A 230686-nucleotide genomic window follows, 5' to 3' on the forward strand; every position below is an offset into this window, starting at 1 on the left:
TATATTTGCTAGCGCGTCAGGCATTTTTGTCACAAGGCAGGCGAGCGATAGAAGCGGGGCAGATGCTAGGTTTGAGTCGTAGCCGTGTGTTCTTTCGGTTGGCATTACCGCAGGCACTGCCTTGGATTATAGGTGGCTTGTTGCTAGCCAGTATGGAAACCTTAGCGGATTTTGGTGCAGTATCGGTATTCAATGTCGATACTTTTACTACCGCCATTTATAAAGCATGGTTTGGTTTTTTTAGTTTGACCACAGCGGCTCAGTTAGCAGCCTTGCTCATTGGTGTGATCTTTATTGTGGTATTGTTTGAGCAGTATTGGCAAGCGAAGCGTGGTAGTTCACTTACCCAAGGTAGCAGCCACCGCTTTGACGCTAGCAAACCTGCCAAACTAGCCATGACGCTGCTGTGTACGCTGATCTTTTTAATTGCCTTTTTAATACCTTTCTTACAGCTCATCTATTGGACAGCACTGAATTTTCGCCAAGATTTTGATGCACGTTACATTGATTTTGTCACCAATAGCCTCATGATTGCTAGTATGACCACGCTGTTTATTGCCTTTTTGGCCATTATTATTGCGTGGATCAAACGGCAGTATCCTGATAAATCGACTAAGCTAATGACCACTTTAGCCAATTTAGGCTATGTCGTACCGGGGACTGTGTTGGCGGTAGGGATATTTATACCTATTGCGTGGCTTGATAATCAAATGATTGCCTTTGGTATCACCTCACAGCAAGTGCTCTCTGGCAGCGTCATTGTTATGCTACTGGCGTTATCGACGCGTTTTATGACAGTGAGTTTTCAGCCAGTTGACAGACAGTTGCAACGATTGACAGTCAATCAAGAAGCTGCTGCAAAATTACTGAGCGACAGTCCTTATCAGCGTTGGCGTCATGTAATGCTGCCTGTGCTTAGCCCTGGTGTATTGACCGCATTATTGATGGGCTTTGTCGAAGTGATGAAAGAGATGCCTATTACGCTCATGACACGGCGTCAAGGCTGGGACACGCTTGCAGTACGCGTGTTTGAAATGACGAGCGAAGGTATGTGGGGACGAGCCGCATTACCGAGTTTGCTAATCGTGTTAGTTGGCTTGCTTCCTGTCTGGATACTACTGCGTCAAAGCGATAAACACAGCTAATAGCAACAAAGTTAATAGCAATAATTTGGTATAAGTTTAACAGCACACTCGTAGTGTCAGCTATATTATAATTTGCTCTGTTTTATCGATGGTTTTACTTACTAATAGCGAACTGGTACCGTCTATGTACACTGATTCAATGAACGACTCTACAAATTCTAAGTCAGAAAAGGCTCGGGCTAACCACATGCCTGTAGCAAAATCACCACTGTCACAAAATAGAATCAATCCAGTTCAGCCGAATAAAACTGTAGAGCAGAGCAGTACCTCACAACAAAATACTGAGAAACATATCGCGACAGATCCTTACTTTAGTGTACAAAACCTAATTGTCGGCTATGACGATACTATTGTGGTTAATGGCATGTCGTTGATGCTCGAGCAAGGAGAGATTGGGTGTTTTTTGGGTTATAGCGGCTGCGGCAAGACCACGGCCTTACGAGCGATTGCAGGACTGGAGCAAAGCCGCGGCGGTACTATCCATTTAAACAATCAACGTCTAACGGAAAAAACAGCTCGGCACTCTTTTGCCGTGGCACCAGCCAAGCGCGGCATGGGGATGGTGTTTCAAGATTATGCGCTTTTTGGTCATTTGAGCGTGGCAAAAAACATTGCCTTTGGCCTCAATAAATGGTCAGCTGCTGACAAAAAAGCACGTGTGGCTGAGATGCTAAGCCTGGTCGAACTGACGGAGCATGCGGATAAACGTCCAAATGAGCTGTCCGGTGGTCAGCAGCAGCGTGTGGCACTTGCAAGAGCGCTAGCACCGAAGCCTAAATTACTACTACTTGATGAGCCATTTTCTAATCTGGACGTGGTATTACGTGAATCCTTGGCAATGAATGTCCGTGACATTCTCAAACGTACCCATACTACTGCAATCTTGGTCACTCATGACCAAAACGAAGCGTTTGCGTTAGCAGATAAAGTCGGGGTAATGGATAAGGGCAGATTGGTACAGTGGGCAACACCAAGCGAGCTGTATCATGAGCCTGTCAGTCCTTTTGTCGCTGAGTTCGTCGGCGAAGGCGCGATGATAGACGGTATCATCAAAGAAGGTCGTGTGGAGACGGCGCTTGGCAATATCTATCGCCGCATGGAAGTCTATGATGAATCAGGACAACCACAGTACTGCGAATATGATTATCCAAATGGTACACCAATCAAAGTGCTCGTGCGTCCTGACGATATCATCCATGATGATGATAGTACGCAGACAGCCTTGGTGATTGGGCGAGTGTTCCGCGGTGCCAACTATTTGTACCGTCTACAGTTAGATGACGGACAGACCATATTATCACTGGTTGCTAGCCATCATAATCATGAAATTGGTTCACATATTGGTATCTTGCCGTTATTGGAGCATGTGGTCGTGTTTGACGAAAAAGAGGTCAATGCCACCACTTGGTCAGAATATGACAGATCATCGAGAGTTGATGAAGACGTTTAGCAGCCTTCACAGCTTTTGAGTGGTTGTCTAAGTTTACCGTTTAGCCAAAATATGCAAATACCGTCCAAGCCATTTGTATGGCTCTAATTGTGAGTAGCGCAGCTCCATCCTTATCACCGCATCTGGATCGTTATGACCGCCACGCTTGAGCGGTGCATAGTCATGAAATACCCGTAGACCACTGCTACGTACCGTCTGATAATCATGCGCTTTTAGCCAAGACTCCACTTCTTCTTTAGCAACGGGATGATTGGGTGTGAGGCTTTTCTTATTGTCCGCCTTGTAGTCTGTATTATCGAGTAAATTAAAATTTCCCATGATGAGGTTGCGATAATCAAAGCTTGCAGGGTTATAAAAGCACAAAGATAGCGCGCCATCATCGGTTAGATATTGATCAAAGAAGTCCATGACGGCAGCAGGCTCTGCCAACCATTCAAGTAGCGCGTGCGATAGGATCAAATCAAACTTATCGTTTTCCTCTTTACCTAGCGTTTCTTCAAGTGTTTGGTATGGACAGACGTACCATGTGATGTCTAGCTTTTTATCAGCTTTTTCTGCGCTCGCTTTTGCCTTCTCAAGCATATTCGCTGATATGTCATTGATGACTACGCTATGACCTTGAGCAGCAAGTTCTATCGCAATTTGCGCAAGCCCTGCACCCACATCCAAGATACGTAAAGGTCGCCCAAGCGCCTCACTCATCTGTGAACTATATTCAAAAATATCACGTCGTAGTACAGCCAATCGAATCTCGCCTTTTAAACCACCATACACTTTCTTTTCGAAATGATCGGCAATGGCATCGAAACTACGATCTGCTCGTTTGTCTTCTGCTCGTTTGTTTTCTGCTGGTATAGAAAGGTTTGAGTCAGGCTGGCTATCTTGATGTTTAATTGTCATAGGTATTTAGATCAATAATTAAGAGGGTCAAATTAATAAAACTATTCAGTATTAACTAGCGTTTCAGGCGTCTGTTAATTACCCATTTAAAAACAACCTTCGCTAATACAATAACGACAAATACCACGATAACAAACACCCACATACCATTGCCTTGTAGGTTTTCTTGGTAGGCTTTTGACAAGTATGCTGATAAAGCCATCGCGACTAAAAGTGCTCCCCAACGGACATAAGGGACAGCGCGATTGTTATGGTTAGGAAAGCTAGCAACATAATCGCTCGAAAAGCTGTATAGCACCATTGCTAAAATCCAAACAATTGCAAGAATGATATCCATAATAAAAGTAGCCTGTTAGGTCGTTATTTAAGTGCTATAAAAGATGAGGTAGTGTAGCGTTTAGAAATTTTTTGTCCAGTATCACTCAAAAAATAGCTGCATCAAAGTGGTTTAAATCATAATGTGCTGATTAAAATAATATGATTTTGAAAACATTATGATGTTGAAATACAGTCTGCTTATGAAGACAGTGTGCTCATAAAAACAATTAGTTTATGTCAGAGACAGTTGTAGATGTTGTTATATTGGCTAAATATTCTAAGCATCCTAGTTGTTTGGCTAATAGAGCTTATATGCAAACCACGTATGAGCCCTATGCTCAAGATTTTAGCGTTAAATTAAATGTCATGTTGAACTGTAGATAGAAATATAAGTATCCACTCAGTTAGTCAAAATAAATCTTGTCGAGCTGTACTGAATGAGTATAGTATTCTTCTATTTAATATCCATCAGATACGGAGAATAAACAATGAAATCAATCAGCACAGCGCTACTCGCCCTAGTATTTGCCTTTACATCTATGAGCCAAGCACAAGCTCGAAATACGCCTTGTTCAGGTAAAATGGGCGGGCTGTCTCATTGCTCAGCAGATGGTAAGTTCGTCTGTAAAAATGGCAAAATCAGCCAATCAAAAAAAACCTGTCATTAGAATTATTTTAGTGTGTGTCAATAATTCAAAATATCACTGCGAATGAACCGTCTAGCTTGATTTTAATGGTACTCAGAACCCCCTAAATCAGCAAATTTGTGCTAAAATAGCTTCTTTTATTAAACATTGTTTTTAACAAAAACCGTATCACAGTTTTCTGGTTGTTTTGCACGTGCAGTAGTGTTTTTTATGGTGTCTATTTTGGTCATGACTGCCCATTTATGTGGCAGTATTTTTATATGATCTATGGGTGCCATAAGCGATGTGTCAACGTTAGAAAAAGAATGTGAGTGAAGGAGTGTATATGAGCGAATCGGTCAGTCCTATTGGCATCGTAGATGAACTAAAGCAGTCGTATTTGGATTATGCGATGAGCGTGATCGTCTCGCGTGCGCTGCCTGATGTGCGTGATGGGTTCAAACCTGTACACCGCCGCGTGATGTATGCCATGCACGTGCTATCAAACGATTATAATAAACCGTATAAAAAATCAGCACGTGTGGTCGGTGATGTTATCGGTAAGTACCATCCACATGGCGATAGTGCGGTATATGATGCCATCGTGCGTATGGCGCAGGATTTCAGCTTGCGCTATCCAATGGTTGATGGTCAAGGTAACTTTGGCTCGATCGATGATGATCCTCCGGCAGCGATGCGTTATACCGAAGTACGTATGACCAAACTGACCCACCAGATGCTCGCTGATCTGGACAAAGATACGGTCGATTGGGAAGACAACTACGACGGCTCTGAGCGCATGCCAAGCGTAATGCCAGCGCGTATTCCTAACCTATTGGTCAATGGCGCGACGGGTATTGCCGTTGGTATGGCGACCAATATGGCCCCGCATAATTTGACCGAAGTGATCAATGCTTGTTTGGCCTATGCTGAAAATCCACAAGTTTCAGCTGAAGAGTTGATGTCGCATATCTCAGGTCCTGATTTTCCTACGGGCGGTATTATCTATGGTCGCGCGGGCATTTTAGATGCTTATCGTACGGGTAAAGGCCGTTTGCATATCCGTGGTCGCTATCATATCGAGCCGATGAGCAATGCTGGCGTTAACCGTGATCGTGAGCGCATCGTATTTACCGAAGTACCTTATCAGGCCAACAAAGCCAAACTGATTGAGCGTATCGCAGAGCTTGTTCGTGATAAAAAAATCGAAGGCATTAGCGAAATTCGTGATGAGTCTGATAAAGACGGTATGCGTATCGCTATTGATTTGCGTCGCGGTGAGACGGCTGAAGTTATCGTTAATAACCTATTTCTACAAACGCCGCTAGAGTCTAGCTTTAGTATCAATATGGTGGCGCTGGATAATGGTCAGCCAAAACTATTGACCTTGCGTCAGCTTATCGCTGCATTTGTCCGTCATCGTCAAGAAGTGGTGACACGTCGTACGATTTATGAATTGAACAAAGCCCGCGTTCGTGGTCATTTGCTAGAAGGTCTAACGGTTGCTCTAGCCAATATCGACGAAATTATCGCGACGATTAAAGCTTCTGCAAACCGTGGCCTAGCACGTGAAAGCTTATTAAATAACACGTGGGGCTCAGGCAGTGTCGTTGCGATGCTTACAGCTGCTGGTAGTCAGTCAGTACGTCCTGAGTTTATCGATGGCGAAGATCCTAAAGCGCCGTTTGGTCTGATCGAAGGCGAAGAGCGTTATCGCTTATCACTTGAGCAGGTCAATGCGATTTTAGATATGCAATTGCATCGTTTGACTGGTCTTGAGCAAGATAAATTGACCGAAGAATACCAAGACTTACTGCGTGAAATCGCGCATTTAGAGTCTATCCTTGGCGATTTTGATAAGCTGATGGCGATTATCTCTAATGAGATGATCGAGATTCGCGATAACTTTGGTGATGAGCGCCGTACCGATATCATCGATTCACGTATGGACTTTAGTCGCGAAGATCTTATCCCTGAGCAAACGGTCGTCATGACGGTATCGCGTACTGGCTATGCCAAAACTCAGCCGATTGATGATTATGTTGCACAAAAACGTGGCGGTAAAGGTAAGTCTGCTACGGCAATGAAAGAAGATGATGTGATTGATCATTTAGTCGTGACATCAACGCATTCTACGGTACTGTGTTTCACTGATAGTGGACGTGTCTTTAGCTTACGTGGTTTTGAAGTGCCGATTGCCAGTCGTGGTGCTCGTGGTCGTCCATTGGTCAATCTAATTGGTCTAAATAGCGACGAAACCGTTACGACGATACTACCAATTCCAAAAATCGTAGAAGATACATCAGTAGTAAGTGAAGTATCAGAAGTAAGCAATGATGACGATTCGGTAGAAGATAGCAACCAAGCAGAGCCACCTTTTGTGTTCTTTGCCACGGCCAACGGTACAGTGAAGCGGGTAGAACTGAAGCAGTTTGCCAACATCCGCTCGAACGGTCTCATTGCAGTTGGTCTAGAAGACGGCGATAAATTGGTCAGCGCTCGTATCACTGATGGTAGCCAAGAAGTCATGTTGTTCGCTTCAAGTGGTAAAGCCATTCGTTTTGATGAAAATGATGCGCGTGCGATGGGCCGTACGGCAAAAGGCGTCCGCGGTATGCGTCTGGCTACTGACGAATTTATCAAATCATTAGTCGTTATCGAAGATGATGTACGTGAAATCTTGATTGCTTGTGAAAATGGCTTTGGTAAACGTACCTTTATTGATGAGTTCAATACACAAAATCGTGGCGGTGGCGGTGTGATCGCTATCAAGACCAGTGAGCGTAATGGCGCACTAGTACGAGCGACCAAGGTTGACTCTACCGATGATATTATCTTAATCTCTGATAAAGGCACGTTGGTTCGTACCCCAGTTGAGCATGTCGCTAGCTCTGGTCGTAATACACAAGGTGTAACATTGATTCGTCTGTCAAAAGATGAAAAACTGGTTGCCATGGCGCGTGTTGAGCACGAAGAGAGCGATGACGAGCTTATCGATGCCATGAGAGAAGACGGTACGTTTGAGGTAGAAGGTCAAGAGCAGATAGATATTGATGCGACAACTGACAATACTGCAACTACCGACGTCGATGATGCGATTGATATTGCAAACGACCATAAACCAAGTGACAATCTATAATAGACTCACTATGCATAAGACGATGACGAGTAATAGTCTTGGTAATTAGCTTTTGAGTCTAGTCTCTTAGTATTTTTCTAGAAAAAAGCCTCTGACGTTATCGTCGGAGGCTTTTGTTTTTTCATTCCCATTTTTTCAATATTGTAAATAAGGTTCTATTTTTTAAGGCTGTTGTTATGCTTACGACCAATCAAACTTTTCAGGGAACGGTTGCTTCGGTATCATCGAGCTTTTTATTCTCGATGATGTTTTTATTTGGACTGTTTATGTTGCCCTTAACAGGGACGCAGGTAGCATCATGGCGTGTGCTCATGATGTTACTCAGTTTGGTGATATTGGTCAGTTTGACTAAGCAGTGGCAACGTGTTTTTGATTATATAAAGACGCTAAAGACAATCAAGGAATGGCTAATATTTATTCTACCTGCGCCAATCCTAGGTGGGCAGATTTGGTTGTTTATGTGGGCTCCGGTCAATGGGTTTGGTCTCGATGTTACGTTGGGTTATTTCTTATTGCCGCTAGTGATGATTGTGCTTGGTCGATTCTTTTACCATGAGTATATGAGCATCTTGCAATGGGCTGCCGCGATATTTGCAGCACTCGGTATCGGCTACGATATTGTTCAGTATGGTTCAGTATCTTGGGTGACACTGTTTGTATGCTTGGGTTATCCACCGTATTATCTGCTACGCCGCACCCTTTCTGTACCGCCCATTACAGGGTTGTTGTTTGATTTGACGCTGTTAACACCAGTCGTGCTCATCGTGCTCTATATGACGGGCGGTTTTGATGTTGCGGCGCAAGACATGAAGTTTTGGTATCTGTTGCCGCTGCTTGGTGCTTTTAGTGCGCTTGCGATGTCGCTGACGATGATTGCCAGTAGCAAGTTGCCAGTATCACTATTTGGAGCATTGAGTTACATCGAGCCGATGCTGTTATTCGTATTGTCTATTACTATTTTGAGTCAAAGCCTTGAAGAAGGTGGTTCGCTCTTTATGTACGGCATGATTACGCTTGCGCTACTGGTCATGATGGCCGATAGCATCAAGGGCTACCTCGTTCGTCAGCGTAATGACCGCTTGCATGGCTATAGAGAGCTTCAGATTGGCGGCTTTCCACCGCGTCGTCACTTTATCAATCAGCGTATCGATGGCGTGCTAAAAGCCCATCGTTTTCGCAAGATTCGTCGTTACCAAAAGAAGATGGATAAGATACAGCAAAAAATCCAACAACTTGATGCAAAATAAGTACTTACCTGCATTAAATTTACTCAATTTAAAAGTTTAGACACTAGATGAATAGTGGCATTGCTTATTCATTCTGACTTTGACATAATGCCGACCATGATGTAAGCCTAATACATCAAAAGCGTTCAACTTAGATTGCGCGACGACCTTATATGCAAAAGCCTCAGACGTTCTCGTCTGAGGCTTTTGTTTTTTTTAAAAATTGCCATGGATGTGCCCCAATCTTTAAAGGCTGTTGTGATGCTAACTACTAACCAAACCTCGCAGGGTACAATCACTGCTGTCGCTGCAAATTTCTTATACTCATTGCTGTTCTTATTTGGTCTACTGCTGCAACCATTATCAGGTACGCAAGTCGCTTCGTGGCGCGTGCTGACAATGTTTTTTAGTCTAGTACTGCTGGTAAGCGTATTAAAGCAGTGGCAGCACATTTTTGATTATTTAAAAACACTAAAAAATGCAAAAGAGTGGTTTTTATTTATATTACCTACACCGATTTTGGGCGCACAAATTTGGATATTTATGTGGGCGCCAGTCAATGGCTTGGGGCTTGAGGTAACGTTGGGTTACTTCCTATATCCGATGATTATGATCGTTGTCGGCAGGTTCTTTTACAACGAAGACATGAGCTTACTTCAGTGGGCTGCTATCGTATGTGCAGGTCTTGGTATCGCTTACGATATTTTTGAGTATGGGGCTATTTCTTGGGCGACTTTATTTGTTTGCTTGGGTTATCCTCCTTATTATCTACTACGCCGCAAGTTGGCTGTGCCGCCTATTACTGGTCTGATTTCAGACCTTGTATTATTGTTACCAGTGGTATTGGTCGCGCTGTATATGAATGGCGGTTTTGAAGTAGCAATCACCAACCACAAGCTTTGGTATCTGTTGCCGTTATTAGGCATCATCAGTACCGCTGCAATGTCACTAACAATGGTAGCGAGTCAGAAGCTGCCTGTCTCACTATTTGGGACTTTGTGCTACCTTGAGCCAATATTCTTGTTTATCTTCTCAATCGCAATTTTAGATCGTAACTTACATGATGGTGGCTCCATGCTGATGTACAGCATGATTTTCATCGCATTGCTGATTATGATTGCTGATAGCGCATTAGGTTATATGGCGCGTAAACGTGAAGACCGTTTACATGGCTACAATGAGCCACAAGTAGGCAGTTTTCCACCACGTCGCCGCCTGAAAAATCGCCGTATTAAAGGCGTGCTAATCGCGCATCGATTCCGCCAGATCAAAAAATATCAGCAAAAGATAGATAAAATGACGCGTAAGATTGAAGCATTACATTTAGATTGATGTCAAAGAGTACGCCGTCTTAGATAGTATCGATTCGGTAGGCATAGTTTTCCAGCATGTCTGCCAACTCACAGTATTAAAGAAGTACAAATTACGCTATTATCGAGAGCAGTAGTGCCGCGATTGAGTGAACATATGGCGCTATATCTGAGATATTATGGCTGATTTACTACAATATATAACTAGGACGGTTTATGTTACATCTTCATCATTTAGCAAACTCGCGCTCGTTTCGTATTATTTGGCTGTTGGAAGAGCTCGACGCCGATTATAAACTGACTTGCTATGAGCGCAATAAAGCATACCGTGCTCCTGATAGCTTAAAGCAAGTGCATCCGATTGGTAATGCACCGATACTAGAAGCGGACGATCGTGTGCTGATTGAGTCAGGGTTTATCATTGAATATTTGATTAGGCACTATGACAAAGAAAAGCAGTTCAAACCTGACGATAATAACGAAGCAGCATGGGAAGCCTATACGTTTTGGCTACACTTTGCAGAGGCTTCATTGATGCCACTGTTGGTCATGCGCTTGGTATTCACAAAAGTGGTGTCTCAGTCGCCAATGCTAATCAAACCTATCAGCAAAAAAATCCAAGGTCAGATTGAAAAAAACATGATCAGTAGCGGTTTGGAGAAAATGCTAGATATGATGGAGCGTCATCTACATGAAAATCACTGGTTTGCAGGTAGTGAATTTAGCGCCGCTGATATTCAAATGCATTTTGCAGTCTTGGGTGCCAATGCTGGTGCAGGTCTAGATCAGAGTAAATATACCAATCTCTTGAATTGGCTCAAACGCTGCGAAGAACGAGATGCCTTTAAGCGAGCAGAAAAAAGGGCGGCCGTCTGAATTTTTAGAGGATACTGGTATAATCCTCTCTCAACGCTTAAGTAGCCATATAGACCAAAGGCTTTGTTTATGAATAAACAAAGCCTTTTTTAGGATAATACTATGACAGATCTAAATACTTCGAATAAAGGTAATCTGAAGCAAGATAGTCTAGACAAAGATGATAATCAGTCAGCAACTCAAACATCACTTAATAAGCAAGATACCAGTATGCAAGAAAATAATAGACAACAGATTAATAGCCAGCAAGTCTCTATCAAATCGTGGTCACAGAAAATTCTAGTGGTAATTCTATGTGCAGCGAGCTTTTATGGTGGCTGGAAATCTTACGAATCAAATATGGTAAACGAGTGCACCGCCAATGGTGGACAAATGGTTGAAGGTCAAAAAACCATGATATGCCAACTGTCGTAGCTAGGGTATATTCTTCGTTTATCTTATTTCTGTCATTGATTTAGGATGAAGAGATGCTCTCGTACTTCTTAGCCAGTATTCCTAATAAATCAAAGGCATCATTATGCTAAAGCTAACCTTTTTGGGAACCTCTGCAGGTGTACCGACCAAACAGCGTAATGTGACTGCATTGGCGATAGAGTGTCTGAATCCGCATACCTCTGGCGTACAGCAAGGAAGTCGTCAACAGAACAATCAGAGTAAGAAATCGCGCCCATGGGTGCTGATTGATTGCGGTGAAGGCACGCAGCAGCAGTTGCTACATACCAAGCTCTCCTTACATCAATTGGCTGCTATCTGTATCACTCATGTTCATGGTGACCATTGCTATGGTCTACCAGGGCTGCTAGCTAGTGCTGCTATGTCAGGGCGCCGTGAACCATTAACTTTGATTGCTCCAAAAGCGATTGCTACTTTGCTTGAAGCCATTGTCGCTACTACAGAGCTGTATCTACCTTTCGCTCTCGACTTTATAGCGATTGAAGAGGTGTTAGCTGAGCAAGGTGATACGAACAAGGTCAGTATTAGCTTAAGCGACCAACATCAGCTTGATATTGATATCACGCCGCTATCACATCGAGTTGCTTCTTATGCCTTTGGTATTACCCAGACTATTAGCCGCCGCATCCTTAATACAGATAAGCTTGTGGCAGATGGTATTCCAGCAAGTGCACTATGGGGCAAGTTACAGCAAGGCGAAGATGTCACGACTGAGGGTAATAGACAATTGCGCTCAGTAGATTATGTTGACAATGAGATACAGCGGACGCGAGTGGTGGTGGCAGGAGACAATGATGCGCCAAATTTGTTAAGCAAAGCCGTTATCAATGCGGATTTATTGGTGCATGAAGCCACTTATACGCATGAGGTCATGATGGCTATTCAAGCCAGAAACCCTGACTATGACCCAATGCATAGCAGTGCGCATGTGGTGGGCACATTCGCGCAAAAGATGAACCTGAAAAACATCATTTTGACCCACTTTAGCGCTCGCTATCAGAACTTTGATAATCCAGATAGCGAAACGCCAAATATGGCATATATTCGTTTAGATGCTGAGAGCGTCTACAAAGGTAATCTATGGCTGGCGGCAGATTTTGACCAATATATGGTTGATGGTGCAGTTGAATCGGTAAGCAATCAAGAGAACAGTCAAGAAGAGAGTCGCGTGCAGTATATAGGCTCTGCACGCAGTGATTAGACATCGTTAAGCTTAGATATGATTTAGCGTTAAATATGACCTAGTACTTACTGTCTTCGATAGCCAATTGTGTTTTACCACTCCAAAAACGGCTAAATTGATAAGCAACTCGTCCTGAGCGACCACCACGTTCTGAGGCCCAGCGTAGCGCATCCTTTCTGATCTTATCAGGCATAGATTGACTTTCCAAAATGCCCTTAGCATCACTATCCACATCAGCTGAGATTTTTTGCTGCTCTAAACTCAGATAGTGCTGAACAATATGCAGATAAGTCTGCTGATCCATAGGATGGAAGGTCAGGGACAAACCGAACCGATCTGATAATGACACGGTCTCATCAATGGCCTCATAGGGATTGACTTCATCCGTCTGCCCATTATAGATATCGACATTGTCTTTCATCATCTGCGGTAGCAAGCGACGACGATTACTGGTGGCGTAGACCAGTAGTTTGTCTTGCTCAGAGTCTAGCGAGCCATCGAGTACGCTCTTTAGCGCACGATAGCTTTCGTCTTGACCATTAAAAGCGAGATCATCACAGTATACGATATAGCGGCAATGACAATCTGCTGGTAGGGCATTAATAGCAGCACGAATCTTGTCCAATACTTGCAGATCATCGCGGGCAACCTCAATAATACGCAAGCCTTCACTATGATGGGCTTGTAGCAAAGCGCGAATCAATGATGACTTACCGGCACCGCGTGTCCCTGACATCAATACATGGTTGGCAGGGTAACCTTTAATAAACTGACGGGTATTCTGTACCAATTTAGACTTTTGCGTATCGATACCATGCAAGTCATCTAAGCTCAAAAACAGGTTGACCGACAAAGGTTGCAGGTGACCAGTGCGTCCACCAACCCAGCGATAAGCAAGCTGGCTCGGATCGATTTCAATAGTTGGTGTGACTCGCTCTTGTAAGTACTGACTGAGTAAATCTAGCAACGGTGCGGGTAGGGCGTAAGTAGGCTGATCAGATGGCGTGGTCGGGATAGTTGGTTGGGACATAGTGGCTCTAGCAATTAAGGTTGTCTTTAATACCATACCCAAAAATACAATTAACGTTGCTGCAATTTTAGTGCCTACAATCTTAGTACCTATTGATCGTAGTACTTGTAACCATTATTCGCGTTATTATTATCTTTGGAAATGATACGAATGGGAAGGCAGTAATCTCACTATATTATGAGAAACAATATCATGGAAAATAGTGCCAGTAATCCGTCTATTACGCAAGCCTTGCAAGCTCAAGCAATGCAGCTATTGCCCATTATTACCCAAGAACTGGACGCACAAGATTTTAGGAAAATAGTGCATCAACGTATTGCTCAGCAAAGCACAGAACAAACGCAAGATGTCAAAATGCAACATATCGACAATACTTACTTCCAAGGACTAACACGTGCCCAGCATCCGCAATTTGGTAGCGTGATGATTAAATGGCAGTTGAGTGATAGCGCTTATCCTATTGCTGCCGATTTAACTCATGAAGCGGATATTTTAGCTGCTGTAAATGCTTCATCGAAAATCAAAGATAATGCTATCGTACCTTCGCTATTGGCTCATCATTGCGTGAACGTTCAAATACTAGAGCAGTTGCAACACCTAGTTATAGTGGTCATGCCTTATTATACTAATGGTAGCTTGGCGAGTCAGCTGACCGCTTCAAAACATCTGTCATTGATAGCGTCAAAAAAGCATCATTTCATCATGAAGTCTGCATACTTGATAGCTAATTTGCATCAGACTGGCTGGCTACATAATGATATCAAGCCCAGCAATATTTTGATTAAAGGTTTTGACGACGAGTGGCCAGCAGATACTATGAGCAATAGTCTGACTCCTAGATTATTACTCACTGATTTTGCTTTATCACAACGTATGACGGTGGCTAATAGCCAACGAAATCCTGCTGGCACACCAGCGTATCTTGCACCTGAGCGTTGGCAAGGACAGAAGGTAACTATACAAAGTGATATCTACGCGTTTGGCGTAATGATGGTTGAGATACTAACAGGAAAACGCCCGTTTCAGATAAATGCCGACAGCCATGATAAATCGAAAGCGTGGGCGATTCAGCATTGCCAACAACCTATTCCAACGTTACCAGCAGAATATAGTCACTATCAATACATGGTCGACAAAGCATTAGCGAAGCGAGTAGAGAGACGGTATCAGGAGATGGATAAGATATTGATAGATTTGAAGTTATTAGAAAATAGCTAAGTTTATGATTTTATTTTAAAAAGTGATTGTTTGTAGTATTCACATATTACCCAGTCTTTGTTTTTTATGCTTGAATGGATATTCAGGCTCATTTAAAGCTAAGTCGCTATAAACTAATTTGGGTTCCCATATTTCATTACAGTGTTTTATTATAATACAGTGAGAATATCATGGCTAAAGTACTTATCATTACCGGTGATTTTGTTGAAGACTATGAAAACATGGTTCCGTTCCAAGCGCTGCTAGCAATGGGGCATGAGGTTGATGCGGTATGCCCAGATAAGGTTGTAGGTGATAGCATTGCTACCTCAATACACGACTTTGAAGGTGATCAAACTTATACCGAAAAACGCGGTCATAATTTTGTCCTTAATGCGTCTTTTGCCGATATCAATGTAGAAGACTACGATGCTTTGTATTTACCAGGTGGACGTGCACCAGAATACTTACGCTTGAATGCTAAGGTCATTGCAATGATTCAGCATTTCGCAAATACTGATAAACCGATTGCCTCGGTTTGCCATGGGCCACAATTATTGACGGCTGCGGGCGTATTAAAGGGTAAAAAAGTATCTGCTTATCCTGCGTGTCAGCCAGAAATAGAAATGGCTGGCGCTGAGTATGTCGAGTTACCTATGGATGGCGCTATTACAGATGGCCAACTGGTAACGGCACCTGCATGGCCTGCCCACCCAGCGATGCTAAAGCAGTTTGTTGCCTTGCTATAAGCATTAATTCGGGTCTGTTGAACGTTCAATAGACCCCAGTATCGAGAGAGGATATATGTGCCAACTTTTTATTAGTGCTGACGATAGCTTGTGGAGCTCTAAAACCAAATCACTTCGCATCCAGGGCGTTGTCACCTCAATTCGTTTAGAAGTGTTTTTTTGGGATATATTAGAAGAGCTGTCATTTCGCGATCAAATGACGGTTAATCAATTGATCACTAAGCTATACCTTGAATCTCTCGATGCTGATCATGATATTGGCAATTTCACCTCTTTTTTAAGAGTTTGTTGTTCTCGTTATTTATCCTTAATAGCAGATGGCGATCTTTCTCGCGAAACAAGATTGCCTTTAGAAAAAGTCGATGCCAAAAATATCATTCAACGTGAAGCTCTTCGTAAAAATCAACGTAGTGCATTATTCAATGATAGTGAGGGAAACCTTTCTATTAATTAATTATGCCTATGGCAGATATATGCAAGTATTGGCAAAGCGGGTAGAGAGGAGCTATCAGAGTATGGATGAGGTGCTGAAGGATCTAGAAAAGAAGATTAATACTTCTCATGAGTTATTTTATAGTTTTAACACCAAATTCCAGACACAAAAAAACCTGCTAAAAAGCAGGTTTTGATATTTGGTCTAAGATGTACTATCCGAAAATGGTGGGGCTGGAGAGACTCGAACTCTCACACCTTGCGGCGCCAGAACCTAAATCTGGTGCGTCTACCAATTCCGCCACAGCCCCATTTTCGTTACTCTATCATCAAAAGCGATTAAACTCAAACGCTATCTAGATAGTTAACTGATTCGGTAGTGCGTCTCAGTGGTTGGCTATTATATAGAGTTTTAATTGTTTGGCAACCCCTATTTGCAATTATTTAGCATTTATTTTCGATATTAATTTTAAGTAATTGATATTAATCATAATTTAATATCATGTTTTATGCGTTTATTTACTCTTTAGTTGGTACTCTCGGGGCAGAGATATCCAACTGCTGCAATTTGCGCGTCAGAGTATTGCGTCCCCAACCAAGTAAGCTCGCGGCTTCTATCTTTTTGCCGCCGCTATGATTGAGTGCTGCTGTTAATAAAACGCGCTCGAACTCAGGAGTTGCTGTTTGCAGAATATCAGTTTCGCCCGTGTTTAGCGACTGCTCAGCCCAATCAGCCAATGCTTGCTGCCAACTTTGGCTTTTAGGCAACTGGTTACTTCGATCATTTTGATGATTATTTAACGCACTGCCTTTTAGTACATCGCTGCTTTGTGTCAAACTCTCTTGAGTTTCTTCCTCTGCTGCGCGGTGCTCTTCATAAAGCGCTGCATCAGGTGAGATGTTTTCAAGTAGCTCTGGCGGCAGATCTGTCGCCATCACAGTGTCACCAGTGGCCATCACGGTTAGCCATAAACAGACGTTTTCTAATTGACGCACGTTACCGCGCCAGTCAAACGTTTGCATAATCTGCAATGCAGCAGGATGTAAATGTTTTGGAGAGGTACTCATTTGTTCTGCAGCAGATTGCATAAAGTAGAGGGCTAATGCAGGAATGTCCTCAGGGCGTGTACGTAGTGGTGGTAGGGGTAACCGAATGACATTGAGACGATAAAACAAATCTTCGCGGAATCGGCTTTGTTTTACCAGCTCTTCTAAGTTTTGATGAGTGGCTGCGATGATACGTACATCGACCTTTATGGGCTGCTGACCACCAACACGATAAAACTCACCATTGGCTAGGACGCGTAACAGCCGTGTCTGAGTGCTAAAAGGCATGTCACCGATTTCATCTAAAAATAGAGTACCGCCGTCTGCCTGCTCAAAACGGCCTTGACGCATCGTTGTTGCACCAGTGAACGCGCCTTTTTCGTGACCGAATAGCTCAGACTCGATCAAGTCATGTGGTATGGCTGCCATATTGAGGGCAATAAATGGTTGCTGTTTACGCGGGGAGTGTTGGTGCAATGCACTGGCCACCAACTCTTTACCCGTTCCAGACTCACCAGTAATTAAGACGGAAATGGGAGATTGCGCCAACCTGCCAATAGCACGAAACACCGTTTGCATGGCTGGTGACTGTCCAATGATGCCGCTAGGGTTCCCATTACTTTTGGTTTCGACGGCACCTTTGCTCTTATTGTCTTTGTTTGTCTTGCTAGCAGGTGCTGCTTTAGGTTTTATCAGGTCTTCAGTGAAAGTATCAGACGTTATATTGGTATTAGGTTCATCTGAAAGGGAAACAGTCGTTGTCTCTAAATTGGGCTGATAATTGATGGCTTTATAAATCGTTGCAACCGCATCATCTAAGTCAAAAGGCTTGGGTAGGTATTCAAAAGCACCAGTCTGATAGCTATTGATAGCAGAGGTCAGGTCTGAGTGTGCCGTCATAATTACGATTGGCATTTTAGGGAAATGCTGATGGACCCAGTCGCTAAAAGACAATCCATCCATCATTGGCATACGAATATCGGTCAATATGACGTCTGGTAATTGCTCGGCTGACTCTTGCTGTTTTAAAACATCATTAAGGCGAGTCCATGCTGCTTGTGCTTGAGTAAAACTGATAACGGTCAATCCAGCATCTTCAAACGTGTCTGCCAACACCATACGTAGGGCTGCATCGTCATCGATTAACCACAATGTTGCAGGGTGGTCGCTGGGTGCATTATTCACAGTTACTATTTGTGATTGTGGTGATTGATCATCGCTTTTAGGTTGGAGGTCGTCGCTATATTCAGTCATGTATTGGGCCTAATCAGCAATTATTGATGGTAAGTTGGGGATTGGGAGTTAGCGTTATGAAACTTAGCAGCCTTTAATTCATAAATTCATAATTTGTTTTATGTCTCAGTGATGGGTTGAGTAAATGGTAGATATAGCGTAAATCGGGTTTGCTTGTCTTCTTGTTCTTTTGTCGAGCTCACATCAATCATACCATGATGATGACTGATAATATCTTGGACGATGGATAATCCAAGACCTGTACCAGCTGCACGGCTAGTAACCATCGGGAAAAATATCTGACCAATCAGAGCTGGATCAATACCTGAGCCATTATCAGTAATAGTAACTTGCATCACTTGCTTGTGCTGCTGTCCGACGATTGTATGCTGAAAAGCAACCCGCGTTTGAATATGCAATGTCGGTTGATAGTCAGAATTGCCCTCAGTTTGTATGGCAGCTTGTGGTGATTCTTGAGACTCTGAGATTTTATTCTGTTGTAGCGTTTGTTCGAACTCAGTCATCGACTCACAAGCATTATTAATAAGGTTTAAAAACACTTGAATCAGCTGATCCTTATCTGCACACAACTCTGGCAATGATAAATCATAATCACGCTGTAACACTACCTGTGGATACTGATTGGTCACTAAGGTTAAGACATGCTCTAAAGGCTCATGGATATTGAGCGTTTGCCAGTTTGGCAGTTGATTGGAACCTAGAAGCTGCCCAATAAGATGAGTCAATCGATCAGTCTCTGAAATAATAATGTCCGTATAGTTGCGCAGCTTTTGATTCATTTTTTGCAAATCATGCTGCGTGTCAGTGTTGGTAGTTGTCAAAGCATTATCAGCGCTAGAGGTGTTAGTAGTAGATGCGTCACTGAATTTAATAAACTGCCGTTGCAACAGCTGGGCTGCCCCGCGAATACCAGCAAGAGGGTTTTTTATTTCGTGCGCCACTGAGCGTAGCATATGACGGGCCACTGTATACTGCTGTTGTTGGCGCTGCTCCTCAGAGATACGACTTTGACGATCTTTACCCCACATCTCGATAATAAAATAAGGCTGCTGTTCATAGATGACCGGTGTGACGCTATAGTCGACTGACAATGATAAATTACCGTTTAGCGGTGTTTTTATGATGTGGTCATGATCGATAAAAGGTTGTTGGTAGTTCTGCGCTTGCACAAAGCGCTCGGTCAAAGAGTAAGCTGGCTCGCTCGAAGGCTCATTTTCATTTGTCTCACTACTATCATTATTGATAAATGCAATATCTTTAGTCTTTAACTCATCAGGTGCGAGCAGTGTCAAGATTGATTGATTGATTAGTCTGCCGCTACTAATGGCAAGTAGCTGCTCGGCTTGAGCATTCAACCGTGTGATTGATAGCTCATCGTTGACCCATAAAATAGCGGTGAATAAGTGCTGAGATATAAATGCGAGGTCAGGGGTTGTTTTGGCGGTTATAAAATCAGCGTTCATCAGTAGTGCCCAAAAAAGTCAGATGCTTGAGATAATATTTAACCACAAATCAAGACTATAGAGCGGCAAAACTGGTGATTTTTGCAAAAAAAACGTACAATGCGCTCAGCCAATTTATCTCTAGCAAGGTCAGCCATGTCCAAAACTTCTACCGAGTCAGTGAATACGACAGCAGCAGCTCCTCTATCTGCCGTAAAAGACACTGCCACTATCTTCAATCCTGCCGCGCCTACCATAGTACAAGCGCAGAGTCAGGCAGATGTCAGTCAAACAGATACTAAACAACCTTACCATCATAAAGCCAACCACAATCAGAACCGTAGTGTAGCCCAAAGCAGCGATGTAACGACTGCCAATGCGACTGCTACGATGCCAGTTAGTGCAGCGCCAAAGATTGGTTTTGTGTCACTAGGTTGTCCAAAAGCATTGGTGGATAGTGAGCGTATTATCACTGAGCTAAGCCGTGATGGCTATCAAGTAGCCAGTGATTATGACGGTGCCGACTTGGTCGTGGTAAATACTTGCGGCTTTATTGAATCAGCAGTACAAGAGTCGCTTGATGCGATCGGCGAGGCCATTAGCAAAAATGGTAAAGTGATTGTTACTGGTTGCTTAGGTAAAGAAGCAGACAAAATCCGTGAGATGCATCCAGCTGTATTAGCAGTGACGGGCGCGCATGCCTATGACGAAGTGATTACGGCAGTAGCGCAGCATGTGCCTAAGCCAAATCGCAGTCAGGACGCCAACTATGATCCAAAAATAGATTTGATTAATGAAGCGGGTATCAAGCTGACCCCAAGCCATTATGCTTATCTAAAAATATCAGAAGGCTGTAATCACCGTTGTACATTCTGCATTATTCCAAGCTTGCGCGGTGATTTGGTATCGCGCCCAATTGATAATGTGATGAATGAAGCACTGGCACTCAAAAAAGCTGCCGTGAAAGAATTACTTATCATCTCGCAAGATACCTCGGCATATGGTCTTGACCTAAAGTACAAGACCAGTTTTTGGAATGGCATGCCGCTCAAGTCTAAGTTTTATGACTTATGCCAAGCATTGAACGATTTGGGCATTTGGGTTCGCTTGCATTATGTCTATCCGTATCCACATGTAGACAAAGTCGTTGAGTTGATGGGTGAGAAGAAACTGCTTCCTTATCTAGATATTCCGTTCCAGCATGCTAGTCATCGTATCCTAAAGGCGATGAAACGTCCTGCACATAGCGAAAACACCTTGGCCCGTATCAAAGCGTGGCGTGATATCTGTCCTGATATCGTGATTCGTTCGACCTTTGTGGTTGGCTTCCCTGGCGAGACAGAAGAAGATTTTCAGTGCTTGCTTGATTGGCTAGTTGAAGCACGTCTTGATCGCGTGGGCGCATTCACTTATTCAGAAGTAGAAGGTGCAGTTGCCAACGACTTGCCTGACCATGTCCCTGAAGACGTCAAGCAGTCTCGCTATGAGCGTTTAATGGCGCTACAGCAAGATATTTCAGCGCAAAAGCTACAAGAAAAAGTCGGCAAGACTTTAACGGTATTGGTCGATGAAATTGATAGCGATGAAAATATTGCTATCTGCCGTAGCTATGCTGATGCACCTGAAATTGATGGCCATGTCTATGTTGATGACATCAACGCTCAAGTTAAAGTAGGGCAGTTCTTAACCGTGACTATCGATGACGCTAGCGAATACGATCTATTCGCTAGTTATCAAGGCTAGGTATCCAATAAGATATGCGAGTGAAAATTGCCCAATGGCGGGCAGTTTTTGCTACAATTAGCGCAATTTAGCCTTTTTAATACGCTTAGCTGTAAGTGTGGCGTTGTGGGCAAACTCGATTTGTATTTTACCGATAATTTTCTTTATAATTTCATGATAACAAGGTGACCTCATGTCTGACAAAAACCCGCGTTACGCTCGTATCTTGCTGAAACTCTCCGGTGAAGCCTTAGCTGGTAGTAAAGACATGGGTATCGATACCGAAGTCCTTGATAAAATGAGCTTGTCTATCGCTCACTTGCGTGGACTTGGTGTCCAAGTTGGTATCGTGGTCGGTGGTGGTAATTTATATCGCGGTGCACAGTTACAAAAAGAAGGTCTCGTTGGCCGCGTTACTGGTGATCAGATGGGCATGCTAGCGACCGTTATGAACGGACTGGCAATGCGTGATGCGCTTGAGCGTCGCAACATCAAAACCCGCTTGATGTCAGCGTTACCGATTGGTGAAGTCACCGAAAGCTATAGCAGTCGTAATGCCATTCGTTATCTTAAAAACGGCGAAGTTTGTATCTTTGTCGCAGGTACGGGTAACCCATTCTTTACCACTGACACCGCTGCATGTTTGCGCGGTATCGAAATCGAAGCTGGTTTGATTTTAAAAGCGACTAAGGTCGATGGCGTTTATGACAAAGACCCAAGTCTACATGATGATGCAGTCAAGTATGACGGTCTTACTTTTGATGAAGTACTAGAGCAAAAGCTAGGCGTCATGGATTTAACGGCTATCGCATTGTGCCGTGAGCATAACGTACCGCTACAAGTGTTTGATATGACTAAACCTAATGCATTGTTGAATGTCATCATGGGTGAAAATGAAGGCACACGAGTTTTTCATTAATTGATGCAATACTGGCAACTAACGTCAGTAAATAGCTAACGATTAGCAACACATAATTAATATCCCAATAGCAAATAAAAAATTTGTCGGTAACGATAAATAAGGATACACAATGATTAAAGAGATTAAACAAGACGGCGAAGCACGCATGCAAAAAACATTGGAAGCGCTTGAAAGCACTTTCAGTAAAGTTCGTACTGGCCGTGCGCATCCAGGTATGTTGTCAGGTGTGATGGTCAGCTACTACGGTTCTGATACACCATTGAACCAAGTGGCAAGCGTGAACGTTGAAGACTCACGTACCTTACTGGTTCAACCGTTTGACCGTACGATGGTGCAAGCAGTAGACAAGGCTATTCGTGAAGCAGATTTGGGTCTAAACCCAATGTCTGCTGATGTGATTCGTGTGCCGATGCCAGCATTGACAGAAGATACTCGTCGCGATATGCAAAAGCTTGCACGTGGGGAAGCTGAGAGCAGCCGCGTTTCTATCCGTAATATTCGCCGTGACATGATGAATGACATCAAAGACTTGGCAAAAGAAAAAGAAATCTCAGAAGACGATGAGCGCCGCGCTAGTGATGACATTCAGAAAATCACTGACAAGTATATCGAAACAATCGATGCTCGCTTGAGTAAGAAAGAAAGCGATTTGATGGAAGTTTAATACTGATATATTTGGTATTGATAGCAAGAATCAGTTCGGTAGATTATCTGTAATTGAGCAGCCAATACTTTATAACTATTGGCTGTTTATTATTGTGTAGACTGATATAGTCAATCCTTTATAAAAGAGTGACAGCGTTAACCCCGCTTGAAGTATCATAGTTACATCTGTACTCGGTTGTCCTGTCTTTCTTTTAAACTGAATCAACTATATCAAGCCATCTCTAAGGCATGTTAAAGATGTGGTCGATTGAACTGGATTCATCGCATTCTGAACACTAAAAACTAACGACGCAATTGTGATAAGTTAGTGAATTATATAAATGGCGCTTTTTAATCGCTGTTGCACACGTTATTATTATTTTACCTCAACAATAAGCAAATTCGCCTATGTCAACTTCAGCCGTTTTGGCGCCCGCTATTCTTCCTCGTCATATCGCCATCATTATGGATGGTAATAATCGCTATGGTAAGGCCAATGATTTGGGCCACGGTCAAGGACATGTGGCTGGCAAAGACGCGCTCGATCCTATCGTTGAGTATTGTGTCAATACAGGCATTGAAGTACTGACTGTATTTGCTTTTTCTAGCGAAAATTGGCAGAGACCGCCTAGTGAAGTGGCACTGTTGATGCAGCTGCTCACATCGACGATTCATGAGCAAATGCCGCGTATGAATGAGTATCGTATTCGCTTGCGTTTCATCGGTGATCGCAGTCAACTTAGTGAGTCATTACAAACGCTAATGGCTGATGCGGAAGAAAAGACGGCGAAGTTTGACGCAATGACGCTAGTGATTGCGATTAGTTACGGTGGGCAGTGGGATATTGCAAATGCAGCAAAACAGCTGGCTCAACAAGTTCAAGCTGGCGAATTAAAAGCTGAAGATGTCAGCGAAGAGTTGTTAGGTAATTACGTACAGTTAGCCGATACGCCAGCAGTAGATATGCTAGTGCGTACGGGCGGCGAGTATCGTATTTCTAATTTCTTATTGTGGCAATCTGCTTATGCTGAGCTATTTTTTACTCCCACATTATGGCCAAATTTTACAGCAGAAGAGCTGGCTTTGATGATCGCAGATTTTGCTAAACGCCAACGCCGCTTTGGCAAAACCAGCGAGCAAGTAGTGATAGAGCAGCAAGGTCACTGAGCAGTGAGTTGATAGATAAGTTTAGTCGGTTCAGTTCAGTTAGTATTGTATAACTGGTCAATAAGGTTGGTTTATGCAATGATAAACGGCTTGGATTAGTATTAAATGCTATCACTAGGCCATCGTTAGTTAGCTGCTATAATGCATTTTTTGACCATCTGTTCTTCATTATTATAAGGCTCGATAAGTATGTGGCAACGAATTAAGACGGCAATTGTTCTCGTTATTATCGTTGGTATTGCAATGTTTGCGAGCCAAACACCTATTTTATTTGCACCACTGTTGGCCATAGGGGTCATTATCGCCGCTCATGAGTGGGCTAAATTGATGCCTAAATGGCGCCAACCTGCGGTATTCGTTCTATTGATTTTAGCGCTCACTATATTATCACTAATGTTCAAAGTGACTTGGTTGTTTTGGTGGGTGGCGTCACTCGTTATATGGCTGATGGCGCTGTCTTGGGTTCGAGTCTTCCCGACACAGACGAGATGGTACGGCAACCAATTGGCAATGATGGGCGCAGTTATTTTAACGGCATCTATTACGGCGATGTTCTATCTCTGGCAACTGTCGGCATGGTGGCTGCTGTATGTGTTCTTATTAGTATGGTGTGCAGATAGTGGCGCATATTTCGTTGGACGCAAGTTTGGTCGCCGAAAAATGGCACCCAATGTTTCGCCCAATAAGAGCATGGAAGGGTTGGCTGGTGGCCTCGTCACAGGGCTGTTAGTTGTGATAGCTATCAGCATCTTTAAATTACAGCTGACCGGTTTACCGTTAATCGCATTTGTAGCGTTATCGGCTATTACTATTCTTGCCTCTGTACTTGGAGACTTGTTTGAGTCAATGCTCAAGCGCCGTGCTGATGTAAAAGATTCAGGCACTATCTTGCCAGGTCACGGTGGTATCCTTGACCGTATCGATTCTCTGTTGTCTGCAACACCGATATTTGCCCTTGGTTTTTGGGTGATACAGCAGCTTGGTTTGATAGTGGTGTAAGATTATATAGCAGCACTTTTCTATTTGAACCTGTTCTGTAGTCAGTTCACCATAATATTGGTATAAGTCAGCCGAGAGCGAGCAATGCATTGGTATGGCAAGCGTGGCTACTAGCATGACAATTTTATAGTTAACAGACGATATTCTATTTTTATTATTTTTAAGTATCATGGGCATTGATGGTTATGACGCAACGCATCGCCGTACTAGGCGCGACAGGCTCGATTGGCGATAGCACTCTAGCAATATTAGCGGCGCAACCGCACACCTATGAAGTCTATGCGTTATCAGGCTATCATCGCTTAGATAAGCTATTTGCACTTTGTCAGCAGTTTTTGCCGAAACGCGTCAGTGTGCCGACGTCAGCCGTAGATGATTTTGCTAACAGGCTTAAAGCAGCGGGAATTGATAGTGATGTCGTAGGGGGCGAGGCAGGATTGGTAGATATTGCCACTGACTCACAAACTGATACGGTTGTAGCGGCGATTGTAGGGGCGGCAGGGTTGCCGTCTACATTGGCAGCAGCCCGTGCAGGTAAGCGTATCTTATTGGCCAACAAAGAAGCCTTAGTCATGGCAGGTAAGGTCATGATTGATGCGGTCAAGAAGCATAAAGCCACTTTGCTACCGCTCGACTCTGAACACAATGCCATTTTTCAATGCTTGCCACTTGCTATTCAACAAGACAATACGCAAATCCATCAGTCAAATCATGGTGTTCGTAAACTATGGTTGACAGCCTCTGGCGGGCCATTTTTGCAGCAGTCGTTTGAGCAAATGCAGCAGGCAAGCGTCGCAGAAGCGGTCAAACACCCGAATTGGTCAATGGGTCAAAAGATATCTGTCGATTCGGCGACGATGATGAATAAGGGGCTTGAGCTGATAGAAGCCTGTCATTTATTTGATTTGCCTGAAGATAAGATAAATGTGGTCATTCATCCACAAAGTATCATTCACTCAATGGTAGAATATAGCGATGGCAGCTTTTTAGCGCAGCTCGGTAGTCCAGACATGAAAACGCCCATTGCGCACGCGCTTAGCTACCCTGATCGGATTGATAGTGGCTCGCAGCCGTTAGATTTATTTGCACTTAGTGGTTTGGAGTTTATTGAGCCTGACTTGCAAAAATTCGCCTGTTTGCGTTTGGCTCGCCAAGCTATGCAAGCCGGAACACAAGCCACGATTGTTCTTAATGCGGCAAATGAAATTGCAGTAGCAGCGTTCCTCGATGGGAAAATTCGTTTGACGGACATTGCTAATATTAACGAACAGGCCTTAAATGGCATACAGCTGCCCCCATTAAACGAAACTGCTGACATAGAAGACATATTGGCAATAGATAAGATTGCACGCCACTTGACTGATAAGTTGGTAGCAAAGCTAACATAATCGTAGCAAGCGTCTCTTAGCTGATATATGACATTGATAAACGAGATTAGCGAAGATGTTGATAAAAATGCTGAGAGACAATACTGAGAAAAAATCATGACGTTTTTACTAACACTTCTTGCCGCCATATTTGTCTTAGGTCCGCTTATTGCCTTACACGAGTGGGGACATTATATTGTGGCGCGGCTTTGCGGTGTCAAAGTGCTAACGTACTCTATCGGTTTTGGTCCTAAAGTTTTTGGTTGGACCAGTAAAAAAAGCGGCATCGACTATCGTATCTCAGCATTGCCACTTGGCGGCTATGTAAAGATGCTAGATGAGCGTGAAGGTAATGTCGCAAAAGATGAGCAGCACCTTGCATTTAATCGGCAACATCCGCTCAAGAAAATTGCTATCGTTGCAGCTGGCCCTATCATGAATTTTGTCATCGCTATCGCGCTATTTTGGGTGCTATTTATGACCCCATCTGAGCAGTTGGCGACTAAGATTGGACAAGTACTACCAGATACGCCTGCTGCGATGGCACAGCTGCCAGTCGGTGATAAGATTGTGGCGATTGATGGACATGATGTGCAGACATGGGAAGGTATTAACTATCGCCTTGCAGGACGTATGGGTGAGACGGATAATGTCAGCATTACCTTGCAGTCAGACGCCCAAACCGATCAGTCGACTAAAACCTATCAAGCACCAGTCACGCAGTTTATGCAAGGCGAGGCTCAAGGCAAAGACGCATTGACCAGCTTTGGTATGTTGCCATGGCAGCCGCAGATTGTACCGATTGTAGGCGGTTTGGCTCCCGATGGTGCCGCTAGCCGCCAAGGTCTAAAGGTTGGCGACCGCATTACTGCTATTAATGATACAGCAATCGAAGATTGGATTACTGCTACACGTATCATTCGTGATAATCCTGAAACGCTATTGAACTTTACGGTGTTGCGTGATGACAAGTCCGTACAGTTGCAGATTATGCCTCAAGGTAAAAAAGACAACTTAGGTAATGATTACGGACAGATTGGTGCAATGGTGGATCAGACTGAGATTGTGATTCCTGACGATTACAAGACCACCGTGGTCTACGGTCCTAGTGAGTCGTTAGTCAAGTCGTTTGGAAAGACTGAGCAGCTAGCAGTAATGACCGTAAGCTCGATGGGGAAAATGCTGTCAGGTATGATTGGCTTAGACAATTTATCAGGGCCAATTACTATTGCTAAAGTCGCCAAACAAAGCTTTGATATCAGTTGGCAGATGGTATTATCGACAGCGGCGCTAATTAGCCTGAGTCTTGCCGTCTTAAACCTTTTGCCGATTCCAGTATTAGATGGTGGTCATATTGTCTATCATTTTATCGAGCTGATTCGTGGTAAGCCACTGTCTGAAGGTGTGCAAATGGTCGGTCTAAATATCGGTTTACTCTTGCTGGCAGGTTTCATGGTGTTAGCAATTGGTAATGACATCAGCCGGCTATTTTAATCGGTTTATGAGCAATACGGCTGATAAAGCACGATATACTAATGGTTTTACGCCTATTATATGCTGATTATTGTTATGATAGGCATGCTACTCTGTGTCGTGACCTCTGTACTAATCGTAATTTTTAGTTTATTTTGTGATGCAATTTATATAAAGTGTTCTGAGTTACCCTTGCATGGGTTTATAACCTTATGCGCACGGGTTAGACAATACGTGCCTTTTAACTTAACTTAAGCAATTTTTTTATTGACGGATAGTGTTTATGCGTACGCCTTTAATTATGAGCGCGGCTGGGTTGCCGTTAGTTGTAGCGATGATGAGTATGCCAGTACAGGCTGCAGAATTTGTAGTAACTGACATCGGTTTTAATGGCCTACAACGCCTAACCCCTGATAGCCTCTATCCGGTCTTACCTGTTACGGTAGGAGATACGGTGAATGATAGTAGCTTAGCTGCCAGTATTAAGGCGCTATATGCAACTGAGAACTTTGCTGATATTCAAAGCCGTGTCGAAGGTGGCAAGCTAAGATTTGACGTCATTGAGCGTCCAACGATCGCTGAAGTTACCTTTGAAGGTAACAAGCTTATTCCAAAAGAAGGGCTTGAGCAGGGACTGAAGAATGCTGGCCTTTCTGCTGGTGACGTGCTCAAGCAGTCTACTTTGCAAGGCGTGGCCAATGAGCTACAACAGCAATATATTAGCCAAGGTTACTACAATAGTAATATCGAAGTAGATCAAACGGTCCTTGATGGTAACCGCGTAAAACTTGACGTACGCTTTGTAGAAGGCAAGCCTGCTAAAGTTGTCGATATCAATATCATTGGTAACAAACACTTTAGTGATGAAGAGATCAAAGACGTTTTCGCAGTAAAAGAATCTTCATGGACGCGTCTACTGTCTAAGTCTGATCGTTACGCTCAAGAAAAACTGGCCGCCAGTTTAGAGAGTTTAAAGGCGCTATATCAGAACGATGGTTATGTGCGTTTTTCAGTCGATAATGCCGTATTGAATATCAGCGAAGACAAGAGTAGTGTGTTTATCGAAGTCAGTCTAAGCGAAGGCGAGCAATACCAGTTTGGTGAAGTTAACTTTTTGGGTAAACCTACCTTTGAGAATAGTGAGCTAGAAGAACTGGTTAGCTTCGCACCTGATGAGAAATACTCGCAAGCAAAACTAGAAGCTACTACCGCTTCTCTTAAAAGACGCTATGGTAATGAAGGCTATTATTTAGCTCAAATTAGACCGGTTCCACGTATCAACGACGATACTAAAATGGTCGATGTTGATTACTATATTGATCCTGCGCGTCCTATCTACGTTCGCCGTATCAACTTTACTGGTAATATTAAGACGCAAGACGAAGTGCTGCGACGTGAAATGCGTCAGTTAGAAGGTACATTGTCTTCTAATGACAAAATTCAGCTGTCCCGCACGCGTTTGATGCGTACTGGCTTTTTTAAAAATGTCACTGTCGACGTTAAGCCCGTACCTAATCAGCCAGATCAAGTTGATGTAAACTATGTGGTTGAAGAGCAGCCTTCTGGTAGCTCAACAATTGCAGCTGGTTACTCACAAAGTGGTGGTGTGACTTTCCAGTTGGATCTGACCCAAAACAACTTCATGGGTACCGGTAACCGTGTAAAGGCTGCGCTTTCTCGTTCGGAAACACGCGACTCTTATAGCCTAGGTTATACCGATCCGTACTTTACAGAAAACGGCGTTTCTCAAGGCATCAGCGGTTATTATCGCAAAACCAAATATGATGACGACAACGTTAGTAACTATGTGACCGATTCATATGGTGCGACGCTGAATTATAGTTATCCTATTGATGAAACCAAACGCCTGAGTGCCGGTCTAAATGTGGACAACACAAAAGTTCGTGGTGGTCGTTACCTAGGTATATCTAATGTTCAGGAAATTCTAGACGAAGGCGGTACAAAAACGCCGGAAGTTGAGACTGATGGTGTTGCTAGCTTCAAGAATGATTATCAGACTTACAACCTATTGTTTGGTTGGGACTACAGCACTTTAGACCGTCCAGTATTCCCTACCAAAGGGATGAGCCATGCGGTTGATGCAACCATCGGTCTTGGCGATGCCAACTACCAAAAGCTAACTTATAGCGGCAATATATATTACCCTATTTATAAAGACGTGATCGCGCGTGGTTATACTAAGCTTGGTTATGGTAATGATTTACCGTTCTATGAGAACTTCTATGCTGGTGGTTATGGCTCAGTACGTGGCTATGAATCATCAACGCTAGGACCTAAATCACAAGTCTATTATGATGCAGTTAATGAATCAGACAGGCAAACCTTCACCGCAGAAGAGGTTGGTGGTAATGCGCTAGCAACGTTTGGTGCTGAATTGATTTTACCAATGCCGTTTAAAGGGGATTGGGCAGATCAGGTACGCCCAGTACTGTTTGCTGAAGGTGGTCAGGTCTTTGACACGTCTGATAAAGAAGATCGCACTTTTAATGATTCAGATGTTCCATTACTGACCCAAGATAATGACTTCCGCTACAGTGCAGGTGCTGGTATCACTTGGTATACGCCAATTGGTCCAATCTCACTTAGCTATGCGGTACCATTTGGTGACAAAGAGGGCGATGAGACTGAAAAAGTCCAGTTCCAGATTGGTAATACATTCTAAATTAATGACATCATTCTCATCTATTTGAGCAGTTTCAAAGATTGTCTCAAATAGACGGAAATATCATTAGAGCTTAGTAGGTCGTCAAAACGCATTGTTATTTTGGCGACCGTTTCATTTATAACCATATTTTATTAATAGTCATTATGATAACGATTGAGCAACTCATTACTCGAATTGAGCAACGTCAGCCTATTATTAATAAGGCCGAGATTGATACTGAGCAATTGTATCAACCATTCAGTAGCGTCGGTAGTTTGACGACGGCCAATCAGCAGCAGTTGAGCTTTTTGGCAGATCCTCACTATATCTCTAGCTTGGCTAGCAGTGACGCCGGTGCTGTGTTGGTGACGGAAGCATATCGTGACCAAGTGCCTACCTCAGCGATAGCGCTAGTCGTCTCAAATCCATATTTGGCTTATGCCAGTGCCAGTCAGCTGTTTGCGCGTCATTCTTTATCTAACGGAATTCATCCTAGTGCTGTGATTGCAGACAGTGCTGTTATTGGCGAGAAAGTTAATATCGGCCCTTTTTGCGTGATTGGTGACAATGTACAAATAGGGGCGCGTAGCTCACTCGATGCTCATGTTGTGGTTGAGGCCAATACTAGTATTGGCACCGATTGTGTGATTAAGTCGCAAGTCGTTGTCGGGCCTGAGTGTGTCATTGGCAATCACGTTAGATTGCATGCAGGGGCAAGCATTGGATCTGAAGGATTTGGTTTTGCGCCTACTAAAGATCCTAGTAACAGAGGTTGGGAGCGCATTGCCCAGTTAGGCCGTGTCATTATTGGTAATTATGTACGAGTTGGTAGCCAGACGTGTATCGATCGTGGCGCTATCGATGATACCGTTATTGGCAATCACGTGATTATTGATAATCTGGTACAAGTTGCCCATAACGTCCGTATCGGTGACGGTACTGCTATTGCTGCTCAAACGGGTATTGCGGGTAGTACTACGATAGGGAAGCGCTGTATAATAGGCGGCGCTGTCGGTATCACAGGGCATATTGAGATTACAGACGATGTCGTTTTATCTGGCATGACCATGGTAACCAAATCCATTAAAACCGCTGGCTCATATTCATCTGGTACTGCTGCAATGCCAACTGCTAATTGGCGACGTGCTGCTGTACGTTTTCGTCAGCTAGGCAATAACTAATGCAAATACAAACAAATAATAGATATTCAAAACACAGCAAGGAAGCGTCATTATGAGCAATAACAATATAGATATCCCAACTGATGAAGACGTTAAAAGCTTGGCTGAGCAAGGTCTTACGCTACCATTGACGTATCATACGATTAAACATTACTTACCGCATCGTTATCCTTTTATGCTGGTAGATCGTATTGTAGCTTGTACGCCAGGTGAATGTATTACTGGTATCAAGAACGTGACTATTAATGAAGAGTTTTTTAACGGTCACTTTCCTGATGAGCCAATTATGCCAGGGGTATTGATGGTAGAGTCGATGGCCCAGGTATCAGGAGTGCTTGGTTTTATCAGTGCAGGACTGACAGCAGAAGACGGTTACCTCTATCTGTTTGCAGGTGTGGATAAAGTCCGTTTTAAACGCCGTGTGATTCCTGGTGATCAGCTTATCATTCGCGCAAAAACTGTGATGCAAAGACATGGTATCTATAAGTTTGATTGTACTGTCCATGTCGAAGATGAATTGGCGGCTAGTGCGCAAATTATGATTGCACGTCAAGAGCAGCAAAAACCTGCTAACGTGAAGGGTGCTTAAGTTTTTAATAAGCCATACTGTACAAAGAGCAATATTGAAACCGCTCACTACCACTGCAATAAATAGCTATATGTAAATTCAACAACATAACTGGTATTAGCTTCGTTAGTAACACTGAAATAGCGATACTTTTTTATTATTTACTCGCATCAAATGATACAAGGGCCCATCTTATGAGTCAGATTCATCCTACAGCACTCATCTCACCGTCCGCGCAGATTGACGAGACTGCTATCATCGGGCCCTATTGTATCGTTGGTGATGAAGTATCAATTGGTGCGCATACGGTTTTGCATAGACATGTGGTTGTGACTAAGCTGACTCGTATTGGTCAACACAATGAGTTTTATCAGTTTGCGAGTATCGGTGAAGATCCTCAAGATTTGAAATATGCAGGTGAGCGTACTTGGCTTGAAATCGGCGATCACAATACGATTCGTGAAGCCTGCAGCTTACATCGCGGTACAGCGCAAGACGGTGAGCTGACTAAAATCGGCAGTCATAATCTACTGATGGTAAACACCCATGTTGCACACGATTGTGTTATTGGCGATCATAACGTACTGGCTAACAATGTCGGTGTGGCGGGACATGTGACTATCGGCGACCATACCATCATCGGTGGTAACTCAGGTATTCATCAGTTTTGTACAGTAGATGACTATAGCTTGATTGGCGGAGCAAGCCTTATTTTAAAAGATGTGGCTGCATTTACGATGGTATCTGGCAATCCAGCAAAGGCTCATGGACTCAATATCGAAGGCATGCGCCGTAAAGGTTGGTCAAAAGAAACCATTAATGTATTACGTCAAGCGTATCGTACGATTTTCAGATCAGGTTTGACTACTGCACAAGCGTTGGAAGTCTTACATAGTGAGCTATTGGCTAAAGAGCCAAAAATTCAGCTACTTATTGATTCCTTACAAAATAGCAGCCGCGGTGTTGTGCGCTAAAGAAAACACAACTCGATCAATGATGAGTTCGATACTTTTAATCAGCTAAATTCTTATGGAATGAAGGCGAATTAGATGAAAGCCATAACTATTTGTTATGGCTTTTTATATTTATGAGCACTTGACTTTTTTGGTCGCTTAGCAGAAACTGAGCGTTTACGATATTGTAATCAATTCTTTCTTAATGTTGCTGGGCGCTTCACATCGAAGCGTTTACTAAATAGCTCAATGGTAAGGCTGACTATTTATGTTGATCAAGGAAGATTATCAGTAACATTAATTGAAGCACGAGGACGGAAAAAATGGCTATCAATAAACAAGAACATGCCCAATGGAGCTCAAGCTTTGGCTTCGTATTGGCAGCAGTAGGCTCAGCAGTTGGTTTAGGAAACATATGGAAATTTCCATACATGGTTGGCGAAAGCGGTGGTTCAGCTTTCGTTATTGCTTATTTGTTCTGTATCGCGCTGGTCGGTTTTCCGATATTAGTTGCTGAATGGTTAATTGGTCGACGTGGTCAAAAAAACCCAGTCAATACTTTTTCAGACGTAGCAGCGACTGAAGGTAAGTCACGTAGTTGGGGTATTATTGGTGCTACTGGTATCTTAGGTGGCTTCTTAATTCTATCGTTCTATAGTGTGATCGGTGGTTGGGCGCTTAACTATATCACTAAAGTTGCAACAGGTAGCTTTGCTGGTCAAGACAGTGATTCTGTTGCTGCAACCTTTGATGCTATGCTTGCATCAGCTGGTACATTGACGATCTGGCATACGGTATTTATGATTTCAACCGCTGTCATCGTTGGTATTGGTGTGACAAGTGGTATCGAAAAAACAGCTAAGATTTTAATGCCATTATTGGGTGTGATTCTGTTCGTTATCGTTGGTTACAACGTAATGAACGGTGGATTCGGTGAAGCAGTTGCTTACTTATTTACGCCAGATCTTAGCAAACTAACGGCTGATGTTATGCTTGCAGCATTAGGTCATGCATTCTTCACCCTATCAATTGGTATGGGTATTATGGTCGCTTATGGTTCGTATTTGGGCCGTGAAGTGAATTTGCTAAAGACAGCACGTACCGTTGTTATTTTGGATACGGTTATTGCGTTGGCTGCTGGTCTTGCCATCTTCCCAATCATCTTTAGCAACGGTCTAGATCCTGCATCTGGTCCTGGTCTTATCTTTGTAAGCTTGCCAATTGCTTTCGGTAGTATGGGTGCGGGTACTATCATTGGCGCATTGTTCTTCTTACTTATTACCTTTGCCGCTATTACCTCATCTATCTCGTTACTTGAGCCAACCGTTGAGTTGTTAGAAGAGCGTACATCGATGAGTCGTACTGTATCGACTATCGTGGCAAGTACAGTAATCTGGTTGCTAGGTATTGCAGCATTGCTATCGTTCAACCTATGGTCTGACTTCACTATTATGGGTAATGGTATCTTTGATGCATTAGATAAGCTTACTAGTAAGTTCCTATTACCTCTAACAGGTCTGGCTGCAATTGTATTTGTTGGTTGGAAAATGGATCAACGCAACATCCAGCAAGAGCTTGGTTTATCTAATGGTACATGGCAGCTGTGGCAAATCGTTGCGAAATTCATCGCGCCAATCGCTGTTATTGTAGTATTTGTGACGTCATTGATGGGATAGTAGTCAAAATAGACTCTATATTAATCATTGAGTGATAAAAGCAGCACAGAAAAAGGGCTTAAGATTATTCTTAAGCCCTTTTTTATTTCAACAGATATCGTTATACGGTCGTGAATATTAAATAGGATTAACGCAAGTTTAACTCAGGAACCGTTTGACCGCGTTTGGCATAAAACTCACTGACAAACTCATCAAATTTATCTTGCTCGATAGCATCTCTGATACCTTGCATCAAACGTTGGTAATAGCGTAAGTTATGAATGGTCGCTAACTGAGCACCTAGCATCTCTTTGCACTTATTAAGATGGTACAGATAAGCACGGCTAAAGTTTTGGCAAGTATAGCAGTCACACTCAGGATCTAATGAGCCTTCATCATTGCGATATTGGCTATTACGAATACGTACCACACCAGCATTGTCTGCATCGCCCGTCACAAAGTAATGGCCATTACGCGCGTTACGAGTTGGCATCACGCAGTCAAACATATCCACACCGCGACGTACGCCCTCAACTAAATCCTCAGGCTTACCAACACCCATAAGATAGCGCGGCTTATCTGCTGGCATATCGTCAGGCAGGTAGTCTAGGACATCTATCATCTCTTCTTTAGGCTCGCCAACTGAAAGACCACCAATAGCATAACCATCAAAACCAATCTCTAACAGGCCTTCAAGTGATTGCTGACGCAAATCAGGATACATACTGCCTTGCACGATACCGAACAATGCGTTAGTGCTGCCCAGTCTGTTGTGCTCATCGATACAGCGCTGTCCCCAACGTAATGATAGCTCTAACGACTTTTTCGCTTCGTCATGAGTGGCTGGATAAGGCGTACATTCATCGAACTGCATGACGATGTCCGAGTTCAAGCTGTACTGAATCTGCATAGATTTTTCTGGAGACAGAAACACCTTTGCGCCATCGATAGGAGATTTAAAATTTACGCCTTCTTCGGTAATTTTACGCATTGCGCCGAGGCTGAATACTTGGAAACCGCCCGAATCGGTCAAGATAGGCTTGTCCCAATGCATAAACTTATGCAGGCCACCAAACTTATCAATGACTTCGGTACCCGGACGTAACCATAAATGGAAGGTATTGCCTAGAATAATATCAGCACCGATGGCTTCGATATCACGTGGCAGCATGCCTTTGACCGTACCATAAGTACCAACAGGCATAAAAGCAGGCGTTTGCACATCGCCATGATTGAGATGAACCGTACCACGGCGTGCACGCGTTGCACCGCTGGCCGTTTTATGTAAGACAAATTGCATATGATAACCGCTATTTAAGCTATGAAAATGGCGCTAATTATAGCATTGTTAGCGGTTTTTTGGACATATAGTCAGAGAATCACTGAACTACTACGGCGTTACTCTCCTCAAATGTACTACTTGTACAATTTTTAGTTGCCAGCCTTGTACCTGTTTTAGCGTTTTTTAACTATAGATATTAGGTATTATCGATATACGCGCAATATACACTTTGGTCAATACCACTTTACCATAACCAAAAAACACAGATAGCACGCCAAAAGACACAGACAGTGCTAAAGGTCTGTTGATACAGTAGAAGTTATACAGGTGAGGTAATAATCATTGCCACATCATGCTTTTAGATGCTGGAGACATAATATGAAAAAGACAGCTTATTTATTATTGAGTGGTTCATTATTGATATCAGGAGGAGCCATGGCTACCGAAGAGCCGAAATACACAGTATTGACCCAAGTAGATGACTTTGAGTTGCGTCGTTATGATGAGCAACTAGTGGCGCAAACGTGGGTGAGTGGTGATCAAGACTCAGCAAGCCGCGAAGGATTTAAGGTTTTAGCGGACTATATTTTTGGTAATAACACCGCACCAAGTGGAGACAGTAGTAAAATTAGTATGACGGCACCTGTCACGATGCAAGCTAATAGTAAAGAAAGTGATAATGAGTCACAAAAAATTGCCATGACAGCACCAGTCAGTATGCAACAAGACGATGGTAAGTGGCGCGTGCAATTTACGATGCCTAGTAAATATACGATGCAAACACTGCCTAAGCCAAACAATCCAAACGTTGAGATTATAGAAGTACCTGCACAGACGTATGGTGTGATTAAGTTCTCTTGGCTCGCAGGAGAAGATAAAGTAGCGGAAAAAACCGAAGCGCTGCAAACATGGATGCAAGACCAGAATTTGACGCCTACAGGCGAGCCTGAATTGGCACGTTATAACCCGCCTTGGACGCTACCATTTTTACGTCGTAATGAGGTGATGATTGCGTATCAATCTAACTAGTAATCGATCCATAAAAAAAGACAGCAATCGCTGTCTTTTTTGTGCTTCATTTAAGGTATCTGAGTTAGACGTTTTGCTCACGGATGATATTAAGCATACGACGTAATGGTTCTGCTGCGCCCCATAACAATTGATCACCAACGGTAAATGCGCCTAGATACTCAGGGCCCATATTAAGCTTACGCAAGCGACCTAGCGCAACGGTTAAGGTACCAGTCACTGCCACTGGAGTTAGGCGATTCATGGTAGTTTCTTTGTCATCTTCGACCAAGTCCAACCACTCGTTGCCGCTGTTTTTGAGTGCAGCTTCAATCTCTTCTAGTGGAATGTCTTTTTTCAGTTTTATCGTTAAACCTTGCGCATGGCAACGCATGGCACCGACGCGTACACACATACCATCGATAGGAATCGTACTGGCTTCATCATTACCCAAGATCTTATTGGTCTCGACGCCGCCTTTCCATTCCTCTTTTGACTGTTTGTTTTCTAGCTGCGCATCGATATAAGGAATCAAGCTACCTGCCAATGGTACACCGAAGTATTGTGTAGGGAAGTCTGCTGAGCGCTGAATCTGAGCGATTTTTTTATCAATCTCAAGAATAGCACTGGCAGGGTCAGCCAATTCGTCTTGGACGGCATCATGTAATACGCCCATGCCATTGATGAGCTCGCGCATGTTGTTTGCGCCAGAGCCACTAGCAGCCTGATACGTCATCGCGCTGACCCATTCGACCCAGCCTTTATTAAATAGCTCACCGATAGCCATTAGCATCAATGATACGGTACAGTTACCACCGATAAAGTCTTTTTTGCCGTTGGCTAGGGCACTATCAATAACGTTACGGTTGACTGGATCAAGAACGATGATGCTGTCATCTTTCATACGTAAGGTACTTGCCGCATCAACCCAATAGCCGTTCCAACCACTATCACGCAATGGTTGATGGACTTTTGACGTATAGTCACCACCTTGGCAAGTAATAACGACATCACAAGCAGCAAGTGCTTCAATATCATGAGCGTCTTTTAGTTGGCCGGTTTCAATACCATCGAATTTTGGTGCATCACCACCAGCATTACTGGTAGAAAAAAACACGGGTGTAATACCGTTGAAGTCATTTTCTTCCTGCATACGTTGTATTAATACTGACCCTACCATACCGCGCCAGCCTACCAAACCTACTGTTAAATCACTCATGAAGTTCAATCCTATTTACAATTATTTGTTGCATCGTCAACCGATAACAATGCCGTGAATGGCGCGAAAAAGCAAGGCGTTTTGGCTATTATTTGGTCGTTTTCTATACACTATTAACTATGTCGACTATAACTTTAAGTTATTACTATTGAATAGATACTTGGCTATCTGACGACCTCAAAAATATAATGTTTAATAAAGCACTCATTATATTGAATGAGCCAATATTGTAACGTTTTATGATAGTTGTCGCATAATTGAGACTCACCAGTAGGCGAGAATCTTCTGAAATGCTAAAGTAAGTCTCAAACGCAATTACTCGACGTTAGTTATTTGATGTCAGGTGAGTTACAACCACGATATTTCTTATCAAACAAAAGCTTAACCAATATACATCATCGGCTCTATCAACACTTTAATCAACGGTTAGTACCTACTTATGGATCTCTCACTATTATATTACGCCTTACAAGGTCTAGCAGGATTCATCGCCTTTGTCACAATCTGGGGCTGGTTGCCGCTGGATAACTGGTGGGTGCGCGGTGTTGAGTTTCCACGTATTCAAATAATGGTGCTTGGTATTATTGCTTGGTTTGGCATGTTAGTGTTTTCCTCAGAGTGGGAATTAGGGCAGTGGATATTGTTTGTTGTGCTGAGTGGTACGTTAGCATTTCAGCTGAGAATGGTACTGCCATATACTAAGCTGTGGAAAAAAGAAGTTCAAAAGGCAAAAGACAAGCCAGAAGGGCAAGCGCATCAAATAAAAATCATGGTATCAAACGTATTGACGCCCAATGACGAAACAAAAAAACTGGTCGATTTGGTTAAGCAAAAGCAGCCTGATATCTTAATTACATTAGAGAGTGACAAGAAATGGGAGCAAGCCTTACAGCAAGTCGAGTCTGATTATCCCTATACCGTGAAAGTGCCACTAGATAATCTATATGGTATGCACTTGTATTCTAAGCTTGAGCTAATTGATCCTGAAGTTAAGTATTTGATGATAGATGATATACCGTCTATTCATACTCAATTGCGTTTGCAAGGAGGCCGCGTCATTTGGTTATATTGCTTGCATCCCATGCCGCCTAGCCCAACTGAAGCTGATAAGTCCACCACGCGTGATGCTGAGCTGCTCATGGTGGGTAAACATATAAAAGAAAACAATCAAACGGCGATACTGGCAGGTGATCTCAATGATGTCGCATGGTCAAAAACCACGCGCCGTTTCCAACGTATCTCTGGCCTGTTAGATCCTCGCATTGGTCGACATTTTATTAATACCTTTCATGTTAAATATCCATTTCTACGTTGGGCTTTAGATCATATCTTTCATAGTGCCTGCTTTACAGTAGTTGATATTCAGCGTATGCCATCCGTAGGATCTGACCATTTTCCTGTGATGACTACCTTACAATACGAGCCAGAAGAAGCAAGCAAGCAAGAAGGCAATGCGCCTACTGCACAAGCAGAAGATATCCAAGAGACTGACAACAAAATCGAAGAAGGCAAGAAAGAAGGCGAAAAAGTGTCAGAAGAGCATAGACAAGAGCAGCGTAGTTTTGGTTGATAAAAGAGGCTTTTTATCAGCTGTAATGCATAAAAGTGATGTAAGCATATGCTTACGCAAAATAGAGTCTTTAGCTTCTATCGGCACCAAATCCATAGGCCTATAATACATCCATCAACACAAGGATACGCATGGATGTAGTGTTGAGACAGTATCAATAAAAGCACAGGTCAGCCCGCTGTCTTATATAATACTGTTAAATGACTTAGGATGAGTCAGCACGGAAGAAAGATAATAACAATAACACGAAGTATTGAAACCCTGAACCAATCGCCCTAGGTTCGGGGTTTTTCTTTGTGTAGATTTTGGTTTATCAAGATTTAAACTATTTAACTTTGGGATTTTCTCATCAAAGCTTCCAGTTAACTATCTAACTGCGCAAAATAAAGAAGGGTATATGCAATGGCATATACCCTTCTTTATTTAAATCGATTCAATATTCTAGCTAACTTAATACTATTAGCTTATTGCAACATATCAGCCAAGTATCTGAATATAAGCGCCAGCACGTAGCTCTTGTAACCAGTCTTCTTGAGCTTGTGGAGCTAGGCGTTGATACAATGCTTGACGTGCCATATTGCGACGATATTGCTCGCTAATATCTTGATCGCGCTTACCATCAACTTTGAGGATATGCCAACCAAACTGTGTCTTAAATGGCGCAGAGTAGTCGCCAACAGCCGTATTCTTCATTGTGGCTTCAAATGGACCAACCATATCTTCTTCGCTAACCCAATCAAGGTCGCCGCCACGTCCTGCAGAACCTGGATCGTCTGAATAAGTTGAGGCCAGGCTAGCAAAGTCAGCGCCGCCACGAAGCTGCTCGTATAGATCATTAATTTTTTGTTCAGCAAGCGCGTCAGTTTGTAGGTCATCAACTTTGATTAAGATATGGCGAGTATGCCACTGTGGTATCAGCATCGTATTGCTGGCTTTTTTATCAGCAAGTTTAATGATATCAATACCTTCAGGAGTCAATAGTGGCTCGCTTACGGTACCAACATCCAACTTGGTAATTTTGCTAGACAGCTCTGTCGGTAAAGAAGCTGCCTTATGAAAGCCCATATCTCCACCTTGTAGTGGAATCGGATAGCTACCTTGGCTAGCGGCAACGGCCTCAGCGACGTTGACATTTGGTGCAAGCAAACGCGTACGTAATGCCTGTGCGACTTTTAATGCTTCTTCACGTTGAGCGGCCGATAGGCGACTATAGTCATCTATATAAGGCACACGTACGTGAATGGTTTGATATTCGCTTTGATTCAGACGTTTGGCTTCAGGTGAGGCCAAAAATGCATCAATGTCTTGCTCGCTAATACGTACTCGGCGAGTAATTTGACGCTGCTGTAGCGCTTGGATAGAAGCCTCTTCGATCAGTTTGGCGCGTAGATTGGCATAACTACCAGGTTGTGCGGCATCTAGACGTTGCTGCAATGCTGCAATGCTATTAAGGCCTTCAGCTTGAGCGATTTGACCAAGACGTTGATTGATTTCTGCTTCATCGGCAGACAGTCCCGCGCGTTTGACCATAGACAGTTGTAGTTCACGTAAAATAAGCGCATTTAACACTTCAGACTGTAGTTGTGCTGAGTTTGCGATAGGCTCACCAGCAGCTTTGGCACGTGCTTGAGTTTGCTCGATAGCATCAACCAGTTCGCTTTTTAAGATAGCATTTTCATTGACTAAAGCAATAATACCGTCTGTGCTATTGGCTGGCGTCAAGCGATCAATTGAGCTTTGCGCAGCAGGAGTAGAAGCTTGAGCTGCTGCAGGTTTGACAGTAGCAGCGTTGGCACTTAACGTAAGCGTAAGGCCTGCCATAGATAGCAATACTGCTCTGCTAGTCTGACGTAAAGAAAAAAATCTCATGATGCTCCTCATCAATGTCATTGCATCGGATGGTAGTCGGTCAACTCTATCCAATACTCTTAATAATAAAATATTCGACAGCGTTTCCCATAATAGGGGTTCAAATAGTGTCTTATAAATATTTACGTAAATAATTCTAATCTAGCAAAAAACTGGTTAGTCTTTCCATGCCGTCTGTACAGGTTCAAAGCCCAAAATCTTATCAGCAAGCAATCGTGTCAAGCGGCTACTACCGCTGCCAAGACCATTTAATCTAACTTCTGCCATAATAGCTTGTGTTGGCTCGTCTTTTACGTTTAGGTCATTGTAATAGCGGCGACCATAAACAGCAAAGCCGAAACAGCAGTCTTCGTAATCAACGCCGATGAGTGAATCAAGCATCTTGTTACGATTATAATCGTACTGACCTTGAGCCAATATACGCCAGCTGTTATTGATAGGGAAAACAGCGGAAGCGGTAAACGCCGATAATGGCAACTGATCGGTATTATCATCACGCTGACGCTTAACATAACCCACATTAAATAAGCTGTTGTCTGATGGCTGATAACGCAGCTCAGTCGTAATGTAGTTCAAATCATAATTACTGGTTAGGGCACCGCTAACATCAACCCAAAAATTATTATAAGGCTGAGTGCTGGTATCCCATACCATACCTGAAGAAGACGAGGTAAAAACAGGCTGATCGTCATCAAGTGTTACACGTCCATCATCTAGATAGAACTGTTCTGCAATGCTACCATCAAAACGTGTCACACCCGTTGCATCGATGTAACGATAATTGACGCCAGGCGTAATAGAGTGCAAATCCTGCAAACGATCATGACCTAAGAACCAACTGTCCGAAAACAGCTGCTCATAGTTAATAGAGGCAATACGCGTATTAAAGTTAGGAATGTCGTTTTGGTTCTTATACGGTGAATACGTATATTTTACGCGTGGGCTAAGTAAACGATAGCCACCCATCGTATCGTCAAACGCACCAAATGGTGAGCCCGCTTGATAGAAGTGTAGTCCTGCATCGATACTGGCTTGCGGAACAAACACCGACTGACTGCCATCTTCTTCACTAAGCTGATTATCTTCTAAGCTATCTTCATCATATGACGTATATAGATGCTGCAAGCTCAGCTTAGGTTTGATATAACCCCAAGAGGTTTCCATCGGATAGGCGGCGCTCAGTTTATTATAAATACGTGCGCCACTTTTTTCGTTTTCAGAACCATCATCGATAGATTTTTTGAAGTATGCAGAATCATGAATACCGGTGATATCGAAGCGCTCAGCCCAAGGCAGGCGATAATTTAATTTGAGCTGTGGCAAACGTGAGTACGGCTTGTCTTTGTCTTCTAACGCCTCACCATTATCAGTGAAAGCATCTAAAGTCTGGAAGGTTTCGACTTTTAGTTCACCATCGACATAATCATTGTAATAATTGACACGGGCACGACGTGGCAAGTTTATAGTGCTATCTGACAAGCCCAACGTATCAAAATCATTCAGGTAATCGGCATCTGATACATAGTTGTATTCGGCATCAGCGCTTAATCGTGGAATGCTTTTCGACGACCAAGTGTGGTCATAAAACAAGCTGGTACGATCTTCGTCGTCATACTCTTTGTCGTTTGGTAAGTATGAACCGTTTAAAATACCTTCCCCATAGCTCTCAGTCAGATAACGGAACTCACCTGATAGCATGGGGTTACGGTCAGTATAAATATGCGTGTTAAGAGTGGCATCATAGTTAGGTGCTAAGTTGAAATAATAAGGAATATCAACTTCAAGACCACTTTCACTACTGACGCTAGCACTTGGTAATAAAAACCCACTACTGCGACGACTGTCTATCGGGAAGTTGAAGTAGGGGAGATAAAATACGGGTATGTCAGCCACACGGAAAGTAGTGTTATACGCTTCGCCGCGCCCTGTATCGGTATTTAGATCGATACTTTTGGCTTCAAACTGCCATTTGCGGTTGGTAGGTGGACAGGTACTAAACATAACCTGATCCAGATCGTATTCACTCTCGTTAGGTTTGTTTAAGCGTTTGGCATAGCCGTGCGCTTGTAGACCAACACTGGCAAACGCCACATCATTGGCTGTTGATTGACCAGTCTCAGTATTGTAATTCAAGCTATCTGCAACGCCAATTAGACCGCCTTGTACCGCTCTATCGTTAAAGCTGGCTTGGCCATTATTTGTAGCGGCATTGTTTGTAGAGACGTTGCTTGTACGCTGTCCAGTCGCATTATCTGTAAACATGACTTTGCCTTGAGCAGCCGCAACGCCATTGCTCAAGTCAATCATGACTTTTTCTGCTTCGATATGCTGAGTGCCTTGGTCAATTTTTACATTGCCAGATAGTTCAGCATAGTTCACGTTATTGTAATAACCGTAATCAGACTCGGTAAATAAAGGAGCTTGATTGTTCGGAACGCTGGCCACATTTGGTGCTGGTTGTCCGTTTGCCGTACTAGCTTCGTTTACAGCGCGTTGATAGTTGGGGTTACTCTGCGGATATACCCATTGACCTTCACAGCGCTGGGCACTGTCCACGGCATTCGGCAACAGACGTAAATCTCTACCGACCTTTGGAATCGTCTGTGCGGCAGGTATGGCGTTATTATGAGCATTGTCCGCTTCAGTGCTGATAGCCTCATTGCTTAATGTTGAAGCATCGGTATCTGGTGTTAGCTCATAAAACTCTGCTAAGCGCATTAAGCTAGCTTGAATACTCTCATCATTAAGATCTAGCTTGCCATTGTCTGTTGTTATCGCTTTAGGGACAAAGGCATTGCTATCTGTTGCATCACTGCTTGCTTGGTTGCTAGTTTCTGTATTTAGATTAGCAGCATTAGAAACTTCGTTGCTAAAAGCTTCAGAGTCAGCAGCTTCATTAATCTCTGTAATATCTAGGTCATTGTTTTCAGAGAATCTACTATCTAACGCAGTATCATTCGATAAAGTAACGTTATTCGTATTAGCAGAATTAGTATTCTCTTGATAGCTGTCATTTAGAATATCTGCTTCTTGATAGCCATCATTACTTTGAGTACGACTAATACTATTGGTGTCAGTCGCCACACTATTAGACGCATAGCTGCCTGTACTATCCGTAGTGAGTGGTTCAGTTTTTTGCGTATTGGCATCACCAATGGCAGCACTGACAGTTAGGCTAGATAAGCCTAAGGCACCAAATAAGATCAAACGGATGCTTTGGTAAAGCGGAGAATATAACAAGGGCACACCTATGATTGCAGAGCTTATTGGATTGCATGACTGAGTTTAGTAGCGGTATCACCGAACGACACAAAGCAGTGAACGAGCAACTAAAATATGACTAATGTATTCTCAAAAATTCGGATGTTTTACATATAATGACGACTAATCATAGTCAAAAAAAACCAAATCAGCTACACTATTTACCAAAATTTATAATATAGCCATGCTGATTGTTAAGTAGCGATAGCGATTCTATCCGACATTAAGTATCGAATGATATAGCAATACGTCTGCGGCAGCTTGTATAGCACCGCCGCATATCGCTATTTTAGCAAGTATTTGTCAGACTTATCACTACTTTAATTATTTATGACTTATATTTAACCAGCGATGCCCAATATGACTGACAAAACGACTTTAGAGACTGATATGATCGATGAAAATAACAACCGCCAACAGCAATTAGAACAATGGTTACAGCAAGTATTTTTAGATCAAACCTTTAGTCTAGACAGCTTACCTGGTGACGCTAGTGCCCGCCGATATCATCGTACTGAACTATCAGAGACAGACAATAGTGCCAATAAGCATTATATCGTCATGGACTCCGCTGACGAGCAAGATGCGATGCTGCAGTTTATCAATGTCGCTAAGCTGATGGCACCTGCTGTCAACGTGCCGACACTGACTGCACAAAACGTAGAAAAAGGATTTTTGGTATTACAAGATTTTGGCACAGTAGAATTTGCTCATTTGCTTGTCGATGCAACCGCAGACCAAATCAATGACTACTATCAACTAGCAATGCAGACATTAGTCGCGCTCCAAACGGTACCAGTAGAAACGGCAAAGTCGCAACACCAATTGCCAGATTATGACACAGCACTATTAGACCGCGAGATGGATTTATTTAGCGAATGGTTTATGCCTTACATTGGTGTCGCGCTAGATGAGCAGGTTTGGGTAAACCTAAAAACAGCGTTAATGAATGAGATTTTGCAACAGCCACAAGTGGTGGTCCATCGTGATTACCACAGCCGTAACCTCATGCAAGACCAAGCAGATAAATCAAAGTTGGGCGTGATTGATTTTCAAGATGCCGTCATTGGTTCGTATGCTTATGATCTAGTGTCGTTAGTACGCGATGCTTATGTTGAGTGGTCAGAGAGCCAAATATCTGCATGGATTAATGACTTTTGGCAGCTACAAAAGCAGAAATCACTGACCACTGCTGATAGCGCGGTGCAGTTTGAAAACGATGTAAATGTCATAGGCGTACAACGTCATCTAAAGGTATTAGGGATTTTTATTCGTTTGTCTGAACGCGATGGCAAAGACCGCTATTTGGCGGATATCCCTAAAGTTATGCGTGATTTGATTATTGAATTAAACTGGCTTGCCAAACATGGCAGCGATGAACTCAAACAATCAGTTATATCGTTTAATCAATGGCTACAAGAGGCAGTGCTACCTGCTTATAAAGAGAAGTTTGCTTCAGCGTAGATGACGCTCAGCTAAATTAATTTAAATAATAAAGATAGGAACGCAGATGTCTACCTCTACGATTACACAAGCCATGATTTTGGCAGCGGGCAAGGGCACACGCCTACGTCCATTAACACTTGAGACGCCCAAGCCTTTGGTTGAAGTCGCAGGTCAACCGCTTATAGTTTGGCATATTAGAGCACTACAAGCAGCAGGCATTACCGATATCACGGTCAATGCATCATGGTTGGCAGATAAGCTAATGGACAGCTTAGGCGACGGTTCACAGTATGGCGTAAAGCTGCATTGGTCAGTAGAAGACGATGAACCGCTTGAGACCGCAGGCGGCATTTTTCAGGCATTACAATCAGGTAAGCTAAAGGATGAGCCATTTATTCTGGTTAATTCTGATGTCTGGACTACCTATGACTTCTCTCAATTAACAGACTATACATTGGGAGCGGATCAGCGCGCGCACTTGTTATTGATAGATAATCCAGAGCACAATAATGGCGGCGATTTTGCGATTAATAATGGCCTAGCGAGTGAACAGCCGGTAGGCGATGCAGATAAGTATACCTTCGCTGGTATTAGCGTAATGTCACCCAAATTGGTAGAAGGTCTGGTATCAGGACAGCCTGCTGCATTGGCACCACTGCTAAAGCAAGCAATGATAAAGTTTCAGATTACCGCTGAAGTGACGACAGATAATTGGATAGATGTGGGGACACCAGAGCGTCTAACACAGGTCAATGAGTTTATAGAACAGCATGATATCAAGCATGCAGGTAAACCAAACTGATAAATTTAAAATAAATAAAAAGCAGCGTCGATTATTCAACGCTGCTTTTTTTTATGCATATAGAATTATTTTTTACGATACATCTACAAGGTATATTGGCAAGATAGAAATGCAAATTTAACATCTAGCAAGCTATTCATTAGCTAACTAACTAGCACTCAATCGTATGAGTAGGCGATTACGCTAAACACCCATGGCCAGTTTAATTAGCTGAGCAATGGTAAACACCACTAAAAACCCTGCTAAATATAGACCCACGAACCATGCCCATTGCGATTGTTTTTTACTGAACTTTTTCATAGAGATCTCCTGATTAGCGTATGAAGTGTGACTATCATCTATAAACGATGATAGCCATCCTTTTTAGCTGATCCGTTGCGCGCCGCGATTAGCGACTAGTACATCGGATTGTGATCAGATTTACCTTTGAAGGTATAGTAAGCAAATGCTGTATAGCTCAAGATAATCGGTAACATGATACAGGCGCCAATCAGCATGAATGATAACGAAGTATCGGCAGCAGCAGCCTCATAAATCGTCATTTGATACGGTACGATATAAGGGAATAGGGCGAAACAAACGCCGATGTAACCCATTAAAAATAGAGCAACCGTTAGTAAAAATGGACGATACTCACGCTCTGTTTTTAAGTCTTTACGCATGATAAAGAATAAGAGCATGACAATGATAGGCATAGGAGCAAGGTATAACAAATCTGGGAAACTAAACCATCCTTCTAATGCGTCGATGTCTGAGAAGTACATAAACGCTGTGACTACAATCATCGCTACTAGTAACGCAGTAAGCATCCATCTAGAAACTTGGCGCGCCCATACTTGTAACGTGTGCTCTGTTTTTATGATAAGCCACGTTGAACCAAGTAAGGCATAGCCGATAATCATGGCAAATCCGCACACAATCGAGAAGGGCGTGAGCCAATCAAATGGCCCGCCCGTGTACAAGCGATTGCTTGCCTCTAACCCTTGCACCAATGCCCCAAGCATAATGCCTTGAGAGAAAGTGGCAACGACTGAGCCGACAAAGAAAAAGGTATCCCACACATGCCGACGTGAAGAGGATTTAAAGCGAAATTCAAACGCCACACCGCGCATGATAAGACCGAACAACATGGCAGTCACGGGTAAATAAAGACCTGTCATGATAATGCCATAAGCAACAGGGAATGCTGCGAATAGACCACCACCGCCTAGCACTAGCCACGTCTCGTTACCGTCCCAAAATGGGGCGATAGAGTTCATCATGCGGCTACGGTTTTTATCTGATCCTGCAAATGGGAACAAGATACCGCAGCCCAAATCAAAGCCATCAAGCAGTACATAGACAAAGACAGACAAAGCAATCAAACCGCCCCAAATGAGAGGTAAATCTAATACATCACCGAAGTTAAACATTAGCGTAATCCTCCATCATCGACATCATTTGCAGGCTCATCTAAGCCTTCTTCAGTACCTTTGGCAGGATTACTATCACCACTTAACGCGCGGCCTTGACTCTCAGTTACTGAGTGCTCGTAGAAGTTATCTTCTGCAGGATCTGTATAAGGTTTCGGCCCTTGAGCAATCAAGCGCAAGATATAAAAACTGCCTGCACCAAAGACAAATATGTACAGCACGATAAAGCCAATCAATGTGGTCGCTACTTGCTGTGCTGCAAGAGGAGACATACTTTCAGCAGTACGAATGACCCCATAAACTGTCCACGGCTGACGCCCTGTTTCGGTTACGAACCAACCTGATAATAAGGCGATAAAACCAAGCGGAGTCATCATCATCCAAGCACGGTGGAACCACACACTGTCAGTATTGAACTGCTGTTTTTTGAAGTATTTGTATAGACTGAATAGGCCGACCAGTACCATAAGCATGCCAATACCAACCATGATACGAAACGCCCAAAACACGATGATAACAGGTGGTTGATCTTCAGGTGCCCAGTTTTTGAGCCCTTTAACTTCACCATCTAACGAGTGGGTCAAGATTAAACCAGTCACATAAGGAATTTTTACTTCGTACTTATTGGTCTGATTTTCTTGGTCAGGAATCGCAAAGAGGCGTAGTGCGGCACCGCGTTCATCCTCCCAGAGTCCTTCCATTGCAGCCACTTTAGCAGGTTGGTGTTCAAGGGTATTTAGACCATGCTCATCACCAATCAATACCTGCGCAGGCGCAACAAAGATGGCCATAATCATCGCCATACCTAGCATCACACGACCATGTGCGCGGTGCTCGACGTGCTTTTTAGATTGAATATAATATGCGCCGATACCACCAATAACAAAAGCAGTGGTCAGAAAGGCTGCGGTCATCATATGAGCATAACGGTAAGGGAATGAGGGATTGAAGATAATTTCAAGCCAGTCGGTAGGATAGAGCAGGCCATCTGCACCCATCATAAAACCTTGAGGGGTCTGCATAAAGCTGTTGGCGGCCAATATCCAAAAACCTGAAATCAAGGTACCGATAGCAACAATGGCGGTTGAGGCAAAATGCATGCGTTTGCTCACGCGGCCCCACCCAAATAGCATAATCCCCAAAAAGGACGCTTCTAAAAAGAACGCCGTCAGTACCTCATAGGCGAGTAATGGGCCTAAAACGTTACCGGCTTTATCAGAGAACACTGCCCAGTTGGTACCGAATTGGTAGGACATCACCACGCCTGATACCACGCCTAGACCAAAGACGACAGCAAATATTTTGACCCAATGCTTGTAGACTTCAGCATAGATAGGTTCACCAGTTCTTAACCAGCGGAATTCAAGCACCGCAAGCCAGCTGGCTAGACCGATAGAAAAGGCGGGAAAGACGATATGGAACGAGATAACAAAAGCGAATTGGATACGCGCAAGCAGCAGCGCATCGAGCTGGTCAATCATAAATGTAGCGAACATAAACGGTTACTCTCATCTGTTAGCTGAATAGCGCTGACTTCCATACAACGCTCAAGTAACTGTCCGTAAACTATCCATCGATCAAAGTGGCAAGCATTACGGGCAATAGCTCAGTGACGTGGACTTAGCTCCATTAGACATAAATTGTGGCTAAGTTTGCGACTCACTGTTTAGCTGAATTGAATAATTTATGTCCTTATAAATTTACATATTACTGTCATGTGCTATAGATATATTATGCGCTCACCTAGATATACACGCAAGCAACCCCATCTGTCAGTTGCAGACCTAAGAGTCATCAAAATAACATAATTCAAACATTGAAAAATAAAATTAATATTATTAAAAACAAAGCAGTATGCGTGAACATACTGCTTATTTGAAACCTATAACTGATGTTTAAAGGTTACGATTTGCACATCAAAAACCTCGTGAAATAACAAAAATCTACATCATTCTTGTAGCTGCTTATGCAAAATTCTTCGCAACGTCAAAATGGTCTGCGGATTGGTCTGAATACTATGGCCGCCATTGATAATTGTCTCAGACGCGGCGCCATCGAGATGTGCACTGTTGTAAGGAACAATACCATCTGATAAACGCTCCGTCAGTGCTTGACTAATATCATCATTGACTGTCACAGCGGCAACAAGCGGCTCGGGTGGTAGCTGTGATGTCTCAGTATTGTCACTCACATCAACGCTCCCCGTTTCATTTCCAGAATTGTCTTCTACCGCTTGAGACAAATCAATTTTGGCACCGTTTGGTTGCGTTTGTGCCAGTCCTTTAGTGATATCGGCATCGTTATTGGCAATGATTGAATGGTAAGTGATACGCTCATTAATAGTGATGTCTTTGGTTAACTCTATAAAAGAGGACTTGTCACTTAACTGGCTGGCACCGTTCTGCAAATATAACGCGCCTAGTGGGTTTTGTGCCAAATCGCCTTGAGTGGCAATGGTCGCTAAGTTATCAGTGAATGTCTTGACCAGACCTACGGGTAAGTAAACGATGCGGCGTAGCGCACGGGTGAACCAACGATCTGCATAATCGGTACCACGGAAAGGTGCAGATAGAAACACAGCAGTGTCTACTTGCGGCAATGCCTGTAGCTCAAATCGTTGCTTTAACTCATCTTCGCCAAAAGACGTTTTGAGCGCGTTACGGATTTGCTGTTTCTCATTGCTAGAGAGGATATCTTTGTCATTGAGCTTATCCAAATCATCGACTAAATTTTCATCAGATAGCATCATACGAGCGATAATGGCACCCATACTATGACTGATAATTACACTGTTTTGACTGGCACGATTTTGTCCATTGGGATCAGTCTGCTGATACGTGCTGTTGATTAACTGCTGAATCTGATAACGATTTTCTAAAATAGGCAGATTGGTTGGATAGAATATTTGCCAAACTTGGTAATTATCACGCAGCTTGTCATCATTAAGAATATCATTGGTCAGATTGACCCAAGTGGCCGGACTAGAGGCTAGCCCATGCAACATAATCAACACGCGTTTATCAGGATCATAAGGCTCGAGCATGAAGAGTTTGGGCAGCTGAGCATCTGGTTGGCGAGTAATCAAGTTTAAATAACCTACGCCATCTAATTGATTCTCTGATAGCCATAAGCCATATCCCGCCGAAAAGTTGGCTGCCAGTGGGTAGTCATCGTTGAGGATATTGACGGACTCGGTTTGGTACGGGTTATATAAATGAATATCAAGCTTACGACTGCTCAGCGCATCTAATACGCTATTGCCATCTGGCTTAATCAATCCAGTTAGTAAAAGATGTCCAGTCGGATAAATACGTGAGCTTGGCTCGCTATCGTCGGTGTTTTTATTTTCATTTGTTAGCCGACCAGATAAGGAGGCGACCAATAATTGACGGATTGTGGTGGTATAGCGATCATCCAACGACGCCACCAAACTGATGCCTAAGCCAGGGCGTTTGCTCACAGAATTGAGACCAGATAGTCGCAGCTCATAAGTGGATGATAAGTCTGCCAAAGCGGAAGTTTGTTTATGAGCGTTTTGCAGATAGTTGTTTTCGTTTGGCAAATAAATATCAAGGTTGTAGTTATCTACTGTCACTTTCATGACTTTGACTTGGTCTGTTGCTTTGCCCTTTAGTGGTGGTCGATTGGCAATCGCTGCTTCATCGGTGTTATCACGCTTGGTAGAGGTTATTGGCAGGTATTCTACTTTCGTATCACCCATCAATTTATTGGCATTTTCAGTCGATTGATAGATTTGAGTAATAACGTCGTTACTGGCAGCGTTATAAATATCTTGGGTTTGGATGTCATTGTCATTCGGAATACGGTTTTGCGCACGATGGCTATTACTATTTTGCTCTGCACCTTCAAAGTCATGGGTCAAACTGTCATAAAATAGATAGGTGTAGCTGTATTTGACGGCATCAAACAATCTTGCTTGATAATCGGTTAAACACAGGTCAGTCTCTTCTTGCTGTGTTTTTGAATCCTCATTACTTAAAGGCGCATTGGCGTAATACGGATCAAGTGGCGGGCGTGCAAGCGCATTACGACAGTTTTTTGAATCAGATAGTTGACGCGCTTTTGCATAGTGCAGTTCTGCAAAAATAGCTAAGGCAGGCCGATAGTGCCTGTTAAGCATACTATCAGAGAGCTGAGTCAAGCATAAGTCAAATTGCTGCATACAGGCTTGCTCATTCAGTCCTGCTGATAGCAAAGCAGATGTTGTGTCGCTACTTAGCGCATTGTCAGTGACGATATTGCCGCGCTGCGCTGAGATGGTCTTGGCCGAGGCTTGTTTATCGACCGTCACCGTACTACACGCTGGTAGCAATACTGCTGCCGCCAAAAGCATAAGTGACGTAATGGGCAGGGTTTTTTTATTAATATGCATTACTGTCTGTTTGCTAAAGCCAGCGAAAGTCATAAGTCAGTCCAATAAACGGTAGTTATGAGAGTATCAATAATGAAAGTAGCAATTGATAATGAGTGTAGCGCAACTTTTGGCATTAGACTATTCATTTGCAGTTCTACAAAAGCATGTTTTAAAACGAAAGTGTTTCTACTAGTCGAAAAAAAGCGCTTTTGTCTTATAGATATAAAACAAAAGCGCTTGGTATGTGCAGCTTAGATTATTTATTAAAGATTTATCTATTGAGGGTCTTATTAAACAAATATCCTTTGAACCAAACCCTCAGATGTTCATCTGCTATGCATTAAGTAATGCAGCGTATCTAAGCACCTGGTTTTACACTGATGTCAGGGGCAGGAATATCCCAAATGTAGAATTTGCCTTCTTCAACGAGTTTGATTTGTTGAGGAATAACAGTATTGTTAGGGTATTGCCCTTCAAGACGACGTAGGCGTTCTAACGCATTAGCACGGCGGTCACTAAGTAGATCTGACTGTGCCAAGCTTTGTTCTGCTTCGGTGTACCCTAGAGCGACAGCGCGATCTAGATACTTTTGACCTTCTTTGAATCCGCCACCCTCTGATAGCATCATACCGTATAGGAAGTTAGCCTCACCACTATCAGGTTGCAGCTTGATAGCGCGATCGACATACTGACCACCACGTACCGTGTAGTCTGAACCCAAGTCTAGGTTACGACCCATACCGTTTAGCTTAGCAGCACGAAGCAACACATCATAAGAAGCATTTGGCGACTTAGCATAAGGTTCGATCCAATCCGCTAATACTTTGATTTTTTCACGAGTGTAATGACGCTGTGTGCGGTTAGGGAAGTTTGGTGGATAGTGACGCGCGTTAGGGGATACGTCAGCGATGAAGTCATCTAATAAACTGACATCAAGCTTATCAGTACCTAGCCCTTTTTGTTGTGGAATTAGTACAGTTTTCACAAAGCTCATATCTGATAATTGTACTTGCGGTGTAGGAATATTCGGAAGTTGTCCGCTACGCAAGTCGATACCGGTAGCTGTCATTGGACCAGGCTCATAAACACGAGTAGTACCGTTCATGACAGGTGCAGCAGCAGGCGACATCATTTGTGGTGTTTGAGGTTGAGCAGTGCTAACAGATGCATTGTTTTGCAGAGTGCCGCTTAGTTGCATGTTAGTGGTTTGCGCATTAGTCGGCTGGCTGTTGCTCGCAGGTGTTGCTGGCAAGCTTGTTTGAGCGGCATTGGCTTGAGCAGGACTGATAGCTGCATTAGGACGAGCAAGACGAATTACACGTTTGCTTGAATCCATCGCACTAGGTACAGCTGTTGCAGTGGCATCAGTTTCTGCTGCATTCACAGGTGCAGATAATAGCATGGCACAGGTTGCAGCCATAACGGTCAACGTTGCAAACTTTGGTGACTTAATAGAGTGGCTACTAGAGAGAATCGCTTTCATAAAAATCGTTACCTTATTTAATTTATTTGGTTGTTATTCATTGATTGGACGGTAATATAAATAGCGCATTGCTGCAAAATCGTACAAATTTTTAATACCGTAGCAAATTAAGCTTTACGCTATCTGTGGTAGGATTGTTAATCGCTAGAATTAAGCAAACCTACGTAAATCTGTGCAGACATTGATGAGTAAGAAAATCGACAACAGCAACTAACAACAGTACCTGTAGCCATAAGTGATAAGCTATAAGTGATAAGCAGTATCTTTCATACGATTTGCCATCCATCGCATGGTCCGACGTACTGCCGGAGAAAGGGCAGCGCCGCCACTTGCAAGTGCTAGCTCGCGATGATGCAGCTCCTCTTTATCCATTTGTGCCAGTATTTCTTTTGAGCGCTGATCATGTTCAGGTAGCTGCTTGATATGATCCTGTAGATGCTCGCTGACCTGCGCTTCTGTTTCTGCTACAAACCCTAGACTAAACTCATTTGAGATCGCACCTGCTACCGCACCGAGTCCAAAAGACATACCGTACCAAAGCGGTGTAAATACGCTGGCATGGCTACCAAGTTCGCTTAGACGAGTCTCGCACCAGACCAAATGATCGACTTCTTCTTCGGCCGATTGTTGCATGGCTTGTTTGACACCACTATCTTTTGCGGCAAAGGCTTGGCCATGGTATAGACCTTGCGCACATACTTCACCGGTATGATTGATACGCATAAGACCTGATACGTGCCGCGCCTCTGTAATAGTCAACTCAGGAATCTCATCGCTGCTGACGGGCAACGGGCGCGTGCTTGGATTGGAATGGGGCACGACAGCTCGTAATGCCTTATCGACCCCAAGTAACAACTGGTCAATTTTAGATAAAGGACGCAGGGTCATAACTCACTCCTGATGGTGTTAAAAACTGTCAATAAAATAAAGTATGTTACCGTCTAAATGCAACGGCATAATGCGTATTACTATAGCAAACAATCCAAATTATCGGCTCGAATATTACTGTCTAGGTAGCCCATAAATAACCTATAAATAGTTCGTAGGTTGCTATAGCAATAAAAGCAACGAAGTCATCAGCCCAACATTAGACTATATCTATAGAGCCAAACTTATTTAAGGCGCTATACCATCGTTGGTTTGGATAACGGTATGCTTAATATGTTTATTGAGTTTAATATATAAGAACGCACCAAACACAATATTTAATAGCCCTGTTACCAAGAATAGCTGCGGTAGCGTAAACCCTAAAACATTTAAAATAACAATCGCAAAAATCGCTGATGTAACCATAAATATCGCATTAAAAATATTATTCGCACCGACAATACGTGCTCGATGGCTCTTAGGTGCGTAGGCTTGCATAGAAGCATATAGCGGTACGATATACAAACCACCGCTGAACCCTAATAAGAACAAATCTGCAAACACCCGCCAGCTACCACTTATATTAAACAAATCACCGATGCCAAGTAATGTGTCATTATTCACATTTATATCTAAACCTGAAAGTGAAAAATACAAATCAATAGCAAAGATACTTAATCCAGCAATACCAAAAGGTAATAAACGCAAGCTAACTTTGTTTTTGGTCAATGTTTTGCACAGCACCGAACCGATCGACACACCAACAGAAAACAATGTGAGTAAGAAAATAACGACTGACTCATCACCAAGCAAAATCACCTTGCTGAACTCTGGCACTTGGGTCAAAAACGTCGCCCCATAAAACCAAAACCAGCTGTTGCCAAGAATGATAAAGAACAAAAAAGGCAAGGAGTATAAGTAACGGATAGTGGCTAAGCTGGTCGTAATAATATTCCAATTAATCTTCAGGTCAGGCTGCATCGCCGGCATATTAGGGATATAGCGTGCAGCTAAATATCCCAAAACAGCGACAACCAATACCGTGGCACTAATCCAATATAATGATTGTGATAGCTGAGTCAAAATACCAGCGACAATCATACCGACCAAAATAGCCAGCGAAGTACCCATCTGAAAAAGGCCGTTGGCGCCGACCAGTTCATCTTCTTTCATCGCTTGTGGCAGATAAGCGTATTTGATCGGTCCAAAGAAAGTCGAATGTGTACCCATCAAAAACAACGCGACAAATAGCAGTGCATACCATTCAAAGACAAAGCCGACTGCGGCAACTGCCATGATGACCAGCTCAAGAAGTTTAATAAACTGCGTGAGCTTTGATTTTTCATATTTATCAGCAATCTGTCCTGCCAAAGCAGAAAACAAAAAGTAGGGCAAGATGAATAACATGGCGGCCAAGTTATTAAGGATACTGACCTCTACGCCCAATTTACTGGCGGCAGTATAAGTGAGCACCAGTATGAGCGCCTGCTTAAAAATATTGTCATTGAATGCGCCCAAAAACTGGGTGAAAAACATAGCGCTAAAACGACGACGCTTGAATAACTGAAACTGGTTGGACATGGACATTCCTACAGATAAATCGCGACTGATAGAGAAAATCGCGGCGCTGAACGATAATTTTTTTATGATAATAATCGTCAATTTTATTAAAAACTATATCAAGATATAGCATAGGTTTTATTAATATTAAGCCGTATAATAGCAAGGCTTCGGTGAAAATACATGCAGTCAATGCTATGATTCGATATTTAACTAAGTTATGATTTATAAATTTTATGTGATTGCGTTTTAGGGTATAAATAGTAGTGAAAACAAAGGTTACTACGGCTACTAACCATTAACACTGACTATAGGCTAGTAGCCTTTTCTAAGCTAGTAGACCTACAAGGCGATAGACACAGAGTGCTAAAGCCGACACTACAGATAACCAGTCATAAAATTAAAGTAGTAAACCATTAATTCCAGATAACTGCTATAAGTTTATTCACCGGTCAGACTTGACGATCGTTATCGTTGATAAGATTGTGCCGCGTGAGCTGATAGGACGTAAAGATGATAAAGCAGCCTTCAACTCGAGCATGCAAGGGTCTCATGATGCAGCGTGACACAGCCATAATCCAAAACGATAGTAATAATCCAAGTACATATCCAGCAGCGCCGCGTAAAAATTTCAGACGCTCTGCACTGTGCACTGCGCTTGCGACCAGTTTGTTCGGTATAGCACCTGCGGCAATGGCAGATACTATTAATAATATAAACAATACCGCTATCACCAACTCATCTGCTGCTGACCAAACTGATAGCAATCAAACGCTTAGTAACCAGACTAACAATAGTCAAGCTGCGAATGATCAGGCATCTATCAAGCAATCAGCTACATTGTCAGATGACGATACTCAGCTAGATATGGCTCTAGATGCGCTACGTCTAAAAAAAGCAGTAGAACAAGGCATCATTGATCAGTCAGTATTGGACGACTATAGCGAACAGAGCTTGGGAATTAAAAAACCTAACTCGACAAAGTCAGGCTCTAAAAACTCGACGACGCAAAATGCCAATGCTCAAAACGCAACTTCTCAAAACGCAACTTCTCAAAACAAAAACACTCAAAATCTAGAAACTTTCACTGATAGTCCAAGTACTTCATATAATCCCAATAACTCTCAATCAATCGCTTCTAATGATGACCTGTTGCAACAAGCAACCGAGATTCAGCAGCAGGGTTATCAAATGATGACCCCTGAGCAGATCGATCGTGAGCTAGCGGCAATGGATGCGCAGAATGCTCAAGATATTAATAGTATTAATATTAGCAATAACGACAGTGACTTTGATGCGCCAATCGCTACGTTAGATGACACAACATCGCCAATTGGTCTCGATGTAGAGCTAGATGCGACAAACTTGCCAGCGCCTAGCAATCTTGATACGTTGGGTAGAAATGAAACAACGCAAGAGCAGGCGAGTACAGCTGAAGGGATGTCACGTCCGATTGAGGTGAGTGGCGCTGTTAGCAATGAAGATGTCGTTAGTAATGAAGCTATTGTTAAGAATGAAAATGGTCTGACGACTGATGATAGTAGTGATGAGGTGATAGCTGGTACGAATGTGCCTGCCAATGTAGAAGGTACGACGACAGATATTATCAATCCGAATGACTATCTACCAGATTATCAGAATGATACTCAGGCCGTCGATCAAAGTATCGAACAAGCCAATAGACCACGGCCACGCGCGCGCAATAGAGGTAATATCGTGACGCGTCTGTACAATCGCTTTTTTAATGACGGTGGCGTGGTAGCTTTGCCAAATGTAGAAACCGCTATTTATCTAGAGCAAGTATCTGCTGAAGACTCTCCTAATGGTAAGGCTCAGCTGATTGAGGCTGATAATGATATTCAGCCAATGAAAAACATCAAAGCAGCACTAGATGATACTTCCGTTCAGTCGGTTATAGACTTTACTGCAGCATTGCCACGTTTGCGCGAAACAGCACAGAATGCTGCTAAAGCCGTTGGTTACTACGAGGTTGAGCTGCGTCTGACCCAACCTGATCGTGACACAGTTAATGTTGTGATTGAAGAGCTGGGCGAGCCGGTACTGGTAGATAGCCGTATTATTGAGATTCGCGGTGAGGGCAGTGAGCAAGAAGAGTTTGCAGCGCTTGAGGCAGACTTGCCGCCGCAAGAAGGTGATATTTTTAATCACCGTGTCTATAAGAGCAGTAAAGCGGCTTTAGAATCTTTGAGTAATACCTACGGGTATTTTGACCAGTATTGGCTGAACAAATCCGTTGATATCATCTTGCCGGACAACAAGGCAGATGTCTCGTTGGTTTACAACACGGGTGATCGTTACGAGTTTGACGATGTGGTGTTCTTTACCTACGACAAAGAAACCAATACGCTGACCCAAGACCCTGACAAGCTACCAGTAGAGCTTTCATTATTACAACAGCTCTATGGCTTTACGCCGGGTGAGCCGTTTTATCGTCCCGCAGTTACTAAGTTTAGTAATGACTTATCGGCAACTCGTTACTTTAATACGGTCAACGTCGAGTCGATACTGCCACCAACTGATAGTAGTGAAGCTGGTACCTTAGCGTTTGACAATGCTGCTACCGAGGGTAACGACACATTAGATGACGATATTAACAATGTAGACAATGATGGCGTCGCAGGTCTGAGTAGTAATGATGGCGCAGCTGCCTCAAATGTCACTGCTAGCAAAGAAGATACGGTCAATGATAATAGCGATATAGGTGCAGAGAGCGATAATGCTCTGAGTGCTAACAGCGGCGAGACGGTCAATGAAGCGGATATCGCTGCGATTGATTTTGAAGCTGATGAAGCCACCCTTGATAAGCTGCAAGCCATCAGACAAAAAGCAGAACGACTAAGCCGCTTGCCGAATGATCGCGTGCTTGATGAAAAAGATCAGGAAGCCGATAATCTATTGGGCAAAATCAGTGACTCAATCAGCAATGTCGCACAAAAGATATTCCCCGACGAAAAAAGTCTGATCGCTGATGAAAACTTTGTACCGCCAACGCTAGCAGGACGTAAAACGCCGCAAGACGTTGCAGAAAGCAAAAAAGTACCTTTATATGTGTTTGTATACGCGGATAAACCACGTGATGCTCAAGTTGGTCTTGGTTATGGAACAGATACAGGCGTTCGCGCCACTGCAAAAATAGACTATAACTTGATTAACCGTCAAGGCTATCAAGCAGGGGCTGAGACGGAAGTATCGAGAATCAGCAAAAACGTGGCTGTCTATGCCAGTCGACCGTGGAAGCACCCGCTCAATGATAAGCTAGATGGGCGTTTGACTTATGAAGAAGAGGTAATTGATCAAGGTGAAGGCAACTTCGACCTGTCAACCACAACGCTGAAGGCAGCTTTGGCACGTAATATCCGTAGTGATACTGGTTGGAATCGTAGCTACTCTGTGCGTTACCGCTTGGATGAGCTTGAGACGGGGGTTGATGGGGCAGCACTAGATGATCTGCCTATCCGCTTTACCTCTTCAAGCCCGAAACAGCGTGCGTTATTATTTGGCTATGGTATGAATAAAACAGATACTGATAACGCTACCAATCCAACGCAGGGCATGCGCCAGTACTACTCAATCGAGGCTGGCACTGATAGCGCATTCAGTGATACTGATATGGCGATTATTCGCGCAGGCGTTAGTGGTATCTATAGCTTTGGCGAAGACAAAAAGCATCAAGTATTAGGTAGTGCCAATGCAGGTTATATCTGGGCAGATGATTTTTACGATGTGCCTTATAAGTTGCGTTTCTTTGCAGGTGGCGATCAGAGTATCCGTGGTTATGACTATGAGAGCTTGTCACCATTAGACAAAGGCTATCTAACGGGCGGACAGGTGCTAGCGGTCGGTAGCGCTGAGTATAACTATGAATTTAAACCAGGTTTCCGGGGTGCATTCTTCACTGATGTCGGTAATGCCTACGACAAAGATTTTGATACTGAGACAAAAGTCGGCGTCGGTGTCGGTATCCGCTGGGCATCGCCTGTAGGAATGGTACGTGTCGATGTGGCTGCTGGCGTGACTGAGGAAAGCATTCCAGTACGACTACACTTCTTTATTGGTTCACCGTTATAATCGCTTAATGTAGTAGCTCTAAATTTTTAGTAGTTCCAAATGTTCCAATCATTACTTATCGTACCGATTGCTGGTCTTCATTTTTTAACGTAGTTGAGTATCATGCTGACAGAAAATACCCCGCCTAATAATGCCCCAGATGAAGATCCAGCACAGCGTGATGCCCGTGCCGTTAGGCGTTGGTATCCGTTGTCATTTCTGCTCAAACTGCTGGTGTTGGTGCTTATCGTACTAGCAATTATGTTTGCCATATTCTTTTATGCAGCAGGGACTGACGCTGGTACGAAGTTTATATTAGAAAAAATCAGTGTTGAAACAGGTATTGATTTCAAATACGGACGCGGTAACTTGCGCGATGGTATTTGGGTCACTGATATCGATATTGAAGCGACTGAAGATCTTGAGATATTAGTAGATAAAGCCTATGTAAAAATAGGCTGGCGTGCAGTATTTGCAAAAGAAGTGCATTTAAGCGATGCAGACATTCAAACCATAGAGATCATCAATAAAAAACCGCCTACTGGTGAACCGTTTGATTATAAAACTTTAAAGTTGCCAGTAAACTTGCGTTTTGATCAAGCAAAAATTAAGAAAATTACTTATAAGCAAGTAACCAAAGACCCTATCATTATTCAAGATATTACGGCACGTGATCTAACGTGGGTAGGTAGTACGGTGACTGTTGGCCGTGGTGATTTGCAGTACGCTGATATCGTGAAAGTCAGTGCCTTACAAGGAGAGATCGACCTACAGGGCGACTATCCACTAGATTTGAGTGCGATTGCGGAAGTCAGTGCCCTTGAAAAAGCCTATATCGACCCGTTAAACATATCTGCAACGGGATCGCTTAAACGTACTGTCGGTAAAGTACGCAGTCGTTATAACGATAGCGATGTGAAAGGTGACTTTGTAGTGCAGGGGCTAGATGCGGGTGCGCCGTTCGATGCAAAACTACAGTGGGATGATATTCTTATCCCTTACGCTGACAGTCAAAACATTCGCCTACAAAGCGGTACGGCTACAGCTTCTGGTGTCATCTCTGAGATACGATTGCGTATCAATACTGAATTGACGGCCAAAGACATTCCCTCAGGTCATTACCAAGGCCGCGCTGTTATTGCCAACAGTCAGCTACGTATAGATCGCCTAGATGCTGACGTGCCAGCGGGACGTTTGGCGTTACAAGGTATTTTAGATTGGAAAGATAGCTTTGAGGCCACGGTGCGTGCGACGGGTAGCAACTTTGATATTCGCCAAGCTATTCCGGATGAATATACTGACTTCAAAGCTTATGCGCCGCAAACTCTAAACGGTAGACTGTCACTGCGTTATCAGCAGCAGAATGCCACTGGTAACACGCAGATTGATGCAGATTTGCGTCAGCGTGATGGTGAGCACATCAATGCGAATATGGTTCGCGGTAAAACCTCTGCCAAATCTAAGCAGGTTGCGCCTTGGTATATTGATGCTAACTGGAAAAACCTAACCCGCCGTAACGTCCCCAATATTGGCAATATCGACAGTCCTAGTGGTCAGGCGGACGTCATCGTTCGTGGTTCGACTCTATCAGTCGATGCCAATGCCGTTATCAATGAGCTAAATGCTGCCCCCAAAGGCAACTATGATCTACGTATACGTAAGGCTGGTGATGTCATAGATATCAATCGTCTTAATTATAATGGCATCGTAGGAGACTTATCCGGCACAGGACAGATTCAGTTGGCGAGCAAGCAGCGTCCACTGACATGGCAGATTGATGCCAGTACCAAAGGTTTACTCCCTAAGAAATATCGTAGCGATTTACCGCTTGAGCGCCTAACAGGTAGTATAAGTGCGCGTGGTCGATTGCTAAACATCACCAAAAACGGCGTCAGCGGTCAACGTCATGTGATTACTTTAAACAATACCGATATGCAAGCGCAGCTCGATGCGACGCAAGCAGATCGTGCTATCGGTATCACAGGTGCTGGTGATGCCAGTGTTGATATCGTAGGTGGTGAGCTGTCAGTATTTGATGCGCGTTTTGATGGTCGGATTGATACAGCAGATGTACCGCAAGGTCGTCTGTCTATCGATGCTGCGGGTACGCCAAAGCTGATTAGTATTCGTAAGCTGAACTATAAGGGTGAAGCGGGCGCAATTGATGCGAAAGGGGTCATCGACTTACGTAAAAATATCGGCTGGAATATAGATGGTCGTTTTGATCAGTTCAATTTGGGTTATTTCTTACCCAATAATCCAGCGATAATCACAGGCGATTTAAAAACCAGTGGCGAATGGCAAAATGCACCAAAGAACAGCAAAAATACTGCAGGTACTTTGCAGCGCTTTGCCGTAAATTTCAACGGCATATTGGATGCCGAGCAATTGCCAGCAGGTAAGCTGAATATAGAAGCCAGTGGTGACAGTCAGCTGATACGTATCAACCGTTTCCGTCATGTGGGTGCGGCAGGTAGTATCGATGCCAGCGGAACCGTTGATGTGCGTCAAGGCGTTGCATGGGATATCAACGCGGTGATGGATCGTTTTAACATTGGCTACTTCCTAAAAGATACCCCAAGCCTTATCACTGGTACGATTGATACAGATGGCCGCTGGAGTGACACGCAGCAAATCATCAATATTAAACAAGTCAATCTGAATGGCATGCTAAAAGGGCAGCAACTGAGTGCCAAAGGCAGCCTATCAGCGAAAATGCGTTTGCCTAAAGATTTAGCAAGTTACTTCAAACAACTTCAGACCCAAGATGCTCAAGCACAATACAAGCAAGTAAATGCTTTGATTGATAGCTTAAATGCTAATAATCTGGTGCTGCGTTGGGGTGATAATTACGTCACGGCTAACGGCAACGCTAAGCAGCTACAAACTAAAATTAATATCACCAGTCTAGATCAGCTGTCTAACCAACTGGCTGGTAAAGTCACGGGCGGTGCCACGCTGTCTCAACCGGCTGGACAAGCACTGCCTACTATTTATATTGATTTGGTCGGTGAGCGACTCGCGCTACCTGGCTTTATATTGCGTCAAGGCCGTGTACGCGGCAAGCTGGTCAACTTAGCCAATAGCCCAAGTCAGCTAATCGTGACGGCTGAAGGCCTAGATGCTGCTGGTCAAAGTTTCGATAGCGTTAAAGCATCTTTTAATGGGACAGAGAAATCTCATGTGGTCGACCTAAATGTGGCCAATAAGCAACTTGATGTCGGTGCTAGGCTAAAAGGTGGTTTTGATCGAGACAGGCTAAGTTGGTCAGGTGTCATTGGAAAAGGCCGCATCAAATCTAAATATGCGACTTTGAATCAGTTGCAACCTGCACAGCTGATTGTGAATTTACCTTACGATCAGGGTGGTGAGAACCGTGATCTAAAAGTACAGCTTGCCGCTCACTGTTGGCAGGCCACGGATCAAACTGGCAAGCTGTGTCTACGAGAAAAACTAGTGGCATCGCCGGACCAAGGCGAAGTCAATGTAGCGTTACAGAATTTAGATACGTCGTTATTCTCAGTATTCTTGCCAGAAGATATTGACTGGAATGGCAAGATTAATGGTAAAGCAATCGTCGGATGGCAACGTGGTCGTCCACCAACCATTAATACCACGCTATACTCCGACAATGGCAAGATTGGCCTCGTTCAAGATGGTGAAAGCACATCAATGACCTTGCCATACAAGCGTGTCTCTCTTATTGCTCTGTCTGTGCCTGAGGGCATCAAGCTGCGTACCGATATCAATACTGGACGCGGGGCGCGTGGCTATGCTGAGGTGGTCGTCGATCCTTATAAAGACCCTAAACCAATCTCTGGAGCATTGGTACTGAACGAGCTTGATCTTGCGATATTTAAGCCTTTCTTCCCTGGTATGCGCGTCCTGAGAGGTAATGTCACAATGGCGGGTGGCCTAGGCGGTACCTTAACCAAACCACAGTTCTATGGCGACGTAAAACTCTCTGATGGCCGTATAGCCATGCTTGATTTGCCCGTGAATCTGTCCAAAGTAAATGCGGCAGCCAAAATCCGCGGCACACAAGCGACCATTGATGGCACATTTAATAGTGGTACAGGTGAAGGCGAATTGTCAGGAACAGTCAACTGGCAACAAAAATTGCAGGCCAAATTGAGTATCGTCGGAGAAGGCCTAGTCATTACTCAGCCCCCATTACTGGTTGCTGAGATTGATCCTGATATCGATATTATCGTGCGCCCAGGCGATCGTTATGTTGATATAAAAGGGGCGATCAGTGTACCGTCTGCGACCATTCGTCCACCTGAAGCCAGCGAAGATATCATCACTCAGACTGAGGATGCAGTGGTACTAGACCGTCGTTTGATTGGTAATATCGATGAAGTACTGGCTATCTCAAAACCTTGGTCAATCAATGCTGATATAGGTGTTGATTTGGGCGATGATATCAACTTCCGTGGTTTTGGCGCCGTCATTCCATTGGCAGGTGCGATTAACGTTACTCAGAATGGCACAGGTATCATGCGTGCCAGAGGTGTTGTACAGGTCTCACGCCGTACCAACATCAATGCCTTTGGACAGAGCCTAGAGCTAAATTATGGTCAAGTTCGTTTCAATGGCGATGTGATGAAGCCGAGCTTAAGTATTGAAGCGGCCAAAACGATTAATGGTAAAACGGTCGGTCTGCGTATCAAAGGAACGACTGAAAGCCCCAATATTATCGTCTTCAACAATGCAGGACTGACACAGCAGCAAGCCATGAACGCGTTGGTGACAGGTCGCATCGATAATAAGAGCGCCACACAAATCAGTGAGCAAGGGTTTAAATCGCAAGTGACCAATAATCTGGCTGCCGCTGGACTGAGCTTTGGTCTGAGTGGTACTCGTAGCCTGACCAATCAAATTGGGCAAGCGTTTGGTTTGCAGAGCCTGACAGTCGATGCCTCAGGTAGTAGCGAGGACACCAATGTCAACGTCACAGGTTACGTTACCCCTGATTTGTACATTCGCTATGGTGTAGGTGTTTTCAATGCGCAAAACAGCCTTTCTGTTCGTTATCAACTGACACGCCGTATCTATGTAGAAGCAAGCTCAGCAGCGGAAAACGCAGTAGATGTGGTCTATAGTTGGCAGTTCTAAATTGTTTATTTAGAGGACAACTGCTTTCTAGTTGATGTCAACTGAGAGCGCTTTTGAAATTATTTTTAAGTTGTATAACCTATAAAAAAACGCCTCATAATGAAGGCGTTTTTTTATAGAATTATTAAAACAGATAGTATTGAAATAGGCGTTACTTGGTTAGAATCAAGCGATTGTTGCGAGTTAGGCGTAGTCGATACTCTTCACCTTCATGCTCGATACGTACCTCTTTAGTCAGTGCAAATAGATGTTGTGATTGCAAAGTAGGTAGACGGTTTTCACGACAGTTTAAATAACGAGAGATGACCATGCTCATAGTAAATTCCTTTTGAGAAGAAGTGGCTTATAAATTGGCTAACCATAGCGTAATTGTTTTTAACGATAATAATTATCATTTAGATTTGATAAATTTGCAAGGCAATTGATAAAATAAAATGCAGTTATTATGTAAACTTATCTAAGTTCACTGACATAAATCATCTCGATTGAATATTTTATTTATATAAATTAATAAGTTAGGTAATAAATTTCAATAAATCATCTAGTCTATAAAAACTATTAAATTATCAGAAATAATCAGAGTAAACACTGAAATAAAGGATATAAGTATGTCGAACGGGTCAAATCAACAATCAGAAACCAAGCCGGACAGTAAAACAAATAGTAATACGAAAACTAAAAAACCTAGCATCGTAAATGTTGCAGTAGCTGTCATTCATTATAAAGATCAGTATTTGCTTGGGTTTCGAGATGCTACTCAGCATCAAGGAAATCGTTACGAGTTCGTCGGCGGAAAGATAGAGGCAAATGAGTCAGCAGCGCAGGCGTTGATAAGAGAAGTGGCTGAAGAGACAGGTATCTTACTTGATGATAATACTATCGTTAAGCTTGGGCGTTTGCATCATGATTATGGCGACAAGCAGGTCAGCTTACAGGTTTATAAGATTGAGCTGACAGCAGAGCAGTACGAGCAGCATAGACACTGTGAACAAGGTTTAGAAGGGCAGGCATTAACTTGGGTAAGCAAATCACAGCTTTTGGCAGGAGAGTATTGTCTGCCTGCTGCTAATAAGACAATCCTTGAATGGTTGAAACTCCCATCGAAGATAGCGATTACTTATCCTCTGGCACATTTCAACACACACACTGATGCAGCGGCAGCATGGCTACAGCATCATCAAGAAAAGTTAGCATCAGAGTCAGGGGTATATATCCGATTGAAGGATGCAAATTCTAAGCATCTTGCTGAGCAACTGATGACGGTACGCCCAGATATTTTAGCGATTTTACCTAATGACGAAGAACAACCTTTGAATGTTGAGGAATCACCAACCGCTAATGAGACAGAAACTGGCCAGCGGATAATTGCTAAGCATTTAACACACTCGACACTGATGCAGTGTTTCAATGAGGTAGGCAGTTCTACAGCTCTTACACAGTCGTTATCTAAAGACTATCCGCTTATCGTCAGCTGTCATGACATTGCAAGCATAACGGCAGCCAACAAACTTGCCAGCATGCGCATACAGAATGCATTACCACCAGTGATTGGTACTTTCGTATCGCCTGTGCTCGCAACCCAAACGCATCCTGATGACACACCGCTTGGCTGGGAAGTATGGTCAGAGTTAGCAGAATTAGCTGATATGCCTGTCATTGGGTTAGGCGGGCTGGAGCCTGCTATGCTCAATCAAGCATTGCAATATGGCGGTATCAGTGTGGCAGGTATCCGTCAGTTTATATAATCCGCATACTTCAAGAAAGCTATAGGAATCCATCGTGCCATTTGCCTGAATGTGACCCGTATTAGACTTGCGTATTAAGCTTAGTAAGTTCAAATAACTGATTTTTAACTTAGTTATCCAGCAAGTAACTATGTGGTTATGATGTGTTCAAACAACACTCAAACCCCATAGTTACTTACAAACCGTTGCGTTTTCCTACATTGCACTACTGTTTTAATAGTCCAGTTGTCCTTAATATATATTGCATATCTACGATACGTTGATCTTATTTCTATAGACGAGTGACTGATCAAAAGTGATGTTCAAAATACAATAATAAAAAAGCTTTTGTAGAGTCAAGTTTTGCACGAATAATTTATACCAAAGCAAATGGCTTTTAGAAAACGAGACCAAATAGATGCCGTACATAAAGCGTTTTTAACAATCACTATTTAAGAATGGTACTCCTATGAAAACCAATAAGTTACCTGAGTCAGCATGGACTGATTCACAGGCAGCTGGTTCTCAACTTCAGCAGCCTAAGCAATCGCTCAATGACAATGAATATGGCGATGATACCCAACAGACAAACCAAGCTAGTAACGATGCTAGCTATAATCGTGACAGCTCGAATGGCGAATATTCGCACCATCTGGCAAAAGACACGTCTTCGCAAGACAGCTATTTTGGATACAAAAGCGCCGACAAAAGCCTTAGGGCAAAAGAGTCAGCTATGAGTAACAATGAAATAAGCAAAGATCTAAAAAATAGCAATGAGGACAATCATGACGTGGCTAGTGGCTACAAATCATCTGGCTATAAGTCAGCGCAAAATAAGCAGCCACGAAAGCTAAATGAAGATGAGCCATTAATGTCGGGACTGTTAGAGGATCAAATAGATAATCTACACAGTGGTTCTGAACAGGCTATCGACGCTGAGCAAATCGGTGATGCATCAACAAATAATTCATCCTACAAAGAAATACCGGAGCGCATATTTATGAATGGACTGATCAAACATACAGGCATTGCCTTAGCGATTATTATACCGTTAGCAGCTTTCTCAGCCTATGCGGCCACGCCGCCAGTGAACACGGCAACTAACAACGTAGCAACTAATGGCATGTCTGATGATGCGATGAGTGAGAAGGTCACGACCGATATGCTATCGGTTAAGCCAAGTGATATTATTCATAAATCTGCAAGCACGCCAACCACCGTAGATAGCGTAGATCTAAATACCTATGCAGGTACTTGGTATGAGATTGGCCGTTTGCCGATGTATTTCCAGCGTAAATGTGCAGGCGATGTTACTGCTAACTATGCACAAAAAGATGACGGCTCAGGAATCACGGTTACTAATAAGTGTGTGAGCGAGGACGGTTCAGGTATCGTGGCAGAAGGTTTGGCTAAGCCAGTTGATGAAAGCGGCAGCAAACTAAAAGTGACGTTTTTACCGAAGTGGATTCGCTGGATTCCAGTGGGCCGTGCTGATTATTGGGTGCTAGCACGTGATTCAGAGTACAAAACTGCGCTAGTAGGGACGCCTGATAAAAAATACTTATGGCTACTAGCACGCTCGCCAAATATTAGTCAAGAAACGTATACCAAATATCGTCAAATTGCTCAGCAGCAAGGTTATGACTTAAAAGAGTTTAAATTGACGTCGCAGAGCAACCAAACGGTGAGTCTAGCACCATAAGTGTTATAACTAAATTTACTGCTTTGGTTAATTAAGCCCTATAGCAATTATTATTTCATTACGTCTCGATAAGGCAGCATATAAAGCTGCCTTTATTTTTATTACTAGCTGTATATGAGAGCTATATATAAGAGCTATATACGAGAGTAAAACCTATTATGCACGCTAGCTAATCGGTTACTACTGGCAAAATGAGGCGTTTTAGGCTAAAATCTAGGCGATTCAAATACTCTAGCGTCAATAACCCATATTGATAGTGGTTGATTATCATATTAGAGTCGCCATTTAGAGCATATACGACCTATCTATTTTACACTTCTTCATATTTTATTGATCATACATTACTGACCATAAGGATGTTTCTCGTGAGCAACGCTGATACCTTACGCCAATTACATCAAGACCACTTGAACAACTACAACAATCAAGAGCAACAAGCGATTGAGCTTATGGGGCTGCTAAACAAGCTCTATAACAAGCAAGACGTACAAGTGACTTTGTTTGGCGAAACGCTAGACTCTACCTCAGTTGGTCAAATACTTGCTTTACATCAAAAAGTAGCGCTACGCGATCACGGCGCCAAAGCTATCGATATCGCTGATACTCTAGCGATGGTAAAAGTTATCTCAGAAAACAATGATATCCAAGCCACTCGTATCGATGTTGGTCAATTGATTGCTAACGATACTGACTTACAAACCGCTCTACAGTCTATCAACAACGCTGGTGCTGTAAATGGCGCGACGGACGTTGTGCTGTATGGTTTTGGCCGTATCGGTCGTATCTTGACTCGTCTGCTATTGTCACAAGCATCAAGTGCGAAAGGTCTACAACTAAAAGCGATCGTTGTACGTCCAGCCGCTGCTGGTGACTTGGCTAAGCGTATCTCATTGCTTGAGCGTGACTCAATCCATGGTAGATTCTTAGGTGGCATCAGTATTGATGATGACAACAACGGCATGATCGTTAATGGTCGTTTTGTACAAGTTATCTATGCCAAAGACCCAAGCGAAATCGACTATACTGCTTATGGTATCGACAATGCTCTTGTTATCGATAACACAGGTATCTGGAAAGACGAAGCAGGCCTTGGTAAGCACTTACAGTCTACTGGCGTGAAAAAAGTACTACTAACAGCACCTGCTGGCGGTGATATCAAGAACGTCGTTTATGGTGTGAACAATGACACCGTTGGTGATGATACGATCGTTAGTGCTGCTAGCTGTACGACCAATGCGATTACACCAACGCTGAATGTATTGAATGATGAGTACGGTATTGTAAATGGTCATGTAGAGACTATTCACTCATTTACCAATGATCAGAACTTGGTTGATAACTATCATAAAGCAGACCGCCGTGGTCGTAGTGCTGTGATGAACATGGTTATCACCAGTACTGGTGCTGCAAAAGCAGTTGGTAAAGCATTGCCAGAACTAAACGGTAAGCTAACGGGTAACGCTATTCGTGTACCAACACCAAACGTCAGCTTAGCAATCTTGAATGTGAATCTGAAAACTGCTCCAGCAAGCGCTGATGCGTTGAATGAGTTCTTGCGTAAAATGGCTAACAGCAGCACTTGGCAGTCGCAGATTGCTTATACAGATTCTACAGAAGCGGTATCAACGGATTTCGTTGGTACGACTCATGTTGGTATTATCGATGCTCAAGCTACTATTTTGACTGACAACCAAGCTATCGTATATGTTTGGTATGACAACGAAGTAGGTTATAGTACTCAGGTATTGCGTTTGGCGACGCAAATGGCCGGAATCAGCTACGCTCAGATTCCAGCATAGATTACTAAATACAGTAGAGCAATAACGTCATACCAAGTATAGTAGCGCTATCGTGTCACAAGAATGGCGCTGTAGCAGATGCTACTTTAAATAGCTTGGTAGGATTTTAACTGTCATACTTAAACACCCGATAGTCCGATTGATTATCGGGTGTTATTGTCATAATGGGCACTAAGTAAAAGTAGACTTTATACAGTGTTCATTTTGACGCAACAACATAGCAAAACCCCAAAATACAACCGTTGGTTGTCACCAGTCATAGACTGGATTGTGAATTAAGGAACGTAAGATGCGATTTATTGATGAAGCCGTCGTAACGGTAAAAGCAGGTGACGGTGGTAACGGAATCGCCAGTTTTCGCCGAGAAAAGTATGTCCCACGTGGTGGACCTGATGGTGGTGATGGCGGCAAGGGCGGAGATGTATATGTCATTGCAGAAGACAACACCAACACCCTAGTTGACTATCGTTATACGCGTCGTCATGACGCCATGCGTGCTGAGAACGGCCATAGTAGAAACTGTTCAGGTAAAGGGTCTGATGATCTTTATTTGCCAGTACCAGTTGGTACGACGGTAGTTGATACCGAAACAGATGAAGTATTGGGCGATTTGATTGAGATCGGCCAGACACTACTGATTGCCAAAGGTGGTGACGGTGGTCTGGGTAATACCCATTTCAAAAGCTCGACCAACCAAGCGCCGCGTAAAGCGACGTCAGGTTTTGAAGGCGAGCTAAAAGTTCTTAAGTTTGAGCTAAAAGTAGTGGCTGATGTTGGTTTGATTGGTTTGCCTAACGCTGGTAAGTCGACCTTTATCCGTCAAGTCTCTGCTGCTAGACCAAAAGTGGCTGATTATCCGTTTACCACCCTAGTACCAAACTTGGGTGTGGTCGATATTGGTCGTCATCGCTCATTTGTGATGGCAGATATTCCTGGTCTTATTGAAGGCGCATCAGAAGGCGCAGGACTTGGTATTCGCTTCTTAAAACATGTTGCGCGTACGCGTCGTCTGCTACACTTAGTTGATGTCAAGCCTGTTGATGGCAGCGACCCAGTCGAGAATGCCCGTGTTATTTTAAACGAGCTTGAGCGTTTTTCTCCTGAATTAGCCAACTTACCGCAGATTTTGGTATTAAACAAAATCGATCAGGTCAATGATGAAGATTTGAACGCGCTTTGTACTCATATCGTCGCCGAGCTTGGTTGGACTGGTATGGTCTTCCGTACGGCAACGCTAACTGGTGAAGGTGTTGATGCGGTCAAATATCATCTAATGAATGACATCGAACTTGAGCGTGAGCGTGAAATAGAAGATCCTATCTTCGCTGAAGCACAAAAAGAACGTTTCGAGCGTTTAGAAGCTGAAGTACGTCTTAACACTGAAGCACAGCGTGAAGCATATCGTGCAGCTCGTAAAGCGGCGCGTGAAGGCTTGGATGCGTCTGATTTTGACGACGATGATGACGATGGCGTTGAGGTAATGTACGTTCCTTAAGCTAGTATGCTTGAGCAGTTATACTTGAATTGTGAATTTAATCCCTACAATCAATTGATATGAAAAAAAGGAGTTTATATGGCAGATGACATAGCAAACACGATGGAAGAAGCAAGATTTGTTAAGCAAACTCGCAACTTTGATATTCAGCGCGTTATTGTCAAAATTGGTTCATCATTATTAACCAATAACGGTCGAGGGCTGGATCGTACTGCCATATATGAGTGGGCAAAGCAAATTGCTAAGCTGCACAAAAAAGGCGTTGAGGTACTGCTGGTATCATCAGGTGCCGTTGCTGAAGGTGTGGTACGTATGAACCTTGAGGAACGTCCCAAGAAACTAGCAGCACTACAAGCCTGTGCTTCTATTGGTCAAATGGGGTTGATTGAAACATGGTGGTCAGCTTTGATTCAGCATGGTATTCAAAGCTCGCAGCTACTGTTAACTCATGATGATTTGTCTAATCGTAGCCGTTATCTTAATACGACGGGTGCGTTGACCCAGTTATTAGAATGGCGCGTACTACCTGTTATCAACGAAAACGATACCATCACGATTGATGAGATTAAATTTGGCGATAACGATACCTTGGGTGCGATGGCAGCCGCGATGGTTAATGCTGATTTGTACATTATCTTAACCGATCAAGAAGGTGTCTTCACTGATAACCCACGTGATAATCCTGATGCCAAGATGATTCGCCAAGAACGTGCAATGGCTGATTATTTATTTGATATTGCAGGAGACGGCGGTAAGCTTGGACGCGGTGGTATGTTGACCAAAATCCGTGCTGGACGCCTTGCGGCAATGGGTGGCTGTCCTACCGTTATCGTCAGCGGTGCTATCGATGACGTTATTACCCGTGTGGTATCAGGCGAAGCAGTTGGTACCTTGCTGACGACTAATGACGAAGACAAGATCATCGCGCGTAAACAGTGGCTAGCTGCGCATCTGCGCATGTCAGGTAGCTTGGTCGTCGATGCAGGTGCTGCAAGAGCATTGACTGAGCACAATAGAAGTTTATTGCCAGTGGGTGTTGTAGAAGTGCAGGGCGGATTTGACGAGGGTGATGTGGTAGAAATCATCCATCAAGATACAGGTGAGCGTATTGCCGTTGGGCAGGTAAACTTTTCATCGAATGATGCGCGCCGCGTCGCTCGTGAGCGTACCGAACAGTTCGATAAGATCTTTGGCAGTAGCGAAGAACGTGTGGTCATGGTACATCGCGACAATCTTGCATTAACTGTATAGCGCTTTCATATAACCTTTTTTATTCAACTTATTTTATCCAGCACAATATCCATTTATAAATATGGATATTGTGCTGTTTTGGAGATTTGTACATGAGTGCTTCAGACGGTAGTAACTCGGTTCAGCAACAGTTTGCACCTTTAAAAAATGATAGATTGCTACGTGCATTACGTTTTGAGCCCATTGATACCACACCGGTATGGATGATGCGCCAAGCTGGTCGTTATTTGCCAGAGTATAAGGCCACTCGCGCTGAAGCGGGTGACTTTATGAGTCTGTGCAAAGATACAGACCGTGCTACTGAAGTGACTCTGCAGCCATTGCGCCGTTATGATTTAGATGCTGCTATTTTGTTTAGTGATATTCTAACTATTCCTGATGCGATGGGACTAGGCTTGTATTTCGAAACGGGTGAAGGCCCTAAGTTCAAACATCCTATCCGCGAACAGGCTGACCTTGATAGATTGCCAGTGCTTGAGCCAAACGACTCTCTAGATTATGTAATGCGTGCCGTAACCAGCATTCGTAAAGCATTGAATGGTCAAGTTCCATTATTCGGTTTTTCTGGTAGTCCGTGGACGTTGGCTACTTATATGATAGAAGGCGGTAGCTCAAAGGATTATCGTTATACCAAAGGCTTCTTATATAGTAACCCTGATTTTTTACATCAGTTATTAGACAAGCTTGCGACGTCAGTTATTGACTATTTAGATGCCCAAATCGTTGCTGGCGCTCAAATCGTTCAGATATTTGATAGTTGGGGCGGGGCATTAGGCCATCGTCAATTTATCGAATTTTCACACATTTATAATAAGCGTATTGTCGCCGAACTAAAGGCACGTCATCCGCAAGTACCTGTAGTGCTATTCACTAAAGGTGGTGGGTTATGGCTTGATATCCAGGCTGACAGCGAAGCGGATGTGTTAGGTCTAGACTGGACGATGCCGATTGATCGTGCACGTCAAGTATTGACTGAAAGTCAGCGTCAATTGACTAAAAAGCATAAAAAACTGCAAAGCAGCAAAGCTATCCAAGGTAACTTAGATCCAGCGACATTATATGGCTCGCCTGCAACTATCCGTTCTGAAGTCAATGCGATGCTTGACCGTGCTTACGCTGATGGCGAAAAGACTGGTTACATAGCAAACTTAGGTCATGGTATCACCCAATGGGTCAATCCTGACAATGCCAAAGTGTTTGTGGATGCAGTACACGATTATAAAATTTAAGAGTCAGAATATTTAGAGACTGATTCTGTCTTTATTCTGTATTTGTAGAATTACAGGCAAACATAGAATCTATCAGTGCATATTTAGTATTTACCAAGAAAAGGGTGTTTTATGATTTCAGCAGCGATCGTCGGTGGTACAGGCTATACGGGTATTGAGCTCATTCGCTTATTATCTGCTCATCCTGAGGTTTCTATTGATTTATTAACTTCTCGTAGCGAAGCTGGCACTCGTGCTGATGAAATCTTCCCAAGCTTACGCGGTGTGTCTGACATCGTTTTTAGCGACTTGGGTGATAATACGCTTGCTGCACTGCAAAAATGTGATGTTGTGTTTTTTGCGACTCCGCATGGTGTTGCAATGAAGCAAGCTGAAGCGCTTACACAAGCTGGCGTCAAGGTCATCGATTTGGCTGCTGATTTTCGTTTGCAGTCACTGACTGACTTTGAGCATTGGTACAAGCAGTCACATGCTTGCCCTGAATTGTTGAAAACAGCAGTCTACGGTCTACCAGAAATCAATCGTGACAAGCTTGCGAATGCGTTACTAGTAGGCAACCCAGGTTGTTATCCAACTACTGCGATTTTGGGTTTGAAGCCGATCATTGAAGCTCAGAATAAGCAAGCAGAGCGTTTGATCGAGTCTCGTATCGTTATCGATGCAAAATCTGGTGTATCTGGCGCAGGTCGTCAAGCATCACTTGCGCTTAACTATGCTGAGACGACGGATAGCTTTAAAGCTTATAGCGTCGAAGGCCATCGTCATTTACCAGAGATTGAGCAGGGTGTGGCACAGTTATTAGACAGTCAATTCGCGCATCGCATTCGCTTTTTACCGCATTTAGTACCGATGATTCGTGGCATGCTCAGCTCTATTCATATGGAGTTGACCGATGCTGGTGCTGCTATCGATTGGCAGCAAGCGTTTGAAAATAGCTATGCGTCAGAGTTGTTTGTTGATGTCATGCCAAAAGGTCTTTATCCCGATACGCGCAGTGTTCGTGCTAGTAACCGTCTACGCATTGCGGTACATCAGGACAATGAGCGCGCTGAGCTAACAGTTATCGTCGTTCAAGATAACTTAGTCAAAGGTGCTGCTGGGCAGGCTGTTCAAAACATGAACGTGATGTTTGGTTTTGATGAGTCAATGGGGCTAAACTTTGCACCGATTGTTCCTTAATATCAACGACTTCATATTCCAATCATTCACATTTGCGGTGCTAGGTATTGATTATAAATTCGGCTATAATGACTTGCCCTTACCCTTAAGAGATACTGTCTAAATGCGTTCTCAGCTCGTACTACGCTTTTGCTCACAGCCAGCACGTCTATCGTGCAAAGACTTGGTTATAGATAGCTTGGAGCGCAAACAGCATTTCTTTAGAAATAATAATGTCCCTATAAGTGGTATTGCTAGCTCACAACGCGGCGCTTCTACATTGGTATTGGCACTGTTTGTAGTGGCTGTATTAGTGACAGCGGTGGTTGGGCTGGTATTCGGTCATAAGCTTGGTTACCAACGTGGCCTTCATTCGATGGAAACAGAAGCCAAGCAAGCAATCATTGATAGCACTGAAGCGACACAAGCACTAGAAGATTTGCGCCTGAGCAATAAGATAGCTACTAATCAAGCGGCAACTGCCAAACAAGAACTGGCCATCAGTTTGGCTAATTTAAAAGAACTGCGTGAGAGCCAGCAAGAATTAACAGTAGAAAATAAGCAAGTATCGCAGCTCAATGAGCTATATTCAGATGTCATCCGTAAGAAAGGTGGTATGCCTTTACAGGTATTAGGTGCCAAAATTTCGCCATTACCTGAAAATGCTTTTGAGTATGGTTTTGATATTGGGATGCTCAGTAGCGACGGTCAAGCCAAACGCTTGAGGCCTGTATTGACGCTACTTAACAATGATGACCTTGTAGAAGTGCCACTTGACCCTGCATATCATATGATCGAAGGTATCGTTCGGATACGTGGTCGCTTTGTAATGCCATCAGGCTTTAGACCGTTGCAAGCTAAACTGACTTTGCAAGCTGGTGGTCAGAAAGTAGAGCAATTGTATGACTGGAAGCTCGGTGATAGTGTGGATAACATGCTACCATCGCTCCTAGATTTACCAGAAGTTGATGAAAGTCCTATCGTACCTTAATTACCTCATGTCTTAATGAAATACTCAGTGACGATGCTGTGGTTGAAATCTAAGCACAATAGCCCTAGTTAGTGGTTGTGCTTTATACCATGCCTTATCGCCTGCCTTAACAATCTCTTCTATCTTAAACTTACCTTATAATTATATTTTGATTATGATGAAAAAAATGATATCACAAGCCACGCCAACGGTTGCTGATTGGCACTTTCCCAATATGCCTGCTCATCGTGCACAAGACGGTGATACCGATGGTGAAACGTCACCGCAAGCAGATATATTGGTCGCAGAGCCTGAAGTAGCCAAACCGCCTATGTATGCGGTCGTTATGTACAATGACAACTACACGCCGATGGAGTTTGTTGTATACATATTGCAGTCAGAATTTCGTCATAGTATGGATTCTGCGGTCGAGATTATGCTGACTATTCATAATAGCAGCAAAGGTATTGCTGGCATTTATCCTAAAGATATCGCCGAGACTAAGGCCAAAAAGGTAAATAGTCTGGCACATCGTGAAGGTTATCCGTTATTAACTCAAATCGAACCGCATCAAGGCGAGTAGAGCAATTTATTAATTTTTTATACTGATATATGGCTCTATTAAAGCTTTACCTACAGTTCTCTCCTTCTAAGCAATCCATATCAAAGCTCACCTTTATAGTGAGCTTTTTCGACTTTTCAGTCACTCCTCTTATAAATGAACTTTGCCTTTTAAAATATTTTTATTATTCATATAGTATTGATTTCTATAGCGAATAACCCTATCTATTAAACAGCCTGTCCAATAATTTTAGACTAAGTATCTCCGTTGAATTTGCTAAAACCACGTCATTTCTAGCTTTTCAAATATCAATCTCTCTTTCTATCTAATCAGTTTTTCAACATCTAATATTCGTTATTAAGGTTGTCGCTACTAGCTTGTAGCACGCTTTGATACATTTTAGTCTGTGTTAATAGATTGACTCTGTCGAAGTATCGTGTTGATATAAAGAAAAGCGGCCATGGATAGTTGTGATTACTGTTGGCTGATAGCGAGATTATAGTATTTAATCAATAGTCTACCGCTCACCTCATTTATTCATGACTTCTAATAATACGAATATAGCCCTTGAACAATTCATCTACCGCCCTGATTTACTTACTAACTCATTCATAAAACTATCAATTATAAAGATAGATATAACCGTAGGAAGTTGTTATGTTAAGTCGTCATCTTGAAGTTTCTCTACGTTTAGCAATGACGCTTGCGCGCCAAAAATCGCATGAGTATCTCACTGTTGAACACCTGCTTTTGGCCTTATTAGAAAACACTCATGCTGCCAATACGTTGACTGCTTGTAATGCTAATGTCTCGGCGTTGCGTACCGAGCTTGAGGTTTATATTAATAAACACACGCCAACTATCGATGCTGATACAGAACAGTCACCGCAGCCCACTCAAAGCTTTGATCGTATCTTGCAGCGTGCTATTTTTCACGTGCAGTCAATTGGTGGTGGTCGATTGGTAGAAGGTTCTGATATTTTGGTCTCTATGTTTTCAGAACATGATACCTATGCTGTCTACCTACTTAAAAAACAAGGCATCAGTCGCCTTGAGCTAACGCAGTATTTATCACACGGCCAAGATAAAGAAGAGCCTTCTGAATCACGCGGTTCTGCAGGTGCTGAGCGTCGTAGTACCTCGGAAAAGACCAGCAAAGATCCATTGGTTGAATTTGCGACCAATCTAAATCAGCGAGCTGCTGAAGGTAAAACAGATCCTTTGATTGGTCGTGCTTCTGAAATTGAACGTGCTGCCCAAGTACTGTGTCGTCGTCGTAAAAATAACCCATTGCTAGTAGGTGAGCCTGGTGTAGGTAAAACCTCTATCGCTGAAGGTTTAGCATGGTTAATTATTAATGACAAAGCACCGAAGCCCCTTAACGGTTGCGTGATTTATAGCCTTGATATTGGCTCACTGATTGCAGGAACTAAGTATCGCGGTGACTTTGAAAAACGCATGAAGTCATTGCTTGATGCGTTAAAGAAAAAACCAAATGCTATTCTTTTTATCGATGAAATTCATATGATTATTGGTGCTGGTTCATCTATGAGCAGCAATATGGATGTATCGAACCTTATTAAGCCAGCGCTTGCTAACGGTGAGCTGCGTTGTATCGGTTCAACAACTTTTACTGAGTATCGCCAAGTATTTGAAAAAGACCATGCATTGTCGCGTCGTTTCCAAAAAATCGATGTTAAAGAACCTAGTGTGGATGACACCATCGATATCCTGCGTGGTCTAAAACCTCGTTATGAAGAATTCCATAATGTTGAGTATACTGATGAAGCGTTGGTCACAGCGGTACAGTTATCAGCCAAACATATTCATGAGCGTTTTTTACCTGATAAAGCCATTGACGTGATTGACGAAGCAGGTGCGTATAAGCGCTTAGGCGTAGTGCCTGATGTCGATGATATCGAAGCGGAAGAAAGTTTCATTGCTGATTTAGAGCAAGATTTTGATGCGCAGATTGATGCTGATATCGAAGGTATCGATGGTGATACAGATAATGAAATGCAGGATGAAGCAGCGACTGCGAAAGCAAGCGATAGTGCTAAATCAGCAGATGGTGTGAAATTGTCAAAAGGTCAAAAGCCACCGATGAAAATCGATGTTGCTGATATCGAGGCTATTATTGCTAAGTTAGCCCGTATTCCACCCAAGTCTGTATCGAGTGATGACAAGAGTATCCTTGAGCACCTAGATCGAGATCTGAAGCACTTGGTATTTGGTCAAGATGAGGCAATTGCCACATTGGCTGATGCTATCAAGCTATCACGTGCAGGATTAAAAGCACCAGATAAGCCAATTGGTTCGTTTATGTTTGCAGGTCCAACTGGTGTGGGTAAAACAGAAGTATCGCGTCAGCTAGCGAACCTGTTAGGTGTAGAGTTAGTACGCTTTGATATGTCAGAGTATATGGAAGCGCACACGGCATCACGCTTGATCGGTGCGCCTCCAGGTTATGTTGGCTATGATCAAGGTGGCTTACTTACTGAAAAAATCAATCAGCATCCACATTGTGTGTTGTTGCTTGATGAGATTGAAAAGGCGCATCCAGATGTCTTCAACTTGTTACTACAAGTAATGGATCATGGTACGTTAACTGATAACAATGGTCGTGTGGCTATCTTTAAGCAAGTCATCGTTATTATGACAACGAACGTTGGTGCTGATAGTATCAGTCGCTCGTCAATGGGCTTCACTCAACAAGACCATAGCCGTGATAATACAGAATCACTGAAACGTGTCTTCACGCCAGAGTTCCGTAATCGTTTAGACGCCATTATTCAGTTCAACCCTCTAGATACGTCAGTTGTTGTATCAGTTGTCGATAAGTTCTTGGTGGAATTGCAAGTGCAACTTGATGATAAGCAAGTGACATTAGAGATTGATGATGATGTACGTGACTACTTGGCGGATAAAGGCTATGACCGTCTAATGGGTGCACGTCCGATGCAGCGTCTGATTCAAGATGAAATCAAAAAACCGTTGGCAAGTATGATTTTATTTGGTGATTTGGTCAATGGCGGTGTCGTGCATCTGACCTTAGAGCCTAAAGTCGATGATTCTCAAGAGAATGATACGATGAAGCCTGATAAGGTGTCAGACAAAGGCTCAGCTGATAGTCGTATTATTCTGACAGTCGTTGAAACTCATGAACCACAACCCGATTCTGAATCTCTTGCTAGCTAAGTTGTTTAATATTGATGTCACAAAAACGGCTACCGTATTACTGCGGTAGCCGTTTTTTTATTGCTATAATTCATCAACAAAGCGTACACCGTTTTTTGTTAGTATGATTATTTACAGTAAGCTAGTTTTAACAAAGCTATGGAACTTATAACAAGATAACAAGTATAAAAAGGACACACTATGGAACTGTTTGATGAACCGACAACCAAGACTCCAGAACAAAAACAAGCGATTTTAGACAATGTCCGTTTACCAGAAGATTGGAAAATGGCATTAGCAGATGAATTAACGTCTGAAAATATGGACAATCTACGCGCATTTTTAAAGGAAGCCTATCAGTCAGACGACAGTATCTATCCGCCTGCACCATTAATGTTCAATGCGCTGAACCTTACGCCGTTATCGCAAGTCAAAGTGGTAATCTTGGGCCAAGATCCTTACCATCGTCCAGGTCAGGCTATGGGGTTATCATTTTCTGTTCCTAAAGCCATTCCAAAGCCACCATCACTAAATAACTTGCTTAAAGAGATGGCAGATGACATTGGTATTCGCCCTTCAGCACATGGTGATCTGACGTACTGGGCGCAGCAAGGCGTTCTACTGCTTAATAGCTCACTAACTGTGCGAGAAGGCGAGCCAAACAGTCATCAGAATAAAGGCTGGGAGCAGTTTACTGACGCTGTTATTGATGCCGTTAATGAACAGACAAAGCATACTGTGTTTATTTTGTGGGGTAGTAAAGCCCAAAAGAAAGGTAAGTATATCGATACGGATAAGCATTTGATTCTAACAGCGGTACATCCATCACCACTGGCGGCAAACCGTGGCGGCTTCTTTGGCACTAAACCTTTTTCTAAAACAAATGACTACTTGGTGCAGTATGGCCAAACTCCAATTGACTGGCAATTACCACAATAAATGCAAAATATACAGAATATAAGCTTAATGCCGTATCAACCCTTAAATATTCAGTCCAGCACCTTTTGGTCAGTCGAAGACGTTAAATGGATGCGAGAGGCAATTGAACTTGCTAAGCAAGGTGCTGAGCGAGGAGAGGTACCGGTAGGTGCGGTATTGGTACATGACCAGCAAGTTATCGGCCAAGGGTTTAATCAACCTATTAGTAGCCATGATGCTACTGCGCATGCAGAGATAGTTGCATTAAGAGACGCTTGTACGCGTTTAGAAAACTATCGATTGCCGCTACAGACTACTTTATATGTCACTCTGGAGCCTTGTACGATGTGTATCGGTGCTTTAATCCATGCGCGTGTAAACAAGCTGGTGTACGCAGCGAGTGAACCGCGTGCTGGGATGGTTGGTAGTCAAATGGACTTATCATTACAACCTTTCTACAACCATAGTATCCAAGCCTATAATGGATTATGCAGCGAGCATAGTAGTCAAATACTAAAGTCATTTTTTCGTGAGCGTAGGCAAGCGGCGAAAAAGAATAAGGTCACTATGTAAACTCAAAATACTAATAAACAAGATATCAGTCTTGGTGCTAGTGGTCACGATGATTTTTTGCTATAATATTGCCCTATTTGATAGCACCCATCTTAATAGGCTATTAAAGACTTAACATACGAATAAATATTGTTTTATTAATGACATACGATAAGCGATATAAGTAACGCATATTATTGAGTAAGTATTATGACTAGTTCTACACCTGATAATGTTTTACTCAATACAGAGAATAGCCACACCTCATCAGTGCGCTATCCTGTTATTTGTATCGATGGTCCTAGTGGCGCTGGTAAAGGCACTGTCACATGGCGTCTGGCACAAGTGTTAGGCTATCAGTTGTTAGACTCTGGTGCACTTTATAGAATTGTTGGGCTAAAAGCCTTTGAAGCGGGTTTAATCAGCGCAGATGCCAGACAACCAATTGACGAAGATGCTGTATTAGCATTGACTGAAAGCTTGGAGATAGCGTTTGTACCGAACAATGACTCAGGGCGTGTAGACATCATTGTTAATGGACAAGCAGTAGGTGAGCAAGTACGCAATGAAACGGTTGGAGGCTATGCATCACAGATAGCTGTCTTTCCACAGGTTCGCCAAGCATTGCTCAAGCTACAACAAGATATGGCCACTCGTTCAGGTTTGGTTGCTGATGGTCGCGATATGGGTACGGTTGTTTTCCCAGATGCTGATGTTAAAGTATTTTTGACGGCCAGTGCTGAAGCCCGTGCAGAGCGCCGTGTGACTCAGTTGTTGAACGCTGGTCAAACAGCAGATTTTGAAGCGATTTTAGCGACGATAAAAGAGCGTGATGACCGTGATGAAAATCGTAGTACAGCGCCATCGAAGCCTGCGGCAGATGCTTTATTGCTTGATAGTTCAGCGCTGAATGCTGATGCAGTATATGAGCAGGTCAAAAAGCATTGCCAAGATAAAGGTGTATTTTTCACTAGTTAGTCATTTAATAGCTAGTAAAAACAACATATTAAGTACTAAAAAGTTTCCTATTAATCATTGTTTTAGTATAAAATAATGCGGTTAAGTTGAATTTTATTAAAGCAGTAAGAAAAACCTATTTTGTTTAGGGTATTGCATTCAATATAAGACAGTTGTTGTTAGTCAGTTTTAATTACGATGAGCTCACTATCAACAAACGTTTTTTTATATGATTGCATGGGATATAAAACCAGTATTTCGTTCTATACAATCATAAATTTGATCCGTACTGTGCTGGACAGGATACGGCTATACAAAGGTAGACATAATGGAATCATTTGCTGAACTATTTGAAGCGAGCATTGAAGAGCAGGGCCTAGATATCGAGCGTGGCTCGGTTATTACAGGTGCTGTTGTGGCCATCGATAGCGATTGGATCACAGTAGATACTGGTCTTAAATCTGAAGGTATCGTCGCTCGTGAAGAGTTTTTAAGCGAAGAAGGCGAACTTGAAGTTGAAGTTGGCGATAGCGTTGATGTCGTAGTTGAAGCGGTTGATAACGGCATGGGTCAAACCTTGCTGTCACGTGAGAAAGCTAAACGTGTTGAAACTTGGAACTTCCTTGAAAAAATCGCTGATAACGATGAAATCGTTAAAGGTATCATTTCAAGCAAAGTTAAAGGCGGTTTCACTGTAGATATCGGTTCAGTACGCGCGTTCTTACCAGGTTCATTGGTAGATGTACGTCCTATCCGTGATACAACGCATCTTGAAGGCAAAGAGCTAGAATTCAAAGTCATCAAACTTGACCAGAAACGCAACAACGTTGTTGTTAGCCGTCGTGCAGTTATGGAAGCTGAAAACTCAGCTGAGCGCGAAGAGCTATTGAACAAGCTTGAAGAAGGCATCGAGATCGAAGGTATCGTTAAGAACCTTACTGATTACGGCGCGTTCGTTGATCTAGGTGGTATCGATGGTCTATTGCACATCACTGACATGGCATGGCGCCGTATCAAGCATCCATCTGAAGTTGTTGAAGTTGGCCAAGACCTAAAAGTTAAAGTATTGAAGTTTGACCGTGAACGCAACCGCGTTAGCCTAGGTCTAAAACAACTTGGTACTGATCCTTGGGATAACGTTGGCGGCACTTACCCAGTAGGTAGTGTTGTAAAAGCTCGCGTAACCAACTTGACTGACTATGGTTGTTTCGCTGAGATTTCTGAAGGTATTGAAGGTCTAGTACACGTATCAGAAATGGATCATACCAACAAAAACATCCACCCATCTAAAGTTGTTCAAGTGGGCGATGAAGTTGAAGTAATGATTCTTGATATCGATGAAGAACGTCGTCGTATCAGCCTAGGTATCAAACAAACTCTAGCTAACCCATGGGATGAGTTTGATAAGAAACATGAGCGCGGTGATAAAATCACTGGTACTATCAAATCAATCACTGACTTCGGTATCTTTATCGGTCTAGACGGTGGTATTGATGGTCTTGTTCATCTATCTGATATCTCTTGGAACGAAACTGGCGAAGATGCTATTCGTAACTACAACAAAGGCGACACCGTTGAAGCAATGGTATTGTCTGTAGATGCAGAAGCTAACCGTATCAGCCTAGGCGTGAAGCAGTTAAGCTCTGATCCATTCAACGAATACCTAGTCAACAATGACCGTGGTGCTATCGTTAATGGTAAAGTAAAAGAAGTAGACGCTAAAGGCGCTACTATCGAACTTGCTGACGAAGTTGAAGCTTATCTACGTGCTTCTGAAATCCAACGTGACCGCGTTGAAGATGCAACTAAGCATCTGACTGTTGGTGATGACGTTGAAGCGAAAATCATCAGTGTTGATCGTAAAACACGCAATATCAACTTGTCTATCAAAGCGAAAGACGAAGCTGAAGAGCGTCAAGCGATTAAAGATCTTGGTAGCACGAACACTACTGCTGCTCCAGGTTCTGATGCACAGCCAAAAACGATTGGTGATTTGATCAAAGAGCAAATGCAGTAAGCTGCAAACTATTGATATAAAAGTAATATAAAAAAAGCGACTTCGGTCGCTTTTTTTTATGATTAGATTTTATTAACACAGTTAGTAATAGAGGTTTTTAGCCAAATGGGCAAACTCTTATTCCCATTTACGCTAATATCCGCTATCATTTGCACCATTGAGTAACGAGATGATAGTTATAAGCTTTTTATAGTCATAATATGATTCTGAATGTTAGTTTTCAAAGATTCAGTATATATAGTTTAATTATCCAAACGCATTTACGTACTATAGAGCGTTGACTTATCATCAGCTTATCCATCAATCAACAAGGCAAGCGTAATAATGCAGCAAGCGATTAACAAATCCGAATTTATTAGTAATTTGAGTGCAAACTGTGACAACATGGCAGACACCGTGGTTGATGACGCAGTGCGTGAAATCTTAAACTTGATGACCCATACTTTAGCCAATGATGGCCGAGTCGAAGTTCGCGGATTCGGTAGTTTTTGTCTACATCACCGCCGTGCCCGTATGGGACGCAATCCTAAGACAGGTGAAAGCGTACCTGTGCCGGCTAAAGCGATCCCACATTTTAAGCCAGGTAAGGCCTTACGCGAAGCAGTAAACGATACGGTAGCAAACGGTTAATTAAACCAGCACTGGCTATCTAACCGTCAAAATTTATCATTCCAAACAGAGGTAACTGTCTCATGCGCTTTCTACTATTTGTATTGCTATTCTTGAGCTTTGCCTATTCACTTGGTTTGGTATTGGCAAATAATACTGAGGTCGGAGTCAACCTACTGTTTTCACAAGCACCTACGATGAATCTAGGGTTGCTACTTATTTTGTGTTTGATGCTAGGTATTGTTATTGGTATTTTACTGGCATTGCTTATCTTTCGTGTGCTGCAAAATAAGTGGGAAATCTCACGTCTGCAAAAAGCAAACGCAAATCTACAAGAGCAATTGACTCAAGCCAATACAGTTATCGATCGTCAAGCAAGCGCGCCAACAGTAGATGAAGCTGTTTATGGTGCTTCTGCTGCCAATGTACAAAATAGTGACGCAACTAGCCTAACTGAAGGCTCTACTCTTTCTAAGCGTAGACGAGATTAAGTTGTTAGGTGATCTGCTAGGTGATAGCTTAACGATCGCAGTACTGACCTCAAATACAATACTTTGATAACTTCAAAATATATGGTAAAACCATGAATAATGTAATTAACTCTCCAGTTGTCGTCGCTCTAGACAATATGACGGTAGAGGCGTCTCTAGCGTTAGCTGACCAGTTAGATCCATCTCAATGCCGATTAAAAGTCGGTAAAGAGCTGTTTACGCGTTGTGGCCCTGATATCATCAAGGCACTGCATCAACGTGATTTTGAAGTGTTCTTAGACTTAAAATTTCATGACATTCCGAATACCACTGCTCAAGCAGTGTTAGCGGCCGCTGAGCTTGGTGTATGGATGGTGAATGTCCATGCTAGCGCAGGGTTAGAGGCCATGTCGTTGGCAAAACAGCGTTTGCTAGATAGAGATCTTGATACCTTGCTCATCGCAGTTACCGTATTGACCTCTATGGATAGTGAAGCGTTGATGCAAACAGGCATCACTGATAGCTTAGATACCCAAGTAAGCCGATTAGCACAATTGACCAAGCAAGCTGGTCTTGATGGGGTAGTTTGCTCGGCTCAAGAAGCAAAGGCACTCAAAGCATTATGTGGTCAAGACTTCAAACTGGTAACGCCTGGTATTCGCTTAGCTGAAGACAATGCAGATGATCAAAAACGTATCTGTACACCAAGTCAGGCGCTAATAGACGGTTCTGATTATTTAGTCATTGGTCGTTCGATCACTCAAGCTTCAGATCCTGCTGCTAAACTACAGACAATACTTCAAAGTATTTAAGTTTGAATAGACGTTAAGAAAAAGAGACAGCCTAAATGGCTGTCTTTTTACTTTTTGATGGCAAAGAAAAAGCTGCTACACTACTTAAATTTAGGGGCTGTAGTAGATAAGGATTAAATATCACACCATTTTCTCAAGGTTTTCAGCTGATTAGATGGTGAGCCATAGTTGAATCTAAACTCGCACTCTTTTAAAAACAAATGGAAGTTCTTCTTATTAATCCCATTATACTTTCTGAGTGTTCGTTTGGACTGATTCCAGAAGTTCTCAATGCCATTGATGTGATTGTTCTTACCGCAAATGAACTCTATAGAGTGATTGACTCTGAAATGTTTAAACTCACTCACATCTAATGCATTGTAACTTCGATAGCTATCCGTATAAACAAAGCTGTCAGGCTTGATTTTACGCTTAATAACAGGCATTAGGGTAGTCTGTTTGGTGTCTGCTACGACAATGGTATAAACCTTACCGTTTCGTTTTAGAATACCAAATACAGCGGTTTTACCAGCAGCCCCGCGACCTCTTTTGCCTTTGCGTACACCGCCAAAGTAACTTTCATCTAATTCGACCTCACCATCAAAAAGCTCATCAGCTTCTAATGAGAGATGGTAATCTATCACAAGTCTTATTTTATGATAAAAAAGTGCAGCAGTATTAGGCTGAATATCAAGCAAATCTGCGGCTGTTCTAGCAGTCACTTCAGCCGTAAAAAACTCTAACAGCCTTCGCTGTGCTTTTTTACTTAGTTTACAACGGGTTATCTTCATAAAAGTAGTCTAGCATAGTGCTTATCTACTACAGCCCCTAAATTTATTCTTACAGTATCTCCAAAATATAATAACTATATTAAAAACGCTCATGTAGCTAAATATTAGTAGTACTGCTATGAGCGTTTATCGCTAATTAGATTTTTAATAATAACGCCACTAAATGATGTTGAATAATATGAAATTACAGATATTGAGTGACTTACATATTGATAGTTATGCACGTCAATCGCACCCCGTTGGACATATTCCTAAAACTGATGCAGATCTAGTATTGGTAGCAGGAGATACTGCTAATAGCGACAAAGGTATGCCGTGGTTGCAAGAACAAGCGGCGCGCTTAGAAGTTCCCCTGATTACTATCGCTGGTAATCATGAATACTTTGATGAAGACGTATTGAGCTTTGACCATAAACTGGCAACTTGGGATAACTATGATACTGTGTCTAAAAAAGGCGTTCGCGTCTTACAATGTCAGCATATCGATATCGGTGATATACGCCTTTTAGGTTGTACGCTTTGGACAGACTATCAGTATCATGCTAATGAAGACACCATGGCCGCTGCTCGTCATTTCATGCGTGATTACAAGCAAATCTATGCAGACAATGGATTGTTTTCACCTGAAGTATCTATTCAAATTCATGCCAAGCATCGTCAGTGGCTACAGCAAGCATTGATCGAATCTCATGAACTAGGTAAAAAAACAGTAGTCATGAGTCATCATAGCGTCAGTGCATTATCGGTGTCTGAAAAATATGCCAATCTACCAAGTAATGCGGCTTTCGTTAGTGACTTGTCAGGATGGATGCACGAAGACTGGGCACCGATGCTATGGGTACACGGACATACTCATGAAGCATTTGATTATAAAATTGGTAATACGCGAGTGATCGTTAATCCACGAGCTTATCCAAATGAGGTTAGTAGTACCGCATTAGAGTTCGCGTGGGACAAAGTCATTGATGTTGGCTAGGACCGTGTGTAAATATCTGGTAAATTTCTACTCGTTGAGGAATTAAACTCTTTTGAATAAAGTGTCTTTTCGAAAGAGTGCAGAGTATTTATAAGATATATTGCAACTAGATTTGTCTGTGGTTCATTCCTAATAAGAAATCTGCTAGGCTTGCTGTCATGAGTAAATATCTAAATAACACCCTGTCCAAAATATCTGCTGACAAGCTTGCGAGTCACACACCAAGCGCGCCTGCACCTTCGCACCTACCAGATAGTATGATTTCCTCCGTTAGCCTATTGCCTGAAAATAAGCGGCTGATACTATTTACCAGGCACTCTTTACGCGAGCGTTCTGATGGTAATGGCTTTGCTAGCTATCAGCTACCGTTGACTCCTAAAGGCCGTATACTGGCAAAGTCTTGGGGTCGTTGGTTATCAGGTCATCTACCATATTCGCTCAACGTCGATAGTATTTCTAGCCCCATTGGGCGTTGTGTTGCTACCGCGCAGTTGATGCAAGAGGGAGCTGGTCTAGAGCGTAATATTGCACATCAGTCGCTGTTGGTTGAGCCTGGTAGTCTCGTCACTGATCCTGAAATAGCCAATCCTGTGTTCAAAGAAATTGGCGTGTTGAACTTTATTAATCGTTTTTTGCAAGGCAATCTCGAAGGGACTAAAAACACCTATCAAGGCGGTTTGGATATCCTATCGCTTTTTTACCAGAATCAGCCGCAGCATGGCCATCTGATGCTCGCTGTGAGTCATGACACGTTGCTATCTGCGTTCTTAGCAGTCATGTTCGATGTGGTAGAGATTGATTGGAATGATTGGCCAAAGATGATGGAAGGCGTGTTCTTATGGTTCGATGATAAGCCCTTTGATCAAGCGAGCGCGCATTTTATTTGGCGGGGTCAGGTATATACTCGGCCGATTAGTTCATTGTTAGACGGTTACCGTGCAGCTGGTTACCATCCTAGCAAATTGCTATTGCCGCCAGAAGTGCAGTGGACTTGATGTTTTGTTCTTAATCGCAAATTGAAATTAGTTGATAGGGAAGCTGTTCATTGAATACGTTTTGAATAGGCATAAAAAAACCTTGCTACGGTATTAGAACCAGTAACAAGGTTTTAGTCATTACGCTATAAAAGCGAAATGCGGTCTAATCAATACAAATCTTAAGCTTGTAGGCCTTTGATTGTTTTGTTTAGGCGGCTCTTACGACGAGCAGCTTTATTCTTATGAATAATACCTTTGTCAGCCATACGATCAAGAACTGGTACCGCTTTTTTGTAAGCTTCGGTAGCCGCGTCATAATCTTTAGCTGCGATAGCCGCATCAACACGTTTTAAGTAAGTACGAACCATAGAGCGTTGTGACGCAGAGTTCTGACGACGTTTGGTGTTTTGACGGGCGCGTTTACGAGCTTGTGCAGTATTAGCCACGCGTATCTCCTTGATAAAGATAGATAAAAATATGAATGTTGATTGCAATAATGGGTTTAACAATCATCGGTGACGAGCAGCCGTCTCGTCAAATATGATGTCGATGTCTGATATTAAAGTATCTAATATGAATAGATCATCGTAAGCGTCAGAGCTGTTTGGAATAATTAAACAGCGTTGACGTGTAAAGCCGATTATCTTAGCAAATTATTGAACTAAGGACAATATATTTGATGATTAATGCTCAAAGAAGTTACGTAATATCATCGAATTTGGGTCATTCTAGTAACTAAATTAATAGTAAGCGCTGACAGACATAGAGCGTTGATAAAATCTCTTACAATATATCCTATATAATAGCGTCAGTTATTGAGGAATTTAGGTATGATATTCTAACGATAGACCTTGATATAGGTATTTTCTCATCAATATAGTTCATCTAATGTTATATAAGTGGATAGGGTATGCAGCGAAAAGCAATTGTGATTGGCGCAACGGGGTTAGTAGGGCAGCATTTGGTAAAGCAACTGAGTGAGCTTTATGACACATTGATTGTGATTGCTCGTCGCCCGCCACGCTACATTAATGCCAGCATGCGTTTTTATCAAATCAATGATTTTGATAATCTCTCTGAAGTGTTTGCAAGTGTTGGTGCCGATCGAACCACGGATGCTTTTAGTTGTTTGGGTACGACAAAAAAGCAGGCTGGTAGTGATGAGGCTTTTCGCAAGGTAGATCGAGACTACAACGTAAACTTTGCTAAGTTGTGTCGTGATAAAGGGGTAGAGAATTTCTTTTTACTCTCTTCAATGAATGCAGATATTGACAGCCGTTTTTTATACAATCGAGTCAAGGCTGAGACAGAGCAGGCTGTTATGGCATTAGATTTTGGACAATTGGTCGTTTTCCGCCCGTCATTATTGCTTGGTAAGCATAAAGGTCGTCCGCTTGAGAGCATTGGTCAAAAAGCCTTTAAGCTCATTTCTCCCTTGGTGTCAGAGTCGCTATCGTTACATCCTATTTCTGCCAAACGCGTTGCTAGTGCCATGGCCATGAGTGCTCATGATATCTACCATCGTAGTAAATATCGTACTGAACCTCAAATTAAGCATATCGACATTATCGAAAATAAGCAGATGCTAGCGATGACCCGTGTTAAAAAATAAAAGGACAGTTTTTCTAGTGACAGATTCAGTCTTAAAACTGGAAAGTTACAGATATCGATTGTTAATTGCATTGGGACAAGATTGCATTAGAACAAAAATATAAGAGTAAAAAACACAATAACTATTAACTATTATCAAAGCATCAATCAGTATTGAAACACCAGTCAGTTGAATCACTAAAACAAGGAGCAGAAGCAATGTCAGAATCGATACAAATGGATAGAGGGAATTTTGTCACTTGTGATCTATTGGATGCCAATCCTGAGTCGCAAGTATGCTTGCCAAATATCGAAGGTAAGTCATTCCGTCAGTTTGGTGCGAAAGACAAATTCTGCGGTGAAATCGTGACGGTTAAGTGTTTTGAAGACAATAGCCGTGTTAAATCACTACTGAATAGCGATGGCAAAGATAAAGAAGGCAATGGCAAAGTATTGGTTGTTGATGGTGGCGGCTCTATGCGTTGTGCATTGTTAGGCGATATGATTGCACAATCGGCTATCGATAATGGCTGGGCTGGAGTTATTGTATATGGTTGTGTCCGCGATGTTGATGACATGGCAGAGATGGCGCTTGGTGTGATGGCGCTTGGTTGTATCCCGCGTAAATCGACCCGCCGAGATGAAGGTCAAACAGATGTCGAAATCAGCTTTGGTGACTTAACGTTGAACTCGGGTATGTTCGTTTATGCTGATAATAATGGCATTATTGCTAGCGATAAACCACTTATCAGCTGAAGTTTTAGGCTTGGCTTGATTAGTAAAAACGAAAACCTCAGCTTATCAGTTGGGGTTTTTTGTTATGTAATGACAGTTAAAGCGCAATAATCGTTGTTAACACTTACTCATTAATGGGTAAACTCTTAAGTGACAAACCGTTACGGCATAAGTTTTGGTAATTGCTCAAATATTCGTATAATAGCTTTCTGACTCCTTAACTTTGATCCTATTCTTTATGCCTATTACTGCTTTGACTGATGCGTTTGACCCTATTAACCAGCAGTTGTTTCCTATCCAAAATGCCGAGCGGCGTTGGCTAGCGCCTGTCCATGGTGCGGTCAGCAGTTTATGGTTGGCAAGCTTGGTGCAAACGCCTATGTGGAATGTTGCCGAGCGCCTAAAAGTCGTGGTGGCACGTGACCAGAACCAACTCAATCAGATAGAGACTGAGCTAGCATTTTGCGGAGTCGATGCTTATGTGTTCCCTGACTGGGAGACACTGACTTATGATGAGCTATCTCCGCATCAAGACATCGTCAGTGAGCGTATCAATCTGTTGACGGATATGCCAAAATCGGGCGTGCTGCTTATTTCGATACAAGCTCTCATGCATCGCGTCGCACCGCCAAGTTGGTTAATTGGACAGCACTTTGATTTGAGTGTCGGTGATCGGTTTGATATCAATACCCAACGTGGGCTGTTGGCAAAAGCAGGTTACCGAGGGGTTGAAAATGTCTTTGAACCAGGTGAGTTTGCAGTACGTGGCAGTATTATTGATATTTTTGCCATGGGTCAGCCTTTTCCGCTACGTTTAGACTTGTTCGATGATGAAATTGAAACGATACGCTTTTTTCATCCTCAAACGCAGCGTACATTGACTGCCGATGATTTGAAGGCGATGTTAACGGGTAACGATACCAGTATGGCGAAAGAGTCGCTGTCACTACTGCACAAAATGCCAGATATCTCTAAACCTATCGAACAATTTCAAATCTTGCCTGCAAAAGAGTTTCCGCTTGATGAAGGGCGTGAGACGTTCCGCACGAACTTTGCTGCGATGTTCCCTAATACCAGTAGCCGCAAGTCTGAGCTGCACAAAGACGTAATGGCAGGAATTGCCAGTAGTGGGCTTGAGTATTATCAGCCGCTATTTTTTGACTTAAAAGATTGGGAGGCGGAGAGTAGTTTATTTTCCTATTTACCAAGCGATGCATTATTTATCACCGATGAATTAATCAATGAAAAACAAGCCGATTACTGGTCACAAATCCAGCGCCGCTACGAAGAGCGTCGCCATGATATTGATAAGCCTATCGTAGAGCCAGCAATGCTGTATCTATTATCTAACGCGCTTAACGAACAGCTAAACCAGTATCCACGAGTAATATTAAGTGCTCGTGATGAACTGGCTACGATGAATGATGTGGCAGCGTCAGAAGGTAAAGACTCCTCTCAGCCGCAACTCTCATTAACGCCTACTAAACAACAAGGACTGGTGACATTAAGTGCTCAAGAGCCGCCACAATTAGCAGTTAATCATCAAAAGTCTGAACCATTATCCGAATTGCTCGACTTCTTGGATACGCAATCAAAGACTTCAACACCTGTACTAATCGTTGCAGAAACCGCAGGCCGTCGCGAGATTCTTATCGAACTGTTCAAAGGCAAGATTGATATCAAGGCGTACGATAGCTTTGAAGCCTTTCTAGCCGCAGATAAAACCAGCGCTATTAATAACAGTCATCTACCGCATGTCGGTCTGACCGTAGCGCCAATTGAGCGCGGTGTCTATGTGCCTGAACGCTTGGTGTTGATTAGTGAGACGCAGCTGTTTGGTCGTCAAGTTTTACAGACACGCCGTCGTCGCCAAAGCGGGGTATCAGAAGAATTCTTGGTTAAGAGCGTCACTGAGATAACAGATGGCAGTCCAGTGGTACATATCGAGCATGGTATCGGTCGTTATAATGGCTTGATTACCTTAGATGTGGGCGATGGTGAGCAAGAGTTTATCCACTTAAAGTATTCTGATGACGCTAGTATCTACGTGCCAGTGGCCAATCTGCAAATGATTAGTCGCTATAGTGGCGGCGATCCTGCCTTAGCACCACTCCATAAGATTGGTAGTGGTAAATGGGACCGAGCCAAGCAAAAAGCATTGGAGCAAATTCATGACGTCGCTGCTGAATTACTCAATATGCAGGCAAGACGTGAGGCTAAAGTTGGCATTCATTTCAAAATAGACCCATCGCAGTATGAGCTATTTGCCAGTCAGTTTGCCTTTGAAGAAACCGCTGACCAAGCTAATGCCATTCATGCGGTTATGGAAGACATGAGACAAAACCAACCGATGGATCGTCTTATTTGCGGCGATGTTGGTTTTGGTAAAACAGAAGTCGCGATGCGAGCGGCGTTTATTGCCGTTAGTGCTGGTTATCAGGTTGCCGTGCTGGTGCCTACCACATTGCTTGCCGGTCAGCATGAAGACAACTTCCGCGATCGTTTTGCCGATTGGCCAGTCCGTATCGAGAGCTTATCGCGCTTTGGCGGCAAAAAACATCAGGAGATGGTATTGGCTGATTTGGCTGCTGGCAAAGTGGACATCGTCATTGGTACCCATAAACTGCTACAACCAGATGTGAAGTTTGCAAATCTTGGACTGATGATTGTTGATGAAGAGCATCGCTTTGGAGTGCGTCATAAGGAGCGTATCAAAGCGATTCAGACAGATGTCGACAGCATGTCTATGACTGCGACTCCGATCCCTAGAACGCTTAATATGGCGCTCTCAGGTATGCGCGATATGTCGATTATCGCCACACCGCCTGCCCGTCGTCTTGCTATCAAAACTTTTGTGATGCAAAAGACAGAAGCCTTGATGAAAGAAGCCATATTGCGTGAGCTTCTGCGCGGTGGGCAGGTATATTTGCTACACAATGATGTTGCTAGTATCGAGCGTATGGCAGAGACCATTCGTGACCTAGTGCCAGAAGCACGAGTAGGAGTAGCCCATGGGCAAATGCAAGAGCGTCAGCTTGAGCAGATCATGCAGCAGTTTTATCATAAAAAGTTCAACGTGTTGGTTTGCTCTACCATTATTGAAACGGGTATTGATGTGCCTAATGCCAATACGATCATCATTGAGCGCGCTGATAAGTTTGGTCTTGCGCAATTACATCAGCTGCGCGGCCGAGTAGGACGTAGTCATCATCAAGCGTATTGCTACTTACTAGTGCCTTCTCTGAAAGGCCTTAAAGGTGATGCCAAGCGCCGTTTGCATGCGATCGAGCGTGCTAATACTTTAGGTGCAGGCTTTATGCTGGCAAGTGAAGATTTAGAGATTCGCGGCGCAGGTGAGATATTGGGTAAGCAGCAAAGTGGTAATATGCAGGCGATTGGTTTTAGCTTATACATGGATATGCTTGAGCGTGCGACTAAAGCCATTAAAGCTGGCAAGGAGCCTGACTTAAATACACCATTGTCGTTGACCAGTGAAATTAATCTACACAGCTCTGCCCTCATTCCAGAGGAGTATCTACATGACGTGCATCAGCGCTTATTGTTCTACAAGCGTATTAGCAATACCGATGATAAAGAAGCATTAACGGATATTCGTACGGAGATGATAGACCGCTTTGGGGCATTGCCAGATCAAACCAAGCAATTATTCGCCATTCATGGATTACGTTTACAAGCAGAGCCGCTTAAAATCAATAAAATTGATGCCAACAGTAGTAGTATGACACTGGAGTTTGCGCCAGACACTCCAGTTGATGCGTTAGCGATTATCAAGTTAATCCAATCAAATGGTCAGCATTATCGTATGAATGGCGCATCTGGTATCCGTTACCAAAATAGCGATAAGTTAGCCACACCGCAACAGCGTGTGACGGTCATACAAGAGCTGCTGCGCTATTTTAGCGAGCACATGGTGACAGAGCCTGCTTAGTACATGGCTAGATATCAGTAGGCTCAGTAGTCATATTAAGCCAATAAATTATGGTGCTATTTTATCAACCCGATAACTGATAAAATAGCCAAACTAACTTTTTAACCCTCTGTATTTTATTTGCATTAAACAACAAGAGAACCGTCATTATGTTCCAACTTCATCATAAACTTGCTGCTGATAGTTTTTTAGTGGGGGATTTTCCATTATCCACTTGTCGTTTAATCAATGACTGCCAATTTCCTTGGCTGATATTGGTGCCACGTGTATCTGGCATCAAAGAGTTATATGAGCTGTCTGAGGCAGATCAAACACAGTTTTTACGAGAGTCGAGCTGGTTGTCGAGCCAGTTAGCCAAAACCTTTCAAGCTGATAAAATGAATGTAGCCGCTCTTGGTAATCAAGTACCACAACTTCATTTTCATCATATTGTCCGTTATCAAAATGACATGCAATGGCCAAACCCAGTATGGGGTGTGCCAGCTGTGCCATATACCAAAGAAGTGTTGGCGCAAATGCAGCAGACATTGATGATGGCGCTACGTGGTCATCACCAAATGCCGTTTGATTGGCAAATGTAATTATCAATCTATTTTGCCTTCAATAAGAATAGATTGAACCTTAATTTTATATGTAAAAAGAGAGGCCAGATACTTAAATATATCTGGCCTCTCTTTTTATTTAAATGTGGATAAAAACTGTAAAACAGTGAATAAACTAGACAAAAGGTCGCCTTATAGTCATCAGTAACCTTGTTTAAACTTATTTCAAAAGTATAATATATTATTAAATATATCTTATGATAAATCGTCATAAGGACAAATAACGTACATATGTTAGTGTAGTATGCCTTTGTCTCTCAGATAGCTCACCTTATTTAAGTGAATCTCATATGACCTTCTCAGAGACATTCAAACCAAAGTCGCCGCTGAAAGATGCTAGAGTTTGTCGTTTCGATTATCCAGAAGTGTTCGTGTTGATACTGACGGTTGTTTTGCGTGCTATATACTACGACTTCCGTTCTATCTCAATGGCACTATTGGTTATTATTACATTGCCAAGCCTCATGATTCTGATATACAACTACCGACGCCAGACCAGCTTTTGGACGTCTAATATCGTTATTATTCTATTATCGGTTGTCATTGGCTCGCTACAATGCTGTACGGTCATATCAATCAGTTTGGCTGCTTTGATTGGTGTACGTATCATTCTTAGCCGACCTGAGAATCACCTCAGACTGTTATCTGTATCTGTTGTGACTATCATTGTGTTTTTCTACGTTAGCACAGTCTTAAATGCAGACAGTATGGACTTTGATGAAGGCTTATTACCATTGATAGTAATGGTGGCAAGTCTAGGCGTTATTTTATACCAGTTCAGGCGTATCTATCAGCAACATATTACTTTTAAAGCACGTGCCCATCAGGCTAGTGGACGCCTGAACACAATGGTATCGGTAATCAATAAGCTTACCCGTTTTGTACCACCACAAATTTGGGAGCCTATTGTCAAATCGGATAGCCCTGTTAGGGTTTCTAATAAACGTGCAAAAATAACTATCATGTTTTCGGATATCGTCGGCTTTACCGAACTGTCTGATAGTCTAAGCTCTGACAACTTGTCAGACATTCTCAATACTTATATGCATTGCATGACGTCAATCGCTGATAAGCATGGTGCAGTGCTTGATAAGTTTATTGGTGATGGCATGGTATGTTTCTTTGGTGAACCGAATAGCCGCGGCTCGCGTCAAGATGCACTAGATTGTGTGGCGATGGCAATTGATATGCGCCGAGAAATGCGCACCTTACGCCAGAAATGGCGGTTGATGGGGTTTGAAGGCTTATATATACGTATTGGTATCACCACTGGCTACTGCCACGTTGGTAATTTTGGTAGTAATAGTCGATTAAGCTATACCATCATTGGCAAAGAAGCCAACCTAGCTTCTAGGCTTGAGTCCTGTGCGGGCAAAGATCAAATATTGGTCAGTGAAAGCACTTACGATTATATTTGCCATAACTATGAATGCGAACACGTTGCCGCATTTTGTTTGAAGGGTATTGATGAAAAGGTCGATGCATGGCAAGTATTTGACCCTAGTGCCAGTACAGGTCATCTGTCTAAATGGGTCGACCACACATTGCCCGGTTTTAATTTGCACTTAAACTTTAAAGATATGAAAGACAATGATTATCAAGATATTAGAGCTCGTTTAAATTTTGCACTGGAACGCATCGAGCAAGAGGAAGAAAAAGTAGTGAAGGACATAGCAGCAGAAAGTAAGCGTGAGGATGCTAATCGCAAATAAGCGTTTCAAGTTTGATATCTCAAAAGCATATATAGAAAAAGGCCAGCTATCAAATAGCTGGCCTTTTTTAATCTTAACTAGAAAGTATCATCAGTGTTTAATGATTTTCTTTAGCATGATTGAGGGTATATTTAGGAACTTCGATGGTCAAGTCTTCATCATCAAGCATGACCTGACAAGATAAACGTGAATCAGGCTCTAGTCCCCAAGCACGATCAAGTAGATCAGCTTCGATATCATCCATCTCATCCAAACTGTTGAAACCCTTACGTACTACAACATGGCATGTAGTACAAGCTTTCGACATCTCACAGGCATGCTCGATTTTAATGCCTTTTTCTAGTAGTGCTTTGCATAAGTTTTCACCAGCTTGCAACTCAACTTCTGCGCCTTCAGGGCAGATTTCGTGATGGGGTAGTACGGTAACTTTTGGCATAAATTATCTGTCCGATGCTAATCAATTTAAAAAATATTAGAAATTAGCTTAACGTGTTAGCTAAGCTATATATGTCGATGTATTTATTACCAGTCTTTGGCACTAGTACCTGCCATACTGGTCTTGACGCTTTGATTCATAATACGTGCAGCAAAGGCATCACTATGCGGCTTAAGCTGAGCTTGTTGTGCTTCAATAAGCGCTAAGTCATCAGTGCTAAGAGAGTTACGTAGCGCTTGTATATGCTCTGCTAGTGACTGTTGCTCTTCAGCAGAAAGCAACGCCGCAAATTCGTTAAGTGCCGACTCTAGGGCAAGTACTTCACGTTCCGCTTCTACTTTGGTCTCAATTAAAGAACGCGCGTTTTTGTCTTCTTCTGCGTGCTTAAACCCTGCAACAAGCAACTGTTCTTTTTGCTCATCTGATAGACCATAAGAAGGTACAATCTCGATTTTGCTTTCTGTTTTGGTCGTAGTTTCTTGCGCACTGACAGTAAGCTGACCATTAGCGTCGATGCTAAAGGTAACTTCGATACGAGCAAATCCAGCTTTCATTGGCGGGATACCATACAGCTCAAAACGTCCCAGAGAACGACAGTTTTCTACCGTTTCACGCTCACCTTGCACCACGTGAATCACCATGCCTGTTTGACCATCTTGATACGTGGTAAACACTTGACGTTTCTTCACAGGGATAGGCGTGTTGCGTGGGATAAGTACTTCAACCAAACCGCCCATGGTCTCAAGACCTAATGATAATGGCGTCACGTCCAATAACAACAAATTATTGTCACTATCACCATTAACCAATTGATGAGCAGTCTGAGCAGCACCTAAAGCAACCACCTCATCTGGATTCAGACGGCAAAGTGGCTGCTTAGCAAAAAATTCAGTCACAACTTGCTGTACTGCAGGCATACGAGTCGAGCCGCCCACTAAGATAACTTCGTCTAGATCTGTAGTAGACAGCTTGGCATCGCGTAGGACTTGTTCGCACACACTTAGCGTACGGCGACTAACAGGCTCTACGATAGTTAGCACATCTGTACGGCTTAATACGCCTTGATAAGACTGACCATTGACAACCACATTGATGTCCACTTGTTCAGCATCAGTCAATGCTTGTTTATAAGCTTTGGCTTGTTGAGCTAGTATTGATTTGTCATGCAGGCTTACGTCTTTTGGATCGATATTTAATAGTTTAATAATCCAATTGGTAATAAGACGATCGATATCATCGCCGCCCAATGCACTATTACCACCAGTTGCCAACACTTCAAAGACACCATCGGTAAGTTTTAAGATAGAGACGTCAAAAGTACCACCGCCCAAATCATAGATTAAGTAATAGCTTTCTTTTTTACTGTCTTCTGATGATTGGTCCAGGCCATAAGCGACTGCCGCCGCTGTTGGTTCATTCAACAAGCGAAGTACGTTGATACCCGCTGCTTGAGCGGCGTCTTTGGTTGCTTGGCGCTGTGCTTCATCAAAATAAGCGGGAACCGTAATTACGGCACCTTCAATACTATCTGCAGGTAAAGCACTCGCTGCACGTTGCTCAAGAGCGGCTAATATACGCGCCGATACTGCAACAGGAGAAACCTCACCTTGAGCAGTTACAAAGGCGGGCATATCGTCTTTGTTACCAGACAACTCATAAGGATGAGAGAATTTGATATCAGCTTGACTACGACCCATAAAACGCTTAGCCGAGACGATCGTATTTTTTGGATCATCCGCTAGATGGGCTAGGGCATCATAGCCAACCAATGGCGTACCAGTAGCTGGATAATAGACAACAGACGGTAATAATGTATCTGTCGCTGCGCCTGCCTCTAAGACTTGTGCCTTACCTGAACGCACCACAGCAACCAACGAGCGTGTAGTACCAAGGTCGATGCCCAAGCCAAATTTATGTTGGTGAGGTTGAGCGCTTTGATTGGGTTCAGCAATTTGCATTAAAGACATAAGGATAACTCAGAGATAAAATGAATAAGTGAAATGGAGCAAATATAGCATATGTAGTACGAGAGCTTAACGTCAGTAATCTCACTCCATGGAATACGGATTCTGACAGTTTGATGCGCTTAGACTCAAAGATTATACGGTAACACGTTCACCATTTTAACCAAATATACAGAATTTAGCGTATTAGTGAGAGCCATAACTACAGATGTTTAAACGTATAAGTCATCGTCATCTGAATGTGATGAATTTGCAACATCATCAAGCCCAGTCGTCACATCAGCATTTAGCTTAACTAAAAATTTTAGCTTCTGTGTCGCATCAATCGCTGTCTGCCAATCTTGATTTTGATAAGCATTATTGAAGCGTTCAGATTGATTTGCTAGGCGCTCTGTAATTTGAGGTTGTAATTGCTGCAAGGCTACAAGATCTTTGTCTTCGATAGCATCATCTAGATCCATACGCATCTGCATCGCATCTTCCAAAAAATCTAAATCTGCGATTGAGTGCTCTATGTTTTGTGCTTGATCTGCCATATCTAGTAAATAACCGGCACGGCTATCAGGAGCGCTTAGCGTTTGATACGCTTGATTGATTAAAGCCGACGCTTTTTCAGACTGCAACTGTGCTTGAACCATATCGGTCTGATTTTTGGCAACATTATCAGGATGATAGCGTTTCTGCAGCAAGCGCAAACGTTGCTCTAGACTGCTTTGATTAATTTCAAATTGTACAGGCTGCTCAAATAGGGCAAAGAAGTTATCAAACTGTGGTTCTGAAGTAATATCTGTCATAATCTGATGCCTTACTTTTTTATTTATTTTTGAGGTCATGACCTAGCTAAGAATACTGAATCGCTTGGGTACTTAATTACATTAACCTTTCTTCATAGCGATAGTAGAGATACTGCACTATTCTTATGAAAGTTTATTGAAGCATAAATATATCGGTTTTCAGCCATTGAACCATTAAACTGTAAACGATTCACCGCAACCACATTCACCTTTTTGGTTAGGGTTGGTAAATTTAAAGCCTTCGTTTAGACCTTCTTTTTCATAATCCATCAACAAGCCGTCTAAATATACTAGGCTTTTAGGATCAATAAAGATGCTAACGCCGCGACTTTCATAACGCGTGTCGTTTTCATCAGGGGTATCTACAAACTCTAAAACGTAAGCCAAGCCTGAGCAACCCGCCGTACGGATACCAACTCGAATGCCTTCGCCTTTGCCGCGATTGTCCAAAAAGTCTCGAACATGCTGAGCGGCGCGTTCTGTCATTTCAATCATGCCAACTCCCATTGACTATTAATCATAAATATCAATAAAAAATCTAGATAAACTGACAACCAGAATTACAAGATTGCCAAAAGTGTAGGCTTACGACTATTAGAAAACAAAAGGTGACAATTACATAAGTGTCATTGTCACCTCTTTAGCGTCAGTAGCGATTACACATTGCTACTTTAGCGTTGCTAGTACAACGTAGCGCATACGCTAGCAGGTTTAGCCTAGCTTAGATCGCAGCTTCTTCTGCTGGAGCGGCTACGCCATGCTTACCTTTATAGTCGCTAATAGCGGCTTTAATAGCGTCTTCTGCAAGTACAGAGCAATGCACTTTTACTGGTGGTAATGCTAGCTCTTGAGCGATATCGTTGTTTTTGATTTCGCCAGCTTGATCCAAGCTTTTGCCTTTTAGCCACTCAGTAACAAGTGAGCTTGAAGCAATCGCTGAACCGCAGCCATAAGTCTTGAAACGTGCATCTTCGATAATACCATTATCGTCGACTTGGATTTGTAGACGCATTACATCGCCACATGCTGGGGCACCGACCATACCGGTACCAACGTTTTTGGCGTTTTTGTCAAGATTACCAACGTTGCGTGGGTTTTCGTAATGATCAATAACTTGGTCACTATAGGCCATGGGGTTTTCTCCTAGTTAGATGATGAGTAGTCGTTTATCAACTTTAAGTGTCTAACTACTCATCGATAATTGGGGTCAAACGCTTAATTTAATTGTCTGATCAATCGTTTAATAAATATATATATTGCTAGCTATACTAAAAAGCTATATTAGAAATTAATGCTCAGCCCATTCGACTGAGTTTAAATCAACACCTTCTTGGTACATATCCCAAAGTGGTGATAGGGCACGTAATTTATCAACGGCTTCATGCATCTGTTTGATAACAGTATCGATGTCTTCGTCAGTAGTATAACGGCCAAAGCTGAAACGGATTGAGCTATGTGCCAATTCATCTGGGCGACCGATTGCACGTAGTACATACGATGGCTCAAGCGTTGCTGACGTACAGGCTGAACCTGATGATACAGCTAAGTCTTTAAGTGACATCATCAATGACTCGCCTTCAACGAAGTTAAAGCTGATGTTTACGATGTTTGGTACGCTATTCTCAAGATCACCATTTAAGTAAATCTCTTCGATATCTTGTAGGCCATCCCAAAGCTTTTGACGCAATTTGGCTGCATGTGCATGGTCGGCTTCATAGCTTTCATTAGCTAAAGCAAATGCTGCACCTAGACCAACGATCTGATGCGTTGGTAGAGTACCTGAACGCATACCGCGCTCATGACCACCGCCATGTTGCTCAGCTTTCAAGCGGATACGTGGCTTACGACGAACAAACAATGCGCCGATACCTTTAGGGCCGTATGCTTTATGACCTGAGAAGCTCATCAAATCAATTTTCATTTCTTCAAGATTGATTTTTACTTTACCAACAGACTGTGCGCCATCAACATGGAAAACTACGCCAGCTTCGCGAGTGATTTCACCAATCGCTGCAACATCAGTAATAGTACCAAGCTCATTATTCACCATCATAAGTGATACTAGAATCGTATCATCACGTAGTGCTTCTTTTACTTGCTCTGGCAGGATAAGACCTGTGCTTGGCTGTGGCTCAAGATACGTAATCTCAAAACCTTCTTGCTCAAGCTCACGGCAGGTATCTAATACAGCTTTGTGCTCAATTTTACTGGTAATGATATGTTTGCCACGAGACTGATAAAAATGTGCCGCACCTTTAATGGCTAGGTTGTCAGACTCAGTCGCACCAGAAGTAAAGACGATTTCGCGTGGATCAGCGTTGATAACTTCAGCAACTTGACCGCGAGCAGTTTCTACTGCTTCTTCCGCTTGCCAGCCGTAACCATGTGAACGTGAAGCTGGGTTACCAAAGACACCATCTACAGTCAAATACTCGCTCATTTTAGCAGCTACTGATTTAGCAACTGGGGTAGTGGCGGCATAATCTAAGTATATAAGGTTGTTATGTTGGCTCATGCTGGGTTTGCCTCGCTGTTCGATAGAGTAATAGTATTAATGTCTTTTATGGAAATATCTTTTGTAGAGATGTGCTGACGCTCTGAGACTGACTGCACGTTTTCCATATCTAATAATTGCGCTAATGTTATATTTTTCAAGTACTGTTCGATATGATTCGACAGTGCACACCACAGATCGTGAGTTAGGCACATTGTACCACCTTGACAGTCACCGCGTCCTTCACACTGCATAGCGTTTACTGACTCATCAACCGCAGATATGATGCTCATCACATCTATCTCATTCAATGGTTTAGCTAGGTGGTAACCACCTGCAGCACCGCGAATACTCGTGACCAGGCCGCGTTTACGAAGTTTAGAAAATAACTGTTCAAGATACGAGATTGAAATCGATTGCCGTTTGGCGATATCGGATAATGATACAGCACTGTCTTGTTGGCTAGTCTGTAATGCCAAATCTAATAATGCGGTAACAGCGTATCTGCCCCGAGTAGTCAAACGCATGTGTTATCTCCAAACTTAATGTCATTTATGTTTAACAACGATCTTAGCCAAAAGTCTTAATAAGTACTCATAAAATAAAAAGAGCAACCAATAATACGTCAGCTAAGTTTTGTCTTATCGTTATTGAACAACAGATGATTAACCCGATGTGTGCAACGATTAAGGTAATTATACTTAATCCCGAGTAATTTAGTCAAGATTAAAGTGTGGTTCAATGGTTAATCAAGCTTATTGCTGTAATTGATAAAAACAATGATGTCTAGAAGAGATATATGAGTGAGATATAAGCAGCTTAATTTGTCTTCTATAGATATTTAACGAAGTAAAAAATAAGCGTTCAATATCTATAGAAGACATTGAACGCTTATTTATAAGTAATTCAGCGAACCAAAACTAATTCATCGATAGTGCGACGATTGAACCGATCATAATGACAAGCGCAACAACAGTGACAATCATCAACGTTTTTTGCTTGCTCTGAAGCTCTCTCACGGTTGTTTCAAGTTCACGGTTTTTAATGGTCAAGGTATTAATCTGTGTTTGCTGCTCTTTAATACGCAGTTTGTAGTTGTTCTTTTTTTCTTCCAAATCAGCTTCTGTAGGTTTGGTTTTGGCTTTACCACCCTTTATCTTTTTGATCAGACCTTGAATCAAGCTGCCAAGCCCAAGTTGCATAATAAACTGTTTGACCAGTTGTACTTGAATCGACTCACCGCGCATCTGTAGCTTTTCGGTGGTTTCGCTATCATGAGTCGTGATGGCGTTGATAACTTGAATGCTATAGGCGTTGATAACCACGTCAGGCTCACTACGACCGATCGGCAGTTGAGCATCTAGTAACACACCTTTGGTACTAAACGTGGCAAATACTTCTACATGCGGTAAATACAGGCGAAGCGCCACCACAGTACCTTGCTTGGCAAGCGGATAAGCGGCCTTGCGCAATTCAGGATCCAAACGTAACAATAATGTCAGCGCCGACTCGATAAATACTAAAATGATATTAAGAAAAGAGTGAGACAACGTAGAACGCTTCATGTAAGTAATCCGTTTTTTATTTAGCAAGTTTTAGATATTGAGCAAACAGAAGTCTGTATTTGCCCAAGACTTGCAGTGATATTTTGCTTATAGTAACGTCTTTATAATAAAAAGTAACGCTAGTTTCTGTAGTGGCTAAACTATTACATTACAATTTAGCCGTCAATAAAGACACTCTTATTTATGACCAGTAATATACAAACTTAATGTATAGCAATGCACAGACGGCAATTGACAAATCTGTCAAAGCGTAGAAAATAGGAAAGTCAATCGTCTCAGTTATGCAGAGCCACTTATATATAAATTCCTAACGCTTTGCGTAACATTAGGTGTCAAATACGTAGTGTAGAGCACAAAAATATGTAAAATCGCTTGCGCTCCTTATGCTGCCTTGATATAAAGACGATAACAAAGAAGAACCTGTTAATGCGCCAGTTAGGTAGTTTTTATTGCGTAAGCACCATGAGAGCGTTACAATACTTGGCGTGAGCATTTATTACCCCCTTAAACTTGAAGGAAATTTTATGAATAAGTCAGAATTAATTGATAGCATCGCAGACAAAAGTGGTCTAAATAAAACCCAAGCTGGTGATGCACTAAACGCTGTTATGGAAAGTGTTGGCGAAGCGCTAGAAGCTGGCGATAGCATTTCATTAGTTGGCTTTGGCACTTTCAGTGTAAAAGATCGCAAAGCACGTACTGGTCGTAACCCTAAGACTGGCGAAGAGCTAAGCATTCCAGCAAGCAAAGTACCAAGCTTCAAAGCTGGTAAAAACTTAAAAGAGCGCTTGAACTAAGCCGCCTTTTTAAGCATAAAATGATAGTCGATGGTCTATAGCTGAAGTAATGAGCTAGCCATCGAAGAGAGCACCTAATATTTAGGTGCTTTTTTTATCGCTATAGTTTGTATCATGCGTCGTGAATATTTTGAGTCTGCATGAAAAATCACGTATCATAGGGCGCGCGATAGGTGTGTCATTTAAGTCAGATTTCTTTAGTAAATTTTGTTTTTTACTATAAAATGCATACGCTCTTACTCTTACCATTGCGAGCTTAGATAGCACTGATATTGGCAGGTTGCACTCAATAGCTCCTAACAGTATTACAATGGTTTTTCATCAATATAGGTTAATAAAGCAGAGATAACTATGGATAAATTGCGCGATTTCTTAAAAAGCTGGCCAGGTCGCATTTTATTGATTTTATGCCTATCGCCGCTCGCTCTCTTGGGTGTCGAAAGCTATTTTGGCGGCAACGTCGATCCCAACCAGATTGCGCAGGTAGGTGAGGCAAGCGTAGGACTGTCCGAGTATCAAACTGCTGTTAATAGCCGTCGTTCTGAAGTACTAGAGCAAGTTGAAGATGCCAGCCTATTGAATGAAGATGTGCTTCATGAGCAAGTGTTAAAGGGTCTAATCGACCGTACGTTGTTAGAGCAGCAAGCAGGCAAGCTTGGTATGACAGTGTCTGACGACACGATCAATCGTCTGCTGCGTCAAGAAGAAATATTCCAAGATGCAGAGGGTAACTTTTCAAACGATCAGTTCTCAAACTTCTTGCGTCAGCGCGGCATGACCAAAAACCAGCTATTTGCAGAATTTCGCAATCAGTTAAGCTTGGATCAACTAAATGCCAGTATCGTTGGTACGGCCGTTTATCCTATGCAAGCGGTCAGTCAATTGATTGACTTGCAACTTGAGTCGCGCAACGTTTGGGTACATCGCTTTAATTGGCAAGACTATGCTGACAAAGTTAAGCTCAGCAAAACAGACATTCAGTCTTACTATGATGCTAACAAAGACACATTGAAAAGTGCAGCGATGGTTGACTTGGCCTATATCCAGCTCAGCCCGCAAACTATCAAGGTTGATGAAGTAACCGCAGAAGAGTTGCAGCAGCAGTATGAAGCATATAAGCAGAACATTTCGGCTACTGATGAGCGTAAAGTTAGTCAGATTCTGTTTACTGGTAAAGATGCTAAGACACGAGCCGATAAAGTGAAAGCCCGTCTGAATAAAGGTGAAGCGTTTGCTGCGCTTGCTAAAGCAGAGTCGGACGATCCATCAGGTGAAACAGGTGGTGATATCGGACGTTTTAATCCGTCAGTGTTTGGCAGTGATGCAGATACTGTGCAAGAGGCACTAGAAGGGTTGAGCGTTGGTGATGTGACTGCGCCTATCAAGACTAGCTTTGGTTATCAGATATTTACGGTCACTGAAGACAATGGCAAAAAAATTCCAAGTCTAGACAGTATGCGTGATGAGCTGACTGCAAAAGCAAAAGAGTATAAACGTCAGGAAATCTATGCTGATAAAGTAACGTCAATCAATGATTTGGCAGCAGATGGTTTCAGTATCGAAGATATTGCACAGCAAGAAAACGTCAGTCTAAAGCGTATCAAAGATTATCGTAAAGTTAATAATAAGTCTGCATTGCCGCAACCAGCTGTGGTTAAGCAGGCCTTTGATGAGTTTACTATTCAAGATCAGGCGGTAACGGCAGGCGTAGAAGTTGGCAACGGTACCGTATGGTTACAGCCAAGCAATTATCGTCCTACTAAGACGCTTGCTCTAGCAAATGCAACTCCAAGAATCACTCAAATACTCCGTCAGCAGAAAGCGACAGCATTAGCTTTAAAAGATGCTAAAGCATTGGCTGCTGGTATCAAGACGCCAGCTGATATAAGTAAGCAGTCGGTTAGTTTCCAAGCACTGGGTGAGATTAACCGTCAAACGACGCAGCTAACGGACAAAGAGCGTGGATTGGCCTTTAGCCAGCAAGCCGCTGATAATGGCGTCGTCGCGATTGCTAGTGAGACTGAGATGGGTGCAACGCTACTGGTTGGAGACCGTATTAAAACTGAGCAGCAGTCACCACTGTCTGATATGCAACGAGCGCAAACAGCCAGTATCATTCGTGACAATTTAGGCCAAGACCAGTTGCAAGACTATTTGGACTATCTACGTATGGTGTATACGGTTGAGATTAATGAAAGCAACATGGCAAACGCACAAGGCCGCTAAGTATTTGCTAGTTTATTATTTTTAGATATTAAAAAAGCCACTGTATCGATTGATGCAGTGGCTTTTTTTGGGTGATGCTTTAACGATAATTATCACAAATACTATATAGACTGGGATTAGTCGCAATAACAAATACAATTGCTGTGACTAATCCCAGTCTTAAATCAATAGATAATTATTTAATGGCGGAAATGGCGCATGCCCGTGAATACCATCGCGATACCATGCTCATTAGCAGCAGCAATGGTCTCGTCATCACGCATAGAGCCACCTGGCTGAATGATAGCAGAGATACCTACTTCAGCAGCATTGTCGATGCCATCACGGAAAGGGAAGAACGCATCTGATGCCATAACAGCACCTTCAGTTGCTAGTCCAGCATGCTCTGCTTTGATAGCAGCAATTCGTGCTGAGTTAACGCGGCTCATTTGGCCTGCGCCAACACCGATAGTACGTTGGCCTTTTGCATAGACAATGGCATTAGATTTAACGTATTTTGCTACGTTCCAGCTGAACAGTAGATCTGCCACTTGCGCTTCAGTTGGTTGTACATCAGTGACGATTTTTAAGTCGTTAGCAGTGATTAAACCAAGGTCTTGCTCTTGTACCAGTAAACCACCGTTAACGCGCTTGTAGTCAAGTTGGATATCACGCTTATCTGGTGCTGGTAGCTCGCCGCATACCAATACGCGTACGTTTTTCTTAGTAGCTGTCGCTTCAAGCACACCGTCTTCGATACTAGGTGCAATGATTACTTCTACGAACTGATTGTCGATAATGGCTTTTGCCGCAGCAAGCGTCAACGGACGGTTGAATGCGATGATACCACCAAAAGACGATTCAGGATCGGTGCTAAAAGCAGTACGATAAGCCGCTACTTGGTCATTATCAACCGCGACACCGCAAGGGTTGGCATGCTTAACGATAACGCAAGCAGGCGCGCTGAAAGCTTTAACGCACTCAAGCGCAGCATCGGTATCAGCGATGTTGTTATAAGACAATGCTTTGCCTTGTAACTGCTTAGCCGTTGCGATTGAAGCTTGTTTGCTTTTTAAAGGCTGGTTTTCAGTATAGAAAACCGCGTTTTGATGCGGGTTTTCGCCATAGCGTAGGTCTTGTGCTTTTTCAAGCTGCACATTAAATGTACGAGGGAAGTTTTCTGGTTCTTGAGTTTCGTTGACACGGCTACCTAAGAAGTTTGCAATCATACCGTCGTACTGTGCCGTATGCTCAAACGCCTTTACTGCCAAATCATAACGTAAAGCAGTCGTCAGTTCAGTGCTACCATCTAAGGCGTTAAGTACACGGTCATAATCAGCTGGATCAGTGACGATACCCACATGAGCGTGGTTTTTCGCCGCTGAACGTACCATGGTAGGGCCACCAATATCGATATTTTCGATAGCATCGTTCATAGTCACGTCAGCACGTGCAATCGTCTCAGCAAACGGATATAAGTTCACGACGACTAAGTCGATACGTTCGATTGCATGATCACTCATAACTGCATCATCTGTACCACGGCGTCCTAGAATGCCACCGTGAATCTTAGGATGCAGCGTTTTAACACGACCATCCATCATTTCAGGAAAGCCTGTGTAATCTGATACTTCAGTCACGTCGACATTGTTTTCTGTGAGCAGACGATAAGTACCGCCAGTAGATAATAAACCAAAACCTGCTTTGAGAAGGCCTTGAGCAAACTCGACGATATTAGACTTATCGGAGACCGATAATAGGGCAAGTGGGGTTGTACTCATAAGAAATTTTCCATAAAAAAAGCCTGACGTAAACGTCTGGCAAGGTGATGATGACAACGGTATGCCGTATCATGATAGATAAAGCGAGAAACATTTGATTGCCATACATAATGATAGTCAATGATGATGGGTAAGCTCATATAACAATGCTACATTAAATCATAGGTCTTCATTTTTTTGCGCAAAGTGCCTCGATTTAGGCCTAATATCTGAGCACATTTGGTTTGGTTGCCTCTTGTTTTTTCTAGGACGACAGATAAGAGAGGCTCTTCGACTTGCTTCAAAATCAATTCATATAAATCAGTGGGCATCTCATCTCCTAGCATCGCAAAGTACTGACGCACCACACGCTCTACATGAACTCGTAGAGGTTGCTGCGCACTACTTGTATAGTTTTGATTAGCAAAATCAAAGCCGTGCGTAGGTGGTTGGTATTCGTCTTTATTATAATCGGCAGGGTGCTCAGAGCTTTTAGCAAAATGATTGGCATTATGCTGTGCATGAGGTGCCATAAAATAATATCCTTGAGATGAAGAAAAATTCTGATTGTGAGGGGTCAGAACTATAGTATATCAAATTAATATCGCCTAGCGCTGATAGATTCATCGTTATCTTGGCTATCACGGTTTAATTGAAAATGAATTTACGGTGTATTTTCTACTCACGCTTATTTATATATGACATCCTAATTTAATAAAGAGCGGTCATAGTAATGTCGCGGATCTGCGCATTAGCCACAGGGATAGTAAACAATAGCTGTCTATCTGTATTGGCAGCTAACTGACTTTGCTTGCCTAATAAATAATCGTTTGGATCCGCAATGGACTCTCCAATAAGCCCGTCTTTACCATAAACACTTATTTTTACATTTGGGTATAATTGTGCCTGCGGGCTGCCATTACTTAGAGTAGCGCCTATATCGCTAAATGTACCAGCAGTTTTAATCTGACTGCTTCTATGAAAGGTATTGCTGATGGTAAGCGCTGATAAATCTGCACTGGGTAAGCTGCAGGCAGCGACAGAGCATATCGATTGGAGACGCTGAGCATAAGCTGGGTTTTTGACTAAATTTTCTAAGTTAAAAATAACATACTGTGCCGCGAGTAGCAGTGCTAGGACCAAACAACCTAGTACCCATAACAATGATGCAATTGAACGTGTCGTTTGGGTTGGTGCAAACGGTAACTGGGTTTTTCTTAAACGATCGTCGGCAGCAGGGTCTTCATCTTTAACGGGTACTCCCATATCAGATAGAAGCTGTGATAAGTCTGTGTCATCTGGCGGTGTTTCTTCGTCTTGATTTTGTTCTTCTAATAGTTTTTGTAGCCATGAATTGTTATCACTACTCTCAACATTGGCATGAATATCATTGGCCGCTGCCGAGCTGAGCATGTTCTGTGTTGATGCTGATATTGTACTAGTAGATGGTTTCTTTGTTGATGGATTAGAGGTTTTGATAGTTTCTTTAGAAGAGGGCGCTTTTGGTTTTTCTGTGGTTGCTGCGCTAGGACTGGTATTACTGGCTTGGGTTAACCATGCATCCATATTATCTAAAGAGTCATACTCTTGAACGTCTTCTTCTGGCTCGTCTATATCCATATCGTCATAAATTAAGTCGTCATGAATCAAAGTATCAGATGATTTTTTCTTACTGATTGAAGATGTAGGGCGATTTGGCACATTTTGAGGTTTATGCTGATTACTATTAGTAGACGTTTTTTGCTCGTTCGAAATTGGTTGAGTTTGAGCTTTTTGTTGAGCAGGAATATTTTTTTGTGGTGTTGGTTTTTGAATGACCTCAGAATTTACCACAAGATGTTTATTGACCAAAAAACTTTGCTGGCACCGATCACAGCTGATGGTAGCATTGACTTGATTTAGTTGAGTTTGTTTAACGCTATAGCAAGCTTGGCAATGGGGGCATTGGGTTTTTATTGGCGTGGTCATAGAGGCGAATCCAAAAAAGTATGGTTATCAATACCGCTTAGCCACTCACCAATAGCTGCCCACAATACGCATTTTACTTATTTAATTTCGATGAATTGTAGGCAAAGACAGAGTGGCGTCAAACACATAACATTTGACTGCCCTCTATCGTAACAGATGTAATTAAATGTTGCTAGCTAGTAAATGTACCTGATAAACGTTGCCAATGCTGGTCTTCTTGCGCAGTAAAAGCATGCTTAGGATCGAGTGCAAAATATGGCTGATAAGCTTCAGTGACTTGCTCGGTTTGCGACTCAATCAAACCTGCCAATACGATACGGCCCTTTGGCGCAATGAGTGTTGCAAAGTAAGGTGCTAAACCAATAAGCGGCTTCGCTAAAATATTAGCAACGATCACTTCTACAGGCAGAACGTCATGCTGCGAGCAATACTCTGTAAATTCTTCTGGCAAAAATGCCTGTAAACGATCGCCTACATTATTGCGTACCGCATTCTGATTGGTAGCAAGTACCGCCTGTGGGTCAATATCGACTGCATATACTTGACGTGCACCCAATAGCAAAGCAGCAATCCCTAGAATGCCTGAACCACAACCATAATCGATAACCACTTTGTCTGTTAGGTCTTGCTCTGTTAGCCAGTCTAGGCACAGGCGAGTCGTAGCATGATAGCCAGTACCAAATGCCAAACCTGGATCCATAATGATATTGGTAGCTTCAGGGTTAGGCGGCGTTAGCCAGTCAGGCACAATCCATAAGTCATTAGCACATTCGATAGGATGATAGTTGCTCATCCACTCGCGCTCCCAATCCTTATCATCAACAGCCGTTAACCAAATACGAGTAGCCTGTACTTGTGCAGCGATTTCATGACTTAATTGCTCAACCGCTTGACGACTACCAGCATCAGTAGTCGCATCAAATAGTCCTGTTAGTATCACCTCATCCCACAGCGGTGATTCACCTGGAAGTGGCTCAAACAGAGGTTGATCGCCAGCATCGTCTAAAGCTATTGATAATGCGCCTGCTTCTAACAAAAGCGCTTCAGCCAAGTCGACGTTTGATTTTTCGCATTGTAAATGCAGTTGTTGCCATGCCATAAAGATAACCTTAAGCGGAAATAAAAATAAGTGTAGGTGTTAGGGGGCTGCCCTAGATAAGTCTACATACAATGAAATGTATGATGTATATAGAGGTTTTAACTAATAAATCTAAGAGGTACAAATACTCGGTTATTAGCGCAATGCTTGTTTTGCTTCATTGACCACGCGTGAGTTACCCTGAGCTTGTCCTGATTGCAATATAACTTGCCATAGTGCTCGTCTACGATTGCTATCTTGAGAGACACTAAGACCACGACGTGCCATCGCTTCTGCCTTACGAGGTTGGTTCTTTTTTAATGCTACTTGTGCCAAATAGAAGTATACCGCCGATGACTTGGGCGCTAGACGCTGCGCACGGGTAAAGCTGTTCTCGGCATTGGTTAGATTGCCCGCTTTCAATTGACTGATGCCTACTTGCATCAAATTGCGAAACGCAGGCAGATTACTATTGTTGCTGGCAGATTGTTGAGTACGTTGCTGCGAGTTTCTTCTAGCGTGCTCAAGTAACTCATTATGCGACGGTACCGATGGCTCAGAGATTATATAGTCGTTACGAGAAGGCGCAATGATAACAGGATCAGGCTGCATCACTTCTGGAGCGGGAGGTGTAAATACAGGTGTCTCTTGCGTTAATGGATTTGGTGTTTCGGACTGTTCAACTGCATTGTAAGGCTCGGTTGGATAGTTGCTTTGATTGTTTGCTTCCGTGACAGGCGCTTGAGCAGTTGTCGTTGATGGCACGGTCGGTTGTGACGCTGGTAATGTTTGAACAGGCGTGGTTTGCACTGTGGGCGATGTGCTAGGGGCCGTCTGACAAGCACTTAGACTTAGCATGCCAACGATCGCGCTGCCTGCAAGTAATGTATTGTTTGACGTGATTTTATTACGCCATAGCAGCATTGTTTGTTTTACTGAAGTAGTTGTCCGTAAAGATGACACCATCATGTTAAAACCTTTTTTAAATATTAAAAGCTAAATATCAAAAACACTATTAAAGCCATTCAACAGCTAGAACCATTCAACAGCGCGGTCATACCAAGTATCAGCACGGTCTTCATCACCTTCACTTTGCTCGCTGCTACCTGCTGCACCCTCAGATTCAACAGCTTCGCCATTTGGAATCTCTAAACCTTCACGGCGACGTTGTTGATTGATATCACCTTGCTGGTTCTGAAACTGTGTCTGTTCACGAGCGCGATCTTGCTGGTACAGGTTTAGCGCACAACTGCTAGCTTCTTCTGGTAAATGAGCTGACATTACTGGTAAGTAGCGAGCGTTGGCACAGCGTTCATTAGACAGTTTGCCTGAGTTGTTTTCTAACCATAACCACTCGATACCTTCTGGCTCTGGTAGAGCAACCGGAGTCAGTTTTAGGCGTTTCATATAATCTACCCAAACTGGTAAGGCGCCAGTACCACCACTCAAACCAATCGGTTTATTATCATCACGACCAACCCAAACGACACTTACATAATTGCCACTATAGCCTGCAAACCAAGCGTCACGGTAGTCATTTGTCGTCCCCGTTTTTCCGGCTAGGTTTAAATTGCTGCCGAGTGATTGCGCACGTCTGGCCGTACCATTTGAGACGACTTGCTGTAATGCATAGTTGGTCAAAAAGTTGGTTTCAGGTGGAATACTGCGCTGAGTGTTAAGCCCAGTACGCTGTAAAATACGGCCGCGATCATCAATGACCGTACGGATACTATGAATAGGCGTACGGAAGCCACCAGTGGCAAAGACTTGGTAAATACCAAGCATATCCATCGGACTCAAATTAACTGAGCCTAACAATGCTGATGGGTAAGGTGGAATTTTTTCTTTGATACCCATGCGCTGTAATTGCTTAGCAAAGGTATTAACGCCGAACTCCATACCTAAGCGTACTGCCGCTTGGTTATAGGATTGAGACAGTGCCGTGGTAAATGGAACATAACCATGATCACGATTGTCGTAGTTTTTAGGGTTCCAGTCAGTACCGTCGTTTAGATTGACCGTAATAGGGGAGTCATCTACTGAACTGGCCAAGTTATAACGACCGCTCTCAAGCGCAGTCATATAAATGATAGGCTTCAGCAACGAGCCAACTTGGCGTTTGGCATCGACCGCGCGGTTAAACCCTGTAAATTCACTACCACTACCTACGACAGATACTAGCTCGCCAGTCTCAGGATTGGCACTCACTAACGCGCCTTGTAAATCCTTAGTTTTGCTACTATTACGGCGCAGTTCACCAAGTTTTCTATCAACGGCTTTATCTGCGGCCAATTGAGCGATAGGGTCTAGAGTACTGATAATAATCAGACCTTCGTTTTTGAGGTCGTCAGAATAGTAAACGGTATTTAGTTCACGTTTGACAATATCTAAGAAATCAGGGAACTGGCTTTTGCCTTCAGCAGGCTTATCCACGATGCCAAGCGGTTGCTTTAAGGCTTTGTCGTAGTCTTCTTGGCTCAGTGTGCCCATTGTCAGCATGTTATTAAGTACCACATCGCGGCGTGCTTTTGAGTCATTTGGATTGCGACGTGGGTTATAAATACTTGGACCTTTTGCCATACCAACCAGCATTGCTTGCTGATCTAAGCGCAGCTCATTAAGTGGTTTGTCAAAATAAAACTGTGAAGCCAAACCAAAACCATTGATAGAGCGGTTGCCATTTTGACCCAGATAAATCTCATTCAAATAGGTCTGTAGAATTTCATCTTTGCTGTAATGCAGCTCAAGCAGCACGGCCATCAATGCTTCGTTGGCTTTGCGTTTGATAGTGCGATCTGAATTGAGATAGAAGTTTTTAATCAACTGTTGGGTGATGGTCGAGCCACCTTGTCTGGCACCACCAGTAAAGTTATTTATTACGGCACGGGCGATACCACGTACTGATACCCCTTTATGCTCATAAAACGCGCGATCTTCGGTAGCGATAAGGGCATCAATTAACGGCTGAGGCACTTCGTCCAAAGACACAACCATCCGATCTTCATTACTGTCGGGATAGATACCACCGATATTGACAGGCTCTAGACGAATGATGCCGCTCTTAGCCGGCAGAGTACTCTGGATAGATTCTACTTTATTACCAGAAATCGTCATTTTGATGACTTGCTCGGCATCTTTATCATTAGCACTATACGTAAAGCCGCGCGTGTGAATAAAGTAAGTATTGCCTGTCCGATGATAGGTACCCGTGCGATCATAAGCTTTGTTGCTTTGATAGTTAAGCAACTCTAGCCATGTCTTCATCGTATCTCTATCGACATTGGCGCCTTGATACAGCTCAAGCGGCTGAGAATACACTTTGGCTGGAATGTCCCAGCGCTTGCCCTCAAACTTATGAGTAATGGTGCGATCAAGTTTGATCAAATATAGCGCCAACAGCACCATGCCTGCGATGATGGTAATTAATAGCAGACTACTAAAGACCAAGCCGCGCTGCTGCGAGGGTAGCGTATGCATAGCAGACTTAGATGACGCTGATAACTTGGTATTTGGTAACTTGTAATTAGGTTTTTGCACGGATGTCGCACCATTTTTGGATAAAAAACTGCCTCATAATGACGCAAATTGACAAATTTTTCAATCTATCATCGTCAACGCAGGCATTTATTGGTCGTAGACCATGAGCGATGGTACTGCTCATAGCGATGGCTTATAGTATAATCCCTATTAAAATACCGATACTTGTAATAAAGCGTCAGTCACTTTCAATCTGGTAGATAACCGCCATATAAGATAACAATTTACGATTGTCCTCACGATGTATTTTGTATGAATTCGCTGTTGCTAATTGTTTGCTATTAGCCGTCCGTTATCAATATTATGCTACTAGCGGTAGTGATATTTATGTGATTAAAAACGGCTCTATTGCATGACGTACAGTACAGTCAATACGAGCAAGTTTGCTTTAAATGAATGCATTTTAAGCAAGCCTGTCAAAGGAAGTAAGCGCGACTATGTCTAGTATCCCATCATCAGTATCATCTGCTACCAATCATTCTTATGAAGACACTTCTATCATCGAAGGATTAGTGCTTCCGCTGGCTGATCACTGTTTTCACTGTGGTGACCCTGTACCTCAGCCACCGTTTTATGCTGAGATATTAGGTCAGTCACGAGAGATGTGTTGTATGGGCTGTCAGTTAGCTGCCCAAAGCATAGTAGAGGCTGGTCTTGAGCAATATTATCTTGACCGTTCAGAGATTAACCGTACGGCAAGTTTGCCAACTCAGCTGACGCGTCTCGAGGTCTACGATCATGACGAGATAAAATCGCAATTCGTTTACGCGCAAGATGGCATGTCAGTAGCAGAGCTGTCTGTTAATAACTTACGCTGTGCTGCCTGTACTTGGCTGATTGAGTCGCGCCTCGATGAGCTAGAGGGTATTGGTAAATGTCAGGTAAATTTGACCAACCAACGTATGCGGGTCATTTGGGATGAAAACAAATTACCCATCAGTCGTATTTTAGCGGTCATCAACGAAATCGGCTACGAAGCCAAGCCTTATCGCCAAGATACACACGAAGCCATGCTGGCACGTCATAACAATCAAATGCTATTGCGTCTCGGCATCGCTGCACTAGGTTCGATGCAAGCGATGATGTATGCCGTTGCGCTTTATTTTGGTGAGTATAGCGACATGTTGATATTCCAGCGTGACTTTTTGCGTTGGGTGTCTTTATTTGTGAGTACGCCTGTATTTTTCTATGCTGGCATTCCTTTCTTCACCTCTGCATGGTCAGCAATTCGTGCGCGCCAAGTCAATATGGATGTGCCCGTCAGTCTTGCATTGATTATCACTTTCTTTGCCAGTCTCTACGCTACCATCACTGGGCAAGGGGAGACGTATTATGACTCGGTCAGCATGTTTATTTTCTTTTTGTTGGCAGGGCGTTATATCGAGCATAACGCACGTCTAAAAGCTGCGACTATGGCTAATGATTTGGTCGTAGTTGAGCCGGTATTAGTACAAAAAGTCGCTGAAGACAAATCAGCAGCTGAGCATATTTTACAGCAGCTGAAAGAAAATACGTCTCAACAAGATGAAGCTATCGAAGATAATGCTCAAAAGGGTTCGAGTGTAGCGGCTGAAGTTATGCCTGACTTTATGCAGCGTATGGACGCCAATGTTCATCAGCTCACATCACGTATCGCTCAAGACTGGCAGCAGGCACGCAACAAACAGAATGCGCAATCACAAGCAGAAGACGATGTAGAGTTAAAGAAAATGGTCACCGCTCATAGTTTACAGGTGGGTGACATCATTTTAGTTGAAGCGGGCTCTGAGATTATCAGTGACGGCATCTTGCTAAGTTCTACTGCAACGGTGTCACAAAGTCTACTGACTGGCGAAGGTGATTTAATCATCAAGTCTCAAGGTGATTATATTGTTGGCGGTGCGCAAAACGATAGCCAGCCGTTTGAGATGCTAGTCACAGCATTGCCAAAAGATAGCCAGATAGGCTTAATTGATCGATTGATGAATCGCGCCATGAGCGAAAAACCCAAATTGGCGCAGCAAGCAGATAAGCTAGCACGTTGGTTTGTCGCGCGCATTTTGGTTTTATCCGTCTTGGTATTTGTCGGCTGGTATATCGTCGATCCAAGCCAAGCGATTTGGGCAACCGTGGCAGTCTTGGTGGCTACTTGTCCTTGTGCTCTGTCGTTAGCGACGCCGATTGCCTTGACCGTCTCAACCAATCGTCTGGCAAGCTATGGTTTTTTGACGACGCGTGGACATACCTTACAAACGCTGGCTGAAATCACGCATGTTGCTTTTGACAAGACGGGCACGCTGACTTATGGTAAGCCAAATTTATTAAATATTGAGTTAATCACACCAAAAAGCCAGACCGAAACTGACGATTTATCATTAACAGCGCAAAAAGATACGCTGTTGGCCATTGCAGCTGCACTAGAAGTAGGAAGTCGTCATCCAATTGCTCACGCGTTACTGACGGCAGCCTATCAGTTACACCTGCCATCGACGCAAGCCGTACAGCATTATCCAGCAGGCGGGGTGAAAGCGATGATTGATGGCACTGTATATCGAATCGGTCATAAAGACTTTGCGTTAGACAGAACAGATAATAGCGCCAATGATATAGATGCAAACGATGATTTAACCATCGATCTAGTAGCTCAGCGAGCCAGCTCAGCAGTAGTATTGTCTTATCAAAATACTGACAGCAAAAAATGGCAGGCGCTGGCATGTTTTTATTTCAATGACAAGGTACGTGATAGTGCGCAGTCGATGCTCGATACGCTCAAAGAACTAGGTATCGAGTCTGTTATGTTGACAGGTGATCCAAGCCCGCAAGCGCTAGTCATGGCTGAGAGTTTAGGTATGCAAGCAGCATACAACGGACTATCACCGACTGATAAGGTCAATCATATTCAGCAGCTGCAAGCCAACGGTGCCGTGGTATTGATGGTAGGTGATGGTATCAACGATGCACCAGTATTAGCAGCGGCAGATGTGTCGACTTCGATTGCAGGTGCGGCAGACTTAGCACAAGTATCTAGTGATAGTATTATCTTAAATGGACAAATCGAAGCTATCACTGCGGCTAAACGTATCTCTGATAAGACGGAACGTATTATCAAGCAAAATTTCCGCTGGGCGCTCGCTTATAATAGTATCGTCCTGATACCAGCGGCTTTAGGCTATGTGCCACCATGGCTCGCTGCGATTGGTATGTCGCTCAGTTCGCTATTTGTCGTGTTAAATGCATTGCGTCTAAAACGTGCTTAGTCTCTTTAAAAAGTACTTAATTTAAGGGGCTGTAGTAGATAAGCACTATGCTAGACTACTTTTATGAAGATAACCCGTTGTAAACTAAGTAAAAAAGCACAGCGAAGGCTGTTAGAGTTTTTTACGGCTGAAGTGACTGCTAGAACAGCCGCAGATTTGCTTGATATTCAGCCTAATACTGCTGCACTTTTTTATCATAAAATAAGACTTGTGATAGATTACCATCTCTCATTAGAAGCTGATGAGCTTTTTGATGGTGAGGTCGAATTAGATGAAAGTTACTTTGGCGGTGTACGCAAAGGCAAAAGAGGTCGCGGGGCTGCTGGTAAAACCGCTGTATTTGGTATTCTAAAACGAAACGGTAAGGTTTATACCATTGTCGTAGCAGACACCAAACAGACTACCCTAATGCCTGTTATTAAGCGTAAAATCAAGCCTGACAGCTTTGTTTATACGGATAGCTATCGAAGTTACAATGCATTAGATGTGAGTGAGTTTAAACATTTCAGAGTCAATCACTCTATAGAGTTCATTTGCGGTAAGAACAATCACATCAATGGCATTGAGAACTTCTGGAATCAGTCCAAACGAACACTCAGAAAGTATAATGGGATTAATAAGAAGAACTTCCATTTGTTTTTAAAAGAGTGCGAGTTTAGATTCAACTATGGCTCACCATCTAATCAGCTGAAAACCTTGAGAAAATGGTGTGATATTTAATCCTTATCTACTACAGCCCCTAATTTAAACAAGCCTGTGAAATTTGCTCACAAAAAAACCGCCTTCCATTTGATGGAAGGCGGTTTTTTCTATACAGAGATACTGTTAGGTCACTCTTACAATTAGTCTTGTAGATAGCTTAGCAGACGCATAAATTCGATATACATCCAGACTAGGGTTGCAAGAATACCAATACTGAACAACCACTCGTAATCTTCAGAAACACCCATCGCAACACCGCGATCAATATTATCGAAATCCAACAACAGTGTGAAAGAAGCGATAACGATGACAAATAAGCTAAAGCCAATAGCGATAGCGCCACCTTCAAATAGGAACGGTAGTGATGAACCAAACGCTAGAGAAAGTACCCACTGTGCTACATAGACAAGCATAATGGCAATAACCGCCGAGGTCACGATAGAACGGAACTTTTCAGTAACCTTAACTAAACCTGAACGATATAGACCAAGCATAACCGCAGCTGTGACGAAAGTTGCGCACATCGCCGTGACTGGTACTGTTGGATACATTCTCATGAAAAATAATGAGATACCGCCCAAAAAGATACCTTCTAGCAAGGCGTAAGGTACAGCCAAAGTCTTGGCTTTTTGCGGCTTAAAGGTAATAAAAAGAGCCAGAACAAACGCAGCAATCATGCTACCAAAGGCTGCCATCGTAATAAAACCTTGCGATAAACCTGCCATAAGCGCATAAAAGAAAAAGCCCACACCAGTAATGGCTGATAAACCAAGTAATAAGCTGGTCTTTTGAATTACGCCCTTGACCGTCATTGGATTACCGCCGATCGCAAGTTCTGCGCGACTGACAATAGGATTGGCCATACATAAGTCCTTAATAATAAAATATAAAAATAGTGATGTTGGTTACTTTAGCAAAACCGCCATTATTGTCAACTGTGTTTGCGTGACAACTGCTGCGGTGCAACCTCAAGCTGCTCATTGGCTAGCGCATTGAGCCACTATATCGCTCAATACATTAATTTGACAACTGAACAGACAGATTCGGCTAAGTAAAACATTCGATAGCTTTTATATGGGGTCAGTTACGACAGTTAACAACGATAATTCATAAACATGCTAGTCTAAGCGCGCATTTATCGCTATCATTGCCTTGTACTTCACCGTTATACCGAGTCGTTTTATGGAAAACTCAGCGCAGTCAGCAAGATTGCCACACTTACATGAATCAGAGCTATTCCACGCTATTAAAAACCCTGCCTTTAGGCGTATTGGTCTAATGGGCCGTGCTGGTAAACGTAGTGTCACTCAAAGCTTGGTACAGATTGCCCAAACCGTCAATGATATGAATTTGACGTTGATAATGGATGTACAAACGGCCAATTTACCAACGCTTGACCTCACAGATATAGAAAGAGTCAAAATCGTCAAACGTGGTTTGATTGGTGAGATTTGTGATTTGGTTATTGTTGTAGGCGGTGATGGTTCGATACTACATGCTGCTGAAGCGCTAGCACGCTACCGTGTACCTGTATTAGGGGTTAACCGTGGTCGTTTAGGGTTCTTAGCAGATGTAAAACCTGATGAAGCTGCGTTTAAGTTACGTCAAGTATTGATGGGAGACTATCAACTGGACCATCGGTTTTTATTGACGATGGAGATACGAGAAGGGCGCAAAATTATCCATGAAGACATGGCACTGAACGACATCGTACTGCACGCTGGTAAATCCGTACATATGATTGATTTTCAGATGAAAATTGATGGACATGACGTTTATAGACAGCATAGTGATGGCTTGATAGCGGCAACACCGACTGGCTCTACTGCTTATGCCTTATCAGGTGGCGGTCCAATTATTCATCCGAGTATGGACGCTATTTGTCTGGTGCCGATGCATCCCCATACATTATCTAGTAGACCGATTGTGGTCAGCGGTAATAGTGAGGTTTGTATTCGTATTCATGAAGACAATCGTACTCAGCCGATGGTGAGTGCGGACGGTAAGCCAAGCGTGCCACTTGAGCAAGAGCAGCGCCTACACATTCGTAAGCATCCTGATAAGCTTACCTTGTTGCACCCACCTGGGTTTGACTTTTATGAGGCCTGCCGTACAAAGCTGCACTGGAACGTACATGCCGAAGAATTCAGTCTTGATGTCGATGATGATATTATAGACGATGAATAAGCGTATCTATTAGACCAAAATATGATATAAAGAATGGTAGTGGAGAGTAGGTAAGATGGATAAACAAACAATACTAGCAAGTCTAACGCCCGAAGTGGTTGATAAATTTCGTATGGCAATTGAGCTAGGTAAATGGCCTGACGGTCGTAAGATTACCGCTGAGCAGCGTGAGACTTGTATGCAAGCAGTGATGGTATGGGAGCATGAGCATCTGCCGCCAGCCGAGCGTACAGGTTATATTCATAAACCGGTAAAAGATGATGGTTCTGTCGTTGGCGCTGAATGTGATGTCGAGCACGAGCATCACTACCCTAATATGCCGAATCCTAAAGGTGCGGTACAGCCTGTTAAGTTTTGTGATAAATAGATTTATAAATAAGTTGTAATAGTTGTGATAAAAACAATTATCATAAAAAGCCACGCTATATAGCGTGGCTTTTTTAATTTATCAATAATTAAATTATCAGAAATAGCTTAATCATCATAGACGATTAAATAGCAGTCGTATCGACACTAGGACGAACCGTTAGCGGGTTCTTTTGCATCAAAAATCCTTGCCAGCCCCAATGTAAAAAATTACGGATATTGGCATGATCGGTACCGTTAGGCGTTGCTTGAACCTTGGCATAATGCTCGCCAAATAGTTTAAGCGTGTCCAATTGGTTCAGACCATGGTGCTTAGCAAAACCAAAGATCTTTGCGCTACCTTCGTTCTCACCGGCTGCATTATGTACCATTCCATTCACAAAAGGGGCAGGTGCATAGCGATAAAAATCATCGATAAAGCTGATGACATCATTGAATCCAATGGCTTTTTTGTTCAAACCATTAAGTAATGCCGATACATCTGATTGGCGGATACTCATAAATAAATGACCTCAGAGCAGATTAAAAAAACAATATAATATTTATGTGTGCTCAATGATGATAGTAGCCGTTGAGCGTTCAGCATTATAATTTAGCTAGCTTAGCGATTAAAGTAATCTTCATCATCAAACGAAGGCGAAAAGTTGCCTTGCTCAAGATGCTGCATTTGCGACTGTACAGAACGCTCATGCTGAATACGTTGATAAATCTCTTCGCGGTGTACTGCAATATCTTTAGGTGCGTTTACACCGATACGTACTTGATTGCCTTTGACGCCTAGAACCGTCACACTTACTTCGTCGCCAATCATTAGCGTTTCGCCCACGCGGCGTGTCAAAATTAACATGCGTCACACTCCTTATGTCGCATCAACAAATTATTACTCATCAGATTACTTCTCAATTGCAGAACATCACCGCAGCACCAAACACGCAATATAACCATTATCACGATGCTCGATATCGTGCCAATAGCGGTAATGATAGGTAGATTCATTTAGCCCAAATGAAAGCCCCATTATAGGCGGCATAACAGATACTGTCACGGTTTTTCACAAAACTATTAGGTAAATGCTCATTTCAACTATGCTAAAAAATAAAAATAGGACCTAAAAAGATCCTATTTTATTTAAGTACTGTTTTTATTTAGATACTATTAATTTAAATGCTGTTTATCTACATACTATATAAAGTCATTAATAGCGATTAATAGATAACCATTAAAGCTAATGCTATATTTTAACAGTTTTTATGTCTTATAGCCCAGCGATTTTGCTTTCACCGTCTTCACGATCTAGGCCAAATGCCGTGTGCAATGACTTAACGGCTTTTTCTAAGTGTTGATCCTGAATTAGGACCGACACTTTGATTTCGCTGGTTGAAATCATTTGGATATTGATGTTGTTTTCAGCCAGTGTTTGGAACATAAGACTAGCGACACCTGCGTGTGAACGCATGCCAACACCAACCAATGACACTTTGACGACTTCACTGTTGCCCAATATTTCTTTGGCGCCAATTTCATCTTTTACTTCTTCGTTAAGCACTTTTAGCGTTTTATCTAAATCAGTGCGGTTAACTGTGAAAGTAAAGTCAGTGGTACCGTTATCCGAAAGGTTTTGTACAATCATATCGATTTCGATATTGGCACGACCAATTGGGCTTAAGATAGCAGAGGCGATACCAGGATGGTCAGGCACGCCGCGTACTAAGATTTTTGCTTCGTCTCTATTGAACGCGATACCTGAGATGATTGCCTGTTCCATATTGTCTCCTTCGTCTATCGTAATTAGGGTACCCACGTTGTCTTGAAATTCTTGGTCAAAGCTACCGTCTGTGTTTTCATCAAAGCTAGAGAGTACACGTAGCGGCACGCCGTATTTACCAGCGAATTCTACTGAGCGAATTTGTAGAATCTTGGAGCCAAGACTTGCCATTTCAAGCATTTCTTCAAACGTAATTTTTTCAAGTTTTTTGGCTTTTGAGGTTACACGAGGGTCAGTGGTATAAACGCCATCGACATCGGTATAAATTTGACACTCGTCAGCGCCTAAGGCCGCGGCAATCGCCACACCTGTGGTATCAGAACCGCCGCGTCCTAATGTGGTCGCGTTGCCTTCTTCGTCGATACCTTGGAAACCTGCCACAATAACGATATTGCCAGCATCTAATTGCTCGCGTATGTTTTTGTCATCGATGCTTTCGATACGGGCTTTGTTATGAGCATTGTCGGTTTTAATCGCGACTTGGCGACCAGTCATTGAACGGGCACCAATACCAAGCTCTTTAATGGCCATAGCGAGTAGTGAGATAGACACCTGCTCACCTGTTGAGACCATCTGATCGTATTCGCGAGGATCAGGCTGCGTGCTAATTTGGCGAGCTAGATCAATCAAACGGTTGGTTTCGCCGCTCATGGCTGAGACCACGACGACCACTTGATGACCATTGTCATGCCAGCGTTTGACTCGTTTGGCGACGTTTTTGATGCGGTCGATACTGCCCATCGAGGTGCCGCCGTATTTCTGTACTATTAACGCCATAAAAATCTACCTATTTATTCAATAATGACTTTTTATTGTCATTGAGGAGAGTCAATGTGATGCTCGTCAATGCTTGTATAGATAAAGCCAGATGATAAGAGTTATGCCTTTAGGTCTTTCATTCTTCTAATGGTATCTATCAACCTTATGGAATGAACAATATGCCCAAACGTTGACCTTTATACCATATCTACCGCATAACTTTAAGTCTCAGGAGCGCTTAGATGTATGGCGATTGGTTATAGTAGTTATAACCAATCACGTATTCTATGCGTAGTAGAGTAAAGCTATGCGATAAATATAAGGGACATTGTGACGCGCTATACCAATATATTCGCGAGTTTAATATTCACTAGCTTAGCTAAGCTGGGTTTCAATCCAAGCAGGTAGAGCGCTGATAACCGCTGCACTGTTACTAGACTTCGGTGCACCGCCTTGCGCGTAGTCAGGCTTACCGCCACCTTTACCACCAAGCTCACCTGCCAAATGACGAATAATATCACCAGCCTTCACTTTGGCAGTGACAGATTTTGCGACGCTTGCTGCGAGTGCTAATTGGTCATCTTTATCACCAATCAATACAATCACGCTATCAGGCAGTTTCGATTTGATATCGTCCATCAGTGTACGGATGGATTTACCATCGATACCACTTAAGGTGCTGATAAGAACTGGCGTACCTGCGATCGTTTGTACATCATCAAGCAAGTTGGCTGCTTGAGCACTGGCGATTTTTTGCTCTAAGCGCTCTAGCTGTTTTTCAAGCTCGCGTTGCTTATCAGCCATGGTGCGGACACGTTGGGCAACTTCAGGACGTTTGACTTTTAGCTGGCTTGCTAATTCGCTCAGTTGTTGCTCGCTTTGCTGAATGTTTTTGACCGCATTCATACCCGTGACGGCTTCAACTCGGCGGATACCAGCCGCAATACCAGATTCACTGGTGATTTTTAGCACACCGATATCGCCCGTACGCTGTACATGCAAGCCACCACATAGCTCGATAGAGAAAGGCTTGCGCTGACCATCAACGATACGGTCTGTACCCATGGTTAGGACTCGAACGTCACTGCCGTACTTTTCGCCAAACAGCGCCATAGCGCCTTGGTTCATCGCTTCATCAATCGACATGTGCTCGATACGGGCAGGGGTGTTGGCTTGAATTTGCTCATTAACGAGACGTTCAACACGCATGATTTCAGCAGCGCTGACAGGTTTGTCATAAGCAAAGTCAAAACGTAGTACTTCGCTTGAGACCAATGAGCCTTTTTGCGTGACCGCGTCGCCTAGCACTTCTCTTAGCGCTGCATGCAATAGGTGAGTGGCCGAGTGGTTTTTGGCACTAGCGGCACGGATGCTTGAGAGTACATGAGCATCAGCCGTCTGCTCAGGGCTAATCTCACCCATAGTCACGACCCCATAATGAATAATCGCCTGACCAGATTTCTTGGTGTCTTGCACTTCAAAGACGCCTGATTCGGTACGGATTTCACCAAGCTCACCTACTTGACCGCCGCCTTCTGCATAGAATGGGGTGCGATCTAATACCACAACGCCTTCCATGCCTTCTGTTAAGCTGTCTGCTGGGTTGCCGTCTTGATAAAGCGCGTCAATAGTCACGCCGTCTTCTTCAAGCTGCTCATAGCCGATAAATGTCGTTGGCGTTTCTACTTGGATGACACTGCTGTAATCGACGTCAAACTTGCCAGCATCACGCGCACGCTCACGTTGTGCCTGCATATGCTCATCAAATTCGGCTTCATCAATAGCAATACCACGCTCACGAGTGATATCTGCGGTCAAATCAAGTGGGAAACCATAGGTATCATAGAGCTTAAATGCAGCTTCACCAGATAGCGCATCGCCATCTTGTAAGCCTTCAAGTTCGCTGGCAAGTAAACGTAAGCCTTGTGCCAATGTTTTAGCAAACTGTGCTTCTTCTTTTTGAATAGCACTTTCGATGACGCTTTGTTTGTCTTGTAGCTCAGGATAGGCACTGCCCATTTCAGCTACAAGCGGCGCAACCATCTTATAGAAGAACTCGCTATCAGCGCCAAGCTTGTTGCCATGACGTACCGCGCGACGAATGACACGGCGCAATACATAGCCGCGACCTTCATTACTTGGCGTAACACCATCAGCAATCAAAAATGCTACAGCACGAATATGGTCGGCGATGACTTTCAATGATGATTGTTGCTCATTATTGATCTCTAAGATGTCAGCTGCTGCATCCATCAAATGAACAAATAAGTCGATTTCATAGTTGCCATGAACGCCTTGCATGATGGCACTAATACGCTCAAGCCCCATGCCTGTATCGACGCTAGGTGCAGGCAGTGGTAATAGTGTGCCGTCCTTTTGACGATTGAACTGCATGAATACACAGTTCCAAATCTCAATATAGCGATCGCCGTCTTCTTCTGGCGTACCTGGCAGGCCGCCTTCGATATCGGCGCCATGGTCATAAAAGACTTCGGTACAAGGGCCACAAGGACCAGTGTCACCCATTGTCCAAAAGTTATCAGAAGCGTAAGGCGCACCTTTGTTATCACCAATACGAATGATGCGCTCACTCGGAATACCGATGTTTTTATTCCAAATCTCAAAGGCTTCGTCGTCAGTCTCATAGATAGTGACATAGAGACGATTTTTATCAATCGCTAACCACTTATCTGAGGTCAAAAACTCCCAGATATATTCGATACCTGCTTGCTTGAAATAATCACCAAATGAGAAGTTGCCAAGCATTTCAAAGAAAGTATGATGACGGGCGGTATAGCCGACATTGTCCAAATCATTGTGTTTGCCGCCAGCACGTACACACTTTTGAGAGGTTACCGCACGTGTATAGTCACGTGGTTCCATACCCAAAAACGTCTCTTTGAACTGATTCATACCGGCATTGGTAAATAGCAATGTCGGATCATTGTGTGGAATCAAGCTAGACGATGAAACTTGGGTGTGCTGCTTGCTTATGAAAAAATCGATAAAGGCTTGGCGAATATCGGCTGAGCGAAATGGCTGGCTCACAGCGGCTCCTTACTGACGGATAGAATTGAGTAAATGACATAAAATAATTTTGCAAGCGATTTTAGCACAAACGCCCAAGCTCTTGGTACAAGAGTTATAACTACTAGGTTATTATACGTGTGCTAGTCACTGCATAATTTGTAAAGTATGCATACTAGTTGGTCAAAATGGCCGCATCCGTTTCATCCAATTTGTCTTGCGTCGTTGGATTAGACTCGATTACTTGCACAGGCAAATAACGTAGTTGAAGCTTGATTGGCAAGTACTCTGGGAAATTCTCTGCCATATCATTAGTAATGAGTGTCTCAATCTGGCGTACGTCATATGAGCTCGGCAAAGTCTCTCCACGTACGATTGCCCGCACCACTTGGTTCTCTTCTGAGGTATCAAACTGTGTATTGGTCAATACATTGCCTTGATCGATAAAGTAGTTGTTAATGGTTTCTTTGACATTACTCTCAAACACTTGCTGCTTGGCATTGGTCTGTAGGTTGATGGTTAAGTAGGCACCTAAGCCACCAAGTAGTAATAAAGTCACGGCGTTACGCTGCAAAAAAGTCAAATAGGTATTGGATTTATAATCGTCATCGACCAAACGACGAAACCCTAAGACCCATAAGACCAGCGCATTGGTAAACTGAATAGCAAGAATGTTGGTCGCTGCCAATAACAGCGCGCCAAGCCCGAGTTGCATCTCGCCATTAGCGAGCAAGATACCACTAGCTGCCAGTGGTGGTACTAAGGCTGTGGCAACCGCAACGCCAACAACCGCAACCGAGAGATGCGGAGATACCATCGCATAAGCACCAGCTGTACCACCTGCTAAGGCAATCATTAAATCCATAGAGGTAGGCTGGGTACGTGATAGGATTTCTGCCGTTAGCGGTTGGTCTTTATGTAGCCAACCAACGATAAAGCCGACCAATACCACCAATGAGACACCGATAATGACGGTAAAGAGCGACTTACGTAGTAATGGCATACGGTGATCGATAATTGCTAGCGCTATACCCGTGATAGGGCCTAGCATCATCGCAACTAACATCGCTCCGATAACCACGGCTGCTGAATTGGTCACTAGCCCATAACTGGCAATGATGGCAGACAAAATATTCATGATGAAGTACATCTTGCTAGGTAGCGCGTTCGCCTCAATCCTAACCCGTACTTCTGGGTAATCTACCTTTTGATTGCTGAATTGCTCGGCGACAAACTGCTTATAAGACTCAAGTTTGGCTTCTTTTTCCTCTTGAACCTCATCTTCGTCACTTTCACCTTGAGACTTTTGAGCGTCGCTGTCTTCTACATCGGTGTCTTTACTTTGACTTTTATCTTCTGAATTATTCTCTTGATTGTCATCATCGCGACTAGATTCATTTTTTGTCTTTTGTTGATTGGCTGTTTTGTTATCTGATGACTGTGCTGCGATGTTTGTGTCATCAGCAGGGTCATCGGCAGTGTCGTCTTCTGCTTCTACCGTTACTTCAGCACCACTATCATCTTGAGCACTTTTTTCTGTTATTTCTGCCGTATCCGACTGGAAGAAATCGGACTTTTCTTTCGCTTCTATAGTTTCTGACTCTGCAACCTCTGATGCTTCAGTATTTGATTGTGACTCAGGTTCTGTCGACTCCAATGTTGCTACGACCACATCGTCACTGATGGTTTCCATGGTTATCTCAGCGTCAGGTGGCTGCGCACATTCAGTGTCTACTTCGGAGTCTGTTTTGCTATCTGTATCAGTCGATTGTTTGTGTTGATTGTCTTCGCTTTCATCATTGTCTACAGCGGCATCATCAACTACTGGGTCAATTGTCGCGTCTTGATTGTGAGAGGCGTCAGTAGCGATTGATGAATCGTTTTGATCCACTGAGTTAGGCGCAGTGTTTTTTTTAGATGAGGACATAGCAGATAGCGTTCTTAGTAGGTAAAGAAAGTCATTATTGTAATGATAAATAGATAAAGATATAGGAGATTCTTGAAAATATAAAAAAGAGTTGAGAGAAGGTGGGAGTAAGAACTGGTATTTCTTATGATTAAGTCTAAAACCTTAATAATAGCATGGTTTTTATTCTAAAGTCATTTAATATAGATGCTACAAGGGTTCACGGTAAATACTTACTTTTTTTGTGGAATTAAGGTTAAATATATTATATCCACAATAAAGATAAGGAATAACTTATGAACTGGCCATTATTTTCTGTCATTTACTCAATGACAGCTACCGTGACTATCGGACTTTTTATGATTGGTGCTCTCATTACAGGGTTCGATGAGATATTTCATATTCAGATAGCGGTTGGATTGGGTGTTTTAGCTTCGATACCTGCAGGATTATTCTTTACCAAAAAAATTGGCAGTATTACTGGCAATGAGGAAGGCTATAAGACATAAAGGCGAACAGTAAGACACAAAGACAAGCAGTGTTATCGATGTGAAGTGGAACCGCCCATCAACAAACAAAAAAAGACCTCAATATTGAGGTCTTTTTTGTCATCATTAAAAATATTTGCTAACTAGCATCGAAGCTAGATTTAATACAGTTCTATTTATTGAAGTTCGACAACCGCGCCATTTTCGATATTGGCATATACTTCTAACACATCCCAGTTGGTCAAACGAACACAACCTGCTGAGCCCTGACGACTGATACCTTCAGGTACTGGTGAGCCATGTAAACCGTAAGAAGGCTTAGATAATCCCATCCAAACGACACCGACTGGGTTGTTTGGTCCTGGTGCTATCATATGAACTTTCTTTTGAGCGCCTTCACCGACGGTTGATTTATACCAAGGCATTTTTACTTTATTGATAATTTTGAACGTGCCTTTTGGAGACGGTGTGGCATCGCTACCAACAGTCGTCGGATAAGTAGCAACCAATTTGTCACCATTATAGGCATACAATGTCTTGTCGGCTTTGTTGGCGACTACGCGATTGATACGTTGGTTCAGCTTGTCACGAGTATTTAGTACTGTGATAGTCTCGCCAACAGCGTACTTTTTATTTTTGTTGAGTTTGTCTAAGTAACGTACATCCATATGGAAACGTTCACCTAGCATCTCTTTAATGTCTTGATAATAAAGACCTTTCATTTTTGACTTCGCTTCTGAACCAGAAGGTGTGGTCGCAAAATTGGTATTGATATCGTCTGCGGTCAACGTATAAGTGACCAGTACAGGTTTATTCGCAGGAATGTTTTTAACCAAGGCATCCCAAGTTTTTTGATCCATTTTACCAGTCGCTGGCAAGCCTTTCATCGTTTGGAAGTTAACAAGGGCTTTTTTGCTGTTCATGCCCCAACCACCATCGATAGGACCAGGAGAAGCATGGTTCCAATCGAGCAGCGCCTGCATTTTGATGGTCATCGCTGAGTTGACTTTCATATTAGGTGACCAGACAGCACCGTTCACTTGCTTAGCATAGTTCGACAAGTTCAGCGTTGTGTGCTTCTTACCATCTTTGTCTTCGATATTTTTGATGGTTGGGTCATCACTGAAGTCTTGACGCTTCTCACTCTCTGGTAACTCAAAAGCGAGTGGATCAGATGAGTCGATAGATGATAGGTCGCTAGGCGCCGCAACGGCTTGACCTTCACTAATGTCATCGTTACGGTCAGCCTGCTCATCTTTGCGCGTCAGTTCTGCTGCGCTCATATTGTCAGCAGCTGGGGCTGGCAGGTTTTGGTTGGCTTCTTGCTTATTATTGATAAGCTGGTTCATGCTGTCGACTGGTTTCGCTTTCTCTGTATTTAACTGTACAGTAGCAGCGCCATCTGAGCGACTACGGTTCTCTTGCACATTAAGGCTGACCTTTTTTGCAAGGCCTGGCATAGCGTCAGCCGTGCGTACTGGCAATGTGCGAGTACTATCGGCAGGTGCAGCAAGTGCGGCTACACTGGCACTTACAGCTGCGATAGATATGGCAGTAATAATTGGCTTTATTTTCATCATATTGAGTCACTTGTGGTTGCTACTAATGCGGCTATTATGCGCATAATTTGATTGCATCGCAAACTTTTGACACATCTTTTTGCATTTAAGACTTGCCAAACGTCAACTGCTGACGTATTCGCTACAGTTGGGTAATAATTTAACCAAGGTGTGTATGGCGTCGTGCTCGATTCTTACGCAAACTATTCATTATTCGCACTATTTTTTGTGCAAGTAAAAATGACAGTTATTGGCGCTACTAGAGGTTTACGTCTATAATGTATGACTGAATTTTATTTAATATAACGATTTTTAGCAAAAAGCAATTTAACCCGCTAGCAGTTAATCCACAAGGTGCGATATGTCAGAAGACCAAACAATGAGTGCAGAAGAGTTTCAAAACCAATACTTCAATGATGAGTCTGAGGGCTTAGACGGTGAGATGGAGTATGATTTAGAGACTGGACTTCTTGGTGAGCACGATGAATTTGCTAACTTACATGCAGAATTAAACGAAGCACGAGAGCAGCTCGTCAGTATTCGCGACTTTATTCGTTTTTCAGTCACACAGCTGCGTAATTATGACGTCGTTGTTGCACAAGGCACGACCGACGAGTTTGCAGAAGCGTCAGCCATTGTCCTGCACTCTTTGTCTCTCGATTGGTCTGCTAATGAGCAGATTTTAGACTGTCGTCTGACCACGTCTGAAAAGCAGTTGGTACTAGGACTATTAGAAGAGCGTATCGCTGAGCGTAAGCCACTAAGTTATTTGATTAACTTATCGTATTTCTGCGATTTGCCTTTTTATGTCGATGAGCGGGTTCTTATCCCTCGTTCACCGATTGCAGAGTTGATTCGTCAGCAGTTCCATCCGTACTTTGAAGTTACCGAATTGGCCAAACCACTGGGCGTCAGTCCGAACGAAAAGTCAGCAGTATTTTATGATCATGGCTTAGATGTGAAGCAATTGTCGCAGCCTGAGCGTATCTTGGACTTGTGTACTGGCTCTGGCTGTATCGCAATCGCGCTTGCTACCCGTTTCGTTGATGCGTTGGTCGATGCTGTTGATATCGATAAAGGCGCGTTAGAAGTGGCAATGGTCAACGTCGATCATCATGACCTTGGTCATCAAGTAAACGTAATCGAGTCTGATTTGTTTGCCAAGATACCTGCTGAGAACCAGTATGAGCTTATCGTCACCAATCCACCGTACGTCGATGCGGCTATCATGGCAGATTTACCGCCTGAGTTTTTGTATGAGCCTGAGCATGCACTAGCAGCTGGCCAAGACGGCTTAGATTTGGTACATCGTATCTTATTTGAAGCGCCAGATTACCTTAGCCCAGATGGTTTGCTGATCTGTGAAGTAGGTGACAGCGAATGGGCACTAAAACAAGCCTATCCTGAAATCCAGTTTGATTGGTTGAAGTTTGCACATGGCGGTCATGGTGTCTTTGCGATTACCTATGATGAGCTAGTCTCAAACCGTCAATTGTTTGCCTCTTATGTTCAGCTATTAGATAGCCTTCAATAGACAGATATTGGGTCGGATAGACATCGGCTGCACGAGCCGAAACTATAAATAACAATACAATTACTCATTATAAGCAGTATAAGCAATAACCATGAGTGATTGGTCACATAGTCATCAGTAGCGTTTACTTGTTTAAGGACAGTTATGGCAGGCAATAGTATTGGGCAGGTTTTTACGGTCACCACTTGCGGTGAGTCACATGGCGCAGGCCTGATGGCCATCGTTGATGGCGTACCACCAGGTTTAGCATTATCTGCAGACGACCTACAAGTAGATTTGGATCGTCGCAAACCGGGTACGTCTAAGTATTCAACCCAGCGCCGTGAGTCTGATGAAGTTGAGATTATCTCTGGCGTATTTGAAGGTAAAACTACAGGTACGTCTATCGGTCTATTGATTCGCAATACCAATCAAAAATCTAAAGACTATAGCGATATCAAAGATACTTTCCGTCCTGGACACGCTGACTATACTTATAGTATGAAATATGGCTTCCGTGACTATCGTGGTGGCGGTCGTTCGTCAGCGCGTGAGACGGCTATGCGTGTAGCAGCTGGTGCTATCGCTAAGAAATACTTGCAAGAACGTCTGGGCGTACAAATTCGTGGTCACGTTACCCAAATCGGCAATGAGCATAGTAACGTCCTAGATCCGAGCCAAATTGATTGGGAGTTTGTAAATAGTAATCCGTTCTTTTGTGCAGACAGAGAAGCGATTGGCCGTTTTGAAACCTTGATTGATAACTTGCGCCGTGAAGGCACTAGCTGTGGCGCGCGCCTTGATATCATTGCGAGCGGTGTACCAGTAGGCTTAGGCGAGCCAGTGTTTGATCGTTTAGATGCAGATATCGCTCATGCGATGATGAGTATCAATGCGGTCAAAGGCGTCGAGATTGGTGATGGGATGGCGGTGGCAGGTCAATTCGGACATAGCGCTCGTGATGAGCTGACCCCAGATGGGTTTGCAGCCAATCATGCTGGTGGTGTCTTGGGCGGTATCTCATCAGGTCAAGATATCCGTGTGAGTGTTGCCCTAAAACCAACCTCTAGCATTACTACTGCTGGCAAGAGTATCAATACTCAAGGTGAAGCAGTCGATATGTTGACTAAGGGTCGTCATGATCCTTGCGTTGGTGTGCGTGCTACGCCCATTGCCGAAGCGATGCTAGCGATTGTAGTGCTTGATCATTATCTGCGTCACCGTGGTCAAAACGCTGATGTGAAGCCGCCAGTACAATCGATTACTTAGTATTTTTGTCGTAGAGTAATCAGCCCTTTGTTGTTTCCAGTAGTTTAATACTAGAAATAATAAAGGGCTTTTCTATGTCCAAATAAAATACAGGTGTTACCTAAATACAATTAATGTGTTGAGCTAGCTAATATCAGGCTGCCAGTTGATACTCATCAATAGCCACACACTGCTGATGTCTAAATACCAATAACAACCGCTGACTAGGAATCGCTAGCCAATGACCAAACTCAATACTATCGACGCCTTGGCTCGTTAATGTCTGTGCACAGTGATGACGGCTAAAGCCGATTAGGTTATTGATAATAGGGTTATCCGTTAATTGATGTGACATAGATTTTTTACTCCTAATTTACTTTACGAATTTGACGGTTCAACAGATCTTAGTGCTATCGTAAAACAATGAAGTAGAAATCCTGTGTAGTCATGATGGAAAGTTGATGAATCCATATATAGTCATTCCACTATAAAAGTATTACAGCGTTAACCTCGCTTGAAGTATCACATATACATCTGCACTCGGTTGCCTTGTACTACTCTTAAATTGAATCGACTAATTGAATCGACTATAAGTTATTATTCTCAAGCTAGTGGTAGGGTGACACTAACCATCACACCAGAACGCTGGTTTTTACCAGTATCAGTTTTATCAGCGCCTATTTTATTATCATTAGCATGGACATTATTGATAGCTACCTGACCACCATGATGTTCAATTACTTGCTTTACTAAGGTGAGTCCAAGGCCCGTGCCTTTTTTAAGTGTATTACTACTATGGTCAGTTTGCCTCAGCTCAGTCGTTGGATATACTGAGTCTATATTTAGGTCATTACTGTCTGTTTGATTCTTTGTTTGAGATGATGGTTGGCTTTGATGAGACAAACTGAAATAACGCTCAAATGCTTTTGCGACAGCATATTCGGGTAGCAGTTTACCATCATTGAATATATCGATAGTGACGGTTCGAGCAGTGCTATGCAATGAAATATCAACAGTACGATTTGCAAAGTGTATCGCGTTATCAAGCACGTTTTGCAGTACCTGTATTAACCAAAATTGGTCAGCATACACGCTGGTCGCTGCCAGTATTTCTGCTGGCAAGTTTGCAATGTTGGTCACATTCTTATTATCAATATGTATATCGATAGGGTATAGATTCTGCTGTTGCTGCTTGGCCGTATTATCTTTGATCAGGCTTTGCAAAAGTGGTAATAGGGGAGTCAGTTGTCGGTTGAGCTTGAAGGTAGGCTGTTCAACCTTCGCAAGCAACAATAGGCGGTCGATGAGCTGTTGCATTTTTACGCTTTGCTCACCAATCGTCTCAATGAGCATCTGCCGATCTTCATTATCCAGTTTATTGCCCTCTAATCCATCATCTTCTAACAGCTCGCTACTGGCACGTATCGCGGTTAAAGGGCTTTTTAGCTCGTGAGTGAGTGTATGGACATAATCGGTGACATAAGCTCGATTTTCCAATCGATGCTTCATGGTCTCGATAGTATCTGTCAGGCTATTTAATTCATGACCCAGATAAAAATAGGGCTTTTTGGTGTCTTCTGCCAATGCACTGGTATATTGAGTCACTAAGGTAATACTTTGCTTAAGCCACCATGCTACTAGACCTGCCAGTATAAGGGCGGCGATACTGATAAGTAGTGCGGTGATAAGCATGCGGTTACGAGTGTCATCTAAATAAGGCAATACGCTAGCGACAGGCTTACCGACACTGACCACGCCGATAATATCGCCAGACATATTCTTTATTGGCTGTGCGACATACATGACCGAACCATCACGCTGCTGGCCATCCCGCAGCGTACTTCTTGCACCGTATTGACCTCTTAATGTGAGATAGACATCATTCCAGCGCCCATAATTTTGCCCTTCATTATTGTCAGGTTTGGGTAGCGAGTCATAAATGACCCTGCCGCTGCTGTCTGTTACATATACCCGAAAGCTACTATAGCTTTTGGTTTGATAGACGGGACCTAAATTATCGTTAATCGCTGGTATGCCCACAAAGGCTGCATCAAGTTGCGCTTGATATTCCTCGTCATATAACTGTCCTGTAGATAACGGCACCTGTAGACTGGCCGCGAGTAATTTACTGGTGTCTAAGAGCGTGTCTTCGATGACTTGTTGCGCGGTTGGCTTGACGTAGCCAAACAATTGAGTAAACACGACCACGCCGCATATGACGAGCACCAACGCAACGGCTAGCCAAATTCTAAAAAATATACTTAAATTGAGCAGTCGTTTGCGTTTAGGGGCTTGCTGAGCAGTACCAATGGGGTGCAATTTGGCATACCAATTACTTTGGTCGTTATGAATATCATTCTCAGCAGGATTGGTTTTATTATTCATAAACTAGCAGCCACTGTTAAGCGGGACATAGTGCATAACCCAGTCCGCGATGCGTATGGATAACATCGATACTCGAATCTACCATAGCAAGCTGTTTACGAATTGATTTGATATGACTGTCTATAGTGCGTGCCAAACGGTGATCAGGATAGTCGCTTACTGCGCTAAGTAATTGCTCACGGCTAAAGACTTGATGCGGTGCTTGCAATAACGTTAGCAAAATTTTGCGTTCTGTATTACTAAGCTCAAGCTTTTGCTCTTGCCACGTTAATGAATAGTTGAGCGGTTGATAATGCCAAACGCCAGATTGATTTTCAAACGTTAGTGCTTGTCCTGATAGATTATTTGAGGAAGTATTATCAGTACTGTTATCTGAATTTGTAGTATGAGAGCTTGACTGCTGAATTAGCTGTTCACGGCGCCAAATGGCTTTTAGGCGTGCGACCAATTCACGTGGACTAAAGGGTTTTGCGCAATAATCATCACCGCCCATCTCCAACCCTAAAATACGATCGACCTCATCGCTACGCGCGGTCAAAAACACGATAGGCAAATCTTTTAAGGCGTCGATATCAGGTGTATGACGTATTTGTTGACATAGGCTCAAGCCGTCACCATCTGGCAGACCGACATCCATAATGATCGCCGACAGATCTTGTGCCTCATGACTATGCAGCATGGGCAGCACGCTACTGGCATTATCCAACCAAGTTATCTGCCAGCCTTCGCGCTTGCAAGTAACTTTAAGCGACATCGCGATCGCAGGATCATCTTCTACCAGTAAAATATGGGTCATAGTCTCTACATCGTCTTATAGGCTTAGTAAATTATCGTAGCACAAAACAGCAGGCTGCTCTTGCTGCCACGAGTTAAATGGTGTGAAAAGTTAATGGAAAAATAAGGTATTAAGTGGACGGTTTGCGATTTGATCATTTTGATACATTTAACAAAAAGGCCAGCTCAATGGATAAGCTGGCCTTGGTAATACAAACTAAGCGTGATTATTTATTAATAGACTAAGTGTAAATCTATTTAAGACCTTTGCAGTTGGCATAGTAGCTCACTGTAGCGGGCCAATCTGAAAAAATGCCTTGGACACCGACGTCCTGCGCTAGTACGTCAATATAATTCATCATATCACCATCATTGTTGATAGCATCACCAAGACCGCTATAGTACCAATCGCCACCATCGGTTAGTGGTCCTGAACGCTCTATCGACCAAGTAATGATTTTTAGACCATTGGCTTTGGCTTGTTTTGCGTATTCTGATGGTTGCATATTTCCTTTACCATCAGTAGTGACTAACAACCAAAGTGCTGGTGCAATGGTGTTGATGCCACGTGCTTTGATATCAGCCAATGAGTGCTTCCATGTGGCTGCGTCATCTTTATCAAATGTTTTATCCTTAGCGGTCTCATTGCTGTCATCAATAAGATAAACGGCATTAGCCCCATAAGCTGGCTCGTTTTTGATCCAGTAATCCAGATCTTCTATATTAAATGACTGGGCAAATACATCGCTTGCAGGTACATCCGCTGCCTTATAAGTATCTATCAGCTGTTGGCGGTAATCGTTCAAACGATAGCCATTAAACGGCATGGTCACTGCAGGCGCTTTTAGCTCAGGCGTGTGCTTCATACCTAGCTTGCGTGCCAACGCGATATGCTCTTTTAACGTCATTACCTGACCATTTTGTGAATACAAATCCGTTCGCCAAGGTGCAGTCGCATTCATATACTCGCTAATGCTGGTTGCTTTTTTATTGGCAGCATCCATCTTACCCGTCAAGGTTTTAAACTGAGCGGCACTGATATCTGAGGTACGGCATTCGATACTATCGGCATTGGTAAGTTTGCCTTTAGCATCCAATATGGGCGGTACAGTGCATTGCTTGGCAAGCGGCGTAGCTAATATATTAGTAGTGGTGTGCAAATCGTTTTGGGCATGACGACAGACAAGCTCACCGTCATTGGTAAAAGCGACATCACATTCCAAGATGCCAGCACCCATTTGTGCTGACGCCACGTAGCTATCATAAGTATGTTCAGGCAGCTGTAACGGCGCACCTCGATGTGCAATAGAGAAGTCTGTCTTACTTGGCAGTTGCCCTCTGCATGCCTGTAGCTCTTGTTTTAGTGGTCCCTCGTCCATATCATTGATCAAATAAAACGGACGCACTCCATAGGTATATGCGACAGGTGAGGGCGATTGTGGCTGTGATTGCGGTTGCGCTGTCGATAAAGGGGCTTTTGATGTGAGCGTTGAGCGGCTATCGGTAGTGCAGCCTACTATCAATAATGAGCTGATCAGCGTTAAAGGTAAGGCGAGATTAATCTTATTAACTTTAGCCAGCGTGTGCTTACTCAGCTCAAGCGCTGATTTATTAGAAATTGTCATGTAAAATGTTCCTGCAAAATTATAAAAAAATCCCATCGGACGTATGGATAGGAATTGAAAAATTAACGTTTGACTATTGATTGCTACTTGCCAAAAGAAGCTAAGGGTCGTGACATTGTTGTAAGAGCCTAGCCTTGTAGGAAATTGGCCTTGTAAAACTTTAGCATTAATGCGGATACAATTGTAGGCACATGTACTAAAGAATAGACAGCTGACAGTATTTAAGCTTGATAGTTTTAAGCTTGATAGTACTGAGCTTATCGGTCGTAAAGTCATACGTGTCTTCTTATACTGTTCACATTTTCGCTACTGTCCGTTTGGTACCTCACTATTGACCATACTCTCAAACTAACAGATGATATTGACCATATAATGACACACACATTATCTTGGCAAAAAATATAGAAATGCTTAAGGCATCTCTCACTACATTATTAAGGATAACTATGAGTAACTATTTAGACGCCGTCGTCGTTGAGCACAATCCCTCTCAAAAAAAGATAGATCGCGCGGTGATTTGGCTACACGGCTTAGGTGCTAGCGGTCATGATTTTGAGCCAGTTGTACCGCAGCTTGGGTTGGCTGATGATATGGCAGTACGTTTTATCTTCCCACATGCACCTAAACGCCCAGTCACAGTAAATGGTGGCATGGTGATGCCAGCATGGTACGACATCATAGAGATGAGTCTGGAGCGTAAAGTAGATGTGGCTCAAATTGAAGAGTCTGCTCAGCAGATACAAGATTTGATCAGTCGTGAGATAGAGCGCGGCGTGTTACCAGAGCATATCGTCATCGCAGGGTTTTCGCAGGGCGGGGCAGTTGCGTATCATGTGGCACTTGGCTATCCAAAACGTTTGGCTGGCTTGATGACGCTCTCTACCTACTTAGCGACCAATGATAATATTGAGTATAGTGCTGCCAATAAAGACATGCCGATTCTGATTGAACATGGTTCTCATGACCCAGTCGTGCCTGTTATCCTAGGTGAGCAAGCCCAGCAGTTATTGTCGGCAAAGGACTATAATGTGTCTTATAATACGTATCCGATGGCACATCAGGTCTGTATGCCGCAGATTCAAAATATCGGTAAATGGTTAAACATTGTTTTGGCGTAAATTATTAAGCTGTAACGTAATGTAATGCAGGCTACTTATAGGTTGAAACCTAACCGATATCTCCTATATAATAGCCAGTCTTATTGGGGATGTTCTGGCTTCGACGCTGGTGATGAAACTCAATGATGCATGTCGAGAGTGTATGTCCTCTCGTTAATCAAACATATATTGTTATAGTCGCAAACGACGAAACTTACGCTCTAGCAGCTTAAACCCTGCTTACTTAGTTGCTGATCACCTACAGTTGGTTAACTAAGTTGAAGCGTCCGCATGTAGGCTCGCCACAAGTGATTGTCTCAATTGCTTGGGTTCAAAAGTAGAGAATCGTCCAATCCATCCTGACTGTCGGATCGGTGCGGATTAAAACTAAAGACAGAAACTAAACATGTAGATTCATGAGCGTAATGCTGGCGGACGCGGGTTCAACTCCCGCCATCTCCACCAAACATTAAAAATCCGATCACTTAGGTGGTCGGATTTTTTTGTCTAAATTTTATGGTTAATTAAAGAAACAATGATACCAATAAACTTTTGATGAGAAAGTAAAAACTATTTATATAGAGTAATCATCAAGTCTTTGAAGTTGAATCACAGTTTTTCGTCGCCTATGGAGAACATAATATTAACTTGTCTTAAAGAATAATTCTGATTATTCTTAGTTGAGGCCTATTCTTCGCATCAGGCAATGCAGTAGCAAGAATAAGCGGACTTTCAAATAACTACAGGGAATGTATTATGTTAGGAAAAATGATGTATCAGCCATTGCTGATCAGTGGTCTAATCGAACACGCTGCCCGTTATCATGGTGATACGGCAGTTTTGTCCAAAGAAGTCGATGGACAGATGACTCATACCAATTGGCGTACTGTCTCAGATAACTCAAAACGATTGGCCAATGCGTTGGCTACACTGGGACTTAAATCATCAGAACGCATAGCAACTTTGGCTTGGAATAATCGTCGGCACTTAGAAGCTTGGTATGCCATTTCAGGTAGTGGCATGGTTTGCCATACTATCAATCCACGTTTGTTCCCTGAGCAGCTTAGCTACATTATCAATGACGCTGATGATCGAGTACTGTTTTTTGATACTACTTTCCTACCGCTAATTATGGCAATCAGAGAGCATATCAAAGGTGTTGAACACTTCATTTGTCTAAGTGATCGAGATGATAGTATCGTCGAAAAACTGCCTAATGTACTGTTCTTTGATGAGCTATTAGCAGAAAACTCGACTGACTTTGACTGGCCTCAATTTGATGAAGCAACAGCCAGCTCTTTATGCTACACCTCAGGAACTACCGGTAACCCTAAAGGGATTTTATATACGCATCGCTCTTCTGTGCTGCATGCGATGGCGTTATGCATGCCTGATGTCTCCGCGCTCTCTGCACAAGATGTTTTGTTACCCGTAGTACCGATGTTCCATGTCAATGCGTGGGGCACACCTTATGCAGCTGCCTTAACTGGTTGCTCTCTCATACTTCCTGGTCCCAATCTTGATGGTGACAGCCTAGTATCTCTCATTGATGATTATCATGTCACGGTTGCTCTAGGGGTTCCAACGATTTGGCAAAGTCTATTGACCGCTGCCAAAGCCAGAAGTAGTAAGCTTGATAGCATGACGCGTACTATTGTCGGAGGAGCAGCATGCCCACCATCAGTCATCAAAACGTTTAGAGAGGATTTTAATTGTGATGCAGTACATGGTTGGGGCATGACAGAAACCAGCCCACTTGGAACGATGAATCAAATAAAAGCCAAGCATAAATCGCTGAGTAAAGATGAGATTAATGAGTTGCGTAACTCTCAAGGTCGTCCACCTTACGGCGTTCAGCTACGTCTCATAGATACTGACGAGCCGCTACAGCGAGTCGAAGAAGATGGTATGTCTCAAGGTCGTTTACAGATTAAAGGTCATTGGATTATCAACGATTATTACACAGAAAATCCTGATGCGATAACTGAAGATGGTTGGTTCGACACAGGCGATATTGCAACCATTGATGCCGATGGCTATATGAATATTCGGGATCGCTCAAAAGATTTGATCAAATCTGGTGGAGAGTGGATATCGTCAGTAGAGCTTGAAAACATCGCAGTCGCCCATCCGCAGATAAGAATGGCGGCCGCTATTGCTGCAAAGCATAAAAAATGGAGCGAGCGCCCAGTATTGATTGTGGTGAAAGAACCAGATTCAGAAATCGATGAGTCGCAAGTGCTGAGCTTTTACGAAGGTAAAATCGCCAGCTGGCAAATACCCGATAAAGTCATATTTGTAGATAATATCGTCCTAAATGGCGCTGGGAAAATGGTCAAAAAAGATCTGCGTGATGACTATGGCAATGTATTATTAGGTAGCTGATTTGGCTGTTAAGAGCATAAATTGATAATGCTACTTGCCAAACCAAGTGTGTAATCTAGATAGGTTTTTTAAGAATAGTGGTATAGGTGAGTAGGGCGTTTGAGATGCTCATCATCTATATCGCTTGTCATGATCATTATTTCAAATGAGCACTGACAGGTTAAGGTACATCAGATGCATGGATTGGGATAGATAGAGCAGAACAGTATAGAACGCCAAATACAACAAAGCCCCTGATATCAGGGGCTTTAGCTGTTCTATAAGATAGTATAGGACTATGTAATGGTACCCGGAGCCGGACTTGAACCGGCACGCTATTGCTAGCGAGGGATTTTAAATCCCTTGTGTCTACCAATTTCACCACCCGGGCAAAACTTGTTTTATCTAAGATGTAAACTAGCTGATAGACCATCTAGTTACTAGATAAGTGGTCGCTATTATAATCGGTTGTGATAATAATGCAAGCCAAAATTAACGTAAAGTTAATAAATAATTGGAGGCTGGAGTCGGAATCGAACCGGCGTTAACGGAGTTGCAGTCCGCTGCATGACCACTCTGCCATCCAGCCAATCAAGGTCGCCTATATTAGCAAAAATATAGTAAATTACAAGTCCTTTTTTCATTAAAAACAGCTTATTTATTATCTTATCTATATTTAGCCCCAATTTAGAAGCGTTTATACTGTTAATAGGCTTTTTCAAACTATTAGTAAACCAGTGTTTGATGATGATGGTTTAAAATATAGTGCGCTAAACTATATCTCTATTGTTACGTTTGGCACTTTTCACATCACGATAAGTGGCCGTGCAAATTAATACGAGTACGCCAAGAGTAATGGCGGGCCAAATTAAGATATATAAGCCGTAGATAAAGACGCTGTCCATGATATCTCCTTATAATATTGCTAAATAAGTAGCGATTAGCCAAATACTGCTGACCAATCACTACTTGGATAAAGCGACTTTGATTTAAGATTTAAGTGACGATGGGATTTCCGACTTTTTATCGTAATTGCCCACGCGCTGCTTAATTAAATCGAAGTCGAAGTGTTCATCTCCCATCAAGCTGATAATCACACAGACGACGGTACTAGCGCCGTAAGCTGTTAGAGAGGCTAGCAGGACCATATATTGACGTAAGAAGCCAGTAGCGAAGATAAGCATCAGCACTAGCGTGATAACTGCGGCGACCATGCCAATCTTACGACCTAAGAATCCAAAGACCATTAGCCCAATAACAACCGCTGCACCGACACTGGCCAGTATTTCAAAGAATAGGGCGGTGACACCAGTGATTGGGAGTAATTCGAAACGGGCAACGCAAAATAAGAGTAGTCCGACGATAACTGCTGAGGTAAAGGCAGTATTGGTGACGCGATTCCAAAACACACTGGCGATAACAGGGAAGACAATAGCCCCCCATAGTGCACCAACAAATACTAGCATGACGAGAATATCAAGCTTAAAGCTCGCAAAAATTAGTCCAGCTGCTGTCGCAACAATCATCGTGCCGCGACCAATTAGCATCATTGTTTTAGGTTTAACATGGCCTTTTTTGGCGATATTTTTACCGTAGACATCAGCCATCATAATGGTTGATAGCGCTGATAAATCTGAGTCAGCGGTCGAGGACAACGACCCAATCACTAAGATAAAGAATAAGGCGATAAAGACAGGATGCAGATAAGTACTGACCATTTGAGGAATGAGGTTATTCATATTGCCATCGAGTGGCTCCACGCCAATCGTCACAGCCATTAGTCCAATCATTCCAAGACCAATAACGATACCAGCATAGCCGACTGTAGCAGTGATAAACGTCGCTTTAATCTTGGTTTTATCGATCGCAAATAGGCGCTGAGTGATGGTTTGATTACCAATAGCATATGCTAATACAGCGACGAAGTAAGGCGCACCTTGTTGAAAGAATGCCTCAGAGGAGAAAAAGTTCTGTTGCTCCAAAGTCAGGTTTGACAGGCCGCTAACCATAACTTCAGGGCCGCCCATAGCAAATAATACCGCTGGGATAATGACAATACCAATGGCCATTAGAGCGACCAACTGGGCGAAATCCGTAAAGACAGATGCTCGAAACCCTGATGTCAATGTATAACTCAGGACACCGATACCTGCGATCATTACCCCTGTTTGGAACGATAATGGCGACAGGACTGACACCAATGCCCCAGCAGCGGTAAAGTTGACCATCAAGCTAATTAAACTGCCCATAATGTTGGATATGGCTAAGATTAATTGGCTTGATGAACCGTGACGGGCGTGAATAAGTTCACCTAGTGTATGACCATCTGGTGCCAGTTCACGAAAGCGCATACCAAAAGGGTAGATGAATAAAATCATCAATGCACCCCAAAAGCCATAATGTATCGGCCCTGATACGCCGTACTTATAGCCAGAGGTGGCCGCAGCGTAAAATGAGGCTGCCCAAATCCAAGTGGCGGTCATGCTGGCTGCACCCATACCAAAGCCAACACCGTGACCTGCGACCATAAATCCAGAAGTTGTCTCTTTATCTTTTTTGATTAATAAGGACAGTAAATAGGTGCCGCCATAAAATGCTAATAATAATAAAATAATCGTTAATGATGAAAATTGGAACAATGACTCAGTTTTCAAACTCAGACCTCGCAATTGTTAGTTGATGAATAAAGTTCAGTAAAAATTAAAGATACCAAACCATTAGGAATACAGCATAGCCTACACAGTCCTCATACCGAACGTATGTGGCTAATATAAATAGCGAAAATACCAACTGCAGTGGTAAGCAAATGCTAAGTGTTACGCCCAAATCTTAATGAGACAGATAGTGTCAAATCAAAAAGACAGGGACTACTTTCAATAGGCGTCAGTTAATGGGTAAACCATCACGCTATTAATAGGCATACACAAAGGTAGCTACATGCTAAAGAAAACTCATGTGATGAGTGTCTATAGCGGAATTACGAATAAGCACTAAGCCATGATAAAATGACCCGAACTCGATTTAGACAGCCTTATCAGCTGTAATAAACAATAGCTGAGAAATCTCTACTCATCTATTGCGATTGATGTGTTACTAAGCGGCATTAATAAATAAAACTACATATTTGTTAAGTGCCTGTAACATATTTGCGGGATAAGAGTAACCTATTATGTCATTAACCTCAAACATTATCCGATATTTACCAAACAATGACCGAAGATGATATATAAGTATTTATTTAAAGAGATTTAATAAGATTTTTAATAAAGCATTGAAAGATAAGGTTTTATTATTAGTAGCATCGAGTGATATATCGCTATGAGCTAAGTTATAACTATGAGTAAGTAACTGAAGTTTTCGTTAGAAAAAAATAGATAATGAGCGATAGACGGGTGTTCTCAATGAACAAGTAGAAGTGAATTTTTATATATTACCTTGTTTGGTATAGTAAGTGACTCGGTTATCACGTAAAAATCCAGCCAATCCAAGGCCATAACGCTCAGCCACGCGCACTGCTGTACTGGTAGGCGCTGACATGCCAACTAGCCACGGGATTTGACTTCGAATAGACTTTTGAACCAGTTCAATAGAGAGACGCGAAGTCATAAGCACACAGCTAACGTCTGCTTTTTGGCGTAATTGCCAACCGATGAGTTTATCAAGTGCATTATGGCGGCCTACATCCTCGAATAAATGTAGCTGCTGATTATGTATCGTCGCTGCGGCATGTACCGCACCTGTCAGTTGATGCGTATGTTGCGCGGCATCCACTTGTTGACGCAGTGCCAATAGGGAGTCAAGACTTGGTGCGCTCGTTTGAATGCCATTTATACCTGTCTGTCGGTTATGTTCATGGTGTAAATGGTCTTGTGAGTAAGTACTTAAATCAGGCAAAGCTTGCGTTAGTCCAGTAATACCGCACATACCGCAGCCTGTACGCCCTGCGAGCTGCCGCTTTTGTGCCTGTATACGTTGATGGCAGCGTTGGCTCAATACCAACTCCACGACATAGATATCGTAATCTTGAAATCGTTCTAAGCTTTGCTCAATTGATACTGAGTCAAGATCTTCGTCACTCGAATCTTGAACGAACTTCTGGTAGCTAGCGATATCTGCAAGGTGAGTCACTTCCCAGTCGAGTAACTCGTGACTGTATTGAATTAATCCTTCGCTAAATAAGAACCCAACCGCTAAATACTCTAGCTGATGTGGACTAGCCATCAACACAGCATAATGAATCCCATTAATGATGATAGAGACCGCAGCTTCGACTGCTAAGCTGGTGGTCTGCGACTCGATTTGAAGGTGAGAGTCATTATTAGGGTCGCTAATAACTGACGGGTAATGATGTTTGTGTGCCAAATGACTACGAGCAAGTGGTGTCTCTGACAACCTATCATCGTTAGACAGCTCAGGTGTAACTATCTTAGTGCTAGTTGAGTTATCTATCATAGCGGGGTCGATAAGAGCCTCACTTTGCTGAGCGTTATTTTCAATGGTTATCACGGTTTATCATGGCCTAGAAATATGAGTGTGTTTATGGTCATTTAGAGGAGTAGCCAATGAAAATGTCATTCTCATCGGCTCTCCGCAGTATGATTTACGCAGGCGTAGCGATCGACGTATTTGCCTCTACGCGCTCTAAAATGACGGTCGTCGATTTATACGCTGGGATATGAGAATCTGGCGCATGTGTCTCCAAATCAAAGAGGTCATTGCACTCAGGGTAATAAGCGGCAACAGCGTTAGAGGCAATATCCATCTCACTTAATACCAATGGGCCTAAGACGCGCGGTTGCTCTAGGCTGTCTTTGGCACGCTGGCGAGTGACCATAACAAGGTCACCTTTTTGCCAACCCAAACGGCTTATTTCATCGGGATGCATAAACAGCACATCACGGCGATCCGTTTGACGATAGCGGTCTTTAAACCCAAAAATCATAGTGTTGAATTGGTCATGGCTACGGACACTGGTCAATTGCCAAACCTTTTGTGCTGAATCTGCATGGTCATCGATATCGTTTGCGGCTGCCATTTGTGCAGCGACAAAAGTAATCGGATATTGTGGGACTTCAAACTGGGCTTTGCCGCTTTCGGTATTCCATACACGATGACGCGCCGCATGATACAAATGAAAGCCACGCTCAGAGGTACGAATACGCTGATTGAAGTCTTCAAATCCATTAATCGCTTGAGCGATATAGTCCCGAATAATATCGAAATCCTCACTCATCGCAAGCCAAGGAATAGACGAGTCGGCGCCGAGTACATGGGTCGCAATATCCGCTACGATTTGAGCTTCAGATTTTAGAGTATCACTAACAGGTTTGAGTTTGCCCTGAGTGGGTACGATCTGACACATGGAGTCTTCGATAGTGGCAAATTGCTCACCCTTTGTTGTGACAATACGTTCGGTACGGCCTAAGCAAGGTAGGATCAAATTGTTAGCACCGGGGTATAGCATGGTCTCATTGAGCTTAGTACCGACAAATATATTAAGCTGAGTAGTGGTTAAGGCTTGCTCAATCGCGCTGGTATCAGGGGCGGCCACTGCATAGTTACCACCCATGCCCATAAAGACTTTCAATTTACCTGCGATAAGAGCCTTGGCACCTGTGACGACATCGTAGCCATGTTCTTGTGGCATAGGGTGCTTAAACACACGCTCTAAACTGTCTAGTAAGCTTTTGCTAGGACGCTCATGGATACCCATAGTGCGATCGCCCTGTACGTTGGAGTGCCCACGTACTGGGGATGCACCAGCGCCGTCGATACCAATCATACCCATCAGCAGGAGCAAGTTGGTAATCATCGCCACATTGTCATCACCCTGTACATGCTGAGTAATGCCCATGCCCCAAGTGCAAATCGTTGCTGGACTATCAGCTACCAGCTCAGCGAGATTGATAATATCTGTCTGAGAAATACCGCAGCCAAGTGTGATATCTGACCATGATTGCTCTGTTAGCCACTGTTTTAGAGGTTCAAAGCCTGAAGTATGAGTGGTAATAAACTCATGATTTATTTTATCGTTTTCGATTAACCACTTGGCAATGCCCGTCAATAAGGCTGCATCACCGCCGATTTGAATTTGAATAACGTCATCGACCATATCAGCACTTTGACCGGCTGCCATGTGAGTTGGTTTTTGTGGATTTCTGAACTTGCTTAAACCTTGTTCATGCATCGGGTTGATTGAGATGATTCGACAGCCTTGCTCATGCGCATGGGCGAGCATCTCTAGCATACGTGGATGGTTGGTCGCTGGGTTTTGCCCAAACATCAATATCAGCTTGGCTTGCTCAAAATCTTCTAGCATGACCGTCGCTTTACCAATACCTAGCTGTCTGCTTAGCATTACTGAGGTTGGCTCGTGACACATATTTGAGCAATCAGGCAAATTATTGGTACCAAAGCAGCGTACGAACAATTGAAATAAGAAGGCAGGCTCGTTAGTCACACGGCCTGATGTATAAAATAGCGCCTCATCAGGTGAATCAAGCTGTCCTAATTGCTCAGCGATCAGGCTATAAGCAGCTTCCCAAGGGATAGGAACATAGCGATCTTGCGCCGCATCGTAATACATCGGCTCTGATAAACGACCACTGTGCTCAAGCTCGTAACCAGTCCAGCCCTGTAGTTCAGTAACGGTATGTCTTGCAAAAAAATCGGTATTTGCTTTATGGGTCATGGTCTCACTGGCAATGACTTTAATGCCGTTTTCACAGACATCGATGGCTTTGTGTGACTTATGGTCAGGCCAAGCACAGCCTGGGCAGTCAAATCCGCCTTGTGGCTGATTGCTTTTAAATACACTTATACCGCCACGCAAAAATGTCTTATAGTCCATTAGCTTTTGAGTAGATGAGATCAGCGCAGGCCAACCAGCAGCAGGGTGGGAATAAATAGGAATTTTGCGCATGAAAGACCTCATATAGTAAGTGACAATAGCGAAGCTTTGATAGACAACAACTATATAATGGTCAGTGAAAAGTTCATATGATCATTAACTATAGATAACAAAAAACCTCCAAGAAAAATCAATTCTCTTGAAGGTTTTTGAGGTTGTCGGAAGTGGTTATATCCGATAGGTACAAATTTATAAATCGTAAGTCATTGGCAGTATTAGCTCAAAAACTTAGCTTAAAATCAAACTGTCATCTTCAACTTTTTCGCCACGTGTTTGCTCAAACATATCAAGTAGATCATGTACGGTCATGCCTTTGCGAATGTCACCAGCCACATCCAACACGACTTGACCCTGATGCAGCATAACGGTGCGTGTACCATGTGCCAATGCTTGTTGCATAGAGTGGGTGACCATCATCGTAGTCAGCTTATTGTCCGTGACAATCTTATCAGTCAATTCTAAGACAAACGCCGCAGTCTTAGGATCGAGAGCTGCAGTATGCTCATCAAGTAGCAAAATCTTAGAAGGCTGCAATGATGCCATTAGCAGACTTACTGCCTGACGTTGACCACCAGAGAGTAGACCCATACGATCGGTTAGACGATTTTCTAGACCTAATTTTAAAACGGATAGTTTTTCTCGAAACAAATCACGGTTGTTCTGGTTCAATGCAAATTTTAGACCGCGATTACCGCCGCGTTTGTAGGCCAAAGCCATATTTTCTTCGATCGTAAGCGCTTCACAAGTACCGGCCATCGGATCCTGAAAGACGCGAGCAACCCAATGCGCGCGTTGATGAGCAGACTTTTTGGTCACATCAATGCCATTTAACAAGATTGAGCCACTATCGACGCGCGTCGTACCGCTTACTGCGTTCAAAAAAGTAGATTTACCTGCGCCATTGGTACCAATGACAGTGACAAATTCACCATCAGCAATATTCAAACTGATACCACGTAGGGCAGGGTTTTCGATAGGCGTGCCTAGGTTAAAGGTCAACCGTAAATCGGTGGCTTGCATCATAATCGTTATTCCTTATTGTCTCTTCAAGCGAAGCAAGTGTTATAAATACCTGCTTTGACTGTCATTAGGCGCGAACCTTGCGTGATAAAAACTTGGTTTTCGCTTTTGGCAATACCAAGGCTAGTACCACGAGCAATGCGGTAATCAAGTTCAAATCCTGTGGACCAAAGCCGATGCTACGTAGCGTATCGCTTGATAATGCGACCTGAATAAACAGTTTGTACAATACCGCGCCGACAACAACGGCAAAGGTGATCAGCCAAATACGCTTGGCAGGAATGATTGTCTCACCGATGATGACCGCTGCTAGACCAATGACGATTGTACCGATACCAATCGAGATGTCCGCGCCGCCCTGAGTCTGGACGAACAGCGCACCTGCTAGGGCAATCAAACCGTTGGAAATCGCCATACCGATGATGGTCATCCACGAAGTATTGATACCTTGCGCCTGTGCCATTCTTAGGTTTGAGCCAGTAGCACGCATCGACAGACCTGTCTCAGTGCTATAGAACCAGTTCAAAAATAACATAGCAGCTGCGACAACGACACCGATAATCAAGCAACGCATCCAATAACCATTACCATCAGTCACCAAGGTGCTAAACACTGTGGTTTCGCCAAGAAGAGGTAGGTTTGGCGCGCCCATGATACGTAGGTTGACAGAATATAAGGCAACCATGACCAAAATACTGGCAAGCAGCTGCAAAATGCCAAGTTTGACATGTAGCCATGCCGTGACGATACCAGCGACTGAACCTGCTAACATCCCAAAAGCACAGGCCAACCATGGGTTGATGCCAGCGATGATAGAAATACCAGCGACTGCGCCACCTAACGGAAAACTACCGTCAGCGGTCAAATCAGGGAAGTCGAGTGTACGAAATGAGATAAGCACACCGAGTGCTACTAGGCCATAAATCAGACCACTTTCAAGCGCACCAAAAAAAGCAATTAAAGACATAAGAGATCAGTAAGTCATAACCAAGTGTTTAGCGTATGGTACCAAGATAAGTAAATGGCAATTGCCAAAATCATCTATCTGCTAAACAGCTAAGCGGTGAATTTAACAGATTAAGCAATCTGCGGTTAGGGTAAACCAAAACATATCACGATTAACAGCGATCATAAGCTACCTTGGTTTGAAGCGATGGTTAAAAGCACTGCAATGCAATCAATAGACTTATCCTCTACTTAACAAGTATCAGATAAATTGGCAGACAAATACAGCACTATTAAACATGCTTGCAAAAAAGACTCTGTTTAGACAAGAAGCCCAGCCTAATGACTCATAGCTGGGTTTCTTATTTAATTATTAGCCGTATCTTTTAAGGTAGACAACACAGTATTGATTCGTATCGCTATCTTATTTATACCTGCTATTTTGAGCCAAATACAAAGGTGCGTTATTCTACCACTTCTTTAGCTTTATCGATAACCGCTTGTGGCAACGTAATGCCTTCTTCTTTAGCGTGTTTTGGACTGACGTATAGATCAAGCGCTTGTGGAGTGTAAACAGGAATAGCACCTGCTTTTTCACCGTTTAAGATACGTACGACAATTTTACCAGTTTCACGGCCAAGCTCATAGTAGTTCACGCCTAGAGCAGCAACAGCACCGCGCTCAACTGAGCTAGTGTCTGAGGCAATTAAAGGAATCTTACTTTGTTTGGCGATTTGATAAAGTGACTCGTATGCTGATACTACGTTGTTGTCAGTTGAAGTATAGATCATATCGACCTTACCTTCGAGACTACGGGCTGCCATCGCAATGTCGTTACTACGCTGTGCAGGCGCTTCTAATACATTGATACCTAGTGGTGTTAGCTTCTCTTTTAGATTTTTTAAGATAATCGTTGAGTTGACTTCACCTGGGCTATAGACATAACCGACGTTCTTTAATGATGGAATGATTTGACGCATCAAATCAATCTGTGGCTCATACGGTAGGGCATCTGATGCGCCTGTAACGTTGGTGCCAGAACCATCTAACTTAGGTACCAGTTTTGCGGCTACTGGATCAGTAACTGCTGAGAATACCAATGGAATGCTGCTAGTAGAAGCGGCAACAGACTGCGCAGATGGCGTTGCGATAGCGACGATAACGTCTGGCGCATCAGCGACAAATTGCTTGGCAATCTGACCAGCAGTAGCAGTGTTTCCTTGTGCGCTTTGGAAGTTAACGGTTAAGTTTTCACCGTCCTTGAAGCCTGCTTCGTTTAGCTCGTCGATGACGCCTTTACGTACATCATCAAGCGCCGGATGTTCGACGATAGCGGTAATAGCAACGGTTTTCATAGCTGTCGCTGCATCACCACTAGCGGCAGCATCAGTAGAGCCATCATCTTGTGCTGATTGATTACAACCAGTCAAGATAGCAGTACATACACCGCCTAATAATAAAGCCTTACCAAAATTAAAACGACCAAAACGATTTTGAGACAACATGGGTCTTACTCCTAAAATAATAGTGTGTCCGTACACTATATAAATAATTGACGAGCTAATAGATAGCTTACTACTTTTTATTTGGTTTCGGCATCAATATCAACATTGATGGCGTTTTTTAGTAACTCTGCTGGCAAGCTGACACCTTGCGTTTTGGCGTGCTTAGGACTGACATATAGGGTCAGATCATTCATGACTTCAGGTTTGATAGTATTGACCGCTTCGCCATTTAACACGCGATATACCATCTTGCCAGTGGTACGACCAAAGTCATAGTCATTAACACCAAGCGCAGCAGTCGCGCCGCGTTTTACACTGAATTCATCAGACGCGATAATCGGTAACTTGAGCTCATTTGCTGCTTGGGTCATGGCCTCAAAGGCAGACGCAACATTATTGTCAAATGAGGTATAGATGATATCTGCGCGTCCTTGCAAACTGCGTGTCGCCATACCGATATCCGTTGGACGATTGGCAGGAATGTCTAATAGTGACAGACCTCGCGCTGGCAGAGCTTGTTTTAGGTTCTCACGCAATGATACTGAGTTTGCCTCACCTGGGCTATAGACATAACCAATGGTCTTTAAGTCGGGTTTTATCTGCTGTAACAAATCCAATTGCGGCTCTAGTGGCAACTGGCTTGAGAGTCCAGTCAAATTGCTTTGAAAGGGCTTGCCATCTGCCGTGATGAGCTTGGCACCTAGCGGATCTGACACAGCAGTGTAGATAATAGGGATAGTGGTGGTCGCGGCTACCACTGACTGCGCAGAAGGCGTTGAGATTGCTACGATCGCATCAGGGTTGTCTCCTGCAAATTGCTTGGCAATCTGTCCTGCAGTCGCTGTGTTTCCTTGAGCACTTTGAAAGTTAACAGTTAGGTTTTGACTTTCGACATAACCATTATCTGCCAATTCATCAATAATACCGCGGCGCATATCATCTAATGATGGATGCTCAACGATTTGAGTAATGGCAATTGATTTGGCAGGTTTGTCTGTAGCCGTGCTATTTTCAGCAGTCGCTGCGGTCTCAGTAGAGGAGTTTGAGCAGCCGATTAGTCCAAGTGTGCTAATGGCACTAAGAGCAACGCCATATAGGCTTAAGCGTAGAGTAGAAGCGATAGTCATTATTAGGTTAACTCATAGGTTATATCAATCGCGAAAACCAAATGGATATCGCCAGACTGACTGAGCCTACTAACTTATATAGTAGTCATTTTGCTCATCTGTTTGGTGTACTTTGGTTTTTTGCCATGATATTGAAGAATGCAGATTAGCCAAGTCAATGCTATGTTGATGCTGAGATAGCAGGCTAACAATTAAATAAAGTAATCGTTCCATCGATTATTATGTTCATATTATGACAGTAATGTAAGTTATCGCAATAAGAAATTAATGTGTAGCGGTCATGGTGATGGATAATAAAAAAATCATCACTTCTTTTTATCTTATCAAGACGCGTGATGCATTGAAGCTCTTGTGTAGATCTGAATATAACAGATGCCGCTAGAGTACTTTTGTTTGCTGAAAACATATGCAAAAGGCTTACATCCTAGCAACGCATCTATTACGTACTCACTTCATAATTAACGTAAGCTAATTTTCATACGAGAAACATGATGGGTCTAAGGATAATCCAGTCATTTTGGTGGCATTGTGCTGAATAGTGGATATGAAATAGTCCTTATAACTTATCTAACTTTTTCGAATGACCATTTTAAGGATAATATTATGAACACTGCTAATCTTAAATTATTAACCATCGCCGGTATCACTGCTACTTCTTTGATTGGATTGCCTGCTATGGCAAAAGATGGTCATGGAAACGGGCACGGTAATAGCAAAGGTAACTCTGCCCATGTTAGTAAAAACTATAAGCATAATGGCAACGCCCACCCAAGTATTAACGCTTACCGCAATGCTAGCCCGAATGCTTCGTTTAAGCGTGATCTTGATAGATACGGTTATAGAGTAGTCGGCAAGATTGATAGAAGGGATTATGACCGCTCTGTCGTTTTAGACCGTTATGATGATCGTTACGTTCGTATTCGCACGCCAGAAAACAACATTGTGACGGTGATTAATGATACGTTGCAGATCATCGATATTTTGAGCAGATAAGTATCAGGCTTGGTTTTTAGCCATTTGCTAAATCAGCCATAAAAAAAGATGCCACTTAGGGCATCTTTTTTTTATTTTTTAATGTTAAAAATAACCGTTATGCCAGCACGTCACCAACAACACAAGCATCTGGCAAGGTAACGACTGTTAAGCCGGTCTTTGGCTCGCCAGTTGACAATACCATGCCTTCTGATATGCCAAATTTCATCTTGCGTGGGGCAAGGTTGGTCACGCAAATGACTTTCTTATTAATCAATTGCTCAGGCTCATAGAACTTACGAATACCACTAAACACGTTACGTGGCTTATCTTCGCCAACATCTAGCGTGAACTGTAGTAGCTTATCAGCACCTTCTACATGGTTACACTCTAAAACGTGTGCGACTTTCATCTCGACTTTGGCAAAGTCTTCGATACCAATGTAGTCAGTTTGCTCGGCATCTGCATTTGTTGCAGGTGCTTTTTCTTTTGCGGCAGGCTTACTACTTTCAGTTGCAGCAGGAGCGTCTGCTTGAGTTAAGGATGCTTTAGAATCTTCTACCATTGCTTCAATATCTTTTTCTTCGATACGCTGCATCAGTGGTTTGAACTTATTGATTTTATGACCTAGTAACCACTCATTACGACTGGCAAAACTTAAATCATCAAGGTTCAAGAACTCTTTAGCATTATTAGTCAATTCAGGTAATACTGGCGCGAGATAAACCATCAATTGACGGAAGATATTGATAGCGACCGAGCAGACGTCTTGAACTTCTTGCTCAGTACCCTCCAATTTCGCGAGTGACCATGGTTTTTTGGCATCGATATATTCGTTGGCCTTGTCCGCACATTGCATGATTAAACGCATAGCACGCGAGAATTCACGATTCTCATAGGCAGCAGCAATCTCATCGCCCGTTTTGGTGATGTCTTCTAATAGCTCTGACTCGACGCAAACTTCTGACAGCATACCGTCGTATTTCTTAACCAAGAACCCTGCACTACGACTGGCGATATTGACGACTTTACCAACCAAGTCAGAGTTGACCTTTTGCATAAAATCTTCTAAGTCTAAGTTAATGTCTTCAACTTTATCAGACAATTTACTAGCAAAATAATAACGCAAGTACTCAGGATGTAAGTGATCAGCATACGTTTCGGCTTTAATGAAAGTACCGCGCGACTTACTCATTTTTTCGCCATTGACCATCAAGAAGCCATGGGCAAAGACGCCGGTCGGCGTACGCAGCTCGCTACCCGCTAGCATCGCTGGCCAAAATAGCGCATGGAAGTAAACGATGTCTTTACCGATGAAATGATAAACCTCGGTCTTATGCTCGTTTTCTTGCATCCAATAACGATCAAAATCTAATTCGTTTTCAGTATCTTTGCGCTTATCACACAAGTTTTGAAAGCTCGCCATGTAACCGACCGGTGCATCGAGCCAAACATAGAAGTACTTGTCTGGCTCATCGCTTGGGGTATCTGGAATTTGGAAACCGAAATAAGGTGCATCACGTGAGATATCCCAGCTGGTCAGGCCGGCGTCAAACCATTCTTGCAGCTTATTGGCGACTGACGTTTGCAAGCGATTGTCACTACGTGTCCAATCTTTTAAGAATTGCTCAAATTCTGGTAAATCAAAGAAATAATGCTTAGAGGTTTTTAGAATGGGTGTGGCATCAGACAACGTCGAGTATGGATCTTTGAGATCTGTCGCGTCATAAGTCGTGCCGCACACTTCACAGTTATCGCCATATTGATCCAGCGCACCGCATTCAGGGCAAGTACCTTTGACAAAACGATCCGCTAAAAACAACTGCTTTTCAGGATCAAATAATTGCTCAACGTCTTTAGTACTGATATGTCCAGCACTACTAAGACGACGATAAATCAGCTCAGAAAAATGCTTGTTTTCTTCTGAATGGGTGGTGTGATAATTGTCGAAGTCAATCAAAAACTTAGCAAAGTCCGCTTCATGCGAAGCTTTAACCGAGGCGATTTGCTCTTCGGGTGTTACACCATTGGCTTCTGCTTTGAGCATGATAGCCGTACCGTGTGCATCATCCGCGCAGACATAAGTGACCTGATGGCCTTGCGCTTTCATCGCACGCGCCCAAATGTCGGTCTGAATATATTCTACAAGATGCCCCAAATGGATATAGCCATTGGCGTAGGGCAGCGCACTGGTTACTAGAATCTCACGCACTTTTGTCACCTATATTTTTATATAAACGGGTTGGTTATCAAACGTCTTGAGCGCTTTATGGCGAGCGGACGCGATATTGTCAATACTAAAGCTTTTAAAATTTCTAAAAAAGGAAAAACCAAAAAAGTGTGCCTATGATACCGTAATTCGGCCAAATTTGTGACATTCCTCAGTAATTAATACGTTAATCAATATAATCATTGGCTCTATTATGCCGATAGATTTCTATTCATTTATCAGGTGTCAATAACCTATTTTATTTAAAGAACATAGTCGTAAAGCGGCGATAAAAAACCCACCAAGCAATCTGCCAAGTGGGTTTTGAGTTTGCACATTAAAACTCATCGATATTCAAAGCTCAAGAAATTGCTTGAAGCTTAAACGGTTTCTAAAATGAGCCAAACATCGTCCCTAGAATAATAACCGCGACTACCGCAATTAATGGAATAATCATCGTGACCATCGCAAGATTCAAGTAGGATTGCTTATGGGTCAAGCCACAAATCGCGAGTAGGGTGATGACCGCACCACTATGAGGGAGCGTATCCAAACCACCCGCTGCCATGACAGCAACACGGTGCATCAGTTCTGGATCAATACCAGCGGCAACCGCCATTCTTAAATAATCTTCACCCAACGTCGATAGGGCAATACTCAAACCACCAGACGATGAGCCTGTGATACCAGCAAGCGTGGTCATCGCGACGGCTTCTGAGATCAGAGGGTTGTCAGGGGTAAGGTTTAAAATGCTATCACGAATGATAAGAAAGCCTGCTAGCGAGGCGATAACCGCACCGTAGCCCACTTCTGATGCCGTGTTAAAAATCGGCAACATAGAGTCGTACGTACCACGGTTAATGGTTTTTTGTAGATTATTCCAATGTCCGATACGTAGCAGAATCAACACCACACAAGCCACAACCAATGAGATGATGATTGACCATAATCCGAGTGAGCCTGCGATATTTAAGTCAGGAAACTGCGTCTGTAGACTACTAAAATCTATCGACGGGAAAACCACATAGGTCAATATAGCGTTCAAGCCAATGACCAATATCAGCGGAATCATGGCAACGGTGAATGAAGTGTGATGAGTGTTTAATACCTCAGCTTCTTTTGCAGCCGCTCCAACGCCGCCTACATCCTCTTCATCATGCTGACCATAGCCTTCGCCCGCTGCATTGGCTTTTCTGGCGCGTGATTGTAACCACATCCAACCACAAATAAACATAATCGTACCACCGATAATACCCAAAATAGGCGCGGCAAATACGTTGGTGTTGTAGTAAGGAATTGGAATAGCGTTTTGAATGGCTGGCGTGCCTGGCAGTGCAGTCATCGTAAACGTAAATGACCCTAGGGCAATCGCTGCTGGAATCAAACGTTTTGGGATATCGGCTGCTCTAAACAAGTCTTTGGCGATTGGATAAATAGCAAAAGCCACAACGAATAACGAGACGCCACCATAAGTCAAAATGGCACAGACCAAAATCACTGCAAGTATGGCTTTGCTGGCACCGAGCTTTTCGACGACGGTATTGGCAATGGCAGTTGCTGCACCAGAGTCGGCCATCAAACGCCCAAACAATGCCCCTAGCAAGAATATAGGGAAGAATTTGAGTAAGAATCCACTTAACGCGCCCATAAAGACATCGGTATAAGCGGGGATGGTGTTTAAAAAATCACCTGATAGTAAGACTGCTAGCGTCGCCATAATCGGTGCTAAGATCAGCACAGAATAACCGCGATAAGCAAAAAACATGAGTAATAATAGGGTAATGACAATAGCTAGCGTACTAAACATGATAGCCCTCCTTGGCAAAATTAAGACAGCGAGTATATCGCGCTTATTAATATAGGTAAGAAATTAATCAAAAAACCTTATTTATTGTATTTTATTAAACATAAATCCAGTTGCGATATTACTGAAGGATAAGGAATACTTTGTTGACTCGCGTCCTCTTGGGGTTATTTTCTAATCACTAAGCAACTAGGCGCTACGAAAATAATATGTTAAGTTAGCATAAGTATTTTATACATGATATATCGATATAATATGTATTATTATAAATAAAAATATAAAGTATAATGTTTGATATGAGCCGCGCTTATCAAATGGAAGGCTATTGACAATAAGCGCTAACCATAAAAACTTGTCATCAATCTCATCACAAACAGCAAATTTACAAGGAATGTGAATATGTTTAGTGCCATCACTAACGTGAGCGTACAGCTGGTCAATCGCTATCTACCATCTCCGTTTGTCTTTTCAATTGTTTTAACCCTCATTGCGTTCGCGGTTGGCTTAGCTATTACTGGTCAAGATATGATTGCGATGGCAGGGCACTGGGGTAATGGACTGTGGTCGTTACATAGCTTTGCCATGCAAATGGCGCTGATTTTGGTCACAGGTTACGCGTTTGCCAGTGCACCCTTTATTCAACGGTTATTGGACAATCTTGCCAGCAGAGTTCATTCTCCTACGACCGCTATTGTCGTATCGACCTTGGTTGGGCTAGTTGGTTCATGGGTAAACTGGGGTTTCGGTCTTATTATTGGGGCAATTTTTGCTAAGTCTTTGGCAAAAAAAGTAGCCAACGTCGACTATCCTTTGTTGGTTGCTGCTGCGTATTCGGGGTTTGTGATTTGGCACGGTGGGTTTTCAGGTTCGATACCACTGACGCTCAGCTCCGGTGGCGAGACACTGTTAACGTTATCAGGCAATACCATGACCGAAGCAGTTCCTTTGTCACAGACCGTATTTGCAGGTTATAACTTGCTGCTAGTGGGTTTACTTATTATTATCTTGCCGCTGCTAAACCGCTTTATGCATCCAAAAAATCCTACGGTTATTGATCCAAAGCTGATCAAAGAAGAGATCTACGTCGCGCCCCAAAGAGACACACCTGCACAAAAGCTAGATGATAGCCGTATTATCGCTGTTATCTTATTGGCCTTAGCACTGATGTATTATATCAGCGAGTTTGGTAGTAACGGTTTTAACCTCGGGCTAAACATCGTCATTGGGCTATTCTTGTTCATAGGTTTGCTATCGCATGGCACGCTAGAGCGTTATTATCGTGCCGTACACTCAGGGATAGGTGGCATCACAGGTATTGTGCTATTGTTCCCGTTCTATGGCGGCATCATGGGTATCATGACCGGTGCCAATGCGGATGGTATCTCTATCAGTACGCAAGTGACCGAGTTTTTTGTCAATTCAGCTTCTGCAGACAGCTTTCCGATTTTTGCATTTTTAAGTGCTGGTTTGGTCAACGTCTTTGTACCATCGGGCGGTGGACAGTTTGCGGTACAGGGTCCTGTTATGATTCCTGCTGGTATTGAACTAGGTGTTAGTCCAGCTATTACTGCGATGGCAATCGCGTGGGGTGATGCATGGACTAATATGATTCAGCCGTTTTGGGCTCTACCATTATTGGGTATCGCAGGTTTGGATGCACGCGCTATCATGGGCTATTGCCTAATAGTACTGGCAGTCTCTGGTGCCATTATCATGAGCGTGTTTTGGCTATTGGTATAGTCATTCCACTATAAAATTATTACTGCGTTAACCTCGCTTGAATTATTAGATATACATATACACTCGGTTGCCTTGTACTATTTTTAAATTGAATCGACTGTACAAGGTTATAACGCTCAAAAGAAAAACAAGCATAATGAGTTTTTGCTGTTGAGTTTTATTAAAAGCAACAATCAAACGGATAATTGAGACACTTAATTCAGCATTAGTTTATGCACGGATTAAAAATATAAATAACAGTCATAGGAGACAAGCATGAGTCAGTCAAAAGTATATAACAGTGCCGAAGAAGCGCTAAAAGGCGTGGTCAGTGATGGGCAAACGCTCGCGATCGGTGGCTTTGGTCTATGCGGTATTCCAGAAGCATTAATCGAAGCGCTGCGCGATAGCAAAGTCAAAGAGCTCACCTGTATCAGTAATAACGCTGGTGTCGATGACTTCGGGCTGGGTCTACTGCTACAAACGCGTCAAATCAAAAAAATGATTTCATCTTATGTGGGCGAAAACAAAGAGTTTGAGCGTCAGTACTTGGCAGGCGAGTTAGAAGTTGAGTTGACGCCACAAGGGACCTTGGCTGAAAAACTGCGCTCGGGCGGTGCTGGTATCCCTGCGTTTTATACTGCAACAGGCGTAGGTACATTAGTCGCTGAAGGCAAAGAAACGCGTGATTTTGATGGTCGTACTTATGTGTTGGAACATTCGTTACGTGCTGATGTCGCCTTGATCAAAGCGCAAAAGGCTGACAAAGCGGGCAACCTAATCTTTAATAAAACCGCTCGTAATTTCAACCCAGACTGTGCGATGGCCGGTAAAATCACGATCGTTGAAGTCGAAGAGATTGTAGAGACGGGTACATTTGATCCAGATGAAATGCATTTACCGGGTATCTTCGTTCAACGTATTGTGCTGAATGCTAGCCCTGAGAAACGTATCGAAAAGACCACGACTAAAGCTGTAGAAGGCGCGTAAATAAAAACGTGGTCGACGCTTAATCGTATGTGACATTAATAGTTAATTTTAGATGGATAATAGTTTAGACAGTCAATTGATTCGATAACTGGCTGTCTAAACGAATAAAAATAGAATATCGCAAAAAATAAGGAAATCAGCATGGCATGGACAAGAGAGCAAATGGCGCAACGCGCTGCAAAAGAGCTACAAGATGGCTACTATGTGAACCTAGGCATCGGTCTCCCAACGTTGGTCGCCAACTATATTCCTGAAGGCGTAGACGTATGGCTACAATCAGAGAATGGCTTGCTAGGTATTGGTGAGTTCCCTACGGCAGAAAACGTAGATGCAGACTTGATTAATGCGGGCAAGCAAACCGTGACTGCAGAAGCAGGGGCCAGTTATTTTAGTAGCTCAGAGTCTTTCTCAATGATTCGTGGTGGTCATGTCAACTTGGCCATATTGGGCGCAATGGAAGTCTCAGAAAAAGGCGATCTTGCCAACTGGATGATTCCCAAAAAGATGGTTAAAGGCATGGGCGGCGCGATGGATTTGGTCGCAGGCGTGCAGCGTGTGATTGTATTGATGGAGCAAGTTAATAAACACGGTGATCCAAAAATCTTGGCAAACTGTGAGCTACCATTGACGGGTAAAGGCGTGGTTGATCGTATCATTACTGAGCTTGCTGTATTAGACGTTACTGATGAAGGCCTAAAACTGGTTGAATTAGCAGATGGTGTGAGCTTTGACGAACTACAAGAAAAAACACCAGTAAGTATTATTCAGTAAACTCTGTACAGTAAAGTGACTGTCGTAAGACTAATATGTTTTATCCCGCAAACAAATACGCCACTATGACTATAGTGGCGTATTTGTTCAGTTCAATTTTATAAAAACTAATAATATTTTAGACCATGATAAGGAATATGTATGGCGACCCAATTAGAACAAGATTTGACAGGCAAAGTAGCATTGGTCACTGGCTCTGCAAGTGGTATCGGACGTGACATCGCTGAGACTTATGCAAAAGCAGGCGCAGCAGTTGGTATCGCTGATATCAATCTCGAAGCGGCACAAAAAACCGTTGATGCTATTGAAGCTGCTGGTGGACGTGCTCTAGCAATTGCCATGGATGTTACCTCAGAAGATGCGGTAAACGATGGTGTACAGCAGCTAGTCGATACTTTTGGCAGTATTGATATTTTGGTTTCTAATGCTGGCATTCAGATCATCGACCCTATCGATAAAATGGCGTTTAGCGATTGGAAAAAAATGCTTAATATCCACTTAGATGGCGCTTTTTTGACCACTAAAGCCGCGATTAAGCACATGTATAAAGGCGATAAGGGCGGCACAGTCATTTATATGGGCTCTGCTCATTCGCATGAGGCCTCATTATATAAAGCCCCGTACGTGACCGCGAAGCATGGACTACTAGGACTGTGCCGTGTACTGGCCAAAGAAGGTGCCGCGCATAAAGTACGCTCGCATGTGATTTGCCCAGGGTTTGTCAAAACGCCATTGGTAGAAAAACAAATCCCAGAGCAAGCAGCTGAAAAAGGCATCAGTGAAGAGTCAGTGATCAACGATATCATGCTGGTCAATACCGTAGATAAAGAGTTTACGACAGTAGAAGACATTGCCCAATTGGCGCTATTTTTAGCGGCTTTCCCAACCAATGTATTCACTGGACAATCTATCGTGGCCAGCCATGGTTGGTTTATGAATTAATATATATGCCATTTGCATATACCACAGCGTCAGACCTACTGGCGTTGTGGTTTTTTTATGCGTCCAATTCAGCTACACTGTCACGATAGAAGGTTTGGCTAATATACTCATTAACGTTATCGGTTGTAATATGCGCAACGAGACGACTTGAGCGATTTGTCAGATCTACCCACTTGTATAGGCCATAATAGTAGCTATGTTTAACTTTATGAAGAAAAAAACCACAAAAACCGAAACGCCTCAGCAGCAGGCAGAGCGTGATAGTGCCGTCGACAAAGTCCTACTTGGATATGAGATAGGTGCCGTCAGTATTGCCACGATGGTCACAGGACTTGAGCGTGATGGTGAAGCACTTACGTTAGACCTGCGTTTGCCAAAAGATAGCAATCCTGAAGTTATCCAGCAGGAGCTTGGGCAGTTGCTACACCCGCATGGTATTACCACGATTCATATGAACGTGCGTCTGCCTGCGCCAGAAAAGGGTTCAGGTTCAAGCTTACCAAAGCAAATGCCAAAGACGACCAATGCGATGGATAGTCAGAGCAAGCCTGCCACTAATCCTGATAGTCATAGCTCTGACAATAGCAATAACGCCGAGCCACCGATTACTAAAGCGGCACCGACACAAGCATCGCTAGCAGCGCATCCGCGTATTCGCCATATTATCGTAGTGGCATCGGGTAAGGGCGGTGTTGGTAAATCGACAACGACGGTCAATATCGCCTTAGCACTACAGAAGCTTGGCAACCGCGTTGGTGTGCTAGATGCCGATATCTATGGTCCTAGTATGCCAACGATGCTAGGCGTTGCTGATGTGAAACCGCAACTAGAAAACGAGCAGTTCGTGCCAGTTGATGCGCATGGTATGGCAATGCTCTCTATCGGTAGTTTGCTTGATGGAGATAATACCCCGGTCGCATGGCGTGGACCGAAGGCAACGGGTGCATTGATGCAGCTATATAATCAAACCAATTGGCCGCAGCTGGACTATCTAGTGATTGATATGCCACCAGGTACGGGTGATATACAGCTGACATTAGCGCAGCGTATTCCAGTCACGGGTGCTGTCATTGTCACGACACCGCAGCATGTTGCCTTGCTCGATGCGCAAAAAGGCGTTGAGATGTTTAACAAGACCAATATTCCTGTGCTTGGCGTGGTTGAAAACATGGCGCTACATACTTGTAGCAACTGCAACCACACCGAAGCAATCTTTGGTACGGGTGGCGGTGAGTTTATCGCTGAGAAATATCAGGTACCACTATTGGGTCAGCTACCACTTGCCAGTGGCATTCGTGCACAAGTGGATAAAGGTGTGCCAAGCGTCTTAGCTGATGATGAGTTTGCGACCTATTATTTGAGCATTGCCAAAAATGTCGAAACCAATATCAATAAATTCGCAAAGCCTGTCGATGATAAGCGGATTTTCTAGTGTCTAATGATTGAATAGGGTGCTGGTTGTTTAGCTAGTCTAAAACCAATGTAGGATAAAACAGCCGCCCCTCTATAAATCTAGCCATCAATTCCGTATAATCATCGCTATTAAAAATTTGCTAAGGAATAACAATGTCTATTAAGTCTGACCGCTGGATTCGTAAAATGGCCGAAGAGCACGGCATGATCGAGCCATACGAGCCAGGTCAAGTGCGCTTCAATGATGCAGGCGAGCGTTTGGTGAGCTACGGTACCTCAAGCTACGGTTACGATGTACGCTGTGCGCCTGAATTCAAAGTCTTTACCAACGTCCATTCAGTCGTTGTTGATCCTAAAAACTTCGATGATAAAAGCTTTATCGATATCGTCGGTGATGAGTGTATCATTCCGCCAAACTCGTTTGCCTTAGCACGTACCATGGAGTATTTCCGTATTCCACGCGACGTACTGACTATTTGCCTAGGCAAGTCGACTTACGCACGTTGCGGTATTATCGTCAATGTCACGCCGCTAGAGCCTGAGTGGGAAGGTCATGTGACACTTGAATTTAGTAACACTACCAATCTACCAGCTCGTATTTATGCAGGTGAAGGCGTGGCACAAATGCTGTTTTTCCAAAGCGATAGCGACGATGTCTGCGAGACCAGCTACAAGGATCGCGGCGGTAAATACCAAGGTCAGCGCGGCGTGACCTTGCCGAGAACCTAGTTAAAGATAAAGTCTCAAGCCTTTGAGCAGCCAATAAAAAAGCCAGTTATATCAAATATGACTGGCTTTTTATTATGTGAAAAATAATCAGTTTGAATGGCTGATTACTTCAGCACTTTTAAGCCCGCTTTGTTATCGCGTTTAGGTCTAGTCGCAGCTTTTGGTTTATTTGCTACCGCGCTAGCCTCTTCTTCAGGCTCATAGTTATCGTACTCGTTAGGATCAAAGAACATCCCTTGCGAGTTTTCTTTAGCATAGATGCCAAGTACCGCTTGCAAGGGTACCCAAATTTCTTGTGAGACGCCGCCGAAGCGCGCGCTGAAATGTATGTACTCATTTTCCATGCTCATATTACCAGTAGCACGACTAGCAATATTAAGTACAATACGACCGTCTTGCACATGCTCTGTCGGTATCTGTACGTTATCGGCATTAGCATCGACCATCAAGTATGGCGTCAGAGCGTTGTCTTCTATCCATTGATATAGTGCGCGTACCATATAAGGACGGGTAGGTGTAATAGAGGTGGTTTCGCTCATCTAATGATTTCCTATACTAATAATTTTTAATAATGAAAAATATTTCGTTCAGCAATTTATCAAATGACAGATGCTAATTAATGTCTATCTTATTTATACTTTATTTTAGGACAGCTTTTGATACTTGTCTAATCAACGCACACTTTTTTGGAAGCTACTGCGCTCAAACACTCTCGTCTGGTATTCAAACAATGGACGGCTAATGGCACGTGGCAGCTCAATACCCATCTCGTCTAATCGCCATAATAGTGGTGCTAATAACACGTCACACCAGCCAAACTCATCAGCCATAAAATAAGGCTTATGAGCAAACAGCGGTGACAGAGTAATTAATGAATCACTGAGCTGTTTTTTGGCAACGGCAGCTTGTGCTTTATTAAAGCTATCTGGATGTGTCAGCAAGCGCTTGCCAAGTACTAACCAATCACGCTGAATGCGCCAAGCCAATTGGCGAAACTGTGCACGTTCTTGCGGTGTCTCAGGGAGCAATTTATTTGTGTGATAACGCTCTTCAAGATACTCAAAAATGACGTTAACCTCATAAAGCGCAATCTCACGCTGCTGTAATACAGGCAAGGTGTGATAAGGGTTTAGCTCAGTCAAATCTTCAGGGCGCTCAGAATGTAAGCGAGACAAATAGTAAGCGAGCTTTTTTTCTTCAAGTAATAGGCGTACCACATGACTGTCGTAGCCGTCATCAGCATACAAAATTAGCTGACTACTTGGAATGTCATTCGCATCAATCATGAAAGCCTAATGTTAATAGTGAAGGTTGTCATCGTAAACAAACTCGCAACGTTTATCAAGGTAGAGTACGTAAACATTAGCGCTGAGCGACTTATTTTCCGGATTATCTAGTATTTACACTCTATATCAAGGCACAAAAAGGCACTACCGAAGTAGTGCCTTTTTTATTTCTAAAAACTAACTGCTGACTATGACTTATTTGACATCTTTCCAGAATTCTTTATTCAATAAGTAAACTGGGATGAGCAGTACTAATAAGAATAGAATTACGAAGAAACCAATGACTTGACGGTCGTGACGAGCAGGTTCACCCATCCACGCCATAAAGTTAACCAAGTCACCAACTTCAGATTCAAACTCTTCTTGGCTCAACTCTTCTTGCATGTTATGCAATACGTGAGGCATCGCTGCATTGGCCAGTACTAAGTTATTCGCGCCCCAAGGACGGCTTGGATCTTCATAGAACGACAGTAGGTAAGTATATACCCAGTCGTCGCCACGCAGACGTGTCTCAAGTGATAGATCAGGAGGCGCTGCGCCAAACCAAGACGCTTGAATCTCAGGATCTATCTCAGCAGTAATGTGGTCACCGATTTGATCGGTAGTAACCATCAAATACTTTTCAACCAACTCAGGCGGTATCTCTAAATCTTTGGCAATGCGCGAATGACGAACGTACTTGGCTGAGTGACACCCAGCACAGTAGTTCATAAAGATCTTCGCGCCGTTTTGTAGTGAGCCCTTATTGGTAAAATCAATAGGAGCTGTACTACAAGCCAGGTGTTCATCAACGCCATCTGCATTGGTGAATGTACCGCAGCCACTGCCTGAAGCCATTGCCGTACCAGCAGTCAAGGTTAATGCCGCGCCTAAGCCTAGACCAGCTAGGGATTTAATTAGCGTGTTCATTAGTGACCTCCGGTAACGCGTTCTGGTGGCTGTTTACACTTCTCAATCGCAGTGTAGAAAGGCATCAGTAAGAAGAACAAGAAATATAGAATCGTGAATACACGAGCCATGATGGTTGCCGTTGGTGTAGCAGGCGTCGCACCCAAGTAGCCCAATACAACAAAGCTAATAGCAAAGACGGTCAGCGCAATCTTAGATAATATACCTTTGTAACGTATAGAGCGCACAGGAGACCTATCAAGCCATGGGATCAAGAACAGTACGGCAATCGCACCACCCATCGCAATCACGCCACCAAGCTTGTCAGGAACCGCACGTAAAATAGCGTAGAACGGCGTGTAGTACCATACTGGTGCAATATGTGCTGGTGTTTTCAGTGAGTTCGCTGTCTCAAAGTTTGGTGGTTCAAGGAAGAAACCGCCGCCTTCTGGGAAGAAGAATACCACTGCAAAGAAACAGATAAAGAACACTACGATACCAACCATGTCATGCACAGTGTAGTACGGATGGAATTCGATACCGTCTAATGGCACACCATTTTTATCTTTTAGCTTCTTAATATCGATGCCATCAGGGTTGTTCGAGCCCACATGATGCAATGCTACAATATGCATGAATACTAAGCCTACCAGTACTAATGGAATAGCAACAACGTGTAGCGCAAAGAAACGGTTTAGAGTAATACCAGAGATGATATAGTCACCACGTACCCATTCAGCAAGGCCATCACCAATAACAGGTAGAGCTGCAGGTAAGTTCAAGATAACCTGAGCACCCCAGAATGACATGTTGCCCCAAGGTAGTAGGTAACCGAAGAAACCTTCTGCCATAAGTGCTAGGTAGATACCCATACCGATGAGCCAGATAAGCTCACGAGGTTTTTGGTATGAACCATATAGCAAGGCTCTAAACATATGCAGGTATACAACGACGAAAAACGCAGATGCGCCGGTTGAGTGCATATAGCGAATGAGCCAACCACCTTTTACGTCACGCATGATGTATTCAACAGACGCAAATGCCCCTTCGGCACTTGGGTTGTACATCATCGTAAGCCATATACCAGTCACCAATTGGTTGACCAGTACAATCATTGATAGCACGCCAAAGAAGTACCAAAAGTTAAAGTTCTTTGGTGCGTAGTACTTTGACATATGGTATTCATAGGTTTCGGTCGCTGGAAAACGCGCGTCCACCCAATGCATTAACTTTTTACCCATACTCATATTAAGCCTCCCCAACCGTCAAGATGGTACCATCCATACCATATTCTGGAACGGGTAAATTAAGTGGTGCAGGGACGCCGCTATATACGCGACCTGCTAAGTCATATTTTGACCCGTGACACGGACAGAAAAATCCGCCGTACCAATCATTACCACCTAAATCTACCGCGCCCACATCAGGACGGTAGTTTGGTGCACAGCCCAAATGTGTGCAAACGCCTTCGACAACCAATACGGTTGGATCTAAAGAGCGAGTAGGATTTTTGCAATATTCAGGTTGTAGAGACGCATCAGACTCAGGATCAGATAATAGAGGTTTGACTGACTCTAGTCCTGCAACCATGTCTTCGGTGCGCTTAACCACATAAATAGGTTTACCACGGTATTTGACGACGATCATTTGTCCATCTTCGATAGAACCAATATCTTGGGTCACTGCAGCCCCTGCAGCCTCAGCTTTAGCGCTTGGGTACCAAGAACGGACAAAAGGTGTCGCCACGGCAGCTACCCCAGCTGCACCAATCGCGGCAGTTGAGGCAATAAGAACTCTACGGCGTTGTACATTAACGCCTTCGGCTTGGCTCATTAATACTTCCTCCAGGTGAATGAAATGGGATTATCCCACACTGGGTTTGTGGCTTAGAAAATATACAATATCAAGCCACTTTAGCTGTGCCTAATTTTGCTAATTGTTGCTATTCTAAGCTATTTCGGTGATAAAATAAATTATTGCGTTAAAAATAAAGCAACCTCAATAGGACATATTAGAAGGTTGAATATGATAATCAAACCAAAACAGTTGGATTATCAACGTTTAACGCTAACTTTGCTTTAACAAGGATTATGATGTGATGACCTTATAAATAATAAGGATTTTCAGCAATAGCGAATGATACTTGAAATTAAGGTAATGTTCACTAACTTTCACCATCTAACTACTTTGTAAGTTGCTGTAAAACAAATATCACCACTCTATATAATAAAGTGGTGATGTCTTTATAATAATTAATAATGTTTTGTCAGACTATCAGAAACTTGTTTATCGAAATACGCAATACATAGTACATGTGCGATATTCCAATAAACTCAGCTAGAGAGTTGCCAATACTAGCCTTCAAGCTCACTCCAACGTTCAAGCTTGTGCATCATCTCATCTTCGATGGTTAAGAGACGCTCACTAGCAGCTGTCGCCGCATCAAAGTCAATATTGAACCAAGAGCCATCGGCCAGCTTTTCTTGCAGTTGAGCCTGTTCGGCTTCGAGTGCAGCGATTTCTTTTGGCAAGTTATCCAGTTCGCGTTGATCATTATAATTTAGCTTTTTGGCTGCCTTATTTGGTTTCGCTGCCGCGCCAGACTTATTTGTCGCTTTATTACTAGCCGCATTGTTGGCAGGTGCTTTGGCAGCACGGGATGCTTCTTCACGGTTCTTTTGTACGAGGTACTCTTGATAACCACCTACATACTCATTGACCACTCCTTTGCCGTCTTCATCTTCGCCAAACACCCACGTAGAGGTAACGACATTGTCCATGAATGAACGATCATGACTGATCAGCAAAATCGTACCACCAAAGCTGGCGACTGATTCTTCTAACAACTCAAGTGTTGCCATGTCCAAATCGTTGGTAGGCTCATCGAGTACCAAAATATTGGCAGGTTTCAATAACTGCTTGGCCAGTAGTACTCGGTTACGCTCACCACCAGACAGTGCTTTGACAGGTGTACGTGCACGCTCTGGGGCAAATAAAAAGTCTTGCAAGTAGCTCATGATGTGCGTCTTACGGCCACCAACTTCGACAAAGTCAGAGCCTTCCGAAACGTTTTGCGCAACGCTCGCCTCAAGATCCAATTGATCACGCAACTGATCGAAGAATGCGATTTTCAGGTTAGTACCTAATTCGACACTACCAGACTTGGTAACTTCATCATCAGACATATCGAGTAGGGCTTTAATAAGCGTAGTTTTACCAGCACCGTTAGGGCCGACAATACCAATCTTATCGCCACGCATAATAGTGGTCGTAAAATCATCTACCAAGACATTGCCATCATACTCAAGATGTAAGTTTTTAACTTTACAGACAAGCTTACCGCTTTTCTCGCCTTGGCCCATGGTGATGTTTACATTGCCCACTTGCTCACGGCGATCGCTGCGCTCTTCACGTAAGGCTTTTAGTTCACGTACACGGCCCTCATTACGGGTGCGACGTGCTTTGATACCTTGGCGAATCCAAACTTCTTCTTGTGCCAGTTTTTTATCAAAGTTGGCATTGTTCTTTTCTTCAGCTTGTAACTGTAGCTCTTTCAGCTCTTGATAGCGCGCGTAGCCACCTTCGCCTTGTGTCACGTCATAGCTGGTCAATTGGCCACGGTCAAGCTCAATAATGCGAGTCGATAGTTTATTGACGAATGCTCTATCATGAGTCACGAACAACAACGTCAGGCCTTGCCAATCCAGCAAAAAGCGCTCTAACCATTCGATACTTTCAACATCCAAATGGTTGGTTGGCTCATCTAGGAGTAGCACATCAGGCTTAGTGACTAGCGCACGAGCGAGTAACACGCGGCGTTTACGACCACCAGATAGGGATGATAAGTCGTCTTCTGGATTAAGGCCCATGGTCGTAATCAGACGCATGGCATCGCGTTCTAAGTCCCAGCCATGTACCGCATCGATATCATGTTGTAGGGTCGCCATGTGCTCACAGGCATCCATATCGCCATTCGCACACATATCGACTTGCTTATTATAGTTAATGAGCAAATCAGCCGTGCGACGACTACCGCCCATAACGATGTCTAATATGCGACCACTGGTCTCGGGAACGTCTTGCTCTAGCATCGCTACACGCATACTACTGTTGGTAATAATCTCGCCACTGTCAGGCTGCAATGAGCCATTGATCAGTTTAAACAAAGTAGATTTACCTTCGCCGTTACGGCCAATCAAGCACACACGCTCGCCTGTATTGATAGAAAAATCAATACCATCAAGAACAGGCGCGACGCCAAAGGCTAAGTGAATGTCTTTTAAATGAATCAGTGCCATAGAGTATCTTAAGCTTATATAATAGTGAGGTAGGGGTTGTTGCAAAATTGCCTGCAGTATAACATGCCACCGCGTCACTGTAGTGCGAGTAAATAGTTTTATCAGTACTATTTATTGCTTTTACTAACGGCTGCTATTCCATGACTATGTTTGTAGATTTATCACTAATCTACAGTACCTCTCAACAATTCATTCTTTCAATTTAATACTTACTATAATTTAGAGAAAAATATGAACCAACCTAAAACTACAGATAATACTTCTGATATTCAAAATGATTTGCAAGCACAAGTAATCGATTTGCAAATGAGCCTAGCGCACCTTGAAGTAACCGTCGAACGACTGGATAAGGTAATCACGCGACAAGACAGAGATATTCATACGCTGCAACGTCAATTACAGCTGATTTATAAGCAAATTGAAGGTCAGGATACAGAAAGTGGTATTGCACCATTTGATGTAATGGCAGACAGACCACCACACTATTAGTAAGTTAGAATTAGAAAGAAAAGCTTTCAATGACAAAAGATATATACGTATTTTTATATATAGATACTGTTTAATGACTATGTGGTCATAACATGGGAATAATGTGTTTTTGTAGTTGTTTTAGTGTTAAAAAATCTTTACTATCTTCCACCTCGGATACTGATTACCTATTAATACTGGGTAAAACAGTAAAACAATGCGGATGTTTGGAGATATAAAATGCGCCACACCTTTCATTTAAAAACTCTTGCAGTAGCTGTTGCTACTCTTTCTGTTGCTAGCGTCGCTAGTGCTGCTGGTCTTGATCGCTCAGGCCAAGATATCACCGCATTCCTACAAGACGGCACTTATGCAGAAGCTGTCTACACTTATATCGATGCTGACGTTACTGGTAAAGATACATCAGGTAATAAAATCGATGACATCGCAGAGTCTTATGACTTTTTCCGTTACGGTGTAAAAACAGATATCAACGATACATTCAGTGTTGGTATCTTATATGACGAGCCTTTCGGTGCAGCAGCCGATTACACTGGAAATAATAACTTTGTAGGCGCACCAACTGATGCTGTTAATAATATTATTGCATCGCGTCTAGGTGGATTAGGCGTTAATAATGTAGAAGAGTTGAAAGGTTTAGTTGAAGGTACTCAAAACCAGTTAACTGCTGCTGAAACTCGTTTAAATGCAGTTAGAGAGCAAGTAAGACAAGCCCAAGCAGCTGTTAATCAAAACCCAGCACTTGAGCCTGCACTGCGTCCACAGATTAATGCTGGTTTAGCAGGTATCGCCGCTGGCGAAACGCAGCTAGCAGAAGGTCAAGCACAGTTAAATCAACTTGAGCAATTAGAAGGCTTTGCGGATGGTCGCCTTGCGAATGATGAAGGCACAAATGTTGAAGTCCGTAGCGAAAGCATCACAGGTATCCTAGGTGCTAAGTTTGGTCAAAACAAAGAATTCCAAGTGTACGGTGGTCCTGTTGTTCAGCGTATCAAAGCTGATGTAAGTCTTCGTGGTAGTGCCTATAGTGCTGCTACAGGCTATACCGCTCATATTAGTCCTGATACCGACTATGGCTATATCGCTGGTATATCTTATAGTAAACCTGAAATTGCTCTAAAGGCGGCTTTGACCTATCGTTCTGAAATTGACCACAGCTCGAATATCGATGAGATATATCCAGTAGTAGCAGCTTTAGGTGGCGAGGCGAATCAAGGTAATACGCTGGATATCACTACCCCCAAATCAGTTAACTTCGATTTCCAAACTGGTATTAACCCTACAACCTTAGCGACTGCAAAAGTACGCTGGGTACCATGGAGTGATTTTGCAATCGTTCCACCACTTTATAATGAAGTAAGCAAGCAAGCAACTAATGATGATAAAGGTTTATCTTTAGTCAGCTATGACGATGACCAATGGCAAGTAGAGTTAGGTCTGGCTAAACGCTTAGCGCCAGCATTGGCAGTAAGTGGTACTGTCGGTTGGGATAGTGGTGCTGGTAACCCTGTAACTTCATTGGGTCCTATCGAAGGCTATTATAGTGCTGGCCTTGGCGCAAAATATAATGTTACCGAGAACTGGGCAATATCTGCTGGCGGTAAATACTTATGGTTCGGTGATGCCAAAGGTCAAATCCCAACTAAGACGATTGTTAGTGATTTCGAAAGTAACGATGGTTTTGTATTGGGTGTAAAAGTCTCTTACCAAGCTCAGTAAATCACAAATAAATTATGTGATGCTGTTTGTTATTAATATTAAAAGCGATCCTTTAAGGGTCGCTTTTTTATTATGTATTTTTAAAAATCACATTAAAGACAAAAAGTAAACCACAGCATTTTATTTATATCTTATATGTACTGTTCAGTCATATTTGAGAAATAAAGCACTTTAAATGTTGTTTTAGTGTCAAAAAGACATTAGTATTCAACTTAGGACGAAACTTTAGTAATACCAGTATTAAGCATAGCAATGCTACATAATGGTTATTAAAGTATTAATACAACAAGGACCGTTGGAGATACACAATGCGCACTACCTTTCATTTGAAAACCCTTGCAGTAGCTATTGCTACTCTCTCTGTTGCTAGCGTAACCAACGCTGCTGGTCTTGATCGTTCAGGTCAAGATGTCACTGCTTTTTTTCAAGATGGCACTTACGCTGAAGCGGTCTATACTTATATTGACGCTGATGTAAGCGGCTACGATAGTTCGAATGTCAACCCTGGCCAAAATGACTATGAGCGCGGCGACAAAACGGGTGATATTGCTGAATCTTATGACTTCTTCCGCTATGGCGTGAAGACTGATATCAACGACACGTTCAGTGTGGGTGTGCTATATGATGAGCCTTTTGGTGCTGCTGCTGAATATACTCAAAGCAATTTTGTGGCAAGCAATAATCCTCAAGCTTCAGGAGGCGAATTGGTAGGTGATGGTGTAGACCCACAGACTGCAGGTGCCATAGCACTAGCCGAAGCAAGTACTGCAGGTGAAAATACCAATGTAGAAGTTCGTAGCCAAAGCCTAACGGGTATCCTTGGTATGAAGTTCGGCGCGAATAAAAACTTCCAAATTTATGGTGGTCCAGTTGCTCAGCGTATCCAATCTGAAACCAAGCTGCGTGGCTTAGCTTATGGGCCTGCTAGTGGTTATACCTCAAACAGCAATCCTGATATGGATTACGGTTATATAGCAGGTATTGCCTATAGCAAGCCTGAAATTGCTCTAAAAGCAGCGTTGACTTATCGTTCTGAGATTGACCATGATATAGATATCTCTGAGAATTATCCTATAGCAGGTATTTTGGCTCAAGGAGCTGCTTTGCAGCAAGGAGCGACTCCAGCACAGGCAGCGGCTATAGGGGCTGCGGCTGCTAACCGGAACAGTAATTATGAGATTACAACCCCTAAATCAGTCAACTTTGATTTCCAAACAGGTATCAATCCGACTACTTTAGCAACGGCAAAAGTCCGTTGGGTACCATGGAGCGATTTTGCCATCACACCACCATTATATAATGACGTTAGTAAACGTAATTACGGCCCTGATGGTTTGGACTTGGTTGAATACGAAGATGACCAATGGCAAGTGGAACTCGGTCTTGCCAAGCGTGTCGCGCCTGCACTTGCTATAAGTGGTACGGTTGGTTGGGATAGTGGTGCCGGTGATCCAACGACATCCCTAGGCCCAGTCGAAGGCTACTATAGCGTCGGTCTAGGTGCTAAGTATAATGTGACTGAAAAGTGGGCAGTATCTGCTGGTGGTAAATACTTGTGGTTCGGTGATGCAAAAGGTCGTCTACCTAGTGGAAAGATCGTTGGTGATTTCCAAGATAATGATGGCTTTATTGCTGGTGTAAAGCTTTCTTATCAGGGTGAATAGCCTCTTTATATAACTGATGAATAATAAAAAAGCGACCTATCATAGGTCGCTTTTTTGTGGGTTTTCTATCTATATTTGACTGTAAGTTCTCAAATATAGATAGAACAGCAAATATAATCTTTATAGTATTAATTCATATAGCACGACTACATTTTATTTGCCTAGTTTAGCTTAGTGTCCATATACAGCAAATACCCTTGCATTTAAGAACCTATACGCACTCGTACCTTACCGAATGAGTTGTTAATAACGTAGCATACTTGAGGTACACAAGGAAAAGATCTAAATAGATAATCAAATGTGATATTAAGAAAAGAAGTATTGTTGATAAAGGCTTACTTCGTAGAAGTGAGCAGTAGTTGGATTGCCAGATAGGCTAGGATAAGCTGGCTTAGTATATCCATCACAGAGCTATTAGATACTACTATCGCTGTCCATACTCTAGTCTTACTTGCCATAAGTTCTCTTGGTTTGATACTGTAGTAGATTGCATATACTAAATCGTTACTCATAAAAAAACCTCGCCACTAGTGACGAGGTTTTTTATAGCAATAATCTTAAGACATTACGTAAACTTATTTGTTTAAGTTTAGCTCCATCTCTTTGTACTTTGCAGAAACTGAAGGTCTTGGGCCACCAGTCATGATACTAACGGCAAAGATAGCGATAGTACTTAAGATAAAGCCTGGAACGATAGCATATAACCAACTATTTAGTGCCATACCATCTACTTGGAAAGGACCATAAATCCATAGGATAACAGTCAATGCACCAACAACCATACCGGCAACAGCACCATTACGGTTCATACCACGCCATGTAAGGCTGAAGATAACCAATGGACCAAACGCTGCACCGAATCCTGCCCATGCATTAGAAACTAGGTTCAATACTGAGCTATCTGGGTTAGACGCTAGCATAATGGCAACAATAGCGACAATGATAACTGAGATACGACCAACCAATACCTGGCGAGCTTCTGGAGCATCTTTATCAAAGAATAGTTTGTATACATCTTTGGTTAAAGAGCTTGATACAACCAATAGCTGTGATGAGATAGTACTCATAATTGCTGCTAAAATAGCTGCCAATAGGAAGCCTGAAACCAATGGATGGAACAAGAACTGAGTGAATACTAAGAAGATAGTCTCAGGATCATCCAGCGTCATCGCAGTTTTTTGTACGTAGGCACGACCAGCAAAACCAGTCATTAGTGAACCAATAAGACTCACAACCATCCAGCTCATACCGATATTACGTGCAGTCGGTACATCTCTCACTGAACGAATCGCCATAAAACGTACGATAATATGCGGTTGGCCAAAGTAACCTAAGCCCCATGCCATGAGTGAGATAATACCGATGACACTCATACCGCTAGTAACGTCTAAAAGGGTTGGATCGATGTTTCTAACCGCTTCTGTCGTAGCTGAAATACCACCAAGATCCGTAAAGGCAACGACAGGTACGATTACCATGGCAAACAGCATGATGACGCCCTGTACGAAATCGGTCATAGATACTGCTAAGAAACCACCGAATAGCGTATAAGCCACAACCACACCAGCAGTAACCCATAGGCCAGTACTATACGATAGGTTAAGTGAGCTTTCGAAGAGTTTACCACCACCTACAAGACTTGCAGCGGTATAGACGGTAAAGAATAGAATGATGACCACTGCTGAGATGACGCGTAGCATGTGCGACTTGTCTTCAAAGCGGTTGGCGAAATAATCTGGTAGGGTGATAGCGTTGTCAGCCACTTCGGTATAAACACGAAGGCGAGGTGCTACGATGAGATAGTTTAATAATGCACCTAATGTCAAACCAAGCGCGATCCAAATACTGACCACACCATCGGCAAACATATAACCAGGTAAGCCAAGTAGTAACCAACCTGACATATCTGATGCACCTGCAGAAAGTGCGGTTACTGCTGGGCCTAAGTTACGACCCCCTAACATATAGCCTTCAGTATCATTGGCTTGCTTAAAATAAGCGTAAACACCAATCCCAATCATCACTAAGAAATAGGCGCCGAGTGATATCAGCACGCCACTAGAAACTCCGTTCATATAAATTGTCCTTAACCAACATGGTTGGCTGTAATTATTTTTTAACTATAAAAGTTCTGTCCTACAAGGCGATGTCCAAAACAATATTTAAAGACAAAAAAAGCCATTAATTGAGACATAATGGCTTTTTTCAGTATCTTCTGTAGTTTTATATGATTGATGTTGTTCTATGGCTAGCACTCATATAGAGATAGAGAACAACGGGAACATCGCATTCCACTTATCTATTGTTATTGCTCGCATCTGCTATTTATATATGAGTATTAGCAACCTACATCATCAATCTAAACCATTAAACCTACTGTTAACCATCATATCTTACTAGAAGTATTCAATATATGACTATCAGTGTCCTTGTGGTAAATTTTTGTTATAAAAACAACGTCAAGCGTATTATAACGCATGAGAGTCACAAATGCGAATAGCTTAATGGTTAGACTGTTATAGCGAGCTCTTTTTATTCAATAGGCGCAAGTAAGTCTAGTAGGGCGGTCACGCTGCTAGATTGAGTTAATTTTGGATTGATGACCACACCTAAATAGCGTTGTAATTCAATATTGTCAGCCATATCGATACGTTCCAAGTCTTGACTGACCATCGTTTGTGGTAGTACTGACCAACCAAGACCAACAGATACCAGCATACGGATAGACTCAAGAGGGTTGGTGCTCATCGTGGCATAAGGCTTCAGATTGTGCTTGGCAAACTCAGCCAAGGTAATTTGACTGGTAAAGGTATTGGCAGAAGGCAAAATGGCAGGATAGCGCGCTAACTGCTCCAACGTCACATTAGATTTAGTAGCCAAAGGTGATAGCGTACCCGTCATAAAATAAAGAGGGTCTGACCAGAGCGTGTGATAGGTTAGCCGCTTATCGTAGACAGGTGGAAGCGTAACAAAGGCTAAAGACAAATCACCATCTAGTACTGCTTTATGAGCTTTTTCAGAATCTACGAAGTGTACTTCTAACTGAACAGCTGGATAAGCTTGAATAAAGTGTTTAAGGACAGGTGCTAAATGATGTAGGCCAATATGATGGCTAGTACCAATGACTAATTTGCCAGAAACGATATGCTGAGAATGCTGCAAGTTGATTTTAAAATTTTCATAGTCTTCTAGCCAACGCTTGGCATGAGGTAGCATTTCACTAGCCGCTTGAGTAGGCACAATTCCACGTCCTACCGTATCAAACAAGGTAATGTTAAACTCGTCTTCTAAGTTTTTGATACGTTTGCTGACAGCAGGCTGCGTGATAAACAGCTTTTCTGCGGCGCCTGAGATACTGCCAGTGTGCATAACGGTAACGAATGTCGTCAAGTTTGTGGTGTTCAAACGAATGTCCTTAGCTACTTTACGAGCTATAAATAAAAGTTGGCTGACCCAATCACAACGTATTAGAAATAAAAGTTTGCGTCTGGTTAAAAATCATCAATTATTATTATAGGATTTGCCTGCTATAATCACAAGACATCGAGGCATATTGTGACATATTTATTCTAAAAAATTGGCTATTTGCCATTTAAAACGTATTTTAAGCGTTAATTTTAGTCATATGTTGCGTCTCATAAAGAAATAGTATTTAAATTTTAGATACGACCGTAATTATTAAACATTATAGATAGACATAGCATTTACATAGAATCTTAGCTTGGCAATTTGCAAGTAAGTAAAAAATTAAGTAATTAGTAACCTATAAAGGATAGCAACATGGCTGGTCAAACGTTATATGACAAACTTTGGAACGCTCACGAAGTCACTAAGCGCGACGATGGTTCGAGCCTGATTTATATCGACCGCCACCTGTTGCATGAAGTGACGAGTCCACAAGCATTTGAAGGGTTGGAATTGGCAAATAGAGCGCCATGGCGTTTATCGGCTAACATTGCCAGTCCAGATCACAATGTGCCGACTGTCACCAAAGAGCGCCTAGAAGGGGTGCCTGGGATTAAAGACAAGGTATCACGCTTGCAGGTTGTCACTTTGGATGATAACTGCACCAAGTTTGATATTGCTGAATTTACTATCAATGATGCCCGTCAAGGTATTTTGCATGTGGTCGGTCCAGAGCAAGGTTTGGTCTTGCCGGGTATGACGGTTGTTTGCGGTGACTCGCATACAGCGACTCACGGAGCACTTGGTTGCTTGGCTCATGGTATCGGAACCTCTGAAGTTGAGCATGTATTGGCCACACAGTGCTTGATTCAAAAGAAATCAAAAAATATGCAAATCCGCGTCACTGGTCAACTTGGCACTGGCGTCACTTCAAAAGATGTGGTGTTAGCTATCATTGCGAAGATTGGTACAGCAGGTGGAACAGGACACGCGATTGAATTTGCAGGTCAAGTGTTCGAAGACATGAGTATGGAAGGTCGTATGACCGTCTGTAACATGGCGATTGAGGCAGGTGCACGTGTCGGTATGGTTGCGGTCGATGACACGACGATTGACTATGTCAAAGGTCGTCCATATGCGCCAAGCGAAGCACAATGGGAACAAGCAGAAGCCTACTGGCGTACACTATATTCAGACGATGACGCGGTATTTGATACTGTGGTAGAAATCGACGGTAGTCAGATCGCACCACAAGTATCTTGGGGTACATCGCCTGAGATGGTGGTAGATATCACGCAATCTGTACCGACACCAGATCAAGCCATTGATGAAGCTCAAGAAGAAGGCTGGTTACGCGCTTATACTTATATGGGGCTAGAAGCTGGTCAGAAAATTACGGATATCCAACTTGATCGTATATTTATCGGTTCATGTACCAATTCACGTATCGAAGATTTACGTGATGCGGCAGCGGTAATCAAAGGTCGCAAAGTTGCTGATAACGTAAAAGAAGCGATCGTTGTTGCAGGCTCTGGACAAGTGAAACTGCAAGCAGAGGCTGAAGGCTTGGATACGTTATTTACTGAAGCTGGTTTTGAATGGCGTGAGCCGGGCTGCTCGATGTGTCTTGCGATGAATGCAGACAAGCTTGAGCCGCAAGAGCACTGTGCCTCAACGTCTAATCGTAATTTTGAAGGTCGTCAGGGTAATGGTGGTCGTACGCATTTGGTAAGCCCAGCAATGGCAGCCGCCGCCGCGTTGGCAGGTCATTTCGTGGATGTTCGTACATTTTAAGACTGATAATAAGTAGCTGACACCATGCTTGTATGAACGATAAATATATGAGCATGCTGTCAAAGATGGTAAAAACTTATTTACTATTTAACATGCTTATCAAGATCATCAGCCAGCAAAAATATAATTGATAGGAAATTTTATGCAAGCTTATAACACCCAAACAGGTATCGTTTGCCCGTTAGATCGCGCAAACGTCGATACCGACCAAATTATCGCAAAACAGTTTTTGAAGTCTATTAAACGTACAGGTTTTGGCGTGAATCTATTTGACGATTGGCGCTATCTTGACGAAGGCTATCCTGGTCAAGACAACAGCACACGAGTCATCAATCCAGACTTTGTATTGAATAAACCGCGTTATCAAGGTGCTACTATCTTGCTAGCACGTAGAAACTTTGGTTGTGGCTCTAGTCGTGAGCATGCACCTTGGGCACTTTCAGAGTATGGTTTCCGTACGGTAATTGCGCCTAGTTTTGCAGATATTTTCTACAATAATTGCTTTAAAAACGGTATGTTACCGATTGTGTTGGATGAAGCGATTGTCGATACGTTAATGAAGGCGACTTTTGATAACGAAGGCTATGAATTGACTGCAGATCTTGAGCGTCAAGTCGTTATCACACCAACTGGTGAAGAGTATGCCTTTGAAGTGGATGCCTTTCGCAAACATTGCTTGTTAAACGGATTGGATGACATTGGTTTAACCTTACAACAAAGTGATGCTATCAAAAATTATGAGCAACAAATGATGCAAAAAACACCGTGGATATTTAACGACGTAAGAGCGTAGAGGGTCATTCTATAGTCTACTGCTTATAAAACTGCGAGTAGTCGCAACGCAGCGTTGAGTTATGGCGGTGAACTGTCTAAAATGAAGAATAGTTTTTCACTACATTTTATTATCTCTCTTGAATAGTAGCCGCCATTATGAATACAAAACGTTATGCTCTATGGACAAGTACAATCGTTGCTGCAAGCTTATTATTGTCAGGCTGTCAGCTATTGACGGGCTATCAAAAAATAGATGAAGCAGAGAGTGCTGAAGCATGGGTGGGTAAAATTAAACCTATTGCTGGTGAAGTAAATATTGCATGTGTGGGTACATATCATTGCGAAATTGTGCAGATAGATAAAACACTCATTATCGCGCCTAATAGTCACGAGCCAATCAATCCTCAGATTATGACAGCCTTACCACGTCAAGAAGGTATGGCAAAAACATCAATGAATATGGATATGACGCCACTCGTCAATAAAAATGCCATAAAAGTTGTGCCGTTAGCGCCTTCGAGTATGCCAGGATTGACCAACTATTATGCACGGGTCATGCCTGCCAAACACGAGGTTCATGTTAATTTTTATCCAGAAAACAATATGGGCTATATTGAGCGTTTCGCGATGATTCATGATTTCACTGAAGCAGGTACTTATCAGTTGCGCGCTTATCAAAAAAAGAACACCGAAAAATCAGGCAGTCTATTAGACACAGCATCACCTGAGCCTTTATGTATTGAGCTATTGCAAGGTACTCAAGTACAGCGCCGATTCTGCAAGCAACTAGACGCTGAGCATCAAGGCGAGTTTGTAGAGACGGGTATGGTCAAAGCAGTAACATCAGCACCCAAAGCCAAAAAAATGGCAGCATAAAATATGAGACTGAAAAGCTCAAAAATATAATCAACCAATAAAAATATTTCCAAAAGGATCAGTATGGCAACGATTTTAACATTAGCGGGTGATGGTATTGGCCCTGAAATTATGACCCAAGCCATTGACGTGCTCAAAGCTATCAATGATAAGTTTTCACTTGATTTAACGCTTGAGTCTGGATTGATTGGCGGTGTGGCTATTGATGCAACTGGTGAGCCTTTACCAGATGAGACATTGGCCCGTGCTCGCGCCGCAGATGCCGTATTGCTAGGTGCGGTCGGTGGTCCTAAATGGGATGCAATCGAGCGTAGTAAACGCCCTGAGCGCGGTCTATTGAAAATCCGCGGTGAGCTTGGTTTATTTGCCAACCTACGTGTAGCCAAGCTATATCCACAGTTGGCTAATGCCTCAAGTATCAAACCTGAAATTATCTCAGGTCTAGATCTATTGATCGTTCGTGAACTGACAGGCGGTATCTATTTCGGTGAGCCTCGTGGTATTCGCACACTAGAAAACGGCGAGCAACAAGGCTATAACACGATGGTGTATAGCACAAGTGAGATTCAGCGCATTGGTAAAGTTGCCTTTGAGTTAGCAAAAACGCGTGCGCAAGCAGCAGGCACAGCAGCTAAGGTATGTTCAGTTGATAAGGCCAATGTATTGGAAGTCACCGAGCTGTGGAAACAGACGATGATCGAAGTGCAACAAGCTGACTATAGCGATGTGGCGTTATCACATATGTATGCTGACAACGCTTGCATGCAGTTGATTAAAGATCCTAAACAGTTCGATGTTATGGTGACAGGTAATATGTTTGGCGATATCCTATCTGATGAAGCTGCGATGTTGACAGGCTCTATCGGTATGTTGCCATCAGCGAGTTTAGATGAGTCAGGTAAGGGTATGTACGAGCCGTGTCATGGTTCAGCGCCTGACATCGCAGGACAAGATAAAGCCAACCCGTTAGCGACTATCTTATCTGTTGCTATGATGCTGCGTTACACCTTCAAGCAAGAAGAAGCGGCACAAGCAATTGAGCAAGCAGTCAGTGATGTGCTTGATGATGGTTTACGTACGCTAGATATTTTAGATAGCAGCGAAGCTGGACTTAAGCAGGTAGGCTGTAAAGAAATGGGTCAAGCGGTCTTGGCCAAACTGATATAAGTTAACTTGCGCTTAAAGGCTATTCTTATATAGCATTTTCCACAGTCTCATTTTGCGTGTTATATACCCATAAGCTACCAAGTGGCTTATGGTTTTTTTATTGTTTATCTGTTAGCAAAGCTTATCTATAAGCATTGTATTAACAGAGACGCTGTACAACAAAGCTCCTTTTAACACAAAGCTGTTATATGCTCACAAGGTAATATGACAATATTAGTAGCTTATAAAGGAGCTAAAATATTTCGCTTTTAGCAAAAGTAAAATATCCAAAAACTAGATGCCAAAGGCAAGTTCTAAAATCTAAAAAACTGTAGTATTTGAAAACTGAAAATGAAAATAGAATTTCTTAAATGAGGAGTGTTACATGTATCAATTAACAAGAATCAGTAAAGCATTAACAGTGGTTAGTCTCTCTAGCTTGCTACTGATGGGACAAAGCATTGCAGCAGAGACAACGGATAGTGTGAACGCAAATAATAGCGTCAAGGCTCCGGCAGAAGTCAGTCCGGTGACTAATGGCGTAAGTCAAAAATTAACAGGAGATAGTAAAGCTGCGACTTCATTGAATAAGCTACTGCCTACTATTAAATACACAACCGAGAACCTATCTGACAATTCAAAAAAAGTAAACAATGTCACTTGGACGGCAGATGCAGAGATCGATCGTAATATAGGAACCAAGCTGCAGGCTCTATTGAACTGGCATCATAACGGAGTAGGGCCTGTTGATGGCTACTGGGGCAAAAATACTCGCAAAGCCATGCAAGCGTTTCAAAAAGCAAATGGTTTAGATATAACCGATACGCTAAATGCTGAAACGTGGCAAGCACTGACCAAAAATGAGAAGCTTACGACTCAACCAGTGCTAGTCAGTTATCAGCTCACTGAAGCAGATGTGAATGTTAAAACTATAACCATACCTGCTGACTCTGTTGCCAAATCCAAGCTTGAAGGGATGTACTACGAAAGTCTTACTGAAGCGTTGGCAGAGAAGTTTCATATTAGTGAGAAATACTTAAAATCGCTTAATCCTGATGCCAGTTTTACTGCTGGTGAAATCATCACGGTATACAACCCTGGTAATCCTAATACCAAGCCGGTGCATCGCGTTGTCGCTGATAAGGCCACTGAAACACTCTACGCATATGATGAGAGCAACAATTTGATTGCTAGCTATCCGACGACAGTGGGCAGTACAGCGACACCATCACCAACAGGTACGCATACTGTCAAGGTAAAGGTGCACGAGCCCAACTATACTTATACGGCCAATGACGGCAGCAAGTCTATCATTCCACCAGGTCCTAACAATCCAGTTGGTTCGGTATGGATTGGACTTAGCAAACCTACTTATGGCATTCATGGATCGCCAGATCCTGCTCGTATTAGTCGTCAGGCATCAGCAGGTTGTGTGCGTTTGACCAACTGGGATGCGCTTAGTTTGCTCGGAGTTATAAAAAACGGCGCGACTGTCGAATTTAGTTAAATACGATAATACTAAGTCATAAAAAACGGACAAAAAAATACCGCTAAAATCTAGCGGTATTTTTTGTGGTAAGTAGAAACAGTCAATACTAAATAACTAAAATATTGATAGGCAATAATGAGCAGATTAGCATTTTCATTATTATTATCAGTTTCACTACCCAAGCGTCATATCAGCTATCAGTGATAACGTAGCTATTCGGCTATTGGCTGTATCTTACCAATGCTAATACTTTCATAACCATATTGGTCAGTCAGTATTTAGTTTTTACCACGGTAGGTGATACGGCCTTTAGATAGGTCATAAGGCGTCATTTCAACTTTAACCTTATCACCTGTCAAGATACGAATATAATGCTTACGCATCTTACCAGAGATATGCGCAATGATTTCGTGCCCGTTTTCTAAACGAACTTTGAACAAAGTATTAGGAAGGGTATCAATGACTTCGCCTTCAAATTCAATAATATCGTCTTTTGCCATAATTTGTATCAATCAATTAAAAAATAAGCCCATATTATACGTAAGTTAGCGGATTAAAGCAATACGAACCTGCTTTTGACTTGACAGCATGTAAGTGATATGTATGCCAAATGATATTGATTTAATCAGGTAGATTTAACCAAACAGGTGTTAGCGGTGCATCTGGCAATAAGCTTTGAAAACGCTCAGGATAATAAGCATTGATAAAATACAATCCATCACCTGAAGCAGTAGGTGGTGCAATCGTTCGATCTTTTTTATGCAAAATATTCAAAAAATCTGCTGGCTCTAGCTCATGTCTACCAATGGCATACAATGTACCCATCAAATTGCGAACCATATGATGTAAAAACCCATCTGCTTGTATATCGAAAACGATAAATTGACCATGAGCAAAGAGGCTTGCATGGCTAATCGTACGCACTGGTTGATTGGATTGACAGGCTGCAGCACGGTAACTGCTAAAATCGTGTGTACCGACGATATCAGCTGCTGCTTGCTGCATGGCTTCTAAATCAAGCGGTTCATAGATATGAGTCACTTGATGATTTAGTATGGCAGGGCGCTGTGCTTGGTTGAGTGTAATATAACGGTAGCGACGAGCAATGGCACCAAAGCGCGCATGAAAGTCAGCTGGCATGGGTTGTATCCAGCGTAGAGCAATATCATCGGGAAGCAGGCTATTTACACCGCGTAACCAGTTATGAGTTGGGCGATACGCATGAGTCGTAAAATGGGCAATCATATTGCTCGCATGAACGCTAGCATCAGTACGCCCAGCCGCGATGACTTCTACAGGCTCATTAGCCACTTTGCCGATAGCTGTCTCTAAAGCTTCTTGTACACCCAAAACCTCTCGTTGCCGTTGCCAGCCATGATAATGAGTTCCTAAGAACTCAATAGCAATCGCTAAAGTGTAGGTTGGTTCAGTTTCAATAATTTCAGTCTCAGACATTAGGGTTTCTAAACTTATAAAATGGGAATTAATTAAAAGTCACTTATCGCTTTTTGATGCTAGTGCCAGTTTGATTGACATTATTCAACCAACGCTGTCTGCGTCTTGCAGGACTGTCATAGCGAAGTAGCAACCAAAGTAATCGGGCATAAATAGCAGGTATGGTCAAACGCCCACCAGCAATGACATGATGCTCGTACTGCCAACTGCCTGCCGCATAGCTATCGCTGACGCCACCAAACGGACATTGACTGGCTGATATCACCATATGTCCACGCTCATACGCAAGGGTCAGTGTCTCTGCTAGTGCAGCTGAGTAAGGGATGTTACCGGCGCCAAATCCTAATAGAATAATGCCACATGGTGGCTGCGACAATAAAGCTTGTAGCTGGTTGTTTATCATTGAGACGTCGTTAGGTAGGCAGTATAGCGCATGAACACTCGCGTTTTCAGCGCGTGTTTTGATACTGGATAGCAAGTCTTGTTGGTCATCGAGCCAATGTTGCCTACGCGTGTCAGGTAGATTTTTTATATAGCTATTGGCTGGATAAGCGGCGCGAGAATGACCAGTGAATGCCATCAGATCATGACTGTGAATTTTCTGTACCGTTTGAGCAGGCCATGATTCGCCGCCAAAACTGACCTTCACGCCTGATTCACCAGCAGCGGCTAGTTTTAATGAGTCGTTGAGATTGCCCCAAGCATCGCTATGTTCGTCGATGTTATAGGAATGCAATATCTCACTGTCTAATAATGGACGCATACTTGCGGTCAGAACAATACAAATATCACTACCTGCAAAAGCTTCTGCTAAAAATGCGCCTAAGTAACTCAACGTATCCGTGCCAGTGATGAGTACAAAGCGTCTATCACCTTTGGTATAAGCATTCAGTAGTAGTTGATAGAAGTGCGCAAAGTCGTTAGGGGTAAGCTGGCTGCTGTCTTTGATCAGGGTGTTTTCTAACCATGAGACTGTCGGTAAATTGTTCGTACTGTCTTGTGCAGACAAAAGCTTTTGTAGAGTAGGCAAAAACACTTCTGCTGATAATGGCGCCAATGGTCTGCCATAGCTACCAAAGGTACCGCCAGCATAAATCAGTTGAATAGGATCGGGTAGATTTTTGAGCATAACAGAAGATGGCATAGTATCAACACAGTAAACAATTATGGAAGAAAAGAGGCGCTGGAGGATTGAGCAACGATGGCTGAAGGGTTTAATAATAGATAGTATTAGAGTTAAATGCAAAAAAAATCAGCAAGCATCCCGTGATTAGGAAATACTTGCTGATAAGCGACTAGACTATTGACTACGCAGTACGCTCAAGTAATAGCTGTGCTTGCTGTTTCTGCTCACTGGTACCTTGAGCTATCACCTCATTGAGTAGACGATTTGCACTGTCATATTCACCCAGCTGTAAATATTGATCTGCCAAATCTAACGTCACTTGATTACTGTCTAATGACTTTACGAAATCAAAATCTGCTGCGAAACGTGATGAAAAATCTTCTGCTGATTCAGTCTCTTGAGGCGTGATAGAAGTGTCACTCTCAACTGGCGCAGCTGTAGTGACTGGAGTATTGGTCGACGGAGCGTCAAATAGAGAATCAGCATCGTCAATATTAAAATCATCGTCTATCAGCGTATTGTCATCAAACCTCAATGATGCAGTAGGTGCGACATTCGATTCTTCAACATCATTAATCTCGATATCATCATTGAGTAATGGTTCCTCGAAATTAATATCTGTAAAGCTCTCTTCTTCAAGGGTCATGCTCTCAGAAGTATTATTTCCAAAATCAGTATTTTCCAGAATAAAATTGTTGAAATCACTGTCGTCTTCAGTCGTAGATAGGTCATCATTGGATGTCGTATCGATGTCATCTGATGTATCTAAGTTGCCTAAAGATAAAACAAAGTCATTCTCAGCGCTTTGAATAGTATCAAAAGAGTGTTGTTCTGAATTCGTAGATATGTCATTAGTGACGACGTTGTCTTTGTCTGCATCGGCTGCTAAATCATCGAAGTCTAATATAAAGTCTTCTTCTAGTACCGTTGCCTCGTTACTATGCGAAGAATTAGCGTCTATAGAAGCTTCTGTCGAAGTATTGTCGTCAAATGAATCAAAGTCAAACTCAAAGTCACTAAGATCGTCATTTTCGTTATTACTAACATTATCGTTAGCAGAGCTCTCTAAAACGTCGTTATCTATATTGTCCAATGGCATGACAGGCGTTTCACTTGTCATATTAGGCGCAGCGAAATCGTTCTCTAAATCGCTGAGAGTCAGATCAAAGCTATCATTCGGATTTTCGGTAATAGAACTAACATTGTCGACTTTGTCTGATAACTCTAAGCTGTCGATAGGTTCATTTATTGCAGTATCGTTATTACTTTCTTCAATTGACTGGTGATCTACTGTATTAGTACTATCATTCTGACTAATAGGTAAATCGAAGTCGATAGCGCCAAAATCATCTTTGGCATTGTCCGTTGCCAGTGTTTGCGCAGCGGCAGGTTCTAATTCATCAAACGATAGATTTCTTATCTCGTCTGCTTGAGCGATAGTCTGACTGTCGTTATGAGTTCTTATAGACTCATAAATATTATTAAAATCTTCTGGCTGATTTATCGTCGCGTATATGCTGAGTAGTTTAAGAGACAATGCACTGTTATGAGGTTTTTCACTTAAACCACGTTTAATGGTTTCAATCGCCTTGTCATAGCGCTGCTGATCCATAAAACGCTGAGCAATAGTGATATGGTCAAATTTGTGGCTATTGCTGACATTAGTGTGGGTAGGAGTACCATAATCTACTTTTTGTGATGGAGTAGGCGTACCTTTTCTTGAATTAATAGGCGATGATGATGACGATTTCTGCGCCTTGTTTTTGCGCAAGAATAAAGCAGCCACTAACAGAATAAGCGCCAATCCAGCGATGATATATAGCATATTGTCCATAGTTATTCCTACGCCTGTGATCACAATCTAATGTATGAGTCAGTTAGGCAATTATTGATTGCGTAATTTTTCGAGACGAGCCTGTAGCTCAGCCAATTTTTGGTTTTGTAATTGAATTTTTTTAGTATAGCTACTAAGAGTGCTACTGGTACTTGATAAACGTTGGGCCTGTGATGCTGCTTGTTGCCGTGATGCTTTGAGTGTCTCTAATATATCTGTACTCAAACCATTCCCTGTGTTTGATGCCGCTTTGGCTTGAGTGCCATCTGCATTACCATCTCGCCCGGGCGCAAGCACAGAAAATTGTGCTTTTGATAAAGTCTGTGTTTTAGTCGTCGTGGCTTTCTCAGGGCGTTTGACCGCTTGTGTACTTATAGAAGGTTTTTTAAAAGGTCTTTGAGCTGTTTTTTGCATCGCTGCTGTATTTGCTCTGCGAATATATTGTCTTTGTGCATCGATAGCTGCTTCTAAGTTTTTTTGCGATGGTATGACATCGTAACTAGGCAAAATAAGCTTAGCATCTGCTTTTAATTGATCTGCGTCTTTATTGACAAAGGCATCAGGGTTTTGTGACTGAATTTGCTTCATCACAATGGAAGTATCTAGATTATTTTCTTGCGCGATCTGCTGAGCAATAATCCATAGGCTATCGTTACGTTGTACTTGGTATTGATTGATTGTCGAGCTATCTGTTGCTCTATCATTTGAAGGTGCATTATTGGTAGCGCTGTTAGGAGTTTTCGACGTTGCATTGCCAATAGAAGCTGCCACGACGCTAGTATCATTTTTCTCAGTATTGCTTGCTATGATGCTAGTAGTCGGAGTAAGTACGGGTGATGTGTCAGCGTCTGTTTTCTTACGACTCGGCTGTATCTGCCGTGTGACTTGAATATTTAGAGTATCGAGTGGTTTATCAATCAATACTTTATCTAAGATTGGAGTGTTTTTAATACTTGCTTTGGCGTTATCATTGGCAACAACTTTCGTAGGTTCAGTGCTGTTATTCGCACTCAAAGCACTGCTATCTAAACGGTTCGCTGAACTAAAGCCGTTATCAGTATTCTTTGCATTACTGATAGTGTTTTTTATATCAGAATCACTATTTAAACGCCCATTATCAAGCCGACTAGGTGCGTAAGTAAGATTGCTAGTCTGCGAAGTAGCTGTCACTATCGGAGCTTGTATGTTAGACACTGATCTAGAAATAGAAGAGTCAACTGTTGCTATGTTTGCTAGAGCTGGTTTATTTGCAGCAGCGTTAGATACTGATATTAGGGGCGGCGGTGCACCTTTTCTTACGGTTAACGGTTTTGCAGCGCTTGCAGAAACACTTGGTAAATTAAGTTTCTGAGTACCTTTGACATTGTTCTTGGAAGCATTATTAATCGGTAGACTATCGTTTAACGGCATTAATAATGTTTTTGGTACAACATTTTGCTGCCCATTATCATTGATCGATAAGACCAAATCAGCGAAAGGCTTGGACACAGGCTGTGATGTGCTGATTAATACTTGACCGCTAGTCGCTGAAGTTGCTTGAAAGCGCACCTGCATTGAATCAGTCGGCGTCAATCCCATCTGTTGATAGATAACTGGATTGGCCAAGCTTGCTGAAAAATCAGACGCTCGTATGTCAGTGACCACGATACTTGCGCTCAACGGTTCATGCTGAGCTGAGCTAACCACGGTCTTACCGATAGTTGCCGCTTGCGCGCTTGGAATAATAGCGGCCAAACCTACAGAATAAAGTAATGCCATCGATACCGCGCGATGCACAGGAGTCAAGCGACGAGATAAATGACAAGACATGAATAGTCCTTTACAAAATAAGTTATCTTTGCTGTTATAACAAAGTACGGTTTAGTTTACCAGTTTATTTCACAACTGTTGCGTCCAATGCATAAATGTTTATTTAATGTTCAGCTTATTTTCTTGTCAAGTAACATAGCATCGCCATAGCTAAAGAATCGATATTCTTTTTCAATAGCATGTTGATATGCCTGTTCAATCGATGCTTTCCCAGAAAAAGCTGATACCAACATTAGCAACGTCGATTTGGGTAAATGAAAGTTTGTTAACAATCGATCAATGACACCGAATTTAAACCCTGGATAAATAAAGATGTCCGTGTCCCCTGACCAGCTAGAGAGTGCTTGCCCATTGACAGCCATTTTTTGATAAGCCGTTTCAAGGACGCGAGTCACCGTGGTACCAATAGCAATAACCTTATTACCATTTGCATGCGTCTGATTAATCAGCTCAGCAGTTGCTTGTGGCAAATGTGCATACTCACTGTGCATAGTATGATTGAGTAGGTTGTCTGTTTTAACTGGCGCAAAGGTACCAGCGCCAACATGCAATGTCACAAAAGCAGTATTGATGCCTTTTTCCACCAGCTTATTGAGCACCAATTCATCGAAATGTAAACTTGCTGTCGGTGCAGCGACACTTGCAAGCTTAGCGGGATCATGAAATACCGTTTGATAACGAGTATTGTCAGTATCGTCAGCATGACGTTCAAAGTAGGGCGGGATAGGTAGCTCGCCGTAAAGTTCTAAATCAGGCAAAATTGGTGCATCAAAGGCTAAAATAAATAAATTATCCTGACGGCCAATCATCGCGCCACTCATATGACCATCAGCCAGTTGAAAACGCTGTCCCATTTTCAATGCTTTGCTGGCTTTTACATGGCAAAGGGCAATATGTTCTTGGTTGACTGATTCATTATTTGAATCTTCTAAATGCAGTGTCGTTATATCTAAGTCTGAGACAGCAATCAATCGTTCAATCAAAACCTCAAGTTTACCGCCAGTATCTTTTTGACCAAATAGGCGTGCCTTCATCACCTTTGTATCATTAAAGACAATAAGGTCTCCAGCGTCTAACAATTCAGGCAATTCAGAAAACAAACAGTCTTTTATAGGCTTAGCATCTGTGTGAGTGTGAGCAGGCAAATACAAAAGTTTTGAAGCAGAACGCTGTGCCAATGGATATCGTGCAATCAAACGATCTGGTAGGTCATAGTCGTAATCTTCCACGCTTAGATAATCTAAGACGTCACTATTGTTATTGGTATCAAGCGGGGCATTAGAATCGGAAGATGCAGTGTGAGCGTTGGTCATAATTAGTCTTTAAATGGATAGAAATTTTGGCATAATTGTAGCAGAAATACTGCTATAAAAGGTTGCTTTACTAAGTTGTCAAAGTGCACAAAACATATTTGAATAGCCTAAGCAAAAGTAATAGTTTTTAACTGTTCTCATGTTTATTACGTTAGTCTTTGTTTATTTTACTCAAATAAATTTAATTGAGGCAATAGTTGGGCTGCAGGTATCAATGACGAAAAAGTGACCCCGACTAATCGGATAGGGAGCTGGCGCGGAATATCTAAGAATAATTTGTCTAACCAGTAATGAGCAGATTCAGCACTACTAAAAGCGGTAGTCAGCGTGTGCGTACGGGTAATCTGAGTAAAGTCGGCATACTTAACCTTGAGCGTTATAGTATGAGCGATGAGATTTTTTTTGTGCAGTTGCGCGAAGGCATCCGCATTTTGTTCATAGATTTGTACACGTAACGCCGTGTCATCGTTTAGGTTCTCCCTAAAAGTAGTCTCTGAACCAACAGACTTATGCAGGCGCTCAGATTTGACAGCGCGTTCATCGCGACCATGAGCGATATCATGATAAAACTGTCCGCGCTTACCAAACTCATTAATCAATACTTCGGCTGACATACGGCGTAGATCAGCACCGTTAGTCACGCTCATCGCATGTAATCGCCTTGCCGTTGCTTTACCTATCCCATGAAATCGTTCAATAGGCAGTGTACTAATAAAAGCATCAGCGTCTTCTGGCGTGATAATAGCGGTGCCGTTAGGCTTATTGATATCAGAGGCAATCTTGGCCAACATCTTGTTGAAGGACACGCCAGCAGAAGCAGTCAATCCTGTATGTTGCAATATCTGTGCTCTTAACCAGTTGGCCATCAATGTTGCTGAGCCTTTATGTACAGTAAGACCAGTCACATCAAGATAAGCTTCATCTAGCGATAATGGCTCAACATGAGGCGTTAAGCTGTACATAATATTGCGAATATCGCTGCTAACAGCTCGATATACTTCAAAACGTGGTCTGACAAATATGACTTCTGGACAACGTTTGCGAGCCTCATAACAAGACATGGCTGAGCGCACTCCAAACTGACGTACCTCATAGCTAGCTGCTGCTACAACACCGCGACCATTTGGATCTCCACCAACCACTAGTGGCTTGCCCCGTAATTCTGGGAAGTCACGTTGTTCTACACTGGCATAAAACGCATCCATATCTATATGAATGATTTTACGTGGACTGGATGCTGTAGGAGTTTTCATGATTAATATTTTACATCACTCAATACTTCTGTTTCAGTATCGATTATTAAACTATAAAGAGATTTTTCGAATATAGAACCATAAAAATATGGCAATATGCGAATAATTTATATATCAATAATTAAATATAGTGTAAGGTTAATAGTCAGAGATATATGGCGTTAAAATACTAATAAATTAAATATGGTTAACATATGTTCACTAATATATATTCTGTATGGCGCATACCTCAAGTTTTTCAGATTTTCTATACCGTCTGTCTGAATATAATAGCCTTCCATCATGAATATTATAGTTATATGTTACAGTTCTAATGCTATCGTTTTACAATATATTAACCACGATAATCAATAGTTATGAAAGTAATAAATAGTTTTTTATAGGAATTTTATTTACCTGATAAGACATTGTTTATAGCTCATACCAAACTTATGAATTGAGTACTGGTAAATTAACTTTCTAAAAAAATAGTAATGAGAAAGTTCAAGATAATTAAGGAGCTGATGATGAGTCATGAATTAAAAGGGAGCGATTTGACACGAGCAATGCTAGCGCGGGGTGATAAAAAAATATGGTGCGCAGTGTGTGATGAAAGCGATGAACAAGCGATGATGGATCAGTGTGGTAATGATTTTACAGCCTATATTGTGTCGTTTAATGATGGATATTTTTATTGTAGTGCTGGCATGCCATGGAGTTATGCGGTACCGATTAAGATAAGCGCTGTCATGCCATTTGAAGTATCGATATAAATAAATTAAGAGTTTGATAGGGCGAATATAATAAGCACAAAAAAACCTCCGATAAAGGAGGCTAGTTTGTACTAAATATTGGTACCAGTGGTCGGACTCGAACCGACACGCTTTTAAAGGCAACGGATTTTGAATCCGTCATGTCTACCAATTCCATCACACTGGCATGTTAGGTGATAATAATTATTAACTAAATATTACCGAATTGGGTTACAGTGTTGACTGTATAGGCTGCGTATTATAGCAGCCTATTTACATGCGTCAAGTATTATTTTATACAATTTTTCATTTGTTCTAACGATGCTAAATAGCATCATTCTAGCCGACAAAGGCACGCTCAACTGCATAATCTGCTTGCACACCCATACGTGGTGAAACAGTCAGGCCGAAGTCATCTAAAATAGCAGAAACCTCAGCGTTAAATGGCATGCTGCCACAAAGCATGACGCGGTCGTCGTCTTTATTCATTGGCGGTAAACCAATATCTTCGAACAATTTGCCTGATTTCATCAAATCAGTGACACGTCCTTGGTTTCTAAACTCTTCACGTGTAACGGTTGGATAATAGATGAATTTTTCGCGATACCATTCACCAAAGATTTCATCATTAGGCAGCTCATTTTCAAACATTTCACGATAAGCCAAATCATGAACATGACGTACGCCATGTACTAAGATGATTTTGTCAAAACGTTCATACACTTCAGGATCACGTGCTAGTGACAAGAATGGAGCAAGACCAGTACCAGTAGAGAGCATGTAAAGGTTCTTACCTGGTAGCAGATCGTCCAATACTAGTGTGCCCGTTGGCTTTTTGCTGACTAACAGCTCATCACCTACTTTGATATGTTGCAAGCGCGAAGTTAATGGACCATCTTGAACTTTGATAGAGAAGAATTCTAAATGATCTTCATAGTTAGGGCTGGCAATTGAATAAGCGCGTAATAGTGGCTTGCCATCAACAACAAGTCCAATCATCGCAAATTCGCCATTACGAAAGCGCAAGCCATCGTCACGAGTGGTTTTGATACTAAATAGAGAGTCATTCCAGTGATGAACCTCTGTGACCGTTTCGGTGCGAAGTTTTGACATAAAGTCCTCGTTAATAAGTTATTATTTGTGTGTTAAGTTTGAATAAGTATTAAATCAGAATTTTCAATGTTAAATTGAACATTATAAAAACGTATCAGTCTTTTAATCGTTGTCGAAACTGCTATTTTTATGAACGAGTAAATGATGAGTAAGCGTAATACAGCTGGTTTATCAGTTTATATATAGCCAGCTATTACGTCATTAGACATAGTAAATTCGCGTCAACGATGACAGCATTACCGGTCATATCGCCCAAATGTAAATGACTCTCATCAAATTTCTTGCTCATAATACCAAACTTTAAAATAAAAATCCGTCTAGCAGTGTTTGTCTAGCATGATAAAATGGAATATCGTTAGTGAGTAATTTTGTATCATTTGGCAAAACTGCTTTATTAGGCCAGTTTTGTATCATTGGAGTTGGTCTATGCTTGATGAGAACCCCTTGTTAGATAACTACCATCAAGCTCCTGTTATTGGCTATCACCGTGCGCCGCTTTCACAAAAATTCGGTGCGCCGCGCCAGCCAAACCTGGTTGCCCTGACTAGTGCCATTGAGATGTTAGCGCCATATGATACGCCAGCTGCATTTGATGGTTTGGATAAGTTTAGCCATATATGGGTGAGTTGGCAGTTTCATCATAATTATCGATATAAAAATAACAATGAAACCAGTAGTGACTTTCGCGCTCAAGTACGCCCACCAAGATTGGGTGGTAATCAAAAAATAGGGGTGTTTGCCAGTCGCAGTATGTATCGGCCTTCAGGGCTAGGCCTATCTGTCGTCAAGCTCGAACAGGTCAACATAATTCAAGGTCGTGTATTATTGATTATCAAAGGTGCTGATATGATAGATAGCACGCCAATCATCGATATAAAGCCATATGTGGCCTATAGTGATGCACTGACACAGACGGAGAATGGATTTGCACCAACTGCTCCAGAGTTATTAACTGTGACTGTGACCGATGCTGCTAACGAACAGTTTATGATGCTAGTAAGCGCAGGCGAGCCTATTAATGCTCATAGTGATACAAGCAACAATGATACAAGTATCAAAGAGGCAAACACTGGATCGAATAGTGCGACAGTTGCGTCTACGACTTATCGTATACAAAATCAATTGATAGCCTCAGATATGAGCATTATTAAAGAATTAATTGCCCAAGACCCGCGTCCAGCTTATCGTCGGACAGAGATAGCCACACCATTCATTATGCGTTATAAATCCGTTGATGTGAGTTTTCAGTTGATGGAATCAGGACAGTTACAGGTAACCGCTGTGGTTGCGGTGTAGCTGGTTTGCATTGATATCATTTTGACAAAACATTTTAAAACAATAGAAGAAGAGAGATATGTCTGCTCAACAGTACTCGATAGTAATTGATTTGCGTTGGTGTCTAGATGAGCTATTGGCAGATAAAGTGATTGACCAACGCGGCTATAACCTAGTCATCACTAGCCGTCGTGACAAAGCGCAGCATCCTCTATTAACGATTAGTGAATTCGGCTTGCCTAATGGCCATGCGACGGACAATAGCACTGAAAACAAGTTAACATTGGCTTGGCTCAACCAGTGGTTGGCGGCTAAAGCAGATATGACTTTCGTTCGTATTGACCCTCTAAAAGTCGATGTCCCTGCAGTGACGCAATTGATGTCATTTGAATATGCACGTTCACAGCATATTTTACCGATTGAGGTCGCTGTAGACGAAGTGGTTATCGGAACAGATCAACCTTTTTATACTGACTGGCACTCAAGTATTGAAAAATTGATCAAGTCAAAAAGCTATCGCACAGTCTATATCAATCCTGAGCAGATCAAACGCTTCCGGCAAGAGTTCTATCAAGTTACCCAAGCGATTGCAGGCGCAAATAGTGTCCATAAGCGTGCAGCTGCCGACGTGACCAATGTCGAAGCATTATTGCAATTGGGCGACAATACTAATCCCGATGCCAATGACCAACATATTGTTAGAGTCGTTGATTGGCTGTTGCAATATGCCTTTGAGCAACGAGCTAGTGATATCCATTTAGAGCCACGCCGTGAAACAGGTAAGGTGCGCTTCCGTATCGATGGTGTGCTCCATACGGTGTATGAGATGCCATTGGCAATCATCGTCGCGGTGACCGCGCGTATCAAAATTCTAGGGCGACTAAACGTTGCAGAAAAGCGTAAGCCGCAAGATGGTCGTTTAAAGACGCGAACGCCGAAGGGACTAGAGACAGAGCTTCGTTTATCGACTATGCCAACCGCTTTTGGTGAAAAGTTGGTCATGCGGGTGTTCGATCCTGAAGTACTGGTACGTTCCTTTGCTCAGCTTGGTCTATCCGGCAAGCAGCTTGAAACGTGGCATGAATTGACTGCTCATCCAAACGGGATTATTTTGGTCACTGGGCCTACAGGGTCGGGTAAAACCACGACCTTGTATAGTACCCTCAAGCAGCTAGCGACTGAACAAGTCAATGTCTGTACCATTGAAGATCCTATTGAAATGATTGAACCTGCATTTAATCAGATGCAAGTGAATCCAGGTGTCGATTTAAACTTTGCTGACGGCATTCGCTCCTTGATGCGTCAAGATCCTGACATCATTATGGTAGGGGAGATTCGTGATGCTGAAACAGCCAATATGGCAGTACAAGCCTCATTGACAGGGCATTTAGTGCTCTCGACACTACATACTAACGATGCGCCAAGTTCAATCACTCGCTTGCATGATTTGGGTATTCAACCGTTTTTGACATCAGCGACTATCTTAGGTGTGATGGCACAGCGTTTATTACGTACGTTATGCCCGCATTGCAAAAAAGCGGTAGACGTTGTGCCAGACAGCGAGGTTGCCATTCAATGGCAGGAGTTGGTACAACCTTGGCGTGCGCCTGCCCCAGCACAAATTTATATGGCTCAAGGCTGCGAGCATTGTCGACACACTGGTTATCAGGGACGAGTCGGCCTATACGAGATCATGCCGTTGTCTAACGAATTAAAAAAACTGGTCGCAGCCGATACAAATTTAGATGTGCTCAAACAACAAGCCTATCGTGAAGGTCTACAGCCATTGCGTTTATCAGGGGCAAAACGTATTAGTGAAGGCGTGACAACCATAGAAGAGGTGATGCGAGTCGTGCCTCTTAATTAACTATTGTATTTGAAGTCGTGTTTAGCGTTCCCAACGTACGTTTTGGCGAATAATTTTTGCTGGTGTGCCTGCTACCATACAGTTTGGTATAGTGACTGGTTTATTGACGAAGGCACCTGCTGCGATGATACATCCATCAGCGATAGAGACGTTTTTTGAAATAGTCACATTAGCCGCAATCCAAATATGATCTCCTAGAATGACATCAGAATGTGCTTTGTTCACTCGTACGTTAGTATCTATATCGTAGACCTTGTGCACATCGGTAGCGCGAATTTCAATACCACGCGATATCATGCAAGACTTACCAATGGTTACACTCTTGTCACGTGCCAAGATATAGCAATCAATGGCAGTGGTATGCTCACCAATATGAATGCGTAAATGATTACCAACGACTAATAATTGACCAGAGAATTTAACATGTTCTGCGATAGTGACTTGATTGTGATTACCATTAATGTCGATTTTTAATTTATTAAGTTTCCCATGACTACCAATGGTAATTCGATTGTTATCACCTTTACGAATGGTAATTGTGGAGTTGCCAATGATACGTACGTCGTTAGCTATTTCAATGTAATTACTATGGCCTTTATCTTGTAGTAAAAACCGTTGTCTATAGAGTTGCTTCGGTAACAATGTTTTGAATATATGCGGTAAAGTGATAGTTTTTTTATGATTCATATTATGGCACTTATGAGAGGTAATAAAGGTTTTAAAGCTTCGGTTTTTAAAAGACTGTTATGACGTATCGACTAAGCTCGTATCATCCATTTATTTAGAATAAATTCTATTTAGAGTATTTTTGATAGCTATTAATGTAGTGTACCGTTAAACGATACTTGAAAACAGATTCCTTCACAGCAACCAATGCAAATAAGATTTAAATTTTAATTCCCATACTTTTAATTAATAAGTTATAACAACGAGATTATTTATGTTTACAGATACTCATTGTCACATTAACCGTTTAGATTTGACGAAATACGATGGTAAATTATCTGGCGCGATTGACGCCATGAAAACTGCTAATGTTACCCGTGCGATGGCGATCATGTGTGATTTTGCAGAATATGATGAGATTGCCAATATTGTGAGCACCTATGGTGACGAGACATTAAATCTAGGGATGAGTGTAGGGATTCATCCTTGTGAGGATATTGATGTACTGAAATCAGCGACGGTTGAGCGTCTAATAGAGACTGCTGATAAAGATCATGTATGGGCAATAGGCGAGACAGGGCTAGATTACTACTGGTCTACAGAAAATAAAAAAGAGCAGCAAGCAAGTCTTGCACGTCATATCCATGCCAGTCAGCAACTAAAAAAACCGCTTGTCATACATATGCGCGATGCAAAAGAAGATACGATTGATATCTTAAAAAGTGAGGGTGCTGAGCATGGTATTATCCATTGCTTTACTGAAGATTGGGAGACCGCAAAACGTGCTTTAGATTTAGGGTTTTATATCTCCTTCTCAGGTATTGTTAGCTTTAAAAGTGCCCAAAATATCCAAGACGCTGCACGACAAATGCCTAAAGACAGAATCTTGATTGAGACCGACAGTCCATATTTGGCGCCTGTGCCTAAGCGTGGTCGTCCCAATGAGCCCGCCTACGTACCCTACGTCGCAAGCTTTATCGCAGATATGTATGGTTGTGATAGTAACGAGGTCGGAGCGTTAACCGCAAAAAACTTTGAAAATTTACTGGCACAGTATCGCTAAAATGGTTATGCTATGACCAGTCAGTCATTTATGTGATAGTCGTATAGTTCAATCCCCTTTAGTATTTGATTTACTAAATGTAACTATATGATTATCAATGACTATTTGTAAATATAAGCATATCCCTTTTATGGTATTTCAGCAGTTCTTGTATAGTTTTATACGCTCATTGCCAAATGTACGCACATAATTGATGGTCATATGCTTAATCTTGTCATGTTTTAGGAGAGATTATGAGTCGTCAGCACCAGTTCAAGGCACGAGAAGAGAACATCTTAGCGATGGCAGAACAATTGCTACTTGAGTCAGGCGATGGTGATATCACTTTAGACAGTTTGGCAGATCAGCTCGATTTGGCTAAAGGCACCCTGTACAAGCATTTCTCCAGTAAAGATGAGCTTTATCTGCGTATTATTATTCGTTACGAAGAGCAATTGTTTGAGATTAACCGTATTGATGACTGCCCTTCGGCAGGCGTTGCCCGTATGATTTTCCAACAGTTATTCAACCCGCAAAAAGCGATGCTATTGAACCAAATTGAAGAGCGTCTGGCAGCATCAGTGACTGGGCTCAATCGTTTGTTTGGTGAATTATATGATATCCGTCGCCAGCGCATGAAGCGTTTGATTGATATCATCAGCGCATACCTAAAAGATGAGCACAGTAATTTGAGTACTCGTGATTATCTATCGTCTATTTGGGCGATTGGTCAGGGCGGTGCAGGGCTATTAAATTCAAGCTTTTACCAACGCTATTTAGGTCGCCGTGATACGCTGCGTTACGCCTTTGTTCAGCAAGTACTAGAGTTGCCAAGTCATTATCCTGCTGACGATGAAGAGGTCATGGATGAAGATATGCAAGAGCTGGTAGAGCAAATCGATACTGAATCAGAAGAGCACCGTAATACCAACTACTAAAGTAGTTATTAATAAAGTAGCAAGTAATTTTTGGGTTGTGAACCTTTTTCGGCTTTAATAAATCGTGTTGTAATGCTTACTATTGCAGCACGAATTGCAGTATGAATTCACGTATCTTCTAATATTCTTCAAAACCCTTTCTTATTCTGCGACAATTAAAATTGGGCTTATAGGTGCAATATGCCGGTCAGTGTTAAGACGCAGTCCAGTTCAGCGGCTACTTGCTCTTTTACTCTAATTAATCAAACGTCTCAGTCAAGCTGCTTAGATACAAGACCTACAGACCATTGTCACAGCTGCGCCTCCATATCAACTAATACCCATCACTTATCATCAGTCTCATCGTTAAACAGTCGGACACAGACTGGTTTTACATTGGTAGAAATCGTGGTGGTAGTGGTTATCTTATCTATATTTGCTGGCATAATGAGTTTGTCTGTCGGTAGCAGTGAATCCCGCAAAAACCGCGCTTTTTATGAGCATTTGACCGATTCGTTGAGCTACGTTCGCCTATTATCGGCTGAACGTATGCAGCCGATGGGTTTGCGTATGCAGGCAGATAAGCAAGGTCAAGTAGAGCCAGTCATTGTTACCCTATCAAATCCATATGTCGCGTACCAGACAACAGAGATGATGTCAGATAGCACCGACAGTCAGCCTAAGAATGCTATGGAGCTGTCGGCAGAGGTGGCTGGTCTATCAGGCTCTACTGATGAGCAAAAACCAACACCAAGTTGGGAAGTCGAGTCGGATATCAATTTGCCTGAACTGCCCACTGGCGTGAGTATTAGAGTTCAAAGTTTGGATTCTAGCGGTTTACAGAATACGGGACGAACCCAAACGTTACAGCCTTGGTTTAGCGATCAAAACGTACCGCAGGTATTGTGGTTTGGTACGGGACAAGCAGCGCCCGTTACCATTGAAGTACTTCACGATTCGCGTTTAGTGGGCGAGGTGATTACGATAATGCCAGATGGCAGCATGCGAATCGGACAGGGAATATAGTGACTAAATTATATAAACCTCCTATGACAAGCCAGCCTATGTCACCAAAATCTATATCACTCAAGTCTGGGCGTGAGAGCGGCTTTACCCTTATCGAAGTGATGGTTGCTCTGGCTATTTTGGCAGTGGTAGCAGTCGCGGCGAGCCGTGCCAGTAGTGCATACCTTGGTTCGGTTGATATATTACGTACTCGTACGCTTGCTCACTTCGTCGCCCAAAATGCCGCCGCTGATTTACGTATTCAAGAGACGTGGCTGACGGCTAATCGTACCCAAACCGTTAACGCACAAGGGCGTGATTGGCAAATAGAAATGACAGTCGGTGACGCCATCACACCTGCCCTAAAAGAAGTAAATATTGCAGTTTCGCCTATTATAGATGGACAGACTCGCACATCGGTCACTGATATCACTGTGATGCTAAGTAATGCTGAGCAAGATACAGGCAGTTTGGATTTGAGTGGTCTAAGCATAGCAGGTAATAGCGAGCAGGCCGGGGGCAGTCTGTGAGGCATCAGCGTGGTTTTACACTGCTTGAGCTAATGGTTGCCATGGCAATATTTGCGATGTTAGCCGTTGCAGGCTGGCAAGTGTTTGATGGGGTCAACCGTGCTCGTGAGCGCGCACAATTCCATGCTGACAATCTGGCTGTCTTGCAGTACGCTTATTTACAGTTACAGCAAGACATGGGTCAAATTATCCCTTATCAAGCGTCGACTACTCAAAGTGTCAGTGCGCCGAATAACAGTCCAAGCGATAGTAGTAATGCGAACAACAAACCTCAATCAAGCGAGCAAATAAACGGACAAATAAATAAAATAGCGCCTGAGCCCTTTATGAGTTTAGATGGTGAGCATATCAGCTTTGTACGCTTTGCCGATCCTGATCCAAGATATCAGAGTAGTAATAGCCTCCAACGTATCGAATATATTTTTGCGGATGAGCGTTTGATACGTCGCCAATATACCAGTATGGAAGGCGGGCGTGACAGCGTCAGCTTGGACAGCGTATTGCTCGAAGGTGTCACAGCAGGGAGTTGGCAAGCCTATCTACCAGAGCTAAGTACCAAGTTTCCGAGCGATGACGCTAACAGTGGCGGTAGTATAAATACAGCGGTGAGACAATCAGCGAATACAGCGAGTCCTAACCCCACATCTGTTTTATTACCGAAAGGAGTCGCGGTTAGCTTTACATACCAAGATATGCCAATCACTTGGCAATGGGCACTTGCCCCGCAACCGATACCGCCTAGCAATAGTCAAAGCATGGCCAATAATACAGATGATAGTAGTAGTGATAATGCTAATAATGACAGCAGCGGTAGTGGTGGTGGTAGTGACAATAATAGCAGTGCGGATAATAGCAATTTAGGAACGAATAATTGAGAAGGTAGTGGTTAGAATGCATCAATTGCTCAATAACAAAAGTTATGTACGTCGATGACTGCGAACTCTCAACGCGGTGTTGCACTGCTGACTATCTTATTATTGGTAGTGAGTATTACTGTGGTTGCAGGATCAATGCTTGCTAGCCAAAAAATTGCAATTAGGCGTAGTGGTCTATTATTCGATCAAAATCAGTTGCTGCAAGATATCGATGCAGGTCAACAGTTAGCAGTGACGATGATTCGCGCTGATAGGAATCTCAATGATACGGATAGTGCGCAAGATATCTGGGCGCAGCCAATACCACCTTATACACTGGCTAGTCACAGTGTCAGCATCGAGCTACGCGATGAGTCTGGTCGTTTTAACATTAATAACTTGTATCAAGATGGGTCAGCCAACACCACTGCTTTAGAAGTATTCCAACGACTCCTCACGCAACTAAATCTAGAGCCTGATATTGCTATTGCTATACTTGATTGGCAAGATGCAGACGGCGAGGTATATCAAGATGGCGGTGATGAAAGTACGGTATATGCGCAGCAGTCAAACGCTGTAGCAACAGATGCTCTGCCAAATCAGCCTTTTGTTAGTATCGATCAGCTACTAGAAGTGACAGGGGTGAACGCTGAAACATTAGCAGTATTACGGCCTTATCTTACCGCAGTGCCTTACTATGTGCCGATTAATATTAATACTGCCAGTCCTGTATTGTTAGCCGCACTAATTGAAGGTGCTAACAGCCAACAGATGCAATCACTGGTAGATATGCGCACACAACAGGCGCTGACGTCTATTGATACAGTATGGCAATTACCGATATTTGGCAGTATAAATGATGAGCAACGAAAAGCCTTAACACCCATGCTCGCAGTTGATAGCCAAGCATTTATGGCGCTTATCATAGCGACTGATAATGCAACTATCGGTCAGGCGAAAGAGCGTTTTGCTACTGTTTTGATTAGTAAAACTGTGGTTGATAATAATCGGGCGAGTAACAGTAGTGAGGTAGACGGTAAAATGCCCAAGGAAGTCAAAGTAGTAACACAGCGACTATGGGCATTTCGTCCGAGCTTTTAGCAGAGGGTATTGAGATCGTATTTAGTCTTTGAGGCGTGTTTCTTCGCTAGACTTCCAGTTATATGCCCCGTAAAAAAGCATCTGTGCTTGACGAGTGCAGTTATGTAGCATTAGCTGTTTGTTCTCTTCGATTTCGTTTAGATCAATCTCATCATCGTGATCTTCCGTGTAAGTCAGCTCCAGCCAGTCAATAATCCAAGAAAAGAACATATTTACGCCAGCCTCAGCCAATAGGCGACGGTCATAAGCATTGATATGGGTAAATGCTGGCTGCAACGCTAAGTCGTCGGCCAAACCTTGAGCATGTATCTTAATCAACTCATTAATGGCTTTGCGTACTGCTTCTGATCCACCATAACGCTCACTGACCAAGAACTGCCAGTAATAAGGCTGATCACTGACCATGTACAAGAATAGCTGAATACTTTTTGCGATTTGACGATCGAAGCTACGTTTGCGGCCAATCTGCAGGCTATCACTTAACGTGGCCAACGTACTGCCCAATTCCTCAATGACCAAAGCGCGCCCGAGTGACTCCATATCATCAAAGTGGCGGTAAAACGCAGTCGGCACAACGCCAACCTCGCGTGTTACTTGTCTGAGACTGATAGAGCTAAAAGATTGCCCTGTCATACATAAATCGAGCACAGCATTAAAAAAGGCGTGCCGAGTTTGAAGTTTTTTTTGTTCGCGACTGCTCATAATATTTCAAAATTGTCTGGTAGGTGTTTATCATACTCATTTCAACGCATAAATACGACTGAAATACGTCATTCGTGTTAATTTACTAAACCTGTACTGGTCTTTTAAACCACTGTGCCCCAATGACCCTGCAGTTCTTGCGCCAGTCGATAAGCTTCATGGTCATTCATACCTGTAATAAAATCCAAAATATTTAAGACATTATGATAGATATCGTCAGACAAGATGCGGCGATGTTCGTCAAGATGCGGCTGTAGTAATCTTAACAGACGTTGCTGCTCAAAAGACATCGGCGGCTGCATAGTAGCAGATTGCGACCCTGTCCAAGCGAGTGGCATAAAGGCATTCAATAGGCTATGCAAGCACTGATTGGCCATCAGCTCCATTCTTACTTTGCTCGGATGATTAAATATTTTTTCGCGTGCCAGTTGCTTAGCTTGATTAATACCATTTTGTACGCTGGTATCGCAATGGGCAAATAGGCTGCCTTGCAACGTGCCAGCTAGCAATGCATCACTGTTGGCTACAAAGGCATCGGTGACGGTATTGACCAAACGCATCATGGCTCGTGCCCGCAGGGAGGCGAGACTTTGTCTGACAGACATATGCGCTGGCAAGTTTACGCTACTCGGACGCTCACCAATCAGCTCATAAAATATCGTAGCCACTTCGCTATAGGTTAGCATATTCAGATTGATGCCATCTTCTAAATCGATTAGCGCATAACAGATATCATCTGCCGCTTCTAGCAGATAAGCCAATGGATGGCGCGCAAAGCCATCATGTTGCTCTGAGCGTGGTAAGTGCAAGCACGCCGCTAACTCTTCTAATTGAGACGCCTCACTATAAAAACAGCCGAATTTTTGCACATTATAATGGTTGTCATTGACATTGTTGCTGTGAGTCGCCAACCATGGATATTTCATAAACGCGCCTAGCGTGGCACAGGTGAGCCGCATACCACCCTTATCAGGATGATGCTCATTACGTGCCAATAGGCGAAACCCTTGAGCATTACCCTCGTATGCCAGTAAGTCCAGTCGCTCGTTGCTGCTTAAATTTTGCAAAACTGCTTGCGGTTCAGGCTGCCGAAACCAATCACGAATCGCATACTCTCCAGCGTGGCCAAAAGGTGGATTGCCAATGTCATGAGCGAGACAAGCCGCTTGTACGATCACACCGACGTCTGCTGGTGAAATTCCTGCTGGTAGGCCGCTACCTAATGCGTCATGAATTTTTTCGGCAGCCATCATTCCCAAAGAGCGACCAATAGAAGACACTTCTAGCGAGTGAGTCAGGCGCGTATGAATACCGAGCTGATTGGTCAATGGATGGACTTGGGTTTTCTGATTTAACTGGCGAAAAGAGTGAGAAAATACCAGTCTGTCATAGTCTTTGTGAAACTGAGAGCGAGTACTGGTATTGGCGTTAAATTTTTTGGAAGCACCAAGACGTTGTGAGTTGAGAAGATGTGACCATTGTGTGGTAGGGGACGATAAGGAAGTTGGTTTATTTAGCATATTGAAACATCCGGAACCAAGGGAGCCTCTAGCATAGCAAAATAGCGCCCTTGGTACAGCTATATAGTCAGGGAACTACTAAACGGCTACGGCGTTACCTTCCTTAGAGCTACTATTTGTACAATCTGCAGTCGGCGGCCTTGTACCCGTTTGACTTCTTTGACTAGAGTTAATGCCCTATAAATTGGATACGGTGCCAGTTTTGCTTAGCCTACTATTTGTAGTGCTTTGACTCGCCTTGCTTGTATTCAAATTATATTGAATCGACTATATTAAGATGTCTGACAGTTAAAAATTACGTCTTCCTTGTCGATAGCTACATCGCTGTCCAGTGTTTTATTAAGCAATGTCGCTTTGTCTCCATTTACTTGCCATATGATGCCATGGGTATCGTCTAATCCAATATCACTGGTATAGATGCCCTTATCAGTTTCACTATTAGCAGTAGCTGTTAAATCGTATTCGATACCATCGATGAGCAAATGCGCTGTCTGCGGTGTACTGTCGCTATGATAAGAAACGCCGATAGTAGCAGTAGGCTCACAAGAGAAAGGAGTGCTGTTGTTGGCATGAGCTGCATGATCGTGTCCTGCGTGCGCATGTTCTTCGTGGCTATGGCTTTTATGATCGTGTCCTTCATGATTAGGCCCTTCATGACCGTGTTTCATATCGCTATGTTCTTCGTGGCCGTACTCTTCATGCTCTTTATCGTCATGCATCTCATGACCTTGTTCATGCTTGGCGTGATTATCTATTGGCGCTTCTTCAGATACCACTGCATCGGTATCGCTGTTTGGCTGACAACCCAGTAAAGAGCCTGCCATCACACTACCTAGTATCGTAATACCTGCAAGTCTAGAAAAAGGAAAAGAAAAATAATTAGTCACAGTATGAACCCTCAAATAAGCAAAAAAAGATATGTTATAATATAACAATATACTGAAAAAATAAAGCCGATGATGGAGAATATCCAACATCGGCTAATTAACTTTAAATAAGCTGTACTATTTAAAGTTACACGTTAAATCTAAAGTGCATAACATCGCCATCTTGTACGATGTAAGTTTTACCTTCTAAACGCGATTTACCAGCAGCAGCAGCGCCTTTTTCACCGTTGTATTCGATAAAGTCATCATACGCAATGACTTCAGCACGAATAAAACCACGCTCAAAATCAGTATGAATCACGCCAGCTGCTTGCGGCGCTGTCGCACCAATAGCGACAGTCCAAGCACGTACTTCTTTTACGCCAGCGGTAAAGTAAGTCTGCATATCAAGTAAGTCATAGCCACCACGGATTACTTGGTCAAGACCGGCTTCTTCCATGTCCATTTCAGCTAGGAAGTCTTTTTTATCATCTTCATCGAGCTGTGCAATTTCAGATTCGATCTGATTGCATAGCGCGATGACGATAGAATCTTCACCAGTGGCATAGTCACGAACAGCGTCAAGATATGGGTTGTTTTCAAAACCATCTTCAGAGACGTTAGCGATATACATGGTCGGCTTTAGCGTAATTAAACCATAGCTTCTGATCAGTTTTTTCTCATCAGCGTCTAGGTTAGCAGCACGAGCCGCTTTACCTTCTGCTAATAATGGTTCAACTTTTTTGAATACATCAAGCAATGCTTGCGCGTCCTTATCACCACCTTTAGCCTTTTTGGTTTGGTTGTGAATTGCGCGCTCAACAGCTTCTAAATCTGCAAGTGCCAGTTCAGTGTTGATGGTTTCGATATCATCAATCGGGCTAACGCGGCCATCAACGTGTACCACATTGTCATCATCAAAACAGCGTACAACGTGAGCAATTGCATCGGTCTCACGGATGTTGGCTAGGAACTGGTTACCCATGCCTTCGCCTTTCGACGCGCCTGCGACCAAACCTGCGATATCAACAAACTCCATGGTCGTTGGTAATACGCGCTCAGGATTGACGATATCAGCCAGTTGTTTTAGGCGTGGGTCTGGTACTGGTACGATACCCGTGTTGGGATCTTTGGTACAAAATGGAAAGTTTTCAGCGGCGATACCCGCTTTGGTCAACGCATTAAACAAGGTGGATTTACCCACGTTTGGTAGGCCGACGATGCCGCAATTAAAACCCATAACATTCTCTCAATGTATTAATAAAATCAGTTGGTATAAAGTTTGGTTAAATGATAAATCAAAATTGGGCACATTGTAGCAAATTTACCTGAATAGGGGTGAGGTTGTTACGGTATATGCTCAGGTTTTTACCCGATGACAATATGCATCTTTACGATAAAAGCAGGTCATATTAGAGGCTTAAAAATGAACAAGGCTAACCAATAGGAGTGACGCATAGCTTATGTGGGTTGGTAATCACTATTCTTTAATATGGTAAACTGTCACGTATGAATAAGGGCTTAAAGTTCACGTAAATTCAGCACATATATTCTGCTAGGTTTAGCAAATAATACTTATTCTAAAGCTATAAACAATCAGACATACGCTGATAATATCGCCAAAATAAAATGTAAGGCAATTTTAGACAATGACAACCTCGATTTTTGACACACGCCACTATAAATACCCGCAAAACTTCCTTGAGATGAAGCCTAAACTGTCTCGACTTGAGCAGGCTATTAAAAAACTAGAGGCAAATTTAATTGATACGGCTGAGCCGACAAACCTTAAGTTATTAAAGCAGAGACTAGATAGCGGGTTGGGGTTAAAGGTCGATTATGCCAGTGAGCTAAATCCCGATCAGCTAATGGCAGCGACTACGATCGATGGCAAAGTATTGGTCATTGCTGGTGCAGGTTCGGGCAAGACCAAAACTTTGACCTATCGCACCAGTTATCTATTAGAAAACGGAGTGTCGCCTAAAGAGATTTTGCTACTGACCTTTACGCGTAAAGCGGCAAATGAAATAAAAGATCGAGCTAAATCCTTGCTAGCTAGCAGTCTTTCAAATCAAGAACTATCAGATGAAGAGTTGGCTGAGGATAAGCTGCCAACTGATAAAGCATTAAATAGCATCACTAGTGGTACTTTTCACTCGTTTTGTAATATGTTACTACGTCAATATTCAGGGCTACTCGGTATCAATCCAAGGTTTACCATTTTGGATACTGGCGATAGTGAGGACGCTATCGACTTGGTGCATAAAGAAAAAAAGTATCCTGCTCAAACCAAGGCACAAGCCTTTCCGCGTAAAAAAACGCTGCAAAATATCATCTCGACGTCTAGAAATAGACGTATACAAATTCGTGACTTAATCGAAAGTAACTACCCAGATATTGCCGTGCATATTCCTATCATCGAGCAGCTGGCAGTTGACTTTCATGAGTATAAGCGCGCCAATCACTTATATGATTTTGATGACATAATTAGCCAAGTAGTGCATCATTTAAAAACCAATGACACCTTTCGACAGCTGCTGCAAAGCCAATATCGTTACATTATGGTTGATGAATACCAAGACACCAATATCCCGCAAAAGCAGCTAATCGACTTAATATGTGAGTCTGAGTCGGTATCGCTGATGGTAGTTGGTGACGACAATCAAAGTATTTACGCGTTTCGCGGTGCCAATTATGAAAACATTCTTCTGTTCGGTGAAACTTATCCTCATGCCAAACTTATTAAGCTTGAGCAAAATTATCGCAGCTCGCCATCCGTTTTAAACTATATCAATGCGTTGTCCGCGCAAATCACGCTAGGCTATCAAAAGCAGCTGTATTCTGATGCGCCAATAGAAGGACACAAGCCAGTATTTCGACGACTCAGTGATGAGCCAAAAGAAGCGGGCTATATCACTGATAAGATTGTCGCGCTAAAGCCAGAGTATGACTACAACGACTTTGCAGTATTATGCCGTACGTCATTTCAGTCCAATTACGTACAGCTAGAGTTTATGGCGCGCAACATTCCCTTTATCGTGGTGGGCGGTATCAAGTTCATTGAAAGACGACATATCAAAGATGTTTTGGCCTTTGTCAAAATACTCTATAACCCAAATGACACGATTGCTTGGCATCGTATTTTAACTTTGTTTAAAGGGGTGGGTGCAGTGACGGCGACGCGCTTAACCCAAGCCATTACTGCTGACAATAATGCATTTGAATCCTTACTGGCCGCACCCTTTGCAAAAAAGAGCGATCAGCTAGAACCTCTATATTATGCGCTTACCAAGGCACAGAAAGCTGAATCGGTCGAGACAGCTATTGAACATATTCTTGAGTTTTATATTCCAGTGCTAAAGCTGATTGAAGACAATTGGCATGAGCGTACCGAAGATTTTCGGGTGCTAAAGAACCTAGCGACAGAGCACACAAGCCTTGATAGCTTTTTAGAAAATCTCGCTTTAGACCCACCCAATGATTCGGTCGCTGTCATGGGCAATTCGGATAATGGACAAGACAGTAGCAATGACAAAGTTACTATCTCGACCATTCATAGCGCTAAAGGCCTTGAGTGGCCCGTAGTATTTGTTAACTCATTGGTAGATGGCATCACGCCGCATCATCGTTCTTTGGATGACTTTGAAGCATTAGAAGAAGAGCGTAAGCTGTTTTATGTGGCCTGTAGTCGTGCAAAGACGCAATTATATCTGACGGCGCCGAATTATTTTTCCAGTTATTCTGGATACTTTGACAAACCGTCACGTTTTATCGCTGAGCTATCTGCGGACGAGGTAACGGTTGAGACGACAAGGCGAACCATGATAGAAGACGATGATCCCATTTGGTGGTAATATTCTATGTTTAGTTGATTATCCAATCAATTAAACATAAGCTAATAAAGCTATTCAGTAATATAGATAAGTGAGCTTTCGAATAGTCGAAGGTTTCACGTGCAAAAATATTGGATAATTTGACACTACTTTCATCAAATTTGTTACTGGATTATTGCTCAATGCCAGTATTATTCCTATCAAAAATACCTTCTCAAAAACCCCATAACCAAAAGTATGTGACGCGAAAATATTTCTCAGATAAGGGTTTCAAATTTATCCTAATGCGTTACTATTACCACCTAATTCTGTTAGACCCTTATATTTGATACTCTGTATTAACACCCTAAGAAAAGGATAGGTTATGCGCTACGAAGTTATCGTTATCGGTGCAGGTATGGTTGGCACGTCAGTCGCGTGGCATCTACAAAAAAATAACTCAAATGTATTATTGTTAGACAAAAAATTGCCAGGGTCAGAGACCTCATACGGCAATGCAGGATTGATTCAGCGCGAAGCCATTCATACACATCCTTTTCCTCGTCAGCTGACAGAAATGATCAGAGTGTTGCCAAACCAAGGTACCGATATTCGCTATCGTATTCCGGCCATTTTGCGTTATCACCAAGCGCTGCTTCAGTACTGGAAATACTCTACACCTGCTTCAGTCAAAAAGATTGAATCAGAATGGCAGACGCTGATTGAGCATTGTACTAGTGAGCACCAAACCATGATTAGCGCTTCTGGTGCTGACGAGCTCATTACTCGTGATGGTTGGTTGCAATTGCATCGCTCAGAAGAGACGTTCAAAGAAGCGCAAGTATCAGCTATCGACGCACGTAACCAAGGTGTTGAGCATAACGTACTAAACCTTGAAGAGCTCAAAGCAATGGAGCCTAGCGCCAATTTTGAAGGTTTCGTTGGCGCGATTCATTGGAAAAATTCTTGGCAAGTATCGAACCCAAGCTCACTCGTGAAAGCTTATGCAAAAAACTTCCAAGATATGCAGGGTACGATCAAAGAAAGCGATGTGAAAGAAATCATAAAAGACGGCGAAGGTTGGAAAATTATCACTGATAACGATACCTACTATAGTGATAAATTGGTTATCGCAGCAGGCCCATGGTCTAATGATTTGATCAGACCACTTGGCTATAACTTGCCATTGTTCCCAATGCGCGGCTATCATCAGCATTTCAAAGTGACAGAAAAGAACACCATCAATCACAGTATGTTTGATATGGACAAAGGTTTTGTGATGGGGCCGATGCAGCAGGGTATCCGTATCACCACTGGTGCTGAGATGACCACGATGAATGCGCCAAAGAACTTTGGTCAGTTAAAAACCGTATTGAAGCTTGCTAAAAAAATCTTGCCATTAGAAGATGCGGTTGAGAGTGAAGCATGGGCAGGATCACGTCCTTGTATGCCTGATATGAAGCCAGTAATCGGTCCTGCTGACAAGCATGACAAACTATGGTTCGCATTTGGTCACAGTCATCAAGGCTTTACCTTAGGTCCAATGACAGGTCGTCTGGTTGAAGAAATGATTCACGATAAGCCTGCATTGGTCGATCTTGCACCATTTAGTGCCCAGCGTTTTTCTAACTAAGTGCGTATCTGATATATAGTTGATCCAATTTAAGAGCAGTACAAGGCAACCGAGTGCAGATGTATATGTCATACTTCAAGCGAGGTTAACGCTGTAACGCTTTTATAGTGGATTGACTATAGTTAGCACAGAATTAAATTAATAAATAAAAGGTATAGACATGATTAAGAAGCTACACAGCAATCAACGTATGAGCAAAACCGTAATCCATAACCAGACGATCTATTTGTGTGGTCAGGTAGGTAATGCAGAAGACGATATCAAAGCGCAAACATTGACTTGTTTAGAAAAAATCCAAACGTTGTTAGAAGAAGTTGGTAGCGACAAATCAAAGCTACTATCAGTCACGGTTTGGATCAAAGACATGGCTGATTTTGCTGCTATGAATGAAGTTTATGACCAGTGGTTTGAAGGTATTCAGCCACCGGCTCGCGCTTGTGGTGAGTCAGCATTGGCACGTCCTGAGCTATTGGTTGAGATGATCGCCATCGCTGCTGAGTAATAAACGGCTCGCAGTATCTATAGTACCTGTATCAAATAGAAATAAAAAAGGCCATGATAATGATATCGTGGCCTTTTTTATGCTTGGCAATAAGCAAATTTAAATATTGAAAAAGGGCGTGCTAGCTTTCTAGATAAAGCCTACGCTATATGACGTCAGCTAAGCAATACAGTGATTATTATTATAGGAATTAGCACACTTTCCATACTGCTTGGCGTTTCTCAATAAATGCATCAATCCCTTCACCCACATCGTCTGCCATCATATTGTCCGTCATTACTTCACTAGCATAGTCATACGCATCTTCAACGCTCATACCCAGCTGCTTATAAAACATATCTTTGCCAGTTCTTACCGCTACCGGAGACTTGGTAGTAATCGCCGTTATCAGTGACTGTAGTGTTTGATCGAGTTGCTCTGCTGGCGCAACTCGATTGATCAATCCATATTGCAAGGCAGTATGCGCATCGATGAACTCACCTGTGATTAGCATCTCAAACGCTTGCTTACGAGGTAGATTACGGCTGACAGCAACGGCAGGCGTGGAGCAGAACAGTCCAACGTTTATCCCAGAGGTGGCAAAATTTGCATTATCAGCGGCAACGGCCAAGTCACAAGCTGCGACTAGCTGACACCCTGCAGCGGTGGCAATGCCTTGCACTTTTGCGATGACGACTTGCGGCATTTGATTAATGGTTAGCATCATATGACTACATTGCTGGAATAGGGCCCGATGAAACGCTTCATCTGTATGCGTGCGCATTTGCTTTAAATTATGACCAGCGCAGAATGCCTTGCCTGTCGCTTGAATAACCACGACTCTGATCGTATCGTCTTGAGCGATATTGTCCAGCTCTGCTTGCATGGCAGATAGTACTTCAACGGACAACGCATTGAATTGTTTGGGTTGGTTTAAGGTCAGCGTGACTATGCCACTTTCTTTATTGTCTTCTCTAATAACCAAAAGGTCATCTATGTCTAAAATAACGTCAGATTGAGTCATTTATCATCCTTGATAATGGGTTGGTTTATAGTTTTATATATAGCTGACTAAATAGTAGCATGGCTCATATTCTATACAATAGATGACTGACATAGAAAGATCACGAAAAAATAGCGCACTCAAATTATGAGTACGCTATTGGTTTTTCAATCAGATTTAAGCTAAACCTATACTAACTTAAATTTAGGGGCTGTAGTAGATAAGGATTAAATATCACACCATTTTCTCAAGGTTTTCAGCTGATTAGATGGTGAGCCATAGTTGAATCTAAACTCGCACTCTTTTAAAAACAAATGGAAGTTCTTCTTATTAATCCCATTATACTTTCTGAGTGTTCGTTTGGACTGATTCCAGAAGTTCTCAATGCCATTGATGTGATTGTTCTTACCGCAAATGAACTCTATAGAGTGATTGACTCTGAAATGTTTAAACTCACTCACATCTAATGCATTGTAACTTCGATAGCTATCCGTATAAACAAAGCTGTCAGGCTTGATTTTACGCTTAATAACAGGCATTAGGGTAGTCTGTTTGGTGTCTGCTACGACAATGGTATAAACCTTACCGTTTCGTTTTAGAATACCAAATACAGCGGTTTTACCAGCAGCCCCGCGACCTCTTTTGCCTTTGCGTACACCGCCAAAGTAACTTTCATCTAATTCGACCTCACCATCAAAAAGCTCATCAGCTTCTAATGAGAGATGGTAATCTATCACAAGTCTTATTTTATGATAAAAAAGTGCAGCAGTATTAGGCTGAATATCAAGCAAATCTGCGGCTGTTCTAGCAGTCACTTCAGCCGTAAAAAACTCTAACAGCCTTCGCTGTGCTTTTTTACTTAGTTTACAACGGGTTATCTTCATAAAAGTAGTCTAGCATAGTGCTTATCTACTACAGCCCCTAAATTTATACTAAGCTGTATGTATCTTGAGATTAGTATGCGCCTTCGCTATAGATAAGCTCGTAGCTGTGGCTATAGATTTCAACGATGTTACCGAACGGGTCTTCCATATAGATCATGCGGTAAGGTTTTTCGCCAGGGTAGTAGTAGCGTGGTTTTTCCATACGCTTTTTACCGCCTGCTGCAACCATACGCTCAGCCAACTCTTCAACATTTGGATCTTGAACGCAGAAGTGAAAGATACCTGTTTTCCAGTATTCAAAGTTGTTTTCAGGGTTTTCTTGGTTTTTGAATTCAAAAATCTCAACACCGATACGGTCACCAGTAGATAGGTGAGCGATACGGAAGCTGCCCCAACCTGCACCGAATACTTCAGTACACATCTCACCAATCGGGCTGTCATCTTCGACAATCTCAGTTGGTTCCATAATGGTGTACCAACCCATCACTTCAGTATAAAATTTTACGGCGGCATCTAAGTCAGGGACTGACAGACCGATGTGCGAAAAGCTTCTTGGATAAACGTTGTTCATAGCTTGTGTTCCTGTTTGCTGTACTCTTGTTTAACGTGAGGCCAGTATACAAATGCACCGTCATTATGTAAAATTATCAAATATTATATAAATAATTATGAAAAGTAATGATAAATATCACATGGTTACGCACCTTTTGCACGCTTGCTGAAGTTGGGCACTTTACGCGCACCGCTGAACGTCTATATATGACGCAGTCCGGTGTGAGCCAACACATAAGTAAGTTAGAGGAGCAACTAGATACAGACTTGTTGATTCGTCAAGGAAAGCAGTTTTCATTGACCAATGCAGGTGAGCAGCTTTATAAAGAAGCAGGCGAGATACTGCAGCGATTATCAAATTTAGAACAGCGCATCGGTGAAGATCCGCCTTATGAAGGATTGGTACGGTTGATGTCACCGGGTAGTGTGGGACTAAAGCTATATCCGCAGCTTTTGTCTTTACAGCAGCAGCATCCAAAACTAGTGATTGATTACCGTTTTGCTCCCAATTCTGATATTGAGCGGGCGCTGGCAAATCACGAGATTGATATCGGCTTTATGACGGATATCTCAGACGATGAAACAGTTAGCTGCAGGCCTATGGCACAAGAAGCATTGATACTAGTAACCCCTGCGGCTACAGTAGAGCCTAGCTGGGAGCAGCTTATCGAGCTTGGATTTATCGATCATCCAGATGGCGCCCATCATGCAGGCATGCTACTGACTGCAAATTACGAGCAATTTCAGCATATCAATAATTTCGAGAAAAAGGGCTTTTCGAATCAGATAGGGTTAATCTTAGAGCCAGTCAGCAGGGGAATAGGCTTTACTGTTTTGCCAGCCCATGCAGTGGCTGCCTATCCAAAGCCTGAGCTGATTAACAGTCATTATCTGCCAGTTGCTGTTAGCGAAACCCTATATCTGGCAGTCAGAAGACAGCAGGTACTCTCTAATAGAATGCATACGGTCATTGATGAAGTAAAAGAATGGCTATAGATATGTTGAGAGTGAATGATACATGCACAGCTAACGAAGGGTTAATCGAAAGTTCAATAGCTGCGCATTTAACAGAAGAGGTTCATTGATAGATTGCGACTATAAAAGATTGCGTCTATCTTAAAGTCTGCCCAAGTTTGATACTTGCGGCAATATTAGCAGCAGTCGTCTCAATATTGTTATAAGCAGAGCCTAACACATTATCGATCGTGTCTACTTTTTGGATACTCGGCATGACCACATCAAACTGACTGGTCTGAGCAGGTTTTAGTCCATCGACACTGCCGCAGATAGCGATAACAGGTGTACGGCTAGCCTTAGCGATTTGGCTGATACCGCCTGCCACTTTACCCATGGCTGTTTGTGCATCGAGCTTACCTTCGCCAGTGATGACGAGATCAGTCTCTGCGATATGCTGTGACAGGTGAGCCACTTCGGCCACCGTATCAAAGCCTGACTTTAGCTGAGCTTGAAAGAAAGTCATCATCGCATAGCCAAGACCACCAGCAGCGCCAGCGCCTTCAACGTATTGATAGTCTTCATAGCCATGCTGTCCACAGATGGTCGCAAAGTGACTGAGTGCCTTATCCAAGGTATTGACTTGTTCTGGGCACGCGCCTTTTTGTGGGCCAAATACTGCGCTAGCCCCTAGCAAACCGCATAATGGATTGGTCACATCACAAGCAACTTCAAATACCGTGTCTGATATCCTTGCATGAAGGCTAGTATTATCGAGCTTATGTAGGCTGGCAAGTGAGCCACCACCATGAGTGAGCAGGCTGTCATTAATGTCATGAAATGTTATGCCTAGCGCCATTAGCATGCCAAGACCTGCATCATTGGTTGCGCTACCACCTAGACCGATAACGATACGCTTAGCACCTTCTTCTAACGCATTTTCGATCAGCTCCCCAACACCATAACTACTCGCAATAACGGGATTACGCTCATCAGCCGTCAGTAGGTGTAATCCGCACGCTTGAGCCACTTCAATAACCGCCGTCGCGTCAGGCAATAATAGATACTTTGCCGTAATCGGTCTCATCAATGGGTCATGTACTCTAACTTCTTTCCAGCGCCCGCCCAATATATAAGACAATACCGCTGAGGTGCCTTCACCGCCATCGGCCATTGGCAACAGCTTATAGTCAGCATCTGGAAACACTTGGCTAAAACCAGATTGAATGGCATGGCACACGTCCAGTGCTTCTAAACTTTCTTTAAACGAGTCAGGGGCGATCAAAATTTTCATACGGCTCTCTTTGAATATCTTAATGACACGATCATTGCGATAGTGTCATGTTTTAAAACGTTTATTTAACGATCATCAAATAAACGTATATAGAAATACACAATTTCATGAACTAGATAAACACTAGAGTCAACAACCAGATAAATACGATGCTAGTCACACCTTGGATACCAGTGGCCATTGAATGAGCCTTGTACGCTTGTGCCACGCTCATACGACTAAACTGGCTAACAATCCAAAAGAAGCTGTCATTGGCATGTGAGATGGTCATGGCACCAGCACCAATTGCCATCACGCAGAACACGCGTCCAAGTTCGCTGTCTAGGCCAATCTGGCTCAATAGTGGGGCAACCATAGCAGAAGTCGTAACCAATGCGACTGTGGTTGAGCCTTGTGCCGTTTTTAGCGCAGCAGAGACGATAAATGGCATGAAGATGCCTAAACCCAAGGCCGATAGAGTCGAACCTAGGTAGTCACCGATTGGCGTCACTTTTAGCATGGCACCAAACGCGCCACCAGCACCAGTGATCAATAGGATAGGGGCTGCTACTACCAAACCTTGTGAGATACTATCGCTGATTTGCTGCGTTTTTTGCTCTGAATTAATTAAGAAAAACGATAAGAACAAACCGATAAGTAACGCAGTCAATGGGTTACCAATGAATATCAGAATTTCCGCTACTATGCTACTGCCAAATGGTGCGCTTGGGAAATTAGCAACCGAAGATAGACAGATTAATATGATAGGCACGATAATCGGTAAAAACGCCATTGTTGCTGAAGGCAAGTGATTATAATCATCACGAGTTTTCATTCCTTCAGGCATTGCTGCTGGAGCATCTGCCGCATTGATATTGTCAGGAGTAGCGTTAAGGAAGCGATTAGACCACCACCAGCCAGCCAATACCGCAACTGCTGTCACGACTACACCGACCATAATGACCAAACCTAAGTTTGACTCTAGACCTAAGTTACCTGCCGCTGCGATTGGACCTGGCGTCGGTGGGACAAAGGTGTGGGTAGCGTATAGACCAGTGGCCAAGGCAATGCTCATCGCGACACTTGATACATGTAAGCGCTCAGCTAAAGACTCTTTTAGAGAGTTCAAGATAATATAGCCAGAGTCACAAAATACAGGTATGGAAACGACCGCACCGACGATAGACATAGTCAAAGTAGGAAAGCGTGGCCCCAATACTTTGATGACTGACTCTGCCATTACGATAGCAGCACCCGTTTTTTCAAGGATTAAGCCAATAATCGTACCAAATACAATCACAAGACCGATATAGCCTAAGATACCACCGAAACCATCAGAGATCGTTTTGGCGACCGTGTTAAGTGGTACTTGATAAAATAGCGCGACCAAGAAAGCAGACAAGATCAACACTAAAAAAGGATGCCACTTTAATTTTGCGGTAGCGAAAATAATAAAAAGAATGGTCAGCACAAGCCAAAATACAATCATCACTGTCTCAATATGGTTTATATCTTAATTGATTACCAATGCAATATAGCCAATTATATCGAGATTAAATACGGTATCTAGCTTGCTAAGTCTACTCTGCATAGTGCTTTCACAGGCTTTTACCATGGCTACATTTAAACGATATCGAACCAACTATCTGCATCACTAACGATACGAAATTTTAAAGGGGCATATTTTATAGCAAATAGACGCCGCTAGGAAATAGATTCGTTAAATAGTTGGCGCTGTTGACAAAAAATCGAGAGATACTTAATTTTAAAATGACGGAAATTAGTAAGAAAAAGTCGAAGACGTGTGTGGAAATACTTTTATAACTAGCAATTGCTAATACTTCAAACCAAAAAAAACTGGCCATTTATAATGACCAGTTCTTGTCTAAGCAATATTTACCTACCTGAGTAATAATTATTTTTAAGATAAGTATTCTAAGAAGTGTCCTGATTGACAGTTAGGCAATCTTATCAAAAAAAGCTTTGTTATTGGTAGCAGTTGCAGTATCAAAGCTGACGTAAATGCCTTGATCATCCAACGTGGCATACCAATGATCATCGTTGCCACTGGTCAGCAGCTGAAAGTATTTGTCATTGACTATTCTGCCAACTGTATATACTTCACCTTCGGAATAGTATGCATTACCTTGAGTACAGATAAGCTTGTCATTGGTATGAATGTTATTATTGTCTTTCATATTCTTGCGCCCTATTAGTACATTAGATAGCAGTAGATTATCAATTCTGCTAATAGTAATAAAGATGATTATATAGGCAGTATCTTGTTGTTTGGTATAGCATTTTTAAGGTAGTTGTTGCATTTAGTTACTACAATATTGCATAGATAACTTCGCTATCATAGCAATAGATTTTTTGAGAATCCTAAGTTGTTTAGGAATATATAAAATCCTAATTTATCGAGATAAAAGAGTGCAAGTTAGCAATATAAATAGTCTAAATACATAGACTCTAATGCCAAAAATAACACACGTAAAAAAGCCAGCAACCTAAGTTGCTGGCTTTTTGCAGACTGAGTCTAACTACATAGAAGATTACTCTTCAGAATAGTCTTCTTCAGCAGCTTCTTCTTCAGCAGCTTCTTCTTCAGCTGAATCTTCGTTGTTACCATCTTCAGAAAGAATAGTAACTAAGATGCTAGCAGTAACGTCATGGTGTAGCTGAATATCAACATTGTATTCGCCAACTTGACGTAGAGTGCCTTCAGGTAGCTTGATTTCAGCACGGTCTACTTCTAGACCTGAGTTAGTCAATGCTTCAGCGATATCGCGAGTACCGATAGAGCCGAATAGCTTGCCTTCGTCACCTGATTTAGCACGCATGATAACATTAACGTCAGTCAATGCATCAGCACGCTCTTGAGCAACAGCGATCTCTTTTGCTTCTTCAGCTTCAAGTTCAGCACGACGTGCTTCGAACTTTTCGATGTTAGCTTTAGTAGCAGGTAGCGCTTTGCCCTGAGGGATAAGAAAGTTACGTCCGTAACCTGGTTTTACATCGACAGTTTCACCGAGTTTACCAAGGTTGACGATACGCTGTAACAAAATAATTTGCATGAGTCATTCCTAGTTAGCGGTTAACCTTGATGGTTATCAGTGTATGGAAGTAGCGATAAGTAACGAGCTTGCTTAATAGCAGTCGCTAATTGACGCTGATATTTAGTAGATGTACCAGTAATACGGCTTGGTACGATTTTACCATTATCACTAATGTACTGTTTTAGCAATTCAACATCTTTATAGTCGATGTGAGTGATGCCTTCAGCAGTGAAACGGCAGAATTTGCGACGGCGATAGAAACGTGCCATGAGTATTCTCCTTTAATTAGTCTTCACTGTTGTCGTTGTCGTCATTATCGTTTTCACGATTGTCTGGACGACGAGTAGTTGCTTTGCGTGCGCGTTTTTCATCGGCATTCTTGGCTAACTGCGACTCTTCAGTGACAGCTTCGTCACGGCGCATAACTAGACTACGAATGATCGCGTCGTTATAACGGAATAATTCTTCAAGTTCAGCTAAAGTTTCACCGTCAGTTTCAATGTTGAAAAGAACGTAATGAGCTTTGTGAATCTTGTTGATTGGATAAGCCAGTTGACGACGGCCCCAATCTTCTAGACGATGGATAACACCGTTGTTGTCTTGAACTAACTTGATGTAGCGCTCAACCATGCCGACCACTTGGTCGCTTTGGTCTGGGTGTACAAGTAACACCAGTTCGTAATGTCGCATTATGACTCCTTACGGATTAGTAGCTATTAACCCTATGTTAATAGCAAGGAGATTTATAAGGTAAGCCCAATTCTAGTCATATTTTATAAAAAACAATCAAGAATAAGCTTAGTTTATAAAGCGCCGTATTATAACAGTACTCGGCAACTAACACAAAGGTTAATCACCAAGCTACTGTCAATAAAATATAAAAAAAGGCTAAATAAGCTTTGCTAAATAAAAAAGCCGCGATAGTACGCAGCTTTTTTGAGTATAACGAGCTATAAAACCAATAACCAAATCAAAATACCGTTATTCAGGTTTTGATTTTTTTACCAACTGGCTACTGTCTGCTTTGACCACTAAGGTTTTGGCAAGTTTGTCATGCCAACCAATATTTTCAGGGCTTTTAGATGCCATATAGTAATGAATAGCGATAATCACAAAGCCTAAAAAGCTAGTAAACGAAAACAGTAAGTTATAGATAATAAATAACAATAACGTACGTGTACCGATAAGCTTAATGAACGAAGGTAGGCGATGCGTGGTTTGATCCACAACACGAATACCAGTGATCAGCTTGCCTAGCGATTGACCACGCATGGTAATAAATACCAATTGTAAGGCAAATAGTCCAAAGACCATCACCTGTGACATCATCAATGTGCTACTAGGAAGGCTTTCCATCAGGCTCATTGAGTATTGATAGGCGGCGTCCATATCTTGAATGTTTTGGAACTTGGTATAGTCCACATCCATCTTAGTCAATGCCATTACTAGCGGCAGTATGGCCAATATATAAAGTAGGCCATTCAATGCAGTCGCCAATACGCGTGACATAATTGGCGCAAGTACCACGTTGCCGACAACTTTATCATTGTCTGCAACAGCCTTTTTGAGAATAGACTTGTTTAATGAGACATTGTTGTGCGGCGTTTGATGACGATTGGTCGTCATGTCGGCTTTCACGTTTTTAGGACGTTCAGGCTTGCCATATAGTCTGTCTAACGATACTGACTTATCATCTTTCGCTTTATTGGTATCTTCAGGGAAGACGGTCACGTTATTGATGATAGAGTCGTTTACTTCAGGCGTGTTAGCACTGGTCGGGCGATAAACCGTTTGGTTATTGGTAAGATCACCTACGCGCTGCCACTGAGCTAAGCCTTCATGCCACATCAAATCATCAAGCAATACTTCACCAGATGCCAGCATGATATTCAGCTGCTCCAACTGATATGGGCCAGCTTGTACGTTATTTCGAGCAAGGAAAATCTGCATAATTGCCTGCATAGTTAGTCATGTCTTAGGACATTATATTAGGGTCTATTTGAAAAAATCAAATAGACCCTAATAGTGGTATCTTTAATGACTGTGTGAATGACCGCTGTGATTAAACGTAGCGGTTTACTTCGCTTCTTCACCAGCTAAGAAGAACCAAGTATCTAGTACTGAGTCAGGGTTCAATGACACTGAGCTGATACCTTGCTCCATTAACCAAAACGCTAGATCTGGATGGTCTGATGGACCTTGACCACAGATGCCGACGTATTTGTTTTGCTTACGGCAAGCTTCGATAGCCATAGACAATAGTTTCTTAACAGCAGGATCACGCTCATCAAATAGATGTGAGACGATACCTGAGTCACGGTCAAGACCAAGCGTTAACTGAGTCAAATCGTTAGAACCGATTGAGAAACCATCGAAGTATTCTAAGAACTCTTCTGCCAATAGCGCGTTGGTCGGTAGCTCACACATCATGATGACGCGCAAACCGTTTTCGCCACGTTTTAGACCATTTTTCTCAAGTAACTCGATGACTTCTTTGGCTTCGCCAACAGTACGTACGAATGGAATCATGATCTCAACGTTGGTCAAGCCCATGTCATCACGTACACGTTTTAGTGCTTTACACTCAAGCTCAAAACAGTCACGGAAGTTATCAGACACATAACGGCTAGCACCGCGGAAACCAAGCATTGGGTTCTCTTCTGATGGCTCGTATAACTTACCACCAAGCAGGTTAGCGTATTCGTTTGATTTGAAATCTGACATACGAACGATCACTGGCTGATCCATAAAGGCAACAGCTAGGGTTGAGATACCTTCAACCAATTTATCAACATAGAAGTCAACAGGTGACGCATAGCCTGCGATACGCTCTTGGATTGCTTGTGAAATTTCACGTGGCAAGCTGTTCATGTTTAGCAAGGCTTTTGGATGCACACCAATCATACGGTTGATGATGAACTCTAGACGTGCAAGACCGATACCTTCGTTTGGCATTTGGGTGAATGAGAATGCGCGATCTGGGTTACCAACGTTCATCATCACTTTGAATGCTAGCTCTGGCATAGATTCAACAGAGTTAGTCTGTACTTCAAAATCAATCTGGCTTTCGTAGATGAAACCAGTGTCGCCTTCCGCACAAGAAGCAGTTACGTCTTGACCATCAACCAATAGCTCAGTTGCGTTGCCACAACCAACGATAGCTGGCACACCTAGCTCACGCGCGATAATAGCAGCGTGACAAGTACGACCACCACGGTTAGTGATGATAGCAGAAGCGCGCTTCATAACTGGTTCCCAATCCGGATCAGTCATGTCTGATACGAGTACGTCGCCTTCTTCTACTTTGTCCATCTCGTTTAGGTTGCTAACGATACGCACTTTACCTGAACCGATACGTTGACCGATTGAACGACCTTCACACAATACTTTTGCGCCAGTCGTGTCGATGACATAACGTTCCATTACGTTGCTGTCTTGACGGCTCTTAACAGTCTCAGGACGTGCTTGAACGATAAAAATCTCGTTAGTATCGCCGTCTTTTGCCCACTCGATATCCATCGCTTGACCATAATGCTGTTCGATCGTTACCGCTTGTTTGGCAAGTGAGGTTAGCTCTTCAGTAGATAAAGAGAACTGCATGCGATCTTGTTTTTCAACATCAACGGTTTTAACTGATTTAGCCGTACTGCCTTCATCACCATAAACCATTTTCTTATGCTTGCTACCTAGGTTACGACGAATAACTGACGGTTTGCCATTGGCTAGCAATTTCTTAGAGATATAGAACTCATCTGGGTTAACCGCACCCTGTACAACCATTTCACCTAGGCCATAGCTTGAGGTGATGAATACCACTTGATCAAAGCCACTTTCGGTATCTAGCGTGAACATAACACCAGCAGCACCAGTCTCTGAACGTACCATACGCTGTACAGCAGCAGATAGTGCAACACCCTCGTGCTCAAAACCTTTGTGTACACGGTAAGAGATTGCACGGTCGTTATATAGAGAGGCAAATACTTCTTTAATAGCAATTAGGACGTTATCAATACCGCGAATGTTCAAGAAAGTTTCTTGTTGACCGGCAAATGACGCATCTGGCAAATCTTCAGCAGTGGCAGAAGAACGTACAGCAACAGCGATGTCTTCGCCGCCACTCATGGTTTCAAATGATTGACGTACTTCTTGCTCAAGATCTTTTGGCAGTTCTTGTTCAATAATCCAAGTACGAATCTTTTTACCAGTAGCCGCAAGCTTATTAACATCGTTTACGTCTAGTGTTTTTAGCTCGCTGTTGATTTTGTCAAGCAAGCCTGTTTCAGTCAAAAAGCGGTTGAATGCATTTGAAGTGGTGGCAAAGCCGCCTGGAACACTAACGCCTAAATCAGAAAGATGGCTGATCATTTCGCCAAGCGAAGCGTTCTTACCACCAACCATTTCGATGTCGTCTTTTCCTAGCTGATCAAGATTGATTACAAGTGCTGTAGATTGCGCTGCCATGATAACTCCAGAAAATAAGGTTATTTAGTAAAGATTATAACGGTGAATTATACCGCTATATTTGGAGAATTTCGAGGGGTTGAACCAATATTTTTGTCAAAAAGATACAAATTGTGGGATTTGCTACATAAATTAGGGCCAGTCCGATCAGGTTTCGTATTTACTCAGATGAAAAATATCATTGCTAGTGACAATGTTATGCGCTTTCAAAAGCCAATTACTGCATAAAATAGATGCATTCAAATAAGCCATATTTAGAGTATTTCTATAATTTATGTTTCAATCTTATGTATCTGTATAAACAAAGCATAATAGAAGAAGCATAAAAAACGCCTTAATGAGAGGTGAATTAACTATGACGACAAGATGAAAAACAATGTTGGTGCTAAGTGTACGCCTGTAACATTGATTTCTATTAAGAGGCTAATATGCGTATAATGTAGCGCATAGATAGTTGATGCACATTGCATGATAAATGTGCGGTATAGGTGCTGAAAAATGCTCGTTTTAAGAAGGCAGTTATAAAGCCTAGTTATACGAGTTATAAAGGTAACTATAAAAAGCCGAGTAAAATTCACGCTATTAATAGTCAATAACTGCTAAACGTTTGCTAAGTCTGAATTATTACTAAGATCTATACCAAAAACTAAATGAAGGTCACTATTGAGTTTTCAACCGAGGTGTCAACGTTATGTACTCAAGCAATCCATCTGAACAAGTCAAGTCCACTATCCAAAATCGTCATGCACTAAACTTGGACAGCTCACAAGCCATCAGAACGGCGTTTTTTATCTCAGATGGCACCGCGATTACGGCTGAGACTCTCGGACGCGCTATTTTAAGTCAGTTTGCCTCGGTCCCTTTTGAGACACGAGTGTTGCCATACGTCGATAGCCTAGAGCGTGCTGATGATGCCGTAGAGCAGATCAACATGGCATATCAACGTGATGGGTCGTTGCCGTTGGTGTTTGATACGATCGTCAATCCAGAGATTCGTGAAAAAATCAATTCAGCACATAGCTGTAATTTGGATATGTACGAAGGGTTGATTGGCCGCGTTGCAGAAGAGACTGGTGTGGAGCCAGATGGTCATTCAGGGCATGCACATGATGATGTCGATTCTGAAACTTATAAAGAGCGTATCGATGCAGTGCATTTTGCCTTAGACAATGATGATGGCGCACGTACTCGTCACTATAATGCAGCCGATATTATTTTGGTGGGTGTGTCGCGCTCTGGTAAGACGCCGACTTCTTTATATTTAGCATTGCAATTTGGTATTCGAGCGGCTAACTATCCTTTAACCGAAGATGATTTGTACGACAATCAGTTGCCGAAAGCATTACGTGAGCACAAAGACAAACTATTTGGTTTGCTTATTGATACCGATCGCTTGGTAAAAATCCGTCAAGAGCGCCGTGCAGGCAGTCGTTATTCTAGTTATCAGCAGTGTCAGCAAGAGCAGCGCGCGATTCAGGGTATCTATATCACGCATGGTATCCCGAGCTTAGATGTATCAGAGATGTCTGTTGAAGAGATTGCCACACGTATTTTGCAGATGACAGGTCTCAAACGCCGTATTGGATAATGAATGTCAGCTTAAACAGTCTCTGTTCAATCAGTATCAATAAGTGTTCAGGCAGCTTTAATAAGTGCGTATAAAACACTAATAAACATACATCATTTCATCCTAGATAATTATCATATAGAGAATATTATGATTTCAGCCTTTCAATCTATAAAGCCATCGTTGTTGCTGGCAGGTTTAATCAGTGCAGCGACTTTACTGAGTGCTTGTCAAACATCACCATTTGCAAAGGATCCAGTACCTGAGCCGCGCTATATTCCAAGTATCGTATTGGGAGAAGCACAGACACTGACCGTTATGCCAAACCGTGTGGCTTGTGCTTCAGAATTGCCAATGCAGTGCCTACTTGCTAAGTCTAAAGACGGTAGCGTATTCCAGAT

Annotated in this window: 179 protein-coding genes, 4 tRNA genes, 1 other RNA gene and 2 pseudogenes (2 of these 186 running past the window's edge); 96 read left to right on the plus strand and 90 right to left on the minus strand. The window is 42.8% G+C overall.

Going from position 1 to position 230686, the window contains the following annotated elements; all coding sequences use genetic code 11:
- On the plus strand, nt 1–1145 hold the 3' portion of the coding sequence (locus ACS8FA_RS18945; RefSeq protein WP_439265756.1) for an ABC transporter permease. The gene continues 532 nt to the left of window position 1, outside the view; 1145 of the gene's 1677 nt are visible here — the last part of the coding sequence; the start codon falls outside the window, past its left edge; it ends in the stop codon at nt 1143–1145.
- Between the two features lie 124 nt (nt 1146–1269).
- Nucleotides 1270–2595 (plus strand): ABC transporter ATP-binding protein, encoded by a 1326-nt coding sequence (locus tag ACS8FA_RS18950; RefSeq protein WP_439265754.1) that lies wholly within the window; start codon nt 1270–1272, stop codon nt 2593–2595.
- A 33-nt stretch (nt 2596–2628) separates the two neighbouring features.
- Here ACS8FA_RS18950 and ACS8FA_RS18955 read toward each other — a convergent pair whose 3' ends face one another.
- Together ACS8FA_RS18955 and ACS8FA_RS18960 are read right to left on the minus strand one after the other, a co-directional pair.
- Complete coding sequence (locus ACS8FA_RS18955) at nt 2629–3495, minus strand: methyltransferase domain-containing protein (RefSeq protein ID WP_439265753.1); 867 nt, start codon at nt 3493–3495, stop codon at nt 2629–2631.
- A 55-nt stretch (nt 3496–3550) separates the two neighbouring features.
- On the minus strand, nt 3551–3832 hold the full coding sequence (locus ACS8FA_RS18960) for a hypothetical protein (protein WP_101206189.1): 282 nt from the start codon (nt 3830–3832) through the stop codon (nt 3551–3553).
- Nucleotides 3833–4301: 469 nt separating this feature from the next.
- Between ACS8FA_RS18960 and ACS8FA_RS18965 the strand changes: the two genes are divergently transcribed.
- The 7 genes and pseudogenes from ACS8FA_RS18965 (at nt 4302) to ACS8FA_RS18995 (ending at nt 12644) form a co-directional block, all read left to right on the plus strand.
- Complete coding sequence (locus tag ACS8FA_RS18965; RefSeq protein ID WP_160021614.1) at nt 4302–4481, plus strand: YdcA family protein; 180 nt, start codon at nt 4302–4304, stop codon at nt 4479–4481.
- 304 nt (nt 4482–4785) lie between these two features.
- Nucleotides 4786–7578: a DNA gyrase subunit A gene (gene gyrA / locus ACS8FA_RS18970; protein ID WP_439265751.1), complete on the plus strand. Its 2793-nt coding sequence runs from the start codon at nt 4786–4788 to the stop codon at nt 7576–7578.
- A gap of 176 nt (nt 7579–7754) precedes the next feature.
- On the plus strand, nt 7755–8825 hold the full coding sequence (gene rarD, locus ACS8FA_RS18975; protein ID WP_439265749.1) for an EamA family transporter RarD: 1071 nt from the start codon (nt 7755–7757) through the stop codon (nt 8823–8825).
- Between the two features lie 240 nt (nt 8826–9065).
- A complete protein-coding gene (gene rarD / locus ACS8FA_RS18980) occupies nt 9066–10136 on the plus strand; it encodes an EamA family transporter RarD (RefSeq protein WP_057759099.1) in 1071 nt (356 codons plus the stop codon).
- A 194-nt stretch (nt 10137–10330) separates the two neighbouring features.
- Nucleotides 10331–10998, plus strand: a pseudogene (locus ACS8FA_RS18985) (glutathione S-transferase).
- A gap of 94 nt (nt 10999–11092) precedes the next feature.
- On the plus strand, nt 11093–11404 hold the full coding sequence (locus ACS8FA_RS18990) for a hypothetical protein (protein ID WP_439265745.1): 312 nt from the start codon (nt 11093–11095) through the stop codon (nt 11402–11404).
- Between the two features lie 103 nt (nt 11405–11507).
- Entirely contained in the window at nt 11508–12644 is a 1137-nt protein-coding gene (locus tag ACS8FA_RS18995; RefSeq protein ID WP_439265743.1) for a ribonuclease Z, read from the plus strand.
- A gap of 40 nt (nt 12645–12684) precedes the next feature.
- On the opposite strand, the gene ACS8FA_RS19000 is transcribed toward ACS8FA_RS18995, so the two are convergent.
- The gene (locus ACS8FA_RS19000; RefSeq protein ID WP_439265741.1) at nt 12685–13656 is read right to left on the minus strand and encodes an ATP-binding protein; all 972 of its coding nucleotides are present in this window, start codon (nt 13654–13656) and stop codon (nt 12685–12687) included.
- Nucleotides 13657–13848: 192 nt separating this feature from the next.
- Between ACS8FA_RS19000 and ACS8FA_RS19005 the strand changes: the two genes are divergently transcribed.
- The 3 genes from ACS8FA_RS19005 (at nt 13849) to ACS8FA_RS19015 (ending at nt 16056) form a co-directional block, all read left to right on the plus strand.
- Nucleotides 13849–14874: a serine/threonine protein kinase gene (locus ACS8FA_RS19005; protein ID WP_439265739.1), complete on the plus strand. Its 1026-nt coding sequence runs from the start codon at nt 13849–13851 to the stop codon at nt 14872–14874.
- Between the two features lie 167 nt (nt 14875–15041).
- Nucleotides 15042–15602 (plus strand): DJ-1/PfpI family protein, encoded by a 561-nt coding sequence (locus tag ACS8FA_RS19010; RefSeq protein WP_439265769.1) that lies wholly within the window; start codon nt 15042–15044, stop codon nt 15600–15602.
- Nucleotides 15603–15657: 55 nt separating this feature from the next.
- A complete protein-coding gene (locus tag ACS8FA_RS19015; RefSeq protein ID WP_404692510.1) occupies nt 15658–16056 on the plus strand; it encodes a ribbon-helix-helix domain-containing protein in 399 nt (132 codons plus the stop codon).
- 204 nt (nt 16057–16260) lie between these two features.
- Here ACS8FA_RS19015 and ACS8FA_RS19020 read toward each other — a convergent pair.
- From ACS8FA_RS19020 to ACS8FA_RS19030, 3 genes are all read right to left on the minus strand, one after another.
- Nucleotides 16261–16345 (minus strand) — tRNA-Leu (locus ACS8FA_RS19020).
- A gap of 208 nt (nt 16346–16553) precedes the next feature.
- On the minus strand, nt 16554–18335 hold the full coding sequence (locus tag ACS8FA_RS19025; RefSeq protein WP_439265737.1) for a sigma 54-interacting transcriptional regulator: 1782 nt from the start codon (nt 18333–18335) through the stop codon (nt 16554–16556).
- A 98-nt stretch (nt 18336–18433) separates the two neighbouring features.
- Nucleotides 18434–19798: a two-component system sensor histidine kinase NtrB gene (locus ACS8FA_RS19030; RefSeq protein WP_439265735.1), complete on the minus strand. Its 1365-nt coding sequence runs from the start codon at nt 19796–19798 to the stop codon at nt 18434–18436.
- A 135-nt stretch (nt 19799–19933) separates the two neighbouring features.
- Here ACS8FA_RS19030 and rimO point away from each other — a divergent pair, with 135 nt between their 5' ends.
- The 12 genes from rimO (at nt 19934) to ACS8FA_RS19090 (ending at nt 35115) form a co-directional block, all read left to right on the plus strand.
- Nucleotides 19934–21520 carry a 30S ribosomal protein S12 methylthiotransferase RimO gene (gene rimO, locus ACS8FA_RS19035; protein WP_439265734.1) on the plus strand — a complete coding sequence of 529 codons (1587 nt, stop codon included), beginning with the start codon at nt 19934–19936 and terminating at the stop codon, nt 21518–21520.
- A gap of 172 nt (nt 21521–21692) precedes the next feature.
- Nucleotides 21693–22418: a UMP kinase gene (pyrH, locus tag ACS8FA_RS19040; protein ID WP_057759121.1), complete on the plus strand. Its 726-nt coding sequence runs from the start codon at nt 21693–21695 to the stop codon at nt 22416–22418.
- 112 nt (nt 22419–22530) lie between these two features.
- The gene (gene frr / locus ACS8FA_RS19045; RefSeq protein ID WP_057759123.1) at nt 22531–23085 is read left to right on the plus strand and encodes a ribosome recycling factor; all 555 of its coding nucleotides are present in this window, start codon (nt 22531–22533) and stop codon (nt 23083–23085) included.
- A 389-nt stretch (nt 23086–23474) separates the two neighbouring features.
- Nucleotides 23475–24233, plus strand: a complete 759-nt coding sequence (gene uppS, locus ACS8FA_RS19050) for a polyprenyl diphosphate synthase (RefSeq protein ID WP_439265731.1) — start codon at nt 23475–23477, stop codon at nt 24231–24233.
- 189 nt (nt 24234–24422) lie between these two features.
- Nucleotides 24423–25232 carry a phosphatidate cytidylyltransferase gene (locus ACS8FA_RS19055; protein WP_439265729.1) on the plus strand — a complete coding sequence of 270 codons (810 nt, stop codon included), beginning with the start codon at nt 24423–24425 and terminating at the stop codon, nt 25230–25232.
- A gap of 179 nt (nt 25233–25411) precedes the next feature.
- A complete protein-coding gene (ispC, locus tag ACS8FA_RS19060) occupies nt 25412–26620 on the plus strand; it encodes a 1-deoxy-D-xylulose-5-phosphate reductoisomerase (protein WP_439265727.1) in 1209 nt (402 codons plus the stop codon).
- Between the two features lie 96 nt (nt 26621–26716).
- Nucleotides 26717–28093 carry an RIP metalloprotease RseP gene (gene rseP, locus ACS8FA_RS19065; RefSeq protein ID WP_439265725.1) on the plus strand — a complete coding sequence of 459 codons (1377 nt, stop codon included), beginning with the start codon at nt 26717–26719 and terminating at the stop codon, nt 28091–28093.
- A 262-nt stretch (nt 28094–28355) separates the two neighbouring features.
- A complete protein-coding gene (gene bamA, locus ACS8FA_RS19070) occupies nt 28356–30755 on the plus strand; it encodes an outer membrane protein assembly factor BamA (protein ID WP_439265724.1) in 2400 nt (799 codons plus the stop codon).
- A 146-nt stretch (nt 30756–30901) separates the two neighbouring features.
- The gene (lpxD, locus tag ACS8FA_RS19075) at nt 30902–31918 is read left to right on the plus strand and encodes a UDP-3-O-(3-hydroxymyristoyl)glucosamine N-acyltransferase (protein ID WP_439265722.1); all 1017 of its coding nucleotides are present in this window, start codon (nt 30902–30904) and stop codon (nt 31916–31918) included.
- 52 nt (nt 31919–31970) lie between these two features.
- Entirely contained in the window at nt 31971–32507 is a 537-nt protein-coding gene (fabZ, locus tag ACS8FA_RS19080; protein ID WP_238068215.1) for a 3-hydroxyacyl-ACP dehydratase FabZ, read from the plus strand.
- A gap of 173 nt (nt 32508–32680) precedes the next feature.
- The gene (gene lpxA / locus ACS8FA_RS19085; protein WP_057759135.1) at nt 32681–33460 is read left to right on the plus strand and encodes an acyl-ACP--UDP-N-acetylglucosamine O-acyltransferase; all 780 of its coding nucleotides are present in this window, start codon (nt 32681–32683) and stop codon (nt 33458–33460) included.
- Between the two features lie 302 nt (nt 33461–33762).
- On the plus strand, nt 33763–35115 hold the full coding sequence (locus tag ACS8FA_RS19090) for a sodium-dependent transporter (protein ID WP_439265720.1): 1353 nt from the start codon (nt 33763–33765) through the stop codon (nt 35113–35115).
- Nucleotides 35116–35242: 127 nt separating this feature from the next.
- On the opposite strand, the gene tgt is transcribed toward ACS8FA_RS19090, so the two are convergent.
- Nucleotides 35243–36394, minus strand: coding sequence for a tRNA guanosine(34) transglycosylase Tgt (tgt, locus tag ACS8FA_RS19095; protein WP_102078127.1), 1152 nt, complete (start codon nt 36392–36394; stop codon nt 35243–35245).
- Between the two features lie 360 nt (nt 36395–36754).
- Here tgt and ACS8FA_RS19100 point away from each other — a divergent pair, with 360 nt between their 5' ends.
- The gene (locus ACS8FA_RS19100) at nt 36755–37405 is read left to right on the plus strand and encodes an SOUL family heme-binding protein (protein ID WP_439265718.1); all 651 of its coding nucleotides are present in this window, start codon (nt 36755–36757) and stop codon (nt 37403–37405) included.
- Nucleotides 37406–37469: 64 nt separating this feature from the next.
- Here the strand turns inward: ACS8FA_RS19100 and asd are convergent, their stop codons facing one another.
- The gene (gene asd, locus ACS8FA_RS19105; RefSeq protein WP_439265716.1) at nt 37470–38603 is read right to left on the minus strand and encodes an aspartate-semialdehyde dehydrogenase; all 1134 of its coding nucleotides are present in this window, start codon (nt 38601–38603) and stop codon (nt 37470–37472) included.
- A gap of 439 nt (nt 38604–39042) precedes the next feature.
- On the opposite strand from asd, the gene ACS8FA_RS19110 reads away from it, so the two are divergent.
- Nucleotides 39043–40173, plus strand: a complete 1131-nt coding sequence (locus tag ACS8FA_RS19110) for an endonuclease/exonuclease/phosphatase family protein (RefSeq protein WP_439265714.1) — start codon at nt 39043–39045, stop codon at nt 40171–40173.
- A gap of 477 nt (nt 40174–40650) precedes the next feature.
- Here the strand turns inward: ACS8FA_RS19110 and ACS8FA_RS19115 are convergent, their stop codons facing one another.
- Nucleotides 40651–42042: a peptidylprolyl isomerase gene (locus tag ACS8FA_RS19115; protein ID WP_439265712.1), complete on the minus strand. Its 1392-nt coding sequence runs from the start codon at nt 42040–42042 to the stop codon at nt 40651–40653.
- Nucleotides 42043–42198: 156 nt separating this feature from the next.
- Entirely contained in the window at nt 42199–45282 is a 3084-nt protein-coding gene (gene lptD / locus ACS8FA_RS19120) for an LPS-assembly protein LptD (RefSeq protein WP_439265710.1), read from the minus strand.
- Nucleotides 45283–45663: 381 nt separating this feature from the next.
- On the opposite strand from lptD, the gene ACS8FA_RS19125 reads away from it, so the two are divergent.
- Nucleotides 45664–46767, plus strand: coding sequence for an aminoglycoside phosphotransferase family protein (locus ACS8FA_RS19125; RefSeq protein ID WP_439265708.1), 1104 nt, complete (start codon nt 45664–45666; stop codon nt 46765–46767).
- A 46-nt stretch (nt 46768–46813) separates the two neighbouring features.
- Nucleotides 46814–47551, plus strand: coding sequence for an N-acetylmuramate alpha-1-phosphate uridylyltransferase MurU (gene murU / locus ACS8FA_RS19130; RefSeq protein WP_439265706.1), 738 nt, complete (start codon nt 46814–46816; stop codon nt 47549–47551).
- A gap of 183 nt (nt 47552–47734) precedes the next feature.
- On the opposite strand, the gene ACS8FA_RS19135 is transcribed toward murU, so the two are convergent.
- From ACS8FA_RS19135 to ACS8FA_RS19165, 7 genes are all read right to left on the minus strand, one after another.
- On the minus strand, nt 47735–47851 hold the full coding sequence (locus ACS8FA_RS19135; protein ID WP_101206161.1) for a DUF2474 domain-containing protein: 117 nt from the start codon (nt 47849–47851) through the stop codon (nt 47735–47737).
- Between the two features lie 95 nt (nt 47852–47946).
- The gene (cydB, locus tag ACS8FA_RS19140; RefSeq protein ID WP_238053208.1) at nt 47947–48963 is read right to left on the minus strand and encodes a cytochrome d ubiquinol oxidase subunit II; all 1017 of its coding nucleotides are present in this window, start codon (nt 48961–48963) and stop codon (nt 47947–47949) included.
- Nucleotides 48963–50459: a cytochrome ubiquinol oxidase subunit I gene (locus ACS8FA_RS19145; protein WP_191114920.1), complete on the minus strand. Its 1497-nt coding sequence runs from the start codon at nt 50457–50459 to the stop codon at nt 48963–48965. The genes cydB and ACS8FA_RS19145 overlap by 1 nt, the downstream gene beginning before the upstream one ends.
- Nucleotides 50460–50911: 452 nt before the next feature.
- The gene (locus ACS8FA_RS19150; RefSeq protein ID WP_439265704.1) at nt 50912–53389 is read right to left on the minus strand and encodes an esterase/lipase family protein; all 2478 of its coding nucleotides are present in this window, start codon (nt 53387–53389) and stop codon (nt 50912–50914) included.
- 307 nt (nt 53390–53696) lie between these two features.
- Nucleotides 53697–54821 carry a tetratricopeptide repeat protein gene (locus ACS8FA_RS19155; protein WP_165596896.1) on the minus strand — a complete coding sequence of 375 codons (1125 nt, stop codon included), beginning with the start codon at nt 54819–54821 and terminating at the stop codon, nt 53697–53699.
- Between the two features lie 243 nt (nt 54822–55064).
- Entirely contained in the window at nt 55065–55709 is a 645-nt protein-coding gene (gene coq7 / locus ACS8FA_RS19160) for a 2-polyprenyl-3-methyl-6-methoxy-1,4-benzoquinone monooxygenase (RefSeq protein ID WP_057759163.1), read from the minus strand.
- A 228-nt stretch (nt 55710–55937) separates the two neighbouring features.
- On the minus strand, nt 55938–57269 hold the full coding sequence (locus ACS8FA_RS19165) for an MFS transporter (protein ID WP_439265702.1): 1332 nt from the start codon (nt 57267–57269) through the stop codon (nt 55938–55940).
- Nucleotides 57270–57761: 492 nt separating this feature from the next.
- Here ACS8FA_RS19165 and ACS8FA_RS19170 point away from each other — a divergent pair, with 492 nt between their 5' ends.
- Both ACS8FA_RS19170 and ACS8FA_RS19175 read left to right on the plus strand, forming a co-directional pair.
- Entirely contained in the window at nt 57762–61337 is a 3576-nt protein-coding gene (locus ACS8FA_RS19170) for a BamA/TamA family outer membrane protein (protein ID WP_522901987.1), read from the plus strand.
- Between the two features lie 102 nt (nt 61338–61439).
- Nucleotides 61440–66434: a translocation/assembly module TamB domain-containing protein gene (locus ACS8FA_RS19175; RefSeq protein WP_439265699.1), complete on the plus strand. Its 4995-nt coding sequence runs from the start codon at nt 61440–61442 to the stop codon at nt 66432–66434.
- 151 nt (nt 66435–66585) lie between these two features.
- On the opposite strand, the gene hemP is transcribed toward ACS8FA_RS19175, so the two are convergent.
- Nucleotides 66586–66744, minus strand: coding sequence for a hemin uptake protein HemP (gene hemP, locus ACS8FA_RS19180; RefSeq protein ID WP_227672156.1), 159 nt, complete (start codon nt 66742–66744; stop codon nt 66586–66588).
- Nucleotides 66745–67042: 298 nt separating this feature from the next.
- Between hemP and ACS8FA_RS19185 the strand changes: the two genes are divergently transcribed.
- From ACS8FA_RS19185 to pyrF, 17 genes are all read left to right on the plus strand, one after another.
- Nucleotides 67043–68179 carry an NUDIX domain-containing protein gene (locus ACS8FA_RS19185; RefSeq protein WP_439265697.1) on the plus strand — a complete coding sequence of 379 codons (1137 nt, stop codon included), beginning with the start codon at nt 67043–67045 and terminating at the stop codon, nt 68177–68179.
- Nucleotides 68180–68627: 448 nt separating this feature from the next.
- Nucleotides 68628–69860 carry a lipocalin family protein gene (locus ACS8FA_RS19190; protein ID WP_439265695.1) on the plus strand — a complete coding sequence of 411 codons (1233 nt, stop codon included), beginning with the start codon at nt 68628–68630 and terminating at the stop codon, nt 69858–69860.
- Nucleotides 69861–70216: 356 nt separating this feature from the next.
- Nucleotides 70217–71659, plus strand: a complete 1443-nt coding sequence (locus tag ACS8FA_RS19195) for a glyceraldehyde-3-phosphate dehydrogenase (protein WP_414558924.1) — start codon at nt 70217–70219, stop codon at nt 71657–71659.
- A 289-nt stretch (nt 71660–71948) separates the two neighbouring features.
- Nucleotides 71949–73154, plus strand: coding sequence for an Obg family GTPase CgtA (gene cgtA / locus ACS8FA_RS19200; RefSeq protein ID WP_057759175.1), 1206 nt, complete (start codon nt 71949–71951; stop codon nt 73152–73154).
- A gap of 78 nt (nt 73155–73232) precedes the next feature.
- Nucleotides 73233–74405, plus strand: coding sequence for a glutamate 5-kinase (gene proB / locus ACS8FA_RS19205; RefSeq protein WP_057759177.1), 1173 nt, complete (start codon nt 73233–73235; stop codon nt 74403–74405).
- Between the two features lie 92 nt (nt 74406–74497).
- Nucleotides 74498–75634, plus strand: coding sequence for a uroporphyrinogen decarboxylase (hemE, locus tag ACS8FA_RS19210; RefSeq protein WP_439265693.1), 1137 nt, complete (start codon nt 74498–74500; stop codon nt 75632–75634).
- Nucleotides 75635–75745: 111 nt separating this feature from the next.
- Entirely contained in the window at nt 75746–76813 is a 1068-nt protein-coding gene (argC, locus tag ACS8FA_RS19215; protein WP_201567000.1) for an N-acetyl-gamma-glutamyl-phosphate reductase, read from the plus strand.
- 103 nt (nt 76814–76916) lie between these two features.
- Nucleotides 76917–77783, plus strand: coding sequence for a hypothetical protein (locus ACS8FA_RS19220; RefSeq protein ID WP_414558927.1), 867 nt, complete (start codon nt 76917–76919; stop codon nt 77781–77783).
- 166 nt (nt 77784–77949) lie between these two features.
- A complete protein-coding gene (locus tag ACS8FA_RS19225; RefSeq protein ID WP_439265691.1) occupies nt 77950–78345 on the plus strand; it encodes an ATP-dependent Clp protease adaptor ClpS in 396 nt (131 codons plus the stop codon).
- 636 nt (nt 78346–78981) lie between these two features.
- The gene (locus ACS8FA_RS19230; protein WP_439265689.1) at nt 78982–81522 is read left to right on the plus strand and encodes an AAA family ATPase; all 2541 of its coding nucleotides are present in this window, start codon (nt 78982–78984) and stop codon (nt 81520–81522) included.
- Nucleotides 81523–81702: 180 nt separating this feature from the next.
- Nucleotides 81703–82440 (plus strand): uracil-DNA glycosylase, encoded by a 738-nt coding sequence (locus ACS8FA_RS19235; RefSeq protein WP_261868746.1) that lies wholly within the window; start codon nt 81703–81705, stop codon nt 82438–82440.
- A 27-nt stretch (nt 82441–82467) separates the two neighbouring features.
- Nucleotides 82468–82992 (plus strand): tRNA adenosine(34) deaminase TadA, encoded by a 525-nt coding sequence (gene tadA / locus ACS8FA_RS19240; RefSeq protein WP_439265686.1) that lies wholly within the window; start codon nt 82468–82470, stop codon nt 82990–82992.
- Nucleotides 82993–83181: 189 nt separating this feature from the next.
- Nucleotides 83182–83949, plus strand: a complete 768-nt coding sequence (gene cmk, locus ACS8FA_RS19245; RefSeq protein WP_439265685.1) for a (d)CMP kinase — start codon at nt 83182–83184, stop codon at nt 83947–83949.
- Between the two features lie 307 nt (nt 83950–84256).
- Nucleotides 84257–85945, plus strand: a complete 1689-nt coding sequence (gene rpsA / locus ACS8FA_RS19250) for a 30S ribosomal protein S1 (protein WP_057759193.1) — start codon at nt 84257–84259, stop codon at nt 85943–85945.
- 324 nt (nt 85946–86269) lie between these two features.
- Nucleotides 86270–86575: an integration host factor subunit beta gene (locus ACS8FA_RS19255; RefSeq protein ID WP_057759195.1), complete on the plus strand. Its 306-nt coding sequence runs from the start codon at nt 86270–86272 to the stop codon at nt 86573–86575.
- Nucleotides 86576–86637: 62 nt separating this feature from the next.
- Complete coding sequence (locus tag ACS8FA_RS19260) at nt 86638–87045, plus strand: lipopolysaccharide assembly protein LapA domain-containing protein (protein WP_439265683.1); 408 nt, start codon at nt 86638–86640, stop codon at nt 87043–87045.
- A 92-nt stretch (nt 87046–87137) separates the two neighbouring features.
- A complete protein-coding gene (gene pyrF, locus ACS8FA_RS19265) occupies nt 87138–87836 on the plus strand; it encodes an orotidine-5'-phosphate decarboxylase (protein WP_102091941.1) in 699 nt (232 codons plus the stop codon).
- 113 nt (nt 87837–87949) lie between these two features.
- Here the strand turns inward: pyrF and ACS8FA_RS19270 are convergent, their stop codons facing one another.
- Nucleotides 87950–88606, minus strand: a complete 657-nt coding sequence (locus ACS8FA_RS19270; RefSeq protein ID WP_045455674.1) for an IS1595 family transposase — start codon at nt 88604–88606, stop codon at nt 87950–87952.
- A gap of 163 nt (nt 88607–88769) precedes the next feature.
- On the opposite strand from ACS8FA_RS19270, the gene ACS8FA_RS19275 reads away from it, so the two are divergent.
- A complete protein-coding gene (locus ACS8FA_RS19275) occupies nt 88770–89582 on the plus strand; it encodes a metallophosphoesterase (protein ID WP_439267271.1) in 813 nt (270 codons plus the stop codon).
- Nucleotides 89583–89740: 158 nt separating this feature from the next.
- On the plus strand, nt 89741–90577 hold the full coding sequence (locus ACS8FA_RS19280; RefSeq protein WP_439267269.1) for a histidine phosphatase family protein: 837 nt from the start codon (nt 89741–89743) through the stop codon (nt 90575–90577).
- A gap of 161 nt (nt 90578–90738) precedes the next feature.
- Here ACS8FA_RS19280 and rpsT read toward each other — a convergent pair whose 3' ends face one another.
- Nucleotides 90739–91005 carry a 30S ribosomal protein S20 gene (rpsT, locus tag ACS8FA_RS19285; RefSeq protein WP_010200097.1) on the minus strand — a complete coding sequence of 89 codons (267 nt, stop codon included), beginning with the start codon at nt 91003–91005 and terminating at the stop codon, nt 90739–90741.
- Between the two features lie 464 nt (nt 91006–91469).
- On the opposite strand from rpsT, the gene ACS8FA_RS19290 reads away from it, so the two are divergent.
- From ACS8FA_RS19290 to ACS8FA_RS19310, 5 genes are all read left to right on the plus strand, one after another.
- The gene (locus ACS8FA_RS19290; protein ID WP_057759204.1) at nt 91470–92171 is read left to right on the plus strand and encodes an NAD-dependent epimerase/dehydratase family protein; all 702 of its coding nucleotides are present in this window, start codon (nt 91470–91472) and stop codon (nt 92169–92171) included.
- 197 nt (nt 92172–92368) lie between these two features.
- Nucleotides 92369–92905: a ribonuclease E activity regulator RraA gene (rraA, locus tag ACS8FA_RS19295; protein WP_439267266.1), complete on the plus strand. Its 537-nt coding sequence runs from the start codon at nt 92369–92371 to the stop codon at nt 92903–92905.
- Between the two features lie 217 nt (nt 92906–93122).
- The gene (gene mfd / locus ACS8FA_RS19300; protein ID WP_439267264.1) at nt 93123–96833 is read left to right on the plus strand and encodes a transcription-repair coupling factor; all 3711 of its coding nucleotides are present in this window, start codon (nt 93123–93125) and stop codon (nt 96831–96833) included.
- Between the two features lie 149 nt (nt 96834–96982).
- Entirely contained in the window at nt 96983–97414 is a 432-nt protein-coding gene (locus tag ACS8FA_RS19305; protein ID WP_057759208.1) for an HIT domain-containing protein, read from the plus strand.
- A gap of 311 nt (nt 97415–97725) precedes the next feature.
- Entirely contained in the window at nt 97726–99147 is a 1422-nt protein-coding gene (locus tag ACS8FA_RS19310) for an adenylate/guanylate cyclase domain-containing protein (protein ID WP_439267262.1), read from the plus strand.
- Between the two features lie 97 nt (nt 99148–99244).
- On the opposite strand, the gene fdx is transcribed toward ACS8FA_RS19310, so the two are convergent.
- The 8 genes from fdx to ACS8FA_RS19350 form a co-directional block, all read right to left on the minus strand.
- Complete coding sequence (gene fdx / locus ACS8FA_RS19315) at nt 99245–99583, minus strand: ISC system 2Fe-2S type ferredoxin (RefSeq protein ID WP_101206134.1); 339 nt, start codon at nt 99581–99583, stop codon at nt 99245–99247.
- A gap of 86 nt (nt 99584–99669) precedes the next feature.
- Nucleotides 99670–101550: a Fe-S protein assembly chaperone HscA gene (gene hscA / locus ACS8FA_RS19320; RefSeq protein WP_439267259.1), complete on the minus strand. Its 1881-nt coding sequence runs from the start codon at nt 101548–101550 to the stop codon at nt 99670–99672.
- A gap of 209 nt (nt 101551–101759) precedes the next feature.
- A complete protein-coding gene (gene hscB / locus ACS8FA_RS19325) occupies nt 101760–102341 on the minus strand; it encodes a Fe-S protein assembly co-chaperone HscB (RefSeq protein ID WP_424509894.1) in 582 nt (193 codons plus the stop codon).
- 174 nt (nt 102342–102515) lie between these two features.
- On the minus strand, nt 102516–102836 hold the full coding sequence (iscA, locus tag ACS8FA_RS19330) for an iron-sulfur cluster assembly protein IscA (RefSeq protein ID WP_021814983.1): 321 nt from the start codon (nt 102834–102836) through the stop codon (nt 102516–102518).
- Between the two features lie 226 nt (nt 102837–103062).
- Nucleotides 103063–103473 carry a Fe-S cluster assembly scaffold IscU gene (iscU, locus tag ACS8FA_RS19335; protein ID WP_057759218.1) on the minus strand — a complete coding sequence of 137 codons (411 nt, stop codon included), beginning with the start codon at nt 103471–103473 and terminating at the stop codon, nt 103063–103065.
- Nucleotides 103474–103629: 156 nt separating this feature from the next.
- Nucleotides 103630–104856, minus strand: coding sequence for an IscS subfamily cysteine desulfurase (locus ACS8FA_RS19340; RefSeq protein ID WP_057759220.1), 1227 nt, complete (start codon nt 104854–104856; stop codon nt 103630–103632).
- Nucleotides 104853–105362, minus strand: a complete 510-nt coding sequence (locus tag ACS8FA_RS19345) for an Rrf2 family transcriptional regulator (RefSeq protein WP_165597994.1) — start codon at nt 105360–105362, stop codon at nt 104853–104855. The genes ACS8FA_RS19340 and ACS8FA_RS19345 overlap by 4 nt, the downstream gene beginning before the upstream one ends.
- Before the next feature lie 393 nt (nt 105363–105755).
- Nucleotides 105756–106400, minus strand: a complete 645-nt coding sequence (locus tag ACS8FA_RS19350) for a hypothetical protein (protein ID WP_439267255.1) — start codon at nt 106398–106400, stop codon at nt 105756–105758.
- 524 nt (nt 106401–106924) lie between these two features.
- Between ACS8FA_RS19350 and ACS8FA_RS19355 the strand changes: the two genes are divergently transcribed.
- Together ACS8FA_RS19355 and ACS8FA_RS19360 are read left to right on the plus strand one after the other, a co-directional pair.
- Nucleotides 106925–107197, plus strand: a complete 273-nt coding sequence (locus ACS8FA_RS19355; protein ID WP_045445077.1) for an HU family DNA-binding protein — start codon at nt 106925–106927, stop codon at nt 107195–107197.
- 351 nt (nt 107198–107548) lie between these two features.
- The gene (locus ACS8FA_RS19360) at nt 107549–109423 is read left to right on the plus strand and encodes a SurA N-terminal domain-containing protein (RefSeq protein ID WP_439267253.1); all 1875 of its coding nucleotides are present in this window, start codon (nt 107549–107551) and stop codon (nt 109421–109423) included.
- A gap of 179 nt (nt 109424–109602) precedes the next feature.
- Here the strand turns inward: ACS8FA_RS19360 and purH are convergent, their stop codons facing one another.
- From purH to mrcB, 6 genes are all read right to left on the minus strand, one after another.
- Nucleotides 109603–111183, minus strand: coding sequence for a bifunctional phosphoribosylaminoimidazolecarboxamide formyltransferase/IMP cyclohydrolase (gene purH, locus ACS8FA_RS19365; protein WP_439267251.1), 1581 nt, complete (start codon nt 111181–111183; stop codon nt 109603–109605).
- Nucleotides 111184–111332: 149 nt separating this feature from the next.
- Nucleotides 111333–111695 carry a DNA-binding transcriptional regulator Fis gene (gene fis, locus ACS8FA_RS19370; RefSeq protein ID WP_269117553.1) on the minus strand — a complete coding sequence of 121 codons (363 nt, stop codon included), beginning with the start codon at nt 111693–111695 and terminating at the stop codon, nt 111333–111335.
- 178 nt (nt 111696–111873) lie between these two features.
- A complete protein-coding gene (locus ACS8FA_RS19375; protein ID WP_439267250.1) occupies nt 111874–113130 on the minus strand; it encodes an MJ0042-type zinc finger domain-containing protein in 1257 nt (418 codons plus the stop codon).
- Between the two features lie 172 nt (nt 113131–113302).
- Nucleotides 113303–114229 (minus strand): 50S ribosomal protein L11 methyltransferase, encoded by a 927-nt coding sequence (gene prmA / locus ACS8FA_RS19380; RefSeq protein WP_102090395.1) that lies wholly within the window; start codon nt 114227–114229, stop codon nt 113303–113305.
- Nucleotides 114230–114364: 135 nt separating this feature from the next.
- Complete coding sequence (locus tag ACS8FA_RS19385) at nt 114365–115177, minus strand: tetratricopeptide repeat protein (protein WP_439267248.1); 813 nt, start codon at nt 115175–115177, stop codon at nt 114365–114367.
- Nucleotides 115178–115240: 63 nt separating this feature from the next.
- A complete protein-coding gene (gene mrcB, locus ACS8FA_RS19390; RefSeq protein WP_439267246.1) occupies nt 115241–117745 on the minus strand; it encodes a penicillin-binding protein 1B in 2505 nt (834 codons plus the stop codon).
- 437 nt (nt 117746–118182) lie between these two features.
- On the opposite strand from mrcB, the gene ACS8FA_RS19395 reads away from it, so the two are divergent.
- Together ACS8FA_RS19395 and ACS8FA_RS19400 are read left to right on the plus strand one after the other, a co-directional pair.
- The gene (locus ACS8FA_RS19395; RefSeq protein ID WP_439267244.1) at nt 118183–120981 is read left to right on the plus strand and encodes a heavy metal translocating P-type ATPase; all 2799 of its coding nucleotides are present in this window, start codon (nt 118183–118185) and stop codon (nt 120979–120981) included.
- A gap of 63 nt (nt 120982–121044) precedes the next feature.
- The gene (locus tag ACS8FA_RS19400) at nt 121045–121701 is read left to right on the plus strand and encodes an IS1595 family transposase (protein ID WP_045455674.1); all 657 of its coding nucleotides are present in this window, start codon (nt 121045–121047) and stop codon (nt 121699–121701) included.
- Nucleotides 121702–121823: 122 nt separating this feature from the next.
- Here ACS8FA_RS19400 and ACS8FA_RS19405 read toward each other — a convergent pair whose 3' ends face one another.
- Nucleotides 121824–122546 (minus strand): Bax inhibitor-1/YccA family protein, encoded by a 723-nt coding sequence (locus tag ACS8FA_RS19405; RefSeq protein WP_057759239.1) that lies wholly within the window; start codon nt 122544–122546, stop codon nt 121824–121826.
- Between the two features lie 319 nt (nt 122547–122865).
- Between ACS8FA_RS19405 and ACS8FA_RS19410 the strand changes: the two genes are divergently transcribed.
- Both ACS8FA_RS19410 and ACS8FA_RS19415 read left to right on the plus strand, forming a co-directional pair.
- Nucleotides 122866–123870, plus strand: coding sequence for an NAD(+) kinase (locus ACS8FA_RS19410; protein ID WP_179798759.1), 1005 nt, complete (start codon nt 122866–122868; stop codon nt 123868–123870).
- A 55-nt stretch (nt 123871–123925) separates the two neighbouring features.
- Nucleotides 123926–124237: a YeaC family protein gene (locus ACS8FA_RS19415; protein ID WP_439265772.1), complete on the plus strand. Its 312-nt coding sequence runs from the start codon at nt 123926–123928 to the stop codon at nt 124235–124237.
- A gap of 124 nt (nt 124238–124361) precedes the next feature.
- Here ACS8FA_RS19415 and ACS8FA_RS19420 read toward each other — a convergent pair whose 3' ends face one another.
- From ACS8FA_RS19420 to ACS8FA_RS19440, 5 genes and pseudogenes are all read right to left on the minus strand, one after another.
- Nucleotides 124362–124736 carry a HopJ type III effector protein gene (locus ACS8FA_RS19420; protein WP_057759243.1) on the minus strand — a complete coding sequence of 125 codons (375 nt, stop codon included), beginning with the start codon at nt 124734–124736 and terminating at the stop codon, nt 124362–124364.
- Nucleotides 124737–124915: 179 nt separating this feature from the next.
- A pseudogene (csrA, locus tag ACS8FA_RS19425) lies at nt 124916–125083 on the minus strand (carbon storage regulator CsrA); the annotation flags it as partial.
- Nucleotides 125084–125491: 408 nt separating this feature from the next.
- Nucleotides 125492–126778, minus strand: coding sequence for an aspartate kinase (locus tag ACS8FA_RS19430; protein ID WP_057759246.1), 1287 nt, complete (start codon nt 126776–126778; stop codon nt 125492–125494).
- A gap of 357 nt (nt 126779–127135) precedes the next feature.
- Nucleotides 127136–129808, minus strand: a complete 2673-nt coding sequence (gene alaS, locus ACS8FA_RS19435) for an alanine--tRNA ligase (RefSeq protein ID WP_439265774.1) — start codon at nt 129806–129808, stop codon at nt 127136–127138.
- Between the two features lie 154 nt (nt 129809–129962).
- Nucleotides 129963–131714, minus strand: coding sequence for a DUF389 domain-containing protein (locus ACS8FA_RS19440; protein WP_439265775.1), 1752 nt, complete (start codon nt 131712–131714; stop codon nt 129963–129965).
- Nucleotides 131715–131989: 275 nt separating this feature from the next.
- Between ACS8FA_RS19440 and ACS8FA_RS19445 the strand changes: the two genes are divergently transcribed.
- A complete protein-coding gene (locus ACS8FA_RS19445; RefSeq protein WP_057759250.1) occupies nt 131990–132202 on the plus strand; it encodes a hypothetical protein in 213 nt (70 codons plus the stop codon).
- Nucleotides 132203–132357: 155 nt separating this feature from the next.
- On the opposite strand, the gene ACS8FA_RS19450 is transcribed toward ACS8FA_RS19445, so the two are convergent.
- Complete coding sequence (locus tag ACS8FA_RS19450; RefSeq protein WP_439265777.1) at nt 132358–133761, minus strand: L,D-transpeptidase family protein; 1404 nt, start codon at nt 133759–133761, stop codon at nt 132358–132360.
- Between the two features lie 340 nt (nt 133762–134101).
- Between ACS8FA_RS19450 and prmB the strand changes: the two genes are divergently transcribed.
- Together prmB and aroC are read left to right on the plus strand one after the other, a co-directional pair.
- Nucleotides 134102–135274 carry a 50S ribosomal protein L3 N(5)-glutamine methyltransferase gene (gene prmB, locus ACS8FA_RS19455; protein WP_101206117.1) on the plus strand — a complete coding sequence of 391 codons (1173 nt, stop codon included), beginning with the start codon at nt 134102–134104 and terminating at the stop codon, nt 135272–135274.
- Between the two features lie 144 nt (nt 135275–135418).
- Nucleotides 135419–136522: a chorismate synthase gene (gene aroC / locus ACS8FA_RS19460; RefSeq protein ID WP_439265779.1), complete on the plus strand. Its 1104-nt coding sequence runs from the start codon at nt 135419–135421 to the stop codon at nt 136520–136522.
- A gap of 133 nt (nt 136523–136655) precedes the next feature.
- Here the strand turns inward: aroC and ACS8FA_RS19465 are convergent, their stop codons facing one another.
- The 4 genes from ACS8FA_RS19465 to ACS8FA_RS19480 form a co-directional block, all read right to left on the minus strand.
- A complete protein-coding gene (locus ACS8FA_RS19465; RefSeq protein ID WP_439265781.1) occupies nt 136656–136856 on the minus strand; it encodes a hypothetical protein in 201 nt (66 codons plus the stop codon).
- 248 nt (nt 136857–137104) lie between these two features.
- Nucleotides 137105–138886: a two-component system sensor histidine kinase CreC gene (gene creC / locus ACS8FA_RS19470; protein WP_439265783.1), complete on the minus strand. Its 1782-nt coding sequence runs from the start codon at nt 138884–138886 to the stop codon at nt 137105–137107.
- A 16-nt stretch (nt 138887–138902) separates the two neighbouring features.
- Nucleotides 138903–139682 (minus strand): response regulator, encoded by a 780-nt coding sequence (locus ACS8FA_RS19475; protein WP_439265785.1) that lies wholly within the window; start codon nt 139680–139682, stop codon nt 138903–138905.
- A gap of 232 nt (nt 139683–139914) precedes the next feature.
- Nucleotides 139915–141285, minus strand: a complete 1371-nt coding sequence (locus ACS8FA_RS19480) for a glycerophosphodiester phosphodiesterase family protein (protein ID WP_439265787.1) — start codon at nt 141283–141285, stop codon at nt 139915–139917.
- Between the two features lie 446 nt (nt 141286–141731).
- Between ACS8FA_RS19480 and ACS8FA_RS19485 the strand changes: the two genes are divergently transcribed.
- The 3 genes from ACS8FA_RS19485 (at nt 141732) to ACS8FA_RS19495 (ending at nt 144767) form a co-directional block, all read left to right on the plus strand.
- Nucleotides 141732–142403, plus strand: a complete 672-nt coding sequence (locus tag ACS8FA_RS19485; protein WP_439265788.1) for an alpha/beta hydrolase — start codon at nt 141732–141734, stop codon at nt 142401–142403.
- 85 nt (nt 142404–142488) lie between these two features.
- Nucleotides 142489–142847, plus strand: a transfer-messenger RNA (tmRNA) gene (gene ssrA, locus ACS8FA_RS19490).
- A gap of 291 nt (nt 142848–143138) precedes the next feature.
- A complete protein-coding gene (locus ACS8FA_RS19495) occupies nt 143139–144767 on the plus strand; it encodes a long-chain-fatty-acid--CoA ligase (RefSeq protein ID WP_439265790.1) in 1629 nt (542 codons plus the stop codon).
- Nucleotides 144768–145050: 283 nt separating this feature from the next.
- Here the strand turns inward: ACS8FA_RS19495 and ACS8FA_RS19500 are convergent.
- From ACS8FA_RS19500 to ACS8FA_RS19545, 10 genes are all read right to left on the minus strand, one after another.
- Nucleotides 145051–145137 (minus strand) — tRNA-Leu (locus tag ACS8FA_RS19500).
- Nucleotides 145138–145261: 124 nt separating this feature from the next.
- Nucleotides 145262–145335: transfer RNA gene (locus tag ACS8FA_RS19505), tRNA-Cys, on the minus strand.
- Between the two features lie 181 nt (nt 145336–145516).
- A complete protein-coding gene (locus ACS8FA_RS19510; RefSeq protein WP_439265792.1) occupies nt 145517–145651 on the minus strand; it encodes a putative transporter small subunit in 135 nt (44 codons plus the stop codon).
- Between the two features lie 84 nt (nt 145652–145735).
- Entirely contained in the window at nt 145736–147385 is a 1650-nt protein-coding gene (locus ACS8FA_RS19515) for a sodium:solute symporter family protein (RefSeq protein WP_322868758.1), read from the minus strand.
- Between the two features lie 784 nt (nt 147386–148169).
- Complete coding sequence (locus ACS8FA_RS19520; protein ID WP_439265794.1) at nt 148170–149252, minus strand: formate dehydrogenase accessory sulfurtransferase FdhD; 1083 nt, start codon at nt 149250–149252, stop codon at nt 148170–148172.
- 94 nt (nt 149253–149346) lie between these two features.
- Entirely contained in the window at nt 149347–151668 is a 2322-nt protein-coding gene (locus ACS8FA_RS19525; RefSeq protein ID WP_439265796.1) for an FdhF/YdeP family oxidoreductase, read from the minus strand.
- 216 nt (nt 151669–151884) lie between these two features.
- Nucleotides 151885–152679, minus strand: coding sequence for an ABC transporter ATP-binding protein (locus ACS8FA_RS19530; RefSeq protein ID WP_439265798.1), 795 nt, complete (start codon nt 152677–152679; stop codon nt 151885–151887).
- Between the two features lie 64 nt (nt 152680–152743).
- Nucleotides 152744–153643: an ABC transporter permease gene (locus ACS8FA_RS19535; protein ID WP_101204314.1), complete on the minus strand. Its 900-nt coding sequence runs from the start codon at nt 153641–153643 to the stop codon at nt 152744–152746.
- A 442-nt stretch (nt 153644–154085) separates the two neighbouring features.
- Nucleotides 154086–155126, minus strand: a complete 1041-nt coding sequence (locus ACS8FA_RS19540; RefSeq protein ID WP_160020900.1) for an ABC transporter substrate-binding protein — start codon at nt 155124–155126, stop codon at nt 154086–154088.
- Nucleotides 155127–155203: 77 nt separating this feature from the next.
- Nucleotides 155204–156253: an ABC transporter substrate-binding protein gene (locus tag ACS8FA_RS19545; protein ID WP_439265800.1), complete on the minus strand. Its 1050-nt coding sequence runs from the start codon at nt 156251–156253 to the stop codon at nt 155204–155206.
- 603 nt (nt 156254–156856) lie between these two features.
- On the opposite strand from ACS8FA_RS19545, the gene ACS8FA_RS19550 reads away from it, so the two are divergent.
- Nucleotides 156857–157246 (plus strand): hypothetical protein, encoded by a 390-nt coding sequence (locus ACS8FA_RS19550; RefSeq protein ID WP_439265802.1) that lies wholly within the window; start codon nt 156857–156859, stop codon nt 157244–157246.
- Nucleotides 157247–157343: 97 nt separating this feature from the next.
- On the opposite strand, the gene metG is transcribed toward ACS8FA_RS19550, so the two are convergent.
- Nucleotides 157344–159437 (minus strand): methionine--tRNA ligase, encoded by a 2094-nt coding sequence (metG, locus tag ACS8FA_RS19555; protein ID WP_439265803.1) that lies wholly within the window; start codon nt 159435–159437, stop codon nt 157344–157346.
- 388 nt (nt 159438–159825) lie between these two features.
- Entirely contained in the window at nt 159826–161241 is a 1416-nt protein-coding gene (locus tag ACS8FA_RS19560) for a GntP family permease (protein WP_439265805.1), read from the minus strand.
- Between the two features lie 396 nt (nt 161242–161637).
- Here ACS8FA_RS19560 and ACS8FA_RS19565 point away from each other — a divergent pair, with 396 nt between their 5' ends.
- From ACS8FA_RS19565 to dcd, 6 genes are all read left to right on the plus strand, one after another.
- Nucleotides 161638–162978, plus strand: coding sequence for a short-chain fatty acid transporter (locus ACS8FA_RS19565; RefSeq protein ID WP_439265807.1), 1341 nt, complete (start codon nt 161638–161640; stop codon nt 162976–162978).
- A 255-nt stretch (nt 162979–163233) separates the two neighbouring features.
- Nucleotides 163234–163947 (plus strand): CoA transferase subunit A, encoded by a 714-nt coding sequence (locus tag ACS8FA_RS19570; protein WP_439265809.1) that lies wholly within the window; start codon nt 163234–163236, stop codon nt 163945–163947.
- Between the two features lie 141 nt (nt 163948–164088).
- Nucleotides 164089–164718 carry a 3-oxoacid CoA-transferase subunit B gene (locus tag ACS8FA_RS19575; RefSeq protein WP_057759289.1) on the plus strand — a complete coding sequence of 210 codons (630 nt, stop codon included), beginning with the start codon at nt 164089–164091 and terminating at the stop codon, nt 164716–164718.
- A gap of 141 nt (nt 164719–164859) precedes the next feature.
- Entirely contained in the window at nt 164860–165660 is an 801-nt protein-coding gene (locus ACS8FA_RS19580) for a 3-hydroxybutyrate dehydrogenase (protein ID WP_238053161.1), read from the plus strand.
- Nucleotides 165661–165856: 196 nt separating this feature from the next.
- Nucleotides 165857–167092 carry an iron-sulfur cluster carrier protein ApbC gene (gene apbC / locus ACS8FA_RS19585; RefSeq protein WP_439265811.1) on the plus strand — a complete coding sequence of 412 codons (1236 nt, stop codon included), beginning with the start codon at nt 165857–165859 and terminating at the stop codon, nt 167090–167092.
- Nucleotides 167093–167226: 134 nt separating this feature from the next.
- Nucleotides 167227–167802, plus strand: coding sequence for a dCTP deaminase (dcd, locus tag ACS8FA_RS19590; RefSeq protein WP_186474772.1), 576 nt, complete (start codon nt 167227–167229; stop codon nt 167800–167802).
- 104 nt (nt 167803–167906) lie between these two features.
- Here dcd and ACS8FA_RS19595 read toward each other — a convergent pair whose 3' ends face one another.
- The 6 genes from ACS8FA_RS19595 to ACS8FA_RS19620 all read right to left on the minus strand — a co-directional run bounded on the left by ACS8FA_RS19595 (nt 167907) and on the right by ACS8FA_RS19620 (nt 174274).
- Entirely contained in the window at nt 167907–168341 is a 435-nt protein-coding gene (locus tag ACS8FA_RS19595) for a ClpXP protease specificity-enhancing factor (RefSeq protein ID WP_439265813.1), read from the minus strand.
- Nucleotides 168342–168473: 132 nt separating this feature from the next.
- A complete protein-coding gene (locus tag ACS8FA_RS19600) occupies nt 168474–169088 on the minus strand; it encodes a glutathione S-transferase N-terminal domain-containing protein (RefSeq protein WP_160020910.1) in 615 nt (204 codons plus the stop codon).
- Between the two features lie 195 nt (nt 169089–169283).
- Nucleotides 169284–169997: a cytochrome c1 gene (locus ACS8FA_RS19605; protein WP_101205476.1), complete on the minus strand. Its 714-nt coding sequence runs from the start codon at nt 169995–169997 to the stop codon at nt 169284–169286.
- Nucleotides 169997–171202 (minus strand): cytochrome b, encoded by a 1206-nt coding sequence (locus tag ACS8FA_RS19610; protein WP_179798892.1) that lies wholly within the window; start codon nt 171200–171202, stop codon nt 169997–169999. Before ACS8FA_RS19610 ends, ACS8FA_RS19605 begins: the two co-directional genes overlap by 1 nt.
- 22 nt (nt 171203–171224) lie before the next feature.
- Nucleotides 171225–171809: a ubiquinol-cytochrome c reductase iron-sulfur subunit gene (gene petA / locus ACS8FA_RS19615; protein ID WP_057759305.1), complete on the minus strand. Its 585-nt coding sequence runs from the start codon at nt 171807–171809 to the stop codon at nt 171225–171227.
- 521 nt (nt 171810–172330) lie between these two features.
- A complete protein-coding gene (locus ACS8FA_RS19620; protein ID WP_439265816.1) occupies nt 172331–174274 on the minus strand; it encodes an ATP-binding cassette domain-containing protein in 1944 nt (647 codons plus the stop codon).
- 231 nt (nt 174275–174505) lie between these two features.
- On the opposite strand from ACS8FA_RS19620, the gene ACS8FA_RS19625 reads away from it, so the two are divergent.
- The 3 genes from ACS8FA_RS19625 (at nt 174506) to ACS8FA_RS19635 (ending at nt 178146) form a co-directional block, all read left to right on the plus strand.
- Nucleotides 174506–174763, plus strand: a complete 258-nt coding sequence (locus ACS8FA_RS19625; protein ID WP_160020912.1) for a SlyX family protein — start codon at nt 174506–174508, stop codon at nt 174761–174763.
- Nucleotides 174764–174982: 219 nt separating this feature from the next.
- Nucleotides 174983–176482 (plus strand): OmpP1/FadL family transporter, encoded by a 1500-nt coding sequence (locus ACS8FA_RS19630; RefSeq protein WP_404692405.1) that lies wholly within the window; start codon nt 174983–174985, stop codon nt 176480–176482.
- A 308-nt stretch (nt 176483–176790) separates the two neighbouring features.
- Nucleotides 176791–178146 (plus strand): outer membrane protein transport protein, encoded by a 1356-nt coding sequence (locus tag ACS8FA_RS19635; protein WP_439265819.1) that lies wholly within the window; start codon nt 176791–176793, stop codon nt 178144–178146.
- A gap of 575 nt (nt 178147–178721) precedes the next feature.
- Here ACS8FA_RS19635 and putP read toward each other — a convergent pair.
- Nucleotides 178722–180221, minus strand: a complete 1500-nt coding sequence (putP, locus tag ACS8FA_RS19640) for a sodium/proline symporter PutP (RefSeq protein ID WP_160020915.1) — start codon at nt 180219–180221, stop codon at nt 178722–178724.
- Nucleotides 180222–180678: 457 nt separating this feature from the next.
- Nucleotides 180679–181551: a LysR family transcriptional regulator gene (locus ACS8FA_RS19645; RefSeq protein WP_101205469.1), complete on the minus strand. Its 873-nt coding sequence runs from the start codon at nt 181549–181551 to the stop codon at nt 180679–180681.
- A gap of 375 nt (nt 181552–181926) precedes the next feature.
- Between ACS8FA_RS19645 and leuC the strand changes: the two genes are divergently transcribed.
- The 5 genes from leuC (at nt 181927) to ACS8FA_RS19670 (ending at nt 187648) form a co-directional block, all read left to right on the plus strand.
- Nucleotides 181927–183345 (plus strand): 3-isopropylmalate dehydratase large subunit, encoded by a 1419-nt coding sequence (leuC, locus tag ACS8FA_RS19650; protein ID WP_238068399.1) that lies wholly within the window; start codon nt 181927–181929, stop codon nt 183343–183345.
- Nucleotides 183346–183487: 142 nt separating this feature from the next.
- Complete coding sequence (gene leuD, locus ACS8FA_RS19655; protein ID WP_160020917.1) at nt 183488–184138, plus strand: 3-isopropylmalate dehydratase small subunit; 651 nt, start codon at nt 183488–183490, stop codon at nt 184136–184138.
- 137 nt (nt 184139–184275) lie between these two features.
- Nucleotides 184276–184995, plus strand: coding sequence for a hypothetical protein (locus tag ACS8FA_RS19660; RefSeq protein WP_102091275.1), 720 nt, complete (start codon nt 184276–184278; stop codon nt 184993–184995).
- Nucleotides 184996–185058: 63 nt separating this feature from the next.
- Complete coding sequence (gene leuB / locus ACS8FA_RS19665; RefSeq protein WP_439265822.1) at nt 185059–186162, plus strand: 3-isopropylmalate dehydrogenase; 1104 nt, start codon at nt 185059–185061, stop codon at nt 186160–186162.
- Nucleotides 186163–186526: 364 nt separating this feature from the next.
- Nucleotides 186527–187648, plus strand: a complete 1122-nt coding sequence (locus ACS8FA_RS19670) for a L,D-transpeptidase family protein (RefSeq protein ID WP_201572480.1) — start codon at nt 186527–186529, stop codon at nt 187646–187648.
- Nucleotides 187649–187908: 260 nt separating this feature from the next.
- On the opposite strand, the gene infA is transcribed toward ACS8FA_RS19670, so the two are convergent.
- From infA to dinB, 7 genes are all read right to left on the minus strand, one after another.
- On the minus strand, nt 187909–188130 hold the full coding sequence (gene infA, locus ACS8FA_RS19675) for a translation initiation factor IF-1 (protein ID WP_021814850.1): 222 nt from the start codon (nt 188128–188130) through the stop codon (nt 187909–187911).
- A gap of 121 nt (nt 188131–188251) precedes the next feature.
- Complete coding sequence (gene truA, locus ACS8FA_RS19680; protein WP_439265825.1) at nt 188252–189085, minus strand: tRNA pseudouridine(38-40) synthase TruA; 834 nt, start codon at nt 189083–189085, stop codon at nt 188252–188254.
- A 43-nt stretch (nt 189086–189128) separates the two neighbouring features.
- A complete protein-coding gene (locus ACS8FA_RS19685; RefSeq protein ID WP_439265827.1) occupies nt 189129–190229 on the minus strand; it encodes an asparaginase in 1101 nt (366 codons plus the stop codon).
- A gap of 163 nt (nt 190230–190392) precedes the next feature.
- The gene (locus ACS8FA_RS19690) at nt 190393–192045 is read right to left on the minus strand and encodes a FimV/HubP family polar landmark protein (RefSeq protein WP_439265828.1); all 1653 of its coding nucleotides are present in this window, start codon (nt 192043–192045) and stop codon (nt 190393–190395) included.
- Nucleotides 192046–192096: 51 nt separating this feature from the next.
- On the minus strand, nt 192097–193854 hold the full coding sequence (locus ACS8FA_RS19695; RefSeq protein WP_439265831.1) for a type IV pilus assembly protein FimV: 1758 nt from the start codon (nt 193852–193854) through the stop codon (nt 192097–192099).
- A 110-nt stretch (nt 193855–193964) separates the two neighbouring features.
- Nucleotides 193965–195167: a tRNA preQ1(34) S-adenosylmethionine ribosyltransferase-isomerase QueA gene (queA, locus tag ACS8FA_RS19700; protein WP_439265833.1), complete on the minus strand. Its 1203-nt coding sequence runs from the start codon at nt 195165–195167 to the stop codon at nt 193965–193967.
- Nucleotides 195168–195334: 167 nt separating this feature from the next.
- The gene (dinB, locus tag ACS8FA_RS19705) at nt 195335–196420 is read right to left on the minus strand and encodes a DNA polymerase IV (RefSeq protein WP_439265835.1); all 1086 of its coding nucleotides are present in this window, start codon (nt 196418–196420) and stop codon (nt 195335–195337) included.
- 506 nt (nt 196421–196926) lie between these two features.
- Here dinB and ACS8FA_RS19710 point away from each other — a divergent pair.
- Nucleotides 196927–197172 (plus strand): hypothetical protein, encoded by a 246-nt coding sequence (locus ACS8FA_RS19710; protein ID WP_201572470.1) that lies wholly within the window; start codon nt 196927–196929, stop codon nt 197170–197172.
- Nucleotides 197173–197251: 79 nt separating this feature from the next.
- Here the strand turns inward: ACS8FA_RS19710 and ACS8FA_RS19715 are convergent.
- Nucleotides 197252–197338, minus strand: a tRNA-Leu gene (locus tag ACS8FA_RS19715).
- A gap of 152 nt (nt 197339–197490) precedes the next feature.
- Nucleotides 197491–198264, minus strand: coding sequence for a ferredoxin--NADP reductase (locus ACS8FA_RS19720; RefSeq protein WP_101205461.1), 774 nt, complete (start codon nt 198262–198264; stop codon nt 197491–197493).
- Nucleotides 198265–198690: 426 nt separating this feature from the next.
- On the opposite strand from ACS8FA_RS19720, the gene tsaA reads away from it, so the two are divergent.
- Nucleotides 198691–199560: a tRNA (N6-threonylcarbamoyladenosine(37)-N6)-methyltransferase TrmO gene (tsaA, locus tag ACS8FA_RS19725; protein ID WP_439265840.1), complete on the plus strand. Its 870-nt coding sequence runs from the start codon at nt 198691–198693 to the stop codon at nt 199558–199560.
- Nucleotides 199561–199618: 58 nt separating this feature from the next.
- Nucleotides 199619–201406, plus strand: coding sequence for a type IV pilus assembly ATPase TfpB (gene tfpB / locus ACS8FA_RS19730; RefSeq protein ID WP_201572466.1), 1788 nt, complete (start codon nt 199619–199621; stop codon nt 201404–201406).
- 21 nt (nt 201407–201427) lie between these two features.
- Here the strand turns inward: tfpB and ACS8FA_RS19735 are convergent, their stop codons facing one another.
- Nucleotides 201428–202093 (minus strand): acyltransferase, encoded by a 666-nt coding sequence (locus ACS8FA_RS19735; protein WP_102094914.1) that lies wholly within the window; start codon nt 202091–202093, stop codon nt 201428–201430.
- 253 nt (nt 202094–202346) lie between these two features.
- On the opposite strand from ACS8FA_RS19735, the gene ACS8FA_RS19740 reads away from it, so the two are divergent.
- The 6 genes from ACS8FA_RS19740 to gspK all read left to right on the plus strand — a co-directional run bounded on the left by ACS8FA_RS19740 (nt 202347) and on the right by gspK (nt 207521).
- Nucleotides 202347–203135, plus strand: coding sequence for a TatD family hydrolase (locus ACS8FA_RS19740; RefSeq protein WP_414558391.1), 789 nt, complete (start codon nt 202347–202349; stop codon nt 203133–203135).
- Nucleotides 203136–203368: 233 nt separating this feature from the next.
- Complete coding sequence (locus ACS8FA_RS19745; protein ID WP_057759351.1) at nt 203369–204052, plus strand: TetR/AcrR family transcriptional regulator; 684 nt, start codon at nt 203369–203371, stop codon at nt 204050–204052.
- Nucleotides 204053–204232: 180 nt separating this feature from the next.
- A complete protein-coding gene (locus ACS8FA_RS19750) occupies nt 204233–205057 on the plus strand; it encodes a prepilin-type N-terminal cleavage/methylation domain-containing protein (RefSeq protein ID WP_522901988.1) in 825 nt (274 codons plus the stop codon).
- 38 nt (nt 205058–205095) lie between these two features.
- The gene (gspI, locus tag ACS8FA_RS19755; RefSeq protein WP_439265845.1) at nt 205096–205566 is read left to right on the plus strand and encodes a type II secretion system minor pseudopilin GspI; all 471 of its coding nucleotides are present in this window, start codon (nt 205096–205098) and stop codon (nt 205564–205566) included.
- Nucleotides 205563–206441 carry a type II secretion system protein GspJ gene (locus ACS8FA_RS19760; RefSeq protein WP_439265846.1) on the plus strand — a complete coding sequence of 293 codons (879 nt, stop codon included), beginning with the start codon at nt 205563–205565 and terminating at the stop codon, nt 206439–206441. Before gspI ends, ACS8FA_RS19760 begins: the two co-directional genes overlap by 4 nt.
- Nucleotides 206442–206495: 54 nt before the next feature.
- A complete protein-coding gene (gspK, locus tag ACS8FA_RS19765) occupies nt 206496–207521 on the plus strand; it encodes a type II secretion system minor pseudopilin GspK (protein WP_439265848.1) in 1026 nt (341 codons plus the stop codon).
- Between the two features lie 21 nt (nt 207522–207542).
- Here gspK and ACS8FA_RS19770 read toward each other — a convergent pair whose 3' ends face one another.
- The 4 genes from ACS8FA_RS19770 to ychF all read right to left on the minus strand — a co-directional run bounded on the left by ACS8FA_RS19770 (nt 207543) and on the right by ychF (nt 211849).
- Complete coding sequence (locus ACS8FA_RS19770; protein ID WP_439265849.1) at nt 207543–208223, minus strand: TetR/AcrR family transcriptional regulator; 681 nt, start codon at nt 208221–208223, stop codon at nt 207543–207545.
- Nucleotides 208224–208327: 104 nt separating this feature from the next.
- Nucleotides 208328–209743, minus strand: a complete 1416-nt coding sequence (locus tag ACS8FA_RS19775; protein WP_439265851.1) for a deoxyguanosinetriphosphate triphosphohydrolase — start codon at nt 209741–209743, stop codon at nt 208328–208330.
- Between the two features lie 272 nt (nt 209744–210015).
- The gene (locus ACS8FA_RS19780) at nt 210016–210630 is read right to left on the minus strand and encodes a hypothetical protein (RefSeq protein ID WP_439265853.1); all 615 of its coding nucleotides are present in this window, start codon (nt 210628–210630) and stop codon (nt 210016–210018) included.
- A 127-nt stretch (nt 210631–210757) separates the two neighbouring features.
- Nucleotides 210758–211849, minus strand: coding sequence for a redox-regulated ATPase YchF (gene ychF, locus ACS8FA_RS19785; RefSeq protein WP_201547425.1), 1092 nt, complete (start codon nt 211847–211849; stop codon nt 210758–210760).
- Nucleotides 211850–212258: 409 nt separating this feature from the next.
- Here ychF and ACS8FA_RS19790 point away from each other — a divergent pair, with 409 nt between their 5' ends.
- The 3 genes from ACS8FA_RS19790 (at nt 212259) to ACS8FA_RS19800 (ending at nt 216556) form a co-directional block, all read left to right on the plus strand.
- Entirely contained in the window at nt 212259–214463 is a 2205-nt protein-coding gene (locus tag ACS8FA_RS19790; protein WP_439265855.1) for an ATP-dependent helicase, read from the plus strand.
- Nucleotides 214464–214806: 343 nt separating this feature from the next.
- A complete protein-coding gene (locus ACS8FA_RS19795) occupies nt 214807–216054 on the plus strand; it encodes an NAD(P)/FAD-dependent oxidoreductase (protein ID WP_439265857.1) in 1248 nt (415 codons plus the stop codon).
- Between the two features lie 163 nt (nt 216055–216217).
- Nucleotides 216218–216556, plus strand: a complete 339-nt coding sequence (locus tag ACS8FA_RS19800; protein WP_055124581.1) for a RidA family protein — start codon at nt 216218–216220, stop codon at nt 216554–216556.
- 190 nt (nt 216557–216746) lie between these two features.
- Here the strand turns inward: ACS8FA_RS19800 and ACS8FA_RS19805 are convergent, their stop codons facing one another.
- The 3 genes from ACS8FA_RS19805 to ACS8FA_RS19815 all read right to left on the minus strand — a co-directional run bounded on the left by ACS8FA_RS19805 (nt 216747) and on the right by ACS8FA_RS19815 (nt 218993).
- On the minus strand, nt 216747–217559 hold the full coding sequence (locus ACS8FA_RS19805) for an enoyl-CoA hydratase (protein ID WP_439265859.1): 813 nt from the start codon (nt 217557–217559) through the stop codon (nt 216747–216749).
- A gap of 206 nt (nt 217560–217765) precedes the next feature.
- Entirely contained in the window at nt 217766–218422 is a 657-nt protein-coding gene (locus ACS8FA_RS19810) for an IS1595 family transposase (RefSeq protein WP_045455674.1), read from the minus strand.
- 70 nt (nt 218423–218492) lie between these two features.
- Entirely contained in the window at nt 218493–218993 is a 501-nt protein-coding gene (locus ACS8FA_RS19815) for a lactoylglutathione lyase family protein (protein ID WP_101205448.1), read from the minus strand.
- 107 nt (nt 218994–219100) lie between these two features.
- Between ACS8FA_RS19815 and ACS8FA_RS19820 the strand changes: the two genes are divergently transcribed.
- Nucleotides 219101–219970, plus strand: a complete 870-nt coding sequence (locus ACS8FA_RS19820; RefSeq protein ID WP_439265008.1) for a LysR family transcriptional regulator — start codon at nt 219101–219103, stop codon at nt 219968–219970.
- A gap of 115 nt (nt 219971–220085) precedes the next feature.
- Here the strand turns inward: ACS8FA_RS19820 and ACS8FA_RS19825 are convergent, their stop codons facing one another.
- The 8 genes from ACS8FA_RS19825 to ppsA form a co-directional block, all read right to left on the minus strand.
- Nucleotides 220086–221222, minus strand: a complete 1137-nt coding sequence (locus ACS8FA_RS19825) for a glycerate kinase (protein ID WP_439265006.1) — start codon at nt 221220–221222, stop codon at nt 220086–220088.
- Between the two features lie 112 nt (nt 221223–221334).
- On the minus strand, nt 221335–222690 hold the full coding sequence (locus ACS8FA_RS19830; RefSeq protein ID WP_201572106.1) for a GntP family permease: 1356 nt from the start codon (nt 222688–222690) through the stop codon (nt 221335–221337).
- Nucleotides 222691–223159: 469 nt separating this feature from the next.
- Complete coding sequence (locus tag ACS8FA_RS19835; protein WP_057759376.1) at nt 223160–223399, minus strand: hypothetical protein; 240 nt, start codon at nt 223397–223399, stop codon at nt 223160–223162.
- 354 nt (nt 223400–223753) lie between these two features.
- Nucleotides 223754–224275: a 50S ribosomal protein L9 gene (rplI, locus tag ACS8FA_RS19840; protein ID WP_439265004.1), complete on the minus strand. Its 522-nt coding sequence runs from the start codon at nt 224273–224275 to the stop codon at nt 223754–223756.
- Between the two features lie 20 nt (nt 224276–224295).
- Entirely contained in the window at nt 224296–224526 is a 231-nt protein-coding gene (rpsR, locus tag ACS8FA_RS19845; RefSeq protein ID WP_010198808.1) for a 30S ribosomal protein S18, read from the minus strand.
- Nucleotides 224527–224542: 16 nt separating this feature from the next.
- Nucleotides 224543–224947 carry a 30S ribosomal protein S6 gene (rpsF, locus tag ACS8FA_RS19850; protein WP_101205443.1) on the minus strand — a complete coding sequence of 135 codons (405 nt, stop codon included), beginning with the start codon at nt 224945–224947 and terminating at the stop codon, nt 224543–224545.
- A 291-nt stretch (nt 224948–225238) separates the two neighbouring features.
- The gene (locus tag ACS8FA_RS19855) at nt 225239–226207 is read right to left on the minus strand and encodes an RDD family protein (RefSeq protein WP_439265001.1); all 969 of its coding nucleotides are present in this window, start codon (nt 226205–226207) and stop codon (nt 225239–225241) included.
- Nucleotides 226208–226333: 126 nt separating this feature from the next.
- A complete protein-coding gene (gene ppsA, locus ACS8FA_RS19860) occupies nt 226334–228718 on the minus strand; it encodes a phosphoenolpyruvate synthase (RefSeq protein WP_290177758.1) in 2385 nt (794 codons plus the stop codon).
- Between the two features lie 691 nt (nt 228719–229409).
- Here ppsA and ppsR point away from each other — a divergent pair.
- Together ppsR and ACS8FA_RS19870 are read left to right on the plus strand one after the other, a co-directional pair.
- On the plus strand, nt 229410–230306 hold the full coding sequence (gene ppsR / locus ACS8FA_RS19865) for a phosphoenolpyruvate synthetase regulatory kinase/phosphorylase PpsR (protein ID WP_371531258.1): 897 nt from the start codon (nt 229410–229412) through the stop codon (nt 230304–230306).
- Between the two features lie 129 nt (nt 230307–230435).
- On the plus strand, nt 230436–230686 hold the 5' portion of the coding sequence (locus ACS8FA_RS19870) for a DUF4377 domain-containing protein (protein WP_439264999.1). Its footprint extends 151 nt past the window's final position; 251 of the gene's 402 nt are visible here — the first part of the coding sequence; the start codon lies at nt 230436–230438; the stop codon falls past the right edge of the window.

It is taken from the genome of Psychrobacter sp. 1Y1 (genome assembly GCF_051847395.2).
Lineage (GTDB): Bacteria > Pseudomonadota > Gammaproteobacteria > Pseudomonadales > Moraxellaceae > Psychrobacter.

Bases quoted from the DNA above. Each gene is read 5' to 3' on its own strand.
- ppsR (WP_371531258.1), top strand. From the start codon at position 229,410: ATGTACTCAAGCAATCCATCTGAACAAGTCAAGTCCACTATCCAAAAT.
- tadA (WP_439265686.1), top strand. From the start codon at position 82,468: ATGCCGTATCAACCCTTAAATATTCAGTCCAGCACCTTTTGGTCAGTC.
- murU (WP_439265706.1), top strand. From the start codon at position 46,814: ATGTCTACCTCTACGATTACACAAGCCATGATTTTGGCAGCGGGCAAG.
- ACS8FA_RS19620 (WP_439265816.1), bottom strand. From the start codon at position 174,274: ATGGCACTGATTCATTTAAAAGACATTCACTTAGCCTTTGGCGTCGCG.
- leuD (WP_160020917.1), top strand. From the start codon at position 183,488: ATGCAAGCTTATAACACCCAAACAGGTATCGTTTGCCCGTTAGATCGC.
- ACS8FA_RS19790 (WP_439265855.1), top strand. From the start codon at position 212,259: ATGACAACCTCGATTTTTGACACACGCCACTATAAATACCCGCAAAAC.
- tgt (WP_102078127.1), bottom strand. From the start codon at position 36,394: ATGCAATTTGTCTTACATAAAACGGCCAGCGGTGCAACGCGTGCACGC.
- ACS8FA_RS19220 (WP_414558927.1), top strand. From the start codon at position 76,917: ATGCGTTCTCAGCTCGTACTACGCTTTTGCTCACAGCCAGCACGTCTA.
- ACS8FA_RS19695 (WP_439265831.1), bottom strand. From the start codon at position 193,854: ATGTCTTGTCATTTATCTCGTCGCTTGACTCCTGTGCATCGCGCGGTA.
- ACS8FA_RS19175 (WP_439265699.1), top strand. From the start codon at position 61,440: ATGCTGACAGAAAATACCCCGCCTAATAATGCCCCAGATGAAGATCCA.
- ACS8FA_RS19280 (WP_439267269.1), top strand. From the start codon at position 89,741: ATGAGTAAATATCTAAATAACACCCTGTCCAAAATATCTGCTGACAAG.
- queA (WP_439265833.1), bottom strand. From the start codon at position 195,167: ATGACCAACGCTCACACTGCATCTTCCGATTCTAATGCCCCGCTTGAT.
- ACS8FA_RS18955 (WP_439265753.1), bottom strand. From the start codon at position 3,495: ATGACAATTAAACATCAAGATAGCCAGCCTGACTCAAACCTTTCTATA.
- leuB (WP_439265822.1), top strand. From the start codon at position 185,059: ATGGCAACGATTTTAACATTAGCGGGTGATGGTATTGGCCCTGAAATT.
- pyrH (WP_057759121.1), top strand. From the start codon at position 21,693: ATGTCTGACAAAAACCCGCGTTACGCTCGTATCTTGCTGAAACTCTCC.
- ACS8FA_RS19735 (WP_102094914.1), bottom strand. From the start codon at position 202,093: ATGAATCATAAAAAAACTATCACTTTACCGCATATATTCAAAACATTG.
- ACS8FA_RS19830 (WP_201572106.1), bottom strand. From the start codon at position 222,690: ATGATTGTATTTTGGCTTGTGCTGACCATTCTTTTTATTATTTTCGCT.
- ACS8FA_RS18960 (WP_101206189.1), bottom strand. From the start codon at position 3,832: ATGGATATCATTCTTGCAATTGTTTGGATTTTAGCAATGGTGCTATAC.
- ACS8FA_RS19550 (WP_439265802.1), top strand. From the start codon at position 156,857: ATGAACACTGCTAATCTTAAATTATTAACCATCGCCGGTATCACTGCT.
- lpxD (WP_439265722.1), top strand. From the start codon at position 30,902: ATGATAACGATTGAGCAACTCATTACTCGAATTGAGCAACGTCAGCCT.
- fdx (WP_101206134.1), bottom strand. From the start codon at position 99,583: ATGCCAAAAGTTACCGTACTACCCCATCACGAAATCTGCCCTGAAGGC.
- ACS8FA_RS19810 (WP_045455674.1), bottom strand. From the start codon at position 218,422: ATGAAGATAACCCGTTGTAAACTAAGTAAAAAAGCACAGCGAAGGCTG.
- ACS8FA_RS19660 (WP_102091275.1), top strand. From the start codon at position 184,276: ATGAATACAAAACGTTATGCTCTATGGACAAGTACAATCGTTGCTGCA.
- petA (WP_057759305.1), bottom strand. From the start codon at position 171,809: ATGAGCCAAGCCGAAGGCGTTAATGTACAACGCCGTAGAGTTCTTATT.
- purH (WP_439267251.1), bottom strand. From the start codon at position 111,183: ATGAGTACAACCCCACTTGCCCTATTATCGGTCTCCGATAAGTCTAAT.
- ACS8FA_RS19340 (WP_057759220.1), bottom strand. From the start codon at position 104,856: ATGAGCCAACATAACAACCTTATATACTTAGATTATGCCGCCACTACC.
- ACS8FA_RS19195 (WP_414558924.1), top strand. From the start codon at position 70,217: ATGTTTCTCGTGAGCAACGCTGATACCTTACGCCAATTACATCAAGAC.
- ACS8FA_RS19510 (WP_439265792.1), bottom strand. From the start codon at position 145,651: ATGGACAGCGTCTTTATCTACGGCTTATATATCTTAATTTGGCCCGCC.
- ACS8FA_RS19420 (WP_057759243.1), bottom strand. From the start codon at position 124,736: ATGAGTATCCGCCAATCAGATGTATCGGCATTACTTAATGGTTTGAAC.
- aroC (WP_439265779.1), top strand. From the start codon at position 135,419: ATGGCAGGCAATAGTATTGGGCAGGTTTTTACGGTCACCACTTGCGGT.
- ACS8FA_RS19670 (WP_201572480.1), top strand. From the start codon at position 186,527: ATGTATCAATTAACAAGAATCAGTAAAGCATTAACAGTGGTTAGTCTC.
- ACS8FA_RS19170 (WP_522901987.1), top strand. From the start codon at position 57,762: ATGATAAAGCAGCCTTCAACTCGAGCATGCAAGGGTCTCATGATGCAG.
- ACS8FA_RS19110 (WP_439265714.1), top strand. From the start codon at position 39,043: ATGGATCTCTCACTATTATATTACGCCTTACAAGGTCTAGCAGGATTC.
- ACS8FA_RS19275 (WP_439267271.1), top strand. From the start codon at position 88,770: ATGATGTTGAATAATATGAAATTACAGATATTGAGTGACTTACATATT.
- ACS8FA_RS19740 (WP_414558391.1), top strand. From the start codon at position 202,347: ATGTTTACAGATACTCATTGTCACATTAACCGTTTAGATTTGACGAAA.
- ACS8FA_RS19270 (WP_045455674.1), bottom strand. From the start codon at position 88,606: ATGAAGATAACCCGTTGTAAACTAAGTAAAAAAGCACAGCGAAGGCTG.
- ACS8FA_RS19710 (WP_201572470.1), top strand. From the start codon at position 196,927: ATGAGTCATGAATTAAAAGGGAGCGATTTGACACGAGCAATGCTAGCG.
- ACS8FA_RS19805 (WP_439265859.1), bottom strand. From the start codon at position 217,559: ATGACTCAATCTGACGTTATTTTAGACATAGATGACCTTTTGGTTATT.
- ACS8FA_RS19235 (WP_261868746.1), top strand. From the start codon at position 81,703: ATGGAACTGTTTGATGAACCGACAACCAAGACTCCAGAACAAAAACAA.
- ACS8FA_RS19400 (WP_045455674.1), top strand. From the start codon at position 121,045: ATGAAGATAACCCGTTGTAAACTAAGTAAAAAAGCACAGCGAAGGCTG.
- prmA (WP_102090395.1), bottom strand. From the start codon at position 114,229: ATGGCATGGCAACAACTGCATTTACAATGCGAAAAATCAAACGTCGAC.
- cydB (WP_238053208.1), bottom strand. From the start codon at position 48,963: ATGTTTAACTTCGGTGATGTATTAGATTTACCTCTCATTTGGGGCGGT.
- ACS8FA_RS19345 (WP_165597994.1), bottom strand. From the start codon at position 105,362: ATGCGTTTGACTACTCGGGGCAGATACGCTGTTACCGCATTATTAGAT.
- ACS8FA_RS18965 (WP_160021614.1), top strand. From the start codon at position 4,302: ATGAAATCAATCAGCACAGCGCTACTCGCCCTAGTATTTGCCTTTACA.
- ACS8FA_RS19465 (WP_439265781.1), bottom strand. From the start codon at position 136,856: ATGTCACATCAATTAACGGATAACCCTATTATCAATAACCTAATCGGC.
- rpsR (WP_010198808.1), bottom strand. From the start codon at position 224,526: ATGGCACGTTTCTATCGCCGTCGCAAATTCTGCCGTTTCACTGCTGAA.
- mfd (WP_439267264.1), top strand. From the start codon at position 93,123: ATGCCTATTACTGCTTTGACTGATGCGTTTGACCCTATTAACCAGCAG.
- ACS8FA_RS19375 (WP_439267250.1), bottom strand. From the start codon at position 113,130: ATGACCACGCCAATAAAAACCCAATGCCCCCATTGCCAAGCTTGCTAT.
- ACS8FA_RS19310 (WP_439267262.1), top strand. From the start codon at position 97,726: ATGACCTTCTCAGAGACATTCAAACCAAAGTCGCCGCTGAAAGATGCT.
- rarD (WP_057759099.1), top strand. From the start codon at position 9,066: ATGCTAACTACTAACCAAACCTCGCAGGGTACAATCACTGCTGTCGCT.
- ACS8FA_RS19360 (WP_439267253.1), top strand. From the start codon at position 107,549: ATGGATAAATTGCGCGATTTCTTAAAAAGCTGGCCAGGTCGCATTTTA.
- rraA (WP_439267266.1), top strand. From the start codon at position 92,369: ATGTCAGAATCGATACAAATGGATAGAGGGAATTTTGTCACTTGTGAT.
- iscA (WP_021814983.1), bottom strand. From the start codon at position 102,836: ATGATTGAAATGACAGAACGCGCCGCTCAGCATGTTCGAGACTTTTTG.
- fis (WP_269117553.1), bottom strand. From the start codon at position 111,695: ATGGCACCTCATGCACAGCATAATGCCAATCATTTTGCTAAAAGCTCT.
- ACS8FA_RS19600 (WP_160020910.1), bottom strand. From the start codon at position 169,088: ATGATTGATGCGAATGACATTCCAAGTAGTCAGCTAATTTTGTATGCT.
- ACS8FA_RS19635 (WP_439265819.1), top strand. From the start codon at position 176,791: ATGCGCACTACCTTTCATTTGAAAACCCTTGCAGTAGCTATTGCTACT.
- rimO (WP_439265734.1), top strand. From the start codon at position 19,934: ATGTCCAAAACTTCTACCGAGTCAGTGAATACGACAGCAGCAGCTCCT.
- ACS8FA_RS19485 (WP_439265788.1), top strand. From the start codon at position 141,732: ATGAGTAACTATTTAGACGCCGTCGTCGTTGAGCACAATCCCTCTCAA.
- ACS8FA_RS19055 (WP_439265729.1), top strand. From the start codon at position 24,423: ATGTGGCAACGAATTAAGACGGCAATTGTTCTCGTTATTATCGTTGGT.
- ACS8FA_RS19030 (WP_439265735.1), bottom strand. From the start codon at position 19,798: ATGAACGCTGATTTTATAACCGCCAAAACAACCCCTGACCTCGCATTT.
- ACS8FA_RS19000 (WP_439265741.1), bottom strand. From the start codon at position 13,656: ATGTCCCAACCAACTATCCCGACCACGCCATCTGATCAGCCTACTTAC.
- rseP (WP_439265725.1), top strand. From the start codon at position 26,717: ATGACGTTTTTACTAACACTTCTTGCCGCCATATTTGTCTTAGGTCCG.
- ACS8FA_RS19115 (WP_439265712.1), bottom strand. From the start codon at position 42,042: ATGAGATTTTTTTCTTTACGTCAGACTAGCAGAGCAGTATTGCTATCT.
- ACS8FA_RS19750 (WP_522901988.1), top strand. From the start codon at position 204,233: ATGCCGGTCAGTGTTAAGACGCAGTCCAGTTCAGCGGCTACTTGCTCT.
- ACS8FA_RS19815 (WP_101205448.1), bottom strand. From the start codon at position 218,993: ATGAACAACGTTTATCCAAGAAGCTTTTCGCACATCGGTCTGTCAGTC.
- uppS (WP_439265731.1), top strand. From the start codon at position 23,475: ATGTCAACTTCAGCCGTTTTGGCGCCCGCTATTCTTCCTCGTCATATC.
- ACS8FA_RS19690 (WP_439265828.1), bottom strand. From the start codon at position 192,045: ATGGACAATATGCTATATATCATCGCTGGATTGGCGCTTATTCTGTTA.
- ACS8FA_RS19625 (WP_160020912.1), top strand. From the start codon at position 174,506: ATGAACCAACCTAAAACTACAGATAATACTTCTGATATTCAAAATGAT.
- tfpB (WP_201572466.1), top strand. From the start codon at position 199,619: ATGTCTGCTCAACAGTACTCGATAGTAATTGATTTGCGTTGGTGTCTA.
- ispC (WP_439265727.1), top strand. From the start codon at position 25,412: ATGGTTATGACGCAACGCATCGCCGTACTAGGCGCGACAGGCTCGATT.
- ACS8FA_RS19415 (WP_439265772.1), top strand. From the start codon at position 123,926: ATGGATAAACAAACAATACTAGCAAGTCTAACGCCCGAAGTGGTTGAT.
- ACS8FA_RS19255 (WP_057759195.1), top strand. From the start codon at position 86,270: ATGCAGCAAGCGATTAACAAATCCGAATTTATTAGTAATTTGAGTGCA.
- ACS8FA_RS19440 (WP_439265775.1), bottom strand. From the start codon at position 131,714: ATGTCCTCATCTAAAAAAAACACTGCGCCTAACTCAGTGGATCAAAAC.
- ACS8FA_RS19525 (WP_439265796.1), bottom strand. From the start codon at position 151,668: ATGCGCAAAATTCCTATTTATTCCCACCCTGCTGCTGGTTGGCCTGCG.
- ACS8FA_RS19190 (WP_439265695.1), top strand. From the start codon at position 68,628: ATGAAAACCAATAAGTTACCTGAGTCAGCATGGACTGATTCACAGGCA.
- iscU (WP_057759218.1), bottom strand. From the start codon at position 103,473: ATGGCCTATAGTGACCAAGTTATTGATCATTACGAAAACCCACGCAAC.
- ACS8FA_RS19495 (WP_439265790.1), top strand. From the start codon at position 143,139: ATGTTAGGAAAAATGATGTATCAGCCATTGCTGATCAGTGGTCTAATC.
- rarD (WP_439265749.1), top strand. From the start codon at position 7,755: ATGCTTACGACCAATCAAACTTTTCAGGGAACGGTTGCTTCGGTATCA.
- rplI (WP_439265004.1), bottom strand. From the start codon at position 224,275: ATGCAAATTATTTTGTTACAGCGTATCGTCAACCTTGGTAAACTCGGT.
- gspI (WP_439265845.1), top strand. From the start codon at position 205,096: ATGTCACCAAAATCTATATCACTCAAGTCTGGGCGTGAGAGCGGCTTT.
- ACS8FA_RS19775 (WP_439265851.1), bottom strand. From the start codon at position 209,743: ATGCTAAATAAACCAACTTCCTTATCGTCCCCTACCACACAATGGTCA.
- apbC (WP_439265811.1), top strand. From the start codon at position 165,857: ATGTTTAACTTTATGAAGAAAAAAACCACAAAAACCGAAACGCCTCAG.
- hemE (WP_439265693.1), top strand. From the start codon at position 74,498: ATGAGTGCTTCAGACGGTAGTAACTCGGTTCAGCAACAGTTTGCACCT.
- gyrA (WP_439265751.1), top strand. From the start codon at position 4,786: ATGAGCGAATCGGTCAGTCCTATTGGCATCGTAGATGAACTAAAGCAG.
- ychF (WP_201547425.1), bottom strand. From the start codon at position 211,849: ATGGGTTTTAATTGCGGCATCGTCGGCCTACCAAACGTGGGTAAATCC.
- ACS8FA_RS19125 (WP_439265708.1), top strand. From the start codon at position 45,664: ATGACTGACAAAACGACTTTAGAGACTGATATGATCGATGAAAATAAC.
- pyrF (WP_102091941.1), top strand. From the start codon at position 87,138: ATGAATAATGTAATTAACTCTCCAGTTGTCGTCGCTCTAGACAATATG.
- ACS8FA_RS19610 (WP_179798892.1), bottom strand. From the start codon at position 171,202: ATGCATTGGGTGGACGCGCGTTTTCCAGCGACCGAAACCTATGAATAC.
- ACS8FA_RS19290 (WP_057759204.1), top strand. From the start codon at position 91,470: ATGCAGCGAAAAGCAATTGTGATTGGCGCAACGGGGTTAGTAGGGCAG.
- gspK (WP_439265848.1), top strand. From the start codon at position 206,496: ATGACTGCGAACTCTCAACGCGGTGTTGCACTGCTGACTATCTTATTA.
- ACS8FA_RS19230 (WP_439265689.1), top strand. From the start codon at position 78,982: ATGTTAAGTCGTCATCTTGAAGTTTCTCTACGTTTAGCAATGACGCTT.
- ACS8FA_RS19685 (WP_439265827.1), bottom strand. From the start codon at position 190,229: ATGCCATCTTCTGTTATGCTCAAAAATCTACCCGATCCTATTCAACTG.
- ACS8FA_RS19155 (WP_165596896.1), bottom strand. From the start codon at position 54,821: ATGAAAGCGATTCTCTCTAGTAGCCACTCTATTAAGTCACCAAAGTTT.
- rpsF (WP_101205443.1), bottom strand. From the start codon at position 224,947: ATGCGACATTACGAACTGGTGTTACTTGTACACCCAGACCAAAGCGAC.
- ACS8FA_RS19430 (WP_057759246.1), bottom strand. From the start codon at position 126,778: ATGGCGTTAATAGTACAGAAATACGGCGGCACCTCGATGGGCAGTATC.
- ACS8FA_RS19540 (WP_160020900.1), bottom strand. From the start codon at position 155,126: ATGTTGTCTCAAAATCGTTTTGGTCGTTTTAATTTTGGTAAGGCTTTA.
- frr (WP_057759123.1), top strand. From the start codon at position 22,531: ATGATTAAAGAGATTAAACAAGACGGCGAAGCACGCATGCAAAAAACA.
- ACS8FA_RS19305 (WP_057759208.1), top strand. From the start codon at position 96,983: ATGTTCCAACTTCATCATAAACTTGCTGCTGATAGTTTTTTAGTGGGG.
- ACS8FA_RS19560 (WP_439265805.1), bottom strand. From the start codon at position 161,241: ATGTTTAGTACGCTAGCTATTGTCATTACCCTATTATTACTCATGTTT.
- ACS8FA_RS19720 (WP_101205461.1), bottom strand. From the start codon at position 198,264: ATGTCAAAACTTCGCACCGAAACGGTCACAGAGGTTCATCACTGGAAT.
- ACS8FA_RS19165 (WP_439265702.1), bottom strand. From the start codon at position 57,269: ATGTCCAACCAGTTTCAGTTATTCAAGCGTCGTCGTTTTAGCGCTATG.
- ACS8FA_RS19570 (WP_439265809.1), top strand. From the start codon at position 163,234: ATGAGTCAGTCAAAAGTATATAACAGTGCCGAAGAAGCGCTAAAAGGC.
- ppsA (WP_290177758.1), bottom strand. From the start codon at position 228,718: ATGGCAGCGCAATCTACAGCACTTGTAATCAATCTTGATCAGCTAGGA.
- hscA (WP_439267259.1), bottom strand. From the start codon at position 101,550: ATGTCTTTAATGCAAATTGCTGAACCCAATCAAAGCGCTCAACCTCAC.
- ACS8FA_RS19185 (WP_439265697.1), top strand. From the start codon at position 67,043: ATGTCGAACGGGTCAAATCAACAATCAGAAACCAAGCCGGACAGTAAA.
- ACS8FA_RS19350 (WP_439267255.1), bottom strand. From the start codon at position 106,400: ATGAAGCGTTCTACGTTGTCTCACTCTTTTCTTAATATCATTTTAGTA.
- bamA (WP_439265724.1), top strand. From the start codon at position 28,356: ATGCGTACGCCTTTAATTATGAGCGCGGCTGGGTTGCCGTTAGTTGTA.
- ACS8FA_RS19535 (WP_101204314.1), bottom strand. From the start codon at position 153,643: ATGTCTTTAATTGCTTTTTTTGGTGCGCTTGAAAGTGGTCTGATTTAT.
- ACS8FA_RS19450 (WP_439265777.1), bottom strand. From the start codon at position 133,761: ATGATGAAAATAAAGCCAATTATTACTGCCATATCTATCGCAGCTGTA.
- infA (WP_021814850.1), bottom strand. From the start codon at position 188,130: ATGGCAAAAGACGATATTATTGAATTTGAAGGCGAAGTCATTGATACC.
- ACS8FA_RS19015 (WP_404692510.1), top strand. From the start codon at position 15,658: ATGTGCCAACTTTTTATTAGTGCTGACGATAGCTTGTGGAGCTCTAAA.
- ACS8FA_RS19795 (WP_439265857.1), top strand. From the start codon at position 214,807: ATGCGCTACGAAGTTATCGTTATCGGTGCAGGTATGGTTGGCACGTCA.
- fabZ (WP_238068215.1), top strand. From the start codon at position 31,971: ATGAGCAATAACAATATAGATATCCCAACTGATGAAGACGTTAAAAGC.
- ACS8FA_RS19135 (WP_101206161.1), bottom strand. From the start codon at position 47,851: ATGAAAAAGTTCAGTAAAAAACAATCGCAATGGGCATGGTTCGTGGGT.
- leuC (WP_238068399.1), top strand. From the start codon at position 181,927: ATGGCTGGTCAAACGTTATATGACAAACTTTGGAACGCTCACGAAGTC.
- ACS8FA_RS19005 (WP_439265739.1), top strand. From the start codon at position 13,849: ATGGAAAATAGTGCCAGTAATCCGTCTATTACGCAAGCCTTGCAAGCT.
- ACS8FA_RS19100 (WP_439265718.1), top strand. From the start codon at position 36,755: ATGAAAAAGACAGCTTATTTATTATTGAGTGGTTCATTATTGATATCA.
- rpsA (WP_057759193.1), top strand. From the start codon at position 84,257: ATGGAATCATTTGCTGAACTATTTGAAGCGAGCATTGAAGAGCAGGGC.
- ACS8FA_RS19410 (WP_179798759.1), top strand. From the start codon at position 122,866: ATGGAAAACTCAGCGCAGTCAGCAAGATTGCCACACTTACATGAATCA.
- asd (WP_439265716.1), bottom strand. From the start codon at position 38,603: ATGAGTGATTTAACAGTAGGTTTGGTAGGCTGGCGCGGTATGGTAGGG.
- ACS8FA_RS19090 (WP_439265720.1), top strand. From the start codon at position 33,763: ATGGCTATCAATAAACAAGAACATGCCCAATGGAGCTCAAGCTTTGGC.
- ACS8FA_RS19770 (WP_439265849.1), bottom strand. From the start codon at position 208,223: ATGAGCAGTCGCGAACAAAAAAAACTTCAAACTCGGCACGCCTTTTTT.
- ACS8FA_RS19630 (WP_404692405.1), top strand. From the start codon at position 174,983: ATGCGCCACACCTTTCATTTAAAAACTCTTGCAGTAGCTGTTGCTACT.
- coq7 (WP_057759163.1), bottom strand. From the start codon at position 55,709: ATGACCCTGCGTCCTTTATCTAAAATTGACCAGTTGTTACTTGGGGTC.
- lpxA (WP_057759135.1), top strand. From the start codon at position 32,681: ATGAGTCAGATTCATCCTACAGCACTCATCTCACCGTCCGCGCAGATT.
- ACS8FA_RS18950 (WP_439265754.1), top strand. From the start codon at position 1,270: ATGTACACTGATTCAATGAACGACTCTACAAATTCTAAGTCAGAAAAG.
- dinB (WP_439265835.1), bottom strand. From the start codon at position 196,420: ATGAAAACTCCTACAGCATCCAGTCCACGTAAAATCATTCATATAGAT.
- ACS8FA_RS19545 (WP_439265800.1), bottom strand. From the start codon at position 156,253: ATGACTATCGCTTCTACTCTACGCTTAAGCCTATATGGCGTTGCTCTT.
- ACS8FA_RS19745 (WP_057759351.1), top strand. From the start codon at position 203,369: ATGAGTCGTCAGCACCAGTTCAAGGCACGAGAAGAGAACATCTTAGCG.
- ACS8FA_RS19480 (WP_439265787.1), bottom strand. From the start codon at position 141,285: ATGACAATTTCTAATAAATCAGCGCTTGAGCTGAGTAAGCACACGCTG.
- ACS8FA_RS19145 (WP_191114920.1), bottom strand. From the start codon at position 50,459: ATGTTCGCTACATTTATGATTGACCAGCTCGATGCGCTGCTGCTTGCG.
- cmk (WP_439265685.1), top strand. From the start codon at position 83,182: ATGACTAGTTCTACACCTGATAATGTTTTACTCAATACAGAGAATAGC.
- ACS8FA_RS18995 (WP_439265743.1), top strand. From the start codon at position 11,508: ATGCTAAAGCTAACCTTTTTGGGAACCTCTGCAGGTGTACCGACCAAA.
- ACS8FA_RS19260 (WP_439265683.1), top strand. From the start codon at position 86,638: ATGCGCTTTCTACTATTTGTATTGCTATTCTTGAGCTTTGCCTATTCA.
- truA (WP_439265825.1), bottom strand. From the start codon at position 189,085: ATGTCTGAGACTGAAATTATTGAAACTGAACCAACCTACACTTTAGCG.
- prmB (WP_101206117.1), top strand. From the start codon at position 134,102: ATGTCAGAAGACCAAACAATGAGTGCAGAAGAGTTTCAAAACCAATAC.
- ACS8FA_RS19405 (WP_057759239.1), bottom strand. From the start codon at position 122,546: ATGGCCAATCCTATTGTCAGTCGCGCAGAACTTGCGATCGGCGGTAAT.
- ACS8FA_RS19855 (WP_439265001.1), bottom strand. From the start codon at position 226,207: ATGCAGATTTTCCTTGCTCGAAATAACGTACAAGCTGGCCCATATCAG.
- creC (WP_439265783.1), bottom strand. From the start codon at position 138,886: ATGAATAATAAAACCAATCCTGCTGAGAATGATATTCATAACGACCAA.
- ACS8FA_RS19580 (WP_238053161.1), top strand. From the start codon at position 164,860: ATGGCGACCCAATTAGAACAAGATTTGACAGGCAAAGTAGCATTGGTC.
- ACS8FA_RS19025 (WP_439265737.1), bottom strand. From the start codon at position 18,335: ATGACTGAATATAGCGACGACCTCCAACCTAAAAGCGATGATCAATCA.
- ACS8FA_RS19565 (WP_439265807.1), top strand. From the start codon at position 161,638: ATGTTTAGTGCCATCACTAACGTGAGCGTACAGCTGGTCAATCGCTAT.
- hemP (WP_227672156.1), bottom strand. From the start codon at position 66,744: ATGGTCATCTCTCGTTATTTAAACTGTCGTGAAAACCGTCTACCTACT.
- cgtA (WP_057759175.1), top strand. From the start codon at position 71,949: ATGCGATTTATTGATGAAGCCGTCGTAACGGTAAAAGCAGGTGACGGT.
- ACS8FA_RS19605 (WP_101205476.1), bottom strand. From the start codon at position 169,997: ATGAACACGCTAATTAAATCCCTAGCTGGTCTAGGCTTAGGCGCGGCA.
- ACS8FA_RS19395 (WP_439267244.1), top strand. From the start codon at position 118,183: ATGTCTAGTATCCCATCATCAGTATCATCTGCTACCAATCATTCTTAT.
- ACS8FA_RS19575 (WP_057759289.1), top strand. From the start codon at position 164,089: ATGGCATGGACAAGAGAGCAAATGGCGCAACGCGCTGCAAAAGAGCTA.
- putP (WP_160020915.1), bottom strand. From the start codon at position 180,221: ATGAACGGAGTTTCTAGTGGCGTGCTGATATCACTCGGCGCCTATTTC.
- ACS8FA_RS19385 (WP_439267248.1), bottom strand. From the start codon at position 115,177: ATGATGGTGTCATCTTTACGGACAACTACTTCAGTAAAACAAACAATG.
- ACS8FA_RS19445 (WP_057759250.1), top strand. From the start codon at position 131,990: ATGAACTGGCCATTATTTTCTGTCATTTACTCAATGACAGCTACCGTG.
- ACS8FA_RS19595 (WP_439265813.1), bottom strand. From the start codon at position 168,341: ATGAGCGAAACCACCTCTATTACACCTACCCGTCCTTATATGGTACGC.
- ACS8FA_RS18990 (WP_439265745.1), top strand. From the start codon at position 11,093: ATGACAGATCTAAATACTTCGAATAAAGGTAATCTGAAGCAAGATAGT.
- ACS8FA_RS19225 (WP_439265691.1), top strand. From the start codon at position 77,950: ATGATATCACAAGCCACGCCAACGGTTGCTGATTGGCACTTTCCCAAT.
- tsaA (WP_439265840.1), top strand. From the start codon at position 198,691: ATGCTTGATGAGAACCCCTTGTTAGATAACTACCATCAAGCTCCTGTT.
- ACS8FA_RS19530 (WP_439265798.1), bottom strand. From the start codon at position 152,679: ATGATGCAAGCCACCGATTTACGGTTGACCTTTAACCTAGGCACGCCT.
- argC (WP_201567000.1), top strand. From the start codon at position 75,746: ATGATTTCAGCAGCGATCGTCGGTGGTACAGGCTATACGGGTATTGAG.
- ACS8FA_RS19355 (WP_045445077.1), top strand. From the start codon at position 106,925: ATGAATAAGTCAGAATTAATTGATAGCATCGCAGACAAAAGTGGTCTA.
- hscB (WP_424509894.1), bottom strand. From the start codon at position 102,341: ATGACAGATATTACTTCAGAACCACAGTTTGATAACTTCTTTGCCCTA.
- ACS8FA_RS19835 (WP_057759376.1), bottom strand. From the start codon at position 223,399: ATGAAAGACAATAATAACATTCATACCAATGACAAGCTTATCTGTACT.
- ACS8FA_RS19475 (WP_439265785.1), bottom strand. From the start codon at position 139,682: ATGACCCATATTTTACTGGTAGAAGATGATCCTGCGATCGCGATGTCG.
- ACS8FA_RS19150 (WP_439265704.1), bottom strand. From the start codon at position 53,389: ATGACTTTCGCTGGCTTTAGCAAACAGACAGTAATGCATATTAATAAA.
- proB (WP_057759177.1), top strand. From the start codon at position 73,233: ATGGCAGATGACATAGCAAACACGATGGAAGAAGCAAGATTTGTTAAG.
- dcd (WP_186474772.1), top strand. From the start codon at position 167,227: ATGTCTATTAAGTCTGACCGCTGGATTCGTAAAATGGCCGAAGAGCAC.
- ACS8FA_RS19820 (WP_439265008.1), top strand. From the start codon at position 219,101: ATGATAAATATCACATGGTTACGCACCTTTTGCACGCTTGCTGAAGTT.
- ACS8FA_RS19825 (WP_439265006.1), bottom strand. From the start codon at position 221,222: ATGAAAATTTTGATCGCCCCTGACTCGTTTAAAGAAAGTTTAGAAGCA.